This window comes from Acidisoma sp. 7E03 (assembly GCF_054665075.1).
The window spans coordinates 55,001-261,811 of sequence record NZ_BAAFHE010000007.1 but is presented as its reverse complement, the minus strand read 5'-3'; the positions used below and the strand labels follow the sequence as shown (position 1 = coordinate 261,811).

General features: G+C 66.5%; 184 protein-coding genes, 3 tRNA genes, 2 rRNA genes, 1 other RNA gene, 1 pseudogene and 1 other annotated feature (1 of these 192 running past the window's edge). Of the genes and pseudogenes, 100 read left to right on the top strand and 91 right to left on the bottom strand.

What is annotated here, in order from left to right; translation table 11 throughout:
* Positions 1-27: 27 nt before the first annotated feature.
* The 3 genes from ACYQ6W_RS13255 to ACYQ6W_RS13245 form a co-directional block, all read right to left on the bottom strand.
* Positions 28-795: an SDR family NAD(P)-dependent oxidoreductase gene (locus ACYQ6W_RS13255; protein ID WP_459675861.1), complete on the bottom strand. Its 768-nt coding sequence runs from the start codon at positions 793-795 to the stop codon at positions 28-30.
* 11 nt (positions 796-806) lie between these two features.
* Positions 807-1,838 carry an NAD(P)-dependent alcohol dehydrogenase gene (locus tag ACYQ6W_RS13250; protein ID WP_459675859.1) on the bottom strand — a complete coding sequence of 344 codons (1,032 nt, stop codon included), beginning with the start codon at positions 1,836-1,838 and terminating at the stop codon, positions 807-809.
* Positions 1,839-1,997: 159 nt separating this feature from the next.
* Complete coding sequence (locus tag ACYQ6W_RS13245; protein WP_459675857.1) at positions 1,998-3,590, bottom strand: Do family serine endopeptidase; 1,593 nt, start codon at positions 3,588-3,590, stop codon at positions 1,998-2,000.
* Between the two features lie 226 nt (positions 3,591-3,816).
* Between ACYQ6W_RS13245 and ACYQ6W_RS13240 the strand changes: the two genes are divergently transcribed.
* The 4 genes from ACYQ6W_RS13240 (at position 3,817) to otnI (ending at position 5,605) form a co-directional block, all read left to right on the top strand.
* Positions 3,817-3,893 (top strand) — tRNA-Trp (locus tag ACYQ6W_RS13240).
* Positions 3,894-3,993: 100 nt separating this feature from the next.
* A complete protein-coding gene (secE, locus tag ACYQ6W_RS13235; RefSeq protein ID WP_459675854.1) occupies positions 3,994-4,188 on the top strand; it encodes a preprotein translocase subunit SecE in 195 nt (64 codons plus the stop codon).
* A 12-nt stretch (positions 4,189-4,200) separates the two neighbouring features.
* Positions 4,201-4,731: a transcription termination/antitermination protein NusG gene (gene nusG / locus ACYQ6W_RS13230; protein ID WP_459675853.1), complete on the top strand. Its 531-nt coding sequence runs from the start codon at positions 4,201-4,203 to the stop codon at positions 4,729-4,731.
* 91 nt (positions 4,732-4,822) lie between these two features.
* Positions 4,823-5,605, top strand: coding sequence for a 2-oxo-tetronate isomerase (gene otnI, locus ACYQ6W_RS13225; protein WP_459675851.1), 783 nt, complete (start codon positions 4,823-4,825; stop codon positions 5,603-5,605).
* Here the strand turns inward: otnI and ACYQ6W_RS13220 are convergent.
* Positions 5,584-6,462: a LysR family transcriptional regulator gene (locus tag ACYQ6W_RS13220; protein ID WP_459675850.1), complete on the bottom strand. Its 879-nt coding sequence runs from the start codon at positions 6,460-6,462 to the stop codon at positions 5,584-5,586. The genes otnI and ACYQ6W_RS13220 overlap by 22 nt on opposite strands.
* A gap of 91 nt (positions 6,463-6,553) precedes the next feature.
* On the opposite strand from ACYQ6W_RS13220, the gene ACYQ6W_RS13215 reads away from it, so the two are divergent.
* Positions 6,554-7,489, top strand: a complete 936-nt coding sequence (locus tag ACYQ6W_RS13215; protein WP_459675848.1) for an NAD-dependent epimerase/dehydratase family protein — start codon at positions 6,554-6,556, stop codon at positions 7,487-7,489.
* Here the strand turns inward: ACYQ6W_RS13215 and ACYQ6W_RS13210 are convergent.
* Positions 7,467-8,333, bottom strand: coding sequence for a helix-turn-helix transcriptional regulator (locus tag ACYQ6W_RS13210; protein ID WP_459675846.1), 867 nt, complete (start codon positions 8,331-8,333; stop codon positions 7,467-7,469). The genes ACYQ6W_RS13215 and ACYQ6W_RS13210 overlap by 23 nt on opposite strands.
* A gap of 149 nt (positions 8,334-8,482) precedes the next feature.
* Between ACYQ6W_RS13210 and ACYQ6W_RS13205 the strand changes: the two genes are divergently transcribed.
* The 6 genes from ACYQ6W_RS13205 to tehA all read left to right on the top strand — a co-directional run bounded on the left by ACYQ6W_RS13205 (position 8,483) and on the right by tehA (position 21,769).
* On the top strand, positions 8,483-10,030 hold the full coding sequence (locus ACYQ6W_RS13205) for an amino acid permease (RefSeq protein WP_459675845.1): 1,548 nt from the start codon (positions 8,483-8,485) through the stop codon (positions 10,028-10,030).
* An 11-nt stretch (positions 10,031-10,041) separates the two neighbouring features.
* Complete coding sequence (locus ACYQ6W_RS13200) at positions 10,042-10,812, top strand: SDR family NAD(P)-dependent oxidoreductase (protein WP_459675844.1); 771 nt, start codon at positions 10,042-10,044, stop codon at positions 10,810-10,812.
* A 14-nt stretch (positions 10,813-10,826) separates the two neighbouring features.
* Positions 10,827-12,071, top strand: coding sequence for a D-arabinono-1,4-lactone oxidase (locus ACYQ6W_RS13195; RefSeq protein WP_459675843.1), 1,245 nt, complete (start codon positions 10,827-10,829; stop codon positions 12,069-12,071).
* Positions 12,072-12,143: 72 nt separating this feature from the next.
* Entirely contained in the window at positions 12,144-12,800 is a 657-nt protein-coding gene (gene bluB / locus ACYQ6W_RS13190; RefSeq protein ID WP_459675841.1) for a 5,6-dimethylbenzimidazole synthase, read from the top strand.
* A 171-nt stretch (positions 12,801-12,971) separates the two neighbouring features.
* Positions 12,972-20,717, top strand: a complete 7,746-nt coding sequence (locus ACYQ6W_RS13185) for a hypothetical protein (RefSeq protein ID WP_459675840.1) — start codon at positions 12,972-12,974, stop codon at positions 20,715-20,717.
* Positions 20,718-20,797: 80 nt separating this feature from the next.
* Positions 20,798-21,769, top strand: a complete 972-nt coding sequence (gene tehA / locus ACYQ6W_RS13180; protein WP_459675839.1) for a dicarboxylate transporter/tellurite-resistance protein TehA — start codon at positions 20,798-20,800, stop codon at positions 21,767-21,769.
* Between the two features lie 42 nt (positions 21,770-21,811).
* On the opposite strand, the gene ACYQ6W_RS13175 is transcribed toward tehA, so the two are convergent.
* Positions 21,812-22,018, bottom strand: a complete 207-nt coding sequence (locus ACYQ6W_RS13175; protein ID WP_459675837.1) for a hypervirulence associated TUDOR domain-containing protein — start codon at positions 22,016-22,018, stop codon at positions 21,812-21,814.
* 84 nt (positions 22,019-22,102) lie between these two features.
* Positions 22,103-22,345: a hypothetical protein gene (locus ACYQ6W_RS13170; protein WP_459675835.1), complete on the bottom strand. Its 243-nt coding sequence runs from the start codon at positions 22,343-22,345 to the stop codon at positions 22,103-22,105.
* Between the two features lie 245 nt (positions 22,346-22,590).
* Here ACYQ6W_RS13170 and ACYQ6W_RS13165 point away from each other — a divergent pair, with 245 nt between their 5' ends.
* Positions 22,591-24,960 (top strand): aminotransferase class III-fold pyridoxal phosphate-dependent enzyme, encoded by a 2,370-nt coding sequence (locus ACYQ6W_RS13165; protein WP_459675834.1) that lies wholly within the window; start codon positions 22,591-22,593, stop codon positions 24,958-24,960.
* 82 nt (positions 24,961-25,042) lie between these two features.
* On the opposite strand, the gene ACYQ6W_RS13160 is transcribed toward ACYQ6W_RS13165, so the two are convergent.
* The 6 genes from ACYQ6W_RS13160 to ACYQ6W_RS13135 all read right to left on the bottom strand — a co-directional run bounded on the left by ACYQ6W_RS13160 (position 25,043) and on the right by ACYQ6W_RS13135 (position 30,648).
* Positions 25,043-25,972, bottom strand: coding sequence for an electron transfer flavoprotein subunit alpha/FixB family protein (locus tag ACYQ6W_RS13160; protein WP_459675833.1), 930 nt, complete (start codon positions 25,970-25,972; stop codon positions 25,043-25,045).
* A 26-nt stretch (positions 25,973-25,998) separates the two neighbouring features.
* On the bottom strand, positions 25,999-26,748 hold the full coding sequence (locus ACYQ6W_RS13155) for an electron transfer flavoprotein subunit beta/FixA family protein (RefSeq protein WP_459675831.1): 750 nt from the start codon (positions 26,746-26,748) through the stop codon (positions 25,999-26,001).
* Between the two features lie 141 nt (positions 26,749-26,889).
* Positions 26,890-28,266 carry an LLM class flavin-dependent oxidoreductase gene (locus tag ACYQ6W_RS13150; RefSeq protein WP_459675829.1) on the bottom strand — a complete coding sequence of 459 codons (1,377 nt, stop codon included), beginning with the start codon at positions 28,264-28,266 and terminating at the stop codon, positions 26,890-26,892.
* Positions 28,267-28,310: 44 nt separating this feature from the next.
* Positions 28,311-28,970: a methionine ABC transporter permease gene (locus ACYQ6W_RS13145; protein ID WP_459675828.1), complete on the bottom strand. Its 660-nt coding sequence runs from the start codon at positions 28,968-28,970 to the stop codon at positions 28,311-28,313.
* The gene (locus ACYQ6W_RS13140) at positions 28,970-29,782 is read right to left on the bottom strand and encodes a methionine ABC transporter ATP-binding protein (protein WP_459675827.1); all 813 of its coding nucleotides are present in this window, start codon (positions 29,780-29,782) and stop codon (positions 28,970-28,972) included. Before ACYQ6W_RS13140 ends, ACYQ6W_RS13145 begins: the two co-directional genes overlap by 1 nt.
* Positions 29,783-29,793: 11 nt before the next feature.
* A complete protein-coding gene (locus ACYQ6W_RS13135; RefSeq protein WP_459675825.1) occupies positions 29,794-30,648 on the bottom strand; it encodes a MetQ/NlpA family ABC transporter substrate-binding protein in 855 nt (284 codons plus the stop codon).
* 215 nt (positions 30,649-30,863) lie between these two features.
* On the opposite strand from ACYQ6W_RS13135, the gene ACYQ6W_RS13130 reads away from it, so the two are divergent.
* Together ACYQ6W_RS13130 and ACYQ6W_RS13125 are read left to right on the top strand one after the other, a co-directional pair.
* Positions 30,864-31,391 (top strand): Gfo/Idh/MocA family protein, encoded by a 528-nt coding sequence (locus tag ACYQ6W_RS13130; RefSeq protein ID WP_459675823.1) that lies wholly within the window; start codon positions 30,864-30,866, stop codon positions 31,389-31,391.
* Positions 31,280-31,867 carry a Gfo/Idh/MocA family protein gene (locus ACYQ6W_RS13125; protein ID WP_459675873.1) on the top strand — a complete coding sequence of 196 codons (588 nt, stop codon included), beginning with the start codon at positions 31,280-31,282 and terminating at the stop codon, positions 31,865-31,867. Before ACYQ6W_RS13130 ends, ACYQ6W_RS13125 begins: the two co-directional genes overlap by 112 nt.
* 54 nt (positions 31,868-31,921) lie before the next feature.
* Here the strand turns inward: ACYQ6W_RS13125 and ACYQ6W_RS13120 are convergent, their stop codons facing one another.
* The 3 genes from ACYQ6W_RS13120 to ACYQ6W_RS13110 all read right to left on the bottom strand — a co-directional run bounded on the left by ACYQ6W_RS13120 (position 31,922) and on the right by ACYQ6W_RS13110 (position 33,729).
* Positions 31,922-32,350 (bottom strand): hypothetical protein, encoded by a 429-nt coding sequence (locus ACYQ6W_RS13120; RefSeq protein ID WP_459675821.1) that lies wholly within the window; start codon positions 32,348-32,350, stop codon positions 31,922-31,924.
* Between the two features lie 105 nt (positions 32,351-32,455).
* Entirely contained in the window at positions 32,456-32,836 is a 381-nt protein-coding gene (locus ACYQ6W_RS13115; protein WP_459675820.1) for a histidine triad nucleotide-binding protein, read from the bottom strand.
* Complete coding sequence (locus ACYQ6W_RS13110; RefSeq protein WP_459675818.1) at positions 32,836-33,729, bottom strand: EamA family transporter; 894 nt, start codon at positions 33,727-33,729, stop codon at positions 32,836-32,838. Before ACYQ6W_RS13110 ends, ACYQ6W_RS13115 begins: the two co-directional genes overlap by 1 nt.
* Positions 33,730-33,919: 190 nt before the next feature.
* Here ACYQ6W_RS13110 and ACYQ6W_RS13105 point away from each other — a divergent pair, with 190 nt between their 5' ends.
* Together ACYQ6W_RS13105 and ACYQ6W_RS13100 are read left to right on the top strand one after the other, a co-directional pair.
* Entirely contained in the window at positions 33,920-34,741 is an 822-nt protein-coding gene (locus ACYQ6W_RS13105) for an SDR family oxidoreductase (RefSeq protein WP_459675816.1), read from the top strand.
* A gap of 15 nt (positions 34,742-34,756) precedes the next feature.
* On the top strand, positions 34,757-35,761 hold the full coding sequence (locus tag ACYQ6W_RS13100) for a Gfo/Idh/MocA family oxidoreductase (protein WP_459675814.1): 1,005 nt from the start codon (positions 34,757-34,759) through the stop codon (positions 35,759-35,761).
* Positions 35,762-35,764: 3 nt separating this feature from the next.
* Here ACYQ6W_RS13100 and ACYQ6W_RS13095 read toward each other — a convergent pair whose 3' ends face one another.
* From ACYQ6W_RS13095 to ACYQ6W_RS13050, 10 genes are all read right to left on the bottom strand, one after another.
* On the bottom strand, positions 35,765-38,035 hold the full coding sequence (locus tag ACYQ6W_RS13095; RefSeq protein ID WP_459675812.1) for an acetamidase/formamidase family protein: 2,271 nt from the start codon (positions 38,033-38,035) through the stop codon (positions 35,765-35,767).
* Between the two features lie 20 nt (positions 38,036-38,055).
* Positions 38,056-39,126, bottom strand: coding sequence for an acetamidase/formamidase family protein (locus ACYQ6W_RS13090; protein WP_459675810.1), 1,071 nt, complete (start codon positions 39,124-39,126; stop codon positions 38,056-38,058).
* A gap of 28 nt (positions 39,127-39,154) precedes the next feature.
* Positions 39,155-39,556 carry a RidA family protein gene (locus ACYQ6W_RS13085; protein WP_459675809.1) on the bottom strand — a complete coding sequence of 134 codons (402 nt, stop codon included), beginning with the start codon at positions 39,554-39,556 and terminating at the stop codon, positions 39,155-39,157.
* Positions 39,553-41,139 (bottom strand): amino acid ABC transporter permease/ATP-binding protein, encoded by a 1,587-nt coding sequence (locus ACYQ6W_RS13080; protein WP_459675808.1) that lies wholly within the window; start codon positions 41,137-41,139, stop codon positions 39,553-39,555. Before ACYQ6W_RS13080 ends, ACYQ6W_RS13085 begins: the two co-directional genes overlap by 4 nt.
* Positions 41,139-42,026 carry an ABC transporter substrate-binding protein gene (locus ACYQ6W_RS13075; protein WP_459675807.1) on the bottom strand — a complete coding sequence of 296 codons (888 nt, stop codon included), beginning with the start codon at positions 42,024-42,026 and terminating at the stop codon, positions 41,139-41,141. The genes ACYQ6W_RS13080 and ACYQ6W_RS13075 overlap by 1 nt, the downstream gene beginning before the upstream one ends.
* Before the next feature lie 169 nt (positions 42,027-42,195).
* Positions 42,196-43,845, bottom strand: a complete 1,650-nt coding sequence (treF, locus tag ACYQ6W_RS13070) for an alpha,alpha-trehalase TreF (RefSeq protein ID WP_459675806.1) — start codon at positions 43,843-43,845, stop codon at positions 42,196-42,198.
* Positions 43,845-44,690, bottom strand: coding sequence for a TIGR01459 family HAD-type hydrolase (locus ACYQ6W_RS13065; RefSeq protein ID WP_459675805.1), 846 nt, complete (start codon positions 44,688-44,690; stop codon positions 43,845-43,847). The genes treF and ACYQ6W_RS13065 overlap by 1 nt, the downstream gene beginning before the upstream one ends.
* Positions 44,691-44,692: 2 nt before the next feature.
* Positions 44,693-45,754 carry a quinone-dependent dihydroorotate dehydrogenase gene (locus ACYQ6W_RS13060; protein WP_459675804.1) on the bottom strand — a complete coding sequence of 354 codons (1,062 nt, stop codon included), beginning with the start codon at positions 45,752-45,754 and terminating at the stop codon, positions 44,693-44,695.
* Positions 45,755-45,785: 31 nt separating this feature from the next.
* Positions 45,786-46,433 (bottom strand): thiamine phosphate synthase, encoded by a 648-nt coding sequence (thiE, locus tag ACYQ6W_RS13055; RefSeq protein ID WP_459675803.1) that lies wholly within the window; start codon positions 46,431-46,433, stop codon positions 45,786-45,788.
* A 111-nt stretch (positions 46,434-46,544) separates the two neighbouring features.
* Entirely contained in the window at positions 46,545-46,976 is a 432-nt protein-coding gene (locus ACYQ6W_RS13050) for a hypothetical protein (RefSeq protein WP_459675802.1), read from the bottom strand.
* Between the two features lie 82 nt (positions 46,977-47,058).
* On the opposite strand from ACYQ6W_RS13050, the gene ACYQ6W_RS13045 reads away from it, so the two are divergent.
* The 7 genes from ACYQ6W_RS13045 (at position 47,059) to ACYQ6W_RS13015 (ending at position 52,026) form a co-directional block, all read left to right on the top strand.
* The gene (locus ACYQ6W_RS13045; RefSeq protein WP_459675800.1) at positions 47,059-47,322 is read left to right on the top strand and encodes a hypothetical protein; all 264 of its coding nucleotides are present in this window, start codon (positions 47,059-47,061) and stop codon (positions 47,320-47,322) included.
* Between the two features lie 45 nt (positions 47,323-47,367).
* The gene (locus tag ACYQ6W_RS13040; RefSeq protein WP_459675799.1) at positions 47,368-47,712 is read left to right on the top strand and encodes a cell division protein ZapA; all 345 of its coding nucleotides are present in this window, start codon (positions 47,368-47,370) and stop codon (positions 47,710-47,712) included.
* Between the two features lie 9 nt (positions 47,713-47,721).
* A non-coding RNA gene (gene ssrS, locus ACYQ6W_RS13035) (6S RNA) lies at positions 47,722-47,880 on the top strand.
* The gene (locus ACYQ6W_RS13030; RefSeq protein WP_459675797.1) at positions 47,867-48,466 is read left to right on the top strand and encodes a 5-formyltetrahydrofolate cyclo-ligase; all 600 of its coding nucleotides are present in this window, start codon (positions 47,867-47,869) and stop codon (positions 48,464-48,466) included. Before ssrS ends, ACYQ6W_RS13030 begins: the two co-directional genes overlap by 14 nt.
* A 10-nt stretch (positions 48,467-48,476) precedes the next feature.
* Complete coding sequence (locus ACYQ6W_RS13025) at positions 48,477-49,295, top strand: TIGR00282 family metallophosphoesterase (RefSeq protein WP_459675796.1); 819 nt, start codon at positions 48,477-48,479, stop codon at positions 49,293-49,295.
* An 82-nt stretch (positions 49,296-49,377) separates the two neighbouring features.
* A complete protein-coding gene (locus ACYQ6W_RS13020; protein ID WP_459675795.1) occupies positions 49,378-50,349 on the top strand; it encodes a phytanoyl-CoA dioxygenase family protein in 972 nt (323 codons plus the stop codon).
* 71 nt (positions 50,350-50,420) lie between these two features.
* Positions 50,421-50,477, top strand: a sequence feature (sul1 is cis-regulatory element that is thought to sense ions involved in sulfur or methionine metabolism; They are found in Alphaproteobacteria).
* A gap of 70 nt (positions 50,478-50,547) precedes the next feature.
* The gene (locus ACYQ6W_RS13015) at positions 50,548-52,026 is read left to right on the top strand and encodes a SulP family inorganic anion transporter (RefSeq protein ID WP_459675794.1); all 1,479 of its coding nucleotides are present in this window, start codon (positions 50,548-50,550) and stop codon (positions 52,024-52,026) included.
* Between the two features lie 22 nt (positions 52,027-52,048).
* Here the strand turns inward: ACYQ6W_RS13015 and sthA are convergent, their stop codons facing one another.
* Positions 52,049-53,485, bottom strand: coding sequence for a Si-specific NAD(P)(+) transhydrogenase (sthA, locus tag ACYQ6W_RS13010; RefSeq protein ID WP_459675792.1), 1,437 nt, complete (start codon positions 53,483-53,485; stop codon positions 52,049-52,051).
* A 153-nt stretch (positions 53,486-53,638) separates the two neighbouring features.
* Between sthA and ACYQ6W_RS13005 the strand changes: the two genes are divergently transcribed.
* Positions 53,639-54,832 (top strand): acyl-CoA dehydrogenase, encoded by a 1,194-nt coding sequence (locus tag ACYQ6W_RS13005; protein WP_459675790.1) that lies wholly within the window; start codon positions 53,639-53,641, stop codon positions 54,830-54,832.
* 3 nt (positions 54,833-54,835) lie between these two features.
* Here the strand turns inward: ACYQ6W_RS13005 and ACYQ6W_RS13000 are convergent, their stop codons facing one another.
* The gene (locus tag ACYQ6W_RS13000) at positions 54,836-55,267 is read right to left on the bottom strand and encodes a CBS domain-containing protein (RefSeq protein WP_459675789.1); all 432 of its coding nucleotides are present in this window, start codon (positions 55,265-55,267) and stop codon (positions 54,836-54,838) included.
* A gap of 182 nt (positions 55,268-55,449) precedes the next feature.
* Between ACYQ6W_RS13000 and ACYQ6W_RS12995 the strand changes: the two genes are divergently transcribed.
* On the top strand, positions 55,450-56,379 hold the full coding sequence (locus ACYQ6W_RS12995) for an acetamidase/formamidase family protein (protein ID WP_459675786.1): 930 nt from the start codon (positions 55,450-55,452) through the stop codon (positions 56,377-56,379).
* Positions 56,380-56,438: 59 nt separating this feature from the next.
* Complete coding sequence (locus ACYQ6W_RS12990) at positions 56,439-57,932, top strand: FAD-binding oxidoreductase (RefSeq protein WP_459675784.1); 1,494 nt, start codon at positions 56,439-56,441, stop codon at positions 57,930-57,932.
* Positions 57,933-57,936: 4 nt separating this feature from the next.
* Here ACYQ6W_RS12990 and ACYQ6W_RS12985 read toward each other — a convergent pair whose 3' ends face one another.
* The 6 genes from ACYQ6W_RS12985 to ACYQ6W_RS12960 form a co-directional block, all read right to left on the bottom strand.
* The gene (locus ACYQ6W_RS12985; RefSeq protein WP_459675783.1) at positions 57,937-58,542 is read right to left on the bottom strand and encodes a VC0807 family protein; all 606 of its coding nucleotides are present in this window, start codon (positions 58,540-58,542) and stop codon (positions 57,937-57,939) included.
* A 123-nt stretch (positions 58,543-58,665) separates the two neighbouring features.
* Complete coding sequence (locus ACYQ6W_RS12980) at positions 58,666-59,616, bottom strand: sugar phosphate isomerase/epimerase family protein (RefSeq protein ID WP_459675780.1); 951 nt, start codon at positions 59,614-59,616, stop codon at positions 58,666-58,668.
* Positions 59,617-59,634: 18 nt separating this feature from the next.
* Entirely contained in the window at positions 59,635-60,441 is an 807-nt protein-coding gene (locus ACYQ6W_RS12975; protein ID WP_459675779.1) for an ATP-binding cassette domain-containing protein, read from the bottom strand.
* A 1-nt stretch (position 60,442) separates the two neighbouring features.
* On the bottom strand, positions 60,443-61,498 hold the full coding sequence (locus ACYQ6W_RS12970; RefSeq protein ID WP_459675778.1) for an ABC transporter permease: 1,056 nt from the start codon (positions 61,496-61,498) through the stop codon (positions 60,443-60,445).
* 52 nt (positions 61,499-61,550) lie between these two features.
* Positions 61,551-62,627, bottom strand: coding sequence for a substrate-binding domain-containing protein (locus tag ACYQ6W_RS12965; RefSeq protein ID WP_459675777.1), 1,077 nt, complete (start codon positions 62,625-62,627; stop codon positions 61,551-61,553).
* A 419-nt stretch (positions 62,628-63,046) separates the two neighbouring features.
* Positions 63,047-64,363 carry an LLM class flavin-dependent oxidoreductase gene (locus ACYQ6W_RS12960; RefSeq protein WP_459675776.1) on the bottom strand — a complete coding sequence of 439 codons (1,317 nt, stop codon included), beginning with the start codon at positions 64,361-64,363 and terminating at the stop codon, positions 63,047-63,049.
* Positions 64,364-64,505: 142 nt separating this feature from the next.
* Between ACYQ6W_RS12960 and ACYQ6W_RS12955 the strand changes: the two genes are divergently transcribed.
* The gene (locus ACYQ6W_RS12955) at positions 64,506-66,221 is read left to right on the top strand and encodes a putative bifunctional diguanylate cyclase/phosphodiesterase (RefSeq protein WP_459675774.1); all 1,716 of its coding nucleotides are present in this window, start codon (positions 64,506-64,508) and stop codon (positions 66,219-66,221) included.
* Positions 66,222-66,398: 177 nt separating this feature from the next.
* On the opposite strand, the gene ACYQ6W_RS12950 is transcribed toward ACYQ6W_RS12955, so the two are convergent.
* The 3 genes from ACYQ6W_RS12950 to ACYQ6W_RS12940 are packed head-to-tail and all read right to left on the bottom strand — an operon-like array spanning position 66,399 to position 70,669.
* Positions 66,399-67,976, bottom strand: a complete 1,578-nt coding sequence (locus ACYQ6W_RS12950; RefSeq protein WP_459675773.1) for an aldehyde dehydrogenase (NADP(+)) — start codon at positions 67,974-67,976, stop codon at positions 66,399-66,401.
* Positions 67,977-67,988: 12 nt separating this feature from the next.
* Positions 67,989-68,915: a dihydrodipicolinate synthase family protein gene (locus ACYQ6W_RS12945; protein ID WP_459675772.1), complete on the bottom strand. Its 927-nt coding sequence runs from the start codon at positions 68,913-68,915 to the stop codon at positions 67,989-67,991.
* 26 nt (positions 68,916-68,941) lie between these two features.
* Positions 68,942-70,669, bottom strand: coding sequence for an IlvD/Edd family dehydratase (locus ACYQ6W_RS12940; RefSeq protein ID WP_459675771.1), 1,728 nt, complete (start codon positions 70,667-70,669; stop codon positions 68,942-68,944).
* Positions 70,670-70,898: 229 nt separating this feature from the next.
* Here ACYQ6W_RS12940 and ACYQ6W_RS12935 point away from each other — a divergent pair, with 229 nt between their 5' ends.
* Positions 70,899-71,615 (top strand): carbonic anhydrase, encoded by a 717-nt coding sequence (locus tag ACYQ6W_RS12935; protein WP_459675770.1) that lies wholly within the window; start codon positions 70,899-70,901, stop codon positions 71,613-71,615.
* Here the strand turns inward: ACYQ6W_RS12935 and ACYQ6W_RS12930 are convergent.
* Both ACYQ6W_RS12930 and ACYQ6W_RS12925 read right to left on the bottom strand, forming a co-directional pair.
* Positions 71,608-72,846: an MFS transporter gene (locus tag ACYQ6W_RS12930; RefSeq protein ID WP_459675769.1), complete on the bottom strand. Its 1,239-nt coding sequence runs from the start codon at positions 72,844-72,846 to the stop codon at positions 71,608-71,610. The genes ACYQ6W_RS12935 and ACYQ6W_RS12930 overlap by 8 nt on opposite strands.
* 81 nt (positions 72,847-72,927) lie before the next feature.
* Positions 72,928-73,371 (bottom strand): hypothetical protein, encoded by a 444-nt coding sequence (locus ACYQ6W_RS12925; RefSeq protein WP_459675766.1) that lies wholly within the window; start codon positions 73,369-73,371, stop codon positions 72,928-72,930.
* Between the two features lie 166 nt (positions 73,372-73,537).
* On the opposite strand from ACYQ6W_RS12925, the gene ACYQ6W_RS12920 reads away from it, so the two are divergent.
* The 3 genes from ACYQ6W_RS12920 (at position 73,538) to ACYQ6W_RS12910 (ending at position 76,692) form a co-directional block, all read left to right on the top strand.
* Positions 73,538-73,882 carry a winged helix-turn-helix domain-containing protein gene (locus tag ACYQ6W_RS12920; RefSeq protein ID WP_459675765.1) on the top strand — a complete coding sequence of 115 codons (345 nt, stop codon included), beginning with the start codon at positions 73,538-73,540 and terminating at the stop codon, positions 73,880-73,882.
* A 72-nt stretch (positions 73,883-73,954) separates the two neighbouring features.
* Positions 73,955-74,821, top strand: a complete 867-nt coding sequence (locus tag ACYQ6W_RS12915) for an extracellular solute-binding protein (protein WP_459675763.1) — start codon at positions 73,955-73,957, stop codon at positions 74,819-74,821.
* 47 nt (positions 74,822-74,868) lie between these two features.
* Positions 74,869-76,692 carry an ABC transporter ATP-binding protein/permease gene (locus tag ACYQ6W_RS12910; protein WP_459675762.1) on the top strand — a complete coding sequence of 608 codons (1,824 nt, stop codon included), beginning with the start codon at positions 74,869-74,871 and terminating at the stop codon, positions 76,690-76,692.
* Between the two features lie 4 nt (positions 76,693-76,696).
* Here the strand turns inward: ACYQ6W_RS12910 and ACYQ6W_RS12905 are convergent, their stop codons facing one another.
* Positions 76,697-78,727, bottom strand: a complete 2,031-nt coding sequence (locus tag ACYQ6W_RS12905; protein ID WP_459675760.1) for a M3 family metallopeptidase — start codon at positions 78,725-78,727, stop codon at positions 76,697-76,699.
* Between the two features lie 76 nt (positions 78,728-78,803).
* Between ACYQ6W_RS12905 and ACYQ6W_RS12900 the strand changes: the two genes are divergently transcribed.
* From ACYQ6W_RS12900 to ACYQ6W_RS12855, 10 genes are all read left to right on the top strand, one after another.
* Complete coding sequence (locus ACYQ6W_RS12900; RefSeq protein WP_459675759.1) at positions 78,804-80,054, top strand: GGDEF domain-containing protein; 1,251 nt, start codon at positions 78,804-78,806, stop codon at positions 80,052-80,054.
* A gap of 108 nt (positions 80,055-80,162) precedes the next feature.
* Positions 80,163-81,152 (top strand): ABC transporter substrate-binding protein, encoded by a 990-nt coding sequence (locus tag ACYQ6W_RS12895; protein ID WP_459675758.1) that lies wholly within the window; start codon positions 80,163-80,165, stop codon positions 81,150-81,152.
* 7 nt (positions 81,153-81,159) lie between these two features.
* A complete protein-coding gene (locus ACYQ6W_RS12890; RefSeq protein WP_459675757.1) occupies positions 81,160-82,191 on the top strand; it encodes an ABC transporter permease subunit in 1,032 nt (343 codons plus the stop codon).
* Entirely contained in the window at positions 82,184-82,936 is a 753-nt protein-coding gene (locus ACYQ6W_RS12885; RefSeq protein WP_459675756.1) for an ATP-binding cassette domain-containing protein, read from the top strand. The genes ACYQ6W_RS12890 and ACYQ6W_RS12885 overlap by 8 nt, the downstream gene beginning before the upstream one ends.
* Positions 82,933-84,006 (top strand): Gfo/Idh/MocA family protein, encoded by a 1,074-nt coding sequence (locus ACYQ6W_RS12880; protein WP_459675755.1) that lies wholly within the window; start codon positions 82,933-82,935, stop codon positions 84,004-84,006. Before ACYQ6W_RS12885 ends, ACYQ6W_RS12880 begins: the two co-directional genes overlap by 4 nt.
* Positions 84,003-84,827 (top strand): sugar phosphate isomerase/epimerase family protein, encoded by an 825-nt coding sequence (locus tag ACYQ6W_RS12875; RefSeq protein ID WP_459675753.1) that lies wholly within the window; start codon positions 84,003-84,005, stop codon positions 84,825-84,827. The genes ACYQ6W_RS12880 and ACYQ6W_RS12875 overlap by 4 nt, the downstream gene beginning before the upstream one ends.
* Entirely contained in the window at positions 84,824-85,648 is an 825-nt protein-coding gene (locus tag ACYQ6W_RS12870; RefSeq protein WP_459675752.1) for an alpha/beta fold hydrolase, read from the top strand. The genes ACYQ6W_RS12875 and ACYQ6W_RS12870 overlap by 4 nt, the downstream gene beginning before the upstream one ends.
* Positions 85,649-85,656: 8 nt before the next feature.
* Positions 85,657-86,364, top strand: coding sequence for a ribulose-phosphate 3-epimerase (locus ACYQ6W_RS12865; protein WP_459675751.1), 708 nt, complete (start codon positions 85,657-85,659; stop codon positions 86,362-86,364).
* Positions 86,364-87,266: an ROK family protein gene (locus ACYQ6W_RS12860; RefSeq protein ID WP_459675750.1), complete on the top strand. Its 903-nt coding sequence runs from the start codon at positions 86,364-86,366 to the stop codon at positions 87,264-87,266. Before ACYQ6W_RS12865 ends, ACYQ6W_RS12860 begins: the two co-directional genes overlap by 1 nt.
* 274 nt (positions 87,267-87,540) lie before the next feature.
* The gene (locus ACYQ6W_RS12855) at positions 87,541-88,077 is read left to right on the top strand and encodes a putative pterin-binding protein (protein WP_459675749.1); all 537 of its coding nucleotides are present in this window, start codon (positions 87,541-87,543) and stop codon (positions 88,075-88,077) included.
* Between the two features lie 4 nt (positions 88,078-88,081).
* Here ACYQ6W_RS12855 and ACYQ6W_RS12850 read toward each other — a convergent pair whose 3' ends face one another.
* Complete coding sequence (locus ACYQ6W_RS12850) at positions 88,082-88,873, bottom strand: class I SAM-dependent methyltransferase (protein WP_459675748.1); 792 nt, start codon at positions 88,871-88,873, stop codon at positions 88,082-88,084.
* A gap of 311 nt (positions 88,874-89,184) precedes the next feature.
* On the opposite strand from ACYQ6W_RS12850, the gene ACYQ6W_RS12845 reads away from it, so the two are divergent.
* Positions 89,185-91,683: a putative bifunctional diguanylate cyclase/phosphodiesterase gene (locus ACYQ6W_RS12845; RefSeq protein WP_459675747.1), complete on the top strand. Its 2,499-nt coding sequence runs from the start codon at positions 89,185-89,187 to the stop codon at positions 91,681-91,683.
* 42 nt (positions 91,684-91,725) lie between these two features.
* Here ACYQ6W_RS12845 and ACYQ6W_RS12840 read toward each other — a convergent pair whose 3' ends face one another.
* The 4 genes from ACYQ6W_RS12840 to ACYQ6W_RS12825 all read right to left on the bottom strand — a co-directional run bounded on the left by ACYQ6W_RS12840 (position 91,726) and on the right by ACYQ6W_RS12825 (position 98,465).
* Positions 91,726-93,903: a TonB-dependent siderophore receptor gene (locus ACYQ6W_RS12840; RefSeq protein ID WP_459675746.1), complete on the bottom strand. Its 2,178-nt coding sequence runs from the start codon at positions 93,901-93,903 to the stop codon at positions 91,726-91,728.
* A gap of 119 nt (positions 93,904-94,022) precedes the next feature.
* Positions 94,023-96,338 (bottom strand): molybdopterin-dependent oxidoreductase, encoded by a 2,316-nt coding sequence (locus tag ACYQ6W_RS12835; RefSeq protein ID WP_459675745.1) that lies wholly within the window; start codon positions 96,336-96,338, stop codon positions 94,023-94,025.
* Between the two features lie 5 nt (positions 96,339-96,343).
* Positions 96,344-97,033: a GntR family transcriptional regulator gene (locus ACYQ6W_RS12830; RefSeq protein WP_459675744.1), complete on the bottom strand. Its 690-nt coding sequence runs from the start codon at positions 97,031-97,033 to the stop codon at positions 96,344-96,346.
* Between the two features lie 115 nt (positions 97,034-97,148).
* The gene (locus ACYQ6W_RS12825) at positions 97,149-98,465 is read right to left on the bottom strand and encodes an LLM class flavin-dependent oxidoreductase (protein WP_459675743.1); all 1,317 of its coding nucleotides are present in this window, start codon (positions 98,463-98,465) and stop codon (positions 97,149-97,151) included.
* A gap of 211 nt (positions 98,466-98,676) precedes the next feature.
* Between ACYQ6W_RS12825 and ACYQ6W_RS12820 the strand changes: the two genes are divergently transcribed.
* The 5 genes from ACYQ6W_RS12820 to ACYQ6W_RS12800 all read left to right on the top strand — a co-directional run bounded on the left by ACYQ6W_RS12820 (position 98,677) and on the right by ACYQ6W_RS12800 (position 103,748).
* Positions 98,677-100,011, top strand: coding sequence for an NAD(P)/FAD-dependent oxidoreductase (locus tag ACYQ6W_RS12820; RefSeq protein ID WP_459675741.1), 1,335 nt, complete (start codon positions 98,677-98,679; stop codon positions 100,009-100,011).
* Positions 100,012-100,264: 253 nt separating this feature from the next.
* Positions 100,265-101,512, top strand: coding sequence for a flavin-containing monooxygenase (locus ACYQ6W_RS12815; protein WP_459675739.1), 1,248 nt, complete (start codon positions 100,265-100,267; stop codon positions 101,510-101,512).
* Positions 101,513-101,523: 11 nt separating this feature from the next.
* Positions 101,524-101,940, top strand: a complete 417-nt coding sequence (locus ACYQ6W_RS12810; RefSeq protein WP_459675736.1) for a RidA family protein — start codon at positions 101,524-101,526, stop codon at positions 101,938-101,940.
* A gap of 8 nt (positions 101,941-101,948) precedes the next feature.
* Entirely contained in the window at positions 101,949-102,920 is a 972-nt protein-coding gene (locus ACYQ6W_RS12805; RefSeq protein WP_459675735.1) for a LysR family transcriptional regulator, read from the top strand.
* A 279-nt stretch (positions 102,921-103,199) separates the two neighbouring features.
* On the top strand, positions 103,200-103,748 hold the full coding sequence (locus tag ACYQ6W_RS12800) for a chalcone isomerase family protein (protein WP_459675733.1): 549 nt from the start codon (positions 103,200-103,202) through the stop codon (positions 103,746-103,748).
* A 61-nt stretch (positions 103,749-103,809) separates the two neighbouring features.
* Here ACYQ6W_RS12800 and ACYQ6W_RS12795 read toward each other — a convergent pair whose 3' ends face one another.
* Positions 103,810-104,070, bottom strand: coding sequence for a DUF3126 family protein (locus ACYQ6W_RS12795; RefSeq protein WP_459675732.1), 261 nt, complete (start codon positions 104,068-104,070; stop codon positions 103,810-103,812).
* A gap of 158 nt (positions 104,071-104,228) precedes the next feature.
* On the opposite strand from ACYQ6W_RS12795, the gene ACYQ6W_RS12790 reads away from it, so the two are divergent.
* The 4 genes from ACYQ6W_RS12790 (at position 104,229) to pgi (ending at position 107,967) form a co-directional block, all read left to right on the top strand.
* The gene (locus tag ACYQ6W_RS12790) at positions 104,229-104,462 is read left to right on the top strand and encodes a sulfurtransferase TusA family protein (protein WP_459675730.1); all 234 of its coding nucleotides are present in this window, start codon (positions 104,229-104,231) and stop codon (positions 104,460-104,462) included.
* 78 nt (positions 104,463-104,540) lie between these two features.
* Positions 104,541-105,332 carry an SDR family NAD(P)-dependent oxidoreductase gene (locus ACYQ6W_RS12785; RefSeq protein WP_459675729.1) on the top strand — a complete coding sequence of 264 codons (792 nt, stop codon included), beginning with the start codon at positions 104,541-104,543 and terminating at the stop codon, positions 105,330-105,332.
* Positions 105,333-106,265, top strand: coding sequence for a histone deacetylase family protein (locus ACYQ6W_RS12780; RefSeq protein ID WP_459675728.1), 933 nt, complete (start codon positions 105,333-105,335; stop codon positions 106,263-106,265).
* Between the two features lie 22 nt (positions 106,266-106,287).
* Positions 106,288-107,967, top strand: coding sequence for a glucose-6-phosphate isomerase (gene pgi / locus ACYQ6W_RS12775; protein WP_459675726.1), 1,680 nt, complete (start codon positions 106,288-106,290; stop codon positions 107,965-107,967).
* Between the two features lie 51 nt (positions 107,968-108,018).
* Here pgi and ACYQ6W_RS12770 read toward each other — a convergent pair whose 3' ends face one another.
* The 4 genes from ACYQ6W_RS12770 to queE all read right to left on the bottom strand — a co-directional run bounded on the left by ACYQ6W_RS12770 (position 108,019) and on the right by queE (position 111,908).
* Complete coding sequence (locus ACYQ6W_RS12770; protein ID WP_459675872.1) at positions 108,019-109,311, bottom strand: EAL and HDOD domain-containing protein; 1,293 nt, start codon at positions 109,309-109,311, stop codon at positions 108,019-108,021.
* Between the two features lie 147 nt (positions 109,312-109,458).
* On the bottom strand, positions 109,459-110,709 hold the full coding sequence (locus ACYQ6W_RS12765; RefSeq protein ID WP_459675870.1) for an EAL and HDOD domain-containing protein: 1,251 nt from the start codon (positions 110,707-110,709) through the stop codon (positions 109,459-109,461).
* Between the two features lie 186 nt (positions 110,710-110,895).
* Positions 110,896-111,273 carry a 6-pyruvoyl trahydropterin synthase family protein gene (locus ACYQ6W_RS12760; protein ID WP_459675725.1) on the bottom strand — a complete coding sequence of 126 codons (378 nt, stop codon included), beginning with the start codon at positions 111,271-111,273 and terminating at the stop codon, positions 110,896-110,898.
* Positions 111,273-111,908, bottom strand: coding sequence for a 7-carboxy-7-deazaguanine synthase (queE, locus tag ACYQ6W_RS12755; RefSeq protein ID WP_459675722.1), 636 nt, complete (start codon positions 111,906-111,908; stop codon positions 111,273-111,275). Before queE ends, ACYQ6W_RS12760 begins: the two co-directional genes overlap by 1 nt.
* A 142-nt stretch (positions 111,909-112,050) precedes the next feature.
* Between queE and ACYQ6W_RS12750 the strand changes: the two genes are divergently transcribed.
* The 11 genes from ACYQ6W_RS12750 to ACYQ6W_RS12700 all read left to right on the top strand — a co-directional run bounded on the left by ACYQ6W_RS12750 (position 112,051) and on the right by ACYQ6W_RS12700 (position 121,172).
* The gene (locus ACYQ6W_RS12750) at positions 112,051-112,269 is read left to right on the top strand and encodes an AbrB/MazE/SpoVT family DNA-binding domain-containing protein (RefSeq protein WP_459675721.1); all 219 of its coding nucleotides are present in this window, start codon (positions 112,051-112,053) and stop codon (positions 112,267-112,269) included.
* Positions 112,256-112,615, top strand: a complete 360-nt coding sequence (locus ACYQ6W_RS12745; RefSeq protein ID WP_459675720.1) for a type II toxin-antitoxin system PemK/MazF family toxin — start codon at positions 112,256-112,258, stop codon at positions 112,613-112,615. The genes ACYQ6W_RS12750 and ACYQ6W_RS12745 overlap by 14 nt, the downstream gene beginning before the upstream one ends.
* 50 nt (positions 112,616-112,665) lie before the next feature.
* Positions 112,666-114,480, top strand: coding sequence for a DNA mismatch repair endonuclease MutL (gene mutL / locus ACYQ6W_RS12740; protein WP_459675718.1), 1,815 nt, complete (start codon positions 112,666-112,668; stop codon positions 114,478-114,480).
* Between the two features lie 79 nt (positions 114,481-114,559).
* Entirely contained in the window at positions 114,560-115,120 is a 561-nt protein-coding gene (gene hslV / locus ACYQ6W_RS12735) for an ATP-dependent protease subunit HslV (RefSeq protein ID WP_459675717.1), read from the top strand.
* A 97-nt stretch (positions 115,121-115,217) separates the two neighbouring features.
* Complete coding sequence (gene hslU / locus ACYQ6W_RS12730; protein ID WP_459675716.1) at positions 115,218-116,525, top strand: ATP-dependent protease ATPase subunit HslU; 1,308 nt, start codon at positions 115,218-115,220, stop codon at positions 116,523-116,525.
* Positions 116,522-116,980, top strand: coding sequence for a SufE family protein (locus ACYQ6W_RS12725; RefSeq protein WP_459675714.1), 459 nt, complete (start codon positions 116,522-116,524; stop codon positions 116,978-116,980). Before hslU ends, ACYQ6W_RS12725 begins: the two co-directional genes overlap by 4 nt.
* Before the next feature lie 67 nt (positions 116,981-117,047).
* Positions 117,048-117,272 carry a hypothetical protein gene (locus ACYQ6W_RS12720; RefSeq protein ID WP_459675713.1) on the top strand — a complete coding sequence of 75 codons (225 nt, stop codon included), beginning with the start codon at positions 117,048-117,050 and terminating at the stop codon, positions 117,270-117,272.
* Complete coding sequence (locus ACYQ6W_RS12715; RefSeq protein ID WP_459675712.1) at positions 117,269-117,544, top strand: hypothetical protein; 276 nt, start codon at positions 117,269-117,271, stop codon at positions 117,542-117,544. Before ACYQ6W_RS12720 ends, ACYQ6W_RS12715 begins: the two co-directional genes overlap by 4 nt.
* Before the next feature lie 10 nt (positions 117,545-117,554).
* On the top strand, positions 117,555-118,496 hold the full coding sequence (locus tag ACYQ6W_RS12710) for an alpha/beta hydrolase (protein ID WP_459675711.1): 942 nt from the start codon (positions 117,555-117,557) through the stop codon (positions 118,494-118,496).
* 138 nt (positions 118,497-118,634) lie between these two features.
* Positions 118,635-120,569, top strand: coding sequence for an acetate--CoA ligase (gene acs / locus ACYQ6W_RS12705; RefSeq protein WP_459675709.1), 1,935 nt, complete (start codon positions 118,635-118,637; stop codon positions 120,567-120,569).
* 42 nt (positions 120,570-120,611) lie between these two features.
* A complete protein-coding gene (locus tag ACYQ6W_RS12700) occupies positions 120,612-121,172 on the top strand; it encodes a nucleoside 2-deoxyribosyltransferase (protein WP_459675707.1) in 561 nt (186 codons plus the stop codon).
* A gap of 3 nt (positions 121,173-121,175) precedes the next feature.
* Here ACYQ6W_RS12700 and ACYQ6W_RS12695 read toward each other — a convergent pair whose 3' ends face one another.
* From ACYQ6W_RS12695 to ACYQ6W_RS12675, 5 genes are read right to left on the bottom strand one after another with little or no spacing between them, the layout of a single operon-like run.
* Complete coding sequence (locus ACYQ6W_RS12695; RefSeq protein ID WP_459675706.1) at positions 121,176-122,006, bottom strand: DODA-type extradiol aromatic ring-opening family dioxygenase; 831 nt, start codon at positions 122,004-122,006, stop codon at positions 121,176-121,178.
* A complete protein-coding gene (locus ACYQ6W_RS12690) occupies positions 122,003-122,569 on the bottom strand; it encodes a YceI family protein (protein WP_459675704.1) in 567 nt (188 codons plus the stop codon). The genes ACYQ6W_RS12695 and ACYQ6W_RS12690 overlap by 4 nt, the downstream gene beginning before the upstream one ends.
* Before the next feature lie 37 nt (positions 122,570-122,606).
* Positions 122,607-123,194, bottom strand: coding sequence for a cytochrome b (locus ACYQ6W_RS12685; protein ID WP_459675702.1), 588 nt, complete (start codon positions 123,192-123,194; stop codon positions 122,607-122,609).
* An 18-nt stretch (positions 123,195-123,212) separates the two neighbouring features.
* A complete protein-coding gene (locus ACYQ6W_RS12680; protein WP_459675701.1) occupies positions 123,213-123,833 on the bottom strand; it encodes a YceI family protein in 621 nt (206 codons plus the stop codon).
* Between the two features lie 26 nt (positions 123,834-123,859).
* Complete coding sequence (locus ACYQ6W_RS12675; RefSeq protein ID WP_459675699.1) at positions 123,860-124,471, bottom strand: FMN-dependent NADH-azoreductase; 612 nt, start codon at positions 124,469-124,471, stop codon at positions 123,860-123,862.
* Between the two features lie 109 nt (positions 124,472-124,580).
* Here ACYQ6W_RS12675 and ACYQ6W_RS12670 point away from each other — a divergent pair, with 109 nt between their 5' ends.
* A complete protein-coding gene (locus ACYQ6W_RS12670; RefSeq protein ID WP_459675697.1) occupies positions 124,581-125,516 on the top strand; it encodes a LysR family transcriptional regulator in 936 nt (311 codons plus the stop codon).
* Positions 125,517-125,526: 10 nt separating this feature from the next.
* On the top strand, positions 125,527-126,018 hold the full coding sequence (locus ACYQ6W_RS12665; protein ID WP_459675696.1) for an N-acetyltransferase family protein: 492 nt from the start codon (positions 125,527-125,529) through the stop codon (positions 126,016-126,018).
* A 14-nt stretch (positions 126,019-126,032) separates the two neighbouring features.
* Here the strand turns inward: ACYQ6W_RS12665 and ACYQ6W_RS12660 are convergent, their stop codons facing one another.
* Positions 126,033-126,350 (bottom strand): antibiotic biosynthesis monooxygenase family protein, encoded by a 318-nt coding sequence (locus ACYQ6W_RS12660; protein ID WP_459675693.1) that lies wholly within the window; start codon positions 126,348-126,350, stop codon positions 126,033-126,035.
* 107 nt (positions 126,351-126,457) lie between these two features.
* Between ACYQ6W_RS12660 and ACYQ6W_RS12655 the strand changes: the two genes are divergently transcribed.
* Positions 126,458-127,888 carry a mannitol dehydrogenase family protein gene (locus tag ACYQ6W_RS12655; RefSeq protein WP_459675691.1) on the top strand — a complete coding sequence of 477 codons (1,431 nt, stop codon included), beginning with the start codon at positions 126,458-126,460 and terminating at the stop codon, positions 127,886-127,888.
* On the opposite strand, the gene ACYQ6W_RS12650 is transcribed toward ACYQ6W_RS12655, so the two are convergent.
* The 4 genes from ACYQ6W_RS12650 to ACYQ6W_RS12635 are packed head-to-tail and all read right to left on the bottom strand — an operon-like array spanning position 127,877 to position 137,056.
* On the bottom strand, positions 127,877-128,308 hold the full coding sequence (locus ACYQ6W_RS12650) for a VOC family protein (protein ID WP_459675690.1): 432 nt from the start codon (positions 128,306-128,308) through the stop codon (positions 127,877-127,879). The genes ACYQ6W_RS12655 and ACYQ6W_RS12650 overlap by 12 nt on opposite strands.
* Complete coding sequence (gene glgB, locus ACYQ6W_RS12645) at positions 128,305-130,503, bottom strand: 1,4-alpha-glucan branching protein GlgB (protein ID WP_459675689.1); 2,199 nt, start codon at positions 130,501-130,503, stop codon at positions 128,305-128,307. Before glgB ends, ACYQ6W_RS12650 begins: the two co-directional genes overlap by 4 nt.
* Positions 130,500-133,814, bottom strand: a complete 3,315-nt coding sequence (gene treS / locus ACYQ6W_RS12640; protein WP_459675687.1) for a maltose alpha-D-glucosyltransferase — start codon at positions 133,812-133,814, stop codon at positions 130,500-130,502. The genes glgB and treS overlap by 4 nt, the downstream gene beginning before the upstream one ends.
* A gap of 2 nt (positions 133,815-133,816) precedes the next feature.
* Positions 133,817-137,056, bottom strand: coding sequence for a maltotransferase domain-containing protein (locus tag ACYQ6W_RS12635; RefSeq protein ID WP_459675686.1), 3,240 nt, complete (start codon positions 137,054-137,056; stop codon positions 133,817-133,819).
* Between the two features lie 211 nt (positions 137,057-137,267).
* On the opposite strand from ACYQ6W_RS12635, the gene ACYQ6W_RS12630 reads away from it, so the two are divergent.
* A complete protein-coding gene (locus ACYQ6W_RS12630; RefSeq protein WP_459675684.1) occupies positions 137,268-138,443 on the top strand; it encodes a M20 aminoacylase family protein in 1,176 nt (391 codons plus the stop codon).
* A gap of 9 nt (positions 138,444-138,452) precedes the next feature.
* On the opposite strand, the gene ACYQ6W_RS12625 is transcribed toward ACYQ6W_RS12630, so the two are convergent.
* The 3 genes from ACYQ6W_RS12625 to ACYQ6W_RS12615 all read right to left on the bottom strand — a co-directional run bounded on the left by ACYQ6W_RS12625 (position 138,453) and on the right by ACYQ6W_RS12615 (position 140,723).
* A complete protein-coding gene (locus ACYQ6W_RS12625) occupies positions 138,453-139,157 on the bottom strand; it encodes an ABC transporter permease (RefSeq protein WP_459675683.1) in 705 nt (234 codons plus the stop codon).
* Entirely contained in the window at positions 139,154-139,846 is a 693-nt protein-coding gene (locus ACYQ6W_RS12620; RefSeq protein ID WP_459675682.1) for an ABC transporter permease, read from the bottom strand. The genes ACYQ6W_RS12625 and ACYQ6W_RS12620 overlap by 4 nt, the downstream gene beginning before the upstream one ends.
* A gap of 67 nt (positions 139,847-139,913) precedes the next feature.
* Positions 139,914-140,723, bottom strand: coding sequence for an ABC transporter substrate-binding protein (locus tag ACYQ6W_RS12615; protein ID WP_459675679.1), 810 nt, complete (start codon positions 140,721-140,723; stop codon positions 139,914-139,916).
* A gap of 309 nt (positions 140,724-141,032) precedes the next feature.
* Between ACYQ6W_RS12615 and ACYQ6W_RS12610 the strand changes: the two genes are divergently transcribed.
* From ACYQ6W_RS12610 to ACYQ6W_RS12595, 4 genes are read left to right on the top strand one after another with little or no spacing between them, the layout of a single operon-like run.
* On the top strand, positions 141,033-141,845 hold the full coding sequence (locus ACYQ6W_RS12610) for an ABC transporter ATP-binding protein (protein WP_459675678.1): 813 nt from the start codon (positions 141,033-141,035) through the stop codon (positions 141,843-141,845).
* Entirely contained in the window at positions 141,838-142,413 is a 576-nt protein-coding gene (locus ACYQ6W_RS12605) for a DNA-3-methyladenine glycosylase I (protein ID WP_459675677.1), read from the top strand. Before ACYQ6W_RS12610 ends, ACYQ6W_RS12605 begins: the two co-directional genes overlap by 8 nt.
* Before the next feature lie 17 nt (positions 142,414-142,430).
* Positions 142,431-142,850 carry a DUF3574 domain-containing protein gene (locus ACYQ6W_RS12600; protein ID WP_459675675.1) on the top strand — a complete coding sequence of 140 codons (420 nt, stop codon included), beginning with the start codon at positions 142,431-142,433 and terminating at the stop codon, positions 142,848-142,850.
* Positions 142,851-142,868: 18 nt separating this feature from the next.
* On the top strand, positions 142,869-143,126 hold the full coding sequence (locus ACYQ6W_RS12595; protein ID WP_459675673.1) for a biotin/lipoyl-containing protein: 258 nt from the start codon (positions 142,869-142,871) through the stop codon (positions 143,124-143,126).
* Positions 143,127-143,142: 16 nt separating this feature from the next.
* Here the strand turns inward: ACYQ6W_RS12595 and ACYQ6W_RS12590 are convergent, their stop codons facing one another.
* From ACYQ6W_RS12590 to ACYQ6W_RS12580, 3 genes are all read right to left on the bottom strand, one after another.
* The gene (locus ACYQ6W_RS12590; RefSeq protein WP_459675672.1) at positions 143,143-144,636 is read right to left on the bottom strand and encodes a multicopper oxidase family protein; all 1,494 of its coding nucleotides are present in this window, start codon (positions 144,634-144,636) and stop codon (positions 143,143-143,145) included.
* Positions 144,637-144,732: 96 nt separating this feature from the next.
* On the bottom strand, positions 144,733-146,556 hold the full coding sequence (gene edd, locus ACYQ6W_RS12585) for a phosphogluconate dehydratase (RefSeq protein WP_459675671.1): 1,824 nt from the start codon (positions 146,554-146,556) through the stop codon (positions 144,733-144,735).
* A gap of 133 nt (positions 146,557-146,689) precedes the next feature.
* Positions 146,690-146,766 (bottom strand) — tRNA-Pro (locus tag ACYQ6W_RS12580).
* A gap of 103 nt (positions 146,767-146,869) precedes the next feature.
* Here ACYQ6W_RS12580 and ACYQ6W_RS12575 point away from each other — a divergent pair.
* Positions 146,870-147,238 carry a DUF423 domain-containing protein gene (locus ACYQ6W_RS12575; protein ID WP_459675669.1) on the top strand — a complete coding sequence of 123 codons (369 nt, stop codon included), beginning with the start codon at positions 146,870-146,872 and terminating at the stop codon, positions 147,236-147,238.
* Here ACYQ6W_RS12575 and ACYQ6W_RS12570 read toward each other — a convergent pair.
* Positions 147,173-149,149 carry an AI-2E family transporter gene (locus ACYQ6W_RS12570; protein WP_459675667.1) on the bottom strand — a complete coding sequence of 659 codons (1,977 nt, stop codon included), beginning with the start codon at positions 149,147-149,149 and terminating at the stop codon, positions 147,173-147,175. The two genes, ACYQ6W_RS12575 and ACYQ6W_RS12570, sit on opposite strands and share 66 nt — an antisense overlap.
* 216 nt (positions 149,150-149,365) lie before the next feature.
* On the opposite strand from ACYQ6W_RS12570, the gene ACYQ6W_RS12565 reads away from it, so the two are divergent.
* From ACYQ6W_RS12565 to ACYQ6W_RS12545, 5 genes are all read left to right on the top strand, one after another.
* Positions 149,366-150,964: an aminotransferase-like domain-containing protein gene (locus ACYQ6W_RS12565; RefSeq protein ID WP_459675666.1), complete on the top strand. Its 1,599-nt coding sequence runs from the start codon at positions 149,366-149,368 to the stop codon at positions 150,962-150,964.
* Between the two features lie 220 nt (positions 150,965-151,184).
* A complete protein-coding gene (locus ACYQ6W_RS12560; RefSeq protein WP_459675665.1) occupies positions 151,185-152,240 on the top strand; it encodes an HlyD family secretion protein in 1,056 nt (351 codons plus the stop codon).
* Positions 152,237-153,832: an MFS transporter gene (locus ACYQ6W_RS12555; protein WP_459675663.1), complete on the top strand. Its 1,596-nt coding sequence runs from the start codon at positions 152,237-152,239 to the stop codon at positions 153,830-153,832. The genes ACYQ6W_RS12560 and ACYQ6W_RS12555 overlap by 4 nt, the downstream gene beginning before the upstream one ends.
* Positions 153,829-155,259 (top strand): efflux transporter outer membrane subunit, encoded by a 1,431-nt coding sequence (locus ACYQ6W_RS12550; RefSeq protein WP_459675661.1) that lies wholly within the window; start codon positions 153,829-153,831, stop codon positions 155,257-155,259. Before ACYQ6W_RS12555 ends, ACYQ6W_RS12550 begins: the two co-directional genes overlap by 4 nt.
* A gap of 94 nt (positions 155,260-155,353) precedes the next feature.
* Positions 155,354-155,581, top strand: a complete 228-nt coding sequence (locus tag ACYQ6W_RS12545; RefSeq protein ID WP_459675660.1) for a hypothetical protein — start codon at positions 155,354-155,356, stop codon at positions 155,579-155,581.
* Positions 155,582-155,600: 19 nt separating this feature from the next.
* On the opposite strand, the gene ACYQ6W_RS12540 is transcribed toward ACYQ6W_RS12545, so the two are convergent.
* Together ACYQ6W_RS12540 and ACYQ6W_RS12535 are read right to left on the bottom strand one after the other, a co-directional pair.
* Complete coding sequence (locus ACYQ6W_RS12540; protein WP_459675659.1) at positions 155,601-156,350, bottom strand: alpha/beta hydrolase; 750 nt, start codon at positions 156,348-156,350, stop codon at positions 155,601-155,603.
* Positions 156,347-157,690, bottom strand: a complete 1,344-nt coding sequence (locus ACYQ6W_RS12535) for a hemolysin family protein (protein ID WP_459675657.1) — start codon at positions 157,688-157,690, stop codon at positions 156,347-156,349. The genes ACYQ6W_RS12540 and ACYQ6W_RS12535 overlap by 4 nt, the downstream gene beginning before the upstream one ends.
* A gap of 168 nt (positions 157,691-157,858) precedes the next feature.
* Between ACYQ6W_RS12535 and ACYQ6W_RS12530 the strand changes: the two genes are divergently transcribed.
* The 7 genes from ACYQ6W_RS12530 (at position 157,859) to ACYQ6W_RS12500 (ending at position 163,599) form a co-directional block, all read left to right on the top strand.
* Positions 157,859-158,371: a DUF3429 domain-containing protein gene (locus ACYQ6W_RS12530; RefSeq protein ID WP_459675655.1), complete on the top strand. Its 513-nt coding sequence runs from the start codon at positions 157,859-157,861 to the stop codon at positions 158,369-158,371.
* 192 nt (positions 158,372-158,563) lie between these two features.
* Positions 158,564-158,698: a hypothetical protein gene (locus ACYQ6W_RS12525; protein ID WP_459675653.1), complete on the top strand. Its 135-nt coding sequence runs from the start codon at positions 158,564-158,566 to the stop codon at positions 158,696-158,698.
* A gap of 162 nt (positions 158,699-158,860) precedes the next feature.
* A complete protein-coding gene (locus ACYQ6W_RS12520) occupies positions 158,861-160,240 on the top strand; it encodes a pyridoxal phosphate-dependent decarboxylase family protein (RefSeq protein WP_459675869.1) in 1,380 nt (459 codons plus the stop codon).
* 30 nt (positions 160,241-160,270) lie between these two features.
* Complete coding sequence (locus ACYQ6W_RS12515; protein WP_459675651.1) at positions 160,271-160,897, top strand: bifunctional 4-hydroxy-2-oxoglutarate aldolase/2-dehydro-3-deoxy-phosphogluconate aldolase; 627 nt, start codon at positions 160,271-160,273, stop codon at positions 160,895-160,897.
* Positions 160,898-160,915: 18 nt separating this feature from the next.
* The gene (locus ACYQ6W_RS12510; RefSeq protein ID WP_459675650.1) at positions 160,916-161,851 is read left to right on the top strand and encodes a sugar kinase; all 936 of its coding nucleotides are present in this window, start codon (positions 160,916-160,918) and stop codon (positions 161,849-161,851) included.
* A complete protein-coding gene (locus tag ACYQ6W_RS12505) occupies positions 161,848-162,462 on the top strand; it encodes a phosphoribosyltransferase family protein (RefSeq protein ID WP_459675648.1) in 615 nt (204 codons plus the stop codon). The genes ACYQ6W_RS12510 and ACYQ6W_RS12505 overlap by 4 nt, the downstream gene beginning before the upstream one ends.
* Positions 162,463-162,600: 138 nt before the next feature.
* Positions 162,601-163,599, top strand: a complete 999-nt coding sequence (locus tag ACYQ6W_RS12500) for a hypothetical protein (protein WP_459675647.1) — start codon at positions 162,601-162,603, stop codon at positions 163,597-163,599.
* 67 nt (positions 163,600-163,666) lie between these two features.
* On the opposite strand, the gene ACYQ6W_RS12495 is transcribed toward ACYQ6W_RS12500, so the two are convergent.
* Positions 163,667-165,286 (bottom strand): ABC-F family ATP-binding cassette domain-containing protein, encoded by a 1,620-nt coding sequence (locus ACYQ6W_RS12495; RefSeq protein WP_459675646.1) that lies wholly within the window; start codon positions 165,284-165,286, stop codon positions 163,667-163,669.
* A gap of 182 nt (positions 165,287-165,468) precedes the next feature.
* On the opposite strand from ACYQ6W_RS12495, the gene ACYQ6W_RS12490 reads away from it, so the two are divergent.
* Both ACYQ6W_RS12490 and ACYQ6W_RS12485 read left to right on the top strand, forming a co-directional pair.
* Entirely contained in the window at positions 165,469-165,699 is a 231-nt protein-coding gene (locus ACYQ6W_RS12490) for a tautomerase family protein (protein ID WP_459675644.1), read from the top strand.
* A gap of 59 nt (positions 165,700-165,758) precedes the next feature.
* Positions 165,759-166,400, top strand: a complete 642-nt coding sequence (locus tag ACYQ6W_RS12485; protein WP_459675643.1) for a cysteine hydrolase family protein — start codon at positions 165,759-165,761, stop codon at positions 166,398-166,400.
* A gap of 8 nt (positions 166,401-166,408) precedes the next feature.
* Here ACYQ6W_RS12485 and ACYQ6W_RS12480 read toward each other — a convergent pair whose 3' ends face one another.
* Together ACYQ6W_RS12480 and ACYQ6W_RS12475 are read right to left on the bottom strand one after the other, a co-directional pair.
* The gene (locus tag ACYQ6W_RS12480) at positions 166,409-167,401 is read right to left on the bottom strand and encodes an LLM class flavin-dependent oxidoreductase (protein WP_459675642.1); all 993 of its coding nucleotides are present in this window, start codon (positions 167,399-167,401) and stop codon (positions 166,409-166,411) included.
* Between the two features lie 4 nt (positions 167,402-167,405).
* Complete coding sequence (locus ACYQ6W_RS12475) at positions 167,406-168,791, bottom strand: FAD-binding oxidoreductase (RefSeq protein WP_459675640.1); 1,386 nt, start codon at positions 168,789-168,791, stop codon at positions 167,406-167,408.
* A 132-nt stretch (positions 168,792-168,923) separates the two neighbouring features.
* On the opposite strand from ACYQ6W_RS12475, the gene ACYQ6W_RS12470 reads away from it, so the two are divergent.
* The gene (locus ACYQ6W_RS12470) at positions 168,924-170,360 is read left to right on the top strand and encodes an aldehyde dehydrogenase family protein (protein ID WP_459675638.1); all 1,437 of its coding nucleotides are present in this window, start codon (positions 168,924-168,926) and stop codon (positions 170,358-170,360) included.
* Between the two features lie 68 nt (positions 170,361-170,428).
* Here ACYQ6W_RS12470 and dnaJ read toward each other — a convergent pair whose 3' ends face one another.
* The 5 genes from dnaJ to ACYQ6W_RS12445 all read right to left on the bottom strand — a co-directional run bounded on the left by dnaJ (position 170,429) and on the right by ACYQ6W_RS12445 (position 177,103).
* The gene (gene dnaJ, locus ACYQ6W_RS12465; RefSeq protein WP_459675637.1) at positions 170,429-171,580 is read right to left on the bottom strand and encodes a molecular chaperone DnaJ; all 1,152 of its coding nucleotides are present in this window, start codon (positions 171,578-171,580) and stop codon (positions 170,429-170,431) included.
* Between the two features lie 155 nt (positions 171,581-171,735).
* Complete coding sequence (dnaK, locus tag ACYQ6W_RS12460) at positions 171,736-173,664, bottom strand: molecular chaperone DnaK (RefSeq protein WP_459675636.1); 1,929 nt, start codon at positions 173,662-173,664, stop codon at positions 171,736-171,738.
* A 158-nt stretch (positions 173,665-173,822) separates the two neighbouring features.
* The gene (locus tag ACYQ6W_RS12455; RefSeq protein WP_459675635.1) at positions 173,823-174,374 is read right to left on the bottom strand and encodes a nucleotide exchange factor GrpE; all 552 of its coding nucleotides are present in this window, start codon (positions 174,372-174,374) and stop codon (positions 173,823-173,825) included.
* A 104-nt stretch (positions 174,375-174,478) separates the two neighbouring features.
* Entirely contained in the window at positions 174,479-175,807 is a 1,329-nt protein-coding gene (locus ACYQ6W_RS12450) for an ATP-binding protein (protein WP_459675634.1), read from the bottom strand.
* Between the two features lie 42 nt (positions 175,808-175,849).
* On the bottom strand, positions 175,850-177,103 hold the full coding sequence (locus ACYQ6W_RS12445) for an ABC transporter substrate-binding protein (RefSeq protein WP_459675633.1): 1,254 nt from the start codon (positions 177,101-177,103) through the stop codon (positions 175,850-175,852).
* 77 nt (positions 177,104-177,180) lie between these two features.
* Here ACYQ6W_RS12445 and rsmI point away from each other — a divergent pair, with 77 nt between their 5' ends.
* From rsmI to ACYQ6W_RS12425, 4 genes and pseudogenes are all read left to right on the top strand, one after another.
* Positions 177,181-178,014 (top strand): 16S rRNA (cytidine(1402)-2'-O)-methyltransferase, encoded by an 834-nt coding sequence (gene rsmI, locus ACYQ6W_RS12440; RefSeq protein WP_459675632.1) that lies wholly within the window; start codon positions 177,181-177,183, stop codon positions 178,012-178,014.
* 79 nt (positions 178,015-178,093) lie between these two features.
* Positions 178,094-179,074, top strand: coding sequence for a LysR family transcriptional regulator (locus tag ACYQ6W_RS12435; protein WP_459675631.1), 981 nt, complete (start codon positions 178,094-178,096; stop codon positions 179,072-179,074).
* A 61-nt stretch (positions 179,075-179,135) separates the two neighbouring features.
* Positions 179,136-181,132 (top strand): annotated as a pseudogene (locus ACYQ6W_RS12430) (cellulase family glycosylhydrolase); the annotation flags it as partial.
* Positions 181,133-181,249: 117 nt separating this feature from the next.
* A complete protein-coding gene (locus ACYQ6W_RS12425) occupies positions 181,250-181,939 on the top strand; it encodes a cellulose binding domain-containing protein (protein WP_459675868.1) in 690 nt (229 codons plus the stop codon).
* Between the two features lie 9 nt (positions 181,940-181,948).
* Here ACYQ6W_RS12425 and ACYQ6W_RS12420 read toward each other — a convergent pair whose 3' ends face one another.
* On the bottom strand, positions 181,949-183,340 hold the full coding sequence (locus ACYQ6W_RS12420) for a polyhydroxyalkanoate depolymerase (RefSeq protein WP_459675630.1): 1,392 nt from the start codon (positions 183,338-183,340) through the stop codon (positions 181,949-181,951).
* Here ACYQ6W_RS12420 and ACYQ6W_RS12415 point away from each other — a divergent pair.
* Entirely contained in the window at positions 183,339-183,995 is a 657-nt protein-coding gene (locus ACYQ6W_RS12415) for a glutathione S-transferase family protein (protein WP_459675629.1), read from the top strand. The genes ACYQ6W_RS12420 and ACYQ6W_RS12415 overlap by 2 nt on opposite strands.
* A 59-nt stretch (positions 183,996-184,054) precedes the next feature.
* Here the strand turns inward: ACYQ6W_RS12415 and hrcA are convergent, their stop codons facing one another.
* Positions 184,055-185,134 carry a heat-inducible transcriptional repressor HrcA gene (gene hrcA, locus ACYQ6W_RS12410; RefSeq protein WP_459675628.1) on the bottom strand — a complete coding sequence of 360 codons (1,080 nt, stop codon included), beginning with the start codon at positions 185,132-185,134 and terminating at the stop codon, positions 184,055-184,057.
* Between the two features lie 145 nt (positions 185,135-185,279).
* On the opposite strand from hrcA, the gene ACYQ6W_RS12405 reads away from it, so the two are divergent.
* From ACYQ6W_RS12405 to ACYQ6W_RS12395, 3 genes are all read left to right on the top strand, one after another.
* On the top strand, positions 185,280-186,248 hold the full coding sequence (locus tag ACYQ6W_RS12405) for a DMT family transporter (RefSeq protein ID WP_459675627.1): 969 nt from the start codon (positions 185,280-185,282) through the stop codon (positions 186,246-186,248).
* A gap of 111 nt (positions 186,249-186,359) precedes the next feature.
* The gene (locus tag ACYQ6W_RS12400; protein ID WP_459675626.1) at positions 186,360-187,016 is read left to right on the top strand and encodes a TetR/AcrR family transcriptional regulator; all 657 of its coding nucleotides are present in this window, start codon (positions 186,360-186,362) and stop codon (positions 187,014-187,016) included.
* A 101-nt stretch (positions 187,017-187,117) separates the two neighbouring features.
* On the top strand, positions 187,118-188,188 hold the full coding sequence (locus tag ACYQ6W_RS12395) for a calcium:cation antiporter (RefSeq protein ID WP_459675625.1): 1,071 nt from the start codon (positions 187,118-187,120) through the stop codon (positions 188,186-188,188).
* Here ACYQ6W_RS12395 and hemW read toward each other — a convergent pair.
* Positions 188,185-189,372 carry a radical SAM family heme chaperone HemW gene (gene hemW / locus ACYQ6W_RS12390; protein WP_459675624.1) on the bottom strand — a complete coding sequence of 396 codons (1,188 nt, stop codon included), beginning with the start codon at positions 189,370-189,372 and terminating at the stop codon, positions 188,185-188,187. The two genes, ACYQ6W_RS12395 and hemW, sit on opposite strands and share 4 nt — an antisense overlap.
* 93 nt (positions 189,373-189,465) lie before the next feature.
* On the opposite strand from hemW, the gene ACYQ6W_RS12385 reads away from it, so the two are divergent.
* Together ACYQ6W_RS12385 and ACYQ6W_RS12380 are read left to right on the top strand one after the other, a co-directional pair.
* Entirely contained in the window at positions 189,466-190,548 is a 1,083-nt protein-coding gene (locus ACYQ6W_RS12385) for an AI-2E family transporter (protein WP_459675623.1), read from the top strand.
* 72 nt (positions 190,549-190,620) lie between these two features.
* Complete coding sequence (locus ACYQ6W_RS12380; RefSeq protein ID WP_459675622.1) at positions 190,621-191,817, top strand: trypsin-like serine protease; 1,197 nt, start codon at positions 190,621-190,623, stop codon at positions 191,815-191,817.
* On the opposite strand, the gene rdgB is transcribed toward ACYQ6W_RS12380, so the two are convergent.
* Both rdgB and rph read right to left on the bottom strand, forming a co-directional pair.
* Positions 191,814-192,440: an RdgB/HAM1 family non-canonical purine NTP pyrophosphatase gene (gene rdgB / locus ACYQ6W_RS12375; protein ID WP_459675621.1), complete on the bottom strand. Its 627-nt coding sequence runs from the start codon at positions 192,438-192,440 to the stop codon at positions 191,814-191,816. The genes ACYQ6W_RS12380 and rdgB overlap by 4 nt on opposite strands.
* Positions 192,440-193,174, bottom strand: coding sequence for a ribonuclease PH (gene rph, locus ACYQ6W_RS12370; protein WP_459675620.1), 735 nt, complete (start codon positions 193,172-193,174; stop codon positions 192,440-192,442). The genes rdgB and rph overlap by 1 nt, the downstream gene beginning before the upstream one ends.
* A gap of 202 nt (positions 193,175-193,376) precedes the next feature.
* Between rph and ACYQ6W_RS12365 the strand changes: the two genes are divergently transcribed.
* Entirely contained in the window at positions 193,377-194,081 is a 705-nt protein-coding gene (locus tag ACYQ6W_RS12365) for a FadR/GntR family transcriptional regulator (protein ID WP_459675866.1), read from the top strand.
* 78 nt (positions 194,082-194,159) lie between these two features.
* Here ACYQ6W_RS12365 and ACYQ6W_RS12360 read toward each other — a convergent pair whose 3' ends face one another.
* The 6 genes from ACYQ6W_RS12360 to lptC form a co-directional block, all read right to left on the bottom strand.
* Positions 194,160-194,903: a phosphoadenylyl-sulfate reductase gene (locus tag ACYQ6W_RS12360; RefSeq protein WP_459675619.1), complete on the bottom strand. Its 744-nt coding sequence runs from the start codon at positions 194,901-194,903 to the stop codon at positions 194,160-194,162.
* Positions 194,904-195,170: 267 nt separating this feature from the next.
* Positions 195,171-195,797, bottom strand: a complete 627-nt coding sequence (hpf, locus tag ACYQ6W_RS12355; protein WP_459675618.1) for a ribosome hibernation-promoting factor, HPF/YfiA family — start codon at positions 195,795-195,797, stop codon at positions 195,171-195,173.
* Positions 195,798-195,903: 106 nt separating this feature from the next.
* Positions 195,904-197,418, bottom strand: coding sequence for an RNA polymerase factor sigma-54 (gene rpoN, locus ACYQ6W_RS12350; protein ID WP_459675617.1), 1,515 nt, complete (start codon positions 197,416-197,418; stop codon positions 195,904-195,906).
* Between the two features lie 39 nt (positions 197,419-197,457).
* Entirely contained in the window at positions 197,458-198,216 is a 759-nt protein-coding gene (gene lptB / locus ACYQ6W_RS12345) for an LPS export ABC transporter ATP-binding protein (RefSeq protein WP_459675864.1), read from the bottom strand.
* A 37-nt stretch (positions 198,217-198,253) separates the two neighbouring features.
* A complete protein-coding gene (locus ACYQ6W_RS12340; RefSeq protein WP_459675616.1) occupies positions 198,254-199,327 on the bottom strand; it encodes an LptA/OstA family protein in 1,074 nt (357 codons plus the stop codon).
* Entirely contained in the window at positions 199,324-200,016 is a 693-nt protein-coding gene (lptC, locus tag ACYQ6W_RS12335) for an LPS export ABC transporter periplasmic protein LptC (RefSeq protein ID WP_459675614.1), read from the bottom strand. Before lptC ends, ACYQ6W_RS12340 begins: the two co-directional genes overlap by 4 nt.
* Positions 200,017-200,419: 403 nt before the next feature.
* Here lptC and ACYQ6W_RS12330 point away from each other — a divergent pair, with 403 nt between their 5' ends.
* The 3 genes from ACYQ6W_RS12330 to ACYQ6W_RS12320 all read left to right on the top strand — a co-directional run bounded on the left by ACYQ6W_RS12330 (position 200,420) and on the right by ACYQ6W_RS12320 (position 204,795).
* Entirely contained in the window at positions 200,420-201,853 is a 1,434-nt protein-coding gene (locus ACYQ6W_RS12330) for an MFS transporter (protein ID WP_459675612.1), read from the top strand.
* Positions 201,854-201,890: 37 nt separating this feature from the next.
* Complete coding sequence (locus ACYQ6W_RS12325; protein WP_459675611.1) at positions 201,891-203,369, top strand: NAD-dependent succinate-semialdehyde dehydrogenase; 1,479 nt, start codon at positions 201,891-201,893, stop codon at positions 203,367-203,369.
* Positions 203,370-203,490: 121 nt separating this feature from the next.
* Positions 203,491-204,795: an MFS transporter gene (locus ACYQ6W_RS12320; protein WP_459675610.1), complete on the top strand. Its 1,305-nt coding sequence runs from the start codon at positions 203,491-203,493 to the stop codon at positions 204,793-204,795.
* Positions 204,796-204,859: 64 nt separating this feature from the next.
* On the opposite strand, the gene ACYQ6W_RS12315 is transcribed toward ACYQ6W_RS12320, so the two are convergent.
* From ACYQ6W_RS12315 to ACYQ6W_RS12305, 3 genes are all read right to left on the bottom strand, one after another.
* A tRNA-Met gene (locus ACYQ6W_RS12315) sits at positions 204,860-204,936 on the bottom strand.
* 93 nt (positions 204,937-205,029) lie between these two features.
* A 5S ribosomal RNA gene (gene rrf, locus ACYQ6W_RS12310) occupies positions 205,030-205,144 on the bottom strand.
* 108 nt (positions 205,145-205,252) lie between these two features.
* Positions 205,253-206,811: ribosomal RNA gene (locus ACYQ6W_RS12305) — 23S ribosomal RNA — on the bottom strand; it runs 1,183 nt beyond the window's last position.

Sequence of the window (206,811 nt, the reverse complement as noted above, 5' to 3'; positions counted from 1 at the left end):
CCCCGGCGGGGCACGACGAGGACAGGCTCACAGCGCCGTATAGCCACCGTCGACGAAGAGATCCTGGCCGGTGATCATGTCGGAGGCCGGAGCGCAGAGGAACAGGATCACCTCGCAGACCTCATGCGTCTCCGCCACGCGCCCCGCCGGGATCTTGGCGACCATGGGGCCGAGCTTCGCCGGATCACCCCAAACCTGCTGGCCCATCGGCGTCATCGTCACCGTCGGGCAGACGGTGTTGCACTGGATGTTGTGCGCCGCCCATTCCGCCGTCATCACCTTCGTCAAGCCATTGAGCCCGTTCTTCGAGGCGGCATAGGCGCCGTGCTCGATCAGGGCCACGCTGCTCGTCTGGCTGCTGACATTGACGATCTTGCCCGCCTTCTGGGCGATCATCGCCGGCACCAGCGTACGGGCAATCAGCCAGGGTGCACGCAGGTTGACCGCCTGGATCAGATCCCATTCCTCGACCGTCTGATCGACGAGCGACTTGGGGACGCTGATGCCGGCATTGTTCACCAGGATGTCGATCGTCCCCCAGGCGGCAAGCGCCTCACGCGCCGCCCGCTCGGGTTCCGTCGGGCTCGCAAGGTCGGCAGGGATGACGAGGCAGCGGCGGCCGCGGGCTTCCACCGCCGCCTTCACCTCGGCCAGCCCCGCGGCATCCCGCGCGACCGCGACGATATCGGCCCCGGCCTCCGCCAGGATGGCGCACAGCTCGGTGCCGATGCCCTTGGAGGCGCCGGTGATCAGCGCCTTCTTACCCGCGAGGGAAAACCGTTCGGCGACACTCATGGCGCGCCCCCTCAGAAGACGATCTGCGTCTTCACGACGTCGGGCGAGCCCTGCGCCGCGAATTCGAAGGCCTCGATCGACTGCTCGAAGGGGAAGGTGCGCGAAATGAGCGGCTTCACGTCGACCTTGCCCGAAGCCAGCAGTGCGATGGTGTTCGGGTAGAGGTTGGCATAGCGGAAGACCGTTTCGATGCGGGCTTCCTTGATCTGCGCCGCCACCACGTCGAGCGCCACTTCGGCCGGCGGCATGCCGACCAGCACCACGCAGCCACCCGGGCAGAGAAGGTCGAACATGCCCTTGAAGGCATGCGGGCTGCCGGAGGCCTCGAAAACGACGTTGGCGCCCCAGCCGTCGGTCAGCGCCTTCACCCGCTCCACCGCCTTCTCTTCGGCGACGTTCACCGGAATGATGTTCTCGTAGGAGCCGGCGATCGCCAGCTTCTCCTTCTGAACGTCGGTGATGATGACCTTGGAGACGCCGGCGGCGAGGGCAGAGAGCGCCACCATCATGCCGATCGTGCCGGCCCCCAGCACCACGGCCACCTGGCCGGGCAGGATATGCGCCTTGGACACGGCCTGCATGCCAACCGCCAGCGGCTCCACGAAGGCGCCTTCCTGGAAGCTCACTCCCTCGGGCAGCTTGAAGGTGAGATTGGCGGGGTGGACGATCTCGGGCACCAGGCAGCCATGCACCGGCGGGGTCGCCCAGAAGCGCACGGCAGGATCGAGATTGTAGAGGCCGAGCTGCGAGGCCCGCGAGGACCAGTCCGGAATGCCCGGCTCCATCGCCACGCGGTCGCCGACCTTCAGATTGGTGACGCCTTCGCCGACCTCGATGACCTCGCCCGAACCTTCGTGGCCGAGGATCATCGGTTCCTTCACCCAGAAGGGGCCGATATGGCCATGCAAGTAGAAATGCAGATCGCTGCCGCAGATGCCGACGGCCTTCATGGCGATCTTCACATCGCCTGGGCCGGTCTTGGTCGGCACGTCGATCTCACGGAGCGCCAGGCGGCGCACCTCTTCCATAACCACGGCTCTCATATCGTTTCTCCCAAGAGGCGCTGCGGTCCCCGACAGCCTTCGCCGGCCGCTCTTTCCCCACTGATTATGACTCTGAGCACGTCTTTGCGCAAAAATGAACCCGGCCAGGACGAAAGTCCTGACCGGGCTCTTTTGCGCAGCGCGACGATCGGTCGGAGATCAGCCGGCGGATTTGTCCGGCGTGATCGCGACGAAGATGGGCTGGCCCTGGCGCAGGATGCGAAGGGCCACGGCGCCGCCGCCGTCATGCAGGGCGCTGCGGATAGCGCTCGCCGCTTGGTTGGGGGAGCCCACGGCCGCGCTGTTCACGCCCAGCACCACGTCACCCTGCTGGATGCCCGCCTGATCGGCCGGGGAATTGGGCCGCACCTGCGCGACCACCGCGCCATCCGTCCCGTCCGGCACGCCGAGCTGACCGCGCAGATTGGGCGTCAACGGCGCGAGAGCGAGACCCACACCACCCTGGCTCGTGCTGTCGGAGGAGCCGGCCTTGCTCGCGATCTTGCTCTTCAGCTGCGCGATCTGGACATCCACGGTCTGGGTCTTGCCATTCCGCACAATGTCGAGATTCGCCTTGTCGCCCGGGGCGATGGCGGCGATCGTCACGGCCAGATCGCGCGGCGTGTGGATCACCGTGCCGTTGACCTGGGTGATGACGTCACCCGGCTGCAGGCCGGCTTTATCGGCCGGGCTCTTCGGCTCCACCTGGGCGATCAGCGCCCCGTTCAGCGCGCCCTGGCCGTTGCCCGGCAGGTGCAGCGCCTGGGCCATGCCCTGGTCGATCGTCTGCGCTTCGACGCCCAGGAAGCCGCGCGTCACGTGACCGTCCTTGAGGATCTGGGCGACGACCGGCTTGATGGTATCGGCCGGGATGGCGAAGCCGATGCCGATGCTGCCGCCGGAGGGCGAGAGGATGGCGGTGTTCATACCGATCACCTCACCCTGCTGGTCGAAGAGCGGACCGCCGGAGTTGCCCTTGTTGATGGGGGCGTCGATCTGCAGGAAGCTGTCATAGGGGCCGTCGCCGATGTCACGGCCTTCTGCCGAGACGATGCCCGCGGTCACCGTGCCGCCAAGGCCGAAGGGATTGCCCATGGCCACCACCCACTGGCCGGTCTGGACCTTGGAAGAGTTGCCGAGGTCGAGATAGGGCAGCGGATGCTTGGCATCGACCTTGAGCACGGCGATGTCGGTGGAGGGGTCACGCCCGATCAGCTTGGCCGGCAGGCGCGTGCCATCGGACAGCGTGACGGTGATGGTCTTGGCACCCTGCACCACGTGGTTGTTGGTGACGATCGTGCCATTGGCATTGATGATGAAGCCCGAACCCGCCGCCTCGATCATCTGCGGATGCATGGGTGCCATCTGCATGCCGGGGGCACCGGGCATCATGTTGAAGGGGAAGGGCAACGGGAAGGGCATGCCGTTCGGGCCGGAACCACCCTGGCTCTGGTCACCGGGACCCTGATCGCCCTGGTCACCCTGGTCCGGACTGTCGGAGGCCGCCTGGCTCGGGTTGAGATCGGCGAGGATGGTGACGACCGCGGGCTTCACCCGAGCCGCGAGTTCCGTGAAGTCGGGCAGCACCTGCGCCGTCACGCCCGGGGGCAGCCGGCTCACGTCCCCGCTCACCGCGCCGGCCGCCGCCGTCGCATCGGCGAAGCTCGGCGAGGTCAGGGCATAGCCGCCGAGGGCGCTGCCCGCCAGAAGGGTCACGGCGAGGGCCGACCTCAGGCGAAAACGACGGGTCATCATATGGGTAACTCCTATGTTCCAAACGCGTGCGGGCCACTGGGACGGCGGCCGTTGCCGTCCTGATGCCCGCTAGATAGGCGCTGCCGCCGTTCCGTCTGCATGCGAGATCGTGAACACACCGTCACGTGGACATTTCGTCACCGTGCCGTTCACCAGCGGTATGCAGGCGGGGACTTGACAGGGCGGGCCGCAAAATGTGTGTAGCGTCTCTCGCCGAGCCTGCAGGGGTGTAGCTCAATTGGCTAGAGCGCCGGTCTCCAAAACCGGAGGTTGGGGGTTCGAGACCCTCCACCCCTGCCAGTCGGTATTTTGCACCGGCCGGACGTTGACCCTCCGGCCGGCGCCGCTGTTTCAGGAATAGGTGCGCGTTGAAGACGATTTCCCGGCAGGCAGTGTGGCCGTGAGCTTCGATCCCCTGGGCTTCCTCCGTGACGTGCGGAGCGAGGCGTCGAAGGTAACCTGGCCCTCCCGCAAGGAGACGCTGATCACCACGGCGATGGTGATCGGTATGGCTGTCATTGCGTCCTTCTTCTTCTTCGCCGCCGACCAGCTCATTGGCCTCGGTGTGCGCACCCTGTTCAGCAGCGGCTCCTGAGGAGGGCTGGTCATGGCTAAGCGTTGGTACGTCGTTCACGTCTATTCTGGCTTCGAGAAGAAGATCGCCCAGCAGATTCGCGAACAGGCGGCGCAGAAGGGTCTTGCCGATCATTTCGACGAAATCCTCGTCCCCTCGGAAGAGGTGGTCGAAGTGCGGCGCGGGCAGAAGGTCAATTCCGAGCGGAAGTTCTTCCCCGGTTATGTGCTGGTGAAGATGGAGCTGACGGACGAGGCTTGGCATCTGGTCAAGGACACGCCGAAGGTCACCGGCTTCCTGGGTAGCCGCAACAAGCCGAGCCCGATCACCGAGTCGGAAGCCGAGCGCATCATGAAGCAGACCCAGGAAGGCGTGGAAAGACCGCGTCCCTCCGTGGTCTACGAAGTGGGCGAGCAGGTCCGCGTGGCCGACGGCCCCTTCACCAGCTTCAACGGCACGGTGGAAGAGGTGGACGAGGAGAAGGGCCGCGTGAAGGTCTCCGTCTCCATCTTTGGACGCTCCACCCCGGTCGACCTCGAATACAGCCAGGTCGAGAAGGTCTGAGACGGCGGGGCTTGGCGGCCCCCCGCTTTCCGGCTTTTCTGCTGGGTGCCTCGGAAACTCCGCGGCGCGTCCAGAATAGAGAGGCCCTGCAATGCCCCGCTTCGCCGCCAATCTCAGCATGATGTTCACGGAGTGGTCCTTCCTGGACCGCTTCGCCGCCGCGGCGGATGCCGGCTTCACGGCCGTCGAATACCTCTTTCCCTATGAGCATGCGCCGGAGGCGGTGGGCCAGGCACTGACGCGTGCCGGCTTGACCCAGGCGCTGTTCAACCTGCCGCCGGGCGATTGGGCCGCGGGTGAACGCGGCATGGCGGCCTTTCCTGCGCGCGCCGAAGAACTCGCGGCCGCGGTCGAGACCGCCTTGCCCTATGCCGCGGCCACCGGCTGCCGCACGCTCCATCTCATGGCAGGAATCGCCGACCGGACCGACCCCGCGGCTCAGGCCGCCTATCGCGCGGCCGTCCTCCGCACCGCCGAACGGCTGCACCGCGCCGGCATCACCCTGGTGCTGGAACCCATCAACGGCCGCGACATGCCAGGCTACTTCCTCAACGACTTCGGCTATGCCGCTGCCCTGATTCGCGACCTCGCCCTGCCCAACCTCGCCCTGCAGTTCGACCTCTATCACCGCCAGATCATGCATGGCGACGTAGTGATGGGCCTGCGGGAGATGATGCCGATCATCGGCCACGTGCAGATCGCCGGCGTGCCCGAGCGGCACGAGCCCGACGCGAGCGAACTCGCCTTCGGGGTGGTGACGGAGGAGCTGGACCGGTTGGGCTACCAGGGCTTCATCGGCTGCGAATACCGCCCTCGCGCCGGGACGCTCGCGGGGCTCGGCTGGTTCCAGCCCTACCGCGCACCAGCGAGATAGCGGCCGAGCCCGTCCGCCAGATCATCGAAGAGAAGCCGCAGGCGGCGGAGCCGGCGGCGGTCTTCGTGCATCGCGATCCACACCGGCACCTCGGCCACCGTCAGCTCCGACAGAACCGCGAGCAGCGCCGGGTCGGCCTCGGCCACGCCCTGCTGGCAGGCGCCGATCCCGAGGCCGGCGCGCAGGGCGCTCAGAAGTGCCACGTCGCTGGGTGACGTGAAGCCGAAGCGCAGCCGCAGCCCGGCCAGAGCCGGAACCCGCTCCCCGTATTCGGGCCGCCCGATCAGCGCATGGTCCTGCAACTCGGCGAGGGTCTGGGGCAGGCCATGCCGCGCCGCATAGTCCCTGTGCGCGTAGAGGCGGACGGGCGCCGCCCCGATGCGGCGCACGCGTAGCGCCTCCTGCACCGGCGCCACGTTGCGCACCGCGAGATCCACCTCCCCCCGCAGCAGGTCGAGATTGCGGTCGCTCATGACGAGATCGATGTCGATCGCCGGGTGGCGAGCGCGGAATTGGGCCAGCAGCGGCGGCAGCACCGCAGTGCCCATGAACTCGCTCGTCGTCAGCCGGATGAGGCCGGCCGCAGCCTCCGCTTCGCCCGAGGCGATGCGGCTGAGAAGATCCGCTGAATCCGCCATGCTTTCGGCCTGGGGTTTCAGGGAGAGGGCGAGCACCGTCGGCCGCAGTCCGTCATTGGAGCGGGTGAAGAGCACGGCGCCCAGCGCCTCTTCTAGCAGGGCGACGTGCCGCCCGAGCGTCGGCTGGGTTAGGCCAAGGTCGCGCGCCGCCCCCGACAGGCTGCCGTGGCGCAGCACTGCCAAGAAGGAGCGCCACAGCGTCCAATCAGGATTGGCCATAGATATTTCTATAGCGACTAGATGAGTTTCGGCAATTTTCCTTGGACTGCCGGCCGCCCATCCTCCCGTCACCGAAACACGGAGATGATCGATGACGAAAACGGCTTTGATCACCGGCGCCACGGGCGGCGTCGGCAGCGCGGTGGCGGAAGCGCTGCTGCGCGATGGCTGGCAGGTGCGGGCCCTCACCCGCCGCAGGATGGAGAGCGGCGGGCCCATCACCTGGATCACCGGTGACGCCATGCGGGCGGAGGATGTCATCCGGGCGGCGGCGGGCGTGCAGGTGATCTTCCACGGTGCCAATCCACCCGGCTACCGCAACTGGCGCGGCCTCGCCATTCCCATGCTGACCAATGCCATCGCAGCCGCGAAGGCGAGTGGCGCGCGCCTGATCTACCCCGGCTCCGTCTATGTTTATGGTCCGGACGCCTGGCCGCGGACCACCGAGGGCGCGCCGCAGCACCCGCGAACGCGCAAAGGCAAAATCCGCGTCGAGATGGAAGCGATGATGCAGGCGGAGGTTCCGCACGGCCTCCGCTTCCTCGTGCTCCGCGCAGGCGATTATTTCGGCCCTCAGGCACCGAGTTCCTGGCTCGCGGGGGTGATGGCTCCGGGGGGCAAGCCCGCCCGCGTCATCCGCACGCCGGAGCGCCCCGGCGTCCGCCATGCCTGGGCCTATCTGCCCGACCTGGCCGAGGCCATCGCCCAGCTGGCGGACCGCGAGGCGGATCTCGGCCAGGCCGAAACCTTCCATTTCGCAGGGCATGTCCTCGCCGGCCGCGGCATGGCAGAGGCCGTGGCGCGTGCCGCAGGTGGCAAGCGGTCCGTTCGCACCTTTCCCTGGCCGCTCGTCTATGCGGCGGCCCCCTTCGTGACCTTCCTGCGCGAGCTCATTGAGATGCGCTATCTCTGGCGGGAGGAGATCCTGCTCGACAACCGCAAGCTCGTCGCGCTGCTCGGCGGCGAACCGCAGACGCCGCTCGACGTCGCGGTCGGGCGCTGCCTCATCCGAACAGATGCCGGATGAAACGCGTAAAAAGCTCCTGCTGGCTCGAAATCTCCAGCTTGGCGTAAATGCTCTTGCGATGATTTTTCACCGTTCCCTCGGCGATGCCGAGGCTCGCGGCGATCGACAGGCTGGAATGGCCCCGCAGGATCATCTGCACCACGCGCTGCTCCTGACGGGAGAGCAGTTCGGGGGCGAAGCTTTCGAAAGCACGTTCCATCTCGGCTGCGCGGCCCGCCTCGGCGTTTGGACTGCCGCTCGCCCGCAGATCCTTCCAGTGCAGCTGAATGGCCTGCCGCACCACAGGTTCGACGTGGCGCAGCAGCCGCATCTCGGCCTCGCTGAAAGGCGGCCGGCCATGGCTTCGCATCAAGGAATAGGAGGCCATGAAGCCGGCGGCGAGCGGCACCATGACGCCGATCTCCTCGGCGAGCGACCCGCTCTCCAGCGAAATGCAGGGATGGACCTCGGGTGAATTGACGTATTCGCCTACGAAGAAGGCATCGGGCGCCAGTTCCCGCATGCGATAGAGCCCGGGCCGAACCCGCCGGATGCAGGCAGTGTAGAAGGGATCGAGCAGATAGGCCCCGGACAGGTAGCGGCCGAGCGCCTGGCCCGGCACATGGCCGTAGAAGCCGTCATGCAGATAGAGGGGCCGTGCGCCGTCCGGATAGGCGAAGATCACCGTCATGTCGAAGGAAACGAGCTGCGCCAAGCTACGGTCCAGCGCCCGCGGCAAGTCCTGCCCGCCGATGCCGGCCATGATCTCGGCCGTGTGCTGCGGCCAGGTGGCGAGTTGCGCCATCATCCCGGCCGCCTCGATGCCGGCCGCCTGACCGTGCTGCATCGCACCTTCGTAGCCCATCCTCCCTCCTCGGATCGTTGTCGAAGTCAGGAACGATGCAAGTTCTGCACCGGCAACGGAGTCTATCCCTTTAGGGATATTGCTCGGCTCCGCGGCGCGCCGCCAGCATTTGTTCTCGTTCTTCAAATGGCGGATGCAGGAGAATCTTCATGTCTTCGACGCGGCCACCCGTAGGCGACGCGCATTACACCGACGAGGATAAGCACCACGACGTCAAGATCCTGCACGGCATGGGCTATGCGCAGGAACTCGAACGGCGGATGAGCCGCTTCTCCAACTTCGCGATCAGCTTCTCCATCATCTGCATCCTCTCCGGCGGCATCAATTCGCTGGCCCAGGGCATCAGCGGCGTCGGCGGCGCCTCCATCGGCATCGGCTGGCCGCTCGGCTGCCTCATCTCCGGCGTCTTCGCGGTCGCCATGGCGCAGATCGCCTCCGCCTACCCCACGGCCGGCGGCCTCTATCACTGGGGGTCGATCCTCGGAAACCGAGGCTCGGGCTGGCTCACCGCCTGGCTGAACCTGATCGGCCTCGTCACCGTGCTCGGCGCCATCAACGTCGGCACCTGGGGCTTCTTCCTCGGCGCCTTCGGCCCGCTGCTGCACCTGTCCGGCACCTATACACAGCAGCTGATCTTCGTGATCCTGATCACCGCGGCCCAGGCCATCATCAACCACCGCGGCATCCGGCTCACCAGCCTGCTCACGGATTTCAGCGGCTATCTCATCCTCTTCGGCTCCATCGCGCTCGCCGTCGCCTGCTTCGCCTTCGCGCCGCATTGGGACGTCTCGCGCCTCTGGACCTTCCACAATTACAGCGGTGATGCCGGTGGTGGGGTCTGGCCGAAGGGCGAGACGCCGATGCTGTTTCTCCTCGGCCTCTTGCTGCCGATCTACACCATCACCGGCTATGACGCTTCCGCCCATACCGCCGAAGAAACCAAGCGTGCCGCCCACAGCGTGCCGCGCGCCATGGTGGGCGCCGTTATCTGGTCGGCGCTGATCGGCTGGCTCTTCCTCATCGCCATCGTCATCGCCATCCCCGACATGAACAAGGCGGCGGCGCAGGGCTGGAACGTCTTCTTCTGGATGATGGATCAGGTCATCCCAGCGCCGATCAAGATCCTGCTCTACCTCGTCATCCTCGCGGCCCAGTTCCTCTGCGGCCTGGCCACCGTCACCTCCGCCTCGCGCATGATCTTCGCCTTCTCGCGCGATGGCGGGCTGCCCGGCTCCACCTTCCTCAAGCGCGTCAGCCCCAAATTCCGCACGCCGGTCGCCGCCATCTGGACGGCCTCCGTCCTCGCCGTCGCCTTCACCGCCTATACCTCTCTCTACACCACCATCGTTTCCGTCACCGTCATCTTCCTCTTCCTCTGCTTCACCGTGCCCATCACCCTCGGGCTGATCGGCTACGGCACGAAGTGGCGCGAGATGGGCCCCTGGGACATCGGCCACTGGTACCGGCTCTTCGCCGTGCTCTCCATCGTCAGCATGGTGCTGATCTTCTTCATCGGCGTGCAGCCGCCCAACCAGAACGCCCTGTGGATCACCCTCGCCTTCCTGGTGCTGACGGCCGTGGTCTGGTTCGGCCTGGAGCGCCGCCGCTTCAAGGGGCCGCCGATCGGCGAGGAAATTGCCCGCCGCCGGGCCGAAATCGCCGCGGCCGAAGCCGCTATCGGCGAGACTGGGGACTGAGGAGGCGCGTCATGGGTCAGGGCAAGCTTGCAGGGCGCAGCGCCCTCATTTCGGGCGGCGCGGGAGGATGCGGGGCGGAAGCTGCACGCCTCTTCGCGGCCGAGGGCGCGCGCGTCACCATCGTCGACCGGCAGGCCGAAGCGGGAGAAGCGTTGGCCGCGGAACTGCGCGCTGCCGGGCACGAGGCGCTCTTCGCCCGAGCGGACGTCTCGCAGAAGCCTGAGGTGGAGGCGGCAGTCGCCGCCGCCACCGCGGGCTTCGGCGCGCCCACCGTCCTCTTCAACCATGCGGGCTCCATCGTCGTGAAACCCTTCCTGGAAACGACGATGGAGGAGTACGACTGGCTGATGGATGTGAACGTCCGCTCCATGTTCCTCATGACGCAGGTGGTGCTGCCCGGCATGCTCGCCGCGGGCGGTGGCGCCATCGTCAACACCTCCTCCATCTCCGCCGTCGCCGCGACACCGATGGAAGTGCTCTACGGCCTGACCAAGGGCGCGGTGCACATGTTCTCCCGCGCCATCGCGGTGGAGTTCCGCGACCGCGGCATCCGCTGCAATGCCGTCTGCCCGGGCTTCATCCGCACCGCCCACGGGATGCGCGAGGTGGACGCACTCACGCGCTATGGCATCGACGTCTCGGAAGCCGCACTTGCCGCCCAGCAGGGCCGCATGTGCGAACCCATCGAGGTCGCCCGCGCCGCACTCTTCCTGGCGAGTGAGGATGCGAGTTTCATCAACGGCACGCATCTCTTCGTCGACAACTGCTTCACCGCCGTCTGAGGAGAACCGGCCTCATGGAACTGGAAAAAGGCGGGCTTTGGCGCAACTGGGTGGGCAACCAGTATTGCGTGCCGGCGCATAAGGGCGCACCGGCGACCGAAGCGGCGCTGCAGGATTTCGTGCGCGAGGCGCACAAGCGCGACCTCAAGCTGCGCGTCTCGGGCTCGGGCCATTCCTTCACGCCGGTGGTCGGCACGAATGGGCTGCTGCTCTCGCTCGAGAATCTGCGCGGCGTGCTCGAGGTCGATCCCGCCCGGAACCGTATCACGGTGGCGGGCGGCACGCGCATCAACGAGATCGGCCGGACCCTGAAGGCCGAGGGCCTGTCGCTGATCAACCAGGGCGACATCGATAGCCAGGCCGTGGCCGGGGCGCTCACCACCGGAACGCACGGCACCGGCATCACTCTGGGCAATCTCGCCTCCGCCATCACCGGCTTTCGCATCGTCAAAGCCGATGGCGAGGTGCTGGAGATCCGCGAAGACGAGACAGAGCTGCTGAACGCCGCGCGCGTCTCGGTCGGCAGCCTCGGCGTCATCTCCGCGATGACGCTGAAGGTCATGCCGGCCTACAATCTGCACGAGCGGCTGTGGCGCGACGATTTCGAGACCTGCATGGAGCGGCATGACGAGTTGGCCGCGCAGCACCGCCATTTCGGCTTCTTCTGGTGCCCGGTGCCGGAAAGCCGGCACCTGTATTGCCTGGCCGATACCACGGCAGCCCCGCTGACCACCACCACCAAGACCGCCGACGTCTGCGAGATGAAGGTGATGGACATCACCGACGCGCCGCCGATGAAAAGCGCGTTCGAGACGATCGCCTATAGTTCAGACGTCTATCCCATCGAATACGTGCCGAACTTCGTGGAGCTCGAATATGCCGTGCCGCTGGAGCACGGCAAGGCGGCCGTCCGCGCGGTGCGGGAGCTGATGCTGACCAAGCACACCAATTGCATCTATCCCATCGAATACCGCTTCACGGCCGGGGATGACGGCTGGATCAGCCCCTTCTACCGGCAGGACAGCATCACCCTCTCCGTCTCCGGCGGCCCCGGAATCGACTACTGGGCCTTCCTGCGCGACACCGACCAGATCCTGCGTGGCTTCCGGTCGCGCCCGCATTGGGGGAAGATGCATTTCCTCGATCGGGACGACGTGACGGACCTCTATCCGCGGGCGGGGGATTTCCGCGCGCTGCGTCGCAGCCTGGACCCCGAGGGCCGCTTCCTGAACGACCACCTGGCCGCCCTGCTCGGCTGACCCAACGGCGGCGCGCGTGACAGGCGCCGCCGCCCCGTGCTTTCTCCGCCTCTCTGGCAGCGAGCTGACGAGATGGCCGGCGATCCTCCCTCCCCCTGTCCCGATTTCGATTCCCGGTTCCGCGAGCAGCTGCAGGCGCTCTTCCGCTGGCGGCGGGACGTGCGGCATTTCCGCGCCGATCCCGTGGACCCGGCGCTGCTCGATCGTCTGCTGGACACCGCCTGCCTCGCCCCGTCGGTCGGCCTCTCCGAGCCGTGGCGCTTCGTGACGGTGGCGGATGCGGCGCGAAGGGCCGCGATCCGCGCCAATTTCGCGCGCAGCAATGCCGAAGCTCTGGCCTCTCAGGCAGATGCGCAGGCCGCCGCCTATGCCCGGTTGAAGCTCGCAGGGCTGGATCAGGCGCCCTGCCACTTCGCCGTCTTCTCCGAGCCGGAGCCGGAGCAGGGTCGCGGCCTCGGCCGAAGGACCATGCCGGAGACGACGGCCTATTCCGCCGTCATGGCGGTCTACACGCTGTGGCTCGCAGCGCGGGCCGAAGGTCTCGGACTCGGCTGGGTTTCCATCCTGGACCCGCGCGACATCGCCACGGTGTTGGACGTGCCGCAGCACTGGACCTTCATCGGGTATTTCTGCCTCGGCTATCCCGCCGAAACGCATGAGACGCCGGAACTCGAGCGCGCTGGCTGGGAACGGCGGCGACATAAGAATTCGGTACGTCTCGCACGTTAGCGCACCACGACGCGGTAACGTTGTATATAAAGAATATTTAGTTTCCTGGTTCCGTCGCGCGAAAATCCGCCGCTCAGTCAGTTCCGCATACCGCAAGCGGCTTTTCATTGCGAAATAGCGACGTTAGGCTGACCGTCTCAGCGCTCCCACTGTGGCTGGAATGGTGTGCAGATGCGGAAATCCTTCCTCGGTCAGACGGCATTGGCGGGCGCATTGGCGATCGCCTCACCCACCGCGTGGCAGGCGGCGCGCGCGCAGAGCGTTTCGTGCAGCATCGGCGGCAATTCGGCTGCCTGCGGCTCGAACGGTTTCACGCAAACGGCCATCGCCGGCGGGTCCCAGAGCGCGGGGATCACCAACCAGGGTCCAGGCACCGCGGGCTACGGCATCCTCGCGCAGAGCATCGGCGGGGCGGGAGACATGGGCGGCACGGCAACCACGGTCAATCTCGGTCCCATCACGCTGCCCGCCCTCGCCAGCATTTCCGCGGCCATCGCCAATGGCAGCGGCGGCAATGGCAATAACGGCGCCGAGGCGAGCGGCTTCGCGTCCAGCTCGCGCGGTCAGACGGGCGGCAATGGCGCAGCCGCCAGCATCACCAACCAAAGCCTGGTCCAGACGGCGGTTAGTGGGGTGGCCGCGCTTTCCGCCCTCGCCGATGCCGGCTCGGGCGGGGCCGGAGGTGCGGCGGGCGATTTCGAGTCCGCGTCCGGTGGCGGTGGTGGCGGCATCGGCGGCACCGCGAGCGTCACAACGACAGCGTCCGGCAGCGTGACGACCACAGGCGATCACGCCTCCGCCATCGCGGCCTTTGCGCAAGGTGGTGTTGGGGGAACAGGCGGCGGGGGTGATGCTCCGAACAATGCACAAGCGGGTGGGAGCGGCGGCAACGGCGGTACGGCCGAAGTCACCAATGCGGCCGCGCTTTCGACGAGCGGGACCTATGCTCTTGGCGTCGATGCCGAAGCTCTTGGCGGCGCAGGCGGCAACGGTGGTGCTTCAACTAGCGCGACGAACAGCGGAGACGGCGCGGCCGGCGGGGCTGGCGGCACGGTGAGCATCGGCAATACCGGCATCATTCAAACAGATGGCGCCTCCGCTCTCGGCGTGAAGGCCGCAGCCGATGGCGGGGCCGGTGGCACCGGACCTGAAACGGGCGAGTTCCGCGACGCGGGTGGCAGTGGTGGCAATGGCGGCCAGGGCGGCAGCGTGACCGTGACGCTCGGGGCCGGCAGCCAGATTACCACGCAGGCTGCATCGGCCACGGCCCTGCTCGCCACGGCGGATGGCGGCGCAGGCGGTCTCTCCGTCAACAATGGGACGGGCGGCCAGGGCGGTGCGGCTGGCAGCGTCAGTGTGACTGCCGCCGGACCCATCGTGACTGCTGGCACGGGCTCCGCAGGAATCGATGCCGAGGCAGCCGGCGGCACGGGCGGGACGGGAGGCGTTGGCGGCTACAACGGCAGCGCGGGCATCGGTGGGGCTGGCGGAAAAGGGGCAGCCGCGACGGTCAGCACCAGCGCCGTCTTGCAGACGAATGGCGGCCAGTCTGACGGCGTGGTGGCGGTCGCCGATGGTGGTGCGGGTGGCACTGGTGGCGCGGGCGCTGTCGGAAACGATGGCCAGGCTGGTGGCGCGGCCGGCGCGGGTGGAACCGCGACCATCACCAATAGCGGCACGGTTCAGACGATGGGGCAGCAATCGCTCGGGCTTTATGCCTCGGCGCAGGGCGGCGCTGGCGGTGCGGGGGGCGCATCCGGCAGCGTGAGCGATGGCGGTTCGGGCGGCCAGGGGGGCGCGGGCGGCATCATCACGATCCGCAATGCGAACGGCACCGTGCAGACGTCCGGGCAAGATGCGACGGCCATTCTCGCCAACGCGATGGGTGGCGCAGGGGGCGCGGCGCAATCGGGCGGCGATGTGAACTCCACAGGCGGCGATGGCGCGGCAGGGGGCCAGGGCGGCACGATCAGCATCCAGAATACCGGCCTTGGCTTCATCGCGACCACGGGCCAAGGCGCCGGCGGCATCGTAGCCTTGGCCTCCGGCGGAGCCGGAAGCACCGCAGGCAGTGGCGAGGATGGTCAAGGCTCTGCCGGCGCCGGCGGAGCGGCAGGCCCCGTGACGATCAGCAATGCCGGCCTCATCACGACCACGGGTGAGACTGCGGCGGGCATTCAGGTCACCGCAAAGGGCGGCCTCGGTGGCGATGGCGGCAGCAGCCCCGACGGCGCTTCCGCCGGCGCCGCCGGCGGCCAGGGCGGCGCCGTCACCCTCACCGACGCAGGTACGATCACCACCGCCGGCAGCAGCGCGCCCGTCATCACCATCGACAGCAGCGGTGGCACAGGTGGCATCGGTCAAGCAGAAGGAGCGTCGCATGGGGGTGCGGCCGGGGGTGCTGGGGGTACAGCCGGCCGCATCACCGTCTCTCTCACACCTGGCGCCACGCTGCGCAGCATCGGGGGAAATGCCCCGGCCCTCAGCCTGCGGGCGAACGGCGGCGCCGGCGGCGAAGGGGGCCTTTCCTATTCGGCCTCAGGCGCGGGCGGCGCGGGCGGCACCGGAGGCGCCGTCGCGCTGGCACTCGCCGGTCTCCTCGGCACGGCGGGCACGGAATCGGATGCCGTGACGGTGGAAGCCAATGGCGGCGCAGGCGGCAGTTCGGGGCGCAGCCCGACGGCCGGCGCCACCGCCGGGACGATCGCGATCGCGCCCGCGGGCGCGGGGCAAAGCCTTGGCATCACCACAGCGGGCGTGGAAGCCGCCGGCATCTCCGCCGAAGCCATCGGTGGCGCGGGCGGCGCCGGTCTGTCCGGTGACGTCTCTGCGGCGAACGGCGCGCAAGGGGGCAGCGGCGGCGCTGTGACTCTGCAGCTGAGCAATGCCGCGACGATCACCACCATAGGCAGCCTGTCTCCGGCCGTGGCCCTATTGTCCCAGGGCGGGGCGGGCGGTGACGGCGCCGATTACATCAACCTCATCGGCAGCACGGGGAACGGTGCAGCCGGTGGTGCAGGCGCCGCGGTGAGCGTGACCGCCGCGGGCCGCATCCTGACCCAAGGCAATTATGCCAGCGGCATTTTTGCCGAGAGCATGGGCGGAAACGGCGGGGCCGGGGGCCTCACCACCGCGGCGGTCGATTCGCAGGGCGGTTCCGGCGGGATCGGCGGTGACGATGGCGTCATCGGCGGCGCGCCGATCGTGAGTGTCAGCACCAGCGGCTCCATCCAGACCCTGGGCTTTGGGGCGACGGCGATCGACGCCGAAAGCTGGGGCGGCAATGGCGGCGCGGGCGGCGGCGCCAATGGGCTGGTCACGGCCATCGGCGGCAACTCGGGAGCCGGTGGCTCGGGCGGCGATGTCGCGGTCAGCAATAGCGGCAGTGTCGGCACCAATGGCGATGCCGCCTTCGGCATTCTCGGCCTTTCCGTCGGCGGCGGCTCGGGCTCCGGCGGCAATGCCGATTCTCTCGCGCCCATCGTGGACGTCTCGGTCGGTGGCGATGCCTCCGGGGGCGGCAGCGGCGGCAACGTGACGATCGGCAATAGCGGCACGATCACCACCAATGGTGCCACGGGTTTCGGCATTCTGGCTGAAAGCGTGGGCGGTGGTGGGGGCAATGGCGGCACCGTCAATGCCAGTTCTGCCTCCTTCATCCTGCCGACGATTTCGGTCGCCATCGGCGGGGCAGGCGGCAATGGCGGCCCTGCCGGCAATACGACCGTGACCAATAGCGGCAGCATCACCACCACGGGCTTCGGCTCCACCGGGATCGAGGCTTTGAGTATCGGCGGCGGCGGCGGCACCGGCGGCGGCGCCAGCACCAGCTCCTATGAGGTGGGCTTCGGGGAGCTGCCGGCGATCACGGTGACCACGGCGATCGGCGGCACGGGCGGCACCGGCGGCAATGCCGGCACGATCAGCATCGCCAATACCGGGTCGATCACCACCGATGCCGATCTCGCAGCCGCCATCGCGGCCTATAGCGTCGGCGGCGGCGGGGGTGACGGCGGCAATGCGACGACGCTCTCCTATAGTTTCGGCACCGCGCCGCAGATAACACTCGACGTCGCCGTAGGCGGCACCGGTGGGGCCGGGGGCGCCGGCAATACCGTCACGGTGACCAATGCCGGGGGCCTCACCACCAACGGCTACGCCGCCTCGGCGCTCTATGCCGCGAGCATCGGGGGAGGCGGCGGCAATGGCGGCACGGGCGCGGCCGTGACCTCCACCGAACTGCCAGGCGCCGATTGGGTGCCGGTATCCTTGGGCACGAGTTACGCGCTCACGCTCGGCTTGGGCGGGGATGGCGGCGCAGGCAGCACGGGTGGCGCTGTCACCATCGCCAATAGCGGCGCGATCGCAACCCACGGCATCGATTCGCAAGGCATCTTCGCGCAGTCGATCGGCGGCGGTGGCGGCATCGGCGCGAGCGGCCAAGCCTACAGCACGGACAAGGAACAGTTGAACATCTCGGTGGGCGGCGCCGGAGGGTCGGGTGCCACGGGCGGCGCCGTGACGGTGACGAATGCGGCCAGCGGCACGATCACCACGACGGCCGACGGGGCAACCGCCATCGAAGCGCAATCGGTCGGCGGTGGCGGCGGTACGGCGGGCACCAGTTCGGCCGGTACCACCAACAGCGTGCTGGAGCAGGCCCAGGACATGGGCATCGAGAACGCGCTGTATGCGACCGTGAAAGCATTGCTTCCGAAATTCGCCGCCGCCAACAAGATCGGTCCGGAATTTACGCCCAGCGTCTCCGTGAGCCTAGCCGTCGGCGGCAACGGGGGCACCGGCGGAAACGGCGGCGCCGTCACCGTCACCAATCAAGGCCAGATCACCACCAACGGCAATCTGGCGGATGGCATCCTCGCCCAATCCGTAGGCGGCGGCGGCGGCATCGGCGGAGCTGCCGCCGAATCCGGCGCCAATCTGATCACGGAAGGTTTCGGCCTCGGCGGTACTGGTGGCGCGGGCGGCGATGGCGAGGGCGTGACGGTGACCAATAGCGGCGCCATCACCACGACGGGCGGCGCGGCCTTTGGCATTCTCGGCCAGTCGGTAGGCGGTGGCGGCGGCCTCGCCAGCCTCGGCACCACTGAAACCCTGCTCGACTTCACGATCTCGGCCGATCTCGGCGGTTACGGCAACCAGGCGAGTGCCGGGGGCGGCGGCACGGTCAGCATCCAGAATACCGGCTCCATCACCACCAGCGGCGCAGAATCCCACGGCCTCATCGCCCAGTCGATCGGCGGTGGCGGCGGCATTGAACGGCTGAACCCCAATGGCACGATTGCCTCCACCGGCAGCGACACTGCGCTGAGCAATCTCATCCAAAGCGAGTTGACCAGTCTCGGCTTCGACATCGCCGCCTATACCGCAGGCTTCGAACAGGCCTTGCAGCAGGCGGCGGGCACGCTCTCGATCGATCTGGGTGGCCAGGGTTCGACCGGCAATGGCGGCACGGTGGCGGTGACGGAGAATGGCAGCATCAGCACCACGGGCGCGAACGCCTTCGGCCTCGTTGCGCAGTCTATCGGCGGCGGCGGCGGCCTCGTCGCGTCTAGCGGTACTTTCGCCCAGCCCGTGACCCTGAAGAGTGGGACGCTGGGTGGCGGCAACGGCGACGGCGGCCCGGTGAGCGTGACTTTCGGCGGCAATAATGCGATCAGCACCTCGGGCGTGGGGGCCACCGCCCTCCTGGCCCAATCCATCGGTGGTGGCGGCGGCTATACCGGCGCCGTCACTGCGAGCGGCGTCAGCTACCAGGCCTTTCTGGCGGCAACCCCGCTCACCAACGGCATCGGAGGCGCCGTTTCCATCGCCCTGAACGGGCAGCAAATCGCTCCGCTCGACATCACGACGACGGGGGCGAATGCCCATGGCATCTTCGCCCAGAGCCTGAGCGGTGGCGGCGGAGCGGTGGGTTCGGCGAACGGCATCAGCATCCCCGTGGTGCAGAACAACACCGCCCGCACGGGCACCATCACGGATACGACGGCGCCGGGCGACGTCACCATCAATCTCAACGCCCATATCAGCACGACGGGCGCAGGCTCGGTGGGAATCTACGCGCAGGATGGCGTGCAGGGCAGCACGGGCGCAATCGTCTCGCCGGCCAGTCAGAACGGCAGCATCACGGTTACCTACGAAGGCAAGCTGATGGGGGGCGCCGGGACAGGCGCCGGCATTCAACTCGACGGCGGCAATCAGAACACCATCCTGCTGCTGATTGGCTCTCAAGTCGCCGCACAATCCAATACGGCGATCGTCGCCTCCCTCGGGCAGACCACTCTGGACAATTACGGTACCATCACCGGCAGCGTTGACCTCAATACCACCGGCCAGGCGACGGGCGCGGTCTTCCACAACGAAGCCGGCGGCACCTATGCCTCCGTCGCGGGCGCCTCTCCCCTCATCCTCGCGGGCAGCGGCGGCACGGCGAGCGGGCTGCTGCAGAACGACGGCACCGTCATCGTGGGCGGCCGGGGGGCCTTCGGCCGGATCGACCTCGCCGGCAACTACGTCCAGTCGCCGAGCGGCATCCTGGCCGCCGACGTCTCGGCCCTCGGCCCACAGCGGGCGGATCTGCTCTCGGCCAGCGGCACCGCGGCCCTCGCCGGCACCGTGCAGATGAACGTCACCGACAGCCTCTTGCCCGGCTCCTATCAGGTTCTGCAAGCGGCAGGTGGCATCATCAACGGCGGCGTTTCCGCGAGCCAGCGGCCCGGCACCTTCGTGCCTGTCACCTGGACGACGCAACAGGGAACGCAGAGCCTCAGCGTGTCACCCACGGTGCATTTCAACACGAGTGGCCTCGCCACCGATCGGAACGGCCAGTCCCTGCAGACCTACTGGCAATCGACCTGGGATGCCGGCGGTTCGGCCGCCTTGGCGCCGCTCTATGCACGACTGGTCAACCTGCCGACGGCCGCAGCCTATGGCACCGCCGTCAACAGCAGTTCGGCCGAGCATTTCGGCACGGCCCCCGCCGTACGATTGGGCGATGCGCAAGGCTCGCTCTCTGCGGTGCTGAGCTGCCCGATGTTCGAAGGGCACGGCGTCGACCTCGTCGAGACGGATTGCGTCTGGGCGCGGCTATCCGGCGGTTCGGCCGCCGAATATTCCAGCCCCCAGGGCCTCGGCTATCATGCGACCTCTGCGGGCTATCGCATCGGTGGCGAACACGCGATCGCGCCTGACTGGTTCCTGGCCGCCTCCGCCGCCTATGACACGAGCTGGAGCGTGGGCAACAACGGCAGCGCCAATTCGCTCGGCCAGGGCTTCGATCTCTCGGCGTCCCTCAAGCATCAGATGGGCCATTGGCTGGTGGGGCTCGCCGCCGATTTCGGCAATATGTGGTACCAGAACAGCCGGACCGTGCAGATCGGCAGCAATACGGCGACGGCCGCGAGCGATTCCCAGGCACTCAGCGCCTCCGGCAGGCTGCGGGTGAGCTACGAATTCCCCTTTGATCATTGGTATATCAAACCCTATTCTGATCTCGACCTCATCTACGTCTCCGTGCCGGGCTTCAGCGAAAGCGGCAGCAGCGGCACGAACATGGCGATCGCAGGCAGCAGCCAGACAACCCTCGGTATCAGCCCCAATGTCGAAATCGGCGGCCGCGTGGATCGCGGCCCGGACTGGACGCTGCGGCCCTATGCGACCATCGGCGCGACCTTCCTCTCCAACGCGAATTGGACGACGGAGGCGAGCCTCGAAGGGGCGCCCAGCGGCAGCGCGCGCTATTCCACCAGCACCCCCCTGCCCTCGGCCTTCGCCAATGTGGGTCTCGGCCTGCAGCTCCTCCGCGGGCAACGGTATGAGTTGCGCGCCGAACTCATGACCCATGTCAGCCCGAACTATCTGAGCGAAAGCGGCAACCTGCGCTTCGCCTATCATTTCTGAACCAGGCCACCTGGCCGGGTCGACGGGCCGTTGCGCAGGCGTTAGGGTCCCCATCTCCCGCTCTTCGACCGGAGACCTTCATGCCGCGCGTACCGGCCTCCATGTTCGGCATCGTCCTCGGCCTTGCCGGGCTCGGCGCCTGCTGGCGCCTCGGGCATCGGGTCTGGGGTCTGCCCGCCGCGGTGGGGGAGATCATCCTCACCCTCGGCATACTCGTCTGGGCCGCGCTGATCGTCCTCTACCTCGGGAAATGGCTGAGGACGCCGGCAGAGGCGAAGGCCGAACTCGGCCATCCAGTGCAATGCTGTTTCGTCGGCCTCATCGGTGTCGCGACGATGCTGAGCGGCAATGCGCTGCTCCCCTATGCGCGGCCTCTGACGGTGGCGCTCTTCCTGCTCGGCCTGATCTTCACCCTCGGCTTCGCGCTCTGGCGCACAGGCCTGCTGTGGCAGGGCGAACGGGAAGCGGCCGACACCACCGCCGTGCTCTATCTGCCAGCGGTTGCCGGCAGCTTCGTCGCCGCGACCAGTGCGGCCGGGCTCGGCTGGCCGGACTGGGGCTCCCTGCTCTTCGGCATGGGCTTCTTCTCCTGGCTCGCCATCGAATCGGTGCTGCTACACCGCCTCTACACCGGGCCGCGCATGGCGGTGGCGCTGCGGCCGACGCTCGGCATCCAACTCGCGCCGCCCGTGGTGGGGGCGGTCGCCTACCTTGCGGTGACACCTGGGGCGCCTGCGACGCTTGCCCATGGGCTGCTGGGCTACGGCCTGTTCCAGGCGCTACTGCTGATCCGGCTTCTCCCCTGGATCAGGGAGCAGCCCTTCGCGCCCTCCTACTGGGCCTTCAGCTTCGGCGGCACGGCGCTGGCAGCGACGCCGCTGATCATGCTTCTGCATGGCGATGGCGGTGCGATCAGCGTCCTGGCACCGATCCTCTTCGTGAGCGCGAACATCCTTATCGCTATCCTCGCCCTGGGCACGCTGCGGCTCGCGATCGCGGGCAGGCTCTTTCCCAAGCCGCCCGCGCCGGCCGTGCCGGTGGGGCGAGCCTGAGCGTGACGCCAGCGCGATGACCGTGCAACGCGCCCCGTGATCTCAGGACGTTTTCTTCAGCGCGGCCGGCTTGTGCGCTGCCTTTTTTCCCGATGCGTCGCTCTTGACGATGTATTGGGGATCGGCAGGGGATGCCTGGACCTTGTGGTCCTTGATGTGGGTCGATGAGGTCTGCTTCTTTTCCACCGTGCCATGCGCCTTGCCCTGGCTCGTGTTCCACGCGACCTTGTCGCCCTTCTTGAGTGCCACCGCGCCGATCCTTTCGCTTTTCTCTTCCGCTCACCGCGGTTTCAATCAGGTGGGGACTCGGGGGCGCCGCCTCAAGCGTCCGCCCTACCCTGCGCTATCAGGCCATTCCAGCGCGGCCACGAAATCCGCGGTGATCCGCTGGAGCCCAGCGCGGTCCATGCCGTCGGCGGCCTGCACCGCCAAGCCATGTGCGAGCGTCGCCACCAAGGCCGCCAAGTCCGCCGGGGTCATCTTGCCCGGGAGATCCTCAGGCTCGGCGATGGCTTCGAGGCGTTCCTGCAGCAATCCGCGCAAGACGGACCGCCGCTGCACCAACAAATCCCGCACGGCGGTTTCCGACTGGGCCGCGGGCACGCCTCCCGTCACGTCGAGACAGCCGGGCGATAACCTTTAAACGGTCAACTCCACCTGGACCGCGCGCCTTGGCGGCCGCGGCACGACCGGTTCGCCAACCGATATTCTCACCATGCCGGCACAGGTCTAAGCTGCCGCAGTCAGTGATGCGCGTGGCAGAGGTGACACGGCGGCGACAGGGCCGCCGGCGGGTGGATCGATAGGCCTTGGAGTGCCAGATGACGGCAGACGCTTCGCTGCTTCGGAACCTTCCCGACTTCTCACTGGAAGCAGCGACACGCTGGGTCGCCACCCATTACGGAATCGAAGGCGCATATCGACAGCTCGTTTCGGAGCGTGATCTGTCTTGGCGGATCACCGAGGCCGATGGCCGCACCGTCGTCGTCAAAATCTCCAACGCCCACGAACCCGAGGGCGTCGTGGATATGCAGGTGAAGGCTCTCGCGCATATCGTCGAACGCGATCCGACCCTTCCGGTGCCGCGTGTCGTGCCTTCCCTGGCTGGCAATCCATACGAGTGGATCGAAGACGCACGCGGCACCCGGCACATGTTGCGCGTGCTGACCTTCCTGTCCGGGCGGATCATGGAGCAGGTCGAGGAAGCCTTTTGCGCCAAGACCCGCTTCAAGGTCGGCGCGATGATGGGACGGCTCGACCATGCGCTGCGGGACTTCTTCCACCCTTATGCCGGCAGCAACATGCATCTCTGGGATATCTCGCGCAGCCTTGCCTTGCGTCCCCATGTCGCCAAGATTTCGGACGGCGAGTCCCGCCGTCTGTGCGAAGAGATTTTCGAGCGCGCCGAACGTTTCACCATTCCCCAACTGGCGCGCACGCGGCGGCAGGTCGTTCATCAGGACGCGCATGCCGGGAATATCCTCCTCGATCCCGAGGACGCGACGATGCCGGTCGGTATCATCGACTTCGGCGATATCGGGTACAACACCATCCTCGCAGAGATCGTCGCTGTGGCCGAGAGTTTCTCGGATCACGACGATGATCCGATCGCCTATCTTTGCGACGTCACCTCAGGCTTTGATTCGACCTATCCGCTGGAAGAAGCCGAGATCGACCTCGTCTACGACGCGATGCTCCTGCGCCTCGCGGTTGCGACCGTCATCGTGGAAGGCAGGAACGCGACTGCGGAAGCGGATATCCCTCACATCGACAATGCCGGCCACTACACGCGCATGATGGCCTTGCTGAGCCGCCAAGGCCGTGCGCAAGCCGTCCAGCGGCTTCGCGAGGCTTGCCGCTTTCCGGTCTACAGCACCGTGAACGACGCAGACGAGGATCTCGCGCGTGATTACGATGGGCTGCGGCGGGCACGTGACGCCCATATGGGGCCGATCTGGCACTTCTACAAACAGCCTCTACGCCTCACCCGCGCGCGGGGCGCCTGGATGTACACCGCCGACGGCACTGCCTATCTCGACGTCTACAACAACGTTCCGCAGATCGGTCATTGCCACCCGCACGTGGCCAAGGCGATCTACCGTCAGGCCAGCGCGTTGAACACCAACACCCGGTATATGTGTGACGTGGCGGTGGAGTATGCCGCCCGGCTGACGGCCGACCTGCCGGATCACCTCGACACCTGCATTTTCGTCAACTCGGGGAGTGAAGCCAATGACCTCGCGATGCAGATCGCGATGTCGCTCAGCCGGCATGATGGTGGGCTGATCATCGACCAAGCCTATCACGGCTGCACCGAGCTGACGACGGCACTCTCCAACGAAAGCTGGCGTGACCTGCCTGCCGCAGATCATCCGAAACGGGTCGAAATCCTGCTCGCCCCGGATATGTATCGCGGGCCGCACGCGGGCGATCCGAATGCCGCGGAGAAATACGCGGCCGATGCAGACCGGGCGATCGCCGCGCTGCGCGCGCGTGGCCACGAACCGGCCGCCTTCATGGTGGATACCGCCCTCTGTTCCACCGGCGTGCTGCAGGCGCCGGAGGGCTATTTCAACCGTGTGGCAGAGAAGGTTCGCGCGGCCGGGGGCTTCGTCATCGCGGATGAGGTGCAGGCCGGTTGTGGCCGCATGGGAGACTTCTGGGGCTTTCGCGCCAACGGGCTGGATGACCGAAACGTCGATTTCATCACCATGGGCAAGCCGGTCGGCAACGGCCATCCCTTGGGCGTCGTCATCCTCGGCTCGGCGCTCATGACGCGGTTCCTGAGCGGCAGCTATCCCCTGTTGTTCAGCACCTTCGGGGGCAACACCGTCGCCTGCGCGGCCGGCATGGCGGTGCTCGACGTGATCGAGCGCGAGGATCTCGTCCGGCGGGGCGCGGCCATCGGGGAGTATCTGCGGCAGGAGCTTCGGCGTCTCGCCGAACGACATGCGGTGATCGGCGACGTGCGTGGGCGAGGGATGATGACGGGTGTGGAGCTGGTGACCGATCGCGCCAGCAAGGAGCCCGCCGTCGCGCTGACCGGGCGGCTCGTCGATGACATGCTGGCCCGCAACATCCTCATCGGGCGCGGCACGCCGAATACCCTGAAGCTGCGGCCGCCGCTCATCTGGTCGCACGACGAGGTGGATTTTTTCATCCGCGCCTTCGACGAAAGCCTGCAGGCGTAAACGCACGCCCTACCGCGGCTCCGGTCCACAAAAAAGCCGCCCCTCGCAGGGCGGCTTTTTCAGCGAAGCGGGCGGGCCGAACTTACAGCGCCTTTTCGAGCTCCGGCAGAAGGGTGAAGAGGTCGCCCACCAGGCCGTAATCGGCCACCTGGAAGATCGGCGCCTCCTCGTCCTTGTTGATAGCGACGATGATCTTGCTGTCCTTCATGCCGGCCAAATGCTGAATGGCGCCGGAAATACCCACCGCGATGTAAAGCTCGGGCGCCACCACCTTGCCGGTCTGTCCCACCTGCTGATCGTTCGGCGCGTAGCCGGCATCGACGGCGGCACGGGAGGCGCCGATCGCCGCACCCAGCTTGTCGGCGACGGGCGTGATGAGTTCCTGAAACTTCTCGGAGGAGCCGAGCGCCCGGCCGCCCGAGACGATGATCTTGGCTGAAGGCAGTTCCGGCCGCTCGGACTTCGAGAGGCTTTCACCGACGAAGCGCGAAAGGCCGGGATCGGCCGCAGCACCCACGGTCTCCACAGGCGCGGACCCGGTTTCGGCGGCCGGCGGGAAGCCCGCGGTGCGGATGGTCAGCACCTTCTTCGCATCTGTCGCCTGCACCGTCTGGATGGCGTTGCCCGCATAGATCGGCCGCTCGAAGGTATCGGGCGAGACGATCTTGATGACGTCCGACACCTGCATGACGTCGAGGAGGGCCGCGACGCGCGGCATCACGTTCTTCCCCGAAGCGGTCGCTGTGGCGGCCAGCACGTCATAGCCGGGGGCAAGCTGCAGCAGCAGCGCCGTCACCGGCTCGGCGAGCTGATGGGCGAGTGCCGCGTCTTCCGCCAGCAGAACCTTGGACACGCCGGCCAGCTTGGCGGCGGCCGCCGCGGCGGCCTGAGCCCCTTGCCCCGCCACCAGCACATCCACCTCGCCACCGAGGGCAGCCACGGCCGAAACGGCGCGGGCGGTGGTTTCCTTCAGGCCCTGGGCGTCATGATCGGCCAGAACGAGCGTCTTCATCTCTCTATCCCCTCTCGTCTCGCGTCTCAGATCACGCCGGCTTCGTCGCGCAGCTTGGCGACGAGTTCGGCGACGGAGGCGACCTTCACGCCCGCCTTGCGGCCGGCGGGCTCCGTCGTCTTCAGCACCTTGAGACGTGGCGCCGGATCGACGCCGTAGTCCGCCACCGGCTTGATGGCGACGGGCTTCTTCTTCGCCTTCATGATGTTGGGCAGGCTCGCATAGCGCGGCTCGTTGAGGCGCAGATCGGTGGTGACGATCGCCGGCAGCTTGAGCGAGACCGTCTGCAAGCCGCCATCCACTTCGCGCGTCACGGCGATCGTGCCGTCCCCGATCTCGACCTTGGAGGCGAAGGTGCCCTGCGCCCAGCCGAGGAGAGCGGCCAGCATCTGCCCGGTCTGGCCGCAGTCATCGTCGATCGCCTGCTTGCCGAGAATGACGAGGTCCGGGCCTTCTTCGGCCACCACGGCCTTGAGGATCTTGGCGACCGCCAGCGGTTCCACCGTGTCGGCCACTTCGACGACGATGCCACGGTCCGCGCCCATCGCGAGCGCCGTGCGCACCGTCTCCTGCGCCTGGGCCGGGCCGATGGAGACGGCCACCACCTCGGTCGCCTTTCCGGCTTCCTTCAGGCGCAGCGCCTCTTCGACCGCGATTTCGTCGAAGGGATTCATGGACATCTTGACGTTGGCCAGTTCGACGCCGGAGCCATCGGCCTTCACGCGCACGCGGACGTTGTAATCAACCACCCGCTTCACCGGCACCAGGATCTTCATCGAGCCTCCATCGTCTTCAGGGAACACCGCCTAGCCGCGGAGGCTTTCCTATAGGCCGGAGAAGGCCAGTCGCAAAACCCCCTGGTCGGGAAGCATTCAGTGAAGCGCAGCCGAGGAGAAGACTGGCCCGGAGCCGACCAGTCACGTGGCCGATTGCGACATCCGGGCGAGCGCCGCCGGATGCGGGGCGGTGAGGCGCGGACCCTGGCCGAAGAGCTTGTCCCGCAGCGTGCCCGGCGCATAGCCGGTCTTGTAGAGGCCCCGCGCCTGCCATTCCGGCACCAGCAGGTCCACCGCATCGGTGAAGCTCTCGGGCAGCACGGCGTAAGAGAGGTTGAAGCCGTCGATATCGGTCTCTGCCGCCCAGGCGGCCATCTCTTCCGCCACCCGGCCGGCCGCGCCCGAGAAGACCGGCCCGGCCCCGCCGATGGCCACATGCTCGGCCGCTTGGCGCACCGTCCAATCCCGGGTGGGGTCGGCACGGGTGAAATTCTCCATCGCTGCGCGGCCAGCGTCATTGTCGATGTAGCGGATCTTCTGATCGAGGGCGTAGCCGGAGAAATCGACCCCGAGCCAGCCGCCCATCAGCGTCAGCGCGCCGATCGGGTCCACGTAGCTGCGGTACTCCGCGAGCTTGTCGGCCGCTTCGGCCGCCGTGGGCGCGATCACCGCCGTTGCTAGGGCGAAGACCTTGACGCTGTGCGGGTCACGCCCGGCGGCGGCGACCGCCTGGCGCAGGCGCGCGACGCGCGGGCCGATGACGGCGGCGGAAGGGCCGGAGACGAAGACGCATTCGGCATGGCGACCCGCGAAGCCGAGGCCGGCCGGCGAGCTGCCCGCCTGGTAGAGCACCGGCGTGCGCTGGGGCGAGGGCGCCACCAGATGCAGCGCCTCCATCTGTAGATGCGGGCTGTCGTGGCGGATGACGTGCACACGCTCCGGGTCCGCGTAGAGGCCAGCGCCCCGATCGGCCAGCACGGCGCCGTCTTCCCAGGAGCCTTCCCACAGCTTGTAGATCGCCGTCATGAAATCCTCGGCCACCGCATAGCGGTCGTCATGCGCGCGCTGGCGGCTTTGGCCCATGGCGCGGGCGGCGCTATCCAGATAGCTCGTCACGACGTTCCAGCCGGCGCGGCCGCCCGTGAGGTGATCCAGCGTCGAGAAGCGGCGGGCCAGTGGATAGGGATGCTCATAGGTGAGCGAAACCGTCACGCCGAAGCCGAGGTTGTGCGTCACCGCCGCCATGGCGGGGATGAGCAGCATGGGGTCGTTGGCGGGGAGCTGCGCGGCATGGGCAACCGCTGCGCGGGCGTCGCCGCCATAGACGTCATAGGGGCCGAGCACGTCCGCCAGAAAGACGCCATCGAATAGCCCGCGCTCCCACAGCCGGGCGAGGTCGAGCCACAGGCCGATGCCGTTGAACTCTCGCGAACGGTCGCGCGGATGGCGCCACAACCCCGGCGACTGATGCACCGGCGTGTTCATGGCGAAGGCGTTGAGGCGAAGCGTGCGGGACATGGCTCAGATCCAGAAGAGGACGGCCGCGGCACGCCCTGGAAGACTCACCGGTGGTCGAAGCGGGCGGCCAGCCGATCGCCCACCGCCTGCACGCCGCAGACCAGCAGGATGAGGATGGCGACGACGATGACGATCACCGGCGTGCTGAAGGCGTCATAGCCGAAGCGGATGCCGAGATCACCCAAGCCGCCGGCTCCCACCGCCCCTGCCATCGCCGAGGAGCCGATGAGAGTCACGAGGGTGACGACGAAACCAGAAATCAGGCCCGGCAGGGCTTCGGGAATCAGCACCTCCCGCATCACGGCCAGGCGGCTGCCGCCCATCGAGCGGACGGCTTCGACCAGGCCAGGATCGACCTCGCGCAGCGAAACCTCGGCGATCCGCGCGAAATAGGGCGTGGCGCCGATGGCGAGCGGCACGATGGCCGCTTCCGTGCCGATGGAACTGCCGGTGATCAGACGCGTGAGAGGAATGAGCGCCACCAGCAGAATGATGAAGGGCACGGAGCGCACGCCGTTCACCAACAACGCGAGGATACGGTTCAGCAGCGGGTGCGGCCACAGTCCGCCGGGCGCGGTTGCCACCAACACCAACGCCAAGGGCAGGCCGGCGATGAAGCCGATGAAGCCCGCGACCCCCACCATCTCGAAGGTTTGCCACAGCGCCGTCCAAAGATCGCTGCCGTCGATCGGAAGATCCCACATCAGAGCGCACCTGCGTCTTCGAAGCCGAGACCGGCCGCGGCCAGCAACTGGCGCGTCTCCTCGGCCTGAGGGTCGGTCAGCACCGCGCGCACTGGCCCCTGCTCCACCACCCGGCCGCGGGCCATGACCAGAACCTGATCGGCGATGCGCCGCGCCACGTTCATCTCATGGGTGATCATCACGATGGTCAGGCCCAGTTCACGATTGATGTCGCGCAAAAGAGCCAGGATCGAAAGCGTGGTCTCGGGGTCGAGGGCGGAGGTCGCCTCGTCGCAGAGCAGCAGGGACGGATTGGCGGCAAGCGCGCGGGCGATGCCGACGCGCTGCTTCTGTCCGCCGGAGAGCTGCGCGGGATAGGCCTCTGCCCGGTCGGCGAGCCCCACGCGGTCCAGCAGGGCGGCGGCGCGCGCACGCCGCGCCGCACGACCGACGCCCGCGAGTTTCAGCGGCAGCGCCACGTTGTCGAGCGCGGTCCGCGAGGACAGCAGGTTGAAATGCTGGAAGATCATCGCCGTGCGCCGGCGTTCGGCCTGCAATTCCGTTTCCGTGAGAGCCGTGATCCGGCGGCCGTCGATATCGACATGGCCGCTGTCCGGCCGCTCCAGCCCGTTGAGGCAGCGGATGAGCGTGGACTTGCCGGCGCCCGACCGGCCGATGATCCCGAGCACCTGACCGCGGTGCAGGGTGAAGGACACATCCTCGATCGCCGCGGTCTGTCCGAAGCGGCGAGAGAGGTTCGACACCATCAGAAAGGGCTCGGGGTCCTTCTTCCGCGTGCCGTGCAGCGGGCTATAGGTCACCCATTGATCCATCACGGCCACCCTTACCAGGCCGGAAGGAAGGCATCGCCGTATTTGCTCGTGATATAGGCGCGCTCCTCATCCGATTGAAAAACCTTGATGAAGGCGAGCAGCTTCGGGTCCTGCGCGGTTTGCGGCCGCGTCACGAACTGCAAGGCGTAATGGCCGTTCCCGGCCCCGTCGGTGATCAGCGCGCTCTTCGGATCGCCATGGGACGCGATGAGAAAAGTGTAGCTCACCTGGGCGACGTCCACATCGTCCAGCGCCCGCACCAACTGCGGCGCCGGCAATTCGATGAAATGCAGATGCTTCGGATTGGCGGTGATGTCATGCACCGTCGCGGCATCGCCGACACCGGGCTTGAGCGTGATGAGCCCGGCCTTGGCGAAGAGCTGCAGGCCCCGCGCGCGGTTGACGGGATCATTGGCGACCGCCGCGCGACCGCCCTCGGGCACGGCGTCGATGCTTTTGACCTTGTGGGAGAAGAGGCCGATGGGCGTCACCACGCCGGGCGCGATGGCGACGAGATCGAAGCCGCGCTGCTTGATGGCGACGGCCAGAAAGGGCTTGTGCTCGTAGAAATTCGCCTCGACCGAGCCTTCGTTCACCGCGACGTTGGGCGTCACCCAGTCGGAGAAGACGACGACCTTCACCGGCTGCCCCTGCTTCTCCGAGAGTTTGGCGGCATGACCCACGATGTCGGCCAGCGGCCCCGGCGTCACCGCGATGGACAGCGGCTCGTCAGCACGGGCGCAGGCCGAAGCGACGAGACCCGCCACCAGAAGCCCGAGGGCTATGCCGGCGGCCACCAGCATGCGTCGCCCAAGGTGTGGATGAATGTGAATGTGATGCTCGCCCGGCGTCTGCATGCGCAACATCTCCAACAACGATCCGCCAATTTATCCGATAAGAAATGGTATAATTATCCATACCACAAAAGTCTACTCGTTTAATAGGGATAATATGGGCTCCCGCTCGGGAAATGCCTTGAAGTGAAATTGAGGCTCGTCCCTCTAGCCGCTGACGCGGCGGGACCTGATGATGCCGCCGCCGGAGAAAGCCGGCAGCTAAGGCCGCTACCGGAGGGGGAATCATGACCAGGATCGTCAATTGGGGCGTGCTCAGCACGGCCAAGATCGCGCGGGAGAAGGTGATTCCCGCGATGCAGAAGGGCGAGAGCAGCCGCGTGCTCGGCCTCGCCTCACGGGACGAGGACACGGCCCAGCGCGCGGCGGCCGAACTCGGCATCCCCCGCGCCTATGGCAGCTACGAAGCGCTGCTCGCCGATCCCGACATCGAGGCGGTCTACAATCCGCTGCCCAACCACCTGCACGTGCCCTGGAGCATCAAGGCTCTGGAAGCCGGCAAGCACGTGCTGTGCGAAAAGCCGATCGCGCTCGACACCAAGGGGCCGAAACCCTGCTGGCGGCACGGGACCGGACCGGCCTCATCGTCGCCGAAGCCTTCATGGTGCGCTATACGCCCTGGTGGCAACGCGTGCGGGCGCTGGTGCAGGAAGGCCGGCTCGGCCGCGTCTCAGCGATCCAGACCTTCTTCAGCTACTATCTGGATGACCCCTCCAACATCCGCAACATGCCGGAGATCGGCGGCGGCGGGCTGATGGACATCGGCTGCTATGCCATCGCGACCGCGCGCTACCTCTGGGGTTCGGAACCAAAGCGGGCAGCGGCCCTCATCGAGCGTGACCCGGCGATGGGGACGGACCGGCTGACGAGCGCTCTCGTTGAGTTCCCGGAGGGGCATCTGACCTTCACCTGTTCCACCCAGCTGGTGCCACATCAACGCGTGACGGTGACGGGCACGCGCGCACGGGTCGAGGTGCTGATCCCCTTCAACGCGCCGCCGGACGTGCCGGTGCAGATCCTCATCGACGAGGGTCGTGCACTGGGCGGGCTGGAGGCGATCGCCGAAAGCTTCGGCCCCGCCGACCAGTACACGCTGCAGGGTGACGCCCTCTCCCGTGCCATTCTCGGCGAAGTGGCGCTAGAATTCCCTCTGGAAGACTCCATCGCCAACATGCGGGTGATCGAGAGCATCTTTCGGGCTGGTGACACGGGAACGTGGCAGGCGCCGTAAGACGCCGGACGCGGGAGGGGGCCGGGCCGCCCCTTCCCACCCGTCAGCCCTGGCTCATTCGATGCTGACGGTGCATCCGCTCGAGCTGGAGAATTTCACATACATCTTCTTCGTCGATCCATCCGCACGCAGCGTGACGTTTCCATCGTCGCTGGAACTGATGTAGCAATAGAAATTGTCTTTGATGGAATAGGTCTTCTTCGTCACGTTGGTGATGAACTTGATCCACCAATAATCGAAGGGCGAACCGGCGCCGGTGGTATAGGTGATGTCCAGCGGCCCGACCGTTTGGCCAGCCCCCACACCGTAGAAGGTCTTCTCCTCCTGCTGGCTGGCTTCGTTGCTGCGGCGGTGGCGCACCGTCACCGAATAGAGATCTTCACCCCAATCGTTCTTGAAATAGACCTTGCCCTTGTGATCGGTCCCTTGCAGGGGCTCGCCCAGCTTCTCGGGATGGCTGCTCTTGTCCTCGGTCTCGCTCACGGTGTTCTCCCCGCTTTTGGTTCGGTGTCGCAATCACCATGTCGCGGACGGGGAGAAGATTCAAGAGCGACCTGTCAATATGACTGATTCGTAACGGTTCTATCTCTATTTCGTTTGGATCATGCGGCCGAGCGGCCCGCCGCCAAAGAGGTGGACGTGGAAATGCGGCACCTCCTGCCCGGCATTCAGCCCGTGATTGGTGAGCAGACGGTAGCCCTCTGCTTCCAGCCCGAGCTGCCGCGCCACCGTGCCCACGGCGCGCCAGAACCCCGCGATCTCCGCCTCGCTCGCGCGGGCCGCGAAATCCACCGCCGAGACGTACGGCCCTTTCGGAATCACGAGCACATGCACCGGCGCCTGAGGCGCGATGTCATGGAAGGCGAGCGCGTGCGCGTCCTCATACACGGTCTTGTTCGGGATTTCGCCGCGCAGGATGCGGGCGAAGATATTCTGGTCGTCATAGGGGTCCAGGCCGGTCACGGGCATCACGCCTCTCCTTCCAAAATGGGCGGAGCCTCCTTCGGGCGCGCCGCCACGGTACCGAAACTGGCCAGTGTCACGCAGACCATCCCGCCGAGCTGCGCCAGGCTCAAGCGTTGTCCTAGCACGAGAAAGCCCATCACCGCCGCCATCACCGGCTCGAGGCTCATGAGAATGCCGAAATGCCGCGGCTCCATGCGGCGCAGAGAGGCCATCTCCAGCGAAAAGGTCAGGATCGGCGCCAGCAGCGAGATCAACGCCATGAACAGGACCGTGCCGAGGCTCAGCGCCGCCCAATGCGGGGCAATGCCGATCGGCACGCCCAGCAAGGCCGCGACGGCCATCGACAAGGCCAGACCCTGCAGCCCCGGCAGAGCCTTGCCCACCCGGCGCGTCATCAGGATATAGCCGCCCCAGCAGGCGGCCGAGGCCACGGCGAGCGCGATGCCGATGGTATCGGTGCTGCCCTTCCCCTGCATCGTCAGCAGCCACACGCCCAACCCCGCCAGGATGGCCCAGACCAGATCCAGCAGCCGGCGGGACCCGAGGAGCGCCACCGCCAGCGGCCCTAGAAACTCGATCGAGACCGTCATGCCGATGGGAATTCGGCCTACGGCTGCGAAAAAGAAGAAGGACATGCCGCAGGTGATGACGCCAAGGATGATGGCACCCAGAAGCGGCTGGCGCCCCATCGTCCAAACCTTTGGTCGTGCCACGGCAAGGAAGAACAGCGCGGCCCAGATCAGTCGCAGCGCGGTCGTCGCAGGGCTGCCGACGCGGTGGATGACCGGGACCGAGAGGGAGGAGGCGAGCGTCGCCGAACAGATGGCCGTCACCAGCCAGAGCGGGACCGGGATTTTATGGGCCAAGCGGCGGGCGCCGGCCAAGACGGAGATCATGGACGCTCGGGACTTCGTGGAGGGGTGGAGATGTAGGCGCTTTTCCGGTGAAAGGCCATCTGCGGCAGCCGATCCTTTTGAGGGTTTTCTGAGGTGTTCCTGAGCTATCGCCGCGCCTCGCGCTGCTTATGCTCCACGGCCGTCTCAACCAAGATGCCTGCAAGGGCGCCGGAAGCTCCAAAGATCAGACATGAACAGAATGGACGGAAAGATCTGCCTCGTCACCGGGGCGACGCAGGGGCTCGGCGCGGCCATCGCCCACCGGCTGGGCGCCGCCGGCGCCGCGGGCATCACCATCACCGGCCGCTCCGTCGACAAGGGCGAGGCCATGGCCCGTGCGGTTGAGGCGGAAACCGGCGCGCCCACGCGCTTCCTGCGGGCCGATTTCGCCGTGGTGGAGGACTGCCGCCGCGCGGTGGCGGCGACGGAAGAGGCTTTCGGTGCCCTGCATGTGCTGGTCAATGCGGGCGCCTCGACCGAGCGCGGCACCATTCTCGATACCGACCCCGACGCCTTCGACCGCCTGCTGGCCACCAATCTGCGCGGCCCCTTCTTCCTGATGCAGGCCGCGATCCGGGCGATGATCCGGCAAGGCATTGCGGGGGCCATCTGCAACATCGGCTCCATCTCCGCGCTCTCCGGCCAGCCCTTCATCAGCGCCTATTGCGCCTCCAAGGGTGGCCTCGCGACGCTGACCGCCAATACCGCCTTCGCCGTGATGAAGAACCGCATCCGCGTCAACCAGCTCAATCTGGGCTGGATGGCCTCCGATCACGAGATCGCCTTGCAGACGGCCGCGCGAGGCAGCGCCGACTGGCTGGAGACCGTCGCCGCCGATATGCCCTTTGGTCGGCTGATCGACCCGGCGGAGGCCGCCCGGGCCGTGAACTTCCTGGTCTCGGACGATGCCGGGCTGATGACCGGCGCGATCGTCAATTACGACCAGTCGGTCTGGGGCGCGGTCGCCGGCGCCATGCCGGTGCCGGACGCTCCCATGGCCCTTCCCGCCTGACGGAGGATCAGCCCCATGCAGGATCTGGGTATCGGCATCATCGGCACCGGCGTCATGGGCAGCGACCATGCCCGCAAATTCGCAGGCACCATTCCGGGCGCGCGCCTCGTCGCCGTGCAGGATTTCGACCAGAGCCGCGCGGCGGCGCTGGCTCGCGAACTGGACGTGCAGGTGCTGAGCGACGCCGATGCGCTCATCGCCCACCCGGCGGTGGATGCGGTGGTCGTCTGTTCGCCGGATCCGAGCCACGCGGCCCTGGGCCTCAAGGCCATCGCGGCCCGAAAGCCGGTGATGATCGAAAAGCCGCTCGCCGCCACGCGGGTGCAGGCCGAGGACATCCTCAAGGCCGAGATTGCCGCGGGCCGACCCCTGGTGCAGGTCGGCTACATGCGCCGCTTCGACCCGGGCTATGTCGAGATGAAGCAGACCCTCGCCTCCGGCCGCATCGGCGCGGCCCTCTTCCTCCACTGCCGGCACCGCAATGCCGTGTCGCCGGACTACCTCACCTCCGACCTCATCATCTCGAGCACCGCAGGCCACGAGTTCGACATCGCGCGCTTCCTGCTGGACGAGGAGATCGCCGCCGCAACGGTGATCACGCCACGCGCCTCCCGCCTCGCACCCGGGCGGCAGCCGCAATTCATCGTGCTGCAGAGCGCCTCGGGCGTCGTCATCGACATCGAAGCCTTCACCGATGCGCGCTACGGCTATGACGTGCAGGGCGAAATGGTCTGCGAGGAAGGCACCGTCGCCCTCCGCCCCGGGCCGCCCACCACGCTGCGCCTGGCCGGGCAGGACGGCACGCTGGTGCCGGGCGACTGGCGTGCCCGGTTCGACGATGCCTACCGCCTGCAATTCCAGGCCTGGGTGACGTCGCTGCTGACGGGCACGCCGAATCCCGGCGCCACCGCCTGGGATGGCTATCAGGCGATGCTGGTGATCGAAGCGGCGCTCGCCGCCTGGAAGAGCGGCGCGCGCGTTGCCGTGGAAGAGGTGGAGCGGCCGGCCTTCTACGCCTAAGGATCAACCGCCCGGCTGAAACAGCGCCTTGGGGATGCTCGCATGCACCCCCCAATTCCCATCCACCACCTGGGTGATGCCGAAATCGACGGCGACCGAGAGGACGGAGACCGCCTCGTCCTCGCTCATGCCGCGCGCCGTCATCAGGAAGCGCCGCGCCTTGCGGAAGGCATCCCGCATCGCGGCGTCGAGCGAGGAGCGCTTGTAGACCTCGCTCTGCGCCGTTTCGCCGAAATCGGCCAGATAATCCGGGTGGCTGAAGCCCTGGACGATCCAGTGCTCCTCCGTCTCGATCAGCGGATAGGAGAGATCGCGCAGCATCGGCCCCGCCGTCTCGCGGGGATGCAGGATGAGCCTGAGATGACCGGTCATCGAACATTCGATGGCCGTGCCGGACACTTCGCCATCCCCTTGTGCGGCATGCGGATCGCCGAGCGAGAGCAGCGCACCCGCGACAGAGACCGGCAGGAAGATCCGCGCCCCCGGCCCCAGGCGCCAATTGTCGATATTGCCGCCGAAGGCCGAGGGCGGCACGGAATCGAGCGGGCCCGGATGATCGGGGGCGAGGCCGATGGTGCCGAAATGCGGCCGCACCGGCACATGCACGCCGGCGAGCACGTCGGGATCGCGTTCGACAGTTGAGGGGTCGACGGGCACGCCGGGATAGTCGATCGTCGGATGCAGCACGCCGAAGGGATCGCGCTGCGGCGTCCAGCGGAAGTTGTAGGCGGCATGGGCACAGAGCCGATTGCCGCAGGTCAGCACTTCATAGAGCGTCACCACCTCGCGCGGGCGCGGGCCGCTCAACAATTCGTCGTAATGCCGGCCCCACCAGACGGCGGCATGGCTCCCGAAGCAGCGACCCTCATAGCCCGGCGCGCGGCTCGGCCGCGGCACGATGTCGAGAATCTCGACCTCCAGCACATCCCGCGGGCGGGCGCCTTCCACGGCGATGGGGCCGGTCAGGATATGCACGCCGAACCCCTCCCCCGCACCACGCCCGTAGATGGAGGCGTCGAGCGGACCTGCGCCACGGCGGTTCACCGCCTTCTCGGTCGCCGTCCAATGAAACACCGCTTCCGCGTCGGCATCACCCGCGATCATGCGCGCCGGATCGTCCGAAGCATGCTGCGTCAGCGTCTCCACCGTCACCGTGTCGCCGGAGCGGACGGTCAGAGCCGGCGCCAGGCTGCGGCTGAAATAGCCCCAATGCACCGTCTCGGGCGTCGCGCGCAGATGGTGGTGCACAGGGCCATCGGGCCGGGGCCGCGCGGCCGGCGGCGCGGCGGGGACCGCTGCCGGTTCCCGTGCGCCAGGCTCAGGCCGGCCGCGGCTGCGCGGGGCGGCCGGAGGGTCTTGCGTCCGCTCTGCCTGTGCCCGGTGCTGCGCGGGCGTGATGCCGTAGCGCTGACGGAAGGCACGGCTGAAATGCGCCGGGTCCTCGAAGCCGCAGCGAAAGCCAATGGCCGAGACGGAGAGCCCCGCCAGCGCAGGGTCCTGCAGGTCTTCGGCAGCGCGGACCAGGCGGCGGTGACGCAGATACTGGCTGAAGCTGCGGCCCTCGGCCTCTAAGAGCTTCCTCACGGCGCGTTCGGACAGCCCCGCCTCGGCCGCGAAGCGGGCAAGATTGAGATGCGGTTCGCCGAGCTGGCGTTCGATGGCCGCGAAGATGCGCTGCCGCAAGGCGGCGCGCTGGGCGGTGCCGCCGCTCAACGACCCCAGCACGGCGGGCATGATTTCCGCCAACGCCGTCTCCAAGGTGGAGAGCATCGCCTCCGTCCCGCTCTCGGTCTCCAGCGTGTCTGCGATGGTGCCAAGCAGACCGGCCAGCACCGGATGGCGGCCGAGGCGGAGCGGCGCTGCGCTCTCGCTCACGATCTCCCCCAGCCCACCCCAGCGCGGATCGCGCCGGGGCAGGCGCAGCAGCAGCAGCCGTGCCTGCCCTTCGGGCCGCAGCAAAAGACCCGGCGTCGTCGGCCAGCACAGCAAGTCGCTCAATGCGAGTGCCGAACCGTCCGCCGCTTTCGCCGCCCCCGCGAGCAGCACGCCGAGCAGCAGGCCGTCATCGCGCATCGCACCGATCCGGTGCAGGGCGGGAGAATCGGTCACCAGCAACGAGAGGGCGCTGCCCCGCGGCGCCCGCCAGGCGACGAGCCTGCCGGCAGGCGGCGGCCCGTCGGCGGCGCCGAGGTCGAGGCGGCCCAGCGCCTCGCCCCAGGCGGCGTGGCGACGGTCCAAGGGAAAGGGATCGGTGCTGAACCGGAGAACGGCCATGGCCGTTCCCATGCAAGAACTCAGCCCGGCGGGAACACCGCCCGACAGATGCGGGCATGCACGCCCTGCCGCCCGTCCACCACCTGGGTTACGCTGAAATCCGTCGCGACGCTCATCAGCGAATAGGCATCGTCCCGGCTGAGGCCGCGATGGTCCGTCAACAAGCGCAGCATCTCGAGGCTCGCATTCTTCATCGCGACGTTCAGATCGTCGTCGAAGCCGTGCGTCATCCAGTATTTCGGCGTCTGCAACAGCGGCGAGGGGAAGGCGAAATCCCGCCGCAGGAAGATCTGCAAGGTGACGTCGAGGGACGCCTCGATCGCGGTGCCGCTGATCTCGCCATCGCCCTGGGAGATGTGCGGATCACCGATGGAGAAGAGCCCGCCATCCACCTGCACCGGATAGAACATCGTGGCACCCGCGCCGATGCGCCAATTGTCGATGTTGCCGCCATGATTCCCCGGCGGCACGGTGGAGACGCGCCCGGCCACGTCCGGCGCCACGCCGGCCGTGCCGAGATGCGGGCGCACCGGCACGCGAATGCCGGCAAGCGCCGGCTGGCGGCAGCAATCGCGCTCATGGGTGATGGTGCCGGGCATCTCGTACTTGCCCGGAAAATCATAGGCGAAGACGGCTTCGGCAGTCTGTCCTGCCTCGTCCATCCGGTAGATGGTCACCCGCTCCTTCTCGCCGAACTCCTTGTAGAGGTGGCCCCAATGGGCCGCGAGGTTGGAGCCGTAGCGCAGCCGCGGCGTCATCTGCAGGTAGCGTACTTCCAGCATGTCGCCGGGCTTCGCACCCTCCACGAAGATCGGCCCGGTCATGATGTGCACGCCCGGATTGCGGTCAGCCTCCGGCACGTCGCGGAAGATCCGCTCGACCCCGGCATCGAACATCAGGTCCGGCGCATCGCCGGCATGATGGGTGATGGCCTCAGCGCGGATGATATCGCCGCTCTTGACCGTCAGCGCCGGCGCAAGGGCCGCGTCGAAATAACCCCAATGCACCGTCGCGGGGGTCGCGCGCAGCTCATGCAGGCTGGGGCGCAGACTGTCCCGTTCGGCGGCGTGGTCGTTCTGGATCAGGCTCATATGCGTCTTCCGTAAGTCGGGGGTGGGATCAGCCGCGCATGCCGACGACGAGGTCGATCTCGACCCGGGCGCCGACGGCCAGGCCCGTGACGCCGACGCAGGTGCGGGCGGGCAGCGGTCCCTGGAACCAGCCGCGATAGGCCTCGTTGAAGGCGGCGTAATCCGCTGCGAAATCCGTCAGATAGACACGCACCATCAGCGCGTCGTCCAGCGTCAGGCCGAAGGGTGCGAGCACGGCTTCGAGGTTGCGGCGCACCTGCTCCGCCTGCGCCACGACGTCACCGTCGACCAGGCGTCCCGTCTCCGGTTGCGTCGGCATCTGCCCGGTGACGTAAAGCGTATCGCCCCAGCGCACGGCATGGCTGAACGGGGCAACGGCAGGCGGCACGCCCTCTGCCGGCGTGAAGGAAACGCTGTCCTTGGCAGTCATGTCATGGCCTCTACGGGTTCGGCCGCCGTCATCACGCGCAGGAAGCGGCGGGTGAGCGGATGCCGGGGTTGAGTGAGAACCTCCCGCGCCGGGCCCTCCTCGGCGATCACGCCGCCGGCCAGGAAGACCACGCGGTCCGCGACATCACGGGCGAAGCGCAGCTGGTGCGTGGAGATGACCATGGTGAGCCCGTCCTCCACGGCGAGGCGCCGGATGACCTCCAGCACTTCGCCCACCAGTTCGGGATCGAGCGCCGAGGTCGGCTCATCCAGCAGCAGCAGGCGCGGATTGGGGGCGAGTGCCCGGGCGATCGCAACACGCTGTTGCTGGCCACCGGAGAGATGGCGCGGCAGGGCATGGGCGCGATGGGCAAGACCCACCCGCGTGAGCAGCGCCATCGCGCGGTCTTCGGCCTCCTTCGCCGGAAAACCGTGCACCCAGCGCAGCGGCCCCGCCACGTTCTCGAAGGCGGAGAGATGCGCGAAGAGATTGAAATGCTGGAAGACCATGCCGATGCCGAGACGCGCCCGGGTCTGGGCGAGGATGCGAGGCGAGACGGCGCGGCCATGGGCATCCGTGCCGAAGGCGCGGCCCGCAATTCGCACCGTGCCGAAATCCCAGCTCTCCAGCCCATCGAGACAGCGCAGCAGCGTGCTCTTGCCGGAGCCGGACGGTCCGAGCAGCGCCACGACCTCGCCCGTGCGCACCGTCAGGCTCACCCGGTCGAGCACCAGCTGATCGCCATAGAGTTTCCGCAGGTCCCGCGCTTCCAGAACGATATCGCCGAAACGGCGGGGCACGGCGGGGCGGCTTGCGGCGGGCAGCGGATCGGGCGTGGGGTCCGGTTCCGCGCGCTCCGATGCTGCCGGCGCGGGGAGCGGCCCCTGCGCGCGATACCAGGGCATCAGCCGCACGAGCCGGCTTTCCGACGGTGCACGGTCGAGATCGAGGGCGCGCTCGACCAGTAGTTGCAAGCCGCTGACGGCGCCGGTCAGCACCAGATACATCAGGCCGGAGGCGAAGAAGATCGAGAAGAAATCGAAGGTGGAGGACGCAAGCTGCGTGCTGCGCAGGGTCAGCTCCTGCACGGAGATGACGCTGGCGAGGGAGGAGTTCTTGAGCGCCGAGACCGCTTCATTGCCGAAGGCCGGAACCATCATGCGGATGGCCTGCGGCGCGACGATGCGGCGCATCAGCACGAAGGGCGTCATGCCCAACGCCTGGCCGGCAGCGCGCTGGCCGCGATCGACGCCGAGGATGCCGGAGCGGAGGATTTCGGCGATGAAGGGCGCTTCGTTGGCGGAAAGGGCGAGCGCCGCCGCCATCGCCGCACTCAGCTTCAATCCGATATGGGGCAGGGCATCATAGGCGAAGACGAGTTGCAGGATCAAAGGCGTGCCGCGGAAGATCACCGTATAGGCACGCGCGATCGCCGCAAGCAGCCGGAACCTGGCGAGCTGCATGCCCGCCAGGATCAGCCCCAGTATCAGCCCGCCGAGCAGTCCCAGCACCGTCACTTGCAGCGTGAAGACGATGCCGGCGAGCAGATAGGGCAGGCTCAGATAATGGAGGAAGAGCTGCATCAGTTGGTCACGAGATGCGGGGCTTCGACGGCACCGGCATCGAGCGACCACTTTTTGGCGAGGGCAAGCTGCGCGCCCGATTCTTGCAGCGCGGTGAGCGCGGCGACGAAGGCGTCGCGCATCTCGGTCTTGCCCTTGGGCACGCCGATGCCGATGTAGTAGGGCAAGGTCACAGCCAATGCCTTGCTCAGCTTGTCGGGATAAGCCTTCACCGCCTGATCGACGGTATTGACGTCGTTGATATAGGTGTCCGCCCGGCCGGCGAGGATCGCCTGGATGCAGTCGGCGTTGTTGTCATAGAGCTGAAGCTGCGGCGCGGGCTTGCCGGCAGCCTTACAGGCGGGGGCGAGGTTCTGCACCAGCGGCACTTCGACGAAGCCGGTATTCTCGGCCGCCGTCAGCCCGCAGAGCGAGGTATTGATGCCGGTGATCTTCTTGGGATTGTCCTTCACCACCAGCACGCCGTCGAAGACCTTGGAATAGGTGATGAAATCGGCGGCCTTGGCGCGGTCGGAGGTCGCGTAGATGTCCGAGATGACGAAATCGGCCTGGCCGCTTTGCAGCGTCGGCAGCAGAGCGGCGAAGGCCACGGGCTTGTAGTCAACCTTGAAGCCCAAGCATTTACCGATGGATTCACCAAGGTCGATGTCGAAACCGATGTATTGGCTCGGGTCCTGCGGGTCGAGCGCCTCATAGCCCGGCGTATGCGGGTTAATGGCGTTCGTCAGCGTCTTGCCCTTGAACATCGGGTATTTCGCTTGCAGCGCTGCACAGGCGGCGGGCGTCGGCGGCAAGTCGCTCGCCGCATGGGCGAGATGCGGGGCGGCGACCGCCACCAGGCATGCCGCACCCAAGGCGGCGCGCAGCAGGGTCCTCAGCAAAGTCATCCGGGGTCACTCCTGTGAATGAACGATCAGGAGCGATCCTAGAAACTGACGGCAGAGGGGGTTTAGGACGAGCGGCGCGCGCGATTGCCAAAATGGGATCGCCGGACAGGAACTGCCTGCCCGGCGATCACTTGCGGTGCCATCTGCCGATTATTTCGGCGGCCTGCGTCTACTCGCCGGTCTTGGCGGCGGTCCCTGCCTTAGGCTGCGGCAGGGGATATTGCGCCATCAGCGCCGCCTGAACGCCGTTGGTCCAGCCAAAACCCACTTGCAACGCGTATTCGCCGCCATGGCCGCCGGCATTTGCACCGGGCGGGGCTGCCACGTTGTATTTCTCGACGAGCACGCCATCGCGGGCGAAGCCTTCGTTCACGCGCGTTTCCCAGCGGGTCGCCAGGGTCTGCGCCAGATCGGCTTGGCCATAGCGGCGGAGCCCCTGGATCGCCATCCATTGCAGCGGCGCCCAGCCGTTCGGCGCATCCCATTGTTGGCCGGTCTGCACCGTGGTGGTCAGCAGGCCGCCGGGTGCCAACAGCTTGGTTTCCACGATATTCGCGACCAACTTGCCTTCGGCATCGGTCGCGACATGGAAAAAGAGCGGCACCACGGTCGCGGCGGAGAGCACCGGCGTCAGCCGTCTCGTTCGCCAGTCATAATCGTGGAAGGCGCCGTCCTTCGCGTCAAACATCACGCGCTGAATGGCCACCGCACGGCGCGCCGCTTTCTCCGCGAACTCGGTCGAGAGTTTGGTCTGTCCCGCGAGCTGATAGGCGTGCGCGAGCGCGCTTTCGAGGTGGAAGAGTTCCGCATTGAGATCGACGGGCAAGATGTCCGTCGTGTCGATGGTCGCCAGCGTCTTGCCGTCTGCGAGCCAGCGGGAACTATAGTCCCAGCCCGATTCCGCACCTGCGCGCAGATTGCGATAGACTTCCGCGGCCGGCCGGTTCGACGCTTTCGCCGTCTCCACATCCTCACGGAAGCTTTCGTCGCGCGGCGTCGTCGCATCGCTCCAATAGCGATTGAGCACCGTACCATCGGCGAGCATCACGACATGGCCGCGGGCTTGCCCGGGCTTGAGCCCCTGCACGCCGCGCATCCAATAGTCATACTCGGCGCGCATCTCGGGCAGGTAGGTCTGGTAGACGCCGGGGCCTTCCTTCTCCGCCAGAAGATCGACCATGCAGGAGAAGAAGGGCGGCTGAGAGCGGGTGAGATAATAGCTGCGGTTGCCGTTCGGCATGTGGCCGTAGCGGGTGATGAGGGAAGCGATGTTCTCCACCATGTCACGGGCGATCGCATCCCGCCCATCCTGCTCCAGCCCGAGCATGGTGAAGTAGGTGTCCCAGTAATAGATTTCGCTAAAGCGGCCGCCCGGCACGATGTAGGGGTCGGGCAGCGGCAGAAGGGAGGAGTATTCCTCTGCCGTGTCGGGCTTGCGCAGTAGCACGGTCCAGAGATCGGTGATGTAGTCCGAGACCGTCTCTCCGGGCTTGCGCTGGTACGTGACGGTCTTCAGCACCGGCTCCCGGAAATGCGCCTGGACGAAGGCCTTGAGGTCGAAGCCCGGCTTGCCCTTCTCAGCCTCATAGGCCGCCATGATCTGGGCCGGTGGCTCGGTCGGAATGGCGTCGGCGAAGGTCTTCTGGTCCGGGAAGATCTGCGCCATTTCGACCGCGCGGTAGAGTGCGCCGAAGACGTCGGCCGGCGGCTTCGGATAGGGCGCATGCGCGGCGGGCGCGCTCGGGGCAGCAGCCGTCTGGGCCAGGGACTGCGGGGCGAACCCCGCCACGAAGAGGGAGAGGAGGAGAGTTTTCCGCATCACCACCGGAAGCTAGGAAGCGTCGCGACGGGCGCAAGCCCCATCGCAGCCGCTTCCCGCTCGGCATCCGGGTGCTGCCCGGCCAGATCGTGAATGCCGTCCAGCACCCAGAGGGAATCGAGGCCCACGGCGGTCGCCCCGGCAATGTCCGTCCGGAGCGCGTCGCCCACGGCGAGAACCCGGAACGGCGCCACGCCCAGCATGGCGAGCGTCGGCCCATAGACTTCCGGGGAAGGTTTGCCGCGCCAGCGGAACTCTCCCCCCATCCGGGCATAGGCCTCGGCCAGTTCTCCGGCGCAGAGGATCGGTTCGCCATCGCGCACGATGATGTAGTCGGGATTGGCGCAGACCATCGGCAAGTTCGCGGCACGGCAGGCTTCGAGTGCCGGCAGATGCGGCTCCAGCGCGCGATCAGTGATGGCCTCGTCCGCGCCGACGTTCAGAACGAAATCGGCCTCCGCCGGGCTTTGCACCAGATCGAGGTCGAGCCCTTCGAGCAGCGGCAGGTCGCGCGCCGGCCCCATGAAGAAGACGCGGCGGCCGAGCGCCGCATACCAGGGGTCGTCCCGGTCGTGCAGTGCCTGCCAGACGTTTTCGCCGCTGGTCATGACGCCGTCATAGAGGTCGGGGGTGACACCGAGGCGGGTCAGACCCTGCACCGCCATGGCGGCTCGGCGCGGCGCGTTGGAGAGCATGACGATGCGCTTGCCGCGCGCGCGCAGGGCCTCCAGCGTCGCCTTGGAATGTGGCAGCAGCTTCTGGCCGTCGTGAATGACGCCCCAAAGATCGAGGATGAAGCCGTCATAAGCGTCCGCCAGAGGGGCGAGGCCTTCGAGATGCTGCATGGTCATATGTCCTTCGCCCAGCGTTCGGCCGCCGCGCCGGTCAATTCCGAGACATTAGAGATGCCGGCCCGCCGCAGCGCGGCGGCAAGATCGGCCTTGATCCGCGTGATCACCGCCGGGCCGCCGTAGATGAAGGCGGTGTAGACTTGGACGAGATCGGCCCCGGCTTCGATCTTGGCGAGGGCCTGGGCGCCGGTCGCGACACCACCGACCCCGATGAGGGCGAGCCGGCCGGCGGCGGCGATACGGGCGCGCGCCAGCATGGCGGTGGAGCGGGTGAAGAGCGGCTGGCCGGACAGGCCTCCGCTTTCCTTCGCTGCCGCGCTGCGCAGCGTGTCCGGCCGGGCGATGGTGGTGTTGGTCAGGATCAGGCCGGCGATCCCGGCCTGTACGGCCACCTCGACCACGGCCTCCAGCCCCTCTACCGAAAGATCGGGCGCAATCTTTACGAAGATCGGCGGCGCATCCGGCACCGCCTGGCGCATGGCGGCGAGGATGGCGGCGAGCCGCGCCTCGCTCTGGAGGTCTCTAAGCCCGGGCGTGTTGGGAGAGGAGACGTTGACGGTGACGTAGTCGCAGACGGGGGCGACTAGGCGCAGCAGCTCCGGATAATCCCGTTCGGGGTCCGCACCCTCCTTGTTGACGCCGATATTGGCGCCCACCGGGACGATGCGGCGATGGCGCGCCAGCTGGCGCTCGAAGGGCGCGACGCCGTGATTGTTGAAGCCCATGCGGTTGATGATCGCCTGGTCCTCGGTCAGCCGGAACAGGCGGGGCTGCGGATTGCCGGGCTGCGGCCGCGGCGTCACCGTGCCGACCTCGACGAAGCCGAAGCCCATCCGCATCAAGCTGCGGAGCGCGACCGCATCCTTGTCGAAGCCGGCAGCGAGGCCGACCGGGTTCTTGAAGCGCATGCCGGCGACGGTGGTGGCGAGCGACGGCGGATCGGCCTTGGTGTGCTCCGAAGCGAGGCCGAGCCGCATGCCGAGGATGGCGAGCCTGTGCGCGCGCTCCGCTTCCATCCGGCGCAGCAGGGGCAGGGCAAGCGCGGTCAGCGGGGCCATGGGCAACCAATCATAAGCATATGTTTATGTGTCAGCGGCCGAGGGCGGCAGCGATCGCCGCATTCATCGCCCGCACGCCGCCACCTGGCCCCTCGGGATGATCCCAGACGGCGCTGACGACGGCGAGGAAATCCACCCCTGCTTGCACCAGCGGCGCACAGTTCGCGGGCGTGATGCCGCCGATGGCGACGGAGGGCAGCTCCATCATCTCGGACCACCAGGCGAGGATCTCGACCTCCGCCTCGACCGGTGCATCCGCCTTGGTCGCGGTCGGGAAGAAGGCGCCGAAGGCCACGTAATCCGCGCCATCCTCCCCGCCGGTCATCGCGAGCTCTCGGCTGCCGTGGCAGGAGACGCCCAAGGTGAGATCGGGCCCAAGGATACGCCGCGCCTCACGCACTGGCGTATCCGTCTGCCCCACATGGGCGCCGTCGCACCCTTGGGCGACGGCGAGATCCGACCTGTCATTGAGGAGGAAGGCGACGCCACGCTCCTGGGACACCGGGCGCAGCACGTCGATCGCGCGGCGGATCGCATCATCCTCGGCCGATTTGAGCCGCAGTTGCACGGCGCCCACGTCCCCCGCATCCAGGGCAAGGGCCAGACGGTCTCGGAAAGAGACCGGGTCGAGCACCGGCGGGGTGACGAGGTAGAGGCGGCAGGGCAGATCCTCCGCCATCGTCAGCGCCATCCGGCGGAGCGGGGCATCGGTCCGGTGATGACAGATGAAAACATCGTGAGGGCATGTCCCGAGATGAAGCCGCGGCGCGGCCGTCCATGCTGGGCAGGACTAGCGAAAACCCCCATCCTTGTCACCCTGGCGGGGGGCGCCCAGCCACGAGGCGAGGCGCCGTTCGGCGTCCGGCTCGGCGAGGTCGAGCGCGGGCGGCGCATCGGTCCACACGTGGGCGCCGCACCCCGCGGCGAGCGCAGCGATGGCCACGGCGAGGGCGGGCGTTCCGCCCGCGAAGAGGATGCGGCACTGACCGAGCCGCAGCGCCTGGGCGGCGAGACCCGGGGCATCGCCGCAGTCCAGCACGTCATCGAAGGCAAATCCCGCATGCTCGGCACGCAGTGACGCGAGCAGCGCGATCCACCAGGGCGGCCCGGCGAAAAGGGCCGCGGCCGGGGCCGAGAGGAGCGTGACCGGCAGCCTCGGTGCCAGCGCCGCGCGGCCATGGGCCAAGCCGTGGATCATGACCACCGGCGGGGCTGCCCGCATGTCGCGAAATCCTTGACGTTGCTCGTCCGACCTGTGCTGATGCGGCAAGGTAATTTCCCGCGAAATGGTAGACTAGAAGCCCATGTCAGAATACGAGGACACCAGCGCGGCCTTGCGCCGGCTGGAAGCAGCACTCAATAGAATTGCTGCGCAGGTCGCGAAACCTCGTACCGTTCCTGCCGCCGAAGCAACCCCGGGGGATGACGTGGCGGACCACGCCGCCGCTCCCTCGAGGGCCGCTTTCGCGGCGCCCGTCGACGATCAGACCCGGCATGAGGTCGTGGCGAAGCTCGACGATCTCATCGGTGGCCTGCGCAGCGCCCTCGGCATCGCCCGTCCGTCCTGACGGGCGGCGGCGCCAGAGGATGAGATTGGCAGGAAGGAGGCCGCGATGGCTCAGGTGAACGTGCGGATCAACGGCTATTCCTACGTCGTCGGCTGCGAGGACGGGCAGGAAAAGCATCTCGAGGCGATGGCCGCGGTCCTGCAGTCCAAGGTCGATACGGTCAAGGCGCTGGGCCAGCATGGCGAGGCGCGTGTGCTCCTGCTCGCGGGCCTGCTGCTGGCCGATCACCTGCACGACAAGGAGGAAGCACTGGCCGCGGCCCAGGCCGGCCTTCCGCTTCCGGCGGAGCTGACGGCACCTCCTCCCGCGCGCGACCCTGAATTCGACGCAACGGTGCGCCGCCTTGCCGCAAGGGCGGAAGAGATTGCAGACGCGCTCGAACGCTCCTAAGTATGCGTGGCGGAGCTGCCCGGTTCGACAGGCACATCATCCCCGGGGCCGATAAGCATTCTCCTTTGGGAACTGGCGCTGCCCTGACCCTGGTCTTGGTATCTGGTGCCCACCTGCACTTGCAGGCTCTAGGAGGATGAATACGCCACCGGCCATGGCGGCTCCGCACTTCCCTCCCCCCAGTTCCGACGATCCCGAGACGGCGGCGGCGAAGGCCGCGCTGCGGCAGGCCGCAATCGCGGCGCGCGTCGGCTTCGACCCGGCCTTGGGCGAGATCCTTGCGCGCCACGTGTTGGCCAGCTTGGCCTTTCCGTCTGGTGCGACCATCTCCGGCTTCTGGCCGATGGGCGAGGAAATCGACATCCGTCCGCTCCTCGCTGCCCTTCACGCCCGCGGCCATTCGATCGGCCTGCCCGTGACCGGCCGCCGGGGCGAGGCGCTGGTCTTCCGCCTCTGGACACCCGGCGCCGTGATGACGGCCGGGCGCTTCGGCACCAGCCATCCGGAGGGGCCGGTGGTGACACCCGCGGTGCTGCTGATCCCTCTGCTCGCCTTCGACGGGGAGGGCCGTCGCCTGGGCTATGGCGGCGGCTTCTACGACCGCACCATTGCCGCCCTGCCGGGAAGCTTGCGCATCGGCTGCGCCTATGCCGCGCAGGAAGTGCCGCTTGTGCCAACCGGCCCCTTCGATCAGAAGCTGCATGCCATCGCGACCGAAGCCGGGGTGCGGCGCTTTTCGCCCTCCGCGCAGTGACAGGACCTGAATGCGTATTCTCTTTCTCGGCGACATCGTCGGCCGTGGCGGCCGTGATGCCGTCATCGACGCCCTTCCCGGCTTCCGCGCGCGCCTGAATCTCGACCTCGTCATCGTCAATGCCGAGAATGCGAGCCACGGCTTCGGCCTGGCGCCGGACATGGCGCAGGCGCTCTTCGCTGCCGGGGCGGACGTTCTGACGCTGGGCAACCACGCCTGGGACCGCCGCGAGATCATTCCCTTCATGGCAACCGAGAAGCGCGTGCTGCGGCCGATCAACTTCCCCGCCGGCACGCCCGGCGCGGGCAGCGTGCTCTTGACGCTCGCCGACGGCAGACGGGCGCTCGTCGTCAATGCCATGGGCCGGCTCTTCATGGAGAGCCTGGACGATCCCTTCCGCAGCACCGATGACTTGCTGAGTCGCCACAAGCTCGGCGCTACACTGCAAGCGGCCGTCGTCGATTTCCATGGCGAAGCGACGAGCGAGAAGGAGGCCTTCGCCCATAGTTTCGACGGCAGGCTTTCCCTGGTCGTGGGCACCCATACCCATGTGCCGACGGCGGACCACCAAATCCTTGAAAAAGGCACCGCCTACATGACGGATGCCGGCATGTGCGGCGCTTATGACAGCGTGATCGGCATGGCCAAGGCGGGAGCCGCCGAACGCTTCTGGCGCAAGATGCCCGGCGAGCGCTTGCAGCCGGCGAGCGGCCCGGTGACGCTCTGCGGCGTCTTCGTCGAAACGGACGACGCGACCGGCCTCGCGCGGCGGATCGCGCCCCTGCGCCAGGGCGGCCGGCTGTCGCAAGCCTTTCCGGACGACACTTGATCCCTCTTTCACGGCCGCCTATCGTCGGGGACTAGACGGATCTCGCGCTTCGCGATTGTGCCTGCAACCTGCGGAGTCTCTTATGCTCGGCCGTTTTCTGCATCCCGATGCGAGCCACCTGATCGGCGAGACGCCGGCCGATCCCCTGATCCGCGGCTACGCACTGGACGTGGTGGAGAAGGGCTACGTCGTCCTGCCGGGTGCGATTTCTCCCGGAACGGCGGCTGCGATGATCGCGCTGTTCCGCAGCTACGAGCGCGCCAACGAGGCGATTTTCGCCCCTAGCCGTTCGGCCATCGGGCACTATCCGCGCATCGTCAACCTGCATAACGGGATTCCCGAACTCGGGCGGCTCTTCACTCGCAACGCGACGCTTCTGGCCACGCTCGATCTGCTCTTCGGTGCGCGCGCCAGCCTCTATACCTCGCTCTTCTACGAGACCGGCTCCCAACAGCCTCTGCATCGCGACACGCCCGTCTTCGCAACGCGGCCGGAATATCTCTATTTCGGCGTGACCGTGTATCTCGAAGCGACGGATGACGAGAACGGCTGCCTGGAAGTTCTGGAAGGCGGCCACCGGATTCCGGAACTCGACCGGGAGAGCATGGCACTGCGCCGCTACGGCTCGCTGGACGCGATCCCCAGCCTCGATAACGACATGTGGGCCGAGTATCAGAACGCGGTGGTGGCGGAGGCGGAAAGCCGCGGGCTGCCGCGGCGCAGGCTGCACGTCTCTCCGGGCGATACCGTGATCTGGCACCCGCAGCTGCCGCACGGCGGCACGCCGATCCGCGACCCCAAGCGCACGCGATTCAGCTTCGTCATGCACGTCACCCCGGAAGGCGTGCCGGTCTATCACCAGCACGTCTTCTTCGCGCCCAGCCGCGCGATGCCGGAAACGGCGCCCTGGGGCTATGTAGAGTCGGAAGGCCGCAAGCTCGCGGACCATGGCGGCGGCGTTTCCTTCGGCCATGAGCACAATTACCAGGGATCGCAGTTCCGGCGGCCCGGGCCCCCGCCCTTGCCGACAGCCGCCGTCGTCGGCAGCGCATAAGTTTTCTGTCGCAAATTTTGTTCATCGCTGTTGCGGTGCCGCGAGGCGTCAGGGTAAGACGAAAGCATTCGTCAGGACCCCGGTGAAAATCCGGGTGGCTCTTCCGGCCGCCAATCCGCCGGACAACGCACGCGACCTCGGCTCTTCCTTGTCTTAGGACAGCCCTGCCGCCGGCGTCGCGCCCTTACGGGCCTGCTCATGTCCTCCCAACCCCCCTCGCATTACGGCGCGGAGTGGTTCACCACGCCACGCGCCGCCATCAACGACATTCTCGCCGGCATGGTCGCGACCTTCGCGCTCATCCCCGAGGTCATCGCCTTCTCCTTCGTCGCCGGCGTCGATCCCGAAGTCGGCCTCTTCGCGACCTTCATCCTGGGTGTCGTCATCGCCTTCACCGGCGGCCGCCCTGCCATGATCACCGGGGCCGCCGGCTCCGTCGCCCTGGTGGCCGCCGCTCTCGTTCGCGCCCACGGGCTAGATTATCTCCTGGCAGCGACGCTCATGGCCGGCGCCTTCCAGGTGATCTTCGGCCTGCTGCGTCTCGACGTGCTGATGCGCTTCGTCTCCAAATCCGTGCGCACCGGCTTCGTCAACGCGCTGGCCATCCTGATCTTCTCGGCCCAGCTGCCGCAGATGATCCACGTGCCCTGGCAGACCTATCCGATGATCGCCCTCGGCCTCGTCATCATCTATCTCTTGCCGCGGCTGACGGCGGTGATCCCCTCCCCCCTCATCTGCATCATCGTCCTCACCATGGTGAGCCTTGCCCATCCGATGCCGCTCCATGTCGTGGCCGATCTCGGTCGTCTGCCGACGAGCCTGCCGCATCTGGTGCTGCCGCAGGTGCCGCTGACCCTGCAGACGCTGGAGATCGTGGCGCCTTACGCGCTGGCGATGGCCGTGGTCGGTTTGCTCGAATCCATGATGACGGCGAGCGTCGTCGACGAATGGACTGAGACGACGAGCTCCAAGTCCCGCGAATGTGCGGGTCTCGGCCTCGCGAACCTCGCCGCGGGTCTCTTCGGCGGCATCGCGGGCTGCGGCATGATCGGCCAGACGGTGGGCAATCTGCGCTATGGCGGTCGCGGACGGCTCTCCACCCTCACCTCCGGCCTCTTCCTGCTTCTGCTCATCGTGGCGCTGCACCCCTGGGTCGCCCGCATTCCGGTCGCGGCCCTGGTCGCCATCATGATCATGGTCTCGATCAGCACCTTCTCCTGGTCCTCCGTCCGGGACCTCACCCGCCATCCCAAGGTGTCGAGCGCCGTCATGCTGGCGACCGTCGCGGTGACGGTCGCCACAGCCGATCTCGCGGCTGGCGTCGCGGTCGGCGTGCTGCTGTCCGGCGTCTTCTTCGCCTTCAAGGTGATGCGCCTGATGGTGGTGTCGGTCGATTACGATGCGGCGACCGACACGCGGCTCTACCGCGTCTCGGGGCAAATCTTCTTCGCGAGTGCCGAGATGTTCGCCGATCGCTTCGACCTGCGCGACGACGCCAAACGCGCGGTGATTGATCTGACGGGCGCCCATCTCTGGGATATCACCGCCGTCGCCGCGCTGGAGACGGTGGTCGACAAGATGCGGCGCCATGGCATGGCGGTCGAGGTGATCGGCCTCAATGAGGCGAGCGCCATCCTGGTCGATCGCCACGCCCCGCTGGTGCAGGCCGAAGCCTGAGGAGGAGCGAGGCGGCTGGGTTCTACTCGGCCGCCTTTTCCTGCTGATGCACGGGCGCGACGGGCGCCGCACCGCGCGCGAGCCGGTTATAGGCATCAAGCGCCGCGATCTTGTACGCCTCGGCGAGCGTCGGGTAGTTGAAGGTGTTCTCGATGAAATATTCGAGCTTGCCCTTCAGGTTGAGCACGGCCTGGCCGATGTGGATCAGCTCCGTCGCGCCTTCGCCCACGATGTGGACGCCGAGCAGCCGGTGGGTGCGAATGGAGAAGATCATCTTCATCATCCCCGTCTCCAGACCCATGATGTGGCCACGGGAGGTCTCCCGGAACCGGGCGATGCCGCATTCATAGGGAATGCCGCGGCGCTGCACCTCCTCCTCGCTCATGCCGACGGTCGAAATCTCCGGCACGGCATAGATGCCGTAGGGGAAGAATTCCGGCGCCGGCGGCATGGGCTGCTGGAAGGCGTGGCAGGCGGCGATGCGCCCCTGCTCCATGGAGGTGGAGGCAAGGCTCGGGAAGCCGATTGCATCGCCGGCCGCATAGATGTGCGGCACCTCGGTCTGCAGCGTCTGTGGATTGACGACCAGGCGCCCGCGATCATCCGCCGTGAGTCCCGCCGCGGGCAGGTTCAGCGTATCGGTGGCGCCCACGCGCCCCGCGCAATAGAGCAGCATCTGGCTGCGCACCCGCCGGCCGCTCTCCAAGACCGTCGTGGGCCAGCCATCTTCCATGGTGATGGAATCGACCTTCGAGCCCAGGCGCAGGGCAATCCCCCGGTCTCGCAGCTGATGCGTGAAATCCTCGATGATCTCGTGGTCGATGAAATCGAGGAAGCTGCGCTTGCCGTCCACCAGCGTTACCGCCACGTCGAGCGCGCTGAAGATGGTCGCGTATTCCACGCCGATGACCCCCGCCCCGACGACCGTGAGGCTGCGCGGCAGCTTCGGCAGATCGACGATCTCGTCACTGTCCACCACATGCTGGCCGTCGAAGGGGATATTGGTGGGGCGATAGGGCCGCGTGCCGACGGCGATGAGGATCTTCTCCCCCTGGACACGGCTGACCTCACCGCTGTCGCTCGTCACCTCCACCGTATGCGGATCGACGAAAACGGCCCGCCCTTCCATGGTGCGGACGGAATTGCGGGCGAATTGATGCTCGAGAATGTCCACCTCGTGGTCCAGCGTCTTGTGCAGACGGGCCATGATGTCTTCGGCGCCAATGTCCTTCTTCACCCGGTAGGCCCGGCCGTAGAAGCCGCGCTCGCGATAGCCGGTGAGGTTCAGCACCGTCTCCCGCATCGTCTTGGACGGGATGGTGCCGGTATGGACGGAGACGCCGCCGACACGGCGGCCCTTCTCGATGACGAGGACGGAATAGCCGAGCTTGGCCGCCTGGATGGCCGCGCGGCGGCCGGAAGGGCCGCTGCCGATGACGAGGAAGTCATATGACAACACGCTTCAATGATCCCTTCGCACTTGCAAAAACACCTTAGCACGCAGCCAGCCCCTTGACAGTCTCGGATCGTTGCCCGAGCCGGCCATCACCACTACGATTTCATGACTTGACCCGGCGGTGCCGGGCACGAAGGGACCGAGGAAACGACGATCATGGATCATGCACCGATGAAGCCCTCCTTCGACTGGGCGGACCCCTTCCTACTGGAAGACCAGCTCACCGAAGAGGAGCGGATGGTCCGGGACACGGCGCGCGACTTCGCCCAGAGCCGGCTGCAGCCGGGCATCATGGAGGCCTACCGGACCGAGACTTTCGAGCGGGGGCTGATGGAAGAGATGGGCGCTCTGGGCCTGCTCAGCCCGACGATCCCGGAAGAATACGGCGGCGCCGGGCTCGGCTATGTCTCCTACGGCCTGGTCGCCCGCGAGGTGGAGCGGGTGGACAGCGGCTACCGCTCGGCCATGAGCGTGCAGTCCTCTCTCGTGATGTATCCGATCCATGCCTATGGCTCCGAGGCGCAGCGGCGGAAGTATCTGCCCGGTCTCGCGACCGGCGCGTTAATCGGCTGCTTCGGCCTCACTGAACCGGATGCGGGCTCGGACCCCAGCGGTATGCGCACACGGGCCGTGAAAGTAGCCGACGGCTACAGCCTGTCCGGCGCCAAGATGTGGATTTCGAACAGCCCGATCGCCGACGTCATGGTGGTCTGGGCCAAGTCGGAGGCGCATGACGGCGCCATCCGCGGCTTCATTCTCGAACGCGGCATGAAGGGTCTCTCGACGCCCAAGATCGAAAACAAGCTGAGCCTGCGCGCCTCCGTCACCGGGGAGATCGTGATGGATGAGGTGATCGTGCCGGAAGAGAACCTGCTGCCCGGCGTGTCCGGCATCAAAGGGCCCTTCGGCTGCCTCAACCGCGCCCGCTACGGCATCGCCTGGGGCACCATGGGGGCTGCGGAATACTGCTTCCATGCCGCGCGGCAGTACACGCTGGACCGCAAGCAGTTCGGCCGCCCGCTCGCCGCGACCCAGCTCATCCAGAAGAAGCTCGCGGACATGGAAACCGAGATCACCCTCGGCCTGCAGGCGGCCTTGCGCGTCGGCCGGCTGTTCGACGAAGGCCGGCTGGCGCCGGAGGCCATCTCCCTCGTCAAGCGCAACAATTGCGGCAAGGCGCTGGAGATCGCCCGCACGGCGCGCGACATGCACGGCGGCAACGGCATTTCAGGCGAGTTCCACGTCATGCGCCACGCGGCCAATCTGGAGAGCGTGAATACCTATGAAGGTACCCACGACATCCACGCGCTGATCCTCGGCCGCGCGATTACCGGGCTTGCCGCCTTCTGACGCTCAGACGGCGCCAGCGACGTAGGACTTTAGCTCCTCGACTTCCATCTGCTGGGCAACCAGCCGGGCTTTGACGACGTCGCCGATGCTGACGATGCCGACCATCTGCCCCTCCTCCACCACGGGGAGGTGGCGGAAGCGGCCCTCGGTCATGATCGCCATCGCCTCCTCCACCGTCGTCAGACGAGTGATGGTGCGGACGGCGCGCGTCATGATCTCGCTCACCGGCAATTCGAGCGCCGTCGCCCCGCCGCGCGCCAGGGCGCGCACCACGTCACGCTCGCTGATGATGCCGACGAGGGCGTTGCCCTCCAGCACCGGCACGGCGCCGATCCGGCGATCGGCGAGAAGCGTACAGACGGCGGCGAGCGTCGCGCCGCCCGTCGTGCTGGCAATGTCGCGGCTCTTGCCGCGCAGAATCCTCTCGATACTCATCTCCCAGAGTCCTTGCCTGTTCGTGGGTTCTCAATGCCCACACCCATCATAGCAGATTGATGACAATCAGGGCCGAGATTGTGCCTTCACGGCGCCGAGACGGGTGCGGCGGCACGGTTTCGGTTGCCAAGACCGCCGACGATACGGTTCGATGGCCCGATCACCGAACAATGGAACCGCGCATGGCCCATCACGACATCCCCTTCACGCCGGAGACGATGATGCGCGGCGTGTTTTCCGCGGCCGTTCCGCCCGTTCTGCGGGTGGCGAGCGGAGATACCGTCTCTCTCTCCTCCCTGCCGGCCGGGGGCGCGGCTTCCTTTCCGCCGGATGCCGCGCGCGTGCCCGACATCTGGCGCCAGGGGATTGCCGCGCATCCGCGCGAGGGCGGACATTTCGTGACCGGTCCGGTCTTCGTCGAAGGCGCTCTGCCCGGCGACACGCTGCAGATCGACATCCTGGAGGCGAAGCCCTGCATGGATTTCGGCTTCGTCAGCATTCTGCCGCTGCTCGGCACGCTGCCCGAGGAGTTCGACTACGAGACCATCCATCCGCCCATCGATCATGCGCGCCAGGTGACGACGCTTCCCTGGGGCCTCGAACTGCCGCTCGACCCCTTCTTCGGCATCATGGCAGTGGCCCCGCCGGCGGCCTGGGGCGAGGTCAGCACCATCCAGCCGCGCGCCTTCGGCGGCAATATGGACAACAAGGAGCTGAAGCCGGGCACGACGCTCTACCTGCCGGTGTTCAACGAGGGCGCGCTCTTCACGGCGGGGGATGGGCATGGTGTGCAGGGGGACGGCGAGGTCTGCATCACCGCCTTGGAGACGGCCCTGACCGGCACCTTCCGCCTGACGGTGCGCAAGGACATGAAGATCCAGCGGCCTTTCGCGGAAAGCCCGACGCATCTCATCTCCATTGGCCTGGACGAGGACCTGGACGATGCGGCGAAGCAGGCGGTGCGGGAGATGGTTGATCATATCTGTCTAAGAACGAACCTTTCCCGTAACCAGGCTTATATGCTTTGCTCCCTCATCGGCGATCTGCGCGTGACGCAGACGGTCGATGGTAATAAGGGCGTCCATATGATGATGGCGAAAGACAAGCTCTGACGCCGCCGCCAAAGGGATGCGACGCCATCTGCATGGCTTCACGGGATTGAGGACAAGCGATGACGGCAGCCTCCCTCCACCGACGTGCCCTGCTGGCGGGTGCCGGCGCGCTCGCGCTCTCATCCCTGCCAGGGCGCGTGCTGGCGGCACCACAGGTCCGCTCTGATCCTTCCGGGCTCGACGCTCTTGCCCGGGATTTTAACGGCCGCATCATCCGCCCGGACGAGCCCGGCTTCACCTACGCGGCCATGCCCAACAACGCGCGCTGGGCGGATGTGCGGCCACAGGCGATTGCGATGTGCGCGGATGGTGCCGACGTCGAATGTGCCCTGGTCTGGGCCCGTGACAACCGGGTGCCCTTCGCCATCCGCTCCGGCGGGCACAACTATGCCGGCTTTTCCACCACCCGCGGGCTGCTGATCGACCTCAAGGCGATGAACCGGGTGACGCTCGATCTCGCAGCCGGCACCGCGGCGATCCAGGGCGGCGCCAACAACGAGAACATGGCCTCGGCGTTGCGCATCGGGAATTTCGCCGTGCCGTCCGGCCGCTGCCCGACGGTCGGCGCCGGTGGCCTCACCCTCGGTGGCGGCTGGGGCTTCAGCGCCACCCGCGCCGGCCTGACCTGCGACAGTCTGCTCTCGACCGAAGCCGTCCTCGCCGACGGCAAGACGCATTCCATCGACGCGAAGAGCGAACCCGATCTCTTCTGGGCTGCGCGCGGTGGGGGTGGCGGAAACTACGGCGTGCACACCGCCTTCACCTTCCGCCTACACGACGTGGGGCCGGTCACCACCTTCAGGCTCGAATGGCCGCCGGGCAAGCAGACCGAGCTGATGGTCGCGCTGCAGCGGATGCAGCAGGATCATCCGCGCAGTATTTCGACGCGCAGCAAGATCCGCCCGCAAGCGGCAGGCCGCTTCCCGTCACGGAACAGCCTGATCGTGGAAACGCTCGGTCTCTATTGGGGTCGCGAGACGGAGCTGCGCGAGGTGCTGGCGCCCGTGCTGGCGATCGCCGCGCCAAAATCTGCAGACATCTACGAGATGGGCTACTGGCGGGCGCGCGACTACCTGGCAACCGACGATCCGAACGGCCTCTACGAAATCAAGTCCCGCTACGTGGCGGGCGCGCTGTCGGCGGAAGCGATCGAAACCATGCAGAGCTGGATGACGCGCTGGCCCGGCGGTTCCCTGCGCCAGGACAATATGGGCCTGCTCTTCGCGATCGGCGGCGCCGTGCGGGACGTGAGGCCCGATGCCACCGCCTATGTCCATCGCGATTCCGATTTTCTGTTCGAAATGGAAGCGAATTGGGGCCCCATCGACAGGCCGGAAACGGTAGCGGCGCAACGCGACTGGCTCGCTGACTATGCGGCCGACATGCAGCGCTTCCTGCTGCCCCGCTCCTACGTCAATTTCCCGGACCGTGGCCAGGCCGATTGGAAGACCGCTTATTACGGCGACAACCTGTCGCGGCTGTCGGCGATCAAGCGTCGCTACGACCCGGGCAACCTGTTCAGCTTTCCGCAGAGCATTCCGCTGGAGGGCTGATGGCTCAAATCGACTGCAGCCGCCGCCGGTACCACAGTGTGCCGGCGAAGAGCAGGCCGAGGATGCCGTAGCCGATGACGGGTGACAGCAGCAGATAGCGACTGATCGGCCAGAGATAGACGAGCCAGATCATCACCGCCGTCTGGACGACGAGACCGACGCCCCAGAGCAGGGTGAGGGCCCGGAAGAAGCGCTGTCCGCGCGGGCTCGTCGCAAAATCTTCCAGCCGGGTGGAGGCATCCGCGCCTTGCCGCGCAAAGGTCGCGGCAGCGAGATGATAGATCAGCGGGCGGCGCAGGCAGAGGCTGGCCAGGAAGACGAGGCCGATCAGCCCGGTCACGGCGTTTTCGCGCAGTTGCAGGAGCTTCGGCGAACCACCGAAGGCTGTGGCGGCGACGGTCAGCAGGATGCCCGCAAGGACGACGACGCTGACCGCATCCAGCCGCCGCACCCGAATCAGCTCGACGAGGCTCCAGAGTAATGGCGGCAGGGCCGAGGCCATGAGCGCCAGCGTGTCCCCATAGCCGGGCTGGACCAGGGAATAGACCGCCCAGGGCGCAAGAATGTTGACCCCGAGCTCACCCAGGAGGTTCCAGGACAGTCGCTTCAAAGGGATCGGCGCTCCGCGGCAGGGGGAGCGGGAGATTAATCCGCGGCCGGGACGAAGAGCAACGCGCCGTCAGCGACCCCAGAGCGCGACCGGCAACCTCTTCGGGGCTTTTCCGATGCGCCTTCAGAAATCCTGCAGCGTGTAGTCGCTCGGCTCGGATGGCGCAGCGCCGCGCAGCAGTTCCACCGAGCGGCGCAATCCTTCGACGCGGGACAGCAGAACGTCCTCATGTTCGATGGACAGCCAGCCGTCATAGCCCACCATGCGCAGCCGGTAGCAAAACTCGCCCCACCAAGCGGCCGGCTGACCGAGTCCGAGCGTGATATAGCTCCAGGCGCGGGCGGGAATGTTGGTGAGCCCACCGCTTTCCAGCCGGCTGGTCAGCGCCATCTGCGGCCGGTTGAGGTAGGTGTCCTTCGCGTGGCAATGCAGGATGGCCTCGCCCAGCGCGTCGATCGCGGCAAGTGGGTCCGCCCCCATCCACAGCAGATGGCTCGGGTCGAGATTGGCGCCGACGATCGGCCCAATCTCGCGCCGCAGGCGGAGCAAGCCCGGCACGTTGTAGACGAGCTGATTGCCGTGGATCTCGACGCTGAGCTTCCTGACACCCTGAGATTTCGCGAAGGCCGCGAGATCATGCCAATAGGGCAGCAGCTTCTCTTCCCACTGCCAGCGCAGGATGGCGCTGGTCTCGGGCGGCCAGGAGGAGATGACCCAGTTGGGCGTCCGATCCTCCGGCCCGCCGGCCGGAAGACCCGACATCAGCACCACGGTATCGAGGCCGAGGGCGCCGGCAAGCCGGATGGTCTCATAGAGGGCAGCGGATTGTTCCTCCCCCTCCACCGGATGCAGCTGATTGCCATTGGCGTTGAGCGCGATGAGCTCCAGCCCACGATCGGCGAAGGCGCGCAGGAAGGCCGCGCGCGCGCCATCGTCCGTCAGCAGGCCGATGCGGTCGATATGCGGCGCCGAGGTCCAGTTGGCCGCGTTCACCTCGACCCCTTGGATGCCCAGGGATGCGGCCGTGTCCAGCATCGCCGCGAAGGGCAGATGGCCCAGACTGTCGGAAACCATGCCGATTTTCATGGGAGATCAGGCCGCCTGTGATTCGCCGCGATGCAGCTCGTGCTGCAGCGCGTCCAGCCCGGCGCCGCCTGCCATGTGATACATCAAGTCTTCGAGCGTCAGCTCGGCGCGCGGCCGGTCCAGTTCCACCTCGCCCCGCGACAGCACCATGAAATGATCGCCGACCATATAGGCGTGATGCGGGTTGTGCGTGATGAAGATGACGCCGATGCCATGCTCGCGCGCCGCCTGCGCAATGTAGCGCAGCACCACGCCCGATTGCGCGACACCGAGTGCTGCCGTCGGCTCGTCGAGGATGAGGACGCGCGCGCCGAAATGCACGGCGCGGGCGATGGCGACGACCTGGCGCTGACCGCCGGAGAGCGTGCCCACCGGCTGTTCGAGATCGACGATGTTGGTGCCCATGCGCTTGAGCTCTTTCGCCGCCGTCTCGCGCATCGCCCGCACGTCGAGCCGGCGGAAGAGGCCGGACCCCGTGCGCAGCTCGGAGCCGAGGTAGAAGTTGCGCCAGACCGAGAGCAGCGGCACGAGCGCCAGCGTCTGGTAGACGGCGGAGATGCCGAGATCGAGCGCCTGGCGCGGTGAGCTGAAGTGCATCGGCTTGCCGTCCACCGCATAGGTGCCGGAGTCGTGCATGATCAGACCGGCGATGATGCTGATCAGCGTCGATTTCCCGGCGCCGTTGTCGCCGAGGATGCAGGTCACCTCGCCCTGGCGCACGGTCAGGCTCACGTCGCGCAGAGCGCTGATATTGCCGTAGCTCTTGCCCACCTTGGTGAGCTGGATGATTTCGTTTCCGGCGTGATTGGCCATGTTACTTGCTCCGGCTCGAGGCCCGCATGCGGAGCCAGCCATTGAAGACGGTAGCGAGCAGCAGCATGACGCCGACGAAGAACATGAACCAGTCCGGATCCCAGTCGGCATAGATCACGCCTTCGGTCGTCATACCGAAGATGAAGGCACCGAGCGCGGAGCCGGCCGCCGATCCATAGCCGCCGGTGAGCAGGCAGCCGCCGACGACGGCGGAGGCGATATAGAGGAGTTCGTTTCCGATACCCGCACCCGACTGCACGGTGTCATAGGCAAAGAGCATGTGCATGCCGGTGAACCAGCAAGAGAAGCCGACGACCATGAAGAGGCCGATCTTCACGCGCTTCACCGGAATGCCGACGGCGCGCGCGCTGTCGCCCTGGCCGCCGACTGCGAAAATCCAGTTGCCCATGCGGGTGCGCAGCAGGATCCAGGTGGCGACGGCGGCGAAGAGCAGCCAGTAGACGATGGCGATGCTGATGCTGACGCCGGCGATCTTGAACTGCGAGGCGAAGATGCGATGGGCGAGGTCGAAGCCATCCATCCCCGCGATGTCCTGAGTCGCGACATTGCCGGTCACCAGCTTGGTGATGGCGATGTTCAGTCCTTGCAGCATCAAGAAGGATGCGAGCGTCACAAGGAAGCTGTGCAGCTTCGTCCGCACCAGCAGCCAGCCGTTGAGCGCGCCGATGGCGAGGGAAAAGACGAGAGCGAAGAGAATGCCGACCCAGATACTGCCGGCAATCTCCGTCGCGAACATCGAGGCGGCGAGGGAGGAGGAGGTAACGGCAACGCCCGCGCTCAGGTCGAACTCGCCGCCGATCATCAGGAGCGCCACGGCGACGGCCGGAATGCCGAGCGTCGCCGCCTGATAGAGGACGATGGAAAGGGCCGAAAGCTGCCGGAAGGGCGGTGCCATGACGTAGAAGAAGACGAAGACGAGGATGACGCCGCCGAGCGCGCCGACCTCCGGCCGCTTCATCACCTTCTTCCAAAGCGGCTGTTCGACGAGCTGCGCATGCGCCGTCCGCGCGTCTACTCTTTCCGTCACGACACTCACATGATCCTCCCCGGCCGCTTCCGGCCGATCTCACCCGATAAGGGCAGGCGCTTCAGCGCGTTCCGCCCTTCGCGAACTTGGCAACTTCCGCGGCATTTGACTTGTCGATAAAGGTCGGGCCGGTCAGAACCGGCTGACCGCCGCCCACAACATCACCGTTGATCTTGTTCAGCCACAGGAAGTCGACGGCGAGATAACCTTCGACGAAGGGCTGCTGGTCGATCGCCCATTGCAGCTTGCCCTGCTCGATGAGCTGGATCGCACGCGGCGACATGTCGAAGGTGCCGACCTTGGCATTGCTGCCTGCCATCGAAATGGCCTGCAAGGCCGTGGGTGCAAAAGGCGCACCGAGCGTCACGACATAGTCGATGGTCTTATCCTGTTGCAGTTTCGCAACCAGACGCGACTGGGTGGCCGCCATATCCGAGCCCGGGACATAGAGCACGTACATCTGGCCCTTGAAGGTCTTCTTGATGCCGTCGCAGCGCTGTTCGAGCTGCACCGCGCCCTGCTGCTGATCGACGCAGACGATATTCTTCGCGCCCTCGTTGTTCAGACGCTCGCCCACGGCTTCGCCGGCAACCGTTTCGGCCTGACCGACATAGGAGAGAAGGCCCATGTCCTTCCAGGAATCGGTCCCTGCGTTGAAGCCGATGATCGGAATGCCCGCCGCTTCTGCGGCCTTCACGGCCGGCGCCTCGGCATCGGGGAAGGCGAGGGTGAGTGCGATGCCATCGACATGCTGGGCGACGACGTTGTTGATGAGCTGCGCTTCACCCGAGGCCGTGGGGTCGGAGAGATAGAGAAGCTTCACATGGTCTTTTTTGGCCGCCGCATTGGCGCCCTTGCGAATGATGTCCCAGAAGGTGTCACCCGGCTGGGCGTGGGTGATCATCGCGAAGGTATATTCTTTTTCGGCTGCCTGAGCTGGCTTGCTGATGACGGAGGCCGTGCAGGCAATGGCTGCGATCGCCGCCGAAACCGCAGCAGTATTGCGAAGAATCTTCTTCATTATTTCTTGTCCTCTCCCATTCACGCCCGATGAGGGCGTAAAACGCCAAATTGTTCTTAGTCTTGTGACAACATTGATTGCGATGGACGCAGATTGGCAGTGTATTCGTGCCGGCACGGCCGATCGGTGCCGTCTGTACCCTCCCGACGTTCTTGATGACGCTACTGGCCCGTGGATAAGGCCATAGCCCCTGCAGCCTGTAAATCCGCTTTTGGGCTATTTCGATCAAAAATTCCACTTTTTTGGACCAAACGATTTGAAATTCCATATTTAGGCAAAATAAAGCTCCACCCAGATACAAATGTTCATAGCCATCAGAGGACTTGGGGACGCTTTGCCAGTGGTGGAGGAGTGCGCTAGCACCCGGAATTCCTCAAAAAGGGCGGCGCCGCCTGGCCGGTGGCAGCGGACCGGAGCACGAGGGGATGGCCGGGTGGCGGGCCGTCAGCCCAAAGCGGCCCGGGGGGTCGGAAAAAACCGACGGTCGGAAAGTTTTAGAAATTTCGTTCCAATTTGACCTTACCTGAAGCCGTGGCTCAGTCCTGGAGATGCTCGCGCAGGGTCGCCCCTTTATAATCGGTCCGAAAGACACCCCGTTCCTGCAGGATCGGCACAACCGTCTTGGCGAACTGCTCGTACATTCCGGGAAAGGTCGTCGGCGTCAGCACGAAGCCGTCGCAGGCATAGTCCTGGAACAGGTCAATGAGCTTGTCCGCGATCATCTCCGGCGTGCCGACGAGTTGCGGGCAGAGTTCGCTGGTGGCGAAGCGGCGTGCGGCTTCGCCCAGCGTCAGCCCCTCCGCCTGCGTCCCCTGGAGGATCACGTCCACGCTGCCGCGCGAGCCCGTCTCCACCATGATGTCGGCAAGCGGCTGGTCCGGGTCGAGCTGGGACAGGTCGAAGCCGATCTGGCCGGAGACACAGGCCATGCCGAGCTGCGTATCGACGAGGTTATTGACGTATTCGGCCTTTTCCCGGGCGATCGACTCCGTCTCGCCGATCACGCAGTCGATCGAAGGCAGCACGACGCAGCTTTCATGCGGCCGGCCGAAGCGCGTCATGCGGCCTTTGAAGTCCTTGTAGAAGGCCTGCATGTCGCTCTTCTGGTGCTGCAGCGTGAAGATGATCTCGCCCCAGCGCGCGCCGAAATCCCGCCCGCGATCGGAGCTGCCGGCCTGCATGATGACGGGATGGCCCTGCGGGCTACGCGGCACGGTGAGCGGCCCGCGCGTCTTGATCCACTGGCCGTCGTAATTCGCGTAATGCACCTTGGAGGCATCGGCGAAGATCCCCGCCTTCTTGTCGAAGACCAGCGCGCCTTCTTCCCAGGAATTCCACAGCGCCATGCAGGCTTCTACCACCTCGTCCGCCCGGTCATAGCGATGAGCGCGGCTCGGCATCTCGGTCAGACCGAAGTTCTTGGCTTCCAGCGTGGAATGCGAGGCAACCACGTTCCAGGCGACGCGGCCACGGCTCAGATGGTCCAGCGTGCCCATCATGCGGGCGATCTGATAGGGATTGAAGAAAGTCGTGGAACAGGTGAGGCCGAGACCCAGCCGCTCCGTCACCCGCGCCATCAGGGCGAGCAGCAGCGAGGGTTCGAGCAGGCAGAGCTGGCCGCCTCGGCCCAGCATCGTCTCGTAGCTGTTGTTGTAGGTGTCGTAGATGCCGAGGATGTCCGCAAAGAAGACGGCGTCGAACTTGCCGGCCTCGAGCACGCGGGCGATGTGCTCGTAGCGCTCGGGCGTGAGGATGTCGGCGACGTCGGATTCCGGATGGCGCCAAGCCCCGTGATGATGGCAGGTCGGCCCTGCCATCAAGAAGGCCACCAGATGCATCTTTCGGTCGGTCATGCTGCTCCAAACCTCGTTCTGCGCCGTATAGAGTTTTGTAAGGCAGCAAGAATGGTGCCGCTACGGGCGCGAGACGAAGCGCCGACGAGCCCAGCCCACCTGCACCCCAGCGCGCCGCCCGCCCCGGACCGAAAGACATGCGATGATCACCCGCCGCGACCCGCCGCCTCCCGAGGTCGCACCACACCGCGCCCAGCTTCGGCTCTATCGCGCAGTCGCCCGCGCCGTTCCCCTGGGCTACCGCAACAAGATCATGCTCATCGCCTTCGTCGGCACCCATGTGCCGCTGCTCGCCCTGGTGATCTTCTTCGCGCTGCGAACGGAGAATTTCGAAAGCGCCCTGCCCGCGATCGGCATCGCCCTGGTCGCGACACTCCTTGGTACGGCCCTGACGCTTGCACTGCTCAACGGCCTGCTGCGGCCGATCCTGGTGACGAGCGCAGCCGTGCGCGCCTATGTGGCGCATGGAGAGCTTCCCGCGCTGCCCACCAGCTTCAATGACGAGGCCGGGCAGCTGATGGCGGACACGGTGAGTTCGCTGACCCGGCTGGACGCCCTGCTCGAAACCCTCACCTATGTCGATCAGATCACCGGCCTGCCGAACCGGGACCATCTGTTGCGCCGGCTCGACGCCGACATCGCCGATCGCAAGGTCTTCGCGCTCGGTATCCTCGCGCTGCAAAATCTCGACGATATCCTGGCCGGTTTCGGAGAGGCCGGCGCAGTCGCGGCCCTCCGCACGGTCGCCAGCCGTCTGCAAACCAGCGCGGGAGCAGAGGCCGTCGTGGCACGGGTAGACGGCCGCCGCTTCGCCGTCACCTTCTCCCTCCGCGAGGATGCCGTCAGCCTGGAGAGCCAGGCGGAGACGATGCTGGCCAGCCTCGGCGAAGAAATACGCGATGGCGAGATGCACGTGATTCCGCTCTTCGCGATGGGACTGGCGCTGGCCCCTGAGGATGCGCGGGACGGGGCCGGCCTTCTGAACGCGGCGCAGGCCGCCGTACCGACCGAGCCCGCGACCTCTCTGGCCTTCTATACCTCCGCAAGCCAGACCTCGGCGCGACGCCAGATGGACATGCAGCACGCGCTCCGCCGCGCCGTCGACCGGCAGGATTTCGTCCTCCATTACCAGCCCGTCCTGCGCTTCGAAGCGGCGAGCGCTCTCCCCCGCATCGTCGGCGCCGAGGCCCTGCTCCGCTGGAACCACCCGGAGATGGGGCCCATCTCGCCCGCGGTCTTCATCCCGCTCGCCGAGCGGATCGGGCTGATGGACGAAATCGGCCTCTGGATTCTGGAGACCGGATGCGGCCAGCTGCGCCGCTGGGATGCCGCCGGGCTTTCACCCGTGAAACTGGCCGTCAACCTTTCGGCCCGCCAGTTCAGCGACCGCCGGCTGGTCAAGGTCATCGGCGAGTCGATCACCCGCTTCGCCCTGCCTCCACGGCGGCTCGAAGTCGAAATGACGGAGACCGCCGCCATGCAGGACCGCGCGACGACCCGGCGCGTCTTCGGCGATCTGCACGACCTCGGCGTGACGGTCGCCATCGACGACTTCGGCACCGGCTATTCGACGATGAGCCACCTGCGCGACATGGCCTTCGATACGCTGAAGATCGACCGGGAATTCGTGCGCGACGTGGATGGCTCGGCCAGCGGGCGCGCCATCTGCAAGGCGCTGGTCGAACTCGGCCACGGGCTCGACATCGAAGTGCTGGCGGAGGGGGTGGAACGGCCGGAAGAAGTCGCGACGCTGCGGCGCTACGGCTGCAGCGTGTTCCAGGGTTTCCATTTTGGACGCCCGATGCCCGGGCCGGAGTTCGAGGGCCTGTTGCGACAGCAGGCGGGGCAAGCGGGTTAGGGTCCATCGACTTTCGATCGACGCGATCCGTTCGTCATCGCCCGCGGCTTCATGCCGCGGGTCGACCCGTTATGGCGTCCAAACGCCGTTGAGCCGCCCAGCCGGGTCGATGCCCGGCATGAAGCCGGGCATGACGACTTTTAAGGCGCAGCAGCCTCCCCGGCCTTGCCGCTTCGCTCAGCCCGGCTGGGTCATCACGCCGTCGATCCGGCGCCACAGCCCATAGGGATTGCCGTCCCGCACGGCCTCGGGCAGCAGGTGCTCGGCCACGTTCTGGTAGCAGACGGGCCGCAGGAAACGGCGGATCGCGAGGCTGCCGACCGAGGTCGTGCGGCTGTCGGAGGTCGCCGGGAAGGGCCCGCCATGGACCATGGCGTGACAGACTTCCACACCCGTCGGCCAGCCATTGACCAGGATGCGGCCGGCCTTGGTTTCGAGGATCGGCAGAACGGCGGAGAAGAGCGCCTCGTCCTCCTCCGTCATGTGCACGGTGATGGTGAGCTGTCCTTCAAGACCCTGCAGCAGCCGGGCCAGCGCCATCAGATCCTCGTCCCGCACCAGAAGACCGGCGGCGCCGAAGATCTCGTCCGAGAGATGCGGGGTCTTCTCGAAGGTGGCGGCATCGGTCGCGAAGAAGCCGGGGGTGGCGCGGTTCTCGGCGGACTGGCCGGTGCCAAGGCGCTGCACGCCCGGCGTTTCGGCAAGACGTGCGACGCCCTTTTCATAGGCCGCCAGGATGCCACGGTGGAGCATGACGCCCGCCGCCGCATCGCCCATGGCCTCCCCTGCCGCCTTCACGAAGGCATCGAGGCCGGGCGCCGGAATGGCGAGCAGCAGTCCGGGATTGGTACAGAACTGCCCCGCCCCCATGGTGACCGACCCCACGAAGGCGCGGCCGAGTTCCGCGCCGCGGGCTTCGAGCGCGCCAGGCAGAAGGAGAACGGGGTTGATGCTGCTCATCTCGGCATAGACCGGGATGGGCTCCGGCCGCTCGGACGCGATCTTGGCCAGCGCCAGCCCGCCCCCGCGGCTGCCGGTGAAGCCCACCGCCTTGATCCGCGGATCGGCGACCAGCGCCTGGCCGACCGTATCGCCCACCCCGAAGAGCAGGGAGAAGACGCCCTCCGGCAGGCCCGCTTCCTTCACCGCCGCCTGAATGGCGCGGCCGACGAGTTCCGAAGTGCCGGGATGCGCCGGATGGCCTTTCACAACCACCGGGCAGCCGGCAGCCAGTGCAGAGGCCGTGTCCCCGCCCGCGACTGAGAAGGCCAGCGGGAAGTTGCTGGCGCCGAAGACGCCGACGGGACCGAGGGGAACCATGCGCATCCGCAGATCGGGGCGCGGCAGCGGCTTCCTGTCCGGCAAGGCGGGGTCGAGCCGCACGTCCTGCCAGCTGCCTTCCAGAACTTCCTTGGCGAAGAGGCGGAGCTGACCCACGGTGCGGCCGCGCTCCCCTTCGATCCGCGCGCGCGGCAGGCCGGTTTCGGCACAGGCGCGGTCGGTCAGGGCATCGCCCAGCGCGTCGATCTTGCTGGCGACCAGTTCGAGGAAGGCCGCCCGCACCGCGGGCGTGGTGGCGCGATAGGGGCCGAAGGCGGCATCCGCCAGTTCGCAGGCACGCGCCACGTCGGCGGCCGTCGCCCCGCCATAGCTCGGTTCGAGGGCGGCACCGCTGGCGGCGTCATATCCCTGGAAGGCCTTTTCGGTGCCCCGCACGGCAGCGGCACCGATCAGCATCTCTCCGGTCAAGCTCATCGTCATCTCTCCTTACTTACCCCAGCGCAGCACCAGCGGATCGAGCCGCCGCGCCACGTCCAGCAGCCCCGCCCGGGTCTCGGCCGAGAGCGGCACCAGCGGCGCGCGCGGCGCGTCGCATTTGATGATGCCGCCTTCCTTCATCAGCGCCTTGCAGGCCAGCAGCCCGCCCTGGCGGTTCTCGAAATTGATCAGCGGCAGCCAGCGGCCGTAGCGCTCCACCGCCGCTTCCCGGTTCCCTGCCAGATAATCATGCACGATGGGCTTCAAACCATCGGGATAGGCACCCGCCGTCATCGCGCCCGTGGCACCTGCATCGAGATCGGGCAGCAGGGTGATCGCCTCTTCCCCGTCCCAGGGACCCTCGATCGCATCGCCGCCGAGGCGGATGAGGGTGCGCAGCTTCTCGGCCGCCTGCGGCACCTCGATCTTGAAATAAGAGACCTGCTCGATCTCCTGCGCCATGCGCGCGAGGAAAGCGGCGGAGAGCGGAGTGCCGGCGACCGGCGCATCCTGGATCATGATGGGGATCGAAATCGCGTCCGACACCCCCTGGAAATAGCTGTAGATCGCGGGTTCGGGCACGCGGAAGGTGGACCCGTGATAGGGCGGCATGATCATGACCATGGCCGCACCCTGGTCTTGCGCGCGCTTGCTGCGCTCTGCCGTCACCCGGGTCGAGAAATGCGTCGTGGTCACGATCACCGGCACGCGACCCGCGACGTGCTTGAGGATGGCCGTGGTCAGCACCTCACGCTCCTCGTCCGACAGCACGAACTGCTCGGAGAAGTTGGCGAGGATGCAGATGCCGTCCGATCCGGCGTCGATCATGAAGTCAATGGCGCGGAGCTGGCCGGGCAGATCGAGATTTCCCGCCTCGTCGAAGATGGTGGGGGCGACGGGGAAGATGCCCGTGTAGCGCCGCTTGGCAGCCGACATGTCTTTATTCCTTCCTGGACGGTCGATCAGTGATTGTCGCGGGGAACAGGCGCGCCCGAACGCCCCACGAGGAAGTCGAGATCCGCGCCTTCGTTGGCCTGCAGCACGTGGTCGACATAGAGCTTGGTATATCCGCGCGTGGCGGCAGGGGCCGGCGGCACCCAGGCGGCACGGCGCGCCGCCATTTCCTCGTCCGAGACGTGCAGATGCAGGCTGCCGGCCGCAACGTCGAGGGTGATGAGATCACCGTTGCGGACGAAGGCGAGCGGCCCGCCAGCCGTGGCCTCCGGCGCCACGTGCAGAACCACGGTGCCATAGGCGGTGCCGGACATGCGGGCATCGGAAATGCGGATCATGTCACGCACGCCTTCACGCAGCAGCTTGGTCGGGATCGGCATGTTGCCGACCTCGGCCATGCCGGGATAGCCCTTCGGGCCGCAATTCTTCAGCACCATGATGCAGGAGGCGTCGATGTCCAGCGCCTCGTCGTCCACGGCGTGATGCATCTCCTCGACATTCTCGAAGACCACGGCGCGCCCGGTGTGTTTGAGAAGCTCGGGCGATGCAGCGGAGGGTTTGATGACGGCGCCGTCGGGAGCGATATTGCCGCGCAGGATGGCGATACCGGCCTCGGGCTTGAAGGGTTCGTCGAAGCCCGTGATCACCTCCTGGTTCCAGCACTGCGCCCGGGCGACGTTCTCGCCAATCGAATGGCCGTTCGCGGTGAGCGCGCCTTCGTGCAATAGCCCCTGCTCGATCAGCGTCTTGAGCACCACGGGCAGGCCCCCGGCGTAATAGAAATCCTCCATCAGGAAGCGGCCGGACGGCATCAGATCGACTAGGCAGTGCACGCCGCGGCCCAGCCGGTCGAAATCATCCAGCGTGAGGTCGACGCCGATGCGCCGCGCGATGGCAATGAGATGCACGACCGCATTGGTCGATCCGCCGATGGCGGCCAGGGTGCGGATCGCGTTCTCGAAGGCTTCGCGCGTGAGGATCTTGGAGAGGGTGAGGTCCTCGTTCACCATCTCGACGATCCGGCGGCCCGAGAAACGGGCGAGCTCATTGCGCCGCGCATCCACCGCGGGAATCGCCGCGTTGCCCGGAAGGGAGACGCCCAGCGCCTCGACCATCGACGCCATGGTGGAAGCCGTGCCCATCGTCATGCAATGGCCGGAGGAGCGATTCATGCCGGCTTCCGCCTCGTGGAATTCTTCGAGAGTAATCTCCCCGGCACGCAGCTGCTCGCTCATGGAGATGATATTGGTGCCGGAGCCGATCATGCGGCCCTGATAGACGCCGCGGAGCTGCGGGCCGCCGGAGACACCGATCGTCGGCAGATCGGCCGAGGCCGCCCCCATCAGCAGGGCCGGCGTCGTCTTGTCACAGCCCATCAGCAGAACCACGCCGTCGAGCGGGTGCGCGCGCACCGCTTCTTCGACGTCCATCGAGGCGAGGTTGCGGTAGAGCATGGCGGTGGGCCGCATCGTCACCTCGCCCAGCGAGGAGACCGGAAATTCCAGAGGAAAGCCGCCGGCATCGAGCACGCCATAGCGGACGTGCTCCGCGATGGTGCGGAAATGGGAATTGCAGGGGTTCAGCTCGGACCAGGTGTTGCAGATGCCGATGACCGGCCGGCCCTCGAACTGATCTTGGGGAAAACCGCGGTTCTTGAGGAAGGACCGGTAGTAGAATCCCATCTTGTCCTGGCGCCCGAACCATTCCTGGCTGCGCAGTGGCTTCTTGGTCGTCATGACAGAGTCTTCCCGTTGAACGTCTTATGGTTGGGTAGAATGTTCCGACCATAGAGGGAAGGGGCAAGCCGCGCCACCGGATGTGGCAGCAAGGCTTCTCTGTCCTGCTGGCCGATCCAGACGCGCCGGGGCTTGGACCTTTGTTGATTAAAATGCTGGCGCAACGATCTCTTCTCGTGAAAAATCAACTTCCTGAGACTTCCACACGAGAAGAGGAGAAACGCCCGCCATGTGTGTCGCTCACAAGACCGATCTGGGCCGCCGCGCCCTGTTCGCGGCGACCGCCGCCAGCTTGACCGCGGCCGGCGTGGCTGGATCTCGCCCTGCCCGGGCGGACGGCAGCCCCGCTGCGCCGAACGCCATCTCGCCCGACGAGGCGTTGCAGCGGCTGATGGAAGGCAACGCCCGCTACTGCGCCAACACCGCCGACCTGAAGGACTACGAGGTGGGCCGTGCGGCGCGCGCCGCCGCGCAATACCCGATCGCGGGGCTGGTGAGCTGCGCCGATGCCCGCGTCGCGCCCGAGCTGATCTTCGACCAGGGGCCAGGCGAGCTTTTCGTGACGCGGGTCGCCGGCAACTTCGTCAATACCGACGGGCTGGCAAGCTTGGAATACGGCGTGAAGTTCCTTGGCCTGCCGCTCATCATGGTGCTCGGCCATTCAGGCTGCGGCGCCATCTCAGCGACGATCAAGGTGCTGAAGGAGCATGCCATGCTGCCAGGCCATCTCCCGCAGCTCGTGGACGCGATCAAGCCCGCGATTGATCTCGCGGAGAAGCGCAAGGCCGCCGATCCACTGGGCGAAGCGATTCGGCAGAACGTGCGCTTCAACGTGCGGCGCCTGGACAATGCGAAGCCGATCATCGCCGAGGCCGTGGCTGCCGGCCGCGTACGCATCATCGGTGGCGTCTACGACATCGGCACCGGCAAGGTGACGCTCATTTAGAGGGAAGCTCGGCACGGCCGGGGGCGAGGGCCGCATCCTCCTCCCGCGCCGTGGGACTGTCCTCGAGCCGGATGACGAGAGCCACCGCCGCCACCGCCGGCACGATCAACGCCAGGAAGGCGCCCTGCCAGCCGAACCAGGTGACGGCGGCGCCGCCCACGAGTCCGGAGAGTGCGCCGCCCAGGCCCTGGCCGGTATTGACGGCGCCCAGCGCCGTCTGGGTGCGGCCACTGCCCCAGGTGAAATCGGCGACGAGGAGCGGGGCCGCGACCCCGATGAGGCCGGAGCTGATCCCGTCCAGCACTTCGGCCAGGATCAGCCAGACCGGGTCCGTGACGAAGGCCGAGAAGACGGCGCGCAATGGCAGAACCGCACAAGCGAGCACCAGAAGCCGACGGCGCCCTGCCCGCTGCGCATGCGTCCCCGTCCAGAGAGCCACCGGAATCATGGTGAACTGCGCGACGATCACGTAGCCGGCGAGCCAGCTGCCGGCGTCATGGCCGAGCGCCGAGAGGCGCTGCGCGACGAGTGCCAGCATGTAGCCGTTGGCGAGGTTGAAGAGGCCGAGCCCGAGCGCCAGGAGAGCAAGCCGGCGGTTACCAAGAATCTCCGCGAGGCCGGAGCGATGCTCGACCTCGTCGGGCTCCTGCTCGGCCCAGCCATGGGCGCGGCGGCCGTTGAACAGATGCAGCGGCGTGGACAGGATGGAGATGATCGCGCCACAGGCCATGGCGCCGAAGATCCAGAAGGGTGCCTGCGGGCCGATCCAGCGGCTGCCGAGGCCGATGAGGATGGCGGCGAAGACGATGCCGGCGTGGTTGAAGGCCTGATTTTGGCCTTGCTGGCCCGGGAACCGTGCCTTGCCGACGATCCCCAAGGTGAAGAGCGTCAGTGCCGGCAGCAGCAGCACACCGCCCACGGCCGCCACGCATTGCGAGACGAGAATCCAGACGATGCTATGCGCGGCCGGAACGATGGTGAGGGTGCCGAGCAAGATCAGGCCGCAGGCGGCGGCGAGCAGGGTGCGGGGGCGGCGGGACTGATCGACGATGAGGCCGGCCGGCCCGTTCAGCACCAGTGCGAAGAGGCCGATCGCGGTCATCACCGAGCCGGTGCGCGCAGGGCTCCAGTAGCCCTGCCCCGCGAGCCAGGTCGCGAGGAAGGGGCCAAGGCCGCCCTGAATGTCGCCGGTGAAGAAATTGATGAAGGCGAGGTGGGCGGCAGGAGACATCAGGAATGGCGGACCCTCGGCAGTTCCGCCGTTCTAGATGGGACGAGGAGGCCGCGCAGGAAGCCCCGCCCCGCCCAAGCCTCAGGGATTGTAGGCGGAGGAATAGCCTGGCCCCACCACATACCCCGGAGCCGGATACGCGGGGACGGGTGCCGGCACCGCATAGGCCGGCGCGGCATAACCGGGCGCGGCATAGACCACGGGCGGCGGCGCATAGACCACCGGCGGCGCGGCATAGACGGGCGGCGCAATCGCCGCACCGATTGCGGCACCGACGGCAAGACCGGCCAGGCCACTGGCAACGGCGACGCCAGGATCGTTCCAGCAGCACCCGCCGCCGCCGTACCAGCCCCCTCCATGCCAGCCGCCCCAGCCTCCGTGCCAGCCGCCACCCCAACCACCGTGCCAGCCGCCGCCATACCAGCCTTGGGCCGAGGCGGGCGCTACGAGCCCGCCGCCACCGACGGCCGCCAGCAGCAAGAGCGCAGAGAAGCGGCGCATCGCGCCCCGAGCCAGCCGGACCATGTGCGGTCACCCCGATCGTCTGAGAAATCTCCGCCTCTAGGCTATCATCTTCCGGCGCACCCCGCGGTAAATTCTGAAACCCGTGGCCGGGGGTGGGTTCGGGCCCTTGCGAAGAGGCCACCCTCTGCGGCCTTCTGAATGCCCCTCCGCGCCGGAGCCACGCCGCATGCCCGAGTTACGCCTTCGCATCCTGCTCGACCCCGACGGCCACATCGGCCCCGGCAAAGTGGAGCTCCTGGAAGGCATTTCGCGCCTCGGATCGATCTCCGCCGCCGGCCGCACCATGGGCATGTCCTATCGCCGCGCCTGGGAACTGGTGGAGGAGATGAACCGCATCTTCGGCCGCGCGGTGGTCGAAACCCAGGCCGGTGGCCGGCAGGGCGGCGGCGCGCGGCTCACCGATCTGGGCACGCTCATCGTCACCCAATTCCGTACCGCCGAGGCTGCGGCCCGCGCGGCAATCGCCTCCGAGGTCGCCGCGCTTCAAGCCGCGGTGGATCGTCATGATTGACCCCCTGGCGCTCCTCGCAAGAGACGTTATTTTCGTCTGGGAATAACGCCTCCACCCCACCAGGAGCCCGCCGTGCACCGTCGCCACCTTCTCATGAGCGGTCTGGCGCTCGCCGCGCTGCCCCGCGTCACCCATGCGGCGTCCGCGGACGACACCGTTGCCGTCGCCTATGCCGGCTCGCTGGTCGCCCTGATGGAACACGGCATCGGTCCCGCATTTGCCAAGAGTGGTGCGACCTTCCGCGGCTATGCCGGCGGCTCGGATAAGATGGCGCACCAGATCGCGGGCAAGCTGCTGCGGGCGGACGTGTTCATCAGCGCCAATCTCAAGGTGAATGACGGCCTCATGGGCGCAGCGAATGGTGACTGGGTGGACTGGTACGTGACCTTCGCCCAGTCACCGCTCGTCATCGGCTACAATCCGAACGGCCGCTTCGCCGTCCAGCTCCGCACGAAGCCCTGGTACGAGGTGCTGCAGGAGAGCGGCATCCGTATCGGCCGGACGGACCCGAAGCTCGATCCAAAGGGCCGCCTCACCCTGGCCCTCATGAAAAAGGCCAGCGCGGTCTACAAGATCCCCGATCTCGCCCAACGGGTGCTGGGTGCCGCCGATAACCCGGCCCAGGTGCTGCCGGAAGAGAGCCTGGTCGGGCGGCTGCAATCGGGCCAGATCGACCTTGGCTTCTTCTATTCGACCGAGACGACGGAGTTGAAGATTCCGGCCATCGCACTGCCGAAGGAGGTCAGCCTCAGCGCCCATTACACGGCGACCCTGCTGAACCGGGCGCCGAATCCCAGCGGCGGAGCAGACTTTCTCGCCTTCCTGCTGGGTCCGGACGGCCGCGCCATCATGGCGACGCATGGCCTGGACCTCGTGCCACCGCGCCTCACGGGTGACCGGTCCCACGTGCCACCGCCGCTGCTGGCCCTTCTCCCCTGAGCGGACTCGGCGGACGCCGCAGGACGGCATTCGGCGTCTGGACCATCGTGCCGGCGCTGGCCGGGCTGCTCACCCTCTCCGTCGCCGCCCCCTTCCTCGCCGGCCTCGCCCATATCGGCATGGCCGACTGGCGCGGTGCCGACTGGCGCGGCCTCGGCGCGGCGAGCCTCGTTTCCGCTCTCAGCGCGACCACGGCCACCCTGCTGGTGACCCTCGGCGGCATCCCGCTCGGCTATCTGCTGGCCCGGCGACAAGGCCGGCGGATCGCCCTGCTCGGCTTCATGGTGCAATTGCCGCTCGCCCTGCCGCCCCTCTCCAGCGGCATCCTGCTGCTCTTCCTGCTCGGCTATGCGAGCCCCATCGGGGCACTCACCCACGGCGCCCTGACTGACAGCTTCGCCGGCATCGTTGTCGCCGAAAGCTTCGTCGCCGCGCCTTTCCTCATCATCGCCGCACGCTCGGCCTTCGCAGCCGTCGACCCGGTGCTGGAGGACGTGGCCCGCAGCCTGGGCCATCCGCCGATGAGCGTGCTGCTGCGCGCCAGCCTGCCGCTCGCCTGGCGCGGCATCGCGGCCGGCATGCTGCTGTGCTGGCTGCGCGCCTTCGGCGAATTCGGCGCGACCGTGATGGTCGCCTATCACCCCTATTCGCTGCCCGTGTACACCTACGTCGCCTTCGGCGCGGAGGGCTTGCCGGCCATGGTGCCGGTGCTGCTGCCGACACTCGGCACGGCGCTGCTCGTCATGCTCGCGGCGACCTGGCTCACCCGCGCGCCGGGCAAGAGGCTGCCGACGGCCCCATCCGCCGAGACGCCGCTGGTCGCCGCCCCGGCATCTCCACCCAGAGCGGTTCCCGAACCTCTCGCCTTCAGCGTAAAGCGACGGCTGCCGGGCTTCACCCTCTCCCTCGCCCATCGCACCGAGGCACGCCGCATCGCGCTGCTCGGCGCTTCGGGTTCGGGCAAATCCCTGACGCTGCGCGCGATCGCGGGGCTCGACCGCGGGCCTGAGGATCGGCTGACGCTCGGCCCCCGCGATCTTACGCCCCTGCCACCGGACGCGCGCCACATCGCCTATGTGCCGCAGAGCTATGGTCTCTTCCCGCACCTCACCGCCGCCGGCCAGCTCCGCTTCGCGCGCGACCATGATGCGGAGGCGGCGCGTTTCTGGCTCACCCGGCTCGGCCTCGCGGGGCTGGAGCGCCGGCGGCCGGCGCAGCTTTCCCTCGGCCAGCAGCAGCGCGTAGCGATCGCGCGTGCGCTCAGCCGTCGCGCCGGGCTGCTGCTGCTCGACGAACCTTTCTCGGCGCTCGACGCACCGCTGCGCGCCGAGCTGCGCCAGATGCTGCGCACGCTTCAGGCCGAAACCTCGGTCACGACTCTCCTCGTGACGCACGATCCGGATGAGGCCTTCCTGCTGGCAGACGAGATCCTGCTGATCGACCGGGGCCGGCTGCTGCAGGCGGGACCGGTGAACGCCGTTTTTGAGCGACCGGCGAATGCCACCGCTGCCCGGCTGCTGGGCGCGCGCTTTGCGGCGCCGGGCCATGCCGTTGCGCCAGATCGCATGGAGATCGGCCCCGGCGTCACCCTCACCGTCGACGGACCAGCCCTCACTCCTGGCAGGCGCCTCGGCTGGTCGATCGCGCCGGAGCGGCTTCGCCTCGTCTCCGATGGCGGACTGCCCGCCGAAATTCTCGACGCTGCGCCGCCGGCTGCCGGGCAGCAGCGCCTGACCATCCGGCTGGGTCAGGCCGTGCTGCCGCTCATACAGGCGCCCGACGGAGACCGGCTGCCGGGCCCCGCGCGCATCGCCGTACCCGCCGCCGCCCTGCAGATCTGGGAAGAGCCAGAGCTCCCGGCTCGCCGCTAGGCCCTCAAGCCGCCGGCAGCAGGTGGCGGTGGCGCAGCAGCGGCGCCGTGCTGGGCGGTCGGCCACGGAAGGCGACATAGAGCGCCATCGGATCGCGCGTGTCCCCCGCGCTCAGCAGGGTGCGCAGCCGCGCCGCCGTCGCGGGGTCGAAGGCGTTGCCGGCCTCGGTAAAGGCGTCGAACCCATCGGCGTCCAGCACCTCCGACCAGAGATAGGCATAGTAGCCCGCGGCGTAGCCGCCGCCCGCAAAGAGGTGCTGAAAATGTGCAGGCCGGTGCCGGATGCCAATGGCCGCCGGCATCCCGATCCCTGCCAGAAATTCGCGCTCGAAGCTTTCGATGTCGATCGCGGCCGGGTCGGAATGCTGGTGCAAGGCCATGTCGATCAGCGCGGCGGCCGTGTATTCCACGGTGGCGAAACCCTGGCCCCAGCCCTGAGCCGCAAGCAGCCGCTCGATCAGCGCATCGGGAATCGGTGCGCCGGTCTCCGCGTGGCGGGCATAGGCCCGCAAGGTCTCGGGCAGAGACCACCAATGCTCGTAGATCTGGGAGGGAAGCTCGACGAAATCCCGCCGCACCGACGTGCCGGACTGCGAGGGGTAGCGCACCCGGCTGAGCAGGCCGTGCAGGGCATGGCCGAATTCGTGGAACATCGTCTCGGCGTCGTCGAAGCTCAGCAGGGTAGGCGCCGCCTTGGCGAAGTTGTTGTTGTTGACGATGATGGGCAGCACCGGACCATCCATCGTTTCCTGATCGCGGTAGCTGCTCATCCAGGCACCGGAGCGCTTGTCGGCCCGCGCGTAATGATCCGCCAGGAAGACGCCGACCGTCCCCGCCGCATCCCGCACCTCATAGGCGCGCACCTCGGGATGATAGACGGGCAGATCCGGCCGCGGCACGAAATGCAGGCCGAACAGCTTCGTTGCGGTGTCGAACACCGCGTCCTGGATTTGATCGAGGACGAAATAGGGCTTCAGCTCGGCCTCATCGAGGGCGTAATCGGCTTGGCGGACCTTTTCGGCATAGTAGCGCCAGTCCCAGGCTTCGATGGCGTCATTGACACCTTCGGCCCGGGCGGCCTCCTGCAGGCGGGCGCGCTCGGCATCGGCACGGCGCTTCGCCGGCTCCCAGACTTCGGCGAGCAGCGCTTCCGCCGCCGCCGGGCTACCGGCCATGGAATCGGCCAGCCGGAAGGCGGCGAAGCTGTCATAGCCGAGCAGTCGGGCGCGTTCCGCCCGCAGCGCCAGGATCTCGGGGATCAGCGGCCGGTTGTCATGCGCGCCGGCATGCGTGCCGCGGGCGATCCAGGCTTCATAGGCGATGCGCCGCAGATCGCGCCGCGCGGAGAAGGTGAGGAAGGGCTCGATGACCGAGCGCGACAGGGTGACGGCGAAGCCACCCAGGCCCCGTTCGGCTGCGGCCTCCGCCATGCTGGCGCGGACGAAGCCGGGCAGTCCGGCAAGGTCGGCCTCCTCCAGTGGCAATACCCAGCTCTTCTCGTCATGCAGCACGTTCTGGCCGAAGGCGGTGTGCAGCACCGCGAGCCGGGCGGAAATCTCGGTCATGCGCGCCTTGTCCGCGGGCCCCAGCGCCGCGCCGCTGCGCACGAGGTTGAGGTGCAGACGTTCGAGCAGCCGCTGCTGATCCTCGTCCAGATCCAAGTGGGCGCGCTCCGCATGCAGCCGGTCGATGCGCGCAAACAGCGCGGGGTCGAGGGCGATGCGCATGCCGTGCTCGGCAAGCTTCGGTGCGAGGTCGCGGTCCAGCGCTTCCAGCGCCTCGCCGCCCAGGCTGCTCGCGAGATTGTGGAAGACGGCCGAGACGCGGCCGAGCGCTCGGCCCGCCCGTTCCAGCGCTTCCACGGTATTGGCGAAGGTCGGCGCCGCAGGGTCCGCGGCGATGGCCGCGATTTCCCCCAGATGTTCTTCCATCGCCGCGGCGAAAGCCGCCGGAAAGTGTTCCGGCCGGATAAGATCGAAGGGCGGCACGCCGAAGGGGGTCGTCCAAGGCTGAAGGAGCGGATTATCCTGGGTCATGCCGCCCAATCCGACAGAAGCCATAGTTCCGGTCAAGCCGCACCCACCGCCTGAGAGTTGAGACGAGACACCCGCGATGCTCGACCACATCTACCTGCCGGAACCCTGGACCTTCCTCACCGTTCTGGTGTTCGTCATCCTGCTCGCGGCGGGGAACTACCTCGTCATCTGGTCGCAGAGCCGCAGCCCGGCCTTGCTGTGGATGGCGGCGAGCGCCGCGCTCACCGGCTGCGGCCTCGGGCTCTGGGGCTTGCTGCCGGAAACCCCGGCCATCTTCCTCGGCATCCCGACCGTGCTCTTCGGTCTCGGCTGTCTCTGGACCGGGTGCCGGCGGGCCGGCGGCCGCGCGCCTCTGTGGCCGGGCCTCGCGGCTTCTCTTCTGGGCTGGCCGGTGATCGCCTTCGGCACCGGCCTTGCCGCGGATGCGGAGAGCCGCGCCATTCTCTCCTATGCCTGCGGAACCCTCCTCCTGGGGCTCGCTTTGCGGGCGGTGATGGGCCGCGGCTGGCCCCGTCGCCCCGGCCATTGGTTCGTCACCGTCCTGCTCGCGGCCGAAGCCTTGCTCTGCGCGCTCTGGACCATCGGCCAGGCCTTGACCCGGCTCGGCATCCTTGCCCTCGGGCCCAACGTGAACGCCCCCTTCTCCGCCCTGATGCTCACGGGCTTCAGCCTGGTGATGAGCTTCGCCTTCGTCGCCTGGGTGAAGGAAGACGCGGACAGCGTCCACGCTGCCGAAGCGAGCCAAGACCCGCTGACCGGCATCGGTAACCGGCGCCGGCTGAACGCCGAGCTGGCGACTGCGGTGGAGCAGGCGCGCAAGCGGCACCACCCGCTCGCCCTCATCATGATCGATATCGACCAGTTCAAGACCTACAACGACCAGTATGGTCATCCCGCCGGCGATGCCTGCCTGGCTGCCGTGGCCACCTGCCTGGCCGAGACAATCAGCCATCCCGAGGACGAGGTGATGCGCTATGGTGGGGAGGAGTTCACCGTTCTGCTGCGCCGGGCCGATGGCGCGGCCGCGCTGGGTCTCGCCGAGCGCATGCGGCAAGCGGTGCGGGCCATGCGCCGCCTCCATGAAGGACGCGAGGAGGACATCGTGACGATCAGCCTCGGCGTCGCCGCCATGCCAGGCGCCACGGCCAATCCCGCCATACTCGTTGCGGCCGCCGATCGGGCGCTCTACCGCGCCAAGGAGCAAGGGCGCGATCGCGCCGTCCTTTTCACCGCGGAGGAGACGGCGGGGCTGACACCCGACGCGGTGCCCCTCCGCTTGAGCGAAGGCCTGCCCCAGGATGCGCGGTCACCCACCGTCAAAATTTAAAAAAGAGGCTAGCCCTCGCGGCCTTCACGTGGCCTGATAGCCCCACGCGCCCCGAAGAAGGGCGGCCTCCTGCACAACACGTCCAAGAATGACAAGGGGAGAGACAGCATGGAACGGCGTTCCGTCATCGGTGGGATCGGCCTTGGTCTGGCCGGCGCCGCGAGCCTTCTGGCGAAACCGGCGCGGGCACAAGGCAAGTCCTACACCGTCGCCCTGATCCCCGGCCTCACGACCGATGCCTTCTACATCACCATGCATCGCGGTGCGGCAGCCGCGGCCAAGGCGCTGGGCGTCGACTTGGTCTTTCAGGGTGCGCCCGAATTCAACCCGGTGCAGCAGGTGCCGGTGCTGGACGCCGTGATCGCCCGCAAGCCGGATGCGCTGCTCATCGCACCGACGGACAAGGTGCAGCTCATCAAGCCGCTGCAGGCGGCAGCCAATGCCGGCATTCCGGTCATCACCGTCGATACCTACATCGGCAGCGGCGTCTATCAGACGGGCAGCGGCGATGCCGATTTCCCGCTCTCCTATATCGCCTCCAACAACACGCTCGGCGGCCAGATGGCGGCGCGTGCGCTCGGCAAGGAGCTTGGCGGCAAGGGCAAGGTCTACGTCTCCAACATCCAGCCGGGCGTTTCCACAACCGACGAGCGCACGGCGGGCTTCATCGACGAGATGAAGAAGGAGTTCCCCGGCATCACGGTGCTGCCGACGCAGTTCAACGATGACGACGCCAACAAGGCGGCAAGCCAGGCGCAGTCCGTGCTCGCCCGCAATCCCGATCTCGCCGGGGTCTTCGGCGCCAATCTCTTCTCCGCCATGGGTGCTGCCAACGGCATCCAGCAGGGCGGCGCGGGCGGCAAGGTAAAGGTCGTCGCCTTCGATGCGCCGCAGACCATCATCGGCAACATCAAGAGCGGCCTGATCGACATGGCGATCGCCCAGCACCCGGCCGAGATCGGCTGGTACGGCGTGGCTTCGGCCTATGCGCATTTGACCGGGCAATCCATTCCACCCGCCATCGCCACCGGCTTTACCATCATCGACAAGGCAAACGTCGACGATCCCGCTGTCCAGAAATTCGTCTACTCGGCCTGATCGGTCGATGGCGGCTTCCTCTCATGCCGCCCCCGGTGCCGCCGGGGGCAGGCGATGGCTCCAGCTTCTGGCCTCCGCCCGTGCCTGGGTCTTTCTCATCCTGCTCGTCATCGCCTTCGAAATCTGGTCGCGCGTCGCCTATGGCACGACCTTCGTCTTCAGCCTGTTCAACATCCGATCCATCGCGGTCTTCGCGGTGGCGCCCGTTTTGCTCGGCCTCGGCCAGACGCTCGTCATCATCTCGGGCGGCATCGACCTGTCGGTCGCCTTCTCCATGGGGCTCGCAGCCGTCATCGCGGCGCATGTCGCCAATGTCGTCGGCGCCGCGGCGGGGCCTGGCCTCGGCCTGCTTGCCGCCTGCATCCTCGCCTCCCTCGCGACCGTCGTTCCAGGATGGATTAACGGCGTGCTGGTGGCGCGGCTGCGCGTGCCACCCTTCATCGGCACGCTTGGCATGTATGGCGTCGCTCGTGGCGTGGCCTATATCGTGGCCGGCGGCACTACCGTGCCGGTGCAGAACACCTGGCTGACCTGGATCGGCAATGGCCGGATCCTCGGCATTCCGGCTGTCGTGCTCATCGCCGTCATCGTCATCCTCGTCTTCCACTATCTGCTGTCCGAGACGCTCTTCGGCCAATACACCTACGCGATCGGCGGCAATCGCCAGGCCAGCTTGCGCGCCGGCGTGAACGTCCGCCGTGTCACCGTCCTGCTCTATATTCTCTCAGCCGTCACCGCCGGCATCGACGGCATCCTCTACACGGGGCGGTTCGCCGCCGGTGCGCCGCAGGCGGGGGAGCCCCTGCTGCTCGACAGCATCGCCGCCGTGGTCATCGGTGGTGCCAGCCTCTTCGGTGGATCTGGCACCATCATGGGCACGGTGATCGGTGCGCTGATCATCGCCGTGATCCAGTACGGCCTCGTCTTCCTCAACGTCGAGCCCTTCTGGCAGTTCATCGCCGTTGGTCTCGTCATCATCGTCTCCGTGCTGGTCGACCAGAGCCAGCGCCGCTTTGCCGGAGGACGCCAGGATGAGTGACATCCGCACGGGCGATCTCGTACTCGAAACCCACGGGATCTCGAAGCGCTTCGGCGGCGTGCACGCGCTGGAGCGCGTGGATTTCCAGCTGCGGGCCGGCGAAGTCGTGGCTTTGGCCGGCGACAACGGTGCCGGCAAGTCGACCTTCACCAAGATCATCTCCGGTGTTTTCCAGCCGAGCGAAGGCGAGATCCGCTACTGCGGCAGGCCCGTCTCCTTCGACGGCCCCCAGGCTGCCCGCGCCCAGGGCATCGAGACGATCTATCAGGACTTGGCGCTGGCCGATAATCTCGACATCGGCGGCAACGTCTTCCTCGGCCGGGAACTCAAGACGAAATTCCTCTTCCTGCCGCGCATCGACCGCCGCCGCATGCGGGAGGAGGCGGCGAAAGCCATCTCCGTGCTCGACGTGCATCTCGACCGGCTGGACCGGCCGGTGCGGGCTCTCTCCGGCGGGCAGCGCCAGGCGGTCGCCATCGGTCGCGCCATCCACTGGGATGCGCGCGTCGTCATCATGGACGAGCCGACGGCCGCCCTCGGCGTGCCGGAGCAGCGCCGCGTGATGGAGCTCATCCGCTCCCTCAAGACGAAGGGCATCGGCATCATCTTCATCTCACACAATCTCGCCGACATGTTCGCGGTGTCGGATCGTATCGTCGTGTTGCGGCGCGGGGTCGTCGCCGGCGAGCGGCAGGTGGGCGCCGTCGACCCGGAGGAAATCGTGCGCCTGATGGTGGGACAATGAAGAAGGACGAACGCCGGCTGCGCGTCGGCGTGCTCGGCTGCGGGCCGATCGCACAGTTCGCGCATTTCGAGTCCTGCACCAAGGCGCGCAACGCCGATCTCTTCGCGATCTGCGATGTCGCCGCGGACTTGCGCGACCGCATGGCGGCAACCCACGCGCCGCAGAAGAGCTTCGCCGATTACGACGCGATGCTGGCGGACCCCGAGGTGGAGGCGGTGATCATCGCGACCTCCGACGCCTTCCACGTGCCGGCCAGCCTGCGGGCCCTGGAGGCAGGCAAGCACGTGCTGTGCGAAAAGCCGGTCGGCGTGAGCGTGGAAGAGGTGGAGCGGCTGCGCGACACCGCGGCACGTTGCGGGCGCATCCTGCAAATCGGCCATATGAAGCGCTTCGACCCGGGCCTGCAGGCGGCGAAGGACTTCATCGAGAGTGAGATGGGTGAAATTCTGGCGCTGAAGGCGTGGTATTGCGACAGCACCCATCGCTACACGATGACGGATGCCGTCCAGCCCCTGCCGGTAACCAGCGCAGAGGCCCGCAAGCCAAAAGAAAACCCGAAGGCCGACCTGCGCCGCTACTTTATGCTGGCCCACGGCAGCCATCTGCTGGATCTTGCGCGCTGGCTGTGCGGCCCCATCACCGAGGTGCGGGCCCGGCTCTCCGAACGCTTCGGCGCCTATTGCTGGTTCGTGGAAACCACCTTCGCGAACGGCGTGCTCGGCCATCTCGATCTCACCGTCGCGGTACGGATGGACTGGCACGAGGGCCTGCAGCTCTATGGAGAACGCGGCAGCGTCGTCGCCCGCACCTTCAACCCCTGGTATTACCGGGCGTCTGAGGTGGACATCTTCCACGAATCCGATGCCACCACCCGACGCCCACTCGGCGCGGACGGGCATTTCTATCGCCGCCAGGTGGAAGGCTTCGCCGAGACGATCCTGACCGGGGTTGCGCAGCATGGCGCGGATGCCGAAGACGGCGTCGCCAACATCCGCGCCATGGTGGCGATCGCGCAATCGGTGCGGGAAGGCCGAACCGTGCGGCTGGACGAGGTTGCAGGCGCGCTATGAACCGGATCGGCATCTTCGCCAAGACCTTCCCCGGGCAGACGGCCGAGAGCGTGCTGGCCGCCGCGCGTGCCGCAGGCTATGGCTGCGTCCAGTTCAACCTCTCCTGCTGCGGCCTGCCCTCGATGCCCGATCATCTAGCCGAGGACACAGTGGCCGAGATCGCCGCGGCATCGCGGACGAGCGGCGTCGCGATCGTCGCCCTGTCTGGCACCTACAACATGATCCATCCCGATCTCGCGCTGCGCGCACAGGGCCTCGCGCGGCTCGGTCTTCTCCTGTCTCACGCCAAGGCCATGGGCACGGGTCTCGTCACCCTCTGCACGGGCACGCGCGATCCGCAGGATCAATGGCGCGGCCATCCCGACAACCTCTCGCCCGAGGCCTGGGCTGAAATGGTTCTGGAAATGACCAAGGCCGCCCGGATGGCGGAGACGCATGGTGTGGATCTCGGGATCGAACCGGAACCCGCGAACATCGTGGGCTCCGCCGCCCGCGCCGCACGCCTGCTGCGGGAAGTGCCCTCGCCACGGCTGCGCATCGTGCTGGACCCTGCCAATCTGGTGGAGGAAGGGGGCATAGACCAGGACCGCATTTTCGAGACGGCGGCCGACATGCTGGGGGAGCGCATCGCCCTCGCCCATGCCAAGGACCGGGACGCGACAGGCGAGGTGGTGGCGCCGGGCCACGGCATCATCGACTTTCCCTGCTTCTTCGCTCATCTCGCCCGCGTCGGCTTCCAGGGACCCGTCGTCACCCATGGGCTGGCAGCCGCCGAGGCGCCGGAGGCCGCCCGCTTCCTTGCTCGCACGCTCGCGGCATGAAGGCGCATCTGCTGCTCGACGGGCTGCCGCTGGCCTTCACCGACGAAGGCGCGGGCCTGCCCGTCCTTTTTCAGCACGGCCTCGGCGGCCATGAGGGCCAGATACGGGAGAATTTTCCGGAAGACCTCACCGACATCCGACGCCTCACGCTGGAATGCCGCGGGCATGGTGCGTCGCCGCCCGACCCCGCCGGGCGCTATGCCATTCGCCTCTTCGCGGCCGACTGCCTCGCCCTGGCCGATGCGCGGCGCGCACGGCATTTCGTGGCGGGGGGCATTTCGATGGGCGCCGCGATCGCCCTCCATCTCGCCTGCCATCATCCAGCCCGGGTGCGGGCGCTCATCCTTGCCCGCCCTGCCTGGCTGTGCGGCCCGGCGCCCGCCAATCTGCAAGCCTATGGGCTGGTCGGCCGCCTGCTGCGCGAAGCGGGGCCCGTCCAGGGACGCGCACGTTTCGACGCGAGCGAAACCGCGGCCGCGCTGGCGCAGGCCGCGCCCGGCACGCTCGCGACCTTGCAGGCCTTCTTTGATCACCCGAAACCACGCGAACTCGCCCTGTTGCTCGAGCGGATCGCGGCCGACGGGCCCGGCGTTTCGCCCGAACAACTGGCCGCGCTCCGCCTGCCGACCCTCGTCATCGGCCACGGCGTCGACCATGCCCACCCTTGGGCCTATGCCGAGGAATTGGCGGCCATGATCCCCGAGGCGCGGCTCGTCGAAATCCCGCCCAAGGCAACGGCGCCCGAGGCGCACCGTGCCGCCTTCCAGGCGGCAGTTGCCCGGTTTCTGCAGGATCTTCCCGCCTGGTCACCCGAGCATTAGAGGCCCGCATGCCCGCACCCAACTGGATGGACCTTCTGCCACGCCACCGGCTGCTCGCCGAGTTCTCTTTCTGGTCGGCCGATCTCGGCCATCTCGCCGAGGACGTCTCCCGCACCGACGCCTTCGCCGACCTCTATCACCTCGACGTCGCCGACGGACATTTCGCCCCGGCCCTTCTGTTCTTTCCCGATCTCGTAGCGCGCCTGCGGCGCCTCACCGGCCGGCCCTTTCACGTCCATCTCATGGCGGCGGATGCGGTGCTACTGAGCCAGATCGACCAATTCGCCGAAGCGGGCGCCGATCTCATTTCCATCCATGTCGAGAACCAGTCGGTGCTGCCGGCAGCGCTCGATCGTATCCGCCAGCACGGGCTGAAAACCGGTCTCGTGTTGAAGCTGGCGACGCCGGTCAACGCCATCGAACCGCTGCTCGGCGCGGTGGATTTCGTCACGCTGCTCGGCACCGCGATCGGCGTGAAAGGCCAGGGACTGTCTCCGGAGGCCTGCCCCCGCCTCGCCACGCTGCGCTGGATGATCGCTGCGGCGGGACGGACGGATTCCGTCATTCTCGCCGCCGACGGCGGCATTCGCGAGGGCACGGTGCCGGATCTTGCCGCCGCGGGTGCGCAAACGGTGGTGATGGGCTCCCTCGCCTTCGGTGCGCCCGATCTCTCGGCGCGCATGCGCTGGCTGCACGGCCTGCCGCTCGCCGCCTGATGCCGGTTCGCATCGGTATCGACCTGGGTGGCACGGACCTGCGCGCCGCCGCCCTCGACGACGCAGATAGGATCGTCCATCACGCCCAGGTCGCGACGGCCGCCGAGGCCGGCCCTGAGGCCGTGCTCACCCAGATCGGCGCTTTGGTCGAAGAGGTTTCGGCCGGGCGCGCGCCGATCGGCATCGGGATCGGTTCGCCCGGGCCGCTCGACGTCGCCCGCGGCCTCGTGCTGCATGCGCCGACGCTGCGCGGCTGGCGCGACGTGCCCCTGGCCCGACTCGTCGCCGAGCGCACCGGCCTTCCCACCCGGCTGGAGAACGACGCCAACGCCGCGGCCCTGGCGGAATGGCGCCTGGGCGCGGGACGCGGGCTGCGCCACATGGTCTATGTCACCGTCAGCACCGGCATCGGCGGGGGCATCATCGCGGATGGGCGGCTGCTCCATGGCGATCGCAGCCTGGCCGGCGAAATCGGCCATATGGTGGTGACGGAAGCGCTGGCCCCCTGTGCCTGCGGCGGTTTCGGCTGCTGGGAAGCGCTTGCCTCCGGCACTGCCCTGGGCCGCCGCGCGCGGGCGGCGGGGCTGATGGCCGAGGAGCCTGTGACCGCCCGGCTGGTGGCCGAACGCGCGGCCGCCGGCGACGCTTTGGCCAGCCGCCTAATGACAGAGGAGGCGCGCTATCTCGGCCTCGGCTTCGCCAATCTCCTGCACCTCTATGCACCCGAGTTGATCGTGGTGGGAGGCGGCGTCTCCGCCTCCCTGCCGCTGATGGCGGAGGAGATCGGCCGCATCGTGGCCGAGCGGGCGATGCCCGCCTATCGCAGCGTGCCCATTCGCGCCGCGGCGCTGGGAGCCCAAGCCGGCGTCATCGGCGCCGCGCTGCTGATCCCCGCCGGCTGATCGGAGGGCGTCCTCCGGCGGGCAACGGCTTCCTGTCCGCCCGTGCCGCCTCTGCTAACGCCAAGCAAAGAAACGATTCGTCTCAATCTCTCATTCTCACCTTGACGTGAAGGGGTGAAGCCGTGAATCACTTGCGCCACGCAACATCGAGCCGTCCTGTCACCGCTTCGCGCGATTCTTGACCCGCCGGAGCCCCGCCCCTAGGTCTTTGTTGCGCGCGTCGCCTGATCTTCCATCTTGGCTCGAAACCTTTGTCGAGAGTTCAGAGGCCTCCATGTCGGACCCAAAAAACGCCTGGCGGCGCCGAACCGTTTTGACCGCTCTCGCCGGTCTCACCGCTTCCGTCTGGCGCCAGCCTGCCCAGGCGCAGGCCGCGCTGCCCCCGGTCTCCAGCGATGACGCGATCTTCACCGTCAGCGGCAAGATCAAGGTCCACAATCAGGGCGACGCGGCGCTCTTCGACATGAAGGCGTTGGACGCCCTGCCGCAAACCAGCTTTTCAACCAAGACGCCATGGACGCCGGAACGCAAATTCTCAGGCGTCCTGCTGAAGACTCTGATGGAGCGGCTGGGCGGCGAAGGCACCACCGCGGTTTCTTACGCGCTCAACGACTACGTCATCGAAATTCCGCTGCAGAACATGACCGATGATGGGCCGCTGCTGGCGACGCGGATGGACGGCGCGCTGATGCCGGTACAGAAGTTCGGCCCCATCTTCGTCGTCTATCGCTTCGATACCCACCCGGAATGGCGGAACAACGCCATCTACTCCCGCTGCATCTGGCAACTGCAAAAGATGGTCATCCGCTGATCTGTCAAACCTCGACGAAGCCCTTGGGCAGACGGTCAGCCACTGTACGCAGGCGGGGAATATCCATCGCGCGCTCGGGTTCGCGAGCCGCCAGATGCCATTGATCATCGATCGGGACGTAGCGGAGGCCATGCCGGCGGCAGAGAAGATCGAGGCTTTGCCGCGAATACAGGCTGACATGGCCGTTGCGCGGGCCGAGATACCACCAGGCCTCGCCCAACGATGCAATGTCATCCGGCTGGATGGTGGTGGAGAAGATCACGGCTCCATCCTCCGCCAGAAGGCGCTGCCAGTCTTCCATCAGGGCGTGCGGCTGCGGAATGTGCTCGACGACCTCGCTGCAGAAGATGAGATCGAAGCGGCCCTTGGGAAACCGGTCGAAGCGGGGATTGAGGGCGTCGAAATTCTCGACCGCAACCTCGCCTTCCAGCAATTGGGCCAACATGCCGTTCCCGGCGCCGTAATCGAGAATGCGAGGCGCTGGCCGAGCAACCATGGCCTCGGCGACGATCATCCGCAAGAAGCCCGCGTTCGTGCGTGGCCGAATGAGCGGGTAGAGTGGGTCGAACTTGATGTATTCGTCGTTGTAGACACGCGACACGAGCTCTTCCGGCGACAGTTCATCGAGGAAGAGCGTGAACATGAACTGGCAACGCTCGCAGCGATGATAGACCACGTTCACCCCGGCGTGACGCTCCTCCCGCAGTTGAAGGTTGCAGTGCTTCTCGAAGTCGACACGAGCGAAGACCGGAGCGGGGGCACCGCAGATCTTACAGGCGGGGAGCGTCTGGGGCACGGTTCTGCTTTCGCTAGGCAGGATGGAGCTTGGTCCCTATAACCAAGAGACCGCTGGGCGGCCAGAGGTGCAGCCGTTGCCGCTGCCTGACTCTTTGCGCAAGCCCATGGTCTCATTATAAGCGATGTGGTGCTGCAACGGCCGGAAAGACTTCCAGGCGTGGGCGCGTTCCACAGGGCAAGGCTCGGTTCACGGTCAGGAGGGGTGTCGGTTCCGCATGTTTCTCGTCGCTGCATTGAGCAGGGTGCGGCGCCTTCGACGCACCACTGCGTGATGATGCAGTGCAGAAATCGGCACCAGCCATCTGACCCATGGGCATCTTCCAGAACCGCCAAGCCTCCCGCACCAAGCGCAAATCGGCGCGCACCCGCGCCGTCCTTCTGACGCTGCTCGGCGGCTTCGCCCTGGCGGCGAGCTATACGCTCTATGTCTCCATCCAGCAGGGCCAGACGGTGGAACGGCTCGCGACCTATGACGATGCCTTTGACGCGGCGCAGGGCACGATCGAGCTGATGCGTCTGCAAACGGCACTGGCGGGCTATGCGCTCGGCCTGCCGGGAACGTCGTCCAACCTCGTCGAGATCCGCTTCTGGATCGTCGAAAATCGCGTGAGCGTGCTCAGCCGCCCGTCCTTTACCGCCTTCATTTCCGGGCATCCGGAGATCTCCGGCGTCGTCGCCCAGCTCAAGGACCAGCTCGAAGAGGTGCGGCGGCTGATGCCGCATCTGCGTGAGTCCGGCGTCGCGAACGAGGCGATCCTGGCGCTCGAGGCTCTCGACGCGCCGATGACGCAGCTCGCCTCGATCACGAGCGAGCTCGTGGGCGACCAGTTCCGCACCGACCAAGAGCGGCTGCAGACGCTGCATCTCATCTTCTCGGGACTGATGTTCGCGCTCATCGCGGTCGGGGTTCTGCTTCTGGTCCTTCTCCTGCGCGACAATCGCCTGGTCTCGGACGCGAACGAAAATCTGCGCTTCCTGGCGGACAATCTGCGGGCGAAGCGGGCCGAGCTGAAAGAAGCCAACGATACCGTTGCGGCTGCAAACCTCGAGCTTCAGCTTCAAAACGACGAGCTACGCAGCCGAGACGAGGCGCTGCATATACAGAACAACAGGTTCGACGCCGCGCTCAACAACATGTCCCACGGCCTGGTTATGGTGGATTCGGACCGGCGCCTCACCGTTGCGAACGACCGCTTTCGCGACATGTTCCAGATCCCGATGGGCGGCCGCCTTGAAGGACGGAAGATCGGCGAGGTCTTCGCCGAACTGGCAGGCCAGGCCCCGTGGCCCAACGCGATCCTGGAGCGGCTACAGGAGCTGTCCGACGCCTCCGTCGCCCAACGCCACGGGCAGTTTCTGATCGAAAACTCCGACCGCGCCTTGCAGGTCAATCACGTCGCCATGGGCGACGGCGGGTGGGTCGCGATCTACGACGACATCACCGAGCGGCGGAAGATCGAGGCGCATACGGACTTCCTGGCGCATCACGATGCTTTGACTCAGCTCCCCAATCGGCTGATGCTGGGACGCTGCCTCGAGCAGGCGATCCAAGACCGCGCGCGTGACGGCTTCTTCGCTCTCCTGCTTCTCGACGTCGACCACTTCAAATACGTCAACGACACGCTGGGCCATCTCGCGGGGGATACGCTGCTGGTGGAGGTGGCCCGCCGCTTGAAAGCCTGCATCGGGACCACCGACATGGTGGCCCGGCTCGGCGGTGATGAATTTGCCATTCTGTATCGCAGCCCCGCCTCGCGCGAGGATGTGCGCCATCTCGCGGAGCGGATCGTCGCCAATCTCGGCGAACGCTATGAAATCGAGGGCCGACACGTTCTGGTGAGCGTGAGCGTCGGCATCGCCATTTTCGATTCCGCTGCGCAGGACACCGAGAAGCTTCTGCGGAACGCGGACATCGCGCTTTATCGTGCCAAGGCGGACGGCCGCGCCACCTGGCGCTTCTTCGAGCCGGCGATGGAATCGGAAGTGCTCTACCGCGCGGCGCTCGCCGCCGACATCCGCGATGCGAGCCGGCGCGGCGAACTCGACCTCGTGTTCCAGCCGATCTACGAGATTGGAACCTCCCGCATCAGCCAGTTCGAGGCGCTGCTGCGCTGGAACCATCCCTTCCTGGGTGCGATTTCTCCAGCGCAGTTCATCCCGATCGCGGAAGAAACTCGCCTCATCGTCCCGATCGGGGAAGCCGTGCTGCGGCGCGCCTGTCAGACGGCGGTGACCTGGCCCGAGCACATCCGGCTCGCCGTCAATCTCTCCCCCATGCAGCTCGACGATCTGAACTTCGTCGAGATCGTCAAAACCGTTCTCGACGAGACGGGTCTGGCCTCGACGCGGCTGGAATTCGAGATCACGGAAGGCGCGCTGCTGGGCGAGAAAGCCTCGGTGCGGCAGACCCTGGCGGCCCTGCGTGACCTCGGCGTCACTCTCGCGCTGGACGATTTCGGCACCGGCTATGCGTCGCTCAGCTACCTGCACAAGTTCCCCTTCGACAAGATCAAGATCGACCGATCCTTCGTCTCGGGTCTCGAAGCGGAATCGGATTCGCGGGTCATCGTCGAGGCCGTCATCTCGCTCGCGTCGCGCCTCGGCCTCGTCACGACGGCCGAGGGCATCGAACGGCCCAGCCAGTGGGATCTGCTGGCGGCGGCCGGCTGCCATTTCGCCCAGGGCTATTATCTCGGCCGACCGGCCTCGGCTGCCGCCGTAGCCGAGATGCTCAACCCACAGCCAGCACTCTCGACGGCCGATGCAGCGCCGGTCGGGCTTCTCCCCCCGGCCTCGAAGGAGGGGTGAGGGCTCCCTCCTCCTCCACGCTGCAGGCCGCCCAGTCGCGCCCTACCAGCGGTAGGTGACGCCGCCGTAGATCTGGCGGCCATAGCCATAGCCGCACCAGCTGCCATAGTAGCAGGAGGCTACATATTCCCGGTTGAGCAGGTTATGCGCGGTCAGGTTGAGCGACAGGCCTTCGAGTCCAACGAAGCGGGCGCCGAGGTCGTAGCGCAGGGTCGCGTCCACCAGCGTCGTATCCGGCACCTTGAAGCTGTTGTCGCTGTTGTAGGTGAAGCCGATGTAGCGCAGGCCACCCCCAATGGTGAGACCACGGGCCGGCCCCTGCTCGAAGTGGTAGGTGGTGAAAACCGAGGCAGCATTGCGTGGAATCGACGGCAGCACCAGATCGGCATTGGCGCCGTTGCCAGGCTCATCCGTATAGGCGGTGTAGAGGTAGGTATAGGCGGCGGTAACGTTCAACTGGTGCGTGAGATTGACCTTGGCTTCAACTTCCGCGCCACGGGAGCGCGCTTCACCCGACTGCTCCGCAAGACCGGCCGCGTTGTAGGTGATGACGTTCGTCTCATCGAGATCGAAGAGGGCGGCGGTGAAGAGCGCGTTGAGCCCGGGCGGCTTGTATTTGACCCCGACCTCCGTCTGCTTCGCCGTGACCGGCACCAATGCGCCACCCTCGGCATTGGTTCCCAGCTGCGGCACGAAGGAGGTCGAATAGCTCACATAGGGCGCGATACCATTGTCGAACAGATAGAGCAGGCCGACCTTGCCGGTGAAAGCATTGGCCGAATTGTTGCGTTTGCTACTGCTGGTTTCTGTCTGTGTCTGTGCCCAGCTTTCCTGCCCGGCCAGATCCAAAACCCAGCGGCCGAAGCCGATCTGATCCTGCGCATAAAGCCCGAGTTCGTGGCTTTCGGCATTGGTCATGGTGAGCGCCGGCATCGCGATGGCCTGGTAGTGATCCGGCTGCCAGATGTCGATGGAGGGTCCCGTGTCGAATCCGGAATCGTACCAGCCCTTGTTGTACTGGGCATCGAGGCCGAAGAGCAGCTTGTGCGTGATGGGTCCGGTGGCGAAGTCGGCCTCGGCTGAATTGTCAAAGCTGAAGGAGTTCAGCCGGTCCTGAGAGTAGGCGACGCCACGGTCCAAGGTCGTATCATCCGCCTCCAGACCATTGCCGTAGACGCTCGCGTATTTCTGCTGGGTATGGAAGTAGCGCGCGGAGGAACGTAGGGTCCAGACCGGGTCCAGCTTCTTCTCGAAGCGATAGCCGACCGCAACCTGCGTGCGGTTGAAATCGTCGAATCCATAGTCTCCCGCGTAGAAGTTGTACGGGAGGGTGCCAAAGGGATTGGGCAGCACGGTGCCTTGAGCTGGGACGTCGTTGTAGCCTGATGCTGCTGGATCGTATTGATAGAGCGCGGTCAATGTGAGACGCGTATCGGCATCCGGCTTCCAGGTGATCGAGGGTGCCAAGGCGATGCGCTGGTTCTTGGTGCCGCCTGCCTGACCGGATTCTGTCAAGCCCGTGCCGGTCACGCGGTAGAGCAGTGTGCCGTCTTTGTTGAGCTTGTCCGACAGATCGAAGAATCCTTGGACATGCGAGTAATTGCCGACCTCGAAGCCGACTTCGTGATACGGCGTATCCGTCGGCGTCTTGCTGACCTGGTTGACGAGGCCACCCGGGCTCGCCTGGCCGTAGAGAGGGGAAGACGGCCCCTTCAGCACGTCCACCTCCTGCAGCAGATAGGGATCGATCTGCGGCGCGATGTAGTTCATGCTCACCAGCGGTAGGCCATCCAGATAGAAGACCGGATCGAAGCCGCGGACCGTCAGCAGGTCGTAGCGTGAGCCTTCCGGCCCGCGTGTCTCTGTCTGCACCCCCGAGGTATAGCGCAGGGCCTCATTCAGAGAATGCGAGTCCGTGTCCGTCATCTGCTTGGCGGTGACGACGGAGACGGATTGCGGCGTCTTGATCAGCGGCGTCTTCGTTTTGGTCGCGGTGCTGCTGTCAGCGGCAACGAAGCCGTGCGCCGTCGTCGAAGGTGCTTGCCCTGTCACCGGCAAAACCGGCAAGGCCACGCCCTCCTCCGCTGGCGCGGATGTCTGACCGGTTTGCGCATCGGCCTTGGCGACGCTCGCCGCCATGACGCCGGCGGCGGCAGCGACGGTCCAGAACCGGTTCGGTCTCCGCCGGTCCTGGGCCGGCCCCCCACTGTATCCACGCATCACTGTTCCCGTTCCATCGCAGGTGATGGCGGGCTACTACTGCAATTGCAACTGACTTGCAATGCGAATGATTCGCAATACCTAGCTGGGCTGCCGGCCCCAGGGGCCGGTGCGGCGGCTCAGCCCGCGCGGATGGGCGGCGGCTGGTGCGCGCGAATCGGCGGCAGAGCGCCGGTGAAGCGTTCCACCTCCACCGTCGTCAACTGGCCGGTGCAGCCCTGCGCGAGATTGGATGTGCCAACATCCCGGGTCAGCACGTTGGGATTGCCATGCACGCAAATGGGCGCATCCTCGGTCGGGTCCTCCGGATCGTACCAGGCACCGGTCGCAAGCTGCACCACGCCGGGCCGCACCCCGTCCGTCAGCTGCACGGCGGCCAGGCAAGCGCCGCGCGCATTGAAGAGCCGGATGATGTCGCCATCGGCGATGCCGCGTGCTGCTGCGTCCTCCGGATGCATGGCCGCGACCTCCCGCCCATGCTGTTTCGCCGCACGGCTATGGGCGCCGAAATCCAGCTGGCTGTGCAGGCGGGTCGCCGGTTGATTGGCGACGAGGACGAGCGGCGTTTCGGGCTGCGGCGCCTCCAGGGGCGGCAGCCAGGCGGGATGGCCGGGGCAATCCGCCTCGCCGAAGGAGGCGACGGTCTCGGAGACGATCTCGATGCGGCCGCTCGGCGTCTTCAGCGCATCGCGCTCGGGGTCGGCGCGGAAGGCCGCGAGATAGCCGCCGTCATCCGGCAGTTGCGGCAGCACCATCTCGCCCATCGCCCAGAATTCCTCGAAGGACGGCGCGCGCAGATCGAGCGCCGCCAGGCCCGCGCGCGTGCGCTCGTAGAGATGAGCCAGCCAGGCGCGGGTGTCGCGGCCCTCGGTGAAGGCTTCCGCCACGCCGAGGCGTGCGGCGAGGCCGGCGAAGATCGCGTAGTCATCCCGCGCCTCGGCATAGGGTTCGGCGAGTTGTTCCATCACCGTCATCACCGGGTCCTGGGCGCTGTAGGCGATGTCCTCGCGCTCAAGCGAGAGGGTCGCCGGCAGCACGACGTCGGCGTGCCGCGCCGTCGCCGTCCAGGCACTTTCATGCACCACCAGCGTATCGACACGGGCGAAGGCGCGGCGCAACCGGTTGAGGTCCTGGTGATGGTGGAAAGGGTTTCCCCCCGCCCAATAGACTAGGCGGATGTCGGGGTAGCGGCGGGTCTCGCCATTGTAACGATAGGCCTCGCCGGGATGCAGCAGCATGTCCGCGATGCGAGCAACCGGGATGAAATCCGTGACGCCATTCGTACCCTGGGCGAGCGTTGGCCCCGGAACCGCATTGGTGCGTCGGCCGTAATAGCCGATGGCGCCCATGGCATAGCCGTAGCCACCGCCGGGCAGGCCATATTGGCCGAGCACGGCGGCAAGCACCGCCGCCATCCATACCGGCTGCTCGCCATGCTCCGCACGCTGCAGGGAATGGGCGACCGTGACCAGCACGCGGCGGCCCACGAGCCGGCGGGCCAGCCCCTCGATCTCCTCCGCGGCCACGCCAGTGATGTCCGCGGCCCAGGCCGCCGTCTTGGGTACGCCGTCGTTCTTTCCCAGCACGTAGCGGGCGAAGCCTTCCCACCCCACGCAATAGCGGTCGAGAAAAGCGCGGTCCTGCTGGCCCCAGGTGACGAGGCAATGAACCAGGGCCAGCATCAACGCGGTATCGGTGCCGGGGCGCAGGCTGATCCACTCGGCCTCGGCTTCGGCCGGCATGTCCGGGCGGAGCGGACCCACCAGAACAAACTGGCAGCCACGGGCCCGGGCGCGCGCCATAGCACCCCGTTCGAGATGGGCGCTGATGCCGCCGCCGGCGACCGCGGAATTCTTCAGCGCGAGGCCGCCAAAGGCAAGCACCACCTCACTATGCTCGGCCACCTGCTCCCAGGTGACGTTGTGCATGGTGAGGCCGCTGTAGTCGCCCAGCACATGCGGGATGATGACGGCGGAGGCGCCGGCACTGTAGCTGTTGACCGAGCGCACGTAGCCGCCCATGGCGACGTTGAGGAAGCGGTGAATCTGGCTCTGGGCGTGGTGGAAGCGGCCGGCGCTCGCCCAGCCATAGGAGCCGCCGAAAACGGCCCCCGGTCCGTGTCGCTCCCGCACGCGCAGAAGCTCCGCCCCCAAAAGATCGAAAGCTTCCTCCCAGGACACTTCGACGAAAGGCTCGCGCCCCCGGTTCGAGTCAGGCCCCGAGCCCCGTTCGAGCCAGCCGGCACGGATGGCCGGACGGGCGATCCGCGCCGGATGGCGCAGGACATCGGTGAAATTCTCGAGGAGAGGGCTCGGGTCCGGATCCTGGGGATAGGGGCGGACGGCGAGTGCCTCCCCCTCGGCCCGTGCCGAGAAGTGCCCCCAATGGGAGCTGTGCCGGCGAAAACCGCGCCCGAAACCTTGCCCCTCGTCCATCGTCCTCATCCTTCCCTGCTCTCCCGCGGAGGTGTCCGATGACCGCGGGCGCGGGTGCGTGGCTCGCAGGTATCCGCCTGCGCAGTGTCCATGATCCCCGCGTCGTAGCTGGTTTGGCAGCGATCGATGTGTTCGTCGAGGATGGCGAGGGTGGTGGCCAGATCGCCACGGGCGATCGCCGCCGCCATGGCACCGTGCTCTTGGAAGGAGCGCTCGGTATGGCGCGGCTTCACCGCCAGATGGGTGCGGAGTGACGCGATCTTGCCGAGATGCAGGGAATAGGCCTCGGTCATATAGCGATTGCCGCAGAGGTCGAAGAGCGTGGTGTGGAAGGCGGTATCCGCATCGAGGTAGCGCCGCCTGTCCCCCGCCATGCGCGCCTCGGCCATCTGCTCGACGATCGCGGCCCAGCGATCCGCGAGCTGCTGTGGCGCACGCGCCGCCGCGAGGCCGAGCGCCGTCTGTTCCAGCATCCGACGAAATTCGCAAAGCTGCCGCACACCCTCCGCCGAGAGGGTGAAGACGAAGGCACCGCGCTGCGGCACGATGCGCACCAGGCCCTCGCTCTTGAGTTGCGCCAGCGCTTCGCGCACCGGCGATTTCGAAACGCCGAACTGCTCGGCCAGCACCCGCTCGGACAGCATCTGGCCCAGCCGCAACTGGCCGCATACGATCTGGTTTCGAAGTCGTGACAAGACGTTGTCCGCCAGGGATGGGAGCCGATCGGTTGACGTCATTGCTTCCTCGGCGGCGTTCATGAGCCTGAATGGCAGGCTATATCGCAGCCGCAGGACAGTGCCAAACGAGGTATCAGGCCGGTGGCCGCCCGTCCGGCTTCGCCAGACCGAAATGATCCCGCAGCGTCTGCCCTTCATACTTTTGTCGAAACAAATTCCGCCTCTGCAGTTCAGGCACCACGCCGTCAACGAAGGCGGCAAGTCCCTCGGGATGGAAGGGGGCGAGTATGTTGAATCCGTCGCACGCGCCGGTCGTGAACCATTCGGACATGAAATCGGCCACCATCGCGGGCGTGCCTACTACGCGCAGATGGCCGCGGTTCTGGACCAGTTCGGCCGCCAGGGAACGGATGGTCGCCCCCGGCGCACGCGCCTTTTCCAGGATCATTTGCCGCCGCCCGACCTCGCCGTTGCTGGGCGGCAGCGCGGGCAGAGGGCCGTCCAGCGGATAGCGCGCGAGGTCATGCTGGAGGAGATCCGACAGGGTGGAGACGGCGAGGGGCGCCGGCACCAGATCCCGCAGCGCGCGATCCTGCGCCTGCGCCTCCGCTTCGGTGCGGCCGAGGATCGGCAGCAGACCAGGTAGAATGCGCGGCATGACCGTCCGGCCGGCCGCGCGCGCCCGCTCGGCCACGGCGGCGCGCCAGCGCCGGGCCTTGTCGATAGAGTGCTCAACGGTAAAGATGAGGTCAGCCACGCCTGCTGCGAAGGCCTGGCCGTCCGCCGAGGTTCCGGCCTGGATGATGACGGGATGGCCCTGTGGCGGCCGCGGCATGTTCAGCGGCCCGCGCACGCTGAAATACTGTCCCTGCCAATCCACCTTATGAATGCGTGCGGGATCCGCGACGACACCACGCGCCTGGTCCAGCTCCACCGCGCCGTCCTCCCAGCTATCCCAGAGACGCCGCAGGACCTCGACGAACTCTCCGGCACGGGCATAGCGCTCGGCATGACCCGCATGCACCGGCTGGCCGAAATTGCGCGCTTCCAGATCGGTGCTGGAGGTGACGAGATTGACGGCAGCCCGGCCCTCGCTCAGGAAGTCCAGCATCGCGAGCTTGCGGGCCACGTGGTAGGGTTCGTTATAGGTCGTCGATACGGTCGCCGCGAGCCCGATGCGATGCGTGGTGACGGCAAGGGCGGAGAGCAGCGTCAGCGGCTCCGGCCGGATGGTGATGGAGTGGCGCAGGACGGCATCGTAGCTGTCATTGATGCCCAAACCATCCGAATGGAAGAGAAGATCGAATTTCCCTCGCTCGGCGATCGCAGCCAGGTCCCGGTAAAAGGAAAAGGCCATCAGCCCTTCCACCGGCACGCCAGGCATGCGCCATCCCGCGACGTGATTGCCGAGGTTGAAGAGGAAGGCGCCGAGATGCATCTGCCGTGGCACGCCCGTTTTCCCCGTCCCAGAATGTCTCCCGTTCAAGCGGCGATCGCCCGGGCTGACAAGCCCTCCGACGCCGCGATGCCGTAATCCTCGGCGGCAGTCGCGCAGTCTTGTCCGACGAGGGGCGGGCGGGCCTCTCCAGCTGCGCCATGGACAGGTGCAGCCGTCCATGGTCCTCTCGCCGGGATGATGAGACCACCTGAAAAGGCTCGGAATGCCCGATAGCGCCGCACTCGCCTCTCCGACCAGCGGCCAGTATGGCACGCCCTATTGGTGGCAAGAGCGGGTCTCGGGCATTCCACCATGGCAGCCGGACGCCACGCTCTTCGATCTTGCCGTCGTCGGCAGTGGCTTCACCGGCCTGTCCGCCGCGCTCGAATGGGCGGAGGCAGGGCATCGCGTGCTGGTGGTCGAAGCGGCGCAGCTCGGCCATGGCGCCAGCACGCGCAATGGCGGCATGATCACCGGCCATCTCCACGAGTCCCCCGATCATCTGTCAGGACTCTTCGGCAGGGAGACTGCCGATCGCATGGCGTCAGAGGCGGAAGGGCTGGTCCCCTTCATGGCCCGTCAGCTCGACCGTTTCGGAATCGCATGCGGCTTTCGCATCGGCGACCATTTCATGGGCGCCTATACCGACCGCCATTATGCGGCGCTCGAGGATGGTATCGGCCAGTATCAGCGGCGCGGGGTCGCCATGCGCATGATCCCCCGAGCTGAGCAGCATCGCTATGTCGCGACCACCCACTACCAGGGCGGCCGCCTGCTGGAAGGCGCCGCCTCCCTCCATCCCGCCCGTTATCATCGCGGACTGACGGAGGCCGCGCTCGCCCGGGGCGTCGCCTTTCTCGAAGACTGCCGCGTGACCCAGGTTACGCGCGCAGGCGAGAACTTTCAGTTGGCCACGACACGCGGCCCCGTCGCGGCACGGCGCGTGCTGATGGCAACCAATGGCTATACCTCGCGCCCGCTCGGCTGGTTCCGCCGTCGTATCGTGCCGATGGAAAGCTCCATCATCGCGACCGAGGAGCTGGGGGAAGCACGGATGGCGGAGCTTTTCCCGACAGGCGCCATCGTCAGCGATACCCGCCGCATCCTGAGCTATTTCCGCCCCTCCCCGGACGGGCGACGCCTGATCTATGGCGGGCGCGCGACCTTCGTACCGATCGACAAGGCTGAGACGGCGCGACGGTTGCGGCGGATGATGCTCACGGTCTTTCCACAGTTGGCCGGGGTGCAGATCAGCCATTGCTGGGGCGGCTTCGTGGGCTTCACCTTTGATTTTCTGCCCCATGCGGGTCAGCAGGAGGGCGTCGATTACGCCATGGGCTATTGCGGCTCGGGGGTCGCCATGGCGTCCTGGCTCGGCCACCGCACGGGCTTGCGCATGCTCGGCCGCGCCGAGCCCTCGGCTTTCGAGACGCCGCCCTTCCGCACACGGCCCTTCTATACCGGCAATCCCTGGATGCTGCCGGCGATCGGCGAGTATTTCCGCCTGCGCGACCGCATCGACCATGCCCGCTTCCGGGCGCGGCAGCAGAAGGGCTAGGCCAGCCAATCCTCGACCGCGCGCCGCGACCGCGCGGCATCCGCGGATCTTTCCGCGCCATAAAGCAACTCGTAGAAGACGACGTCGGAGATGGACAAAGCCTCGGCATGGGCATTGAACCGCCCCCGCAGAGCTTGCGGCCGGTCCCGCAGTTTCGGATAATTCGAAGCAGAAGACCAAAAAGAACGTCTTTCCTGAGCTACGCCCATTCTGGCAAAGCTGCAGACGACTTCCCCCGGAAAGGGACCGCCGCATGACTATCGAACACGTCGAAACCCTCGTCATCGGTGCGGGCCAGGCCGGCATCGCGATCAGCGAGCATCTTGGCCAGCAGGGCCAATCCTATCTCGTGGTAGAGCGGCACCGGATCGCCGAGCGCTGGCGGTCGGAACGCTGGGATTCCCTGGTGGCCAATGGCCCCGCCTGGCATGACCGCTTTCCCAACATGACCTTTCCCGGAATCGATCCCGATGCCTTTCCACCGAAGGAACAGGTTGCCGCCTATTTCGCGGCCTATGCCGAGAAGATCGGCGCCCCCGTCCGGACCGGTGTCGCGGTGGAGCGCCTGACGCGGGGGCCGGCAGGCGAAGGCTTTCGTGCCGAAACCTCGGCGGGCGTGATTGGCGCGCGCCAGGTCGTCGTCGCGACCGGGCCTTTCCAGCGCCCGCTGATCCCGACCACCGTGCCGGCGGAGACCGGCATCCTGCAGCTCCACTCCAGCCAGTATCGCAATCCGGACCAACTGCCCGAAGGTGCCGTGCTCGTCGTCGGCGCCGGCTCCTCAGGCTCGCAGATCGCCGATGAGCTGAACCGCGCCGGCCGCCGAGTCTATCTGTCCGTCGGCCCCCACCACCGGCCGCCTCGTGCCTATCGTGGCCGGGACTATTGCTGGTGGCTCGGCGTGCTCGGCGAATGGGACAAGGAAGCGCGGGAACCGGGGCTCGAGCACGTCACCATCGCGGTCAGCGGCGCGCGAGGCGGTGAGACGGTGGATTTTCGGCGTTTCGCCGAAGAGGGCATCACGCTGCTCGGCCGCGGCCAGGCCTTTGCCGATGGCCAGTTGCACTTCGCCGAGGACCTGGGGCGCAACATCGCAGGGGGTGACGCCAATTACCTCTCGGTCCTTGATCGTGCAGATGCCTATGCCGCGCGCGAGGGGCTGGACCTGCCGGAAGAGCCGGAGGCGCGCCAGATGCGCGCCGACCCGGATTGCCTGATCCATCCCATCCACACGCTGGATCTGGCGGCCTCCGGCATTACCAGCATCATCTGGGCGACCGGCTTCGCTCTCGATTTCGGATGGATCGACATCGACGTCTTCGACGCGGCCGGGCGGCCGCGCCACCACAAGGGTGTATCGGAGGTGCCCGGCCTCTACTTCATCGGCCTGCCCTGGCTTTCCAGCCGCGGCTCCTCCTTCATCTGGGGATGCTGGCGTGACGCGGCCTTTCTGGCGCAGCATATCGCCGCCCGGGCCTCGGCCCAGACAGAAACCGTTTGAGAGCGACGACGATGATCCATACCCGCATCCGCCCGTTCAACACGGCGAAGACCTATCCGGAACAGCGGCTGGACAACGACCTGGCGCAGGCGGTGGTGGCGCGCGGCACCATGATCTTCCTGCGCGGCCAGTGCCCGCAGGATCTCGACACGGCCGAGGATGTGGGTATCGGCGATCCCGTGGCGCAGACGCACAAGGTGATGCAGAACATCCGCCAGCTGGTGCAGGAAGCCGGCGGGCAGATGGAGCATGTCTGCAAGCTGGTCGTCTACCTCACTGACATCCGCCATCGCGAGCCGGTCTATCGCACCATGGGCGAGTATATCCGCGGCGTGCACCCAGTCTGCACCGGCCTCGTCGTCGTCGCGCTCGCGCGGCCGACCTGGCTCGTCGAAATCGATGCGACCGCGGTGCTGCCGGAGGGCTGAGCCGCGCGATGCGCTACACGATCCGGCAGCTGCAATATTTCATCGCCGCCGCCGAGGCCGGGTCCATCACCGGGGGCTCCGAGAAGATCGCCATCTCTCAACCCTCGATTTCTGCTGCCATCGCCCTGCTCGAACGGGAATTCGGTGTGCAGCTCTTCATCCGCCACCATGCCCAGGGCCTGTCGCTGACGGCGGCGGGGCGCCGCCTGCTGGTGGAGGCGAAACAGCTGGTGCAGCAGGCCCAGTCGCTCTATGCCGCCGCCTTGGAAGCGGCTGACACGGTCTCGGGCGTGCTCTCCGTCGGTTGCATGGTCACCATGGCGCCGATGGTCATGCCGGAACTCGCGCACGGCTTCACGACAGCCTATCCCCAGGCTGCGATCCGGCAGACGGCGGCCGATCTCGGATCGCTGCTCACCGCCCTGCGCCGCGCTGACATCGACATCGCCATCACCTATGATTTGCAGATCTCCGCAGGCATCAGCTTCACCCCGCTCGCGCGGCTACCGCCGTGCGTGATGGTGGGCGCGACCCATCCCCTCGCTGGGCGGGCCAGCGTCAGCCTCGCCGAACTCGCGGACGAACCGCTCATTCTGCTCGACCTGCCGATCAGCGCCGACTATTTCATGGCGCTGTTTCTCGCGCAGGGTTTGTCGCCGCGAATCCATAGCCGCTCCACCCAGCAGGAGGTGGTGCGCACGATGGTCGCCAATGGCTATGGCTACACGCTGCTGAACGTCCGCCCGCGGTCGGACCTGGCGCTTGATGGGCGGCGCCTCGTCCGGCTAAGCCTCGACGGCGATCATCAGCCCATGGTGATCGGCACGGCCGTCTTGGCCGACCTCAGGCGCACGCGCCTTCTATCCGCCTTTGAAGCCCACTGCCGCACGGCGATATCGGACCGCACCATCCCCGGCATGGTGCCGCCTGACGAACACGGTGCACCCAAAGTCGTTGCGGGATCATCAAACGATCGTTGAAGAAAACGGCGCCCCTTTATCTTCGCGACACGCGGAGTTGTGAAGGTTCCAGTGTTCATGTCTTCGTGAGACCAAGTGACTGCGGCCTCCGTAGGGGTTTCCAAAATATTGCCCGCGGCGAGTTGAGTGATTTATGCATCACGCCAACTGGAGCTGAGGGACTCGACATTGCCGATCTGGATGACCTCCTGGCCCATGCGGCCTGCCATCCTCCGTCCGCGGGCTCTGCGGCCGTCGCACCTCGCGGGGACACCTGCCCGCTGGATTGCAGCCTGTGCCATGGTCCTGGCCCTGGCCGCCGCATGCGCCCCGCGCCCTGCGACCGCAGCCGAGCTCGACGGCATTCAGATGCCGAACCAGACCTATGTGGACGATACCCGCCTCACCCTGAACGGCCTGGCGCTGCGCACGGCGACGATGCTCAACCTGCACGTCTACGTCGTGGGCCTCTACCTCACCCAGCCGAACCACGATGCCGACGCGATCATCGCCTCCCCTGCGCCCAAGCTGCTGCGCTTCGTCTTCAAGCGCGACGTCGACGAGGACAAGGTGCGGGGCACGTGGCGGAAGTCGCTGGAGCGGAACTGCCAGGCGCCGTGCAGCCTGCCTGCGGCAGAGGTGGCGCAATTCCTCTCCCGCGTGCCGGCGATGCATGCGGGCGACGTCGTGGAAGTGCTCTTCACCCAACGCGGCGTCGATTTCACGGTAAACGGCCGCTCCCTGGGCGAGGTGACCGACCCGACGCTCTGCCGCGTCATTCTGCTGGGCTATATCGGGCCCGACGCCTCACCGCGGCTGGTACGGGATGCGATTCTCGGCCTGCGCTGAGGGCCAAACCGCCCTTAGCCCTTAGGGACCGCCCGCGAGGTGCGGGCGGCAACCGACCCCGTCAAGCGCGACGGCTGGTGCGGGACGTGGGCTTGGCGGCGGCCTTCGGCAGGGGCGGCAGATCCTCGTCCAGGATGGTGAGCGTGATCGCGTAGGAAGTCTCGCCCTCGTCCGTGTCCTTGTCGACCGTGCCGATGGTTTCACCTTCGACCGCAACTTCCACCGGAAAACCAGCCTTGAGCGGCGGCACGATGGTCAGCTTGTCGCTGCCCAGCAGGCGGCGAAGGTAGGTCTGCACGCGTTCGATTTCGGCTCCGGTCATGGGGTCCGGTCCTTCTGCAAGGGGTCTCGTCTTAATACCGGGGCCAGATACCGGATCATGCGGCGGAGCGCCACGCCCCTCACGCACCTCCGCACTGCCCTCAGCGGGTTCCGCCCGCTCTCTTGATCCCGCTCCCCGGCAGCGCCAGGATGATGGGCATGAGCGAAACCGTGCTCGATCTGAAGGATCTTGTCTGCCCGCTGCCGGTCTTGCGGGCCAACCGTACGCTGCGGGGCCTGGAGGCGGGCGCGCGGCTGCGCGTCCTCGCGACGGATCCGGCCTCGGTCGCCGATTTCCAGAGCTACTGCCGAGAGACCGGTCATACCCTGGTCTCCTGGAGCGAGGACGCCGGCGTCTACAGCTTCACGATCAAGCGCCGCGCCGGGGCGTGAGCCTCGGCGCCACCCTACGGCCACCCGGCCCACAGAAGGCCGGAAGCCGCCATCACAGCTCTTAGGGAAGGACGAGGAATGGATCTCGGATTGAAGGGAAAGGTCGCCGTCATCACCGGCGGCAGCGTGGGCATCGGCCTTGCCGTCGCCGAAGGCCTGGCCGCGGAGGGGGTGCATTTGCTGCTGTCCGCCCGCGACGAAGCACGTCTGGCACGGGAGGCGGCACGCATCGCGCAGGCCTTCGGCGTGCGGGTGGAGATCGCCGCTGGAGACGTCTCCGAGCCGGCGGCCGTTGACGCGATCGTCGCCAAGGCGGAGAGCGCCTTCGGCGGGGCCGACATCCTCATCAACAATGCGGGAACCGGCAGCAACGAGACGATCATGGAGGCTCCCGACTCGAAGTGGGACTTCTACTGGAACCTGCATGTGATGGCGGCGGTGCGCCTGGCCCGCGGCCTGGTGCCCGGCATGAAGGCGCGCGGTGGCGGGGTGATCCTGCACAATGCCTCGATCTGCGCCAGCCAGCCGCTGGGCTACGAGCCGATCTACAATGTCACGAAAGCGGCCCTGGTCATGTTCTCCAAGAACCTCGCCAATGAGGTGGTGGGAGACAATATCCGCGTGAACACCGTCAATCCCGGCCTGGTGCTGACGCCCGACTGGGTGAAGACCGCGAAGGAACTCACCGCCGGCACGGGCGGCGACTGGGAGGGTCATCTGCAATCCGTCGCCGATGAATTTGCTCCCATCAAGCGCTTCGCCGAACCGCGGGAGATCGCCGACCTCTTTGTCTTCCTCTGCTCGGACCGGGCGAGCTACTGCGTGGGCTCCGCCTTCTTCGCCGATGGCGGCATGCTGCGGACGATCTGAATGAGCGTCCTCCTCCTCACCCATCCCTCCGGCCTCGCTCATGATACCGGGCCGGGGCATCCCGAGCGGATCGCCCGGCTGCGGGCGGTGGAGGAGGCTCTTGCGGGGCCGGATTTCGCGGCACTGATCCGTGAGGAGGCCCCCGCGGCGAGCGAGGCGCAGCTCCGCCTCGCCCATCCGCAAAGGCATATCGACCGCATCCTCGGCACGCTGCCCGCCGCTGGCGCTTTCGCCCAGCTCGACCCGGATACCGTGATGAGCGCGGGCTCCGCCAAAGCCGCGCTGCATGCCGCAGGCGGTGCTATCGCCGCCGTCGATGCGGTGGAGAGCGGCCGCGTCACCCGCGCTTTCGTGGCCGCCCGCCCGCCCGGCCATCATGCGGAGCCGGACCGGGCGATGGGCTTCTGCCTCTTCTCCAATGCAGCGATCGCCGCGTTGCATGCCCGCGCCACATACGGGCGACAGCGCGTGGCGGTGGTGGATTTCGACGTGCACCACGGCAACGGCACCCAAGCCGTCGCCTGGGAGGATGCCGATTTCTTCTTCGGCTCCAGCCACCAGTTTCCGCTCTATCCCGGCACCGGTGCGGAAGCCGAACGCGGCGCGCACGGCCAGATCGTCAATGCGCCGCTCGGCAGTGGCAGCGGGCGCGCCGCCTTCGAAACCGCCTGGAGCGGCCGCATCCTGCCCGCGCTCGATGCCTTCCGGCCCGAGGCCCTCATCATCTCGGCGGGCTTCGATGCCCATCGCGACGACCCGCTGGCCGGCCTGATGCTGGTCGAAGAAGACTTCGCCTGGGTGACCGATGCCATTCTCGCGATTGCCGCGCGCCACAGCGGCGGCCGGGTCGTCTCGGTTCTGGAAGGTGGCTATGATCTGGATGCCCTGGCGGCCTCCACGGCCGCCCATGTCCGACGCCTCTTAGCCGGCTGAGCTTCCCTCGAAGGAGATTTCGATGTCCGAACCCACCCCCTTGCCCGCCGCCGCGACCAAACCCGCCTGGGACAAGCTCGATGCCCTCGCCGCCGCTCCGGGCGGCCGGATGATCACGCCGCTCTTCGAGGCCGATCCCAAGCGGGCCGAAACATTCTCGGCGAGCTTCGAGGACCTGCATCTCGACTTCTCCAAGACCTCGATCAGCCCGGAAGCCCTCGATGGGCTGTTCGACCTGGCCCGCGCCGCCAAGGTCGAGGATTTCATCGCCCGCCTCTTCGCCGGCGAACCGGTCAACATGACGGAGCATCGCTCGGCGATGCACATGGCGCTGCGCAGCCTGCCCGGGGACGGTTTCCGCGCCGTGACACCGGAGGGCGGCTGGGAAGACGCCTCCGAAGTGGCGGCGAAAGAACGCGCGCATATGGAGAAATTCGTTCGCGCCGTGCATGCCGGTGAGATCGTCGCGGCCGACGGCAAACCCTTCACCGACGTGCTCAACATCGGCATCGGCGGCTCGGACCTCGGGCCGCGCATGGTGTCGATGGCGCTGACCTTCGTGCATGGCGCGAAGATCAACCCGCACTTCCTGTCCAACGTCGATGGCCACGCCTTCGCCCAGCTGGCGCGCGAGCTGGACCCCGCGCGCACCCTGGTCCTGGTCGCCTCCAAGACCTTCACGACGCTCGAGACCATGACCAACGGCCATGCCGCGCGTGACTGGATCGCCGCCGCGCTGGGCGAGGACGCCGTCAGCCACCATTTCGCGGCGCTCTCCACCAACATGAAGGAGACGGAGAAGTTCGGCATCCCCGCCGATCGCGTCTTCGGCTTCCGCGACTGGGTGGGCGGCCGCTATTCCGTGTGGTCGGCGATCGGGCTCTCCGTGGCGCTTGCGGCCGGATGGGACGCCTTCGAGCAGTTCCTGGCTGGCGGCCGGGCGATGGACCACCATTTCCGCGACACGCCGCTGGAGCGCAACCTGCCCGTCCTGCTGGCGCTCACGGGGATCTGGAATCTCGACGTGCTGCATGCGGCAACGCTCTGCATCCTCGCCTATGATGCGCGCCTCGCCCGCTTCCCGGCCTATCTCCAGCAGCTGGAGATGGAGAGCAACGGCAAGTCCGTCCGCCTCGCGGGCGATAAGGTAACGCACCAGACCTGCCCGGTCGTCTTTGGCGAGCCGGGCACGGATGCGCAGCACAGCTTCATGCAGCTCGTCCATCAAGGCCCGGCTCTGGTGCCGGTCGATTTCATCCTGGCCGCCGAAGCCGATCACGACCGGCCGGAGGCGCACCGCATCCTCGCCGCCAATGTCTTCGCCCAGGCCGAGGCGCTGCTCGCCGGTAAGTCGCTGGACGAGGTGACGGAGGAGATGAAGAAGGCCGGGACGGATGAGGAGACGATCAAGCGGGTCGCGCCGCATCGCGTCTTCACCGGCCAGCGCCCGTCCACGACGATCCTCTACAAGAAGCTCGATGCCTATAGCCTCGGCCGCCTCATCGCACTCTACGAGCACAAGGTCGCCGTCCAGGGCGCCATCTGGGGCATCAACAGCTACGACCAGTGGGGCGTGGAACTGGGCAAGAAGCTGGCCCAGGCGATCATCCCGTCCCTGGAGCCGAAGGCCGATCTCGGCCATCATGACGGTTCGACCACCAGCCTGATGAAGACCTTCCTCGCACTGCGCGGCGAAGGCTAAACACGCGGAGCCTGGACGGACCGGCCAGCGTCTCGCACCGGTCCAGCCAGGCTACAGCGTGCTGGCCCAGTGGATCGCGTCCATCTGCATGCGATTGAAGAGGGCGGGGTCCCGGCTTTCCAGCATCTTCGAGATCCGGTTGAAGCCGGCGGGGTCGCTGGCTTCGCTCGCCTCCGCTAGGGTCAGGAGTTCGCCCAGGTCGCCCTCTCGCCGCAAGAGCGCGGCCTTGAGCCTCTCGTCGAGCGTCAACACCTCCATGAGTTCGGTCATGGATTGGCCGAAGATGGAATCGGCGAGGCTCAGAATGCCGACCATGAAGGCTTCGTCCCGCAAGGCCGGCTTTCCGATGAACTCCGCCAGCCCCTCCATGAAACGGCCACGGATCGCCGCGATCTGGATCAAGGGATCGGAGGAAATGTGGCTTTCGTCGCTCTGAGCCACAAGAAGCAATTGGATGATCCGGCCGATCCGCTGGCGCCCGAGCAGGAAGACGGCTTCGCGTAGACTGTTGACCCGGGAGGTCCGGGCATTCGCGGCCGCACTCGCCATTGTCAGAAGACGCACGGCGAGATCGGGGACTTCCTTCAAGGCGTCTTCCAGGGCCTGATTGTCCGCGTCGTGGGCGAGCAGCCGCAAGATGCGGATCAACGACATCTTGGATTGCTGCACCTCACGGCCGGCGATGATGCTCGGCCGGGCGAAGAAATATCCCTGGAACAGGTCGAAGCCGATCGACTTGCAATCCTCATATTGCTCGACCGTTTCGACCTTCTGCGCCACCGTGCCGATGCCCAAGCGTCGCATCCGCTGAACCAGATCGACCATCTCGCGAAAGCTCAAAGCGCCGATGTCGACTTTGACGTAGTCGACGTGATCCAGGACGGAGTCGTATCCGGTCACCATCTCCCGGACGTCGTCGAGCGCCAAGGCATATCCGGCAGCCTTGAGCTGAGCGCACCGCTCGACGACCTGCGGGGAGAAATCCACCTGCTTGAGGATTTCGAGTACGACGCGATCGGGCGGGAGGATCTCGACCAGATCGCTCATCAAGGCGTCCTCGTCGACGTTGATGAAGCCTTTCCGCTTGCCGAGCGCCCGTTCGATCCCGAGGGAGGCGAAGGCATTCTGAATGACGGTTGCCGTCGCGATGAAGCCGTCGGTCCCCGCCGCACGTCCATCGGCCCGATCCCGGAACAGAAGCTCGAAGGCGACGAGCTCCCGATGCCGACCCACGATGGGCTGGCGGCCAAGGAAGAACTGCCTTTGACCTTGCGGTTGCGGCGCGTGCGTCCCGGCCGGTTTTTCCGTTTTGCCGCGCGATCGTGAGGCGTTCAACCAGCCCATCTTCATTCTGGCCCAGTTTCTCTGAAGACCACGAAGATCTTCAGGCACTCCAGTTCATGGGTCGTTGATGAGCGGAATCATTTGAGATTTGGTTAACGCATCAGAAGGAACCAGCAATAGCAGCTCTCGTTTTCGCCAGGCCGCGACTCAAAGGCGGCTCGCCCAGCGCATCGCTGCGATCTGCATGCGGTTGAAATCGGCCGCGCTCGTCCCGTCGAGCTGGTCGATCACGGTGGCCAGAGGATGCGTCCCGGGTTCTTCGCTCGCCTCGACCAGAATGAGCAGCCGCCCGAGCGGGCCACGCCGGTAGAGCAGTGCCTCCTCCAGCGCGATGTCCAGGTTCAGCATTTTGAGCAAATCGATCATGGATTGGCCGAACACCCGATCGGCCAGGCTTAGAATGCCGACCATGAAGGCTTCGCCCGCAAGATGCGGCAGCCCATGCGCCGCGGCGAGATGCTCCATCAGTCGTCCGCGGATGGCGGCGGTCTGCACCAGCGGATCGGAGTCGATATCCGCCCCGAAGTGCCGGGCGAAGAGCATGATCTGCACGAGCCTGCCGATGTGCACCCGGCCAAGCACCAGGATAGCGTTCCGCAGGCTGCTGACCTTGTGGATCTGCCGCATCGCTACCGCATTGGCCATGCGGAGCAGACGCACGGTGAGATCCGGCGCCTCCTTCAGCGCCTTCTCGAGAGCCTCCACCTCGGCATCCGCCGCGAGCAGCCGCAGCAGGTTGATCAGCAGGATTTTCGAGGGTTCCACCGCACGGCCGCTCAGGACGGTGGGGCGGGCGAAAAAGTAGCCCTGGAAGAGATCGAAGCCGAGTGCGTGGCAAAGGGTGAACTGCGCCTCGGTTTCGACCTTTTCCGCCAAGACGGCGATCCCGTGGCGATGGCCCCGATCGACGAGATCCCGCAGCCCGCATTCCGAAAGGCCGGTGATGTCGACCTTGAGATAGGCGAGGCTGTCGAAAAGCCTCGTCTGCTCGTCACCGATGCCAACGACGTCGTCCAGCGCCAGGAGATAGCCCTGGCGCTTGAGGTCCCTGCAGCGATCGACCAGCGCGGGCGTGATCTCCACATGTTCGAGGATTTCGAGCACCACCCTGTCGCGTGGCAAAAGCTCGATCACGTCGCTCATCAGCACGTCGTCATTGACGTTGATGAAGCCTTTGTGGTTGCCGATGGCGTTCTGGATGCCCAAGGACAGGAAGGCATGGTTGATGACGGTCGCGGTCGCCGCGAAATCGTCCACGATCGTCGCCATGTTGTGGGTGCCGGAGCGAAACAGCAGCTCGTAGGCGACCAGCTCCCGCTGTCGGCCGATGATGGGCTGCCGCCCGAGATAGAAAACGTCTTTCTCCGCGAGGCCGCTCGGCGATGCCGTGGAGACAATCTCGGACCCCGCGAAAAATCACTCACTGTGCCTGTCCACCGCCGCCCGTCATCGTGCGGGCCATCCCGGGCTGGAAAGGCCCCGCCGGAGGCCGAGGCGTACGAGTGTGACGACAAAGTCAGCGCTGCGACGGCAACTCCGCGCTCAAGATTATGGGAATAGAATTAACGCTTCGTTGGCGCGCCCTCAGAGCCCGCTGGCATTCGGGCCAAAGTAAACGCAGCTCTCGCCCTCGCTGTCGCGATGAACCGCGACACGCGACAGACCTTGGCACCTGCCGTCCAACTTGCGCCAGATCCAGAGCGATAGGTTTTCGAGCGTCGCAGGCCCCAGATCCGGCACCTCGTCCAGGAAGCGATGGTCCAGTCCGTCCCGCACTTCTGCGAGCAGGCGATCGAATAGGCCGAGATCGATGATCATGCCGGAGGCGGCATCCGGCATGCCGCGGACGGTGACCGTCGCCCGGTAGGAATGGCCGTGGATGCGCCGGCTCGGCTCGGCGTCGATGCAGCGCTCGAGCGTGTGGGCGGCATCGAAGCGGAACTGTTTGGTAAGCTCGAACATCAGGCAATTCCAAGAAACTTGTGCGTCTGGAGGCTGAGCCGCCAGTGCGGGTGGTGCAGGCAGTAGGTGACGGCGGCGGCGGTATGGGCTGCCTGGTCCGGGCCGTCCATGGGCGACAGCAGAAAATGGTCGAAAGCGAGGCTCTCGTAGAGGGCGGGGTCGGCGCCCTCCTGCGGATAGACGAGCTTGAGCTCGTCGCCCTTCGTGACGAGGAGCGGATTGCCGGCCTTGGGGCTGACGCAGACCCAGTCGATGCCCTGGGGCAATGGCACCGTCCCGTTGGTCTCCACCGCGATCTCGAAGCCTTCTGCATGCAGCGCCTCGATGAGGGCGGTATCGGCCTGCAGCAGCGGTTCCCCGCCGGTCAGCACGACGAAGGGCCGACCACCCCGCCCCGCCGGCCATTCCGCGGCGACGGCCTGGGCAAGGGACGCGGCATGGGCGAAGCGCCCGCCGCCCGGGCCGTCCATCCCGACGAAATCCGTGTCGCAGAAGCGGCAGGCCGCGGTCGCCCGGTCCTCTTCGCGGCCGGACCACAGATTGCAGCCGGCGAAGCGGCAGAAGACCGCGGCACGGCCGGCATTCCGGCCCTCGCCCTGCAGCGTGTAGAAGATTTCCTTGACCGCGTAAGCCATGCCTCGAACCCAGGGGTGCCGGCCCATCAGCGGGCCGGGCCCGGCACCTAGCCGGTTCGGCGAGATTTTGCGACTCTCCGGGCGGGAGGCTGATAAGCGCGGACCTCTTGAAAGAAGAAAGGATTTTCCTTACTTTTGCCGCATGATCACCAGCCGGCTCACGTCGAAGGCTCAGACCACGATCCCGCAGGCCGTACGTGAGGCTTTGCATTTGCGGGAAGGTGATGAGCTTGCCTACATCATCGAAGATGATCGGGTTATTCTGACGCGGAAAGTCGGTCGGGAAATAAAGGAAGACCCTTTCGCCACTTTCGCAGAATGGGCCGGCGAGGAAGATACGCAGGCGTATGCCGACCTCTGATCACGAGTTTTTCGAGGTCTGGGACGTCGTCAAGGTCCCTTTTCCTTACACTGCCCGGCCTATCCAACAGCACCGCCCCGCACTCGTCGTCGCAGGCGGCTTGCCCCTAGGTTCTCCCTTCGTCCTGTGGGTGCTGATGATCACCAGCGCAGCCAACCGCCCATGGGGTGGAGATACGAGGATCTCGGACATCGCGGCCGCCGGCCTGAGCGCACCGTCAGTTGTACGCACGGACAAAATCGCCACGATAGAGATCGCGGACGCGCAACGTATTGGCCGGCTCGCGACTCATGACCGTGACGACGTCCGCCAAAAACTTGGTTGGTTCTTCCAACGCCTGCTCTGATTGGGTCAACCCATGGAGCCGCGACGGGCTTCTGTGGCAGACTCTCGTCCATGCCGACGATTCGTCTCCTCCCCTCGCACGTCGTGGACCGCATCGCCGCCGGCGAAGTGGTGGAGCGGCCAGCGGCGGCGGTGAAGGAACTGGTCGAGAACGCGCTCGATGCGGGTGCCCGGCGCATCACCGTCGCGCTCCAGGAAGGCGGCATCCGCCGCATCGACATCACCGACGACGGCTGCGGCATGTCGCCGGCCGAACTGCCCGTCGCCATCCAGCGCCATGCGACGAGCAAGCTCACCGAAGCCGCCGATCTCGTGAACATCACGACGCTCGGCTTCCGCGGCGAGGCCTTGCCCTCCATCGGCGCCGCCGCCCGGCTCTGCATCATCAGCCGCCCCCCCGGCGCGGACAGTGCCCACAGCATCCGCGTCGAGGGCGGTATCGTCTCCGAGGTCGAGCCGGCTGCCGGCCAGCCCGGCACGCGCATCGTGGTGACGGACCTCTTTTTCGCGACGCCGGCCCGCCGCGCCTTCCTGCGGAGCCCGCGCGTGGAGGCCGACCACACGGAAGCGGTGATCCGCCGCCTCGCCCTCTCCGCCCCCGGCGTCGCCTTCCGGCTGGAGCATGAGGGGCGCGTGGTCCTCGATCTTCCCCCGGACGACCGGCGCGGCCGGCTTGCCGCCCTGCTCCATCCCGAGGAGGCGGAGGCGCTGGTCACCGTGGAAGCGGAGCGCGACGAGGTCATCCTCTCAGGCTTCGCCGGGGCCGCCGCGACCCATCGCGCCACCACCGCCGCGCAATATCTCGTGGTCAACGGCCGGCCCGTCGCCGACCCGCTGCTCAAGACTGCGCTGCGCGTCGCCTATATGGAGGTCATTCCGCGCGGCCGCTTTCCCATCGCCGGCCTCTGGCTCGACCTGCCGCACCGCGCCGTGGACGTGAACGTCCACCCGGCCAAGACCGAACTTCGCTTTCGCGACGCCGAGCGCATTCGCGGCCTGATGATCAGCGCCTTGCGCACCGCCCTCTCCCGCCCGGCCGTCCTCCAATCCCAGCCGCGCGCCGCCCTGCGCGGCTACGGCCGGGCCGTGAACGCCTATGCCCGGCCGGATGCCGCGCCGGCACCCGCCTATTTCGGACCCAACCTCAGCGCCCAGACCGCGACGCTGGAACGGCCGACACCCATGGCCTTCGCCGAAAACACCCTGCCGCTCGCAGCAGCGCCGGCGGCCCGCAGCCTTGCCGCCCAGCCCTCCCCGCGCCCGGTCGAGACGGACCATCCCCTGGGGGCGGCGGTCGCCCAAGTGCTCGACACCTACATCATCGCCGTCGCGGCCGACGGCACCCTCATCCTGGTCGACCAGCATGCGGCGCATGAGCGGCTGACCCATGAGGCGCTACGCGACCAGATGATGGAGAGCGCGGGGCCGCGGGCCCAGCCATTGCTATTGCCCGTGGTGGTCGACCTCGCCCAGGCCGATGCGGCGCGTCTGGCGGAGGCCGCCGGGGATCTCGCCCGGCTCGGGCTCGAGATCGAAGGCTTCGGCCCAGGCGCCATCGTCGTCCGCGCCATGCCTGCGGTGCTCGGCACCGCCGATCCGGCACCGCTGCTCCGGGACGTCGCCGAGGAATTGGCAGAGATGGGGGAGAGCACGGCGCTGGCGGAGAAGCTCGACGCCGTCATCGCCCGCATGGCCTGCCATGGCAGCATCCGCGCCGGCCGGCGCATGAACGAGGCCGAGATGAACGCCCTGCTGCGCCAGATGGAGCAGGTGCCGCGGGCGGCGACCTGCAGCCACGGGCGGCCGACCTTCCTCAAACTGTCGCGGGCCGAGATCGAGACCCTGTTCGGCCGCCGCGGCACGTGACGCCTCTCATGCAGAGCCGGCATGGCCGCTTTCCGGGCCGTGGCTTGCACGAAATCGTGTGGAGACCCATCTCGGAGCGATGAACACATCCCCCTCGCCGCACGATCCTATCGGTTGGCACGGCACAACCATCCTCTCGGTCAGACGTGACGGGCAGGTCGCCATGGGCGGCGACGGCCAGGTGACGCTCGGCCAGACCGTCATCAAGGGCAATGCGCGAAAGGTCCGCCGCATCGGCAACGGCCAGGTGATCGCCGGCTTCGCCGGGGCGACGGCCGATGCCTTCACCCTGCTGGAGCGGCTGGAAGCGAAGCTCGAGCGCTTTCCGAACCAGCTTGAGCGCGCCTGCGTCGAACTCGCCAAGGACTGGCGAACCGACCGCTACCTGCGCCGGCTGGAAGCGATGATGATCGTCGCCGACCGCGACCACTCCTATACGCTTACCGGCAATGGCGACGTGCTGGAGCCGGAAGACGGCATCATCGGCATCGGTTCCGGCGGCAACTACGCGCTCTCCGCCGCGCGGGCTTTGATCACGGTGCCCGATCTCACCGCCGAGGAGATCGTCCGCCGCTCGATGAAGATCGCGGGCGACATCTGCGTCTACACCAACCACTCCCTTGTCGTCGAAACCATCTGACCGCACAGTCGCTCCGTCCACGAACGGACCATGACCATATCAGGCTGCGACGGGCTGCCGCTGAGCGGGGCCGGATCGCGGCGCTAGGAACGCAAGCATGGAAGTCCCTACCTACTCCCCCCGGGAGATCGTCTCCGAACTCGACCGCTTCATCGTCGGACAGAATGACGCGAAGCGCGCCGTCGCCATCGCGCTGCGCAACCGCTGGCGCCGCCAGCAGGTGCCGGAAGGCCTGCGCGAAGAGATCGTGCCCCGCAACATCCTCATGATCGGCCCCACCGGCTGCGGCAAAACCGAGATCGCCCGACGCCTCGCCAAGCTGGCCCAGGCCCCCTTCCTCAAGGTGGAAGCAACGAAGTTCACCGAAGTCGGCTATGTCGGCCGGGACGTCGAGAGCATCGTGCGCGACCTCGTGGACGCCAGCATCACCATGATGCGCGAGGCCAGCCGCAAGCACGTGCAGGCGAAAGCCGAACTTGCGGCTGAGGAGCGCATCGTCACCGCCCTCGTCGGCGAAGGCGCGGCCGCCGACACGCGCTCGAAATTCCGCCGCATGCTGCGGAACGGCGAGTTCGAGGATAAGGAGATCGAGGTCTCCGTGACCGAAGCGCCACCGAACGCCATCGGCCAGATGGACATCCAGCCCGGCCAGGCGATCAACCTCGGCGACATGATGAAGGGCATGTTCGGCCGCCCGGCGCAGCCGAAGAAGATGACGGTCGCCGCCGCCCGCCGCGTGCTGGAGCGCGAGGAGGCCGACAAGCTGCTCGACAACGATCAGCTGACGAAGGACGCCGTGCGCCATGCCGAGAACAACGGCATCGTCTTCCTCGACGAGATCGACAAGATCTGCGCCCGGTCTGATGGCGGCTTCCGCGGCGGCGACGTCAGCCGCGAAGGCGTGCAGCGCGACCTGCTGCCGTTGATCGAAGGCACCACCGTGAACACCAAGCACGGGCCGGTGAAGACGGACCACATCCTCTTCATCGCCTCCGGCGCCTTCCACGTGGCCAAGCCGTCCGACCTGCTGCCGGAGTTGCAGGGCCGTCTGCCCATCCGTGTTGAACTCTCGCCGCTGTCGCGAGACGACATGCGCCGCATCCTGACCGAGCCGGAGCATTCCCTGCTCAAGCAGTATGTCGCCCTGATGGGAACGGAGCAGGTCAGCCTCGACATCACGGAGGATGCGATCGACGCCGTCGCCGAGCTCGCCGCCGACATCAACGAGCGGGTGGAGAATATCGGTGCCCGCCGCCTCTCGACGGTGCTCGAAAAGCTGTTCGAGGAGATCAGCTTCTCGGCCTCCGACCGGCCGGGCGAGACCATCCGGGTCGATGCGGAAGCCGTGCGGGAGCGCGTGGCACCCTTGGCCGCGCGCGGCGATCTCAGCCGCTTCATCCTGTGACCGGCGCGGATCCCTTCGTTCGTCCCGAGGAGGAGACGGCCGCCGAGGCCGTCTCCTCCATCGGGGAAGAGCTCGGCGTCTTCGACGACTGGATGGAGCGCTACGGCTACATCATCGAACTCGGCCGCAAGCTGCCGCCCTTCCCCGAGGAATGGGCGGATGACGCGCATCGCGTGCCGGGCTGCCAAAGCCGCGTCTGGATGGAGGCGGTGATGCGCGACGGCCGGCTCTACCTCGCCGGCGCCTCGGATGCGGCCATCGTCTCCGGCCTCGTCGCCCTGCTCCTGCGGGTCTATTCCGGCCGCAGCCCGGCCGAGATCGGCGCCACCGACCCGATCTTCCTCAAGGAGCTGGGTCTGCTCGAAGCGCTTTCGACCAACCGCGGCAACGGCATCGCCGCCATGGCCCGTGCGATTCGGGAACGGGCGGCAGCGGAGCGCAGCGCCGCAGACTGAGAGCCGCCCCTAGCGCCATGCCGCGATCTCGCTATCTTCGAGGGACAGCATGACGAGGGAGCGTCGGATGACGGACAGGCGGTTTGGCATAGGCGTGATCGTCGCCTTCGTAATGGGGGGCCTCACCGCGACGGCGATCGCCGAGGAACCGCATCTGGCGACGGCGCTGCAGTCCCTGGACAAGGCGCAGAGCGCCCTCTCCCAGACCCGGAACAACAAGGGCGGCCATCCCCAGGCGGCTTTGGCGCTCATCGCCAAGGCCGAGGCAGAGATCCGCGCGGTGGCCCCATGATCCGCGCATCCATGATGAAGGGGGCCATTCTCGCCGGCGCCTTTGCCGGCGGTACCCTGCTGGCCGGCTGTGCCCTGCACCATCAGGGCCACATGAACACGGCCCTCGATGCGCTCAACACGGCCGCCGCCGCCTTGCAGCAGGCGCCGCAGGACAAGGCGGGCCATGTCGCCGCCGCGCTGAAATACACGCAGGCAGCGATCACCGAGGTGCAGGACGGCATGGCCTACAAGATCCAGACCGGGCAGCAGTCCGACCCGAACGACGACTGAGGAGCCGCCGATGAATCCCTTCCGTCTGGATAGCCAGGTGCTCGAGTTCATCCGCCGGACGGAAGCCTTTTCCGAAGGCCTCGGGCCCACTGCGCCGCTGGCCGAGGTCCGCGCGGCCTATGACCGCATGTGCGCCTCCTTCGCGCAGGCGCATCCGGCCGGGCTGCACACCCGCGACGGGATCCTGCATGCAAAGAACCCGGACCGTGTCCTCGCCGTGCGATCCTATGCGACGCCCGATGCCGTGCCCGGACGCGTCGTGCTCTATTTCCACGGTGGCGGCTTCGTCGTCGGCGGCCTCGCGAGCCATGACAGCATCTGCGCCGACCTCGCCGCTGGCGGCGAGGTCGCCCTCGTGGCGCTGGACTACCGGCTGTCGCCCGAGCACCAGTTTCCCGCAGCCCTGGATGATGCCGAGGCGGCCTATGAGGATCTGCTCGATTCCCATCAGCGCGTGATCGTGGCAGGCGACAGCGCAGGCGCCACCCTGGCGGTTGCTCTCTGTCTCCGCCTGCGGGCGAAGGGCCGGCCGCTGCCCTGGGCTCAGCTCCTCATCTACCCCATGCTGCACCCCGATGTCCGGCGGGCGATCGGCGGGCCGAAGGAGAAGGCCCCGCTGCTGCCCGCGGCGAGCATAGCGGGCTATCTCGAAGCCTATCTCGGGCACGCGCCGGCCGTGATCACCGATCCCGAAATCCTGCCGCTCGCGACCCAGGATTTCACCGGCCTACCGCCGGCGGCGATTTTCGCCGCCGATATCGACCCACTGGCGCAGGATGCCCACGACTATGCGGCAGCCTTGAAAGCGAATGGTGTCGCCGTCGCTCTACATCCCGGCCACGGTCTCGTGCATGGCTATCTGCGCGGCCGCACCATCAGCGATCAGATCGCCATGGCCTTCTCGGCCATCGTTTCGAACCTGCATGGGTTCGCCCATGGCGGGCGTGCCTGACGGGCGGGTGATCCGCACCCGAAAAGCGTTTGACTTCGCCACGACGGGCTCTGATTCTGCGGAAAACCGGCAGCGCCTTCGCACTACCGGTTACGAGCGCCGATGGAACGGCGCCGCCAGAGCCGGAGGAGAGCCGAGATGCCCGATCATGCAAGTCATGCCAGCGCCCCCACGTCCCCGCGCCTGACGGAGAGCGCTTCGCGCGCCGCGGCGCTGCGGGCGGCGGCGGCCGCCGATCCCGATCGTTTCTGGCTGGACGAAGCGCACCGCCGCATCGCCTGGTTCCGCGCCCCGAACAAGGCCAAGAACACGAGCTACGAGGGCGACGTCTCGATCAAATGGTTCGAGGACGGAACGCTGAATGCGACCGTCTCCTGCCTCGACCGGCATCTCGAGACGCGCGGTGACCAGACGGCCATCCTTTGGGAAGGCGACGAACCCGACGCCCAGGCCGCCATCACCTACCGGGATCTCCACGCGCAGGTCTGCAAGCTCGGGAACGCCCTGCGCGATCTCGGCGTCCGCAAGGGCGATCGCGTCACCATCTACATGCCGATGGTGATCGAGGCGGCCGTCGCGATGCTCGCCTGCGCCCGCATCGGCGCCGTGCATTCGGTGGTGTTCGGCGGCTTCTCGCCGCAGAGCCTCGCCGGCCGTATTCTCGATTGCAAATCCCGCCTCGTCATCACCGCGGACGAAGGACGGCGCGGCGGGCGGCGCGTCCCGCTCAAAGCCAATACCGACGAAGCGCTGAAGCAGTGCCCGGACGTCACCGACGTGCTGGTCGTCCGTGTCACGGGCGCCACGGTGCCGATGACGGCGGGCCGCGACCACGAGTATGGCGCGCTGATGGAGAAGGCTTCGGCCGACTGCGCGCCTGAGCAAATGGCGGCGGAAGACCCACTCTTCATCCTCTACACCTCCGGCAGCACCGGCAGCCCGAAGGGCGTGCTGCACACCACCGGCGGCTACATGGTCTGGGCCAGCCTGACGCACGAACTCGTCTTCGACTATCGCCCGGGCGAGATCTACTGGTGCACCGCGGACGTGGGCTGGGTGACCGGTCACACATACATCGTCTACGGGCCGCTCGCGAATGGCGCGACCACGGTGATGTTCGAGGGCGTGCCCACCTATCCCGACAGCGGGCGGATGTGGCAGGTGGTCGACAAGCACAAGGTCGAGATCTTCTACACCGCGCCCACCGCGATCCGTGCCCTGATGCGCGACGGCGACGCGCCGGTGAAGCGTGCCAGCCGCGCCAGCCTGCGCCTGCTCGGCAGCGTCGGCGAGCCGATCAACCCCGAAGCCTGGGAATGGTATTTCAACGTCGTCGGCGAAGGCCGCTGCCCCGTTGTGGACACCTGGTGGCAGACCGAGACGGGCGGCATCCTCATCTCCCCCGTGCCGGGCACCTCGCCTCTCAAGCCGGGCTCCGCCACCCTGCCGCTGCCCGGGGTCAAGCCCGTCCTCGTCGACAGCAACGGCCAGGTGCTGGAAGGCGAGGCCGATGGGCATCTCTGCCTCGCTGACAGTTGGCCGGGCCAGATGCGCACCGTCTTCGGCGATCACGACCGATTCGTGAAAACCTATTTCAGCACCTACAAGGGCCTCTACTTCACGGGCGACGGCGCGCGGCGGGATGCCGACGGCTATTACTGGATCACCGGCCGCGTCGATGACGTGATCAACGTCTCCGGCCACCGTATGGGCACGGCAGAGGTGGAGAGCGCGCTCGACAGCCACCAGGGCGTCGCCGAATCTGCCGTCGTCGGCTATCCGCACGATGTGAAGGGCCAGGGCATCTACGCCTATGTCACGCTCAAGCGCGGCATCGAGCCCACGGACGCGCTGCTCAAGGAACTCGCGGGCTGGGTGCGCAAGGAGATCGGGCCGATCGCTGTGCCCGACGTCATCCAATGGGCACCGGGCCTGCCGAAGACGCGCAGCGGCAAGATCATGCGCCGCATCCTGCGCAAGATCGCGGCGAACGAGGTGGACAGCCTCGGCGATACCTCCACCCTCGCCGACCCGGCGGTGGTGGACGATCTCGTGAAGAACCGGAAGGGCTGACGCGGGATTGTGCCGGGCGCAGGCGCCCGGCACACTCATCGCATGATCACAGCCTATCTCGCCGGCCCCGACGTCTTCCTCCCCAACGCCGCCGAGCATGCGGCGCAGAAGCGGGACATCTGTGCCCGCTACGGCATTCGCGGCCTGCCCCCGCTCAACGAGGACATCGCGGCCCTGGCTGCCATGACCGAGGCGGAAGCCGGCCTCGCCATCTTCCGCAAGGACGTGGAGATGATGGAGACGGCGGAGATCGTCATCGCCAATCTCACGCCCTTCCGGGGCGCCTCGGCCGATGCCGGCACGCTGGTCGAAATCGGCTGGTTCCTCGGCCGCGGCCGGCCGATCTTTGGATATTCCAACAGTGCCACGCTCTTCGACGCGCGGAGCCGCGCGCAGGTGGTGGCGGTTCCCGATCCGCTGCCCGGCATCGCCGTCGAGGGCTTCGGCCTGCCCGACAATCTAATGATCCCCGGGGCGGTGGAGGCCGCAGGTGGCCTGTCCATGGTTCTACCCGAGGACGGGCAGGACCGGCCCTTCGATTCGCTCGAAATCTTCGAGCGGTGCGTCGCCCAGGCGGCAGCTAAGCTCGGCCTCGCCGCCTGAGCCTCAGCCGAAGCGGAAGCCCGACAGCCGCTTGCCGAGGACAACGTCCGCATAGGCATGCGTCGCCGTGTCCTGGCCCGCGGCTCCGGCCGCCACCATCAGCGGAATCAGATGCTCTTCCTGCGGATGGCATTCCCGCGCCGCGGGCGCCTTCTCCCAGTCGATGAGGGCCGCTTCGCGCGCCGCGGGCTCCTGCACCACGGCCTTGGCCAGCCACGCGTCGAAAGCGGCGGAGGCGAGGCCCGCGCGCGGATCAGTCGTGAAGAAGCCGCGCAGATTGTGGTAGCTCATGCCCGTCGCCAGGATCAGCACGCCCTCCTCCCGCAAGGGCGCGAGCGCGCGGCCGATGGCGAGATGCGCCGCGGGATCGAGATCGCGCCGCACCGAAAGCTCCACCACCGGAATGCTGGCCTCAGGGAAGGCGACCTTAAGGGGGATGAACATGCCGTGGTCGAAGCCGCGCGCGGGGTCCTGCACGGTCGGGAAGCCGGCGGCGGCCAGCATCTCCGCCACCCGCGCGGCCAGCGCCGGGTCACCCGGCGCCGGATAGGTCAGCTGGTAGGTGCTCTCGGGAAAGCCGTAATAGTCGAAGATGAGGCCGGGATGAGGGCCGGCGGTGACAGCCAGATTCTCCGTCTCCCAATGGCCGGTGACGATCAGGATGGCCCGCGGAGGCTCTGCGAGATCGCCCGCGACTGAGCGCAGGAAATCGGCCATCCGGTCCCAGGTGCCGGGGCCGCCGGGCGGCGGGTCCATGAAGAAGCAGGGGCCACCGCCATGCGGCAGGAAGTAGGTCGGAAGCCGCTCCGCACGGGTCGTCATGGCATCGCTCATGGCGCGGTCTTGCTGGCAACGACGTCCAGCGTCACCGCGACGTCGAGGGCGACATACTGCCCATTGCTCCAGGTGCCCTGGCCCACGCCGTAATCGGTGCGGACGAGCTGCAGCTTGCCCTTGGCCTCGGCCGTGTCGCCGGAAATCGTCAGGGTGAAGGGCAGGGTGACGGGCTTCACGATGCCGCGAATGGTCAGCGTGCCATCGGCCTCATAAGCGTCCTTGCCGGTGGCCTTGAAGCTGGCCGCTTTAAATTCGGCGGTCGGGAACTTGTCTACCGCGAACCAGTCGGACCCCGGCAAGGCGCCGTCCTTCTGCTGATCGCCGGTCGTGGCACTCGCCATGGCGATGGTGACCTCGGCATGGCCGGTGCCGGGATTCGCCGGATCGAAGACGATGGTGCCGGAGAATTTGCCGAAGCTGCCGCTGAAGGGCGTGCCGCTCTGGCTGCCGGTGAAGCCGAGATGGCTCTTGGCCGTGTCGATCGTCCAGGTCGCGGCTTGGGCGGAGACGGAGGCGCCGATGAGCAGGGCGGAGGCGAAACCGAGGGAGCGCAGCATCATGATCCGTTCCTTGTCGAATGGCGGAGGCGCGGCCGGCTCAGCGCCGGCTCGGCATCATCCTCAGGAGCACGCCGTCCCGCTTGATCAGGTGATGGCGGAAAACGGCTGCGAAATGAATGACGAGAAGCGCAATGAGAATCCAGCTCGCATAGGCATGCACCCAGCCGAGCACGTGGCTGACCGCCGCCTTGTTGGCGAGATGCGGCAGCACCGGCAGGTCAGGCCAGGGCACGAGATTATAGAGCACGGTGGGCAGGTTGAAGGGCGAGGAGGAGACGACGGCCCAGCCGGTCAGCGGCAGTCCCAGCATCAGCAGATAGAGCAGCCAATGCAGCCCATGCGCCGCCCGCTTTTCGACCGCCGGCATCTCGGCAGGCAGCGGCGGCGGCTTGTGCGTGAACCGCCACAGGATACGGATCACCGCCAAGAGCAGCACGGTGATGCCGATAGACTTGTGCAGCTGGAAGAGCTTGAAGGTCTGCATCGGGCCGATGCTCGCCTGCAGCTGCGTCATGATCAGACCGATCGCGATCAGGGCAAGGATGCCCGCCGCGATCAGCCAATGCAGCAGGATGGCGACCGCCGTGTAGCGCGCGGGGGTGACCCCGTTTCGATAGGCCGGCATGGCGGTCGCTCCCGGATCTTACTTCTGCAGTTCGAAGGCGCCGCTCAGGATCAGGTGCACCTTGTCGCCGATCAGCGGCTCGTAGGTCTTAACACCGAATTCGGCGCGGGAGAGCGTCCCCGTCGCGTCGAAGCCGATCGTATAGGCCTTGTCGAGCGGATTGGTGCCGCCGCCGTTGAAATGCGCCGTCAGGGTCACCGGATGGGTGACGCCATGGAAGGTGAGGTCACCCTCGATCTTGCCGGTGTCATGGCCCGTCACGGTGATCTTGGTGGACTTGAAGGTGATGGTCGGGAACTGCGTAGCATCGAACCAGGCCGGGCTCTTCAGCTCGCCGTCCAGCTTGGTGTTGGTGGTCGTCACGCTGTCGGTCGGGAAGCTGATGTCGAGCACGCTCTTGGCCGGGGCCTTGGAATCGAAGGTCAGCGTGCCGGAGGCGTTGCTGAAATTGCCGTACCAGGTGCTAAAGCCCATGTGGGAAACGGCGAAAAGAATGCGGGTGTGGTAGGGCTCGACCTTGTAGGTGCCGGCGGGAACCTTGGCCGGGGTGGTGGTCTCCACCTGAGCGAGGGCCGGAGCCACGGTCGCAAGGGCGAGGCCGGCAGCGAAGGCGCTGCCGAGCAGAAGAGAGCGGATCATCGGAAATCCTTAAATCTGAGAGAAAATTAGACGGCGAGGGTCGCGATCTTCGCCTTGGCGTCGGCAACCGCCTTGGCCGCAGCCTCCGGACCCATGGCGAGGCCCTCGGCGCGCACCACGGTGACATCCGTCAGGCCGATGAAGCCCAGCACGCCGCGGAGATAGGTCTCCTGGAAGTCGTACGGCTTGTAGGGACCATCGGAATAGACGCCGCCGGACGCCAGGAAGAGCACCACCTTTTTGCCGGTGACCAGGCCCTGCGGCCCGTTTTCGGTGTAACGGAAGGTGCGGCCGGCGCGCAGCACATGGTCGATCCAGGCCTTGAGCGTGGACGGAATGCTGAAATTGTACATCGGCGCGCCGATGGCGATGATGTCCGCCGCCTCGACCTCGTCGATCAGCGTGTCGGACAGCGCGAGCGCGTCCTTCTGCGCCGGCGTCAGCTCCTCCGGCTTGCCGAAGAAGCCGCCGATGAGATCGACGCCAAGATGCGGAATGGAATTGGCGACCAGATCACGCGCGGTCACCACCACATCGGGGTGCGCGGCCTTGTAGCCGGCGAGGAAGGCCTGGGTCAGATCGCGGCTGACGGAGGCGGCAAGGTTGGCGCTGCTTTCGAGAACCAGAATCTTGGTCATGACGATAATCCCGCAGGATGTTGATGCTGACCACTTAGCCCTGGCAGAGCCATCAAGAAACTGATAAAATTCTGGGAATGTTCATCTGATCTTTTGATGAAGTTGGCGCGTGTCCCTGACCGGCATCTCCCTCGACCAGTTCATGGTCTTCGTCACGGTCGCGGAATCCGGCAGCTTTTCGGCTGCCGCCCGCCGCCTCAACCGCGCGCAATCCGCCGTGACCTATGCCGTGCAGAAGCTCGAGGATCAGCTCGGCCTCACCCTCTTCGACCGCTCGGCCTATCGCCCGACCCTCACCCAGGCGGGGGAGGCGCTGCTGCCGCGCGCAACCCGCATCATCCAGGACGTGGAAAGCTTCTCGGATCAGGCCCGGGGGATCGCCCAGGGGCTGGAGCCGGAACTCGCCCTGGTCGTGGATGCGATGTTTCCGATGGACCGGATCGTCGCGGCGCTGCGCGTCTTCGGTGCCCGCTATCCCACAGTGCCGACGCGCATCTTCGTTGCTTCCATGGGTGCCACCACCAATCTGGTGATCGACGGCACCTGCGCCCTCGGCATCTCCATCGCATTCGCGAGCCAAGAGAGTACCGAGCTGATCCTGCAGCCCATCGGCACCATCCGCATGGTGGCCGTGGCTGCGACCTGCCATCCGCTGGCTCAGTTGCAGCGCCCCATCACGACGGACGAGCTGCAGCAGCATGTCCAGCTCGTGCTGACCGATCCCTCCGGGCGCACCGGCAAGCGGGACCACGCCGTCCTCTCCCGCCGCAACTGGCGCCTGGCCGACCTTGGGGCCAAGCATACCATGCTGCTGGGCGGCTTGGGCTGGGGCGGCATGCCCCTGCACATGGTGGAGGCGGACATTGCGGCCGGGCGCCTCGCCCTCATCCAGCCCGACAACTGGGGCGCTTCCACCAACGTGGAGCTTTCCATGTGCCTCATCCACCGGCGGGACCGGGTCTTGGGCCCAGCCGGCCGCTGGTTGTCCGACTGGCTCATCTCTGGCAAGCGGGAAGACGCGGCGCCTGCCGCCAGCGCTGCCTGAGGAGTTTGCCGTGTCGATCCGCCCCGCCACCGAACGGGATCTGCCCGCGATCCTCGCCATCACCAACCACGCCATCCTGCAGACGACGGCGAGCTGGCAGACGGTGCCGACGACGCTCGAGGCCCGGCTGCAGTGGTGGCAGGAGCGGGTAGCGGCAGGCCAGCCCGTGCTCGTGAGTGAGATCGACGGCGCGATCGCTGGCTTCGCGACCTATGGCAGTTTCCGCGCCTATGGCGGCTACGCCCTGACGGTGGAACACTCGATCTATGTGGAGGAACGGTTCCAGAAGCGCGGCCTGGGCCGCGCCTTCCTCACCGCCCTGCTGGAGCACGCGACGGCGGCGGGCCTGCACGTCATGGTCGGCGCCATCTCGGCGGACAACCCGGTTTCCATCAAGCTGCACGAGCAGTTCGGCTTCACCATCGTCGGCCGCATGCCGGAGGTCGGCCGCAAATTCGACCGCTGGCTCGACCTCGTGCTGATGCAGAAGATTCTGGGTTGAAGATTCTGGGCTGATCAGCCGCGTTCGGCGCCACTCACCGATTCGAAACCTTCGAACTCCGGATGGCCGAGGGTGAGCGGCTTCGATCCCCCGGCCCCCGCATGCGCCAGGCGGAAGGCCTCGGACCGCGTCCAGCCCTCGAAGGCCGCATAGTCCTGCCAGATGGTATGGGAGGCGTAGAGAATGTGGTCCTCGCGCTCCGGCCCTTTGAGCAGATGGAAGGAGACGAAGCCTGGCACGGTATGCAGCTGGCTGTCCCGGCCGATCCACCGCTGCTCGAAGGCCTCGGCCTCGTCCTTGATCACGCGGAAGCGGTTCATCGCCACGAACATCGCCCTATCCCTCGCTGATATACCAATTTAGACTAGGAGAAGAGGGTAGCGCATGGATGGGACGGCCTGAAAGCCCGACGGTTCTGCGTTTCGACGAAGGACACGCCATGCGGCTGCATAGAACGACAGACCAACCCCTGTGGACGACGGGGATCGTCCATCTCGGCCTGGGCGCCTTCGCCCGCGCGCACCTCGCCCTCTATACGGAGGATAGCGGAGAACACGGCTGGGGGATTCTTGGCGTCAGCCTGCAACGGCCGGACCAGCGCGATCACCTCGCCCCGCAAGACTGCCTCTACACGGCGCTGGAGCGCCGGCCGGAGGGCACGGCGGCCCGCATCGTCACCTGCCTCACCGGCGTCTTGGTGGCGCCAGAGGACCCTGCCGCGGTGCTGGCCGCGATGAGCGCAGAGACAACGCGCATCGTGACGCTGACGATCACCGAGAAGGGCTATTGTCACGATCCGGCAACGGGCCGGATCAACTGGTCGCATCCGACGATCGTGCATGACCTAGCCAATCCAGCCACGCCCAAAGGCGCCATCGGCTTCATGGTGGAAGCGCTGCGGCGGCGGCATGCGGCGGGGCTTTCCCCCTTCACCGTGCTGTGCTGCGACAACCTGCCTGCCAACGGCCGCGTGGTGCGTGGGCTGGTGCTGGAATTCGCGGAGCGCAGCGCGCCTGACCTCGCCGCCTGGATTAGGACGGAAGGCGCATTTCCCTGTGCGATGGTGGATCGCATCGTGCCCGCGACGACGGCAGCCGACATTACGGAAGCAGAAACGCTGACCGGTTTCGCGGATGCCGCCCCGGTGGTGCATGAACCCTTCCGACAATGGGTGATCGAGGATCACTTCGTCAGCGGCGCTCGCCCGGCCTGGGAGACGGTCGGCGCCGAGATGGTGGCCGAGGTCGAGCCCTACGAGCACATGAAGCTGCGCCTCCTTAACGGCGCCCATTCCGCCCTCGCCTATCTCGGCTATCTCGCCGGTCATGAGACCATCGCCCAGACCATGTCCGATGCGGCGCTCGCCGGCTTCGTGCAGCGGCTGTGGCAGGACGAGATCCTGCCCGTGGTGCCTGCACCGCCGGGCGCGGACCTCGGCGCCTATGTCGCGGCGCTCGACGCGCGCTTCCGCAACCCCGCGATTCGCCACCGCACCTGGCAGATTGCCATGGACGGGTCGCAGAAGCTGCCCCAGCGCCTGCTAGGCACCGTGCGGGAGCGCCGGGCGCGTGACCTGCCGCTGCCTTGCCTCGCCCTCGTGATCGCGGCCTGGATTCGCTATGTCGGCGGTGAGGACGAAAGAGGCGCCGCGATCGACGTGCGCGACCCGCTGGCGGAAAAGCTGCGCTCCGTGCAGGAGGACGCCACGGACGCGCCCGGGCGGGTGGGCGCGGTGCTCTCTCTGCCGCAGATCTTCGGGAACGACCTGCCGCAGGACGAGGTCTTCATTGCCGCGGTGACGAACGCCTATGACACCTTGATGCAGCAGGGCGCGCGCACCGCCGCAGGGCGCACCGGCTCAGCGCTCTAGCGGATCGTTCCGCCATAGCCCGGGTGTCGCGACTTCCAGGGAATGGCCGTCCGGGTCCCGGAAATAGAGGCTGCGTCCACCCCCGCCCCAGGTGACGCGGCTTTCGATCGGGATTCCGAGAGCGTCGAGGTGCCGCTCCCAGTCCGCAATGGCATCGGGCGGAATGGCGAAGCAGAGATGCTGCGGACCTTGGGCGCCGTGACCCGGCACGAGGCCGAAGGGGCTTTCGTTGGGCGCGGCCGTCTCACCCGCGCGAAACAACAGCAGCGCCTGACGGCCCGGCACGTCGAGCGCCACCATGCGCGGATCCGCGAACATCACCGCAAAGCCGAAGACGCGCATGTAAAAGCCCCGCGCCCGATCGAGATCCTCGACATAGAGCGCGCATTCCAGAAAGCGCGTGACGGGTGGCGCCGTCACCCTGCCTCCAGCACCACGGTGGCGAGAGGCGGCAGGGTCAGAGCGATGCGCGCGGGCCAGTCCCCCCAGCCGTGCGCCTCCGCCTGTACCCAGCCGCCATTGCCGAGATTGGACCCGCCATAAAGGGCGCTATCCGTGTTGACCACTTCTCGCCAGCCTCCCGCCTGCGGCACGCCGAGCTCGTAGCCGATGCGCGGCACCGGCGTGAAGTTGCACACCACCAGCACCGGCTTGTCGCCTTCCCGGCCGAGCCGGAGATAGGCGAAGACGCTCTGGTCCCGATCGTGCAACACCACCCAGCGGAAGCCATCCCCCTCGCAGTCCTTGGCGTGAAGCGCAGGCGTCGCGCGGTAGACGGCGTTGAGATCGCGCACTAGGCGCTGCACCCCGGCATGTTCAGGCCTGTCCAGCAGCCACCAGTCGAGCGTGCCGTCATGGTTCCACTCGCGCTCCTGCGCAATCTCACCCCCCATGAAGAGCAGCTTCTTGCCCGGATGCGTCCACATGAAACCGAAGTAGGCGCGCAGATTGGCGAACTTTTGCCAGTGATCGCCGCTCATCTTGCCGATGAGCGAGCCTTTTCCATACACCACCTCGTCATGCGACAGCGGCAGGACGAAATTTTCGGAGAAGGCATAGACCAGGCCAAAGGCAATCTGATCATGATGCCAGCCGCGATGAATGCTCTCCTCCTCCATGTAGTGTAAGGTGTCGTGCATCCAGCCCATGTTCCACTTGTAGTGGAAGCCGAGGCCGCCTTCGGAAACCGGTCGGCTGACGCCGGGCCAGGCCGTGCTCTCTTCGGCGATGAGCACGGTACCGGGGCAACGTGCCTTCACGACCTCCGATAGTTCCCGCAGGAAGGAGATGGCCTCGAGATTCTCCCGCCCGCCATAAATGTTGGGCACCCACTCGCCTTGTTTGCGGCTGTAATCGCGGTAGAGCATGGAAGCGACGGCATCCACGCGAAGCCCATCGACGTGATAGTGCTCGAGCCAATGCAGCGCGCTGCCGATGAGGAATCCCCGCACCTCGTTGCGCCCGAGGTTGTAGATGTAGGTGTTCCAGTCCTGATGGAAGCCCTCGCGCGGATCGGCATGCTCGTAGAGCGCGGTACCGTCGAACTGCGCCAGGCCATGCGCGTCCCCGGGAAAATGTGCCGGGACCCAATCGAGAATGACGCCGATCCCAGCGCGGTGGCACCGGTCGATGAGAGCCGCGAAGGATTCCGGTGAGCCGAAAGCGGCGGAGGGGGCGAATTGTCCGAGCGGCTGATAGCCCCAAGAACCTCCGAAAGGATGCTCCATCACCGGTAGAAACTCGACATGGGTGAAACCCATCGCGGACACGTAGGGGATCAGCGTCTCCGCCAAGCGCGTCCAGACGTCGCGCCCGTCCTCCGGTCCGCCGATCCAGGAGCCGGCATGCACCTCGTAGATGGAGATCGGCTGGTCCCGTTGCCCCGCCTGATGTCTCCGCCCTTCCATCCAAGCATGGTCGGTCCATACGAAGCGGTCATCAACGACGACGGAGGCGGTGCGCGGCGGCATTTCGGCGCGGCCTGCCACGGGGTCCGCCTTCAATGGCAGAACGTGACCGTGGGGCCCGAGGATTTCGTATTTATAGACGGTGCCGGGGCCGATACGCGGGATGAAGATGTCCCACACGCCGGGCCCGGGATGATGACGCATCGGATGGCACCGGCCATCCCAGTTGTTGAATGCGCCCACCACCGAAACACGCCGGGCATTGGGCGCCCACACGGCAAAGCGCGTGCCGGGTACGCCATCCTGCACCACGGGATGGGCACCCAGCGCCCGGCCGAGATCATGGTGGCGCCCCTCCGCCAACAGATAGATGTCGATCTCACCAAGCGAGGGGCCAAAGGAATAGGGATCTTCCACGATGCGCACGCCGTCCCGATCGGTGATGCGCAGCCGATAGGGGAGACGCGCCGGCATCAGCCCGCTCCAGAATCCCTGCGGGTCGATCAGCGAGAGGCTGGCAAGCCGCTGATCGCTGTCCTTGGCGAGAACCTCGACCTCGACTGCACCGGGCTGGAAGGTTCGTACGGCGCAGCCGCCCTCGCAGTCATGCGGGCCGAGAAGTGAGAAGGGATCCCCATGCCGCGCATGCAGGATGGCGTCAACGGCGCCCTGATCGGGGCGATGCGTGTTACTCAAAACGTCGCTCACGACACGCTCTCCCCAAGCAGCCTCTCGGCGATTTCGATGAAGCCGCGCAGCGGTATTCCAAGCCAGGCCGGTCGGTTCAGAATCTCGTAGCGGATTTCATAAGCTGCCTTCTCGATCAGGAAGAGATCGAGCAGTGCGGCTTCCGCAGTGGCCGAGACCCAAGGCCGGTCGGCCGCATGGAGCACTGCGCGATAGGCCTCGATGAATGCAGCGCCAGCCTCGGTGCGGAACTGCGACAGCAGCAGCCCGTGTCGCTCGGCGGCGGCAGGCGAAAGCGCGTCGACACCAGGTGCCGCCGCGGCCGTCGCCGTCGCATAGTCGAAGCTCCGAAGAACCCCCGCAACGTCCCGTAGACCCGAGGACTTCATGCGCCGCTGGTGCAGCGGCCGCGCCGGTTCCCCTTCGAAATCGATCAGATAGGCATCATTCTGGACCACGAGCACCTGGCCGAGATGCAGGTCGCCATGGATGCGCGTGCAGGTGGCGCCGAGGCCAAGACCCGCCCGCTCGCGCACCACGCTGCGCACCGCGTCCGCGCGCTCCAGCGCGGTGGCCGCGAGTTGTGCCGTCTCCTCGTCCGCGAAATCCTGACGGCCGCGCAGAAGGTCGACCGCGAGATCGATCTGCTCGATGGCCGAGTCCGCCCAGCCCAGGACCGTCTCCTCATGCGCAATTTCGGGCGCGAATGCCGGGTCCTCGGCAGGTTCTGAGAGGACGGCGTGCATCTCTCCGAGACGCTGGCCGAGGGCGCTTGCAAACCGCGTGTAGGTCGCGAAGGGTGCTTCCTCAGCCGCCTCCGTCGTCTGGCCGACACGGGCGATTTCTTCGACGGCGCGGGAGAGATAGTCGAGCGTCCAGGTCCATCCATCGCCCTGATTGCGCACGAAACTCTGCACGATCATGAGCGTATGCGGCGTGCCGTCGGCAGCGATGCGCACCAGTTCGCCCAGGAAAGGTGCCGTATTGCCGTAGCCTTTCTCGGTGAGATAGCGGGTCATCTCCCCTTCCGGATGGACGCCCGGGCTCACCCGCCGCAGCAGCTTGAGGACGATCTGATCGTCCACAACCAGGCTGCTGTTGGATTGTTCGGCCGAGAGGCGGCGGATCTCCGGCAGCTCGGAGAGTTCAAGCGTCCGGCCGAGGCTGCTCGGACGGAACTGAAGTTCGCCGTCCAGCGTCGCGATCGTCGTCTCTTGTGCGAGATCCTTGAGGATCGCGCGCGCGAACCCGTCCACCGCGAAGGCATCCGTCAGCAAGCCGACCCGACGGAACAAACGCACGCGGGCGACCGCCAGCTGTTGCACGAGCGGTGAGACAGGTTCGGCCTGCTCCCAGGAAATCGCGAGCGGCAGCACGTAACGGCTCACCTCGCTTCCCTGCCGCGTTTCGATCTCGGTCAGCAGCACGTCGCGCGCGCCTGGCACCGCCACGGCATAGGCGATGGCCAGGCTGTCGATGGGGGCGCCCTTATTGGCAAACCATCGGCGTGTCGGCACGTAGGCGGCGAGGGATTCGCTCTCCAGGAGACGGCGCGCAACGGGCATGGTGACGTCCGCGATACCGTTGCGGATCACGATGGTCGCGAACTCCGGCAAGGCGACGGGTGCGGGCGTATGCCAGGCCGGTAGTTCCGCCTGCTCCGCGAGCAGGAACCAGAAGCAGCCATAGGGGGGTAGCGTCAGCAGGTAGGTGAGCTGCCCGATCGGCGGAAAGATGGAACCGCCGACGATATCCACCGGTACGCGTCCCGCGAAGCTGGAGAGATCCAACTCCACCGCCTGCGCAGTGCGCGACAGGTTGCAGACGCAGAGTACGGATTCGCCATCCTCTCCCGGAATCTCGCGGAGATAGGCAAAAATCTTACGGTTGCCGGGGTACAGGAAACGCAGGGTGCCGCGACCGAAGGCAGGATGGCTCTTCCGTACGGCCAGCATGCGGCGCATCCAATGCAGCAGGGAATGCTGATCCGCCTCGTGCGCCTCCACGTTCAACGCTTGGAAGCCGTAGAGCGGGTCCATGATGGCGGGCAGCACGAGGGAGGCCGGATCGGCGCGTGAGAAGCCACCGTTGCGGTCGTAGGACCACTGCATCGGCGTGCGGACGCCGTCGCGATCTCCGAGATGGATGTTGTCCCCCATGCCGATCTCGTCACCGTAATAGATCACCGGCGTGCCGGGCATGGAAAGCAGCAGCGTGTTCATCAGCTCGATACGCCGGCGGTCGCGCTCCAACAGCGGCGCCAGCCGCCGGCGGATGCCGAGGTTGATGCGGGCGCGACGGTCCCGCGCATAGGTTTCCCACAGATAATCCCGCTCGCTGTCCGTCACCATCTCGAGCGTCAGCTCGTCATGGTTGCGCAGGAAAATCGCCCATTGGCAGTTGTCGGGGATGTCCGGCGTCTGTCGCATGATGTCGGTAATGGGGAAGCGGTCTTCCCGCGCGATCGCCATGTACATGCGCGGCATCAGCGGAAAGTGGAAGGACATATGACACTCGTCCCCCTCACCGAAATAGACCTGGGCATCCTCCGGCCACTGATTGGCCTCGGCCAGCAGCATCTTGCCCGGCGAATGCGCCTCCATCTCGGCGCGGATGCGCTTGAGGATGGCATGGGTCTCGGGCAGATTCTCGTTGATCGTCCCCTCACGCTCGACGAGATAGGGCACCGCGTCGAGCCGGAGGCCGTCCACGCCCATGTCGAGCCAGAAGCGCATGACGGCGAGGACTTCCTCCATCACCGCCGGGTTGTCGAAGTTGAGGTCCGGCTGGTGGGAGTAGAAGCGATGCCAGTAATAGGCGCCGGCTTGCTCATCCCAGGTCCAGTTGCTCTTCTCCGTATCCACGAAAATGATTCGGGTACCAGCATATTTGGTATCCGTATCCGACCAGACGTAAAAGTCCCGCTCCGGCGAGCCCGGGGGCGCCATGCGCGCCCGCTGGAACCAGGGATGCTGGTCGCTGGTGTGGTTGATGACAAGTTCGGTGATGACGCGGAGGCCCCGCTCATGTGCTGCATCGATGAAACGCTGCACGTCCTCGAGCGACCCGTAATCCGCATGGACGCCGCGATAGTCGGCGATGTCATAGCCGTCATCCCGGCGCGGCGAAGGATAGAAGGGCAGCAGCCAGATCGCGGTCACACCGAGCTCGGCGATGTAATCGAGCTTCTGCAGCAGGCCGGGAAAATCGCCGACACCGTCGTTGTTGGCGTCGAAGAAGGACTTCACGTGCAGCTGGTAGATGACCGCATCCTTATACCACTGCGGATCATCGAGGATGGTCACGGTCTGGGTCTGGGTCTGGGTATCCATGGTCAGACGGTCTCCGGTTCGACGCGCCAAATGGCGAAAGGAAAGCTCGGATCAAGGGTGAAGCGCTGCCACTTGCTCTGCCATTGAATGCGGCGGCCGGGGACGAGATCGGCGGCAGCGAGCGTACCATGGTCGGGCACGCCCCAGGCATAGAAGGGTAGCTCCGTATTGCTTTCCTGGTAGTGGTAAGGGTCGAGATTGACTGCGACGATCACACAGTTCGAGCGATCCGGCGTGAAACGTTCGTAGATGATCACCTGCTCGTTGTCGGAGGGCAGGAAACGGATGCCGAGATGCGATTGCAGCGCCGGGTTCTGACGGCGAATGCGATTGAGCAGCGTGATCTCCGCGACGATGTTCCCGGGCCTGTCCCAATCCCAGGCGCGCAGCTGATACTTCTCCGAATCCTTGTATTCTTCGCGCCCGGGCAGCGGCGTCGCCTCGCACAGCTCGAAGCCGGAATAGACGCCCCACAGGCCGGAAAGCGTGGCCGCCAGACAGGCGCGGATGAGATGACCAGGGCGGCCCGAATTCTGCAGAAAGACCGGGTTGATGTCCGGCGTATTGACGAAGAAATTCGGACGGAAGAAGTCTGCCTCCGGCCCCTGCGTCAGGGTCGTCATATATTCTTCCAGTTCCCAGCGCGCGTTGCGCCAGGTGAAATAGGTATAGGACTGGCTGAAGCCGATCTTGCCGAGCCGGTTCATGATCTTCGGCCGGGTGAAGGCTTCCGCCAGGAACTGCGTGCCCGGAAAGCGTGCGCGCACCTCGGCGATCATCCACTCCCAGAAGGGGAAGGGCTTGGTGTGCGGATTGTCGACGCGGAAGATACGGACACCCTGGTCGCACCAGAAGAGTACGACCCGCGCAAGCTCCACCCAAAGGTCAGGGACCGCGTCCTTCGCGTAGAAGTCGACGTTGACGATGTCCTGATATTTCTTCGGGGGATTCTCCGCATATTTGATTGAGCCGTCCGGCCGCCAGTCGAACCAGCCGGGATGTTCCTTCAGCCAGGGATGATCCGGCGCGCACTGGATGGCGAAATCGAGCGCGATTTCGAGCCCGTGCTGGGCGGCCGCCGCCACCAGATGACGGAAGTCTTCGAGCGTGCCGAGTTCAGGATGGACGGCATCATGCCCGCCGGCATCGCTGCCAATCGCGTAGGGGCTGCCGGGATCGGTCTCCGCCGGCGTCAGCGTATTGTTGCGGCCCTTGCGGTTCGTCCGGCCGATCGGATGGATCGGGGGGAAATAGAGGACGTTGAAACCCATGTCGCGGATGCGCGGCAGGTGACGCTCGACATCCCGGAAGGTCCCATGACGATTGGCGTCGTCGCTCATCGAGCGTGGGAAGATTTCATACCAGCTGGCGAAGCGGCTCTCCAACCGGTCGGCATCCACCGGGAAGATGGTGGAGCGCACAGCAAAGGGTCGGGGATCGGCGGCTGCCATGCGGGAAGTCGTGTCGTTCGAAAGCAACAGTGCAACCTGCCCTTCGGTGTCCAGCCCGTCGAAACGCACGAGACTATCGGCGAGATCACGCCCTGCACCAGCGAGCAGGGCGCGCCCCTCCATCAGCTCGACCTTCAGGTCCAGTCCCGCCTGATGTTTCTTGGTCAACTCGTCGCGGTAGGAGGCGAAGGCGTCCCTCCAGGCTTCGACGGCAAATTCATAGACGCCGATGCCAGGCAGGGGAAATTCCGCCTGCCAGCGGTCGTTGGTGACGAGGCGCATCCGCGTCTCGGCCCAGCCGTCCTTGCCTTTGCGGCGCCAGAGCAGCACTGCGCCAAGCTTGTCATGCCCATCGCAAAGAATGTCCGCCTCTACCGTCACCGTCTCCCCGGCCAGACGCTTGACCGGAAAGGCGCCGCCATCGACGGCGGGCGTCACGGCCTCGATCGCAACACGGCGGGACGTCTCCGCCGCAACCCGCGCCGTGCTCGCGAGCGCCGGACGCTCCAGGATCACGGGTGGCATGGCGGAGAGCGTCATCGTGCGCAGAGCGCCTGCCTCCAGCGAGACCTGGGTCAGGGCGTCGGCGTCCTCGGCTTGGAAGCGGCCGCCGGCAGCCGCCAGCAAGGGCCCGAGCGCCACCTGCATTCTTCGGCGGAGGGACGGATTCAAAAGGGTCAGCCGGGCCGTCTCCGCCTGGCGCAGATCGGTCTCGGTGCGCAGGAAGGCGAGGCTCGGTGCATCGGGGCCGGACAAGAGGCGAAGCGTGCCACGGGCTTCGCTGCGGTTTGCCGCCTGGATGGATGCGGTCAAACCGGCTGGGACCACTGGCATATCTTGAACCGCACCGCGCCTCCGGTCCCATGGCCGGGTCTCGCCGTTCTCGAACCCCATGGGCATGAGAAGCCCATCCGCCGCAGCGGCGGCAAAGCCGAGCGCACGCTTCTGGGCGGCCGGCAGTAACGTCAGGTCTCCGACTGCCGTTGCCAGTCGAAGGCCGAACGGCGCTTCCACCGGCGCGATGACCGGCGCCACCGTCTCCAGCACCGCCATCTCCTCCCACAGCCACTCGGAACGGAAATCCCACCAGGGCAGAGAGGAAAAGACGAAATCGAGGCCCGACCCAGCCAAGGCGGCCATGGCTTCCCGGGCCAGTCCCGGCGTCCATCCCAGGAGCAGGCCGTCGCTCGCACCCCGCAGATCACGGAGAAAGGACGGCCGGGCAGCGTCCGTCACACCCAGGAGGTCGATGCGGAAGCCGGCAAGCCCGAGGCTGCGCCATGCGGCCAAGTGGTCCGCCCAGAAGGCCGCCAGCGCTTCGGCGGCCTCGGCCCAATTGGCCGTCGCCGCGTCGGCCTCCGGGCCATAGGCGCGCGGGTCGAGGGACTGGCCGGCGAGGCTCGGGCTGAACAGCGCCGGCGCCTGCTGCATCACTGCGCCCCCAGCCGCGACCGCGCCAGGTGACACGTCGAGCAGCAGCCCGAGATCACGACTGCGTGCTTCTTCCGCAAGGTGGGCGAGGCCCTCTTCCGCCGTCCGCTGCCACTCGAGGGCCTCGTTCAAATGACCGAAATCCGAGACCAGGTGCAGCGAAGGCCCCGCGAAGGGTGGCGCCGTCAGAACATGGGTAAAGCCCAAGCTGGCCGCGCGGTCGAACAGCCTCCCCCAGCCGGCGAGCGGGCCGGCGAGCAGGGGATGGATCATGTAGATGCGGGGCCGCGGCGCCGAATCGCTCCGCGCGGGGCTCACCTGGGAGGAAGGAAAAGGGGCGAGATCGGCCTGAACGGTCATCCGTAGCGCTCTCCGTCACTCAACACAGCCGGCACCTCGCGGGCCGGCGATTCCTGGGGGGAGGTGGGTCGGCGTGCGCGAATTGCCAGGGTGATCGTTCCGTCGGAGGACGGCCGAGGGCAAGCGCGGGCCGCCTCCGAGGCGCATCGGGGGGTTGTCGGCGGCAAGCATGACGCGGCACGATGGGGACCCCGACTGGAGAGGCCGCCCCATGCCGATCATCAACCGCATCGCCGATTTCCACGCCGATATGACGGCCTGGCGGCGGGATTTCCATGCTCATCCCGAACTCGGCTTCGATCTCCCCCGCACCAGCGAGAAGGTCGCCGAGAAGCTACGCGACTTCGGTGTCGACGAAATCGTGACCGGAATCGCCCAGACCGGGGTGGTCGGCGTCATCCGCGGCCGCAATGCCGAGAAGGGCCGGGCCATCGGACTGCGCGCAGACATGGACGCTCTCCCCATTCTCGAGGAGACCGGGGCGCCCTATGCTTCGGAGACACCGGGCCTCATGCATGCCTGCGGCCATGACGGGCATACCACGATGCTGCTCGGCGCGGCCCGTTACCTCGCCGAGACGCGGAATTTTGACGGCACCGTCTACGTCATCTTCCAGCCCGCAGAAGAGGGCCAGGGCGGCGGCCGGGTGATGGTCGAGGAAGGGCTCTTCGAACGCTTCCCGATGGATCAGGTCTTCGGCCTACACAACTGGCCCGGCGTGCCCGCCGGCACCTTCATGTGGCGCACGGGGCCGGTGATGGCGGCCACCGCCGAAATCACCATCACCGTCACCGGCCATGGCGCCCATGGCGCCAAGCCGAATGAGGGGATCGACCCCATTCTGGTTGCCGCGCACATCGTGACCGGCCTGCAATCCATCGTCGCGCGCAACATGGAGCCGACGGAAGCCGGCGTCGTCACCATCGGCACCATCGCCGCCGGCCAGGCCGACAACGTGATTCCCGAGCGCGCGGTGATGCGGGGCACGGCGCGCTGGTTCAACCCCGAGGTGGGTGAGGTGCTGGAGGCCGGCGTGTTGCGCATCACGGCCGGGGTCGCTGCCGCCTTCGGCGCGACAGTGGACACCGAGTTCCGCCGCAACTACCCCGCGACGATCAACGACCCGGAGGCGACGGAGATGACGGTGCGCGCCGCCGCCGCCGTGGCCGGCACCGCCCGCGTTCACCCCATGCCGCGGCCCACCATGGGTGCCGAAGACTTCTCCTACATGCTGAATGCCAAGCAGGGCAGCTACATCATGCTGGGCACCGGCAGCGGCCCGAACGACCCCGGTCTGCATCACCCGCTCTATGACTTCAACGACGAGATCCTGCCCGTGGGCGCCTCCTACTGGGCGACGCTGGCTGAACAGCTGTTGAAAGCCTGAGGCGCCGCCTCAGGGTTTCAGAAAAGCAAGGAACCGTCGTTCGGCGCGGCGGAAGAGATAGATCAGCGTGAAGGAAATGCAGAGGTAGAGCACGGCGGCGATGCCGAAGGACCAGAAGGGCTGATAGGTCGCGGAATTCGCGTCATTGGCGATCTTCAGGATGTCCGGCACGGTCGCGGTGAAGGCCAGTGTCGTCGAATGCAGCATGAGGATGACCTCGTTGCTGTACATCGGCAAAGCGCGGCGCAGCGCGCTCGGGATGATGATGCGGCGGTAAGTGGTGAAACGGGACATGCCGATCGCCCGTGCTGCCTCGATCTCACCGAAAGCGGTGTCGCGCATCGCGCCTGCAAAGATCTGCGTCGTATAGGCGCCGGTGTTCAGTCCGAAGGCCAGGATGGTGCAGTCGATCCCCTGGCGGAAGAAGGCATTCAGGAAGCTCGTATGCTGCACGATGCTGAGGCTGTAGACGCCCGTATAGATGATCAGCAATTGCACGTAGAGCGGCGTGCCGGTGAAGAAGAAAACGTAGGCCCAGACCGGCAGGCGGATAAACGGATTTTTCGAATTGCGCGCGATGGCGAGCGGAATGGCCAGACAGAAGCCGATGAGACAGGAGATGACGAGCAGCCACAGCGTCATCGCCACACCGGTCATGGTGTAGCCGTCCGTATAGAGGAAGGCGCGCCAGTATTGCTGGATGATATCGATCATAGCGCGGCCTTCCGCACGCCGATGGCGTAGCGCCGTTCGAGCATGACGAGCACACCGTTGGTGACGGTCGTGAGGATCAGGTAGACGACGGCGGCGAGCACCGAGAAGAAGAAGGTGCGGAAGGTCGCCTTCCCCGCGTCCTGAGTCGCCTTGATGATGTCCGATAGCCCGATGATCGAGACGAGGGCGGTCGCTTTCAGGATCACCTGCCAGTTGTTGGCAAGCCCAGGCAGCGCATAGCGCATCATCTGCGGAAAGAGAATGCGGCGGAAGGCGTAGAAGCGCCGCATGCCGAAGGCGCGCGCCGCTTCCATCTGCCCGCGCGGCACGGCAAGGAAGGCGCCGCGGAAGGTCTCAGTGAAATAGGCGCCATAGATGAAGCCCAGGGTGATGATGCCACTCGTGAAGGGATCGAGATTGAACTGGTCGAGCCCCAGCGCATCGGTCAGATCGTTCAGCCAGATCTGCAGGCTGTAGAAGAGCAGCAGCATGAGAACGAGATCGGGCACGCCACGGATAATGGTGGTGTAGACGGTGGCGATGCCGGCGGCCACACGGCTCTTCGAGAGTTTCGCCGAAGCGCCGAGAAGACCGAGGAGGAAGGAGACGAGGAGCGTCAGGATCGACAGCTCGATGGTGGTCAGCGTACCGGCCAGGATCGCCGGGCCGTAGCCCGCCAGATTGAACATGCAACTTCCCCCGGGAGAACGGCAGGCGGCCGCCGCCCGTGCGGGCAGCGGCCAGGTTCAGGCGACCTCAGTCGTTGGGCGTCTGATAGATGCTGAAGGGGAAATACTTGGACTGCAGCTTGTCGTAGGTGCCGTCCTTGTGGATGGCGGCGATCGCCTCGTTGATCTTGGCGAGCAGCGCCGTCTCGTTCTTGCGCACGCCGATGGCGACGTAGGAGCCGAGCACGTCCTTCGGATCCTGGGCGGCGGTGATGTTGGCGACGAGCGCGTAGTCCTGGCCCTTTGGCGTCTTGAGGAAGCCGTAATCGGCTTCGACGGAATCCTGCAGCGAGGCGTCGAGACGGCCGGCGAGCAGATCGGCATAGACCTGATCCTGGCCGGGGTAGGAGACGACCTTCACGCCGTTCGGCTTCCAATAGGTATTGGCGTAGGATTCCTGGATGGTGCCGGCTTCCACGCCGACCGTCTTGCCCTTCAGGCTCTCGGCGGTGGCTTGCAGCCCCGAGCCCTTCTTGGCGATCAGGCTGGTCGGCTCGTTATACATCTCGCTGGAGAAGGCGATGGCCTTCTCGCGCTCCGGTGTCTTCGACATGGAGGAAAGGATCGCGTCGAACTTGCGGGCCTGCAGCGCCGGAATGATGCCGCTGAAGGTCTGCGACACGAAGACGCACTTCACCTTCAGGTAGGCGCAGATCGCCTTGCCGAGGTCGATGTCGAAGCCTTCCATCTGACCCGAGGGCGACAGGCTCTCGAAGGGCGGATAGGTCGCATCGACGCCGAACTTGATTTCCTTGAATTCCTTGGCCTGGGCCAGCGGCGCGAAGCCGAGACCGAGCGCCATGACCGCCAGCGCGCCGGCAGCGAGAAGCTTCTTCATAACCGCATCTCCTTTAACGTCCGTAAGAGAGCCGGGCGCCTTTCGCCCGGCTCGCATGATGCCTCGCGCCATGCATGAGGGGTGGATGGTCCCGCCCGCCATGCAAAGGGCACGCCTTGAGATAATGCGAGTGCCGCCGGCACCGCGCATCATCGTCTCGCCCCCTTGCCGCCAATTCCGTCAAACGGCAAGCCGCCATCGCGGTTCCCGACCCATCGAACCGTCTTTTTTGCCGGTCTCTGCCTTTCCCTTGACAGGCTCAGCCAGTTGCGGGGATCAATCGGCTTTCCGCAAGAGATGCTTCACGCGATGGCCCTAGTTCAGGAAGAGAACGCAACCGCCCGGGTGACGAAGGGTGGAGAGGCTTTGCGTGTCGATGGCATGCGCAAGAGCTTCGGGCCGCATGAGGTGCTGAAAGGCATCTCCCTCACCGCCCATGAGCACGACGTCATCGCCATCCTCGGCAGCAGCGGCTCCGGCAAGAGCACCTTCCTGCGCTGCATCAATCTCCTGGAGATGCCCGATGCCGGCGAAGTGCGGGTCCGCGGCGAGCTGATCGGCATGCGCCGCCGGCGGGATGGCACGCAGGAGCCCGCCGATGCCCGGCAAGTGGAGCGTATTCGCCGCGAACTCGGCATGGTCTTCCAGCAATTCAATCTCTGGAGCCATATGACGGTGATCCAGAACCTCATCGAAGCGCCGATGCACGTTCTTGGCCTGAGCCGCCATGAGGCGGTCGAGCGGGCGGAAGCGATGCTCGACAAGGTCGGGCTCGCAGCCAAGCGGGACGCCTATCCGGTGCAGCTGTCGGGCGGCCAGCAGCAGCGCGTCGGCATCGCCCGCGCCCTCTGCATGGAGCCGGCCGTCCTGCTCTTCGACGAACCGACTTCGGCGCTCGACCCCGAACTGGTAGGCGAAGTGCTGACGGTGATGCGCAACCTCGCCGCCGAAGGCCGCACCATGCTGGTGGTCACGCACGAGATGGCCTTCGCGCGCCAGGTGGCGAGCCACGTCGTCTTCCTCCATCAGGGGCTCGTGGAGGAAGAGGGCACACCGGACGAGGTCTTCCTCCATCCGAAATCGGAACGCTGCCGCCAGTTCCTCTCGCGCATGCATGGCTGAGGCGGCGGGCCGGCCTAAGCTGCGCTGCGCCTGGGCGGACAGCGACCCGGTGATGCAGGCCTATCACGACGATGAATGGGGCGTGCCCGTGCGGGACAGCCGCATGCTGTGGGAAATGCTGATGCTGGAAGGATTCCAGGCCGGCCTCTCCTGGCGCACCATCCTGCTCCGCCGCGAGGGCTTCCGCACCGCCTTCCGCGGTTTCGTGCCGGAGACCGTCGCGGCCTTCGACGATCGGGATGTCGAACGGCTGATGGCCGATCCCGGCATCATCCGGGCGCGCGCCAAGATTCTGGCCACCATCGGCGGCGCCCGCGCCTATCTCGCCATGCGCGACCGGGGGGAGGACTTCGCCGATTTCACCTGGAGCTTCACCAAGGGGCGCGTTCTGCGCGGTGACGGCGTGACGCTGCCGGCCGAAACGCCGCTCTCGATCGAAATTTCGAAAGCGCTGAAGGCGCGCGGCTTCAAATTCGTGGGCCCCGTCATCGTCTATGCCTGGATGCAGGCCGTGGGCCTGGTGGACGATCACGCCAAAGCATGTTTCTGCCGCAAGGCGCGTCGCTGAACCTGCCGGAGCCGATCATGAAGAAGACCACCACCTTCCTCTTCGCCCTTGCTGTCGCCATCGCAGGCCCGGCGGCCGCCCGCGCCGGCTGCCTCGTCAAAGGCGAGACGCCGATGACCATCGCGACGCTCTATTTCGGCGAGACGATTGGCGACCATGGGCGGGTGACAGAAGCGCAATGGGCCGATTTCACGGCCAAGGTCATCACCCCGACCTTCCCGGACGGCTTCACCGTCGCCGATGGGTCAGGCCAGTGGATGGACGAGAAGAACCACGAGACCGATTACGACCCGACCAAGATCCTTACCGTCGCCGCCCCCACCTCCCCCGAGCTCGCGACCAAGCTGCTGCACGTCATGAAGGCCTATGAAAAGGAATTCCAGCAGGAGGCGGTCGGCGTCACCACCGTCGACGGCTGCGCCGGATTTAACGAGTAGAGCCGGCAGGAGGGACGCATGGACGTGGAACTGGTGATGCCGGTGCTGGGCGAGAAGATCGAAGAAGCGCGCATCCGCGCCTGGACGGCCTCGGAAGGCGACCCGGTCGAGGCCGGGGACGTCATCTGCGTCATCAGCACGCCGAAACTCGACATGGATCTGGAATGCCCGGCGACGGGCACGCTCAAGACCATCGTGGTGGACGAGGACGAGGTGGCGGCGGTCGGCGCCATCCTCGGCATCATCGAGACGGGCGAGGCGGAAGAGGCGGTTTGACCAGCCTCGCTCCTGCTCACACGGCGAGGCCCTGGTAGCGCAGCTCCGTCATCATGCCGGTCATCATGTGATAGAGGTTGTGGCAGTGCAGCGCCCAGCGGCCGGGATTGACCGCATCGAAGCCGATGCGCACCTGCCGTCCAGCTTCGACCAGCACCGTATCCCGCACCGCCCCCGCAATGGGCTGTCCGTCGAGTTCCAGCACCTGGAAGGCGTGGCCATGCAGGTGCATGGGATGCGCCATCATGGTCTGATTGACGAGGTCGATTTCCACCCGCGCGCCGGCCTTCAGCATGAGCGGCGTCACCTGGGGCCAGGCCTCGCCGTTCAGCGTCCAGCGATAGGGCTGCATCCCGCCGCCGAGCAGGATGCGCGCGCGCTGGTCGGTCCGGCGCTGTGCGAGCGGCGCGGCCGCACGCAGACGCCGCTCCAGGGAGTTGTCGACGGCCGGCGCCGCCTGATCGGCGTCTGACGCGATCCGAGTGACCGCCGCCCCCGGGGTCGCCAGAATGAGGCCGGTGCGCTGCGGGCTGCCCTCGAGCTGGGCCAGAATTGGAAAGGAGCCGCCCCCCGTCGGCAGGTCGATCAGGAGGTCGATCCTCTGCGCGATGGAGAGCGGAAAGCGGGAGCCGGTGACCGGCAAGACCGGATGCCCGTCGACCGCGGCGACCGTCGCTTGAAGGCTGCCGAGATCGAGCCAGAAGGCGCTGGACGACGCGCCGTTGATGACCCGCAGGTGAAGACGCCCGCCTGGAGCCACCGGCACGACCTCGGGATCGTCCAGCGTCCGGTCATTGGCGAGGAATGCGTCATAAGCGATGTCGTTGAGGTCCATCGCCGGCATGGTGGAGGATTGGCCCGGCGCCTTGGCCATCGGCATCCCCATGTCCATCGTACCGCCCATACCCATGTCCATCGTCATGGTCTTGTCCGCTGGCATGTCCATCGACATGCCCTGCCCGGCGGCCTGATGGGTCAGACCCGCGAGAAGTTCCGCCGGCGGCCGGAAGCTGAAGTCGTGCAGCATCAGCACCACCTCCTGCCGGTCCTCCGCACGCTCCGCCTGGCTCCGAACGATCAGTGGCGCCGCCAGCAGCGCCTGCTCCTGCAGGTCCTGGTGGGAATGCATCCAGAACGTGCCCGGGATGGGCGTGAAGTCATAGGCGGCGCGTCCACCAGGGGGTAGCGGCGGCGTCTGCGGCCAGGGAAAGCCATCCTGCTGCCAGGGCGGCAGCTGACCGTGCCAGTGCACGATGGTCTTCTCCGCCAGCCGGTTTTCGAGCGTCACCTGGAAGGCCTCGCCCGGATCGAGTGTCAGCCTCGGGCGGCCCGCGTCGTTGACGAGGCGGAGAACACGCGCACTGCGGCCCTTCACATCCAGCGTGGCGGAGGTCGCAAGAAGGCGGCGGCCGGCGGGAGCGGCATGAGCCGGATGCGGCACGAAGCCGGCGATTGCGCCGGCCGCTGTCATGCCGGACAGGAAGCCGCGACGGGACAGGAAGGAACTCATGATGCACTCCTGGCGGAGCGACCTATCATCGCCCCGCCGGCATCTTAAAGATTCCCAGACTGGGAAGGTCAACCGAGGCGCGCTGGCGTCCCGCCGTCAGGCAGCGAAGCTCCACGCGCCCTCTTCCGCGGTCAGCGCGCGCGCGCGCAGGCCCGCGAACAGATCGCGCCCCATGGTGTCGGCAAGCGGGTCGTGATGGTCGGGGGGATTGTCCCGCGCCGCCCAGTCCGCCTCGTCCACCTCCGCGACAACACGGCCTGCCTCGGCGTCGAGCGTGATGATGTCGCCATCCCGCACCCGGCCGATCGGTCCGCCCATACAGACCTCGGGTGAAAGATGGATCACCATCGGCACCTTGCCGGACGCGCCGGACATGCGGCCGTCCGTGACCAAGCCGACATCGAAGCCTTGGTCCTGCAGCGCGCCGAGAATGGGGGTGAGCTGGTGCAGTTCCGGCATGCCATTGGCCCTCGGCCCCTGGTGGCGCAGCACGGCGATGAAGTCCCGCTGCAATTCGCCGCGCTTATGCGCGGCCACCAGTGCCTCCTGCGTATCGAAGACGATGGCCGGCGCACGGACGAACCGGTGCTCGGGCGCGACGGCCGATATCTTGATGACGCCGCGCCCGAGATTGCCGCGCATGAGGCGCAAGCCGCCATCGGGCGCGAAAGGCGCGGCGACCGGCGCGAGCACCGCCGCATCGCCGCTGCGGCTGACGCCGGGCCGCCAGACCAGATGGCCAGCCTCGTCGAGCGCTGGCTCCTGGCGGTAGGCGGCGAGCCCCTGGCCCGCCACCGTCACCACGTCCTCATGCAGCAGGCCGGCATCGAGCAGTTCGCCGATGAGGAAGGCCATGCCGCCGGCCGCGTGGAAATGGTTCACGTCCGCCTTGCCGTTCGGATAGACGCGGGCGAGCAGCGGTGTGGCCGCGGAGATCGCGTCGAAATCGTCCCAGGTGATGTGGATGCCGGCGGCGCGCGCCATGGCGACGAGATGGATGGTGTGGTTGGTCGACCCGCCGGTCGCCATCAGCGCCACGATGCCGTTGATGACGGCGCGCTCGTCCACCACCTCGGCGATCGGCGTGTATTGGTTGCCGCGGGCGGAGATTTCCAGCACGCGGCGCGCGGCGGCGCCGGTCAGCGCGTCCCGCAAGGGCGTGCCGGGATGCACAAAGGCGGCCCCTGGGAGATGCAGGCCCATCACCTCCATCAGCATCTGGTTGGAATTCGCGGTGCCGTAGAAGGTGCAGGTGCCGGGGCCGTGATAGGCCTTCATCTCGCTTTCCAGCAGCGCCTCGCGGCCCACCTCGCCCAGGGCATATTGCTGGCGGACCTTGGCCTTCTCGGCGTTGGAGATGCCCGAGGTCATCGGGCCGGCCGGCACGAAGATCGTCGGCAGATGACCGTATTGCAGGGCGCCGATGACGAGGCCCGGCACGATCTTGTCGCAGACGCCGAGCATCAGCGCCCCGTCATAGACGTTGTGGGAGAGGCCGATCGCGACGCTCATGGCGATGACGTCGCGCGAGAAGAGCGACATCTCCATGCCGGGGTTGCCCTGGGTCACGCCGTCGCACATGGCGGGCACACCGCCCGCCACCTGCGCCAAGCCCCCGGCGAGTCGGGCAGCCCGGCGGATGATCTCCGGATAATGCTCGAAGGGTTGATGCGCCGACAGCATGTCGTTGTACGAGGTGATGATGCCGATGTTGGGCGCAGCGCCGCTGGCCAGGCGATGCTTGTCGCCGGCCGGCATCGGCGCATAGGCGTGGGCGAGGTTGGCGCAGGACAGGCCGGAGCGCGGCGGATAGGCCTCAGCGGCCGCCCGGGTGCGGGCGAGATAGGCAGCGCGGCTCGCGGCGCTGCGGGCGCGGACACGCTCCGTTACCGCTTCGATACGAGCATCTATCCCTGCCATGAAGCCTCCTTCTCTCTCGTCCTAGCCGGAACGGTTGTAGACGGCTTCGAGTGCCGCCGTCAGCTATTCCGGTATCGGGCGAACGCGCGCTCGCGCCGGAGGCGAGGCGGTCCATCCAGAGAAAAAAGGGGGGTGGTCGGGACGAGAGGATTCGAACCTCCGGCCTCCTGCTCCCGAAGCAGGCGCACTACCAGGCTGTGCTACGTCCCGAAACCTGGCTCGAAATCAATCGAGGGCCGGCATATAGCGGGGTCCGCGCGGCGGGGCAAGCCACCCAGCCGCCGAAATGCGATGCAGGAATGAAGGGTAAGACATGGATCGAGTATGGCTCGGCATCGGCGGCATCTATGGGCTGACGGGCGTGATGATGGCGGCGCTTGCTGCCCATGCCCTGCCGGGGCGCCTCTCTCCCGCCAATCTCGGATTCGTCCATACCGCCATCGAGATGCAGATGTGGCATGCGCTGGCGCTGGTCGGCTGTGGCGCGCTTGCCCGCCTCCGCCCCGGCCGCGCTGTCACGCTGGCAGGCAGCGGCTTCGCCCTTGGCACCCTGCTCTTCTGCACAGCGGTGTACGCCCTCGCCCTCGGCGGGGTCGAGCTGCCGGCCGTTGCCCCCTCAGGCGGCTTCCTCACCATGGCCGGCTGGGCTGCGCTCGCCAGCCTCGCCTTCCGTCGCGGCTGACTCGGGCCCCGGCAGACGCACGCGGCTCACGGCCTCGATCACCATGTCGCGGAGGGACAGGGGACGTGGCGTTGCGGCCTCCCGTTCGACGGCGGGCAGATCGGCTCTGCCGCCGGAGACGATGGGAACGTCGGGCAGCCGTTGCGATAGGCGCCGCCGCATATAGCGCAGGTACGGCGGGTCGCCGGCGGTCTCGAGGCCCACGATACACAGCAGGGCCACACCGGTCGTTTCCAGGGTGGCGATGCCGGCGCGGGAGACCGCCCCATAGCTCACCACCCTCACGGCAAAGCCGTGCTTGCGGAGGAGCTGCGCCAGCATCGCCGTCGGCATATCGTCGAGCGGACCGCGGCCGGCGATGCAGAGGGCGAGGGGCGGCGCCGCCTGGCTTGCCACCTCCGGCGGCAGGGCTACTTCCGGCGCTGGTTCCTTGACAACCTGCCGGCCGGGCCGTTCCACCCCGGCCACTTCCACCTCGCGCACGCGGAGGCGGTGCGGCGGGTCGACGTCGTCATAGCCGTCGAGCTCTTCGATGAGGCCGAGGAGATCCTCGCGCAGCCGCGCCACCTGGGCGTCCGACAGAGCGCCGCGCCGGATGTCTCCGGCGGCAAGGTCGAGACCGGGCAGCGCCACGCCATCATAATAGGCGCTGAGCGACCGGCTCTGCAGCAGCTGCTCCGCCTGCTCCTGCACCTCGTCCGGGTCATGCGCCAGCAGGCGCTGGTAGAAGGTTTCGACAGGCGTGAGCGCGGGCCTGTCCCCCAGCAGCACGTCGAAAAATTCCAGCCGTTTCACATGGCGTCCGACGACGACGAGGCAGAGCGTCATCGGCGTCGACAGGATCAGGCCGATCGGACCCCAGAGCCATCCCCAGAAGACGGCGACGACCAGCACGGCGACCGGCGAGAGCCCGGTGGTGCTGCCATAGGTCATGGGTTCCACGATCTGGCTGGTGATCCCTTCCACCACCACGAAGAGGACGAGGGTGGAGATGGCAAGGCCCCAATGCGGGTCCACGGCCGCGGCGAGCGCCACCGGCAGCAGGGCCGAAATGAGCGAGCCGATATAGGGCACGAAGCGCATCAGCATGCCGATGACGCCCCAGAGGATGGGGTTGGGCAGACCGAGGAAGGTGAGGCCGAGGCAGATGACGACGCCGAAGCCGGCATTGATGCCGGTCTGCATCAGAAAGTAGCGGGACAGCCTGCGGCCGGCATCGTCGATCGCGAGCGTCGTCCGGTGCAGGTCGCTCGAGCCGAAAAGACGGATCAGCCGGTCGCGCAGATCCTCCTTTTGCAGCAGAAAGAAGATGGCGAAGACGATGACGATGCCGATGGTCTCGATCGGCTGAAGGACCGGGGCGAGCAGGCTCTGCGCCAGCGACCAGGCGGAGGGCGGCGGGGATTCCAGCGTCACCGGCACGACATTGGCCGCGGCCGCCCCAGGGCTCGGCTTGGGCGCCGCTGGTCCACCGGCCACGTGCCCGGGCGGTCCCGCGACATGGCCGAGATGGCTCATCACCGCGGCGATCTGGCCGTTGACGACGCTCCGCACCGCGTCGAACTTGCGCAGGATCGTCGCCTGGTAGTTGGAGAGATTGCCGGCGAGATCGGCGATCTGCGTGCCGATCAGCGCCCCGATGAGCAGAATGACGACGAGGGCGAATAGAACGGAGAGCAGCACCGCCGCGACCTTCGGCAGGTGCAGGCGGCGCAGCAGGCCGACGACGGGACCGAGGACGAAGCTCAGCAGCACGGCGAGGGTGATCGGGATCAGCACGGTCTTGGCGAGGTAGAGCGCAGCCACCACGACGACCGAGACGAGCAGGATGAGCAGGCCTTGCGGCCGCGGCGCCTCGCTCGCGGGAACGCCGGCGCCGGGCAGCATGGTGGTTTCCGCGGTCTCGGCCATGGTCGCGCCTTTCTGCCCTGCGCCAGGCATGTCACCCCCGGCCGCTCGCATATAGGCCGAGACGGCCGCGACAGAAGACGGTGCGTCGATCACGCCCGCGCTGGGAGCTGCCGATCAGCCGGAGGTCTCAGTCCGGCCAGGTAATGGTCTCAGCCACGGCGCCGGCGCGAGGGATCGGCCGGACTCCGCAGATCCCAGAAGGGACGGCGTGATTCCATGAGCGCATCGCCCCGCCCGATGCCCATGTCAGACCAGAAACGATCGTCGAGGGTTGCGAGCTCCCGCCGTTCCGCCATGGTTTTGAGAATGCGGCGCAAGAGCCCGCGCGGCCAGACGATTCGCCGGCGGCTCGTGCCCGCCCGGGCCGGTTGCGTTATCGAGGAAGACAGAGTAGCGTTATCTATGTTTTCCATGGAAACGAATAACAGTACTCAGCGCGTTACTCAATACCTGAGGGATCTCGCGATCGCCGGCGCCCCCGGAACGCGGCTGCCTTCGGTGCGTGAGGTGATGCGTGCCTATGGAGTAAGCCCGGTAACGGTGCAGCGAGCGATCGATACCCTAGTACAGGCGGGGCTCATCGAAGCGCGCCCAGGCCAGGGCACCTTTGTGCGTGAACCGCAGGGCGCGGCCCCCCGCACCGATGTCGACTACGCCTGGCAAAGCCTTGCCCTCGGCTCACCCCGCGCGGTGGCCGACGGACTGAATGCCCTGCTGCGCATGCCGGCGCCGGAGGCTATGGCGCTGAACCTCGGCTATCTGCCGGAAGAGAGCCTGCCGCTCACCCAGTTGGCCGCCGCCGGAGCCCGTGCGCTCCGCCGCCCGGGCGTCTGGGCGCGCGTGCCGATCGAAGGGCTGGAGGCCCTGCGTGCCTGGTTTGCTTCCCAGGCGGGGGAAGCTTTCGGTCCGGGCGAGGTGACCATCTGCCCCGGAACCCAGGCCGCCAACGCCGCCGCTTTCCGCGCCCTTGCCCAGGCCGGGGACCCGGTATTGATCGAGAGCCCGAGCTATACCGGCGCTATCGCCGCGGCCGTCGCCGCCGGGCTGCGGCTCATCCCCGTGCCGACCGACGCCGAAGGCGTGCGGCCCGAACTGCTGGAGGAAGCCTTCGCCCGCACCGGCGCGCGGCTCTTCTATTGCCAACCGACCTTCGCCAACCCGACCGGGGCCGTGCTGTCCCCTGCGCGCCGCCAGGCCGTGCTCGACATCCTCGGCCGCGCAGGCGCCTTTCTCATCGAGGACGACTGGGCGCGGGACTTCGCTCTCGAAGGAGACCCGCCACCGCCGCTCGCCCAGGACGACGCGCATGGCCACGTCATCTATATCCGCTCGCTCACCAAGAGCGCGGCACCTGGCCTCCGCATCGGCGCCATCTGCGCGCGCGGCGCGGCGCTGGAGCGGCTGCGCATGGCGCGCCTCGTCGATGATTTCTCCGTCCCCGGTCTGATGCAGGAGACGGCATTGCAACTCGTGACCGCGCCGGGCTGGCCTCGCCATCTCAAGGCGCTGCGGGCGGAATTGCGGCACCGGCGCGATCTGCTGGCCGCGGCCGTTACAGCACGGCTGGGCGCCCATTGCCTGCGGCAGATTCCGGCCGGCGGCCTGCATCTGTGGATGAGCCTGCCCGCGGGCCTTTCCGATCTCGACATTGCCCGCAGGGCCGCGGCCGCCGGTGTGCTGGTGGGGGCGGGCCGGCACTGGTTCCCAGCCGAAGCCCCAGCCCCTTTCCTGCGGCTGAGCTTCGCCGGCGCTCGGCCGGACTGGGTGGACGCGGCGGCAGACCGGTTGGCGGCGCTCATTGCGGACGCGACATAGCACCCGCGGTGGACAGGGAGACGGTGGTTCCAGATTTCTCAAAAGCGCCGCGAATAGCGTCTGGCCTTGACCGCGCCATTCGCGTCATGATCGAACTGACGCGGTTCTTGGAATCCACGATGAGCCCGGAACGGCAACCGCAACTGATGAGGACTCCTTGGCGCCGTCCGACGCTCCGCGTCCCGCACCCGCTGCACCACCGCCCGCGAAACGGTCCCGTTTGTCGCGCTTCATCGGCAACGTTCTGCGGCTCGCCTCCTTTCTCGTTGCGGCAGCAATCGTCTACGTCTTCTATACCCAGTGGAATCGCTGGGAGGGCGAACAGCGCTATCAGACCACGACCGATGCCTATCTGCAGACCAATCTGACGCCCCTCGCCGCGCAGGTTCCCGGCTATGTCGCTCGTGTTCCCGTGCAGGATTACGCAACCGTCACGGCGGGCCAGCTCATCGCCCAGATCGATGACCGGGACTATCGGGCGCGCGTGGCCCAAGCAGAAGCTGGCATCCAAGGCGCCGAGGCCGCGATTGCGGAACTCGTCGCCCGCCGCCCGTTGCTGGCTGCCAATCTCGCTGCCGCCCAGGCGGTCGTCGCCGGCACGCGCGCGCGCCTCGCGCAAAGCGGGCGGGACGTTGCGCGCCAGCGCCAGCTGCTCCGCTCCGGATCCTCGTCTCAGGCCGACATGGAAAAGACGGGCACGGCCAATGCCGAACTTGCCGCCCAGCTGCAGCAGAATCAGGCCGAGGCCGACGCCGTCACCCAGCAGCTCCATCTGCTCGACGTGCAGCAGAAGCAGGCGGAAGCGACGCTCGCGGCGCAGCGCGCCGCCCTCAGCCTGGCGCAGATCAATCTCGGCTATACCCGCATCACCGCGCCGACCGCGGGCGCCATCGGCAAGCGCCAGGTTTTGCCCGGGCAATATGTCGCGCCGGGCACACAGATCACCACCCTCGCGGAACTGCCGCTCGTCTGGGTCAGCGCCAACTACAAGGAGACCCAGCTGACCCATGTCGTCGTGGGTGATACGGCGACCATCACGGTGGATAGTTTTCCGGACCACCTGCTGCACGGTCGGGTGATCGCCATCTCCCCAGCCTCCGGCTCCGAACTCGCGCTGCTGCCGCCCGACAATGCGACCGGCAATTTCACGAAGATCGTGCAACGCATTACCGTCAAGATCGCGATCACCGATGCGGATGGCCTGGCTGACAGGCTACGCGCCGGCATGTCGGCGATCCCGACGATCGACACCCACTCGGTCGCCGCCGGCTCATGAGCGGCGCCGCGCTTGCCACCGCGCCACCGGCACCGCCCGCCGAGATGCCAGTGCCTTGGCTCGGACTGCTTGCGGTCCTGCTCGGCACCTTCATCTCGACCCTGACGGGCCGACTCTCGACCTTCGGTCTCGCCGATGTCGAGGGCGCGATTCACGCCGCCTTCGATCAAGGCGCCTGGATCACCACCGCCTTCACGGTGGCGCAGATGCTGATCACGCCCATCGCCGTCTGGATCGGCAGCATCTTCGGGCCGCGCCGAATCCTCATCGTCGCGGCCCTCGTCTTCGCGCTCGCCTCAGCGGTCATTCCGTTGTCGCAGAATCTGCCGACAATGCTGACGCTGATGTTCATCTCGGGTCTCGGCTCGGGCTGCTTCATCCCGCTGACCTTGAGCTACATCCTGCGCAACATGCCGCTCAGGCTGTGGGCCTATGGCGTGGTACTCTATGCGCTCAACCTCGAACTATCGCTCAACATCTCTGCCTCGCTCGAGGGATGGTACGTCGATCACCTCTCCTGGCATTGGATCTTCTGGCAGAACGTGCCGCTCGCCCTCGGCATGGCCTGCTGCCTCCATTTCGGGGTGCGCTACCAACCGCCGCCACCCACGCCCATTCATCGCGATCCCTTCGGCCTCGCGGCCTGCGGCCTCGGCCTCGCGCTGCTCTACGCCGCACTCGACCAGGGCAACCGGCTTGATTGGACAAGCTCCGGCCTGATCTGGGGCCTCGCTCTCGCCGGTGTCTTCATGCTCGTGGCCTTCGTCGTGCACGAAAAGATGGCGGCGTTTCCCTGGCTCGACTTCACCGTGCTCATCCGGAAACCGATGCCCTATCTGCTGCTGATGATCGGGCTGCTGCGCTTGACGATTCTCTCCACCGCCTTCCTCATTCCCTACTTCCTCGGCGGCGTCCGTGGCTTCCGCGCCTTGCAGGTGGGCGACACGCTGATCTGGATCGCCATCCCGCAGCTCGTCATCTGCCCCGTCGCGGCCTTTATGCTGCGCCGCGCCGATCCGCGCATCCTCTCGTCCCTCGGTCTCTGCCTCGTCGGTGCCGCCTGCCTCATGGTGGCCAATACGCTGACCCCGAGCTGGGGCTCAGACCAGTTCCTCCTGTCGCAACTGTTGCAGGCCGTCGGCCAGAGCTTCGCCCTCTCCGGCATCATCTTCAACGGCGTGCTCAATCTGCGCCCGCAGGATGCGCTGTCCTTCGGCGCCTTGCTGCAGATCGCGCGCCTCTTCGGCGGCGAGGTCGGGCAGGCCTTCGTCTCGACCACAGCCCGGCTGCGCGAACAGCGCGCCTCCAACCTCATCGGCCAGCACCTGCAGGCCGGTGCGCAAGACGTGAACGATCGTCTGTCCGTCTATGCCCATCTCATCCAGCAACACGGTGGCCAGGGTGGGGCGGCCCCCGAACTGCTCGCCCGCATCGTGCGGCTGCAGGCGACGACGCAGGCGACGATCGACGTCTTCGTGGCGGTCGCCGCCTGCGCCGCCCTCGGCCTGTTCGTGATGATCGTGCTGCTGCCGGCGCCACCGCGCACGCCGGCCTCCCACCGGCCACTCTTTCGCAAGGCATCCGCCGGATGAGCCGCTTCCGCTCAGCCGCGCTACTGCTGGCCACGGCGCTGACCGCCTGCACGCTCGGTCCCGATTATCACCCCCCGGTGCCGCCGCAGGGGGCTACGGCACCGCTCACGCCGAACGACACCACGATTGTCAGTGCATCTCCCCTACCGACGGGCTGGTGGCGGCTGTATGACGATCCGCGCCTTGATGCGCTGGTCGAACAGGCCTTCGCCGCCAATGACGATCTCCGTGTCGCGGAAGCCAATATCGCCGCTGCCCGTGCGATCTTCGAAGGCGCCCGCGCGCTGCAACTGCCGCAGACGGCGATCTCCGGCAGCGGAACCTATGGCCGCAGTTCCACCCTTGACACCATTCTCGAAACCGAGGGCCACCAGCCGCAGGATACCTGGCTGTTCGACGCGACCTTCGACGTGTCCTACGAGATCGACCTCTTCGGCCATGTCCGCCGCTCCGTCGAAGCGGCGCGGGACAATGCCGAGGCCGTCGCTGCCGCGCGCGATGGCTTGCGCGCAACGATCGCGGCGGAGACCACGCGTGCCTATGCTTCGGTCTGCGCCCTCGGGCTGCAGCTCTCGGTCGCGCAGCATTCGCTCGACGTCTCCCAGAACGAATTGCGCATCGTCGAAAATCGCCGGATCGCAGGCGCTGGCACGGATTTCGACGTCGTGCGCTCAAAGACCCTGGTCGCGCAGGTGCAGGCCATCCTGCCGCCGCTGGAAGGCCAGCGGCAGGCCGCTCTCCTCGAACTCACCGCTCTGCTCGGCCGCACCCCGGCCGAGGCGCCGCGCGACGTGCTCGCCTGCGTGACGCCGCCGCAGCTTTCCGAGCCCGTGCCGGTGGGCGATGGCGCCGCCCTGTTGCGCCGCCGGCCCGACATCCGCGAAGCCGACCGCAAGCTGGCGACGGCCCTCGCCGAGATCGGCGTCGCCAAGGCCGATCTCTTTCCGCGCGTCACCCTCACCGGCTTCTATGGCGGGGCCAGCAATCAGATCACGCTGCTCGGTTCCAATTCCGGCCTGACCTGGGGAGTGGGACCCGCCATCAGCTGGAGCTTCCCGAACCTCGCCGGGCCGCTGGCGAAGCTCGCGCAAAGCCGCGCCGTCGCGCGCGGCGCGCTCGCGCAATATGACGCTACGGTGCTGACGGCGCTGAAGGAGACGGCCCAGGCCCTCGCCGCCTATCAGGCCGAGTTGCAGCATCATGCGGCGCTCGCGGAGGCGGCGTCGGAGGCCGGGCAGGCGCTGACGATCGCGCAAGCCCAGTATCTGGCGGGGGGCATCAGTCATCTCGACCTGCTGACGACGGAACAGACCAAGGTCTCGGCGGATCAGGCGGTCGCGGCCTCGGATGCGGCGCTGATCCAGGACCAGATCGGGCTCTTCAAGGCGCTCGGCGGCGGCTGGGAACCGGTGCCGCCGCCTGCCTGATCCCGAGCAGGTTACAGCAGGGTTAGAAAATGTTCTTGCCTTGTTCCTGTTTTATTCGCTAGCCTGACGGCGTTCTCACAACGAGGTTCACGTCATGCTTGATCCTTCGCTGCGTCCCGCCGAAGACCAGGAAGTCGTCCAGGAACTCGCCTTCGTACTGCGGAGCTGGCCCGGGGCGCGCGGTCGCCGCCGCAAGGATGAGCAGCTCGCCCGCATCACGGCCGAGCGGCTCGTCGACTATCTCCACCTGTCCGGCTTCGAACTGCTGCGCCGCCCGCAGGTCGCGATGGACATGACCTATGTGGGCCGCGCCGGCGGGTGAAGGCCGCGGCCAGCCGGGTTCAGCCGGCTGGCCATTCCTCCACCGTTTCGCGCAGCAGCGCGAGATCCGCCGGACGGGACAGGCGATGATCGCCGTCCTTGATCAAGGTGACACGAACATCCGTCGCGGCCAGCCGCTCCGCCAGTGACACGGCGGTCTGCCAGGGCACGTCCGCATCCCGTTGGCCCTGCAGCAGCCGTACAGGACAGGTCAGCGGAATCTCGGCCTCCATGAGGAGGTGCCGGCGCCCATCTTCGATCAGGCGCCGCGTGATCGGCAGAGGCTCGCCGTAGTCGCTCGGGGCGTAGAGCACGCCACGGGACATGAGCTCGGCCCGATGGGCTTCCGGCATGGGTTGCCAGATCAAGGTTTCGGTGAAGTCAGGCGCGGCGGCGATGCCGACGAAGCCCTCCACCCGCGTGGCCCGCGCGAGCGCGACCCTGAGACCGATCCAGCCGCCCATGGAGGAGCCGATGAGAAGCAGCGGTCCCTCCGTCGTCGCATCGATCACCGCCAGCGCATCCTCGGTCCACTGACCGATCGTGCCGTCCTCAAAGCGGCCGCCGCTCACGCCATGGCCGGAATAGTCGAGGCGCAGGAGGGAACGCCCCATTTCCCGCGCCCAATCGGCCAGGAAGAGGGCCTTGCTGCCCTCCATGTCGCTCTTGAAGCCCGGCAGGAACACCACGGTCGGCCCCGCGCCAGTGTGGCGCTTCCACGCAAGGTCCACGCCGTCGGCACGCGTTACGCGCCCGCTCTGCTCCGTCATTCCGCCATCTCCTCGTCCCCGGCGCGCGGCGCCTCGGCGCCCTCGACCTCGCCTTCGCGCTCGGCGCTCAGCCGGTCGACACGCCGGCCATCCATGGCCAGGACTTCGAAACGCCAGCCGCCGAAAACGATGCGGTCACCTACCTGGGGCACGCGGCGCAGCAAAGCGAGCACCAAACCACCCGCGGTGTGATAGGTGCCGCGGGACGGCACGTCGGTAAGGGACAGCTTCTCCATCAGCTCGTCGAGCGGCATGAGGCCGTCGAGCTGGAAGCTCGTTTCTTCCGTCTCTTCGGCCTCGGGGCCGCCATGCTCGGCGACGTTTTCGTCCACTTCGCCGACGATCGCCTCCAACATGTCGGCCGCGGTGATCAGCCCTTCGAAGCTGCCGTATTCGTCGATGACGAAGGCCATGCCGTTGCCGTCCCCCTTCAGCCGCTCGAAGGCGTCGAGCGCGCTGATCGCATCGGGCACGATCATCGGCTGCAGGATGGCGGCGTCGAGGTTGAGGGGAGCGCCTCCCAGCATCTGCCCCAGCAGCTTCTTCGCCTGAACGATGCCGATGGCATTGTCGATCGAACCATCGCCCACCACGAAGCGAGAATGCTGCTGCGTCTGCAGCTTGGCGATCATGTCCTCCTTCGGCCCGCTGCGGTCGATCCAGGCGATTTCCGTCCGCGGCGTCATGATGGCGCGCACTGGCTTGTCGGCGAGGCGGAGAATGCGCTCAATCATCAGCTTCTCCTCGCTCTCGAGCACACCGGATTGGGTGCTTTCGGCGAGAAGCGCGCGCAGCTCCTCTTCGCTCGGCACCTCCGGGCGGCTGCCCGAGACGCCGAAGAAGCGGAGGATCCCGGCCGAGGTCTTGCTGAGCAGCCAGACGGCCGGCGTCGCGAACCGGGCGATGACGGTGAGCATGGGCGCGGCACGCGCCGCCACCATCTCCGGCCGGCGGAGTGCGAGCTGCTTGGGCACCAATTCGCCCAGCACCATGGTGAGGAAGGTGATGAGCACCACGGTGAGGAAGAAGGCCGCGGCATGGGCGAGCCCCGTGGGCACTCCGAGATGCTGCAGCGCCAGCTCCACGTCTCCGGTAATGCGCTCGCCGCTGAACATGCCGGTGATGACGCTGACGAGGGTGATCCCGACCTGCACCGTCGGCAGAAAGACGCTGGGGTTGTCGGCCAGCCGGCGGGCGACGGTCGCCCCCGCGACACCCTTGCGCTCGAGCACGGCAAGCCGGGCCCGGCGCGCCGAGACGAGTGCCAATTCGCTGCAGGCGAACAGTCCGTTGATCAAAATCAGCACCAGAATGCCGATGCTTTCGAACCAGATCTCCACGCCTTGCCGGCCTCCTCTGTCGCGGCCATGAATGGACACGCGCAATCCCATGGTAGCGCAGGTGCAAAAGGCCTGCTCCACCCGATCTTCCTATAACATCCAGGCGGCCCTGGCTTCCCCAGGAAGGTCCGGCGGCCCGGAGATCAACTGTCGAGGATGAGGATGTCGATGCGAACGCCCCCGCCCCTGGTTCTGCTGCTCGGCCTGCTCGGCCTCATACCCTTCCTGGTCGCCGCCTACCTCGCCTGCGCCTGGCCTCGCCCGGCCGATCTGCGGCCGCTGACCGCCCTCATCGGCTATGGCGCCGTCATCCTCTCCTTCCTCGGCGCCGTGCATTGGGGCTTCGCGCTCGCCGAGCCGCCGGCCTCCCTCGCGGGCCTTGCGCCACCGCCCACCAGCCGCGACCCGGCGCACAAGCCCCGCCTCGTGCTGGGAGTCGTACCGGCGCTCGTCGGTTGGGTCGCGATTTTGGTGAATGCGTTGCTGCCGTCCCCGGCGATCGCCCTCTGCATTCTCATCGCTGGTTTCCTGGCGACGAATGTGGCGGAGCATGACGGCTATCGCCGCGGCTGGGTGCCGGCGCGCTACATCTGGCTGCGCTGGGTGCTGACTGTGATCGTCGTCGCTCTGCTCACCACCACGCTCGTGGTCAAACTGTCGGGAGGCAGAATCACCTTCTAAGCATTTGATTTTGCTTTATGTCACAGTTCTGCCGCAAATTGTGATCGAGCCTTTGGCTCCGTTCGGTGGCGATTATGGCGCAAATGTGTCTTAATTAGGCCGCGATCACGACGAAAGCGGAGCAAGATGATGTTCTTCAAGGTCTCATCGGCCACTTCGAAAACGACCGCGGCAAAGACGGTCCCTGCTGCGATGGAACCCGCGGAACGCGATTGGACAACACAGACGGGCTTCGGCGGCTTCGAGACCTTCGGACGTTCGGGGCTGGACATCGGCGGCCTGCACCGGGACCAGCAGTGGGTCGGCGCCTGGGGCGGCCGCTGCTGAGGCAGGTTTTTCTCGCGGCGGCTTGACGGCGCCGCCGCAACACTTCTCAACGGGCTTCCCTGATGCGAGGGCGGCCCATTGAACGATTTCCCCACGAACCATCCGGCGGCAGCCGATCTCGACCCTGAGGACTGGGAGGCGTTCCGCGCCCTCGGCCACCGGATGCTCGACGACATGCTGGACCATCTGCGGGACGTGCGGCAGCGCCCGGTGTGGCAACCCCTTCCGGCAGACATTCGCGCGGGCTTCCGCGCGCCGCTTCCTGTCACCGGCGACGATCCTGCCGCCGTCTATGAGCGATTTCGCGACACCATCCTCCCCTATGCCACCGGCAATACGCATCCCCGCTTCGTCGGCTGGGTGCATGGCGGCGGCACGCCGCTCGGCATGCTGGCCGAAATGCTCGCGGGCGGCCTCAACGCCAATCTCGGCGGCCGCGATCACGCACCGATCGAGGCCGAACGTCAGGTGATCCGCTGGGCCGCAACCGCCTTCGGGCTGCCCGAAAGCGCGAGCGGCCTGCTCGTCACCGGCAGTTCCATGGCGAACTTCATCGCCGTTCTCATGGCGCGCCAGGCGGCCCTCGGGCCGGAGAGCCGGGTGCAGGGCGTGGGGGCGGCGCGTCTCACCGCCTATGCCAGCACCGGCGTGCATCGCTGCGTGCCCGATGCGCTCGACATGGCGGGCCTCGGTAGTGCCGCGCTCCGCCGCATTCCCGTGGATTCGGATTTCCGTATGGATCCCAAGGCCCTCGCCCGCACCATCGCAGAAGATCGGGCGGCCGGCTTCACCCCGTTCCTTCTCGTCGGCTCGGCGGGCTCCGTCGATGTCGGTGCCTTCGACGATCTGGCGGCGCTGGCCGACATCGCGGCCGCAGAAGGCCTCTGGTTTCATGTCGATGGCGCCTTCGGCGCGCTGGCCGCCCTCTCCCCGAGCCTCGCCCCGCGGGTTGCCGGCGTGGAACGGGCCCGGTCCATCGCTTTCGATTTCCATAAATGGGCGCAGGCGCCCTATGACGCCGGCTGCATCCTGGTACGCGACCAGCAGGACCAGATCGCGACCTTCGCCTCCGACGCCGCCTATCTCTCGGCGAGCGCCCGCGGGCTCGCCGCCAATGCGCCCTGGCCCTGCGATCTCGGGCCCGATCTCTCGCGCGGCTTCCGCGCCCTCAAGCTCTGGTTCGCCCTGCAGAGCTTCGGCGCTGCACGGCTGGGCGCGGTGGCCGATGCCACCTGCGCCGTCGCCCACCATCTCGCCGCCCGCATCGACTCGACGCCAGCACTCGAGCGTTTGGCCCCGGTGCCGCTCAACATCGTGTGCTTCCGCCATCGCGGTCCGGCCGCGGATCTCGACCAGTTCAATGCGGAGATCGTAGCCGACATCCAGGAGGCGGGTCTCGCCGCGCCCTCCACCACCCGCATCGGCGGCGCTCTCGCGATCCGCGCCGCTTTCGTCAATCATCGCGCCCGGCCAGAGGATGCCGATGCCCTCGTCCAGGCGGTGCTGGACGCGGGGCGCGCCAGGATTGGAAAAGCCGGCTAAGATGGCGGCACGGATGAAGAGGACGAGGCTATGAGCGAGCATCCCCTGATCGGGCAACTCAAGGCGGCGCGCGTGGTGCCTGTCGTACGGATGAAGAACGCGGCCCATGCCGCGACCGCCGTGCGCTGGCTCTATGACGCCGGCCTGCGGATCTTCGAGATCACCATGACCATTCCGGATGCGCCCGCGCTGATCCGGGAACTTTCCTCGGATCCAGCGCTTCTCGTTGGTGCCGGCACGGTGCCGGATGCGGAGACCGCGGATACCTGCCTGCGCGCCGGCGCCCGCTTCGTCGTCTCGCCCTGGGTCGATCCCGATCTTGTGGCCCCCTGCCGCGCGGCCGGCGCCGTGTTGATGTCGGGCGCCACCACCCCCACCGAAGTGCGCGCGGCGCTCAAGGCCGGCGCCCATGTGGTGAAGGTCTTCCCCGCGGCCTCGGCCGGCGGCCCGGGCCATGTGAAGGCGCTCGCGAGCGTCTTCCCCGGTGTCACCTTCTGCCCCACGGGCGGGGTCGATCCCAGCAATCTTGGCGCCTATCTCAAGGCGGGCGCGGCCTTCGTCGGCATGGGCGGCAAGCTCGTCGACGAAAGCCTGGTTGCGGCCGGGGACCAGGCGGCGGTGACGGCGGTGGCGCAGCAGATTCTCGCCACGGCCTGAGCACGGAAGGATCAGGGGATGGCGGCCGACCTCATCTGCATCGGAGAGCCTCTGCTGGAATTCGTCCAGCAGCCGCCGCTCCCGGACGGCCGCATTCTCTATGCCCAGGGCTTCGGGGGGGACAGCGCCATCGTCGCCGTCGCCGCCGCCCGCCAGGGCGCGAAGACGGGCTATGTCTCGGTGATCGGCCAGGATGCCGCGGGTGACACGCTGACTGGCCTCTGGGCCGAAGAGGGCATCGAAGCCACCCATGTCCGCCGTTCCGCGAGCCATCCCACGGGTCTCTACTTCGTCACCCTGTCCCCCGAGGGACCGCGGGTGAGCGACCGGCGCCCGGGCTCGGCCGCGAGCACGCTGACGCCGGCCGACATTCCCGAGAAGGCCATCGCCGCCGCCCGCATCGTCTTCGCGAGTGGCATCAGCCTCGGTCTGTCGGACAGTGCGGCCGATGCCGTCTTCCACGCCTTCGCCACCGCCCGGCAGCACGGCGTCGCGATCGCTGTCGACACCAGCTACCGCCCCGCGCTGTGGGCGCCGCGCCGGGCCGCCGCCTTGATCCATGCCGCCGTCGGCGAAGCCGACATCGCCATGACGGCGCTCGAGGATGCCGCGGCGTTGACCGGTCTGACAGATCCCGATGCGATCCTCGATTTCTACCTCGGCCTCGGCCCCGGCCTCGTCATGCTGAAGATGGGCTTGGAGGGCGTCTTTCTCGCCACGCCCGAGATGCGGATGCGCATCAATGCTTTCCCCGCCGCCGCCGTGGACATGACGGGCGCCGGCGAGACCTTCTGCGGCGCGGCCCTGGCGCGGCTGCTGGCCGGCGACCCGCCGGACGACGCCGGGCATTACGCGGCCGTCGCCTCCGCCATTTCGACCACGAGCTATGGTGCGATCGCACCCATTCCACGCACCCCGGAGATCTGGGCCGCCATGGCGATGCGCAACCGATGAGCCTCACCCCCACCCATCATCCGATCATCATCGGCGGTGTCGAGACGCCGCTGCCGCTCGTCGCCCTGAACGAGAGCATCGCCATCGCCCTGCTGATGGTGATCGATCAAGGGATCGCCTTCGGTGAACGCGCGGGCCGAGCACTCGCCGAGATCGCAAGGCCGCTGGCACCGGAGATTGTTGTGGGGGCTGCGACCCTCGGAATCCCCGTGGCGATGGAAGTGAGCCGCGCGCTCGGCCTTGATGACTACGTGATCCTGCAGAAGTCGCCCAAGATCCATCTCGCGGATGCCCTGCGCGAAAGCGTCAAATCCATCACCTCGCATGGCGAACAAGCACTGATGCTGGACCGCCGCTCGGTGCCTTTGCTCGAAGGCCGGCGCGTCTTCCTGGTCGATGACGTCGCATCGACGGGGTCGAGCCTCGCCGCCATGCTGCGGCTGCTGCGCCGCGCGGGCGCCGAGATCGCCGGTATCGGCGTAATCCTGACCGAGGGTCACGACTGGAAGGGCGCTCTCGGCGAAGATGCGGCGCTGCTCCGCGGCCTCGCCCATATTCCCGTCTATCGCATCGAGAACGGCGCGGCCGCGCCGATCCCGGAAACGCTGTAAAGCCATTATCAGCGCAATGGTCGGGCGGGCTGAAGCCTACCCTATGGCCTTCGGTCCACTCAATCGGCCAGTATGTCTTTAACCGATGGCTTAGCAACATGAATGCTAAGCTGCGCGACGGGACGAGGAGGAGTTTCCGTGAAGTGGAAGGATCGTACGATCGACGAGATCGCCGAGATGATTTGCATCCCGCAAGGGAGAGAGGAAACTTCATTCTTTCCTTACCGCAGCAGCTACTACATCACGCGTTTCTTCCGCGATGCCGACACGGATTATGCCCACGACGGCTCAAGCCGAGCATCCTGGGCTGCCGAGACGCTCAAGAAGATTTTGGAAGAGCCGCACCCAGATAACCATACGCCGCCCGAAACTTTCTGTCGCGTCATCCGCGCCCTCATGGATCCTGAGGAGGCGACGAATGAAGGGCAAGACCGGCTAGGAGCGTTAAAAGCCCTCAATACGGCGCTCGCTCGGGAGGGATTCGAGGCCTTCTACGCTGAAGACAAGCAGTGCTACATCAGGCACATTGGCACGAAGAAGGTGGCAGGGATGTCGATAAGTCCGCACCGTCCCTTCTCAGCCGCCGAGGTAATGCGAAGCGCGCAGCTCGCTGCCTACCTGGATAAGTGCTCCGAGGACGAGCTGATCGAGAAAGTGCTTCTTCCGATGCTACGCCAGGCTGGCTTTCATCGCATTACAGCGGGGGGACATAAGGACAAGTCGAATGAGTTCGGCAAAGACATTTGGATGCGCTACCAACTGCCCACGCAGCATTACCTATACTTCGGTATCCAAGCCAAAAAGGGAAAGCTCGACTCTTCTGGAGTATCGAAAGGCACGAACGCAAACATTGCAGAAATCTACAATCAAGCATTAATGATGTTGGCGCATGAAATTTTCGACCCGGAGACCAACCGGAAAGTATTGGTGGATCATGCCTTCATCGTGGCCGGCGGCGAAATCACAAAGGCGGCGCAGCAACTCCTTGCTGGCATGCTAGATGCGACGAAGCGCAGCCAGATCATGTTCATGGACAGGAATGACATACTCAACTTGTTTATCGTCCATAATGTGCAGTTACCAGAGGATGCTTTGCCACACCCTCGAACCGACCAAGAAGACGATATCCCCTTTTGAAAGACCGGCTCTCGTCTTCTTCTCGCTTCAAGCGCCCTAAACCGCCTTGTCCGCTTTAAGCATTTCCTTAGTGCAGGCCCGGCGCTTCCTGGCCTGTGCTCGCCACGTATTCCGAATAGCCGCCATCATAGTAGTGCACGCCCTCGGGCGTCAGCTCCAGCACGCGGTTGGAGAGCGCGGCAAGGAAATGCCGGTCATGCGAGACGAAGAGCATGGTCCCTTCGTATTCGGACAGCGCGCGGATCAGCATTTCCTTGGTCGCGATGTCGAGATGGTTCGTCGGCTCGTCAAGCACCAGGAAATTCGGCGGCTCGAACAGCATCAGCGCCATCACCAGCCGGGCCTTCTCGCCGCCCGAGAGCACGCGGCAGCGCTTGTCGATCTCGTCCCCCGAAAAGCCGAAGCCGCCGGCAAGTGCCCGAAGCTGACCCTGGTTGGCACGCGGGAAAGCGGCCTCCAGCGTCTCGAAAATAGTCTTCTCGCCGTCCAGAAGTTCCATCGCGTGCTGCGCGAAATAGCCCATCTTCACGCTGCCGCCGATGCTGACGGAGCCCGCATCCGGCTCGGTTGAGCCCGCCACCAGCTTGAGCAGCGTCGATTTGCCGGCGCCGTTCACGCCGAGCACGCAGCAGCGCTCCTTGCGGCGGATCATCAGGTCAAGCCCGTCATAGATCACGCGATTGCCGTAGCGTTTGTGTACGCCGCGCAGATTGGCGACGTCCTCGCCCGAGCGGGGCGGGCTCGGGAAATCGAAGGCCAGCGTCTGGCGGCGCTTCGGCGGCTCCACGCGGTCGATCTTGTCGAGCTTCTTCACCCGGCTCTGCACCTGCGCCGCATGAGAGGCGCGGGCCTTGAAGCGCTCAATGAAGGCGATTTCCTTGGCGAGCATCGCCTGCTGCCGCTCGAACTGCGCCTGCTGCTGCTTTTCGTTCAGCGCGCGCTGCTGCTCGTAGAATTCGTAGTCGCCGGAATAGACGGTGAGCGTGCCGCCATCGATCTCCATGATCTTGCCGACGACGCGATTCATGAAGGCGCGATCGTGCGAGGTCATGATCAGCGCGCCGTCATAGCCGCGCAGGAACTGCTCCAGCCAGATCAGGCTTTCGAGGTCGAGATGGTTCGAAGGTTCGTCCAGCAGCATGACATCCGGCCGCATGAGCAGGATGCGGGCCAGCGCCACGCGCATCTTCCACCCGCCGGACAGGCGCCCGGCATCGCCGTCCATCATCTCCTGGGAGAAGCCCAGGCCATGCAGCACTTCCCGCGCGCGGGATTCGAGGGCATAGCCGCCCAATTCCTCGAACCGAGCCTGCACCTCGCCAAAACGTTCGAGGATTGCCTCCAACTCGTCGAACCGCTCCGGATCGGCCATGGCGGTTTCGAGTTCAGCCAGCTCCGCGCCGACGGCGCTCACATCCCCCACACCGTCCATCACCTCGGCGACCGCCGAGCGGCCCGCCATCTCGCCCACGTCCTGGCTGAAGAAGCCGATGGAGACGCCGCGCTCAACCAGAACCTGGCCTTCGTCCGGTTCCTCCTCACGGGTGATGAGACGGAAGAGCGTCGTCTTGCCGGCGCCGTTGGGGCCGACGAGGCCGATCTTCTCCCCCTTCTGCAGGGCGGCCGAGGCCTCGACGAAGACGAGCCGCTGCCCGTTCTGCTTGCTGATATTGTCCAGGCGAATCATGGGTCGTCAGGGTCCTCGGGCGGCTACAGCCAGTCGTCCGGCCCTTTACAGCAAGAGGGTGAAGACGGAAACCGCACGGCGGCGAAGGAAGATCGGGCCGGCAGCGGAAAGACCGTAGGCGCGCGCGGCGATGCCCAGTAGTCTCGCCAGGCTGCGCCCTTACGGACCAAGGAAGAACAAAAATGCCGCATGTCATTGTCAAACTGACAACCGGGCGATCGGAACAGCTCAAGCAGGACATCGCGGCTGCGGTGACAGCCGCGGTCGCCACCAGCGCTGGACTGTCGGAAGACCTCGTCTCGGTCAGCATCGAGGAATTCGCGCAGGATGACTGGGCGGAACAGGTCTATCATCCCGACATCACGAACAAGCCCGAGACGCTCTACAAGAAGCCCGGCTACACGCCAGGCTGAGTCAAAACCGGTCTTAATGCCGGCCTCAGAAACGATGACTGCAAGAGAGGAGCCGTCCAATGTCCCCTGAAACCACTGCCGTCGTCCTCATCGAATACCAGAATGATTTCACCTCAGAAGGCGGCGCACTGCATGAGGCGGTGAAGCCCGTCATCCAGAGCACCGGCATGCTGGGCCATACCGCCGCCCTCGTGAAACAGGCGCGCGAGGCCGGCGCGCTCATCGTGCATTCACCGATCAGCTTCGCGCCCGATTATCGCGAGATCAGCCCCGCGCCCTACGGCATCCTCAAGGGCGTGGTGGACACCAAGGCTTTCCGCAAAGGCAGCTGGGGCGCCGAGATCGTCGACGTGCTGGCACCCGAGGAGAGCGATATCGTGATCGAGGGCAAGCGCGGCCTGGATGCCTTCGCCTCCACCAATCTCGATTTCATCCTGCGCGCGCGGGGCATCAAGACCATCGCGCTCGGCGGGTTCCTCACCAATTGCTGTGTCGAATCGACCATGCGCACCGGCTATGAAAAGGGCTTCGACGTGGTGACGCTGACCGACTGCACGGCGACGGTGAGTGAGGAGGCGCAGCGCTTCGCGATCGCGGCGAACTACCCGATGTTCTCCCGCCCCATGACGCATGAGGCTTTCCTCGGCGAACTCACCGGTGCTGCGGCTGCCGCCGACACCTCGCGGGGCTACACGGCGTAAGGCGCACCTTAGTCCGGCTGCGCGCCCATCACCTCTGCAATCATGCGGAAGGAGCGCAGCCGGAGGTTGTGGTCATAGACATCCGAGACGATCATCAGCTCGTCGGCGCCGGTCTGTTCGACAAGGGCGGCCAGCCCTTGCCGCACCGTCTCCCGGCTACCCACCACACTACAGCCCAGCATCCGCATCGCCTGCGCCTTCTCGGCCGGGGACCAATAGGTCTCGATATCCGCGATCGGCGGCTGGCTGAGCCCGCGCTGACCCCGGAAGATATTGGTGAAGGACATCTGCTGCGTCGTCGCCAGCATCCGCGCCTCCGCATCGGTCTCGGCGGCGATCACGTTCACGCCAACCATCGCATAGGGCCGGTCCGACTGCGCCGAGGGTTTGAAACGGCGGCGATAGATCTCCAGCGCCGGCATCAGCAGGTCGGGTGCGAAATGCGAGGCGAAACCGTAAGGCAGGCCGAGTTCGGCGGCGAGCTGCGCGCCGAAGGTGCTGGAGCTCAGAATCCACAGCGGCACCTCGGTCCCCGTCGCTGGCACGGCGAACAGGCGCTGACCTTCCCGTGCCGGGGCCAGATAGGCCTGCAGTTCCAGCACGTCCTGCGGGAAATTGTCTGCATTGGCGAAGGAGCGTCGTAGCGCATAGGCCGTGGTTTGGTCAGTGCCCGGCGCACGGCCGAGGCCGAGATCAATGCGGCCGGGAAAGAGCTGGGCGAGCGTGCCGAACTGCTCGGCAATCACCATCGGCGCATGGTTGGGCAGCATGATGCCGCCGGCGCCGATCCGGATGTGCTGCGTGCCGGCGGCGACATGGGCGATGACGACGGCGGTCGCCGCACTCGCGATGCCCTGCATGTTGTGGTGCTCGGCGACCCAGAAGCGCCGATAGCCCCAGCCTTCGGCATGCGCCGCCAGATCCCGCGCATGGTCGAGAGCAGCGCGCGGCGTGCTGCCTTCGCGCACGCGGACGAGGTCGAGGATGGAGATCGCGGTCATGCCGTCATCCTTCCGGCAGCAGCTTGCCGGGGTTCATGATGCCCTTGGGGTCGAGCGCCAGCTTGAGGCTGCGCATCACGGATAGCGTCTCCGCCCCATGCTCCCGCATCAGGAAGTCGCGCTTGCCGGCGCCCACACCGTGCTCGCCCGAGCAGGAGCCGCCCAAGGAGAGGGTGCGGTCGACGATCGCACGATCCAGCGCCCAGGCGCGCTCCCGGCCGCCCTCCTCCGGCGGCACCAGGATGACGGTGTGGAAATTGCCGTCCCCCACATGGCCCACCATCGGCGCGAGCAGGCCGGAGGCCAGGATGTCCTCCTTCACCCCCAGCACCGCCTCGGCGAGTTTCGAGACCGGCACGATGGTATCGGTGATGAAGGCGCCATAGGCGGGCTTGAGGGCGCGGCAGGCCCAATAGGCATCGTGCCGTGCCTTCCACAGCCGGTTCCGCGCCTCGGGGTCGGTTGCCCAGGCAAAGCCCTGCGCGCCATTCTCGATGGCGATCCCCTCGACGATCTCCGCCTGCTCCCGCACACCGGCCGGCGTGCCGTGGAACTCGAAGAAGAGGCTGGGCAGCGCCTCGAAGCCGGTAAGCTTGGAATAGGCGATGCAGGCTTCCATCTGCACCTCGTCCAGCAGCTCGATGCGCGCGATGGGCACGCCCGCCTGCATCACCTCGATCACCGTCTGCACCGCGGCGGCCAGGCTCTCGAACTGGCAGGTGGCGGAGGAGATCGCTTCCGGAATGCCGTGCAGCTTGAGCTGGATTTCCGTGATGATGCCGAGCGTGCCTTCCGAGCCGATAAAGAGCCGCGTGAGATCATAGCCGGTGGAGGATTTGCGCACGCGGCCACCGGTCTTGATCACCCGGCCATCCGCGAGAACCACGGTGAGGCCGAGGACATTGTCTCGGATGGTGCCGTAGCGCACGGCATTGGTGCCGGAAGCGCGCGTCGCACACATGCCGCCCAGGGAGGCATCGGCGCCCGGATCGATCGGCATGAAGAGGCCCTGATCGCGCAGATATTCGTTGAGTTTGCTGCGCACCACGCCGGCTTCGATGCGGCAGTCCATATCCTCGGCATTCACCTCCAGGATCCGGTCCATACGCGAGAGGTCGATGGTCAGGCCGCCCTGCACGGCATTCACATGCCCTTCAAGCGAGGTGCCGGTGCCGAAGGCGATGACCGGCAGGCCGCGCGCATGCGCCAGGGCGACGAGACGGGAGACCTCTTCCGTCGTCTCGGGGAAGGCCACCACATCCGGCATTCCCGGGGGGAAGGAGCCCTCGCCGTGGCTGTGCTGGTCACGAATACTGTCGCCCGTGCTGATGCGGGAGCCGAGGAAGGTGCTGGCCTCACGGACCAGGCTATCGATGAGGTCTTGGCGCATCCGGCAAGTGTCGCGCAAAGCGCCGAACCTGCCCAGCCGCGCTGATCGCACAGGAGGGAGTTGCCGGAAGCGTAAATGGCGGCGATGATCCCGCCCCATGATCCAAGATCTGGGCCAGGGAGCGGCGACGGCATGAGCAATAATCTGAAATTCTATATCGACGGCGCCTGGGTGGACCCGATCACGCCGAAGACGATCGACGTGATCGATCCCTCGACCGAGGAGGTCTTCACCCAGATCTCGGCGGGTTCCGCGGAAGACATCGACCGCGCCGTCATGGCCGCCCGCCGCGCCTTCGACAGCTTCTCCCGCACCTCGCCGAAAGAACGGCTTGAGCTCATGGAAGCGATCCTCGCCGAATACGACAAGCGGTATGAGGATATCGCGGTCGCTTGCAGCCAGGAGATGGGCGCGCCGCTGGCCTTCGCCCGATCCGCCCAGGCCTGGATCGGCCAAGCCCATCTGCGTGAAATGATCCGGGTGATGAAGGAGTACAAATTCTCCTACATGGAAGGCGACATGAAGATCGTGCGCGAGCCGATCGGCGTCGTCGGCATGATCACGCCCTGGAACTGGCCGCTGAACCAGATCACCTGCAAGGTCGGCCCCGCCATCGCCGCGGGCTGCACCATGGTGCTGAAGCCCTCCGAAATCGCGCCCATTACCGCCGTCATCTTCGCCGAAGCGATGCATGCGGCAGGCGTGCCGAAGGGCGTCTTCAACATGGTGCATGGCGAAGGTGGCGTCGTCGGCGCCGCGCTTTCCTCTCACAAGGATGTGGACATGATGTCCTTCACCGGCTCCACCCGGGCCGGCATCCTGGTGGCCAAGGCGGCGGCCGAGACCGTCAAGCGCGTGCATCAGGAACTCGGCGGCAAGTCGCCGAACATCCTGCTGCCGGAGGCCGATTTCGCCCGCCGCGTGCCGGAGGGCGTCGCGAACATGTTCAGCAACAGCGGCCAGAGCTGCAACGCGCCGTCCCGCATGCTGGTGCCACGGGACCGGCACGAAGAGGTCAAGGAACTCGCGCGCCAAGCCGCCGCCAACTTCACGGTGGGCGATCCGCGCAGTGAGAATTCCAATCTCGGCCCGGTCGTCAGCCGCGTCCAGTTCGACAAGATCCAGAATCTGATCCAGTCCGGCATCGACGAGGGCGCGGAGCTGGTGGCCGGTGGCCCCGGCATGCCGGATGGGCTGACGAAGGGCTACTACGTGCGCCCCACCGTCTTCGCCAATGTGACACCGGAGATGCGCATCGCGAAGGAAGAGATCTTCGGGCCGGTGCTCTCCATCATGCCCTATGACACGGAAGAGGGCGCGATCGCCGAAGCGAACAACACGGAATACGGCCTCGCCGCCTATATCCAGTCCGAAGATCTGGAGAAGGCGCGCCGCGTCGCCTCCCGCATGCGCGCCGGCACGGTGTACATCAATGCGCCGCCCACCAAGATCTCTGCCCCCTTCGGCGGCTTCAAGCAGTCCGGCAATGGGCGCGAATGGTCCCATTGGGGCCTCGACGACTTCACCGAGATCAAAGGCATCGTCGGCTGGGGGGAAGCGGCGGACTGATCGAGACGAGGTTGGCCAAAAGAAAGGGCGCCGTCTGGCGCCCTTTCTTTATTGCTCAACGCTGACGCTCACGCCTTACCGTCGAAAAACTCCCGCACCTTGGCGAAGAAGCCCTCGGATTCCGGGTTGCCCTTAGCGTGGGCCGTCGATTCCTGCTCGAATTCCTCGAGCAATTCGCGCTGGCGCTTGGTCAACTGCTGCGGCGTCTCCACGGCGACCTGGATGTACATGTCGCCCCGCGCGGCAGAGCGCAGGACGGAGAAGCCCTTGCCGCGCAGACGGAACTGCTCGCCCGACTGCGTGCCCGCCGGGATCTTCACCTTGGCGCGCGTGCCATCGATCACCGGCACTTCGATCTCGCCGCCCAGCGCGGCCTGAGAAATCCGCAACGGTACACGGCAGAGAATCGTCGCGCCCTCTCGTTGGAAGATCGCGTGCGGCCGGATGCCGACATGCACGTAGAGATCGCCCGGCTGGCCCCCGGCGCCCGCCGCCTCGCCTTCGCCCGAGAGGCGGATGCGCGTGCCGTCTTCGACACCAGCCGGAATGGTGATCTGCAGCGAGCGCTCGCGCGGCACCGTCGCGGCACCATGGCAGACGCGGCAGGGATTGCGGATGACCCGCCCGGAGCCGCCGCAGGTCGGGCAGCTACGCTCGACGAGGAAGAAGCCTTGTTGCGCCCGCACCTTGCCCATGCCGCCGCAGGTCGCACAGGTGTCGCTCGCATTGCGGTCTTTCGCTTCGGAGCCGGTGCCGTCGCATGCCTCGCAGTTGACACGGGTCTGTACGCGGACCTGAGCCTTGGTGCCGAAGAAGGCTTCGGAAAGGTCGATCTCGACCTCGGCACGGATGTCGCCGCCGACGCGCACACCGCGGCCACCGCCTCCGCCGCCACCACGCCGGCCCATGAAGTCGCCGAACATTTGGTCGAAGATGTCGCCCAGGCCGCCGGCCTGGGAGAAGTCGAAACCACCCGGGCCAGCGCCGCCGCCATTCTCGAAGGCGGCATGGCCGAAGCGGTCGTAAGCGGCGCGCTTCTGGTCGTCCTTCAGAACCTCATAGGCTTCGTTCACTTCCTTGAACTTGGCCTCGGCCGCCTTGTCCCCCGGATTGCGGTCGGGGTGATACTGCATCGCGAGCTTGCGATAGGCCTTTTTCAGCGCATCGGCGCTGGCGTCCCGGGCTACACCCAAGGTTGCGTAATAGTCGTTCTTCGCCATCGAATGCCCTCAGCCCTTCAACCGGCGGCGGCCCGTGCCGGCTTCCGGCGCGCCACCCGTCCTTGCGGACCTTCTTACAAGGAAGACGCCTGCGCCTCGGGGGAAGCGCAGGCGTCTCTCACGTCACAGAGATGCTCCGTCCGGAACCGGACGGATCAAGACGACTTCTTCTTGTCGTCGATCTCCTCGAACTCGGCGTCCACCACGCGCTCGCCGTTCGGCCCGGTGCTGCCGCCGGCCGCACCCGGCGCTTCACCCGCCGGTGCCGCACCAGCTTCCTGCTGCGCCTTGTACATCGCCTCGCCGATCCGCATGGCGATCTGGGTCAGGCGCTCGCCGGCGGAATCCACCGCCGCCTTGTCCTGGCCTTCGAGCGCGGAGCGGGCTGCGGCAATCGCGCTTTCCGCCTCACCCTTGTCCTGCGCCGAGATCTTGTCGCCACCTTCCGCGAGAGTCTTCTCCGTCTGGTGGATCAGGCTCTCGACCTGGTTGCGGCTCTCGACGAAGGCGCGACGCTCCTTGTCGGCGGTCGCATTGGCTTCGGCTTCCTGCACCATCTTCTGGATGTCGGCGTCCGACAGGCCGCCCGACGCCTGGATGCGGATCTGCTGCTCCTTGCCCGTCGCCTTGTCCTTGGCCGAGACCGACACGATGCCATTGGCGTCGATGTCGAAGGTCACCTCCACCTGCGGCACGCCACGCGGCGCGGGCGGTAGGCCGACGAGATCGAACTGGCCGAGCAGCTTGTTGTCCGCCGCCATTTCGCGCTCGCCCTGGAAGACCTTGATGGTCACGGCCGTCTGGTTGTCCTCGGCGGTCGAGAAGGTCTGGCTCTTCTTGGTCGGGATCGTGGTGTTGCGGTCGATCAGACGCGTGAAGACACCGCCCAGCGTTTCGATGCCGAGGGACAGCGGCGTCACGTCGAGCAGCAGCACGTCCTTCACGTCGCCACGCAGAACCGCACCCTGCACCGCGGCGCCGATGGCCACGACTTCGTCCGGGTTCACGTTACGGGCCGGGTCCTTGCCGAAGAACTGCTTCACCGCTTCGATGACCTTGGGCATGCGGGTCATGCCGCCGACCAGGATCACCTCGTCCACCTCACCGGCGGTCACGCCCGCATCCTTCAGCGCGGCGCGGCAGGGCTCCAGCGTGCGCTGGATGAGGTCGTCGACCAGCGCTTCCAGCTTCGCGCGCGAGAGCTTCAGCACGAGATGCTTCGGGCCAGAGGCATCGGCCGTGATGAAGGGCAGGTTGATCTCGGTTTCCTTCGCGGAGGACAGCTCGATCTTCGCCTTTTCGGCCGCTTCCTTCAGGCGCTGCAGGGCCAGCTTGTCCTTGCGCAGGTCGATGCCGTTCTCCTTACGGAACTCTTCCGCCAGGTAATCGATCACGCGCAGGTCGAAGTCTTCGCCGCCGAGGAAGGTGTCACCGTTGGTGCTCTTCACCTCGAAGACGCCGTCGCCGATCTCGAGCACCGAGACGTCGAAGGTGCCGCCGCCGAGGTCATAGACCGCGATGGTGCCGGCGGACTTCTTGTCCATGCCATAGGCGAGGGCCGCGGCGGTCGGCTCGTTGATGATGCGCAGCACGTCGAGGCCGGCGATCTTGCCGGCGTCCTTGGTGGCCTGGCGCTGCGCGTCGTTGAAGTAGGCCGGAACGGTGATGACGGCCTGCGTCACGCTTTCGCCGAGATAGGCCTCCGCAGTTTCCTTCATCTTGGTGAGGATGAAGGCCGAGACCTGGCTCGGCGCATATTTCTGACCGCGGGCTTCCACCCAGGCGTCGCCATTGTCGCCCTGCACGATGGCATAGGGGACGAGGCCCTTGTCCTTGGCGACCAGCGGGTCCTGGTAGCGGCGGCCAATGAGGCGCTTGACGGCATAGAAGGTGTTGGACGGGTTGGTCACGGCCTGGCGCTTGGCGGCCTGGCCGACGAGCCGCTCACCGCTGTCGGTGATGGCGACCATGGACGGCGTGGTGCGCGCGCCCTCACTGTTTTCGATCACGCGGACATCCTTGCCCTCCATGATCGCGACGCAGGAATTGGTGGTGCCGAGGTCGATACCGATGACCTTGCTCATAGGCAGTCTCCTTTATAAGCGGGAGCCACCAGCCCGAAGCACCGGCGCCCCCCTTGGGATCACGTCACACTAGATAATTGTGCGGCCATTCCAAGGCAAGAATTTATGCCCAAATTTTGTGCACTGTCCTGGAATAGCCGGTCTTCAGGAATGGCGCCTCAGCCCGCCGGGGCTTTGGCGACCACGACCATGGCCGGCCGCAGCAGGCGGCCGTTCAACGTCCAGGCGGGGGTCCAAGCCTGGATGACGGTGCCGGCCGGATGCTCTGCCGTCTCCTGCTCGGCCATCGCCTGATGCAGGTTCGGATCGAACAGCTGGCCCGTGGGGTCTTCCATCTTGATACCGTTGCGCTCAAGCGTCGCGACGAAACTGCGCTCGATGCCTTCGAAGCCGTCCCGCAGCTTGCCGATGATCTCGGCTTCGCCTTCGGCGCGCGCCGGCAGGCTGCTCAGCCCGCGCTTAAGATTCTCCGCCACTTCGGCGACGTCGCGCGCAAATTTCTGCACGGCGAAGAGGCGGGCATCCTCCACTTCGCGCTTCGTGCGGGCCCGCAGATTGGCCATTTCCGCCTCGGACCGCATCCAGCGGTCACGCATCTCGTCGCGCTCGGCTTCGATGGCGGCCAGCCGCTCGGCAGGCGAAAGCTCTGCCTCCGGCACGCCGGTGGGATCTTCCTCAGAATGGTTCTGGGTCTTTTCGGTGTCGCTCATGGGCCCTGACTTAGGTTTGCGAAAGCGCTGGTGCAAGCACCGGCTACACGAAATTGCGAGGTGCCAGATACGCAGCCACGGGGCGGCTTTCAACTGCCTCTGCGCTAACGCGGCAACCATACGCTGAAGCGCGAGCCCTGGCCTTCCTCACTTGTGATGACGAGCTGGCCGCGATGGCGATTGACGATGTGCTTGACGATGGCGAGGCCGAGGCCCGTACCGCCGACGGCGCGGGAGCGCCCCTTGTCCACCCGGTAGAAGCGTTCGGTCAGACGCGGCAGATGGGCGCGAGGGATGCCCGCGCCGTCGTCGCCCACCGTCACCACCACACCGGGCCGGCTCGGCCAGGGTGCGCCCTCCACCGGCTCGACCGAAAGGGAGATGCAGCCTTTCTCCCGACCGTATTTCAGCGCGTTGTCGAGGAGGTTGTTCAGTACCTGCGCCATCTGGTCCACGTCGCCCGGTACGGAGGGCAGCTCGGCCAGGCTCAGCTCAAGCGTCACCCCGCGCTCTAGGATGCGCGGTTCGAACGCGGCCACCGTGCGCTGGATGAGAAGGCTGAGATCGATCTTGCCTTGGGGCGACTGATGCTCGGAAAGCTCGATGCGCGAGAGGCTGAGCAGATCGTCAATCAGCCGGTTCATACGCGCCGCCTGCTGCGCCATGATTTCGAGGAAGCGCTCCTGGGCCTGCGGGTCGTCCTTCGCTGGGCCTTGCAAGGTCTCGACGAAGCCCATCAGGCTGGCGAGCGGCGTGCGCAACTCGTGGCTGGCATTGGCAACGAAATCCGCCCGCATCCGCTCCACCGCGCGCTCGCGCGTATGATCGACCAGCAGCACCGTGACTAGGTCTTCCGCAAACAGGCCAGGCTGAAGCGGCGTCACCGTCGCATGCAGTTCCCTTGGCACGGGTGCCGCGAACAGGAGATCCGCCGCCTGCGGCTCGCCCGAAGAAACCGCCTTGTCGATCGCGCCACGCAGCAAGGGGTGGCGGAGCACGGCGCCAGTATCCTCCCCAAGGCTCTGCCGCGCCGCCTCGTTAAGACGCTGCACGCCCCCTTCGGCGTTCACCACCAGAAGAGGCTCCGGCAGATGCTCGATGATGCTCTTCTCGATGCGGAGCGCGGTCTCGAGCTGTGTGACCCGGCCCTCCGCCTCGTCCTTGCTCTGGCCGAGGTAGCTGCCCAGCCGGTCGATTTCCGGAAGGCGCGGCGGTTCGGTCGGCAGGCCGACAAGGATGCGGTGCAGCCGCTCCAGATCCTGCCGCCACAGGAAGGCTGCGACGAAGGCGACGAAGATTTCTACGGCGATCAGGATGAGCGTGCTCGTGCTGTGCGCTCGCCCAGCCGCCATCATGACGATCTGGCCGATCAGCGGCACCACGAGGATGAGCACCATCCAGCGGCCGATGCCCGGTACCTTCGGCTCCTTCATGCCGCCATCACGCCCTCTCGCCTTGCGTTGGTCAGGAGAGCGTCAGCTCCCCGGGGCGAAGCTCTGCGGCGCCGGCTGGACGATCTGCGCCCCGTCCGGCGAGACCTGGAAGACCGCGAGCCCCCGCTTGACCGACCCGTCCGCGCCCAGAGCGAGAAGCCCATCGGCCCCGCTGAAACCGGACGGGTTGGTGAGCGCCGCCTGGTCCACACGCCCGTTCTGCGTCGTCACGCGGGCCAGGGCCGCAGCGTCGAAGGCGATGGCAGCCAGCGCCGAAGGCGGGCCCCCATAGGCTTGGGCATAACTCGCATTGAAGGCAGTCGCCGCCGCCGGATCGGGCGCGGCGTAGAGGGCGCCACGGAAGCCCGCATGGGCGACGGCGGCGGGGTCTGCCGCCCAGAGGCCCGGGCCGAGCACCAGAACAGGTCCCGGATTCACATCGTAATAGGGCAGCAGGGAGGCGAGTTCGCCCAAGCCCCCGCCGGTCTCCGCCACCATCAGAGCATTGAAGGGCGGTGGCGGGATCGGCTGCCGCGCGAGCTTCGCCGCCTGCTGGCGCGCCGCCACTGTATGGGCGCCGCGCAGCTGCTTGATCTGCGCGTCGATCGGACCGCGGCGGCTGCCATATTGCGACAGGGAGCGCAGGCTCGAATTCATCGAGCCAAAGCTGCCGGCGGTATAGGTCACCACCTGCTGGCTCTGCCCGGTGGCTTGTAGGGCCTGGGCCATGGCGTTGCCGAGGGGGGTATCCGGCAGGAAGCCCGCGATCTGGCCGTGGCCCTGGGCATTCGCCGCCGCCACCAGGGCGCGGACCTGCTCCGCCGGCGAAATTCCGAGCGGCCAGAGGCCAGGCTGCGCCACCTTGGAATCGGAGGTCAGGGCCAGCACGTCGACATGGGCCGGCGCCGTGATCGGAGCGACGGCTGCCGCCTCCGTCATGGTCAGCGGCCCGATGATCAGCCCTGCGCCATCGGCGATGGCCTTCTGCGCCGCCTGCGCCGCGCCCTGCGGGGTGCTGCCCGTGTCCAGCACGTCGAGCGAGCCTGCCGCCGTAGGGCCGAGGCCGAGCTTCACGGCATTGACGAGCTGGGGCCCGACATTGGCATAGGTGCCGGTGAGGGGCGCAAGTAGGGCGATGCGGCTGCCCGCCGGGGCCGGCAAGGATGCCGCGGCCCCGCCGCCCAGCGCTTGCGGGGTGCCAGGGGCCGACCCCATCATGGGCAGGTTGGACTGCTCCGCGCAGCCCGCCAGACCGAGAAGGACTGCGAAGAGAGTCGATGCCCGAGCAAGACGCACTTGTAGATCCTCCGTCTGGACGGGACTCGCCGTCGGCCGAAGTCTGGCCGTCTGTCGGCGGAGCCCAAGCCGCACTTGTGCTGGTTTCCACGCCGATCGGCAACCTGGGGGATGTGACAAGTCGGGCGATCGCGACCTTGAGATTGGCCGATATCGTACTTTGTGAAGATAGCCGGGTGACCGCGCGCCTGTTCTTTTCGCTCGGCCTGCGCGCCCGGCTTGAAAGCTTGCACGACCATAATGAGGAAAGCCGTATTCCGAAATTGTTGGAGGCGGCGCGGACGGGCACCCGTCTCGCCCTCGTGAGCGATGCTGGCACACCTCTGATGTCGGACCCGGGCTTTCGTCTGGTGCGCGCCTTTCGGGAGGCGGCGCTGCCGGTCACGGCCCTGCCCGGCCCGAATGCCGCGGTCACCGCGCTCACCCTGTCCGGCCTGCCGCCGCATCCCTTCCTGTTCCTCGGCTTCCCGCCGCCGCGCGGGGCCGCGCGCCGCACCGCCTTCGCGAGCCTGCGCGCCGCCGAACAGGCCGGCCTTTCCGCCACCATGATCTGGTACGAAAGCCCCCATCGGGTGGCGGATACGCTCGCCGATCTCCAGGCCGTCTTCGGCGACCGGCCGGCGGCTCTCGCGCGGGAACTGACGAAGCATTTCGAGGAGGTGCGGCAGGGCACGCTTGGCACCCTCGTGGCAGGGGTCGCCGCTGATCCGCCGCGGGGGGAGATCTGCCTCCTGCTCGGGCCGCCCGACCCTGCCGAAGAGGTGCTGCCGGAAGCCGATCTCGACGCCAAGTTGCAGGCGGCCCTCGGCCAGGCGAGGCTCAAGGAAGCAGTGGCCAGCGTCGCGGCGGAGACCGGCTTGTCGCGCCGGCTGGTCTATGCGCGGGCGCTGGCTCTGACACGCGAGGCCTGACCGCACCAGAAGAGGCTGGGTTTCGGCCGCGGAATCTTTGTATGACCGAAAGGGTTCACGTCACCTTCGGTCCTCGCGCATGCGTCTTCGTCAGGTCGATCTCAACCTGCTCCACGTCTTCGATACGGTCATGCGGACGCGCAGCGTCGCCATGGCCGCCGAGCACCTCGCCCTCTCCCCCTCGGCGGTGAGCCACGCTCTCGGCCGGCTGCGCCAGGCGCTGAAGGACGAGCTCTTCATCCGTGACGAACGCGGCATGACCCCGACCCCGCGCGCCATCGAACTGGCCGCGACCGTGCATGACGGCCTCTCTCTCCTCGAACGCGCCTTGACGGCGACGCCCTTCACGCCCGGGGAGTCGATCCGCAGCTTCCGCGTCGCTGCCGGTGACTATGCCTGCGCCTTCCTGTTGCCGCCGCTCGTCGCCCGGCTCCAGCGGCTGGCCCCCGCCATCGATCTGCGTATTACGCCGGTGAACCGTACCGATGTCGGGCGGCAGCTGCAGAGCGGCGCCGTGGACCTCGTCATCGGCTGGTTCGGGAGCCTGCCTGCCGAGTTGCGCCGCCGCCCGTTCCTCCGTGAGACCGGCGTCCTCGTCGTGCGGCAGCGTCATCCCCTGGCCGAAGCCCCGCTCACCCTCGCACGCGTCGCGGCCTTCCCGCATGTCGTCGTGGACCTCACGGGCGAAGAGGATCTGCGGGGGGATGGCTTCTATGATGATCGCGGTCTCGTCCGACGCGTCTGGATGGAGCGGCTGGTGCTGCATTCCCGGTCGCAGGATTCGCCCGCCGCCCGCGTGGCCGTGAGCGTGCCGCATTTCACCGCTATCCCCTTCCTGCTGCGCCAGACCGATCTGGTCGCAACCCTGCCCAAGCGCATCGCGGATTGGGCAGCCACATCCGGTGGGCTCGTCACGCTCGATCCGCTTCTCCCCTCTCCCACCGTCGATGTCGAAATGGTCTGGCACGGGCGGCAAGACCAGGATAGCGGCCTCGCCTGGCTGCGGGAGCAGCTCGCCACCAGCCTGCAGGAGGATGCTGAAGGAAGTTCAGTTGCCTGAACGTCCGCGGTTCGGCCATGCAACACACCCGCCTCGCATCGCCTGACCAGGGAGAGAAGCCATGAGCCTGCCGAGCAGCACCATCAGCACGCCGGGCCTGACCGTCACCTTCAGCGACACCAGCGACTGGGGGGCGGGCTTCATCGGCGGCGTGACGATCACCAATACCTCGGGCGTCGCGATAAGCCATTGGACGATCGCCTTCGATCTCGCCAATGCCATCACCAATCTCTGGAACGCACAAATTACCAGCCACACAGGCAGCCAATACAGCCTGGCAGCGATGCCGTACAACGGGACCATCGCGCCCGGGCAGTCGGTCTCCTTCGGCTTCCAGGCGACGGGGAGTTCGCCCAGCCTGCCAACACGTTGCATCTTCAACGGACAGTCGATCGGCAGTGGCGTGGCTCCCCTGCCGACGCTCTCGGTCGCGGATGCGTCCGTCACGGAAAGCGCCGGTCAGAGCAAGACGGAAAGCTTCACCGTCAGCCTCTCGACCGCCAGCACGACACCCGTCACCGTCGCCTTCAAGACGGCGGACGGCACCGCGCTTGCGGGCACGAATTACACGGCGACGAGCGGCACGCTGACCTTCGCGCCTGGCGTCAAGAGCCAGACGGTCTCGGTTCCAACAAAAGCCTCCGGCACAGGAACCAGCACCTATAGCCTGCTGCTCTCCAATCCCTCCGGCGCGACCATCGCGGATGGCACAGGCATCGGCACCATCATCAATCCGCTGCCCACGCTTTCGGTCGATGACGCAACAGTCACGGAAGACGGCAGCACGACGGCCGCCGAAACCTTCACCCTGCATCTCTCGGCGGCCTCATCCAGCGCAGTGACGGTCGCCTACAAGACGGTGGATGGGACAGCGAAGGCCGGCACCGATTACACGGCAGCCGCGGGACAGGTGACCTTTCAGCCCGGCAGCACGACGGCGACCGTCACCATCACCACCGAGCCCGGCATCGCCGGTACACGCAGCTTTTCCCTTGCCCTGTCCAATCCCTCCGGCGCCACCATTGCGGACGGCACGGGCGTCGGTACCATCGTCAATCCGGCCGCGACGACGACCACACCCAGCATCAGCGTGGGCGATGTCACGGTGAACGAGACGGTGGCGGCCAGCGGCGGCACCCTGCTGCCCGCACGCTATCTCAGCACCGCAGGCAATCAGATCGTCTCGGCCGCAGGCACGCCGGTCAAGCTCTCCGCCATCAACTGGTACGGCCTGGAGACGAACGCCTACGCGCCGCAGGGTCTCTGGGCGCAAAGCTACAAGACCATGATGAACCAGATGGTCTTGCTCGGCTTCAACGCGATCCGTCTGCCCTTCTCCTTGCAGCTTTTCGATTCCGGCAGCACGCCGAGCGGCATCAACTACACGCTCAACCCCGATCTCGCCGGGCTGAACGGTCTCGGCATCATGGACAAGATCGTCGCCTATGCGAGCCAGATCGGCCTCAAGATCATCCTGGATGATCACCGCAGCGCAGCGGGGTCCAGTGCCAATGAGAACGGCCTGTGGCACGACGGTGGCTATACGGACGCGAACTGGATCGATACCTGGACGATGCTGGCCAAGCATTACGCCGGGAATACGACGGTCGTCGCCGCCGATCTGCTCAACGAGCCGCATGGTGCCGCGACCTGGGGGATGGCAGCGCGACCGACTGGGCTGCCGCCGCGACGCGCGCGGGCGATGCAATCCAGGCGGTCAACCCCAACTGGCTCATCATGGTCGAAGGCATCCAGACCTATGGCGGCCAAAGCACCTGGTGGGGCGGCAATCTCATGGGCGCCGCGAGCCACCCGATCACGCTTACGGATGCACATAAGCTCGTCTATTCCGCGCATGACTATCCATCTTCAGTCTATGCGCAGCCCTGGTTCTCGGATGCGAGCTACCCAAACAAACTCGCCGCGATCTGGACCAAATACTGGGGTTATCTCTACCAGAACGGCACGGCGCCGGTCTTTCTCGGAGAATTCGGCTCCAAGCTCGAGACGAGCAGCGACCAGCAGTGGATCGCACAACTGGTGAAATACCTTGATGCGCCAGGCGGCGCCGGCGGCGCACAGGGCATCTCCTGGGCCTATTGGGACTGGAACCCGACATCTGGCGATACGGGCGGCATCCTGAAAGATGACTGGTCTACGGTCGACACCACCAAGATGGCCGCTATCACACCGGCCCTCTATCATTCCGACACGAGCACGACGGTAACCCCCGCGACGGTGGATTTCCTCGTGAAGCTCTCCACGGCGTCCAGCTCGGCGGTGACGGTACATTACCAGACGATGGACGGCACGGCGAAAGCGGGCGTCGACTATGTCGCCGCATCCGGCACCGTGACCTTCGCGCCCGGCACGACCACCGCCATCGTCTCGACCGATCTATTCGGCGATAGCTCGGCCACCTCTGCGCTCGATTTCTTCCTGTCATTGAGCGACCCGGTGGGGGCAAGCCTGCTCGGCGAAAAGGCGACCGCGACGCTTATCCCAGCCTCCGTCGGCAGCGGCGCCAGCAGCGGCAGTACGGCGACGGGCAGTTCCGGCAGCACGAGCCCGGACATCACGGTAACGCCGAGCCTAACCCAGAGCTGGAGCGGCGGCTTCCTCGAAAACGTCACCATCACCAACAATAGCGATCAGGCGCTGTCGCAATGGGAGGTGGAGATGACCAGCCCGGCCGCCGTCACCAATCTGTGGAACGCGGTCACGCTGTCACACAGCGGCAGCAGCTACCTGCTCGGCAATGCCAGCTACAACGGCACCATCGCGGCGCATTCCTCGGTCAGCTTCGGCTTCCAGGCCGCGGGGTCGAGCGCCGATCCCTTGACGGTCGTCTATCACACCAGCTGAGGCCGGGACCTAATTGCTCATCTCGATGACGGCGCGCACCTTCGGATAGATTTCACGCGCCCAGTGGCTGCCGCTGAAGACGCCATAATGCCCGACATTGGTCTGCAGATGATGTTGCTTCATCGTCGTCGGCAGTCCGGTGCAGAGATCGAGCGCCGACATGGTCTGGCCGATGCCGCAGATGTCATCGCGCTCACCTTCCACCGTCAGCACCATGGTGCGGCGGATCGCGCCAGGGTCCACCCGCTCGCCGCGATGCATCAGGCGGCCGAGCGGCAGATCGTGATCCTGGAAGATGCGCTTGACGGTTTCGAGGAAGAATTCGGCCGGCAGGTCCATCACCGCGCGGTATTCGTCGTAGAATTTGCGATGGACGTCGGCGCGGATCTCGTCGCCGCCGGTAATGGCGCGGCATTGCAAAATTTCGGCGCGCAGATGACGGTCGAAATTCATGGCGACGAAGGCGCTCAGCTGCATGAAGCCAGGGTAGACGCGGCGGTTCGCACCCTTGAAGCGCCAGGGTACGATACCGATCACATTGTCATTGAACCACTCGATGGGCTTTTCCTGGGCCAGCAGGTTCACCTTCGTCTCGGCAACGCGCGTGTCGATCGGTCCCGCCATCAGCGTCATGCTGCGCGGCGTCGCGATATTGCCCTGACGCGCCATCACGGCAACCGCGGCCAGCACCGGCACCGCGGGCTGGCACACGGCCAGCACGTGCCCGCCGGGGCCCATCGCCTCCAACTGCTGGATGACGTGGTCCGTATAATCCTCGAAGCCGAAGGTGCCTGCCGAAAGCGGCACGTCCCGCGCGTTCTTCCAGTCGGTGATGTAGACGTCGTGGTCCGCGACCAGGGTTTGCACCGTGTTACGCAGCAGGGTCGCGAAATGGCCGGACATCGGCGCCACCACCAGCACCCGCGGCTGACGCACGGGACTTTCCTTGCGGAAATGCAAGAGCGAGCAGAAGGGCGTCTCCATCACCACCTCCTCTGTGATGGCAACCGGACGGTCGCCGATCACGACGGAGTGGATGCCATAGGCCGGGCGTTCATGGGTGATGGCGGTGCGCCAAAAGGTTTCAGTCGCCGCGGCCATACCGCGCAGGCCGAGTGACGCGGGCGCAGCGAGATCAAGCTGATTGAGCAATCCGGTCGTAAAGCGGGCGAAACGACGCGCCGGCTCCATCATGTCGGTCTGCGCCTGGTAGAGCTGATAGAGCATCGGCGTGCCGAAGGCGGCGAGATAATCCGTGAAGGGCAGGCCGGCGACGGGCCGGGCCATCTCGTAGAAGACGGATTGGCTGTTTTTTTCCTTGCCGCCCGCCATCCGGTTCCGCTCCAATCCGAGGCTCTGATACAGAGGATCGTCGGCTTTGGGGGACAGGACGCCGTTCATGGCAGAGGCCACGCTTCTCATCAGCAGCAAGAACTATTCCTCCTGGTCTCTCAGGGGGTGGCTGATCACCCGCCTGTCAGGCTTGCCCTTCCGGGAAGTCTTCGTCGATCCCGAGGATCCGGCGGCGCGTGCGGAACTGCTGCTCCGGTCGTCCTCCATCCTCGTCCCCTCGCTGGTGCACGATGGCATCACCATATGGGACACCCTCGCCATTGCAGAATATCTGAACGAGTTGCGGCCTGAGGCCCAGATGCTACCGAAGGACAGGCATGCGCGTGCGCGATGCCGAGCGATCAGCGGGGAGATGCATTCGGGCTTTGCCGCTCTCCGCTCCTCCCTGCCGATGAACCTGCACGCCTTCCGGCCGGGCTTCACCATTTGGTCCGCAGCACGCGCGGACATCGAGCGGATCCTCGCGATCTGGCAGGACTGCTTCGATACGTGGAAGGGCCCATACCTGTTCGGCGACCGCCTCAGTGTCGCCGATGCCATATATGCGCCGGTGGTCACCCGCTTCCTAACCTACGACGTCGCGGTGAGCCCACGCGCGGCCCAATACTGCCAGGATATCATGGCCTGGCCGGACATGGCGGAGTGGGTGCGGGCGGCGAAGCTGGAACCCCAAGAAATCACCGAACTGGAAGTAGAATTCTAACAGAACGGTAACATAGCACGGGTTTTCCAAAACGAATAGCGGGAAGCGCCGGCTTGGCCTCAGCCTAAGAGGCGACCCAGCACCCGTGCCGTGTAATCCACAACGGGGATCACCCGCCCGTAATTGATGCGCGTCGGGCCAATCACGCCGATGGCCCCCACGATGCGATTATTGGCGCCGCGCGTCGGCGCCACGATCATCGAGACGCCCGCCGACCCGAAGAGACCGCTTTCCGCGCCAATGAAGATCCGCACCCCGTCGGAGGTTTCTGCCAGTTCAAGCAGGCGCAACATGGTTTCCTGCGCCTCCAGCCGCTCGAACAAGGTCTGGATGGAGGCGAGCTTCTCGATCTGCGTGACGTCGGCGAGCAGCCGGCCCTGGCCGCGCACGATCAGATTGCCACCGCGCCCCTCGCCGCCCCATGTCGCAAGACCGGCTTCGATGATGCCGGCAGCCAGCTCGTCCAGCGTATTGCGGTCGCGCGCGATCTCGGCCGCCATCTTGCTGCGGAAATCCGCGAGCGTCTGACCCTGAAGCCGAGCGTTCAGATAGTTGCTCGCCTCCTGCAGCGCGGAGGGGGGAACGCCCACGGGGATGTCGATGACGCGGTTCTCGACCTGCCCTTCGGAGGAGACGAGGACGACCAGAGCGCGCCCCGAAGCCAGGGGGACGAATTCGATGTGCTTGATGTTGCCTTCCGCCTTCGGCGCCAGCACGAGCCCGGCGGCCGAGGAAAGGCCGGACAGCAAGGTGGAGGCTTCGGCCAGCGTGTCCTGCAGGCTGCGGCCGTGGCTCGCGAGGGCGGCGTCGATCGCGTCCCGCTCCTCCTCGGCGAGATCGCCGAATTGCAGCAACCCGTCGACGAAGAGCCGCAGACCCCGGTCGGTGGGCAGCCGACCCGCGGAGGTGTGCGGCGCGTAGAGCAGGCCGGCCTCGGTGAGGTCCGCCATGACGTTGCGGATGGTCGCAGGCGAAAGGGTCACGGGCAGCCGGCGGGAGAGCGTACGGCTCCCGACGGGCTCCCCCGTTTCCACATACTGCTCGACGATTTCGCGGAGTACGGCCGCGGACCGGCTGTCCAGACCCTGGGGCAGCACGGGCGGCGAATGAAGCGAGAAAGTACGGCCGGAAGTGTCCATCGGTCGCTCGAAGCTTAGGGCCTGGCGTGGCGGCTGGTCAAACCAGATCGCGGGTCTGCGCCGGTGTCAGCCGCCCTGCCATGCAGCAAGAAGAGTGCTGCGTACCGACCCCGTCATGTCAATCATTGCTGGCGGGGGAGCCAGAATGCGGCAATGGGCGCGAGCGGGGTGGCTGGGTGACGTCTGGGTAAGAGCGCAGACCGCCCTGGAGCGCCGTCCGACCGCCGCTGGCCTGCTGTTGGCGCTCATCGCCTATCTCCTGTTCTCCCTGCATGATGCGCTGGTGAAGCTGCTGGTGGCGCACATCGCGGCGCCCGAGATTCTCTTCATGCGCAGCCTCACGGTCATCGTGCTGTGTCTGAGCCTCGGGGGGCGGGGCGTCGTCACCCGCGGTCTCTTCTCGCCGATGCGGGGCAAGCTGCTGCTGCGCGCCGTCCTCACCTTCGTCGCCTGGCTGCTCTACTACTCCTCGGCCCGCTATCTCGGCCTCGCCGAGATGATCACCATCTATTTTGCGAGCCCGCTGCTCATCGCCGTGCTTGCAGGTCCGATGTTGGGGGAGCGGGTGACCACGGTGCGCTGGGCTGCGCTTGGCATCGGCTTCGTGGGCGTGCTGCTCGCCGCCCGGCCGCATGGCGGCGATCCCGTGCTGCCCGCCCTCTGCGTCGGCTTCGCCGCCGTCATCTGGGCCTATGCGATGATCCTGATGCGGCAGATCTCCGCCGAATTGCGGGGCTGGGATCAGGTCTTCGTCATCGCCCTGCTCTTCCTCGTCGGGTGCGGGATCACGCTGCCCTTCCTGTGGAAGACACCGAGCCTGCCCACCCTACTCCTGATGCTGGGTCTCGGCTTCGTCTCCACCACGGCCCAACTCCTGCTGATCCGCAGCGTGCGCTTCGCCCAGGCCAGCGCCGTCGCCCCCATGGAGTTCAGCGGGCTGCTTTGGAGCTTCGTCTTCGGCTATTGCCTCTTCGGAGACGTTCCGGCCCTCGGCGTCTTCTTCGGCGCCGGCCTCATTCTTCTCAGCGGCGCCATGGTCGTGCTCGGCGAGATGCGCGGCGCCCGGCCGCTTTTGGAGGCGACCAGCCCGCGCCAGCAGTTCAAGAAAAGCTAGAAGAACCAAAAAAGGTCGGACACAAATTCGTGTTCTGATCACATGATCACCACACCATTCTCAGTGAGGTGCGGTGCGATGGATTGGTTAGAGGCTCACGCGGAACGTCCGATGCTGGCCGTGACGCCGGATCCGCGCGCCCGCTACCATCGCGCCATTCCGGAGGATGTCCGCCGTGGCCTGTTGCTGAGCGCTGCCGAGGAGCTGTTTCTCGCCCGCGGCTTCGTCGCAACGACGATGTCCGACGTCGCCCGTTCCGCCGGCATGTCGAAGAAGACGATCTATCAGGTCTTCGAGTCGAAGACGGAGCTGTTCCTGGCCCTCTTGCGTCTGCGGCTCACGACGCCCCCGGCACCGCCCGGCATCGACACGCTCCTGCCTGAGACCGCCCTCACCCGGTTGTTGCAGCATATCGCCCAGCAGGTGCTGGCACCCGAGACGCTCGCGCTGCGCCGGCTCATCCTCGGCAGCCTTCCTATGCTGCCCGAGATCCGCGGCGTCTTCGAAGCGCATTGCCTCAGCGTCCACACCCTCCTGGAGAGCTGGCTGCAGGATGGCGTGGATCAGGGACGGTTTCAAATCGGCAACGTGCCGGAAGCGGCGAGCCTGCTGCTCGCCTATGCGATCGGGGATTTCCATTGGCGCCTGCTGGCAGGGGTTGGCACGCCACCCACGGAACCCGAGATCGCCGCGCGCATCGAGGCCGCCGTCGCCCTCTTCCTGCGGGACCATGCGGTCGCTGTCCCGATTCCAGCCGCCGCCGATTGACCGGCGTGTCGCCTCTCTGACCCCCATCTCCGACGCGCGCGATTGACGCCGGCGCCGGCTTCGCGTTTCCAGGACGGCACGAGTTGGTGGAGCGTGGCGACGTGAAGATCATTCCCTGGTGGAGCTGGGCGTTTCCCCTCCTGGCTTGGCTGCTGATCGGCCTCAAGACGGTCATGCCCGTTCATGACGCCCTGCTGCCGCTCTTCATCCTGGCGCTCGGCGGCGCCGTCTTCGCCGCCGTTCATTTCGCCGAGGTGGTCGCCCACAAGGTCGGTGAGCCCTTCGGCACGCTGGTGCTGGCCGTTGCTGTCACCATCATCGAAGTCGCACTGATCGTCTCCGTCATGCTGAGCGGCGGCGCGGACAAGGCGGCTCTCGCCCGCGACACCGTGTTTTCGGCCGTCATGATCGTCTGCACCGGCGTCGTCGGCCTCTGCGCCCTCATCGGCGCCTGGCGGCATGGTGAGCAGGAATTCCGCATTCAGGGCGCCAATGGTGCGCTGGCCGTGCTCGCCGCGCTCTCCGTGTTGACGATGGTGCTGCCGAATTACACCTCGTCGCCCGGGCCGACCTTCACCATTGCCCAGCTCAAATTCGTCGGCATCACCTCGCTGGTGCTCTATGGCGTCTTCGTCTTCGTGCAGACGGTGCGGCACCGTTCCTACTTCTTGCCGGAACAGGCCGGGGCACAGGAGCATGCGGCACCGCCGCCGTCGGGCACCGCCACCCTCGTCGCGCTCGGTCTCCTCGTTCTCGCGCTCGTCGCCGTCGTCGGCATGGCCAAGGGTCTGTCCCCAACGATCGAAGCGGTGGTCGCGCGTTCCGGCGCGCCGGAATCCGTCGTGGGCGTGGTCATTGCGGCCTTCGTGCTGCTGCCCGAAAGTCTTGCGGCCGGTCGCGCCGCGCGGCGCGACCAGTTGCAGACGAGCTTCAACCTGGCCTTCGGGTCCGCCATCGCCAGCATCGGCCTCACCATCCCGGTGGTCGCCGTGGTCTCCATCCTGCTCGGCCAGCCGCTCACCCTGGGCCTCGATCAGAAGGAAACCGTCCTGCTGGCGCTCACCCTGCTGCTCAGCACACTGACGGTCGCGACCGGCCGCACCTCGATCCTCCAGGGCGCGATCCATCTCGCGGTCTTCGCGGTCTTCCTCTTCTTCGCCGTCGTCCCCTAACGGAGCAGGGCGGCGAGCAGAGCGTCCAGCCGCATGCGGCCTTCGGCCGTTGCGCGCAGGCGGTCGCCCTCCTCCACGAGATAGCCTTCTTCGATGGCGGCGGCGCGGATTACCGGGTCCAGCGCCGCCGCCAGGGTCATGCCTGTGCGCGCCTCGAAACGCGCGGCGGAGAGGCCTTCCGACAGGCGCAACCCCATGAGCAGCATTTCCTGCGCCTGCTCGGCCTGCGTCACCACGCTCTCCGGCGTCGAGCCGTGGCCTTGCGCCTCGACCCGTTCGGCCCAGATTTCGGGCGCGCGATGGCGGCGCGTCGCAACTCGACCGTGAGGCAAGGTCAGCCTGCCATGGGCGCCCGGGCCGATGCCGGCATAGTCGCCATAGCGCCAATAGGCGAGGTTGTGGCGGCTCTCCGATCCCGGCTTCGCATAATTCGACACCTCGTAGGGCGCGAGACCGTAGCGCGCCGCTTCCTCGACCGTCACCGCATAGAGCCGGGCCGCCGTCTCCTCATCCGGCAACACGATCTCGCCTCGGCGATGCATCCCCTCATAGACCGTCCCGGGCTCGATGGTGAGCTGGTAGAGGGAGAGATGATCGGCCGCGAGATCCAGCGCCTGGCCCAGTTCCGTGCGCCACGTGGCTTCGCTCTGACCGGGGCGCGCATAGATCAGGTCGAAGGAGAGGCGGGGGAAAAGGCCGCGGCCGAGTTCCAGCGCCGCGATCGCCTGCGGCGCCGAATGCTGGCGCCCGAGCCTGCGCAGGTCTTCGGCATGCAGGCTCTGAACGCCGATGGAAATCCGATTGACGCCGGCGTCCCGATAGCCGCGGAAGCGGCCGGCTTCGATGCTGGTGGGATTGGCTTCGAGCGTGATCTCGAGATCAGGCACCGGGGCGAATAGCGCGCACGCCCGGTCAATGAGGGCCGCCACCGTTTCGGGCGCCATCAGGCTGGGCGTGCCGCCCCCGAAGAAGATGGAGCCGAGCGGACGGGGACCGAGACGCCCGGCCTCCCATTCCAGTTCACGCAGCAGCGCCGCGCGGAATCGTGCCTCCGGCACCACCTCCCGCACATGACTGTTGAAATCGCAATACGGGCATTTCGCGAGGCAGAAGGGCCAATGAACGTAGAGGGCAAGCGGCTCGATGCTTGCCGCGCCGGAGCCTCGGAGGGTCGCGGGGGTCATGCCCGTGCTTTAGAGGCGGAGACCGCCCGTGCCAATCGACAAGGCGGGGACACACCCCATCTCTGGGCACGGATCGCTTGAACGGATGATGCCATGTTCGGATTGGGGAGGAGTGCGAAGCCGGGGAGCGATGCGGAGGTGGCGCGCGTGCTGATCGGCCTGGCCGGTCTCGGCCTCGGCCTTCTGCTGATCTGGCTGCTGCACAACGAACTGCTGCTCATCTTCCTCGCCGTACTGCTGGCCGCGTCGCTCCGCGGCGCGGCCGATCGGGTCGCCGCGCATACGCCGCTCAGCCGGCGCTTGGCTATGACCCTGATCGTCATCCTCATGGCGGCGGCGATCTTGGGCTTCTGCTTTTGGGTCGGGCCGCGCCTGGTTCAACAGGGAACGGATCTCGTCAACGCGTTAATCCAGGAAGGCCAGGATCTCACCGCCCGCTACGGCCATACGCAATGGGGCAGCCAGATCCTGGAGAAGATCAAGAGCGCCGGAGCGCAAACCGCGCAGAGCCTGGCCGCCCCCATGCTCACGGCGGCGAGTTCCACCTTTTCCGGGCTGCTCGCGATCTTCGTGCTGATCGTCACCATGATCTACTTTGCAGCGAACCCCGAGCTCTACCTCAACGGCGTCGTCACCCTGCTGCCGCCGGAGCGCCGGCCACGCACGCGGGAAGTGCTCGACAAGGTCGGCCACGTGCTGCGCTGGTGGTTCCTGGGCCAGATGATCGACATGGCGGTGGTCGGTGTCTTCACCATGGTGGGCCTCGCCCTCATCGGCATGCCCATGGCGCTCGCCCTCGGCGTCATCGCCGGCATCCTCACCTTCGTGCCCTATTTCGGCGCCATCCTGGCCGCCATCCCGGCGCTTGCCATCGCGCTCGGCCAGGATCTCCACATGGCCTTCCTCACCCTCGTGGTCTTCACCGTCTGCCACATCATCGAGGGCTATGTGGTGTCGCCCCTGGTGCAGGACCGCATGGTGCGCCTGCCCCCGGCGCTCCTGATCCTGTCGATGACGCTGCTCGGCACGCTTTTCGGGCCGATGGGCATCATCATGGCGACGCCGCTTGCCGCCGCTGGGCTCGTCCTAGTCTCGGAACTCTACGTCGTCGATGTCCTGCAGGACGAAAGCGGGCGTGACGTGACAACACGCCCGCTGGAAAAACGCGCGCCGTGACACCGAACGGTTGTAAGAATCCTTAACCATAGGTAGCAATTACAACCACGGATCATTCGGAGCGTCTCGGCGATGTCGGGCTACAATTCCGCGCCACTCAACGGCATCGTCTACATCACCGATACGATCGGCTCCGGCCGATATCAGGCATCGGGGGTGCTCATCGCCCCCGATCTCGTGCTCACCGCCTCCCACGTCGTCTGGCAGGCGGGCGTCGGGGCGGCAACCAACATCACCGTTTCGGCGGGCTACAACCAGGGTGCCGCGCCCTATGGCCAAGCCTATGCCCTGAACTACGACTACAACCAGATCGCCGATTTCGGGGATGAAGAAACCCTCTACACCGCTCAAAGCGACTACGCGCTGATCAAACTCGCCACGCCAATAACTGGGGCAACGAACTTTGCGCTCGGCTCGAATTTCACGAGCGGCCTCGCCTATGTCACCGGCTATCCGGCCGTGGCGAATGGGGGTCTCGTCTCATCCCTGCAAAGCCTCAATCAGGTGCCGGGTTTCAGCGTCCTGCAAGGTCAGCCGCTTGGCCCGGGCGCGAGCGGCGGGCCGGTCTGGACCATCGCCAACGGCACACCGACGGTCTATGGCCTCGTCACGGCGGGAAATGCCGTCACCGGTTTCGACGTTCAGCTGACGGATCAAGCTGTTTCGCAGATCAACGCTTGGGCGAGCCAGCTAGAAGCGCCATTGGCGCCCATCACCGTCTATGACACGACAAGCCAGAGTAGCGTCGCCGCGAGCGGCGTGCCCTATGTCGGGCCGGTGGCGGGGCTCCAGAACACCTATGCCAACATCACGCCCGATGGGCTCAACATCGTCGCCACCACGCCGAACTGGTTCATCGCCACCGGCTCGGGCAATGACGCGATCACGGTGACCAGCGGCAATAACGTGATCGACGGCGGCGCTGGCTCCAACTTCCTGACGGGCGGCACCGGGCACGACACCTTCTTCGTCAACGCGACGCAACCGAACCAGGATATCTGGAGCACGGTCGTGCATTTCCACCAGGGCGACTTCGCAACGCTCTGGGGCGTGGCCCCCTATGTTGCGACCTCTCTCGCCTGGGCAAACAGCCAAGGCGCGCCCGGCTATACCGGCCTCACCCTGCACGCGACGACGGTGAACGGTACCTCGGCCTCCCTCACCCTGGACGGCTATACGACCGCCGATCTTTCGGACGGGAGGCTGGCCATCGCCTATGGCGTCAATGCGACAACCGGTCCCTACATGCTGATCGCCGGCACCGGCTAAGCGTCCGGATCGGCTTTCGGGGGCGTCCCCAGCGAGCCACGCACCAGCGCGCCGAAGGCGCGGGCGCGGTGGCTGGTGGCGGTCTTTCGCCGCTGGTCCATCTCACCGTAGGTCTCGGTCTCGCCATGGGGCCGGAACATGGGGTCATAGCCGAAGCCACGGTCACCCCGCGGTGGCCACACCCATTCGCCTTCCACCTTGCCTTCGAACAGCTCGTAATGCCCATCCGGCCAGGCGAGGCAGAGGACGGAGATGAAGTGTGCGCCTCGGGGGGCGGCATCACCGGCTTCGGCATGCACCCGCTCCATCGCGGCGCGAAAATCCTTCGCGGGCCCGGCCCAGCGCGCCGAATAGACGCCCGGCGCGCCGTGCAGCGCATCGACGCAGAACCCGCTGTCATCCGAAAGCGAAGGCAGTTGAGAGGCTTCCGCCGCCGCCTGCGCCTTGAGACGGGCATTGCCGGCGAAGGTCCTCTCGGTTTCCTCGGGCTCCGGCAGGCCAAGCTCGCTCGCCAGCAGGACGTGGATGTCCCAGGGTTCGAGCAGCTTGCGGATTTCCACAAGCTTGCCGGCATTGTGACTGGCCAGCACCAGGCGGCAGCCGGGATCGAGCGGGCGGGCCATCAGCCGGCCCTCGTGTCGGCGGCTTCGATGGCGATGTTCTGCGCGACGAAGAGGCCGCGCGTGCCGGCTCGAGCAAGGGTCATGAGGGCGAGATACTCCGTCTCCGTGAAGGGCTTCTGCTCTGCAGTCGCCTGAATCTCGACGATACCGCCATCCGCGGTGAGCACGAAATTGCCGTCGGCCTCCGCGCCGGAATCCTCCGCATAGTCCAGATCCAGCAGCGGCTCGCCGGCGACGATGCCGCAGGAGACGGCCGCCACCTGGCCAATGAGTGGGACAGCCGGCAGAACCCGATGCGCCACGAGATGGCGGAATGCCAAGGCCAACGCGACATAGGCGCCGGTGATGGCCGCACAGCGCGTCCCGCCATCGGCGTTCAGCACGTCGCAGTCGAGAGTGATCGTCATCTCGCCCATCGCGCGGCGATCCACCACGGCGCGCAGTGATCGGCCGATGAGGCGCTGGATCTCCTGCGTGCGGCCGGACTGCTTGCCGCGCGCCGCCTCACGCTCGCCGCGCTTGTGCGTCGCGCGTGGAAGCATGCCGTATTCCGCCGTAACCCACCCCTGGCCCTGGCCGCGCAGGAAGGGCGGCACCCGCCCCTCGACGCTCGCGGTGCACAGGACCTCGGTCTGGCCCATGCGGATGAGGGCCGAACCCTCGGCGTGGCGGGCGAAACCGGTGGTGATGGAGATGGGGCGCAGGGCATCGGCGGCCCGTTCGGAAGCGCGCATCTGAGCGTCCTTTCTGAAAGCGCCGAGAGGAGTAGCGGCTGCCGGACGCCAGGGCCACCCTTCAGCCGGCTTAATCGGCGGCGAAGCTCGGGCATGCGCAGTCTGCCCTATTTCCGACGCCGTTCCGAGGTATGATGATGCTGCCTGCCGAAGAAATCCGGACGAGTCCTTGGTCGAACATACCGCTTCCTCCCGGCCCCGCGTGCATCGGGACGTGGTTGAGACACTAGCCAGACGAATCCTTTCAGGCGCGATTCCCGCCGGGGAGAGCCTGCCCAATACGCACGACTTGAGCGCGGAACTTGGTGTCAGCCGCTCCGCCCTCCGTGAAGCCATCAAAGTACTGACGGCCAAAGGCTTGCTCGAAGTCCGCCCGCGGACCGGGACACGCGTCCTGCCGCGCACGAGCTGGAACCTAATGGACCCGGAGCTGTTGAGCTGGTGCGGTCCGGCGCTCGACGAGGATCTCGTCCGCCATCTGCTCGAATGTCGGCACTTGATCGAGCCGGGCGCGGCCGCCCTTGCCGCACAGCGCGCGACGCCGGCCCAGCTTGCCGAAATCGAAGCGGCCTTGGAGCGCATGGCGGAGTCCGATTCGCTCGACGAGCGGGTCGAGGCGGATCTCGATTTCCACGTCGCCATCTTGCGCGCGAGCGCGAATCTCTTCCTCGCGCAATGGGGGCTGGCCGTCTCCTCCATCCTGCTCGCGGCCTTCCGTTTGTCGACCGGCGCAGCCCATTCCTACGACGTCGCCTATTCCGCCCATCGCGAAGTGGTGGAGGCGATCCGCAAGCGCGATGCCACGGCGGCCGACCGGGGCATGCGGCTGTGCCTTTCGGCCATGGCGCATGACCTGCATCTTGAAGAGGTGCGCACCATGGAGCTGCGGACCGGCGAAGCCGCCTGAGACCTCAGGCAGCGCCCTCAAACGAAAACGGCCGGTCCTGCGGGACCGGCCGTTCCTTTGTGAGATATCGTCTCGCGCTCAGGCGAAAACAGTACCCGGCAGATGGATGCCACATTCGGTCTTCGCCTGGCCGCGCCAGCGGCCGGCCCGCCGATCCTCGCCTGGTGCGACCGGCGCCGTGCAGGTGGTGCAGCCAACCGACAGGAAGCCGTAGGCTTCGAGCGGATGGTGCGGCAGATCCCTCGCCTCAAACTCGGAAGCGATCTGCTGAGACGACCAGAAGGCCAACGGATTGACCTTGATCCGGCCATTGGCTTCGGCTTCGAAGAGGCCGACGCCCCGTCGGGTCGCGGACTGGAAGCGCTTCCGGCCGGTGATCCAGGCATCGAAGCCTTCGAGTGCCGTCTGCAGCGGCAGAGTCTTGCGCAGATTGCAGCAGCGGTCGGCATTCTCCCGCCACAGGCTGCCGTCCGAATCATGGCGTGCCACCTGGGTGGCGACGGGCTTGACGATGCGCACGTCAGTCAGACCCAGAAGCGACACCAATTGGTCGCGATATTCCAGGGTTTCGGGAAAAAGCTTTTCCGTGTCCAGGAAGATGACCGGGACGGAAGGGTCGATCTCCGCCGCCATCTGCAACAGCAGCGCAGATTCCGTGCCGAAGGAGGAGACGAGGGCAATACCGCCCGGGAAAGCCTCGGTCATCGCCAGGCGCAGCACCGCGGAAGCATCCATCGGATCGTCGATCCGGGACTGCAGGTCGGCACAGAGGCGGAGGGCCGCGTCTTCGGCGGGAAGGATGGAGGCGGTCGTCGGAGTCATCTCGGTCAAAGCCCTTCAGCAGGAGCTAGGGCCTTAAGAAGAGGATTTTTCTCCAGACCGCAATATGGGGCCAAAAGAAAGCGAAATTCATCTTCCTAAGCAGCACAGAGAAAAATTTTAGCGCTCAAAATGCGACTTTCGCAGAATGCATGGCTTTGCTTTTCCTATGCGAAAACTGGGGAATAACCGCTCATTCGTCCTCACCCACGAAAAAAGCCTCACCCGCTGGGGTGAGGCTTCCTCGTCTTTGAGCTGATCGGCAGCCGGTCAGTCGGCAGCGGGATCGATCCAGCCGATATGCCCGTCCGGACGGCGGTAGACGACGTTGAACTGCCCGGTCACGGCATTGCGGAACATGACGACCGACTGGTCGGCGAGGTCCATGCGCATCACGGCCTCTCCGACCGTCAGCCGGGCGATGACCGCCGGGTTCTCCGCGACCACCGTCGCGAAGTGGCCGGGGATGCCGCCGTTGGCGGCCGGCGGCGCCTCGGCCACTTCGGGCGCGTCGGCCGTCGCCTCCTCTTCATCACGCTCGCGCAGGATATAGTGCTGCGCAGGTTCGAAGCTTTCCGGCGTGTCGCGCTGCGCCATGTCCCGCGCATGCTCGTTCACCCGGCGACGGTAGCGGCGCAGCCGCTTGGCGATGTGCTCGGCCGCGTCGTCAAAGGCGGCATTGGCGTCCGCCGCCTCGCCTTCGCCACGCAGCGTAAGACCGCGGCCCGCATGCATGTTGATGTCGCAAGTAAAAAAGCTTCGCGCTCGGCTGAAGGTGACGTTCGCTTCGAGAGCGTCCCCGAAATACTTTCGGGCGATGGTCTCAAGCATCGACGAGACGCGATGTCGCAGCGCGTCGGAGAGATCGAGTTGCTTACCGGAGACCGTTATTTGCATCTTACCTCCAGATGTTTCCCCTGCAGGAGGCGGATCCGCGGGCTTGCGGACCAGGGGCCGCCTTCTGAAGACTGGGCCCGTCACACAGCCTGTCAATGCCAGCCGGTCAGGCCGCCGCCTTCTCCTTCTTGCGCTGCATGGAACTCGGAATTTGCAGCGTCTCTCTATATTTGGCCACGGTTCGCCGGGCGATGTCCACGCCCTCCTTTCGCAAAGCCGCCACGATGGCATCGTCTGACAGAATGTCGTCCGGGCTTTCCGCGCCGATCATCGCACGGATTCGGTGGCGAATGGCCTCTGCACTGAACGTCGCACCTCCCGTTCCTGCAATCGCAGTCGTGAAAAAGAATTTAAGTTCGTAGACGCCGCGTGGCGTCGCGATCGATTTGTTGGCGGTGACGCGGCTGATCGTGCTCTCGTGCATCTCCACCGCATCGGCGACGTCGCGCAGCGTCAGCGGCCGTAGATGGGCGACGCCGTGACGCAGAAAGCCTTCCTGCTGCCGGACGACCTCCGCCGTCACCTTGAGGATGGTCTGCGCGCGCTGCCGCAGCGACTTCACGAGCCAGTTCGCGGCCTGGAACTGCTCCGAGAGGAAGACGCGATCCTGGCGCGAGGCACTGCCCGCAACCCGGGCGTGGAAAACCTGGTTCACCAGAAGGCGCGGCAGCGTCTCGTTGTTCAGCTCCAGATGCCAGGTGCCATCCGGCAAGCCGCGCAGCAGCACGTCTGGCACCAGAGGTTGCACCGGCCCACTGTCATGGTGCGCGCCGGGTTTCGGGTCGAGCCGGCGGATCTCGGCCGCCATGTCGCTCAGATCCTCGAGATCGACGCCGCAAAGCGCGGAGAGGCGCTTGAAGTCCCGCCGCGCCAGAAGTTCGAGATTGTCGAGCAGGATCGCCATCGCGGGGTCGAGGCGATTCTGCTCGGCAAGCTGCGCCCCGAGACATTCGCGCAGATCGCGCGCGAAGATCCCGACCGGATCGAAGCGCATCATCCGTCGCCGAACGGCTTCCACACGATCGAGGGAGATGCCGAGTGCCGCGGCGATCGCCTCCGGCTCGGCCGTAATCCGCCCGGCCCCATCCAACAGCGCAATGAGATGGGCACCGATCAGGCGATCCGTCGGATCGGCGAAGCCGAGCCGCAGCTGCTGAGCGAGATGGTCCCGCAGGCTGGTCGGGTTTTCGGCGAGGTCGTCGATCCCGGGCCCGTCCCCCTCGAAGACGTGGCCACCACCGATACGGCCGAGACCGGAGGAAAGGCCGCCCGCATAGGCCCCGTCAGCAATGCCGCCGGCGTCATAGGCATTGGAAAAATCGGCGTCGAGCGGCGCCTCCGCCGTGCTCGGCAGACTGTCGGAGGTGACCTGGGCATGGCTGTCTTCGGCCGTCGGGGCAACCGGACGCTGGTCTTGCGCCGGGGCTTCCACCAGGGGCACCTCTGGCCGCTCGTCCCGCTCCAGAAGCGGATTGCGGTCGAGTTCCTCCTGCACGAAGCTGGCGAGCTCGAGGTTGGAGTAATGCAGGAGCTTGATGGCCTGCCGCAGCTGCGGGGTCATCACCAGGGATTGTGACTGGCGCAAAACCAGTCGTGGCCCGATTTTTGCTCCGATGGACATCGGCGCTAGCTTAGCAGCATTGCGCCGCAGCAAAAGTGGCTAGAGGCTGAAACGGTCGCCCAAATAGACCCGCCGCACGCCCTCATGGCTTACCACTTCGGAGGGGCGCCCCTCCATCAGCACCTGGCCGTCGTGCAGGATATAGGCGCGGTCGATGATCTCCAGCGTCTCGCGCACATTGTGATCGGTGATCAGCACGCCGATGCCGCGATGCTTGAGGTGGGAGACGAGATCGCGGATCTCGCCGACGGCGATGGGGTCGATGCCCGCCAGCGGTTCGTCGAGCAGGATGTAACCGGGGCGGCTCGCCAGGGCGCGCGCGATTTCGAGCCGGCGCCGCTCGCCACCCGAGAGGGCGAGCGAGGGCGTGCGGCGAAGATGGGAAATGCCGAATTCCTGCAACAGCCCGTCCAGCATGACCTGCTGCTTGTCGGGGTCGGTCTCGGTGATCTCGATCACCGACTTGATGTTCTGCTCGACGTTGAGGCCGCGAAAGATGCTCGCTTCCTGCGGCAGATAGCCGATGCCGAGGCGGGCGCGGCGATACATGGGCAGCGCGGTGATGGGATTGCCGTCGAGCGTGATCTCGCCGCTGTCAGGGCGGACGAGGCCCATGATCATGTAGAAGGTCGTCGTCTTGCCGGCACCGTTCGGGCCGAGCAGCCCGACGGCCTCGCCACGTTTGACGGTGATCGAGACGCCGCGCACCACGGGACGCTGCTTGAAGGTCTTGCCCAAGCCGCGCGCGACGAGGCCGCCGCTGCCTGCCTTGGGCTGCGCCCGCACAGTCTCCGTCATCGGGCTCGGCATCTCCGTCGTTTGCGTCATCGGGACCTCACTGCGTCGCGGGCTTCGCAGCCGGAGCCGCAGGCTTTGCGGCGGGTGCCGCACCAGGGTCCGCCTGGTTCGGGATGATCAGGCCCTTCACCTGCGCATCGCCCTGCGACAGCAGCCGTGCGATGCCCGTCTTCATGTTCACCAGCGCCTCGTCGCCCGCCAGTACGTTCTGGCCACGCGTGATCCGCACATGGCCCGCGATACGGGCGATGCTGAGGCCCGGGTCATAAACGGCGCGATCGCCCTGGACGATCTCCGTCGCCGTCATGATGACGACATGGCCGATCGCGTCGACGCGCTTCAGCTTGCCGGAGGCATCGGTGTCGGGATCGTTCGAGGGCCCGGTTTTCTGCGACACTTGAGTGGCGGTTGCGGGCTGGGTCTTGTTGTCGGCGTCGGTATAGGCGACCAGCACGTCCGCGGCGATGCGCCGGCCGGTATCCGTCACCAGCACGGCGTTGCCGCGCGCGACGGCCATGTGCTGGTTCGACCAGTATTCGAGAGAATCCCGCGCCGTCACGACGTAACGGGGCGTCGTCAGCTTGAGAGCGTGGCCCGTGAGCACCAGAACGCCCTGGTCCATGTCATAGGCGCCGTGGTCGCCCCAGGCCTGATCCGTGGGCGTGAAGATATGGACGTTGCCGAGCGCGTCGAGCAGGTAGATCTGGTTGTTGCCGTCGAGCCCGCCGGACTGGTCGGCGCCTCCGCTCTTGTCCTGAGTGTTGGTGGTGGTCGCGTCCGCCGCACCAGCCTTTTTGCGATAATGGGCGATGAGCTGATTGGCCGTGACCGTCACGTCCCCCCGCACCGCCTTCGCATTCTGGTCGGCGATGACCTCCTGGCTTTTCTGGCGCCACTCGATGCCGCCGTCGGACGTCACCGTCACGGGGCCGCCATGGCTGAGGTCGATCGCTTGCGCCGCCGCCGGAGCCGGCCGCCCGAAGCCGAGCACCGCCAGGCTGAGCAGAGCGCAGCCCCAGGGAATCACGGCGCGGCGGCGCCGCGCAGCCTTGCTCGTCATCAGCCGGTCAGCCTGTTCTACCTGGGACGTGAAGGGCGCGGAGTCACTCATGGACTCCCGTCTAGCACAAGCTTGGCCGGACCCGTGAAGTGCAGGCGGCTGCCATGGTCGGTGATCGAGAAACCCTGTGCATCCAGGGTGCCGAACGGCCCTTCGGCATTGACCTTCTCTTGCCCCGACGCCGTCGCCTGCTTGAGGTTGATCGCCGCCTTGGAGGTGCGCACCGTGGTGCCGTCGTCGCGATAGAGAACGACGTGATTGCTCAGATCGAGGTGCTGCGCCTTGGCGTGATAGAGGCCGTCACGCGACTGAACCATCAGCCAGGTGCCGTTCTTCAGCGTCATGTCTCCGGCAGGCTGGGTCAGCACCACCGTGTCGGCATCTGTCTGAACCGCCTTGGCCGCCGTCATGGTATAGGGCCGGCCGGTATCGTCGATCCCTTCGTAATGGGCCTTGAGCATGCTGCCCTGGTCCGTCCCGCTTCCCCCCGTGGCGAGGTGATAGGACACGCGCGCAGGGTTGTGCTGGCTCACGAGCTCGGGCCAAAGCATGACCAGGCTGAGCAGCATCAGGGCCGCCAGCGGCAGCAGGCGCTTCAGCCAGCTCACCAGGCGGCGGCGGCGCTTGAGGGCGCCGGCAGAGGGCATTCTGCGGCCGCGCCAGATACGGCGAGCCGTCCCCTGCATCTCTTCGAGTGGGGGATGGCGCAGAAGCTGCAGGCGATCAGGAACGGCGCTCATTCAACCTCCCTTGCCCGATGTGGCACGCTCCGTGCCACGGGACTGTCGCGACCGCGCCCATGAGGCGAAAACTCCCCGCGGGTCCTCGGGAAGCACGATGGGACGATACTGTTCCGTCCGCCGGAACTCATCACAATTCTTGGCAGCGTGTTTCACAGCCGTGCTCTTATACCCATGGAAAAGCGGCAGGCGAATGGCAAATTCGTAACCTCGGTACGGGAACCAGCCGTACCGCCCCGGCTATTCATGATTTTCTCCAATGAGTTCCGGCATCTCCTGTGCTCACGGGCCGCACGGATTGCTGCATTGCACCGAATCGCACCGAAAAAAGCCTCTGCTCTCTGGCCCTGGCAGCAGGGTGGGGCGCATGCTCGCCGCGCCATCCCCTTCTGCCCCGGATGCCATGCCGACGCCTGATCCCGCTTTGCCCTCACCCCGGCGCGTCCGCACCATCGCGCTCATCGTCGCGACCGCCCTCTTCATGGAGCAGCTCGACGGCACGGTGCTCGCGACGGCGCTGCCCAGCATGGCACGGAGCTTCGGCGTTCGCCCGCTCCATATGAGCATCGCCCTCACCTCCTACCTCCTCAGCCTTGCCGTCTTCATCCCCGCAAGCGGAGTGATGGCCGATCGTTTCGGCACGAAACGCGTCTTCAACATGGCGATCGCCCTCTTCACCCTCGGCTCCATCCTCTGTTCGCAGACGACGAGCCTACCCCTTCTGGTCGCGGCCCGGCTGATCCAGGGTCTCGGCGGCGCCATGATGGTCCCCGTCGGTCGCATCATCCTTCTGCGTAGCGTGCCGAAATCGGAGCTGGTCTCGGCCATGGCCTGGTTTTTGGTGCCAGCCCTGATCGGGCCGGTGCTGGGGCCGCCGGTGGGCGGCTTCATCACCACCTACCTCTCCTGGCGCTGGATCTTCTTCATCAACATTCCCGTGGGCCTGCTCGGCGGCGTGCTGGCGAGCCTGCTCATCCCGGACATCCGCGCCACCCATCGCACACCCTTCGACTGGCCCGGGTTCGGGCTCTCGGGCCTTGCCCTTTCGTGCCTCACCTTCGGCTTCACGCTGGCCAGCCGGGGTTCGCAGAATGTGGATGCTCTGTTGCTTCTGCTCGTCGGCAGCCTGGCGGGCATCGCCTATGTCCTCTATGCCCGGCGACGGACGAACGCGATCCTCGACCTGAGGCTGATGCGGGTGCAGACCTTTCGCGTCTCTACCCTCGCAGGCTCGTTGTCGCGCATCACCTGGGGCGCGGTGCCCTTCCTGTTGCCGATGATGATGCAGCTCGGCTTCGGCATGACGGCGGCCGCTTCCGGCGCCATCACCTTCATGAGCGCCGCGGGGGCGATGCTAATGAAGCTCTGTGCCGCGCCCATTCTGCGGCGCTTCGGCTTCCGCCGGGTGCTCATCTGGAATCAGCTGCTTGCCACGCTCTGCATCCTGGCCTGCGCCAGCTTCACCCCGGGCTGGCCGCGGCTCGCGATCTTTGCCGTGCTGCTGGCCGGTGGCTTCTTCCAGTCGCTGCAGTTCACCGCGTACAACACCATTGCCTATGCCGATCTCCGCGCAGACCGGATGAGCGCCGCCACCAGCTTCTACACGGTGTTCCAGCAGCTCATGTTGTCCATGGGAATCTGCGTGGCGGCAGGGGCGCTGGCGGCCTCAGCCCATCTCTTCGGCCGCCACACACCGGACCTCGCGGATTTCCGCGTCGCTTTCCTCGTTGTGAGCAGCGCCTCTTTGCTTTGCGGCCCGCTCTGCGCCAAGCTTCCGCCGAGCGCCGGCGCCGAAATGAGCGGCCATCGTGACCAGCCCAAGACCGCCAAGGCCTGAGGCTACGGCAGTTCCAACATTCTGCGGGAGAAACCCCATGCTCGATACGGTGACAAGCCTTCCCCTCAAGGATGCCTCGCTGTTCCGCCAGGCCAATCTGCTGGACGGGCAATGGATCCAGGCGGATGACGGCAAGACCACCGCCGTCACCAATCCGGCGACCGGCGCGGTGATCGGCCATGTGCCGGCCATGGGCCAGGCTGAGACGCGGCGTGCCATCGATGCCGCCTTCCGCGCCCAGAAGGCCTGGGCCGGGAAGCTCGCCAAGGAACGCAGCGCCATCCTCCGCACGCTCTTTAATCTGATGATGGAGAACCAGGAAGATCTCGCCATCATCATGACGGCCGAGCAGGGCAAGCCGCTCGCCGAAAGCCGCGGTGAGATCGCCTATGCCGCGAGCTTCATCGAATGGTTCGCGGAAGAGGCCAAGCGGCTCTATGGCGACGTCATCCCCGAGCCCATGGGAGGTCGCCGCATTCTGGTGACGAAGGAGCCGATCGGCGTCTTCGCCGCCATCACGCCCTGGAACTTCCCCGCCGCCATGATCACCCGCAAGGCCGGTCCCGGCTGGGCCGCGGGCTGCGCCGGCGTCATCCGCCCGGCGACCGAGACGCCCTTTTCGGCGCTGGCCTTGGGCGTGCTCGCCGAACGCGCGGGCCTGCCGCCCGGCATCTGCAACGTGCTGACAGGCCCTGGCCGCGTCATGGGCGCGGAACTCACCTCCAACCCGAAGGTCCGGAAACTCACTTTCACAGGCAGCACGGAGGTTGGCGCCCAGCTGCTCGCGCAATGTGCCCCGACCATCAAGAAGACGAGCATGGAGCTTGGCGGCAATGCGCCCTTCATCGTCTTCGACGATGCCGATCTCGATGCCGCAGTGCAGGGCGCCGTCATCTCCAAATACCGCAATACCGGGCAGACCTGCGTCTGCACGAATCGCTTCCTGGTGCAGGATGGGGTCTTCGACGCCTTCGCCGAGAAGCTGAAGGCCGCCGTCGAGGCGCTGAAGGTCGCGAACGGCATGGAGGAGGGCGCGACCCAGGGTCCCCTCATCAACAAGGCGGCGGTCGAGAAGGTGGAGGAGCACATCGCGGATGCGGTGGCACGCGGCGCGCGCATCGTCACCGGCGGCAAGCCGCACGCCTTGGGCGGCAATTTCTTCGAACCGACGGTGCTCGCCGACGTGCCGCACGAGGCGAAGATCTTTGCCGAGGAAACCTTCGGGCCGGTCGCGCCGCTCTTCCGCTTCAAGACGGAGGAGGAGGCGATCCAGCTCGCCAACGACACCGAGTTCGGTCTCGCCTCCTATTTCTATGCGCGGGACGTCGGCCGCATCTTCCGTGTCGCAAGCGCGCTCGAATACGGCATGGTGGGTGTCAACGAAGGAATCATCAGCACGGAAGTGGCGCCCTTCGGCGGTGTGAAATCCTCCGGTCTTGGCCGTGAAGGCAGCAAATACGGTATCGAGGACTACATCGAGATCAAATATATTGCGCTCGGCGGCCTCGGTCGCTGATGATCGGATGATTGACGAGGCAGGCTTCCTGCGGGAGCCTGCCTCGTCGCTTTTCGATCATGTCTAGGAGGACCCCGCACAGAACGGGGCCTCGGGGAGGAAAACAATGCCACCGGAACCGATGTTTGACGCACGTGGCGTCGGCAACCAGCGATGGGCGCGTCTCATTCCCGTCGCGATGATCGTCTACATCATTTCATTCATGGACCGCACGAACATCTCCTACGCCTTCTCGGGGATCGGTCATGACTTCCACATCGGCAAGGCGGATCAGGGTCTGGCAGCGGGCATCTTCTTCATCGGCTACGTCTTGCTGCAGATTCCGGGGGGCTGGCTCGCCGAGCACTGGTCCGCGCGGAAGTTCGTTGCCATCATGATCGTCTTCTGGGGCGCGATGGCGCTGCTGTGCGGTTTTGTCCACAACTTCACCCAGCTCATCGTCGTGCGCTTCTTCCTGGGGGTCGCCGAAGGCGGCATCTGGCCCGCGATCCTGGTGCTGATCAGTCATTGGTTCCCGGTGCAGGAGCGGGCGCGCGCCTATGGCTTCTGGATGGCCAACCTCGCCATCTCCTCGATCATCACCCAGCCGCTGTCAGGCTGGATCGTGTCGATTTCGGACTGGCGGACGCTGTTCATCGTAGAGGGAGCGCTGCCCTTTATCATCGCCCTGCCGCTCTGGCTCGCCTTCATCAAGGATCGGCCGCGCGACGCCGCGTGGTGCTCGCCGAGCGAGCGCGACTACATCGAGCGGTCGCTCGCGGCTGACCACGCCCATGACCTGCCGCATGGCGGCTTTGGCGACATCTTCCGCAATCCGACCATCTGGAAGTTCGTCGGCGTCTATTTTCTCATCCAGGTCGGCTTCTATGGCCTCAACATGTGGTTGCCGACGGTGCTCAAGGCGCTGACCAAGCAAGGATTCGGCACCGTCGGGCTGATCGCGGCCCTGCCCTATCTGCTGGCGATCGTGCTGCTCTATGCCAATGGCTGGATGGCGGATCGCACCCGCCGCTATCCGTTCCACGTGTTCCTGGCGACCACGACGGCCGCCGTCGCGCTCGTGCTCTCGGTCTTCGTCGCTTCCACCAGCGTCGTTCTGGCGGTTGCCTTCATCTGCCTCGCGATCGGCGGGGCGCTTGCCTATGACGGGCCTTTCTGGGCGGGCGCCTCACGCGTGCTGCCGGTCGCCCTTGCCGGTGGCGCGATGGGTCTGATCAACGCGCTCGGCAATCTCGGCGGCTATTTCGGACCGTTCCTGGGTGGCTATCTGCAGGACCGGACGGGCAGCTTCGCGGCGACTGCGATGCTTTTTGCCGGGGCTCTGCTGCTGGCCGGGTTGTTGGTGCTGACCATCCGGCTTCGGGCGGTATCGGAGAGCGCGCTGACGGATCAGGCTGTCTGGCGCGGCCAGGGCCACGCGGATTGAACGCGGCAACCCCTCCGGCCTTGAGGCTGGAGGGGTTGGTCGAGGTCTCGATCTGACGGAGATTTGGTTGCGGGGACAGGATTTGAACCTGTGACCTTCAGGTTATGAGCCTGACGAGCTACCGGGCTGCTCCACCCCGCGGGGGTGATGGTGTGAAGGGCGAGGGGTGCTGGGTTTGTGGTGTCCCGGCGTGGTCGCCTTGCGTGGAGATACGTGTAAAGGGTGGGTTGGAAGACCTGGCGGCGACCTACTCTCCCGCGCCTTAAGACGCAGTACCATGGGCGCTGGGGCATTTCACGGCCGAGTTCGGGATGGGATCGGGTGTAGGGTCCCCGCTATGGCCACCAGGTCGTCCAACCCACCCTTTGGGTGTGGTGAACGAGGGTTTGGATGAGAGAGATCGGTATGTGCTTTGGTGTTTTTGATTGGATGATTGCTGTGCGAGGTGGTGTGTAGTTTGTGTGAGCCTATCGGGTGATTAGGACCGGTCAGCTGAACGCATTGCTGCGCTTTCACACCCGGCCTATCGACGTGGTGGTCTACCACGACCCTCAGGGAGACCTGGTTTTGAGGTGGGTTTCCCGCTTAGATGCTTTCAGCGGTTATCCCGTCCAGACTTAGCTACCCGGCTGTGCCGCTGGCGCGACAACCGGTACACCAGAGGTCTGTTCATCCCGGTCCTCTCGTACTAGGGACAAATCCTCTCAAGTCTCCAACACCCACGGCAGATAGGGACCGAACTGTCTCACGACGTTCTAAACCCAGCTCACGTACCACTTTAATCGGCGAACAGCCGAACCCTTGGGACCTGCTCCAGCCCCAGGATGTGATGAGCCGACATCGAGGTGCCAAACCTCCCCGTCGATGTGGACTCTTGGGGGAGATCAGCCTGTTATCCCTAGAGTACCTTTTATCCGTTGAGCGATGGCCCTTCCACGCGGGACCACCGGATCACTATGGCCGACTTTCGTCTCTGATCGAGCTGTCGCTCTCACAGTCAGGCGGGCTTATGCCATTGCACTCAGCAGCCGATGTCCGACCGGCCTGAGCCCACCATCGCGCGCCTCCGTTACACTTTGGGAGGCGACCGCCCCAGTCAAACTGCCCACCATGCAGGGTCCCGGACCAGGATAACTGGTCTCGGTTAGATATCAGAAGCGCCCAGGGTGGTATTTCAAGGATGGCTCCACCGAAGCTAGCGCCCCGGCTTCAAAGCCTCCCACCTATCCTACACAGTGCTCCCCTGATACCACTGCAAAGCTGCAGTAAAGGTTCATAGGGTCTTTCCGTCTGACCGCGGGTACCCCGCATCTTCACGGGGAATTCAATTTCGCTGAGCCCATACCGGAGACAGTGGGGAAGTCGTTACGCCATTCGTGCAGGTCGGAACTTACCCGACAAGGAATTTCGCTACCTTAGGACCGTTATAGTTACGGCCGCCGTTTACCGGGGCTTCAATTCAGTGCTTGCACACCTCCTCTTAACCTTCCGGCACCGGGCAGGCGTCAGACCCTATACGTCATCTCTCGATTTCGCAGAGCCCTGTGTTTTTACTAAACAGTCGCTACCCCCTGCTCTGTGCCACCCGCCCATGGTTGCCCACAAACGGGTCTCGCTTATCCCGAAGTTACGCGAGCAATTTGCCTAGTTCCTTCGATATGGTTCTCTCAAGCGCCTTGGTATGCTCTACCAGTCCACCTGTGTCGGTTTCGGGTACGGTCTATACGCTGGAGCTATTTCCCGGAATGCTCAAAAAGCCAGGACAATCCAATAAGCCCTGACAACATCTCGCATTCGTCACTTCCAGCAGGCTCAGGAATATTCACCTGATTCCCATCGACTACGGCTTTCGCCCTCGCCTTAGGGGCCGGCTAACCCTGCGCGGATTAACCTTGCGCAGGAACCCTTGGACTTTCGGCGACAGTGTTTCTCGCACTGTTTGTCGCTACTCATGTCAGCATTCTCACTTCCGATACCTCCAGGAGGGGTCACCCCATCTCCCTTCGCAGGCTTACG

What these genes read in the sequence shown, in the direction of transcription:
- tehA (WP_459675839.1), top strand. Translation starts at nt 20,798, where the DNA reads ATGCCGCGCGTACCGGCCTCCATGTTCGGCATCGTCCTCGGCCTTGCC.
- ACYQ6W_RS13255 (WP_459675861.1), bottom strand. Translation starts at nt 795, where the DNA reads ATGAGTGTCGCCGAACGGTTTTCCCTCGCGGGTAAGAAGGCGCTGATC.
- ACYQ6W_RS12605 (WP_459675677.1), top strand. Translation starts at nt 141,838, where the DNA reads ATGGCTGAGGCGGCGGGCCGGCCTAAGCTGCGCTGCGCCTGGGCGGAC.
- ACYQ6W_RS13110 (WP_459675818.1), bottom strand. Translation starts at nt 33,729, where the DNA reads ATGATCTCCGTCTTGGCCGGCGCCCGCCGCTTGGCCCATAAAATCCCG.
- ACYQ6W_RS13075 (WP_459675807.1), bottom strand. Translation starts at nt 42,026, where the DNA reads ATGACTTTGCTGAGGACCCTGCTGCGCGCCGCCTTGGGTGCGGCATGC.
- ACYQ6W_RS12515 (WP_459675651.1), top strand. Translation starts at nt 160,271, where the DNA reads ATGAGCGAGCATCCCCTGATCGGGCAACTCAAGGCGGCGCGCGTGGTG.
- ACYQ6W_RS13155 (WP_459675831.1), bottom strand. Translation starts at nt 26,748, where the DNA reads ATGAAGATCCTGGTGCCGGTGAAGCGGGTGGTTGATTACAACGTCCGC.
- ACYQ6W_RS12810 (WP_459675736.1), top strand. Translation starts at nt 101,524, where the DNA reads ATGATCCATACCCGCATCCGCCCGTTCAACACGGCGAAGACCTATCCG.
- ACYQ6W_RS12840 (WP_459675746.1), bottom strand. Translation starts at nt 93,903, where the DNA reads ATGCGTGGATACAGTGGGGGGCCGGCCCAGGACCGGCGGAGACCGAAC.
- otnI (WP_459675851.1), top strand. Translation starts at nt 4,823, where the DNA reads ATGCCCCGCTTCGCCGCCAATCTCAGCATGATGTTCACGGAGTGGTCC.
- ACYQ6W_RS12330 (WP_459675612.1), top strand. Translation starts at nt 200,420, where the DNA reads ATGCCGACGCCTGATCCCGCTTTGCCCTCACCCCGGCGCGTCCGCACC.
- ACYQ6W_RS13030 (WP_459675797.1), top strand. Translation starts at nt 47,867, where the DNA reads ATGGCGGCTCCGCACTTCCCTCCCCCCAGTTCCGACGATCCCGAGACG.
- ACYQ6W_RS12385 (WP_459675623.1), top strand. Translation starts at nt 189,466, where the DNA reads ATGTTCGGATTGGGGAGGAGTGCGAAGCCGGGGAGCGATGCGGAGGTG.
- ACYQ6W_RS12565 (WP_459675666.1), top strand. Translation starts at nt 149,366, where the DNA reads ATGAGCGCATCGCCCCGCCCGATGCCCATGTCAGACCAGAAACGATCG.
- ACYQ6W_RS13040 (WP_459675799.1), top strand. Translation starts at nt 47,368, where the DNA reads ATGGCTCAGGTGAACGTGCGGATCAACGGCTATTCCTACGTCGTCGGC.
- ACYQ6W_RS12575 (WP_459675669.1), top strand. Translation starts at nt 146,870, where the DNA reads ATGGATCGAGTATGGCTCGGCATCGGCGGCATCTATGGGCTGACGGGC.
- hrcA (WP_459675628.1), bottom strand. Translation starts at nt 185,134, where the DNA reads ATGGACACTTCCGGCCGTACTTTCTCGCTTCATTCGCCGCCCGTGCTG.
- ACYQ6W_RS12900 (WP_459675759.1), top strand. Translation starts at nt 78,804, where the DNA reads ATGCTCGACCACATCTACCTGCCGGAACCCTGGACCTTCCTCACCGTT.
- ACYQ6W_RS12710 (WP_459675711.1), top strand. Translation starts at nt 117,555, where the DNA reads ATGAATCCCTTCCGTCTGGATAGCCAGGTGCTCGAGTTCATCCGCCGG.
- ACYQ6W_RS12805 (WP_459675735.1), top strand. Translation starts at nt 101,949, where the DNA reads ATGCGCTACACGATCCGGCAGCTGCAATATTTCATCGCCGCCGCCGAG.
- ACYQ6W_RS12490 (WP_459675644.1), top strand. Translation starts at nt 165,469, where the DNA reads ATGCCGCATGTCATTGTCAAACTGACAACCGGGCGATCGGAACAGCTC.
- ACYQ6W_RS12895 (WP_459675758.1), top strand. Translation starts at nt 80,163, where the DNA reads ATGGAACGGCGTTCCGTCATCGGTGGGATCGGCCTTGGTCTGGCCGGC.
- ACYQ6W_RS13085 (WP_459675809.1), bottom strand. Translation starts at nt 39,556, where the DNA reads ATGACTGCCAAGGACAGCGTTTCCTTCACGCCGGCAGAGGGCGTGCCG.
- ACYQ6W_RS12790 (WP_459675730.1), top strand. Translation starts at nt 104,229, where the DNA reads ATGAGCGAAACCGTGCTCGATCTGAAGGATCTTGTCTGCCCGCTGCCG.
- hslU (WP_459675716.1), top strand. Translation starts at nt 115,218, where the DNA reads ATGGAAGTCCCTACCTACTCCCCCCGGGAGATCGTCTCCGAACTCGAC.
- ACYQ6W_RS12870 (WP_459675752.1), top strand. Translation starts at nt 84,824, where the DNA reads ATGAAGGCGCATCTGCTGCTCGACGGGCTGCCGCTGGCCTTCACCGAC.
- ACYQ6W_RS12450 (WP_459675634.1), bottom strand. Translation starts at nt 175,807, where the DNA reads ATGAAGGAGCCGAAGGTACCGGGCATCGGCCGCTGGATGGTGCTCATC.
- ACYQ6W_RS12495 (WP_459675646.1), bottom strand. Translation starts at nt 165,286, where the DNA reads ATGATTCGCCTGGACAATATCAGCAAGCAGAACGGGCAGCGGCTCGTC.
- ACYQ6W_RS12320 (WP_459675610.1), top strand. Translation starts at nt 203,491, where the DNA reads ATGTTTGACGCACGTGGCGTCGGCAACCAGCGATGGGCGCGTCTCATT.
- ACYQ6W_RS12880 (WP_459675755.1), top strand. Translation starts at nt 82,933, where the DNA reads ATGAAGAAGGACGAACGCCGGCTGCGCGTCGGCGTGCTCGGCTGCGGG.
- hpf (WP_459675618.1), bottom strand. Translation starts at nt 195,797, where the DNA reads ATGCAAATAACGGTCTCCGGTAAGCAACTCGATCTCTCCGACGCGCTG.
- ACYQ6W_RS12425 (WP_459675868.1), top strand. Translation starts at nt 181,250, where the DNA reads ATGGCCGCTATCACACCGGCCCTCTATCATTCCGACACGAGCACGACG.
- lptB (WP_459675864.1), bottom strand. Translation starts at nt 198,216, where the DNA reads ATGACGGAGACTGTGCGGGCGCAGCCCAAGGCAGGCAGCGGCGGCCTC.
- ACYQ6W_RS12655 (WP_459675691.1), top strand. Translation starts at nt 126,458, where the DNA reads ATGCGGCTGCATAGAACGACAGACCAACCCCTGTGGACGACGGGGATC.
- ACYQ6W_RS13095 (WP_459675812.1), bottom strand. Translation starts at nt 38,035, where the DNA reads ATGGCCGTTCTCCGGTTCAGCACCGATCCCTTTCCCTTGGACCGTCGC.
- ACYQ6W_RS12480 (WP_459675642.1), bottom strand. Translation starts at nt 167,401, where the DNA reads ATGACCGCGATCTCCATCCTCGACCTCGTCCGCGTGCGCGAAGGCAGC.
- ACYQ6W_RS13015 (WP_459675794.1), top strand. Translation starts at nt 50,548, where the DNA reads ATGTCCTCCCAACCCCCCTCGCATTACGGCGCGGAGTGGTTCACCACG.
- ACYQ6W_RS12700 (WP_459675707.1), top strand. Translation starts at nt 120,612, where the DNA reads ATGATCACAGCCTATCTCGCCGGCCCCGACGTCTTCCTCCCCAACGCC.
- ACYQ6W_RS12455 (WP_459675635.1), bottom strand. Translation starts at nt 174,374, where the DNA reads ATGAGCGACACCGAAAAGACCCAGAACCATTCTGAGGAAGATCCCACC.
- pgi (WP_459675726.1), top strand. Translation starts at nt 106,288, where the DNA reads ATGTCCGAACCCACCCCCTTGCCCGCCGCCGCGACCAAACCCGCCTGG.
- ACYQ6W_RS12420 (WP_459675630.1), bottom strand. Translation starts at nt 183,340, where the DNA reads ATGAACGGCGTCCTGTCCCCCAAAGCCGACGATCCTCTGTATCAGAGC.
- ACYQ6W_RS12505 (WP_459675648.1), top strand. Translation starts at nt 161,848, where the DNA reads ATGAGCCTCACCCCCACCCATCATCCGATCATCATCGGCGGTGTCGAG.
- ACYQ6W_RS12525 (WP_459675653.1), top strand. Translation starts at nt 158,564, where the DNA reads ATGGAACCCGCGGAACGCGATTGGACAACACAGACGGGCTTCGGCGGC.
- ACYQ6W_RS12680 (WP_459675701.1), bottom strand. Translation starts at nt 123,833, where the DNA reads ATGATCCGCTCTCTTCTGCTCGGCAGCGCCTTCGCTGCCGGCCTCGCC.
- hslV (WP_459675717.1), top strand. Translation starts at nt 114,560, where the DNA reads ATGAACACATCCCCCTCGCCGCACGATCCTATCGGTTGGCACGGCACA.
- ACYQ6W_RS13210 (WP_459675846.1), bottom strand. Translation starts at nt 8,333, where the DNA reads ATGGGCTACGAAGGTGCGATGCAGCACGGTCAGGCGGCCGGCATCGAG.
- hemW (WP_459675624.1), bottom strand. Translation starts at nt 189,372, where the DNA reads ATGACCCCCGCGACCCTCCGAGGCTCCGGCGCGGCAAGCATCGAGCCG.
- ACYQ6W_RS12945 (WP_459675772.1), bottom strand. Translation starts at nt 68,915, where the DNA reads ATGTCGGCTGCCAAGCGGCGCTACACGGGCATCTTCCCCGTCGCCCCC.
- ACYQ6W_RS12890 (WP_459675757.1), top strand. Translation starts at nt 81,160, where the DNA reads ATGGCGGCTTCCTCTCATGCCGCCCCCGGTGCCGCCGGGGGCAGGCGA.
- ACYQ6W_RS13195 (WP_459675843.1), top strand. Translation starts at nt 10,827, where the DNA reads ATGGAACTGGAAAAAGGCGGGCTTTGGCGCAACTGGGTGGGCAACCAG.
- ACYQ6W_RS12935 (WP_459675770.1), top strand. Translation starts at nt 70,899, where the DNA reads ATGTGTGTCGCTCACAAGACCGATCTGGGCCGCCGCGCCCTGTTCGCG.
- ACYQ6W_RS13205 (WP_459675845.1), top strand. Translation starts at nt 8,483, where the DNA reads ATGTCTTCGACGCGGCCACCCGTAGGCGACGCGCATTACACCGACGAG.
- ACYQ6W_RS12595 (WP_459675673.1), top strand. Translation starts at nt 142,869, where the DNA reads ATGGACGTGGAACTGGTGATGCCGGTGCTGGGCGAGAAGATCGAAGAA.
- ACYQ6W_RS12975 (WP_459675779.1), bottom strand. Translation starts at nt 60,441, where the DNA reads ATGGCCAATCACGCCGGAAACGAAATCATCCAGCTCACCAAGGTGGGC.
- ACYQ6W_RS13135 (WP_459675825.1), bottom strand. Translation starts at nt 30,648, where the DNA reads ATGTTGCGCATGCAGACGCCGGGCGAGCATCACATTCACATTCATCCA.
- ACYQ6W_RS12625 (WP_459675683.1), bottom strand. Translation starts at nt 139,157, where the DNA reads ATGATCGATATCATCCAGCAATACTGGCGCGCCTTCCTCTATACGGAC.
- ACYQ6W_RS12955 (WP_459675774.1), top strand. Translation starts at nt 64,506, where the DNA reads ATGATCACCCGCCGCGACCCGCCGCCTCCCGAGGTCGCACCACACCGC.
- ACYQ6W_RS12785 (WP_459675729.1), top strand. Translation starts at nt 104,541, where the DNA reads ATGGATCTCGGATTGAAGGGAAAGGTCGCCGTCATCACCGGCGGCAGC.
- ACYQ6W_RS12820 (WP_459675741.1), top strand. Translation starts at nt 98,677, where the DNA reads ATGCCCGATAGCGCCGCACTCGCCTCTCCGACCAGCGGCCAGTATGGC.
- ACYQ6W_RS12795 (WP_459675732.1), bottom strand. Translation starts at nt 104,070, where the DNA reads ATGACCGGAGCCGAAATCGAACGCGTGCAGACCTACCTTCGCCGCCTG.
- ACYQ6W_RS12520 (WP_459675869.1), top strand. Translation starts at nt 158,861, where the DNA reads ATGCTCGACGACATGCTGGACCATCTGCGGGACGTGCGGCAGCGCCCG.
- ACYQ6W_RS12540 (WP_459675659.1), bottom strand. Translation starts at nt 156,350, where the DNA reads ATGACGGAGCAGAGCGGGCGCGTAACGCGTGCCGACGGCGTGGACCTT.
- mutL (WP_459675718.1), top strand. Translation starts at nt 112,666, where the DNA reads ATGCCGACGATTCGTCTCCTCCCCTCGCACGTCGTGGACCGCATCGCC.
- ACYQ6W_RS13215 (WP_459675848.1), top strand. Translation starts at nt 6,554, where the DNA reads ATGACGAAAACGGCTTTGATCACCGGCGCCACGGGCGGCGTCGGCAGC.
- ACYQ6W_RS13220 (WP_459675850.1), bottom strand. Translation starts at nt 6,462, where the DNA reads ATGGCCAATCCTGATTGGACGCTGTGGCGCTCCTTCTTGGCAGTGCTG.
- ACYQ6W_RS12980 (WP_459675780.1), bottom strand. Translation starts at nt 59,616, where the DNA reads ATGGTTTCCGACAGTCTGGGCCATCTGCCCTTCGCGGCGATGCTGGAC.
- ACYQ6W_RS12760 (WP_459675725.1), bottom strand. Translation starts at nt 111,273, where the DNA reads ATGTTCGAGCTTACCAAACAGTTCCGCTTCGATGCCGCCCACACGCTC.
- ACYQ6W_RS13250 (WP_459675859.1), bottom strand. Translation starts at nt 1,838, where the DNA reads ATGAGAGCCGTGGTTATGGAAGAGGTGCGCCGCCTGGCGCTCCGTGAG.
- ACYQ6W_RS12920 (WP_459675765.1), top strand. Translation starts at nt 73,538, where the DNA reads ATGCCCGAGTTACGCCTTCGCATCCTGCTCGACCCCGACGGCCACATC.
- ACYQ6W_RS13025 (WP_459675796.1), top strand. Translation starts at nt 48,477, where the DNA reads ATGCGTATTCTCTTTCTCGGCGACATCGTCGGCCGTGGCGGCCGTGAT.
- ACYQ6W_RS12685 (WP_459675702.1), bottom strand. Translation starts at nt 123,194, where the DNA reads ATGCCGGCCTATCGAAACGGGGTCACCCCCGCGCGCTACACGGCGGTC.
- ACYQ6W_RS12510 (WP_459675650.1), top strand. Translation starts at nt 160,916, where the DNA reads ATGGCGGCCGACCTCATCTGCATCGGAGAGCCTCTGCTGGAATTCGTC.
- ACYQ6W_RS12745 (WP_459675720.1), top strand. Translation starts at nt 112,256, where the DNA reads ATGCCGACCTCTGATCACGAGTTTTTCGAGGTCTGGGACGTCGTCAAG.
- ACYQ6W_RS13150 (WP_459675829.1), bottom strand. Translation starts at nt 28,266, where the DNA reads ATGTCCCGCACGCTTCGCCTCAACGCCTTCGCCATGAACACGCCGGTG.
- thiE (WP_459675803.1), bottom strand. Translation starts at nt 46,433, where the DNA reads ATGGCGGAGGATCTGCCCTGCCGCCTCTACCTCGTCACCCCGCCGGTG.
- rph (WP_459675620.1), bottom strand. Translation starts at nt 193,174, where the DNA reads ATGCGCGCTTCCGAACGGGCCGCCGATGCCCTGCGCCCCATCTCCATC.
- ACYQ6W_RS12630 (WP_459675684.1), top strand. Translation starts at nt 137,268, where the DNA reads ATGCCGATCATCAACCGCATCGCCGATTTCCACGCCGATATGACGGCC.
- ACYQ6W_RS12690 (WP_459675704.1), bottom strand. Translation starts at nt 122,569, where the DNA reads ATGATGCTGCGCTCCCTCGGTTTCGCCTCCGCCCTGCTCATCGGCGCC.
- ACYQ6W_RS12555 (WP_459675663.1), top strand. Translation starts at nt 152,237, where the DNA reads ATGAGCGGCGCCGCGCTTGCCACCGCGCCACCGGCACCGCCCGCCGAG.
- ACYQ6W_RS12960 (WP_459675776.1), bottom strand. Translation starts at nt 64,363, where the DNA reads ATGACCGACCGAAAGATGCATCTGGTGGCCTTCTTGATGGCAGGGCCG.
- ACYQ6W_RS12340 (WP_459675616.1), bottom strand. Translation starts at nt 199,327, where the DNA reads ATGAGTGACTCCGCGCCCTTCACGTCCCAGGTAGAACAGGCTGACCGG.
- ACYQ6W_RS12530 (WP_459675655.1), top strand. Translation starts at nt 157,859, where the DNA reads ATGCGAACGCCCCCGCCCCTGGTTCTGCTGCTCGGCCTGCTCGGCCTC.
- ACYQ6W_RS12995 (WP_459675786.1), top strand. Translation starts at nt 55,450, where the DNA reads ATGGCCCATCACGACATCCCCTTCACGCCGGAGACGATGATGCGCGGC.
- ACYQ6W_RS12720 (WP_459675713.1), top strand. Translation starts at nt 117,048, where the DNA reads ATGACGGACAGGCGGTTTGGCATAGGCGTGATCGTCGCCTTCGTAATG.
- ACYQ6W_RS12780 (WP_459675728.1), top strand. Translation starts at nt 105,333, where the DNA reads ATGAGCGTCCTCCTCCTCACCCATCCCTCCGGCCTCGCTCATGATACC.
- ACYQ6W_RS13000 (WP_459675789.1), bottom strand. Translation starts at nt 55,267, where the DNA reads ATGAGTATCGAGAGGATTCTGCGCGGCAAGAGCCGCGACATTGCCAGC.
- ACYQ6W_RS12610 (WP_459675678.1), top strand. Translation starts at nt 141,033, where the DNA reads ATGGCCCTAGTTCAGGAAGAGAACGCAACCGCCCGGGTGACGAAGGGT.
- rpoN (WP_459675617.1), bottom strand. Translation starts at nt 197,418, where the DNA reads ATGTCCATCGGAGCAAAAATCGGGCCACGACTGGTTTTGCGCCAGTCA.
- ACYQ6W_RS12545 (WP_459675660.1), top strand. Translation starts at nt 155,354, where the DNA reads ATGCTTGATCCTTCGCTGCGTCCCGCCGAAGACCAGGAAGTCGTCCAG.
- ACYQ6W_RS13090 (WP_459675810.1), bottom strand. Translation starts at nt 39,126, where the DNA reads ATGAGCCTGATCCAGAACGACCACGCCGCCGAACGGGACAGTCTGCGC.
- ACYQ6W_RS12570 (WP_459675667.1), bottom strand. Translation starts at nt 149,149, where the DNA reads ATGGCCGAGACCGCGGAAACCACCATGCTGCCCGGCGCCGGCGTTCCC.
- ACYQ6W_RS13115 (WP_459675820.1), bottom strand. Translation starts at nt 32,836, where the DNA reads ATGCCCGTGACCGGCCTGGACCCCTATGACGACCAGAATATCTTCGCC.
- ACYQ6W_RS13005 (WP_459675790.1), top strand. Translation starts at nt 53,639, where the DNA reads ATGGATCATGCACCGATGAAGCCCTCCTTCGACTGGGCGGACCCCTTC.
- ACYQ6W_RS13045 (WP_459675800.1), top strand. Translation starts at nt 47,059, where the DNA reads ATGTCAGAATACGAGGACACCAGCGCGGCCTTGCGCCGGCTGGAAGCA.
- ACYQ6W_RS12360 (WP_459675619.1), bottom strand. Translation starts at nt 194,903, where the DNA reads ATGACTCCGACGACCGCCTCCATCCTTCCCGCCGAAGACGCGGCCCTC.
- queE (WP_459675722.1), bottom strand. Translation starts at nt 111,908, where the DNA reads ATGGCTTACGCGGTCAAGGAAATCTTCTACACGCTGCAGGGCGAGGGC.
- ACYQ6W_RS13245 (WP_459675857.1), bottom strand. Translation starts at nt 3,590, where the DNA reads ATGACCCGTCGTTTTCGCCTGAGGTCGGCCCTCGCCGTGACCCTTCTG.
- ACYQ6W_RS12905 (WP_459675760.1), bottom strand. Translation starts at nt 78,727, where the DNA reads ATGACCCAGGATAATCCGCTCCTTCAGCCTTGGACGACCCCCTTCGGC.
- ACYQ6W_RS13130 (WP_459675823.1), top strand. Translation starts at nt 30,864, where the DNA reads ATGACCAGGATCGTCAATTGGGGCGTGCTCAGCACGGCCAAGATCGCG.
- ACYQ6W_RS12845 (WP_459675747.1), top strand. Translation starts at nt 89,185, where the DNA reads ATGGGCATCTTCCAGAACCGCCAAGCCTCCCGCACCAAGCGCAAATCG.
- ACYQ6W_RS12405 (WP_459675627.1), top strand. Translation starts at nt 185,280, where the DNA reads ATGCGGCAATGGGCGCGAGCGGGGTGGCTGGGTGACGTCTGGGTAAGA.
- ACYQ6W_RS13165 (WP_459675834.1), top strand. Translation starts at nt 22,591, where the DNA reads ATGACGGCAGACGCTTCGCTGCTTCGGAACCTTCCCGACTTCTCACTG.
- ACYQ6W_RS13050 (WP_459675802.1), bottom strand. Translation starts at nt 46,976, where the DNA reads ATGCGGGCAGCCCCGCCGGTGGTCATGATCCACGGCTTGGCCCATGGC.
- ACYQ6W_RS12635 (WP_459675686.1), bottom strand. Translation starts at nt 137,056, where the DNA reads ATGACCGTTCAGGCCGATCTCGCCCCTTTTCCTTCCTCCCAGGTGAGC.
- ACYQ6W_RS12925 (WP_459675766.1), bottom strand. Translation starts at nt 73,371, where the DNA reads ATGGTCCGGCTGGCTCGGGGCGCGATGCGCCGCTTCTCTGCGCTCTTG.
- edd (WP_459675671.1), bottom strand. Translation starts at nt 146,556, where the DNA reads ATGGCAGGGATAGATGCTCGTATCGAAGCGGTAACGGAGCGTGTCCGC.
- ACYQ6W_RS12855 (WP_459675749.1), top strand. Translation starts at nt 87,541, where the DNA reads ATGTCGGACCCAAAAAACGCCTGGCGGCGCCGAACCGTTTTGACCGCT.
- ACYQ6W_RS13065 (WP_459675805.1), bottom strand. Translation starts at nt 44,690, where the DNA reads ATGCAGCATCTCGAAGGCCTCGCCCCTCTGGCGGACGCTTATGACGGC.
- ACYQ6W_RS12620 (WP_459675682.1), bottom strand. Translation starts at nt 139,846, where the DNA reads ATGTTCAATCTGGCGGGCTACGGCCCGGCGATCCTGGCCGGTACGCTG.
- ACYQ6W_RS12800 (WP_459675733.1), top strand. Translation starts at nt 103,200, where the DNA reads ATGGTCCTGGCCCTGGCCGCCGCATGCGCCCCGCGCCCTGCGACCGCA.
- ACYQ6W_RS12485 (WP_459675643.1), top strand. Translation starts at nt 165,759, where the DNA reads ATGTCCCCTGAAACCACTGCCGTCGTCCTCATCGAATACCAGAATGAT.
- ACYQ6W_RS13020 (WP_459675795.1), top strand. Translation starts at nt 49,378, where the DNA reads ATGCTCGGCCGTTTTCTGCATCCCGATGCGAGCCACCTGATCGGCGAG.
- ACYQ6W_RS12475 (WP_459675640.1), bottom strand. Translation starts at nt 168,791, where the DNA reads ATGCGCCAAGACCTCATCGATAGCCTGGTCCGTGAGGCCAGCACCTTC.
- ACYQ6W_RS12695 (WP_459675706.1), bottom strand. Translation starts at nt 122,006, where the DNA reads ATGAGCGATGCCATGACGACCCGTGCGGAGCGGCTTCCGACCTACTTC.
- ACYQ6W_RS12950 (WP_459675773.1), bottom strand. Translation starts at nt 67,976, where the DNA reads ATGAGCTTGACCGGAGAGATGCTGATCGGTGCCGCTGCCGTGCGGGGC.
- ACYQ6W_RS13080 (WP_459675808.1), bottom strand. Translation starts at nt 41,139, where the DNA reads ATGCAGCTCTTCCTCCATTATCTGAGCCTGCCCTATCTGCTCGCCGGC.
- ACYQ6W_RS12750 (WP_459675721.1), top strand. Translation starts at nt 112,051, where the DNA reads ATGATCACCAGCCGGCTCACGTCGAAGGCTCAGACCACGATCCCGCAG.
- ACYQ6W_RS12600 (WP_459675675.1), top strand. Translation starts at nt 142,431, where the DNA reads ATGAAGAAGACCACCACCTTCCTCTTCGCCCTTGCTGTCGCCATCGCA.
- ACYQ6W_RS13145 (WP_459675828.1), bottom strand. Translation starts at nt 28,970, where the DNA reads ATGTGGGATCTTCCGATCGACGGCAGCGATCTTTGGACGGCGCTGTGG.
- ACYQ6W_RS12400 (WP_459675626.1), top strand. Translation starts at nt 186,360, where the DNA reads ATGCTGGCCGTGACGCCGGATCCGCGCGCCCGCTACCATCGCGCCATT.
- dnaK (WP_459675636.1), bottom strand. Translation starts at nt 173,664, where the DNA reads ATGAGCAAGGTCATCGGTATCGACCTCGGCACCACCAATTCCTGCGTC.
- ACYQ6W_RS13185 (WP_459675840.1), top strand. Translation starts at nt 12,972, where the DNA reads ATGCGGAAATCCTTCCTCGGTCAGACGGCATTGGCGGGCGCATTGGCG.
- ACYQ6W_RS12550 (WP_459675661.1), top strand. Translation starts at nt 153,829, where the DNA reads ATGAGCCGCTTCCGCTCAGCCGCGCTACTGCTGGCCACGGCGCTGACC.
- ACYQ6W_RS12860 (WP_459675750.1), top strand. Translation starts at nt 86,364, where the DNA reads ATGCCGGTTCGCATCGGTATCGACCTGGGTGGCACGGACCTGCGCGCC.
- ACYQ6W_RS12660 (WP_459675693.1), bottom strand. Translation starts at nt 126,350, where the DNA reads ATGTTCGTGGCGATGAACCGCTTCCGCGTGATCAAGGACGAGGCCGAG.
- ACYQ6W_RS13160 (WP_459675833.1), bottom strand. Translation starts at nt 25,972, where the DNA reads ATGAAGACGCTCGTTCTGGCCGATCATGACGCCCAGGGCCTGAAGGAA.
- ACYQ6W_RS12325 (WP_459675611.1), top strand. Translation starts at nt 201,891, where the DNA reads ATGCTCGATACGGTGACAAGCCTTCCCCTCAAGGATGCCTCGCTGTTC.
- lptC (WP_459675614.1), bottom strand. Translation starts at nt 200,016, where the DNA reads ATGAGCGCCGTTCCTGATCGCCTGCAGCTTCTGCGCCATCCCCCACTC.
- ACYQ6W_RS12885 (WP_459675756.1), top strand. Translation starts at nt 82,184, where the DNA reads ATGAGTGACATCCGCACGGGCGATCTCGTACTCGAAACCCACGGGATC.
- ACYQ6W_RS13200 (WP_459675844.1), top strand. Translation starts at nt 10,042, where the DNA reads ATGGGTCAGGGCAAGCTTGCAGGGCGCAGCGCCCTCATTTCGGGCGGC.
- ACYQ6W_RS12715 (WP_459675712.1), top strand. Translation starts at nt 117,269, where the DNA reads ATGATCCGCGCATCCATGATGAAGGGGGCCATTCTCGCCGGCGCCTTT.
- ACYQ6W_RS13140 (WP_459675827.1), bottom strand. Translation starts at nt 29,782, where the DNA reads ATGGATCAATGGGTGACCTATAGCCCGCTGCACGGCACGCGGAAGAAG.
- ACYQ6W_RS12990 (WP_459675784.1), top strand. Translation starts at nt 56,439, where the DNA reads ATGACGGCAGCCTCCCTCCACCGACGTGCCCTGCTGGCGGGTGCCGGC.
- rdgB (WP_459675621.1), bottom strand. Translation starts at nt 192,440, where the DNA reads ATGGCCCGCCCGCTCGATCCCGGCTGCCGCCTGGTGCTGGCCAGTCAC.
- ACYQ6W_RS12865 (WP_459675751.1), top strand. Translation starts at nt 85,657, where the DNA reads ATGCCCGCACCCAACTGGATGGACCTTCTGCCACGCCACCGGCTGCTC.
- treS (WP_459675687.1), bottom strand. Translation starts at nt 133,814, where the DNA reads ATGGATACCCAGACCCAGACCCAGACCGTGACCATCCTCGATGATCCG.
- nusG (WP_459675853.1), top strand. Translation starts at nt 4,201, where the DNA reads ATGGCTAAGCGTTGGTACGTCGTTCACGTCTATTCTGGCTTCGAGAAG.
- ACYQ6W_RS12590 (WP_459675672.1), bottom strand. Translation starts at nt 144,636, where the DNA reads ATGAGTTCCTTCCTGTCCCGTCGCGGCTTCCTGTCCGGCATGACAGCG.
- ACYQ6W_RS12615 (WP_459675679.1), bottom strand. Translation starts at nt 140,723, where the DNA reads ATGAAGAAGCTTCTCGCTGCCGGCGCGCTGGCGGTCATGGCGCTCGGT.
- acs (WP_459675709.1), top strand. Translation starts at nt 118,635, where the DNA reads ATGCCCGATCATGCAAGTCATGCCAGCGCCCCCACGTCCCCGCGCCTG.
- ACYQ6W_RS12675 (WP_459675699.1), bottom strand. Translation starts at nt 124,471, where the DNA reads ATGACCAAGATTCTGGTTCTCGAAAGCAGCGCCAACCTTGCCGCCTCC.
- bluB (WP_459675841.1), top strand. Translation starts at nt 12,144, where the DNA reads ATGGCCGGCGATCCTCCCTCCCCCTGTCCCGATTTCGATTCCCGGTTC.
- ACYQ6W_RS12875 (WP_459675753.1), top strand. Translation starts at nt 84,003, where the DNA reads ATGAACCGGATCGGCATCTTCGCCAAGACCTTCCCCGGGCAGACGGCC.
- ACYQ6W_RS12940 (WP_459675771.1), bottom strand. Translation starts at nt 70,669, where the DNA reads ATGACGACCAAGAAGCCACTGCGCAGCCAGGAATGGTTCGGGCGCCAG.
- ACYQ6W_RS12470 (WP_459675638.1), top strand. Translation starts at nt 168,924, where the DNA reads ATGAGCAATAATCTGAAATTCTATATCGACGGCGCCTGGGTGGACCCG.
- ACYQ6W_RS12380 (WP_459675622.1), top strand. Translation starts at nt 190,621, where the DNA reads ATGTCGGGCTACAATTCCGCGCCACTCAACGGCATCGTCTACATCACC.
- ACYQ6W_RS12435 (WP_459675631.1), top strand. Translation starts at nt 178,094, where the DNA reads ATGCGTCTTCGTCAGGTCGATCTCAACCTGCTCCACGTCTTCGATACG.
- ACYQ6W_RS12815 (WP_459675739.1), top strand. Translation starts at nt 100,265, where the DNA reads ATGACTATCGAACACGTCGAAACCCTCGTCATCGGTGCGGGCCAGGCC.
- ACYQ6W_RS12770 (WP_459675872.1), bottom strand. Translation starts at nt 109,311, where the DNA reads ATGGGCTGGTTGAACGCCTCACGATCGCGCGGCAAAACGGAAAAACCG.
- ACYQ6W_RS13105 (WP_459675816.1), top strand. Translation starts at nt 33,920, where the DNA reads ATGAACAGAATGGACGGAAAGATCTGCCTCGTCACCGGGGCGACGCAG.
- treF (WP_459675806.1), bottom strand. Translation starts at nt 43,845, where the DNA reads ATGCGGAAAACTCTCCTCCTCTCCCTCTTCGTGGCGGGGTTCGCCCCG.
- ACYQ6W_RS13060 (WP_459675804.1), bottom strand. Translation starts at nt 45,754, where the DNA reads ATGGCCCCGCTGACCGCGCTTGCCCTGCCCCTGCTGCGCCGGATGGAA.
- dnaJ (WP_459675637.1), bottom strand. Translation starts at nt 171,580, where the DNA reads ATGGCGAAGAACGACTATTACGCAACCTTGGGTGTAGCCCGGGACGCC.
- ACYQ6W_RS12415 (WP_459675629.1), top strand. Translation starts at nt 183,339, where the DNA reads ATGGCAGAGGCCACGCTTCTCATCAGCAGCAAGAACTATTCCTCCTGG.
- ACYQ6W_RS13100 (WP_459675814.1), top strand. Translation starts at nt 34,757, where the DNA reads ATGCAGGATCTGGGTATCGGCATCATCGGCACCGGCGTCATGGGCAGC.
- ACYQ6W_RS12835 (WP_459675745.1), bottom strand. Translation starts at nt 96,338, where the DNA reads ATGGACGAGGGGCAAGGTTTCGGGCGCGGTTTTCGCCGGCACAGCTCC.
- ACYQ6W_RS12930 (WP_459675769.1), bottom strand. Translation starts at nt 72,846, where the DNA reads ATGTCTCCTGCCGCCCACCTCGCCTTCATCAATTTCTTCACCGGCGAC.